This is a genomic window from Dictyobacter aurantiacus, from assembly GCF_003967515.1.
Classification (GTDB): Bacteria; Chloroflexota; Ktedonobacteria; order Ktedonobacterales; family Ktedonobacteraceae; genus Dictyobacter; species Dictyobacter aurantiacus.
In genome coordinates, this window is record NZ_BIFQ01000001.1 from 1,845,491 (window position 1) to 2,076,176 (window position 230,686).

The window sequence follows — 230,686 nt, forward strand, 5'->3', positions numbered from 1 at the left end:
TATGATCTTCGTTAAAGGCCTGTTTAGGGATTGCGAGAATAAGGCCCACACAGACAATATAGAAGAGCGCAACGATGACAAACAGCATATCCGTTGATTCGACGTGAAAAGTACGAGAACCCAGGGCAAACGAGAAGGCCGGGAAGAGCTTGGCCACCACGCTACCTAACACCAGAAAGCCAATCGCCTGCGAGAGGGTCATTGAAATATTGAACAGAGATAGAGCTGGCATCAACTCTCGCTCACCCACCAGCAAGGGAATTGAGGAGCCCTCGGCCGGGATAAAGAACTGGCCAATTAGCGATGTCAAAAACATCAACCCGAATAATGTCCAGACATTTGAGCGATCCAGTAAGACCGTCACAAACATCAACAGCATCGTAACCATACGCAACAGATTGCTTACCCAGAGCACACGCCGCTTATCGATGCGGTCAACAATCGCACCAGCGATAGCACTAAAGGGAATGGCGGGCAGCGTAAAGGCAATGATCGCCAGGCCAGCCATAAATGCTCCATTTGGTGGCCGGTTCACTAACACGATCAAACCGAAATTGGCGGCATTCAAGATAGTCAGCGAGATCAACTGCGCTATCCATAGCAACAAAAAATTGCGATTTTTTAACACATGGCGAAAGCGTGCCACGCTCGCTTGTTGTTCAGTATTAGCAGATTTTTCGGCCTGCTCGGTAGGAATCGACATATAGCATCTGGCTCTCTTCCATGGTGATCTTATACTCGCACTCTTCTACTCATGGGTTCCTCTATTCGGTATACGTATGATTATACGCAAAAGTAAAAGATGAAGGGGTGTCAAATGGCCTATCTTTTCCTTCTGCCATACTATTTTCTATCTGTCTGCTCCTCATGATAGCCAATTCGTGCTATAATATAGTACATGACCATGACACCGATTTCTCAAACACAAAAGAAGACGGATCTCCTCGCGCTGACACTGCCGCAATTGCAACAGTGGCTCAAAGACCGTGGCGAGGCACCATTCCGTGCTAAACAAATATATAACTGGCTCTATCGCCAACTCGAAACCGACTTCTCAGCTATGTCTAATCTGCCGCAGTCATTGCGCCAGCGTCTGTCTGAAGAAGCATGTATTGGACCCACTGTTATTCGTAGTGAGCTGCATTCTAAAGATGATCGCACGCGCAAAATTCTACTGGAGCTATCTGATGGCAAACTGGTCGAATCGGTGTTGATGCTGTATCCCCCTTTAAAAGAGAGCAGTTCTAGAGCGACCGTCTGCGTCTCCAGCCAGGCTGGTTGCGCCTTTGGTTGCACATTCTGCGCTACCGGACAGATGGGCTTTGATCGTCACCTGAGTGCAGGCGAAATCGTTGCCCAGGTGCTTTTCTTCGCCCGCGAGCTACGCGCCGCCCCCTGGACCGCCGCCGGCTTGCCGGGTAGCACGCCGATCCACCATATTACCAACATTGTGCTGATGGGCATGGGTGAACCGCTACACAACTATACCAATGTCCTGCAGGCCCTGCGCATCCTCAATAGCAGCGACGGCTTCAACCTGGGAGCGCGCCACATGACAGTCTCGACCGTTGGTCTAGCCCCTGCCATCCGCAAGCTGAGCCAGGAAAATCTGCAGATCAACCTGGCCATCTCGCTGCACGCGCCGACCGATGAACTGCGCAGTCGCACCATGCCGGTCAATCGCAAATATCCACTGGCCGAGTTGCTGGCGGCCTGTAAAGACTACATCGCCACCACCAAACGCCAGGTCACTTTTGAGTATGTTCTGCTCTCAGGCGTCAATGATACCGCCGCGTACGCGGAAAAGCTGGCTGAGCTACTGGCGCCACTCAAGCAGTTCGCGCACGTAAACTGCATCCCGGTCAACGCCACCTCCGCCAGCTACCAGACTCCAGGCCCAGATGCCATCCGCGCTTTCCGCAACATCCTGTTCGAGCACGGCATCAGCAACAGCGTCCGCGCCGAGCGCGGAGACGACATCGCCGCCGCCTGCGGCCAGCTCCGTACCCGCTTCGAAAATAGTAGAAAGACACCGGTCGTACCGGTGCTTACGCCACAGACGTAAATATCATTCCGGGCAAACGAATTGGGGCATTCTCCGGTGGCCGAGCCACCGGAGAATGCCCCAATTCGTTTGCCCGGAATAAAAAAATGCGGCCGCGTAGCGGACGCCCGTGCGGGGGCGCTCACCTTACCCCCAAAAAATAAAAAAAAGACGCAATACACACAAGGAACCCCCTGCAACAGATAGTATTGTAGCTCCGACGCCAGTCGGCCACAAACTCACTTGTAGGGGGTTTCCTTGACGCGTAATCGATGCATAAGCGAACTAGCGCTCTTTAGGCAGCTTGCTCATGGTGCGCAGACAGCGCGTGCAAATGTTGACCACGCGTGGGGTACCATTGATCGCGATACGACGGCGCTGCACGTTCAGTACGAAACGACGGCGTGTGCGATGCTGCGAAAAGGGCACATTGTTGCCATACATTGGCTTGCGCTCACAGATATCACAACGTCCTGCTGACATTATTCTCATCCTCCCGAAAGATGCAAAGGGACACAAAATAATTCCTTCCTCAGGCGGAAGGCACTCATTTTGCCCTGTATTCGTTTACTTGATTATCCTCGGAGCCTCTGGTATACTGCATCAAGAAAACTCGTGCGTGCACCGTTTGGATAATCCAAACATGTCATGCGAGTATAACCTATATTGGCTATTTTGGCAAGAGAGAAGACACATGCGTATGCCAAAAGCATCTGCGATACAGCCGCAACACGGCTCACACCCTCTCGGGAAAATAGAAGTACTACCCAACGCCATCCATTCCATTGCAGTAGAAGCAGCCCTGGCCTGCTACGGCGTTCTGGGCATCGCCTCTCCACATTTGCGCAATGGACAGGCGGTCATTCTAACACCTGAGCAAAGAAACCAGGGGGTACGCATCCAGATACACAACGAGCAACTGACGATTGATGTCTATGTCGCGCTCGAATACGGATTGCGTATTTCTGAAATTGCGCATAATATTATGAGCGCCATCAAATTTTCAGTTGAGAAAATGCTCGGCACTCCCGTAACACAGGTTAATGTTAACGTCCAGGGGCTTATCCATGGGCCAGGACTTACAGAAAAGAAATAAAGGACAGAGGTAGCACAGCGGCTATGGAGGAAACAAAACCACGCCCAATATCACGTCAACGGTCGAGACGCATTAGTGTCTTTGATGGACAAGATTTAAGAAAAGCGATCTTAGCCGGTGCAGCCTGGCTGGAAGAGAACCGAGAGACCATCAACGCACTGAATGTTTTTCCTGTACCCGACGGTGATACAGGGTCAAACATGGCAGCGACGATGAAATCCGCCATCCGCAATATCACGCAAAGCGAGGAGAAATCGGCGGGGGTTATCGCCAGGCAGGTCGCCCATGACGCACTATTGGGCGCACGTGGAAACTCGGGCGTTATCTTATCGCAAACATTACGCGGTATAGCTGCTGGCCTGGAAAATAAAACGACATTCAATGCACAGGACCTGGCTGAAGCTTTTCAAAAGGCATCAGAGCTGGCCTATCGCGCGGTCATAAAACCAGTGGAAGGAACCATCCTGACGGTGGTGCGCGAGGTAGCCGAAGCGGCCAAACGTAGCGCGGAACATCAGAACGACCTGATTATTGAGATGCAGGATATCGTTGCCGCCGCTCGTCAGGCGGTTGCTCGTACCCCTGAGCTTTTGCCCACTCTCAAACAGGCCGGTGTTGTTGACGCCGGTGGTCAGGGCTTCTGTACCATTCTCGAAGGTGTCCTTCGCTACATGCGTGGCGAGACCACCAGCGACACAGACAGCCTGAGCAATACACTTGTCGCCGCTCCCGCATCCAACACCACCCATGGCGAAGCCCATACAAAAAAAGGACGCGTGACCATCGAAGAAGAATTTGGCTATGAGGTGGTCTTCCTCCTGCGCGGCAACGACCTGGATGTCGAGGCTATCCGCCAGACGATCATAGACATGGGTGGCGTCTCAACCGTAGTCGCTGGTGATGAGACCATGCTGAAAGTACATACCCATACGCTAACGCCGGGTAAGATCCTGGACTACGGTGTTGGCCTGGGCAGCCTGCTCGATATCAACATCGAAAACCTGCAGGAGCAAAGCCTGACTTACGCGGCCGAAAGCGAAGCGGAACACGCTGAAGAGGAACAGGAAGCCGAGGTCAGCAACCAGCTCGCGACCGTAGCGGTGGTCTCAGGTGAAGGGTTTGAAAAGGTCTTCCGTGGCCTGGGCGTCAGCTCTATTGTCTCGGGCGGCCAGACCATGAATCCCAGCATCGAAGAACTGCTGGATGCTGTAGAGAAAAGTCCCGCCGAAAAGATTATTATCCTGCCCAACAACAGCAACGTTATTTTGAGTGCTCAACAGGTAGTGAGCCTGAGCAACAAAGAGGTCTACGTCGTCCCCTGTAAAACGCTCCCGCAGGGAATCGCAGCCTTGATCAGCTTCAACTATGAAGCTGACTTCACCACTAATTGTGAAACGATGACAGAGGCCGCGCGCGCCATCCAGACGGCAGAGATCACTACCGCCGTCCGCTCAGTTCAACTGGGATCGCTTCATGTGCGTGAGGGTGACTCCATCGGTGTCATCAATGGCAACCTTTCGGTGGCCAATTCCAATATGGAAGAGACCTTGCACGACACCTTGCAGCGCATGAATATCAACCAGTATGAAATCGTTACCATCTATTATGGCGACTCCATAACCGCCGAGCAGGCACAGGAGACGGCCAGGCGCATTAAAATGAATTATTCACAGCTTGAAATAGAGGTTGTAGATGGCGGCCAACCCTACTACGCCTACATTATTTCTGTTGAATAACGACTATTACAGATAGGGGCATCCCCTCTTCTGTTCGATCCAGGAGCATAGCCTTTATTTTGCTGGCCAGCAACCATACAGAAGTAGTCCACATATTGGTGTCGGGTTAAAGGGGGTGCAGGAGGGCTCACCGTTCTCCTACACCTTCCGTGTGGATCACTTTTCATCGATTATATACTTCCCAGGAGACCTGCAATGAGCATTCGCATCGTTACAGATAGCACCGCAGATATTTCGCCAGAGACGGCGGACGCCTTAGGCATTACCATTGTCCCACTCACCGTCTTTTTTGATGAAGAGGCTTACCAGGATAACATTGACCTGGATAACGCGACATTCTATCAAAAATTACAGGCCAGCAAGGTGCTTCCACGCACTTCACAACCTTCGCCCGCTCTCTTTCAAGAGGCGTACACACGCCTGATCAACGAGGGCGCTACCGACATCTTATCAATCCATCTATCATCGCAGTTGAGCGGCACCTATCAGTCCGCCCGCACCGCCTGGGAAAGCTTGCCAGAAGAGATTCGCACCATCCCTTTTGAAGCCATCGATTCCAAAAGCATCAGCGCTGGCATGTTTATGACCTTACAAAAGCTGGCCGAAATGGCGACCGCCGGAGCCAGCCTGGAAGAACTTAAAACATATGCCGAGGATCGCTTCTCACGTACGCGTATCCTGGCTGTTCTCGATACACTGGAATTTGTCAAGCGTGGCGGACGTATCGGCGGAGCCAAAGCCCTGCTGGGCAACATGCTCAGCGTCAAGCCGATCATCGCATTGAGCAAAGAGGGGACCGTTACCCCGGTTGAACAGCCGCGTACACGCAGCAAAGCCTTCGCGCGTATGGCTCAGTTGCTGGCGGAAAGCGGGCCCATTGAAGACATCGCTATCGCGGAATCCAATGCGGAGGTGGGTCAACAGCTGGCTGAGGCCCTGAAAACCGTTTACACAGGCAAGATTCCCCGCTACAAATTGGGCGCGGTCCTTGGCACCCACACCGGTCCCGGCACCGTTGCGATCACCTTCGTCAACGCCAAACAATAAAGCCTGCTGAAATGGAAGTGCCCAGGGCGCGTCTTGTGCGCCCTGGGCACTTCCATTTCAGCAGACACGACCACACCTGTGCACACTCGAAAGCTGGCAACAGGTATCCTCACAGTCACAGAAAGCTGGCATACCACAAAAAACTCATCCTTACAGCTCATGCATAAGACACGCCATACCACGAGATACGCATTAAAGGAAAGTTAATAGTGGCTTGAATAAGCTTCTAACCATTGACTATACCGGGGTCGTCACGTACAATAGTAGTACCAGCGTGTATCTTTTTGTATACACAGTGGAAACGCCCGACGTGTTGTATATGTTATATGCGCAAGCATTTGCCAGGTTTAAACCAGATAAGTTGAACAATTGCCCGCGCATACATGGGGCAGACATCTGCACCAGGCCGATTCGTTTATGTAGTTCGTTGACAGGATGACACCAGGCTACTGTTGTCGTAGCCTGAACCAACACAATTTTGTTGGCATCAGCCATGCGATCAACATGGCGTAAACTGCGAAGGAGGAACGACTGTGGGTATGTTACGGGTAATGTCACGGCGCGGCGATGACCGCCTTACCTGGGATGAACAGAAGATTCAAACAGGTGATCCCGAAGCAGTGGCGGCCGTCAGAGAGGCGGAACGGATCTTCGAACAAGAAAAGGCGAAGGGCGCGACAGCATTTCGTGTTGTCGATGGCAGTCCGGTACAACGCATAGATAAATTCGACGCCACGGCCGAACAGATAGTTCTGGTGCCACGAGTCGTTGGAGGATGAGCGCCGCGTCCCTGGTCATCTCTGTCCTGTGTTGGACAATCATTGCCTGCGCGATCACGCCGGTTGTGTGGCTGTTCTTACTGCCATATCTAAAAGGGTTAACGCGCGCGGAGCGACGGGCGACCAACCTGTTACGCGATATGCTCACTCCAGAGCAATTTCGCCAGCTTCTCTGGCGCGGCTATTTGGAGATACCGAGTCCAAGTGAGCCTCGATGGACATATCGCGTACCCAGGACAAAAGGTTATGTGCAGATCATAGAAGGTGGCCGTGCCGTCATGCGCTTATGCCTGCAACCCACCGAGTACCTACCCGACGCGGATGTTGTGGTATTGCACAAGCTCATGATTGAGGCAAATGAGGAAGTCTACTTACAGAAAGCAAACAAATACGCTTGCCGCGATTGAGAAGATAGGATAACTAAGCGTTTAGAACGCATTAGGCTACATGATGAGACGCGCCAGACAACCCTCATAGGGGCGTGATTGTTACGCCCCTACTTCTCTTTACACGTATTACTCCCCTTCATCGTCCGGTTCTTCAATCTGCACAATTTCCCGATGCCCATTCTGCTTGACGCAGGCATGAGGTCCTCCATCCAGAGGGGTGTGGCACAGAGGACAGACGGGACGCCCCGAAGTCACTACGGCTTGAATGGTACTGGAGAGATCCTGCGCCTGCTGTTGGGTGAAACCCACCTGGATCTGGTCTTCCTCGCTCATGGTAACTTCAGGCTCGCGACCGCTCTCCAGCGAGATATTCAGTGGAGTAATCAGCAGGGCGAATAGTGAATCTTGTTCATCGAAGCTCAGACGCATCTGACCCACCTGTACCTCGTAGTCGGGATAGCGCGAAAAGTCAGCAGGCATAGTCACCGCGGCCATAATCCCCCCCGCACGTGCCTCCGTCCGCAATATCTGACCCTCTGTAATCAGAGCCAGCGAACGATCTAACGCTTCGGCCAGACCGGACAACTGCTCTTTCTCCAGCCACATAATGGTTGAAGCCTCTCTATTCCGCGCGAAGATGCGGAAACGCCGCTGCCCTGGTTGACCGACAGCATCAGCACCAATAATAGATACACGTCCTAAATCTATACCCATTTTTCACCTCATCAATATCCACGAGCTGGATCATAACGATTGATCATTGGCTCTCCTGCCCGATAGCGCCGCAGATTGTTAGCAAACAGTTCGGTCAGACGCCGATCATAGTGCACACTATCACCCGAAATATGCGGTGTCAAAATAACGTTGGGCAGGGAAAATAGTGGACTACTCGCTGGTAATGGTTCCTCCTGTGTCACGTCCAGACCCGCACCGGCGATCCAACCTTCTTTTAAGGCCCGAATCAGCATCTTCTCATCGATGATCTGTCCACGAGCCACGTTGACCAGGTAGGCATGAGGCGGCATGGCGCGCAGCTCTGGTTCCCCGATCAACTTTTCCGTTTGCGGCGTCAAAGGTACAGATAAAACAACGTAATCGCTGTGCCGCAACATCTCCTGCAGGCGATCCATAGGGTACAGCTGGTCAACATCGGGATCGGTCATTCCAGGCTCAACGCTGCGGCGCGTCGCCAGCACGCGCATCCCAAAGGCGTGACCTAATTGCGCAATGCGCCGGCCAATACTGCCCAATCCCACAATACCCAGCGTCTGATCTACCAGTTCACGTCCACCAAGCTTATACCAGCCCGCGCTATGGGGCCACACATGGCGATCCTGTAAACGCACCATTTCGGGCCAGGTACGATTAAACATGAGCATGCTTCCGAACACATATTCCCCGATCGTTGAAGCGTGAATGCCCACAGCGGTTGTAACGATTACGCGATCAGGCTCATCTAAAATTCCTGACGGACGCAGGCCATCAACACCGGCGCCCGAAGCCTGCAGCCAGCGCAAATTAGGCGCGAGCGCACGCCAATTATTGGGAACCCAATATGAGCAAAGGATCTCAGCTTCTTTCAGACGCTCAAGAAACTCCTCCCTGTTAGCGATACATAGTACATCAGTTTTCCCCGCCTCACGCAAAATCGCCTGTGATGCTGTTGTAAACTGGAATGTACTGATAACTTTTCCGTAATCAGTCATACAACCTCCTATTGCGGTCTGGTGCGTTTCTTTATTGCCGCGCCAGCGTGATAGCCTCCTCATTCCAACCAAACCCTGCATGATGGCCATAACTGCTAGCAATACTATTATAAATGTCAAATGCTCTTTGCAGTATAGCAATCTTCACGTCTATTACGCCAGGGGCAGCCTATCACCGGCTCTCCAACCGCTTACTGCGTGTATTATATGATGCAATTCATATTTTTAACGCATACTTAACGCGTACAGACAAATGGTTATGATACAGTATAGTTATAAAGATGATCCCGCGCTAGCTGCGTTTCTTATGACATCTACCATATATCATCAACGTATCAACAATCCAATGGGTGCTTTACGCAAAGTAGTTTAGGGGGGCTGACGTGGAAACCACACAAAATTTTCTTCATTCTCCATCCACCGGAAATCAAAAAATCTGGCCCACAATGGGAAACCATCAACTGATTATTGTTACCCGCCTGCTACAGGCTATAGCAGGGATGCAAAATATTGATGAGCTCTTGCGGTGGTCGGCGAACATGCTAGCGCAGCGCCTGAACTTAGAGGTTGTACAGATCTGGACCTTTCAGGACGAGCGCTTCAAACGCATACCAATCGAGCTATGTACCACCGCCTGTTGTCAGCCCGACCTACCTGAACAGATAGTGATTAATGCTCATGTGGCTGAAGTAGCCAGGCGTCTTTGCAATGAACATTATACCGTCACTATACCACAAGTCACTGAAGCCGTCTTTTCGTCCCAGGCTGCCCGCCTGCTGACAAAATATAATCTCAATTACTGGGCCTGCTGTCAACTCACAAATAGTATCCCTATTCAGGCGATAACAGGCTTTCAATATCCACTGACCCGATTTAACCCTCCAACGCATACGCTGGTCTCCTTTTTTACACGTCAACCACCTGATCCACGCCTCATTACCACCATTGGATATATCATGGAACAGGTTATCGGGATCGCGCTTAATCGTGGTTTGCAACTGGCGGAAAAGCAGGTTCTGGTGCAGCCACCCGCGGGTACAGGAAGTAAAGACGCGCTCTTAATGAAGCTCGTTCCACAGCGTAACCGCGACAGCGAGGCCAACCATGGCAAACACATACAGGTCATCACCAGTCGCCAGGTGCGGCGCCTGTATCTCTCCATCGATGGACGCCGCAATCTGGCTAACCTGGCTGTATTGACACAATTGCATCAACATGATTTCCTGCTGGCTTTGCGTTCGCTCCTCACCCAGAAGCAGATCCAGCTCTATGAACCCGATGGACACTTCGTCGATGGCACAGCCGTCCTGAGCGTTCTCTAACGGACCATCTCTCACCTACTATCAAAATACAAAATACTGGCTCTGCAATGCTCACGGGTCATGTTTCCGTTGATGCATGCATCAACTCATCTGCGGTACCCAGAAGTTGTTTATTGGTGCGTTGGTGCAACAGGGGTGCGGATGCGCCCCTGTTGCACCAACGCACCAATAAATAAATCAGTGCGGCCGCGCATGCGGACGCCTGTGCGGGGGTGCTCACGAAGCCCTGCAACACGAGAAAAAAACCATTTTTAAAAGTGGAAAAAAGTCAGCATTCTCACGCTCCTTAAAAAGTGTATCTAGTGTTGCAACTGGTTCGTTCCCTGTGCTATAATCCGACTGGTATTATTGAGAAGAAAAAATGGGACCAAAAGGATGAAACAGAAACCGCCTTCCCCGACAGTGTTAAGTACGTTGGGGGCGCTGAGCGGCATGGGTTTTACTGTAGCCGTCCCCATCGCCCTTGGAGCCATCCTGGGAAACTACCTCGATGGCCTTCTTCATACCGGACCATTACTCATACTTCTCGGGCTGCTGCTTGGCCTGATTTCGGGAATTTATGGAGCATACCGTTTATATAAGAGCGTCTTTCAATAGGCCAAACGGATCCCCTAAGCACATCGAACCAGACCTGGCAGGGCTCGGCACATAGGGAGGAAAGCCGAGTGAATCTGTGGAGACTTCCAAATATCACGATTGCCCCGGAAGTAGTAATTCCTGGCACGTGGATCACTAACACTCTGCTCTGTACTTGGATTACTATTATTTGCCTGGCCGTGATACTTTTCTTTGGTATGCGGCGTCAAGACCTTGTCCCACGAGGGATGCAAAACGCACTCGAATGGGTAGTCGAGTTCTTGCAAAATCTGGTAGAGAGTGTCGCAGGTAAAGAGAAAGGAAAGAAATTCTTTCCTCTCGTTTTTACATTCTTTATCTTCATTGTACTCGCGAACCTGCTTGACGTTATTCCTGGTGTTGATACAATTGGTACCATTCACTCTGAAAAGGCTGGCGCGGCTATCACTGGCCCGTTCCTCTTCGGTGATGCGTCCAACCAGATTATCCCCTGGATCCGCCCCGCGACAACAGACCTGAACCTGACTCTGGCGATGGCGCTGGTGTCGGTGGTGGTAACCCAGATTATGGGCTTCTCTATGCTCGGCTTCGGAGAGCAGATCAGCAAGTATCTGAACTTCAGGGCGATCAAAGAGAAGGGGGCAATGGGTTTTGTTGACTTACTGGTCGGCCTGCTTGAAATTATCAGTGAGATCGGACGTTTGATCTCTTTCTCCTTCCGTCTCTTTGGTAATATCTTTGCCGGTAGCGTGCTGCTCGCGGTATTCGCCTACCTGCTCCCGGTCGTCGCCAATATCGTCTTTATCCCGTTTGAAATTTTCGTAGCGGTCATCCAGGGCTTTGTTTTCGCCTTCTTGACCTTGCTCTTCATGCAGGTTGGTACAACCAGCCATGCCGCCCACCACGATGAGGGTGAACATGGCATACACCATGAGTATGAGGGCAGCGCTGCCGCCCACTAATATGGGCAAATGGCGCATCAATGAGTTTGCTTCTCGCAGAAATTCCTGCGATTGCATAAACAACCTTAATTCATCAATTACACAACACATTCGTCCTTAAGGAGGATTTTTAATCATGAATCTTGCTCCACTCGCAGCTGCTCTTGCTATCGGTATCGGTGCTATCGGACCTGGCCTGGCCATTGGTATTCTGGCCGCTAAAGCGATGGAGGCCATCGGCCGCAATCCTGAGGCAGCTCCTGTTGTACAGACCAACATGATTCTGGCTATCGTGTTCGCTGAAGCTATCGCTATTTATGCTCTGGTAGTCGCCTTGCTGATCAAGTTCATCCCTTAAGTAATACTTCCTGTTTCGTACCGTATAGTGGAGACGTAGTGCGTCCATTCTGTTTCCCCCTCTTCTCACATACCAGTCAGGAGAGAGACAGGCGATGCCACGTCTCCGCCTTACGTACGGGATATTCCATGTATTACTTTTGATGAAAGGAAGCGCTATCGTGAACATAACACTCACACTTGCATCAGTCGCTGCGGCAAGCGCCGAGTCGCCCAGTGGTCTTGGAGCACTAGGCATTAACACCTGGGCCTTTATTTCGCAGCTTGTTACCTTCCTCATCGTTCTCTGGGTCATCTGGAAATGGGTCCTGCCAGCGCTACAGCGCACCCTGGAAAAGCGGCAGGCGCTCATCCGAGAAGGCATCGAAAACGCTGAGCAGGCCAAGCGCGATCTGGCAGAGGCCGCCCAAAACGCTGAACAGATCATCCTGGATGCCAAGCGCCAGGCTCAGGATACCATTGAACGCGCGACTAAAAATGCTCAACAGATCGCCCAGCAGATTGAGACCGAGGCGCGTGAGCGCGCCGAGAAGATCAGCCAGCAGCAGATCGCTCGCATCCATCAGGAAGCCAATCGTGCTCGCATGGATCTGAGCCGCGATGTCATCAACCTTTCCATCGAGGCCGCCAGCAAAGTTATCAGCCGGTCAGTTGATAGCAACGACAACCGCCGCTTGGTCGAAGAGTTTGTCACGGCTAGTGACCAGGCGAGGAATAACTAATGCTTAAAGGAGCGATCGCACGCCGCTATGCAGGAGCAATGTTCGACCTGGCGCGCAAGCAGAATACGTTGGACCGTACCCGTGATGACGTCAAGGAGATCGCCGAGCTGTTTAAGCAGCGCAAGCTGGCCTATCTGCTCCGCGAACCCAAGATTCCTGCCAGGCGCAAGGAGAATGCTTTACGCCAGGCTTTAGCCTCACAGGTGCTGCCAACATCGCTCAATCTTGCCCTGCTCATCGTCCAGCGTGAACTGGTCGAGGTGATGCCAAATATCGCCATCGAGTTCGAACGGCTCGTGCTTGACTATCGCAATCAGGCAGTCGCAGAGGTTACAACGGCAGCGCCGATAGACGATGCTCAAAAAGATATCGTCAGGAAAGCGCTTGAGCACAAGACTGGCAAACATATAATCATGCATTCTCGGGTTGACCCGAGTATCTTAGGTGGTGTTGTCGCCCGCGTTGGTGATGAAATCATCGATGGCAGCGCCCGCAATCGCCTGCATATCCTGCAGCAGCAATTGCTCTCCGGTGTTACCACGACCAGCAATAGCGGCGACGAGTTTGCTTCCGAGGATTTTGCCCAACCGGCAAACCTCTAGCGAATGCGGCCGCGACAACATCCGACTCTGCTCCACCTCGATCTTAAATACAGGTATATGGAGGTCGGGAACACTAGCAATATGATGTAGACCCCCGTATCAATGTCCACCTGAACAGAGTTCGAATGAACCGGATTGACACCTGATACGTGTCAAAACCTATTAGCATATAACGACTATATAACAAACAGTAAAAAGCCACTAGGAAACACTAGGAGGAACACGATGGCATCTTGGGCTGATGAAATCAGTGCCATCATAGAGAAAAACATCGCTGGCTTCGGTACAGATACCACCTCGACCGCCAGTGTCGGTACCGTTATCGCGGTACAGGACGGTGTCGCCCGTATCTACGGCCTGCAAGATGTGAAGTATCTTGAGTTGGTAGAATTTCCCCGTACAGGACTCTATGGCATGGCCTTTAACCTTGAAGAGGAAGCGGTCAGTTGCCCGATCCTGGGTGATTATACACAGATTCGTGAAGATGATGAGGTCCGCACGACCGGGCGCATCATCGAGGTTCCGGTTGGTGATGCCCTGCTCGGTCGCGTCGTCAATCCAATCGGTCAGCCTCTCGACGATCGCGGTCCTATCACAACCGATAAGACTCGCCCGATCGAACGTGTCGCCCCTGGCGTGATTACTCGCCAGTCGGTAAACCAGCCGGTACAGACCGGTATTAAAGCTATCGATAGTATGATTCCGATCGGCCGTGGTCAGCGTGAGTTGATCATTGGTGACCGCCAGACTGGTAAGACCGCTGTCGCCCTCGACACGATCATCAACCAGAAGGGCAAGAACCTGATCTGTATCTACGTGGCTATCGGTCAGAAGAATTCTTCGATCGCCCGTACCCGCGCTATCCTGGAAGAGTATGGCGCGATGGAATATACAATCATCGTTGCTTCGGGCGCTTCCGACCCCGCTCCATTGAAGTATATCGCCCCCTATGCCGGTTGCGCGATTGGCGAAGAGTTTATGGAGACCGGTCGCGATGCCTTGATCGTTTATGACGATCTGACCAAGCACGCTGAGGCATACCGCAACATTTCACTGATCATTCGCCGCCCTCCGGGACGCGAAGCGTATCCCGGTGATGTATTCTACCTGCACTCCCGCTTGCTGGAGCGCGCCGCTCGCCTGAACAAAGATTATGGCAATGGTTCTCTGACCGCGCTGCCAATCATTGAGACCAAGGCGAACGACGTTTCGGCCTATATCCCGACCAACCTGATCTCGATCACTGATGGCCAGATCTTCCTGGAGACCGACCTTTTCAATGCTGGTCAGCGCCCCGCCCTGAATACCGGTATCTCGGTGTCTCGCGTGGGTAGTAGTGCCCAGACGAAGGCCATGAGCCAGGTTGCCGGTACGTTGCGTCTGGACCTGGCCCAGTTCCGTGAATTGGAAGCTTTCTCTCAGTTCGCGTCAGACCTGGATAAAGCTACCAAGGCTCGTATCGATCGCGGTCGCCGTATCCTGGAAATCCTGAAGCAGCCACAGTATCAGCCTGTCTCTGTTATCCGTCAGGTTATGATCCTTTATGCAGTAACCAACGGCCACCTGGATGAGGTACCTCTGAATAAAGTGAGCGAGTGGGAAGCTGGCTTCTATCGCTTCATGGATGCTAACTACCAGGATCTTCAGAACGATCTTATTGCTTCCTCGGTTGAGGGCCGCAATAAGATGAGCAAAGAGCAGCTGAACAAATTGGGCGCAGCTATTGAAGACTATCAGAAGACGAGCGCCCCACGAGAAGAGCAGAAGCGCTAGGAGGCAGATAGATGCCATCAACCCGAGAAATTCGGCAGCGCATACGATCAGTAAAAAATACAGCGAAGATTACCAAAGCCATGCAGATGGTGGCGAGTAGTAAGATGCGACGGGCACAGGAGCGAGTCGAACAGGCTCGCCCCTTCGCCGATCAGATCCGTGAGCTCGTCTCACGCCTGGCGACGGCAGCCGCGAACGGCAATGAGGACCTGGCTGAAGATCTGGCATTGTTGAAGCAGCGTCCAGTGAGGAATATTGGCATTGTGCTGATCTCTCCTGATCGTGGCCTCTGCGGTGCCCTGCCTTCAAACATCAATCGCCAGGCCGCCCTGACGGCCCGTAACGAGAGCCAGCGTCTCTCGGCACAGGGCCGGAGCCCGGACGTAGAATACATCGCCGTTGGTCGCAAGGGTCGCGATTTCGTTGTCCGCAACGATCTCGGTCTGGCTGCGGAATTTACCAACTACGGTGATCGCCCGGGCATCGCTGACGCCAGCGCCATCGCACAGGTGGCTGTGGATGCCTTCCTGAAAGGGGAGGTCGACGTTGTATACCTGGTCTATGCCAAATTTGTAAATACAGTAACACAGACACCGGTAACCGTGCAGTTGCTGCCCGTCCAACCACCTGAAAAGCAGGAAGAGGAAGAACAGGCGAAGGACACTACAGAGTATATTTACGAGCCCGATGAGCAGACGATCTTTAAGGCGTTGCTCCCACGCTATGTAGATATTCAGGTCTATCAAGCCTTGCTTGAGGCCGTCGCCAGTCAGCAATCCGCGCAGATGGTTGCCATGAAAAACGCGACTGATAACGCCAATGAACTGATTCAGGATCTCACCTTGACGTATAACAAGGTTCGCCAGGCTGCTATCACAACCCAGATCCTTGAAGTGGTAGCTGGTGCTGAAGCGCTCTAATGAGATGTCTGGGCAGGGGGCAAGCGTAAAGACCCCCCTGCGATGGAGAAACACATGACAGTAACACAAACAGGCACAAAGGGAAAAATTGTGCAGGTACTGGGGGCCGTGGTAGACGTAGAGTTCCCCCAGGATCAGCTCCCTGAAATTTATAACCAGGTCTTGACTCGCCCGAATGGTGCCGATCAGGATCTGACCCTTGAGGTCGAGCAGCACCTGGGTAATAACTGGGTACGCTGCGTGGCTATGGGTCCGACCGATGGCTTGCAGCGTGGGACCGACGCCTACGATACCGGCTCACCCATTAGCATGCCAGTTGGTCCTGAGACGCTGGGCCGTATCTTCAACGTGCTGGGTCACGCAATTGATAACAAGCCAGAGGTCGAGGGGACCGCTCGCTATCCTATCCACCGCCATGCCCCCGACCTGGAAGACCAGTCTTCCAATGTTGAGCCATTTGAGACCGGCATTAAAGTTATCGACCTGATCTGCCCTTTCATGAAAGGTGGTAAGGTTGGTGCCTTCGGTGGTGCCGGCGTGGGTAAGACCGTCGTTATTCAGGAATTGATCAATAATATCGCTAAAGGTCATGGTGGCTATAGCGTTTTCGCCGGCGTGGGTGAGCGCACCCGCGAAGGCAACGACCTGTACCATGAAATGCAGGAAGCCAATGTTATCGACCGCCTGGCCATGGTCTTTGGTCAGATGAACGAGCCTCCCGGCTCACGTCTGCGCGTGGCCCTGAGCGGTCTGGCTATCGCGGAATACTTCCGTGACGAAGAGCATAAAGACGTTTTGCTCTTTATCGACAACATCTTCCGCTTCACCCAGGCCGGTGCTGAGGTGTCCGCCCTGCTGGGTCGTATGCCATCCGCTGTAGGCTATCAGCCCAACCTGGCTGAGGAGATGGGTGAGCTGCAGGAGCGCATCACCTCGACCAAAGAGGGTTCGATCACTTCGATGCAGGCCGTCTATGTGCCCGCCGACGACTACACCGATCCCGCGCCTGCCACCACTTTCGCCCACCTGGACTCTACCATCGTGCTGGAGCGCTCGATCGCGCAGAAGGGCATCTATCCCGCGGTAGATCCTCTGGCCTCTACCAGCCGCATCCTTGATCCTCAGGTTGTGGGTGACGAGCATTATAACGTGGCTCGTGGCGTTCAGACCGTGCTGCAGCGCTATAGAGAACTGCAGGATATCATCGCTATCCTGGGTGTCGATGAGCTGTCAGACGATGATAAATTGCTGGTTGCTCGCGCCCGTAAGCTGGAGCGCTTCTGCTCACAGCCCTTCACCGTTGCTGAGGTCTTCACCGGCCTGCCAGGCAAATATGTGAAGTTGCAGGATACCGTGCGCAGCTTTAAAGCCATCCTGGATGGTGAGGTTGATAACATTCCCGAGAGCTACTTCCTGTCACAGGGCGCGATCGAGGACGTTATTGCCGCTCACGATGCCGATCAGAAGAAGGGTTAAGCCATGGCGACACGCAATACACTGCATGTCGAGGTGGTAACCGCGGAGCGTGAGCTCTATAATGGCGAAGCCGATATCGTGGACGCACCTGGATCAGAGGGGCAGCTGGGCATTTTGCCCGAGCATGCCCCCCTGCTGGCCCTGCTGGGACCCGGACCCCTGCAGATCAAGTTGCGCGGAGAGGAGAATATCTTTTTCGTCTCTGGCGGCTTTCTGGAGGTCTCTCACGATCGAGTCACCGTTCTGGCCGATACGGCTGAAAACGCGGCGGAGATCGACCAGGCTCGCGCAGAGGAGGCTCGTCGCCGGGCACAGGAGCATCTGGAGCAGACACGCTCAAATAGTGAGCGCGCCGAGTTACAGGCAGCATTGTTGCGCGCCATCAACCGCCTGAAGGTGGTGGAACTGGCTCGCCGCAGTGGTCGTGTTCGCTAGCCGGCAGACACTTCGATACAAGACAAGAGCTACTTAGAGCACAAGAAGGCGGCGCTGATAACATATATCAGCGCCGCCTTCACTATGTCTGCTAGAAGTTTCCGCTTGAGCCTCCACCGAAATCGCCACCGCCACCACCTCCGCCGAAGTCTCCACTTGAGCCTCCACCAAAGTCGCCACCACCTCCAAAACCACCATCTCCTCCGCCAAAGTCTCCACTCGCTCCTCCGCCAAAGTCTCCACCCCCACCGAAGCCACCATCTCCGCCATTGCCAAAGTCTCCACTCGCTCCTCCGCCAAAGTTTCCACCCTGGTCATAGCGTTCAGCATCACGTTCACCCTGAGCTTTACCGAGCTCGTAGCCAGCCAGTCCACCTGCAGCCGCGCCCAGTCCACCTGCGGCCCACGGATTCATGCCCTGATTCTGCGGGGGATAAGGCCCCTGGTAGTTAGGGGGATAATTGCCCCCATAGGGCTGGTTATAAGGCTGATTGTAGGGCTGGTTATAGCCAGGCTGACGATTGAAGAGGCCACCACCGCCACCACGGCGGCGACGTGCAAAGGCAAAGGCCGCGATGATAGCCAGGGCGATCAGGCCAACACAGCACAGCGTGCCTCCGATGGAACTGCCAGCGCCACCACCAACGCCTGGAATAAACGAGTTGCTACCATTCAGTGAGCCATTCAGTGAGTTGATGGCCGCAACAGTAGCATTGGTATAGTTCCTGCTACCCTTCATTTCATTAATGAACGCATTCGTGGCATCATTGTACTGGCTGGAGGAGAGGCCAACGTTCTTTCCACCGACGATCGCCACATGACTTCTGTTAAACGCCAGTACAATCAAGTTCGGGCTCTTGATATTATTCTTGGCAGTCTGATCAAATGCTGAATTCGACAGCGTCGAGTTAACCGCATAGATATCAATTGGCCTGGATAATGACGAGGCCGCGCTGCGCACCTGCGATTGGTTCAAAACCCCCGCGTTATCGTAAATGTTGACGGAATTAGCCAGTGCAGCCGTGGCTGTGAGCGTTAACAGGCACAAGGCAGCAAAAATCGCGATAAATCCTTTGCTCGACTTCCCCACAAAGGAGCCTGAAGATGTCTTGCCCATAATATTCCTTCCATCGGCACGTTCTGAAACATGGAAAACCTGAATGACAAACCTGCAGTAAGGCTTCAAGTGCAACCATTGCTTCGAAAGCTATACGTTTGTTTGGACGCATATACAGCTATGCCATCAAATCACAGCTACGTGAGATAAACGGCTCAACGCTGGCGATTTAGCTCATCATTGGCTGTGGTTTCATTATAATTACGATTAACGTCCGCCCGTGTTGTGGTATTTTGATCAACCCTGGTTTTCTCGTTGCGCGCCTGCGTATCAGGAATCGGATCAACGCGAGATGTCACCTTGTTACCGGCGTTACGCGACCGATACATCGAGACCCCGATCAGGATAATCGCTGCAATAAACAACACCACGAGTACGCCAATAAATATATTCAGCACACCTGCCATGATATTTCTCCTTTTGCCGGCTCACCATTTCTTTTATAGTTGGTACAACAGGTGCGCGTGTGCGGGGACGCTCACGTACCCCATATGGCGCAAGCCTGATACACTCTTCACAGGCATTAGCCTGCTACTCTTACTATACTCAAGTACACGAGAAAAACCGTGTATTAGATACACAACAATAGCGCCCCCGACATGCTACAATAAAAAACACCAACCTTTGGTCATATATTATCGTGGGAGAGTGAAATTACATGAGCATGACATCCGCGGGTCGTAAACACCCGTTCGTTTTGATTATTATGGATGGCTGGGGCATCAATCCACGCAAAGAGGGCAACGCCATTGCCCTGGCGCATACGCCTAACATTGATAAAATTGCACGCGAATGGCCTCATACTGCCGTGAGGACTTCCGGGGCAGCGGTGGGCCTGCCCGATGGTCAGATGGGCAATTCAGAGGTGGGACACCAGAATATCGGTGCGGGCAAGCGTGTGCTGCAGGACTATACGCGTGTCAGCGAGTCCATTCAGGATGGGAGCTTCTTTCAAAATCCGGCCTTCCTGGAGGCGATCAAACATGTCAAGAAGAATCAGTCACAGCTCCATATCTGTGGCCTGCTCGGCAATGGCGGCGTTCACGCCCATGAGACACATCTAGAGGCTCTGCTGCGCCTGGCCACAATGCATGATATCGAACGCGTCTATATCCATGCCTTCACTGATGGCCGCGATACGTCTCCCACGGGAGGTCTGGAGTTTATGCAGCGGCTGGAAGCCCGGGCCAAAGAGATTGGTGGCGATCATCCGGCGAGGGTAGCGACGGTGACGGGACGCTACTATGCGATGGATCGAGACAACCGCTGGGAACGCACAGGAGCCACGTATTGGGCTATGACAAAGGGTGAGGCTACTCAGCATGCCACCTCCGCTCTGGTGGCTATCCAACAATCCTATGACGCTAAAGTGACCGATGAGTTTATTTTGCCAACCGTAATTATGGAGGATAATCGTCCTGTCGCGACCGTGCAGGCGGGCGATGCGGTCATCCATTATAACTTCCGCCCCGATCGGGCGCGCCAGCTCACCAAAGCCTTTGTGATGGCGGATCTTCCACCACAGGCCGAAGGCAAGTTTGATCGTGGTCCTCGCCTGGCGGACCTGGCATATGTGATGATGACGCAGTACGAGGAAGGGCTGGATGCTCAGGTCGCCTACCGCGCCGACGAGGTAGAGATGCCACTGGCACGAGTAATCGCTGAACAGGGCATGTCGCAGTTCCATACCGCCGAGACCGAGAAATACGCGCACGTGACCTTCTTTATCAACGGACGCCGCGAGGTCCCCTTTAAAGGCGAGGATCGTATCCTGGTCCCCTCTCCCAAGGTCCCAACCTATGATCTGCAGCCGGAGATGAGCGCTGCCGGCATTACCGATACGGCGGTCGAACACATCCGCAGCGGCCAGTATGATCTCATTATTATGAACTATGCCAACGCGGATATGGTCGGCCATACAGGCGTTATCGAGGCCACCATCAAGGGCGTCGAAGCCGTAGATAAAGGCGTCGGCCGGATCGTCGAAGCGACGCTGGCAGCAGGCGGAAGCGCTCTGATCACCGCCGACCATGGCAACGCGGAACAGTTGATCGAGTATGATACCGGCAAGCCCTTTACAGCCCACACAACCTATCCTGTACCTCTCTACCTGGTTTCGCCCCGCTTCGCCGGAGCGAAATTGCGCACCGACGGTATTCTGGCCGATGTCTCCCCCACCGTCTTGCAGGTCATGAATATTCCTCAGCCAAAGGATATGCAGGGCCGCTCGCTCATTTTACCTTCTTAATGCAGAAGAGGGTATCAGACACCCTTTTTACTGGCGTGCGGCCGCATGCGCGGCCGCACGCGTTTTTTGTTATGAGTCATCCCGGATTTTTGAAAAATCTGCAAAACAGGTTCAGCGCTCCCAAAGCGGGTGGTGCAGGAGGGCGGCGAGCCCTCCTGCCGGGGTGTGGGGCAAGCATGCTGGGGGCATGATAGTCCCCAGCATGCTTGCCCCACACCCCGGCAGGGAGAACCCTGCACCCCGGTTTTGGGAACTTTTTCAAAAGTTCGGGATGACTCATAACCTATAGAAGCCAGCACAGCAGGCGGATGTGCCCCTGGTGTCAAGCATATAGAAGCCGGCACAGCAGGCGGATGGGTCCCTGGTTGCTAACGGCCTAACAGATGCGTTCAATCAGGGTAAGCGGCACGGTGGAGAACGAACCATCGTCGAGTCGTAGACGCGCGGCCCGCGCACGCAGACCAGACGCAAAGACCTGCTCATAGGAGTAGAAGTAATCGATCATGCCAACCGCGCCATTGCGCGCTCCCCCACATACGCGCACCTGCGCGCCCAGCGCCAGGGTGCTATCGGGCCGCACAGCCTGCCATTCTTTGTCGATCTCGGCCAATGGGATCGAAATAACCAGCTCTGGAAAGTAATTATGGGTCAGTGAGGTCGTGCCGGAGAGCAAACCGATTGAACCCTGATAGTGCGTGAGAAGGTTCATGGTGTGGACTGGCATATTGGAGGAACCGATACCCTCAGTCAACATCAATGTCAGGGGAGGTAATTGCTCCAGCGCCTGCTCCAAAGCGGTCAGCTTAAGCAGGTGGAGATAGTCAGCGCGCAGAAAACCTTCAAGGTCACGCAGGGCGACACTGCTGGCAATCACACCAACGACGCCCGAATTGAGGGCCTGGTGCAGCAGACTAAAGGTCAGGGGTCCAGGAACAATCAAAATAGCTCCAGGAGGAATGGCCTGAACATAAGCATATTGATTGTGGGGCTGCCACATCGTGAGAACGCCCGCCACCTGCTTACCCGCGCCAAGCGCGCCCTGAATCACGGCCGCATGGCTCTCAATCACCACTCCTCCGCGTGAGGTAAAGCCGACAACGCGCCCATGCAGGCCAGCGGGGATATCAGAGGAGAGGCCAGGAGAGGAAGGCGTGCCTTGCGCGCGCCCCTCCTGCTCTATCTTTCTTGAGGATGCGGTCAGGCGAAGGACGGGTTGATCCGGCACCACCTCCTGACCACGGTAGACTAATGGGACGCCCCTGACTCGATATCCACCGGGCCAGCGCTCTCGTTTGACGATCAATCGCGGAAGAACAGACCACCCTGCAGGATAGACCATGGCAGGAACCTCCCATTATTGTGATCTTCCCACTTACGCCCCTTACGCCCCTAGCGCCTGTGACCATTGCAGCAGACGTGCCTGGCGCTCAGTGTCATCTCCTGGAAGAACCAGCGGACGACCACGGGCATCAATGATCAGCCCGATCAGGCCACCATCGATCTCTTCGGCGGCGCGCGCGCGTTCACCGGGTCCAAGCCCAACATCTACCGTCGGAGCGGGGAAAAGTGTTAGCAGGGCTTGCTCGTTTATCTGTAAGGGGATAACCTCGATGGAACCTCCCATGACATCAACGTTCAATTGCCTGCCATTACTATATTCTACCCCTACCCGCACGGCCAGCTGACCCTGTTGGACATTCCCAAAGGGAATAACACAGGTCCCGAGCCGATGCGAGACCGCGTCATTCTCATTGACCTGCACAGCCATTACCGGGGCCACGGTAGCCACAGCCCCCAGTTGTGAAATCAGCATGGTGCTATCAACCACCAGAGAGGTAACGCCACGTGGCTGGAGCGCGTCCAGCAACATCATCGCGATCTGCCCATACTTTGGTGCATGTGATAAAACACCACCTGTAGCCAGGACCAGGTCGGTATCCGGCAACTCCAGGTGACTGCTCTTGCGCGCCGCCTCCACTGTTAGAGAGATCGCTTCGCGAGCAAATGCCTGCATCAACGCCAGTTCGCGTCCATCCGTCGGCAAGGTTTGAGGATGCAACATGTGGTTGAGCACAAATTGCCGTACCTCATCCTCTGAAATAAGAAATGGCAGCCAGCGCGTAATGCGCTGCAGGCCAACCTTTTGCAGTATATCGCCAATGTTGGGACCAACGCCGATGCCGCTATTGACCATGGGAATAAATTCTCCCTGCTCGCCCGCCATCATCACAGCGGTGGTACTTCCACCGACATCAACAGCTGTGACATTCATCATGTAGTGCTGGGCCAGGAAGCGCACCAGGCTACTTAAAGAGGTGGCGGAGGCAACAGGATTCACCCCGGACCAGTTACGTACGCGCTCATAACCGGGAATCTGTTGCAGCCCCTCGCGCTCGTGCAGCGAACCGATAGCCGCGCTCACGGGACCCAGTTGGGCCGAGTTGGTTAATGGCTCCACCCTCGTAACATCCGCAACGTTTTGTAGCATGCGGCGTACCGCCTCTACATACTGCGGAGCTCCGGCATAGACAACCGAATAGCGCCTGGATGATCCGTCAGAGGAGGTCCCACTCCCCTGCTGAACCGCTTCTCGCGCATGGTTAATCAACAGCTGGCAGGCCTCTTGCAGAGGCGTAGGGCCAGCGGGGCCATCGGCACTTCCGATAATAAGGGCCGCCTGCGGCTGCAATTCACGCAGGCGTGCCTGTTGTCGTTCCCATTCCTGGGAAACACGCTCCTGCGTCCAGCCACCACCAGCGCCGGATACGCCTACAGCCGCAGGTGTGGTCGCGGCCAACTGCGCGGGGGAAGGGATCGCCTGCACCTGGGCATACAGGCCTGAAACGGCCTGTGCAGATAAATTTTCTAATTCGGGGGTAACCGCCCCCAGAGCGGCAACACGCAGGGGGTCACCCGCACTCACCGTCGCGATAAAAATATCGACGCCATCTCCGTTTGCCTGCTCAGGAGAAATAACATGCTTCTCCTCAACAAATTTGCGACCCGTCACAAATTCGACCACATTGATAGCATGAATAATACCTTCCGAGAGGTCTTCAAGCGGGGGCTTAATCGTTGATGGCGCCTCTCCACGCGCCATCAACCGATATTGACCTTCAACCAGGCCAAAGAGCGAGACCTTGGTAAAAACCGCCCCACAATCAGCAACCAGCAGGGAATTAGGAGTCACTGAGTTCTGTGCTGGACCCTGTCCACCCTCTGGATAGGGTTGTGTATACATTTCCGGTATCCTTCTTCTCTCAGACTAACGAGAAAGCCATTCGCGAATTGCCTCAAACAATCCACGTTTTTTGTTACTTTTCTGATCGCTGGTGCTATCAGGTGAGGCCGATGAAGCCTGCGATCCATAAGCGTTGCCTGCATAGGGAGAACCAGCATTTACACCAGTTTGACCACCCATTGAAGGATTAGCACCCATGCCTGGATTCCCTTGTCCCTGGCTGCTACCAGGGTAAGCATTGCCATACGTGCCCGATAGGCTATTGCCGGCGCTATAGTTCTGAGGGAATACGCCACTGGTGCCCGTTGGTGTGTTGGGGATCGATCCAGAAGCTGGCATGCCACTCAGGCTGTTCTGTGACATTCCCGGCTGACCCATAGCACCGGGCTGATTCCATTGGCCCGACTGGCCTGACGGCGCATAACTGCCAGCCTGTCCGGGCTGACTGTACGGAGCTCCCTGCCCGGTTTGCGCTTGCCCCGTATAAGGGGGCTGCACACCCGAAGGGTTCTGCCCATAAGCCTGCGGTTGAGATTGCCCTGGCTGCCCTCCCTGTTGCTGCACTGGATAATTGGGGGTCGCGGAGGCAACACCCAGCATCGAAGCAAACACATTGGCGGCCAGCTCACTGCTCTCGCTCGGATTGACCTCATTACGGGGACGGCTAGGGACGCGCATATTGTCCGGCCTTGGAGGCACTCCATAGCCTGACGGTCGTGATCCTGGTCCCTGTGGCTGACCGGCGGTTCCCGGCTGACCACCAGAGGAGCGCAACCATTCTGGCAGCGAGTTTGGATCAATAAAGGAAGCCGCCGATAGCTGCCCCCCCTGTTGAGGCATCGAATTGGCTGGAGGCGTCTGCATCGGGGCTTGCATACCAGATGGCGTCTGTCCCCCGGCAATCGGCCATACAGAACCGGATTGACCCTGATTCCAGTCAGGTTGTGCAGGCGCTTGCGCCGGCCAGGCGGGCTGCTGCGGTGTAGGGACCACCGGATTATTGGCTCGCGGCTGCTGGCCTGAACCTTGAGCACCCTCGCGCAACCACGATGGTAACGAATCCACATCTAACAACGAAGATGCAGAGAAACCATTCTGACCGCCGCTAGCGGCTGGAGGAGTCTGATTGATCGCACTGGCGTTTGAGTTTGCGCCCGCGTTGGTTTCGCGTCCGGCTGGCTCATTTTGCGGCTGCATCCAGGATGGCAGGGACTGCTGATCCACCAGATCACGGGCCGAAAATCCAGGTGTAACCGTCGGGGATGCAGGCGGTTCAGCCGGCCTCATCGGGGGCTGCGGAGTCTGATTTATCGCGCTTGCACCCGCGTTGGTTTCGCGTCCGACCGGTTCATTTTGTGGCTGCATCCAGGATGGCAGGGACTGCTGATCTACCAGGTCGCGGGCCGAAAATCCAGGGGCTACCGTCGAGGACGCAGGCGGTTCAGCCGGCCTCGCCGGAGGCTGCGGAGCGGCTGGCGCAGGATTTGGCCGGGGAGCCGCAGATGACGACTGCAGCGTGCGCATCCAATCCGGTACGTTATCAGGTTGCACCAGACTGGAGGCTGCAAGACCGTTTGGAGAGGGCTGAGGAGACGTGCCAGATGACGCCCCCTCCTGCATCCAGGATGGTAATGATTTTTCATCAATTAATGATTGCGCTGTAATCCCCTGTGGCGGAACATTTCCGCCAGGCACGCCTTGATCAGGAAACTGATTGGGCTGAGCAGAAGCAGGCGAATTGGATGACATATTATCACGCGCATCCCCACGTTCTGAGCGCATCCAGCTTGGAAGGGCCCCATCATCAACCAGATCAGCCGGGGAAAAATTCGGGACATTATTCGCAGGGGGCGCTGCTGGCCGCTCACCGGCACGCAACGACTCCAGCCAGGCTGGTAACTCTGGCTGGTCCTGGAAGCCCATGCTCTGGGCGGGTCCATTATTAACCATGCCAGTGAGTGGGGCGCCACATGCCTGACAAACTGTGCCGGCAGGGGTCATTTTTCCACAGCGGTTACACTTGATCACTTTTACTCCTCGCTTTCGTCAGGCCTCATTCTTGGCAGTGTATCACTCTTTTTCCAGCTTGACAACGATCATGATTTACAGGATAAAACATGCTGATATGATACAATACGCAGGATATTGTTTATTCCAAAAGTACTACATAGGTGGAATATATTTATGCGTGAGCAGACACATGATTGGGGAGGAGTTGTTTATACATCTCCTCCACGTATATGCCTTACTCTCCCGCTTCCCCCGAGCATCAATGAGCAATACGCCACTGTCAACGGACATCGCGTCAGTACGCAGGTTGCCCGTGGCTTTAAGCGCACAGTACGAAGCGTACTGCGGCAGCTTGAAAGGCAGGGACAGATCTCGCAGGCCCTGGGCAAGCAATTTCAACAAAGCCACCTGGCTCTCCTGCTGGATTGCTACTTTACTACACCTTTACGGAGAGACCTTGATGGCGGACTCAAAATTACGCAAGATGCTATCTGTGAAGGATTGGGGATCAATGATAATCGCGTGGTAGATATTCATTTAATGAAACATATTGACCCGCTCCACCCTCACCTCTATGTCGAATTGGAGGCGATAGACGACTGGCAATTTGACAAAGAATATGTACTTCTGAGCTAAAGATTATAGACTACTATACTTGTATTTGCACCACGCCTTCTTTAAGATAAAACCAATAACACTCGACTTCTGTAACAAAACTGGACCCAAATTTCAATGAGGTACTATATATGCAGACGTTTTTCACTTCTATAATGCAAGCTATAGGCGTCAGCCCAGGATCTGGCAAGCCCACAAAGAAGGTGAGCAGACAACGCTTATTCTCTGGTCTGCTCTTAAGTAGCGGCATTGGCTGGTTGGCCTATCGCAGGCGCTCATTGAGCGGCAGTGGAGTAGCTGGCGCGATCGCGACTGGCACCACTATCTTTGGTCTGGGTGGCCTGGGCTGGGGGCTTTCCCTTATCTTCTTTTTCGCCTCTTCCAGTCTTTTTTCACATTTTCGAGCCACTGACAAAGAACGTACGGCCGCCGATAAGTTTAGTAAGGGATCGCGGAGGGACCTGGCCCAGGTCGGAGCCAATGGCGGCGTGGCTACGGTCATGGCCATGGGCTACGGTCTGAGCCAGCAACCAGTCCTACGCGCAAGCTTTGAAGCAGGCTTTATCGGCGCCATGGCCACAGCCAATGCCGATACCTGGGCAACAGAACTGGGCGTACTCAGCCAGCATCCTCCACGCTTAATCACGACCGGCCAAACTACGGCACCCGGAACTTCGGGAGGGGTCAGTACGCTGGGAGCAGGCGCGGCCGCTGGCGGAGCTTTCAGTGAAGGACTGGTCTACCAGTTGCTGCAACGCCGTATTTCGCCACTGCTGCCCCTCATCGCCCTGCTGAGTGGATTCGCGGGCAGTCTTTTTGACAGTTTCCTGGGAGCAACAGTACAGGCCATCTACTATTGCCCCCACTGCCAGAAAGAGACCGAGCGCCGTATCCATAGCTGCGGCACACCAACCCACCATCTACGCGGATGGAGTTGGCTGGACAATGACCTGGTCAATCTGCTGGCCACGCTGTTCGGCAGTTTGCTGGCCATCCTGCTTCGCTTACCCTTTTGTATAGGGAAAAACATCAATAAATAGTTCCGGAATTCCATATCTCTCAGTGAAGCATCAGGCGTGCATGATCTGCACTGGGAACATGCCTGCGCATTCACATCTGCGGTGCGCAAAGCTCGTTTTTGTGATGGTGCAACCGGGGCGCACCTTCCCAAAGGTCTTTTTATGGGGGCGCAACCGGGGCGCACCTTCCCAAAGGTCTTTTTATGGGGGCGCCTGCGCTCCCCACGCCCCGAGGTTTATATTTCTGGCACGCCAGAAATATCACACTTTCTAACCGGGCACTAACCGGACGTATGTAATCTGGATTAATAAAGAAGGTACTACACTGTAACAAAGTTAGTTAGGACACGATCATGAATATAGGAAAATCACTGCTCTCACCGCGATGGAAGCCGGGTAAAGCGGCGTGGACGGGCCTCGTAGCAACGGCCGCCTACAGCATCGCCATGGAGGGCGATAAATTTCTCGTCGGCAACCGCTTTAGCGATGTGCGTTTTATCCAGGGGCTCATTGAAGGCGAGAAAAAAATCAAGGGCATCGCCGCCCTCTCGTGGATCATCCATTTTCTAAACGGGGCCGTCCTGGCAGAGATCTATGCCGCCGTGTTCAAGCGTTTCTTACCCGGACCAGACTGGCTGAAAGGCTCCATCTTCGGAGAGATCTTTATCGTGAGCGCATGGTGGCTCACCCCTCTGGCCGATAAATACCATCCACTCATTAAAAATGGCGAACTACCAAAACTTGCCAATTGGACCTCTTTCTGGCAAAATATAGTACGCCATCTGGTGTTTGGACTTACGTTGGGATTATTATATAAAGAGGGAAAATAACAAAAAAACAGGCTGGGAAGATTGCTATACCTTTTCTCAGCCTGTCCTGGCGCCTTTGCTTTAGAGGATTGAGCGTACCCATTTACTGATAAAGGGCAAACGATAATCGGGGCTGAGCCACGCCATTACCATCAACCAGATCCAGAGAATAAACCATGTCCAGACCAGAATGCGTAATAATAAGCCCAGCCCAAAAGAAGTCAGAATGCCCAGGAATGGGATCCACCCAAGCGTGGTATTTAGCATGCTGACGCCAAACATCAGTAACGAGAGTGCGCCAAATGTAATTAAAGATTGTTTCGCGTGCCAGCGTACAGTCTGGTTCTTCTCAACCAGGAGCAGCACAAATCCTGATACCCAGAATAATGAATATGCCAGCACACGCTCAATGCGCTCATTGACTCCAAGCGTCGTCATTCTACGCATTCTTCCAATGCCTCACTGTTCTGAAAAATAGGAACCAATAACCCAGAGCCCATGTCTTTCTGGTAATTATCTCTACAAACGCTATATACGCACAAAGTCTGGAGGCGTTGCAACTTCACTCCCCAAAAAATGATGACCCCCAAAATGTCTATAAATCACAACCCTTTTGTACTAAAGGTAACAGACAAAGCGACCATTTTCTGGTATAAGATCTATAGAAAAATCCTATTGATGCAACCATTTAAGGATATTATGCGTTTCATCATATGGACAAAATTTAGAGCAGATAAGAATTGTATGAGAAAGCTTAAAAATATTGTCGTGCATCTGCGTTTATCCTGAGGTAGGAGAAAAGTAGCGGTCGAAAATCCCGCTACGCATGAAATATGTACATAACATGTACAATAAAGATTGTGCATAATATTTATGAATTCGGCTATACATTAAAGTGTAGTATAAAATTAGTTGCTCGGGCAACAAGAGAACAAGATCAGCAATGATTACTGTGACTGAAGTGTGATATCTGGAGTAGCTACCCGCTATAGCTGACAGTATGCACCTCCATCCACCCACATTTTCAGGGGCCGATGTGACAAATGAAGGGCTTTATGCAAACAGAAATTATACAAACAACCAAAAAAACCGATCGCATGCGACATAGTGTTCGCTATCTTGCCGGGCTCGTCACTGCGCTGGTAGGACTATCGGATATGCTATCAGCGATTGTTCCCCGCTTTAGCTGGAGCTTTTTTCTGGGGGCCTGGCCAATTGTCAATCACCGTGTACCAGCCCAGACATTTACGGTCGTGGTGGGTTTCTTCCTGATCGTGCTCTCTTATGGCCTGGCACGCGGCAAAAAGCATGCGTGGAGCATTACACTTATTCTTCTGTTACTCTCAGCGGTACTCCACGTTCAGCGTAGCGGCTCGGTGCTGGCTACACTGATCGCGCTGGCGCTGACTGCTGCGCTCTATTCACTCAAAGGCTATTTTCACGCCAAAAGTGATCCTCCATCGGCACGGCGGGGTTACGTAGCGCTATGCCTGGGTCTGGGTATCGTGGTCTTCTATGCCATTGGCGGCTTTATCGCCCTGTACGACGATTTCGCCCCCTGGATCGATCGCATCGGTATCCATGGCGTGATCATCCGCATGTTCTCCCATGGCAGCCTGCGCATCCCGCATGCCACGGAAGCCTTCTTCTTCCAGCATGCGCTACCGGTACTTTGCATCAGCGCCATCCTGTATGGTATGGCCCAGATTTTCCGCCCGGTGGCAGCCGTTTTAATCCCGGATACGGCCACACGCGATAAGGTTAATGAAATCGTACGCATCTACGGCACAAACTCTATCAGCTACTTTGCCCTTGGCGAGGATAAATCCTACTTCTTCTCCAACTCAGGGCGCTCGGTGATCAGCTATGTTCTGCAGGGCAGTACAGCTGTCGTCGCGGGCGACCCGATTGGCCCTGAAGATGAGATGCCCGAGGTCATCAAGCAGTTTGTCGCCTTCTGTAACGAGCAGGATTGGTCGATCGTCTTCTGGCAGATCCGCGACCAGGTTGCGGCCCTGTATCGCAGCGCTGGCTTCCGCCTGCTAAAAATCGGAGAAGACGCAGTCATCGATGCGCAAAAGTTTACGCTTAAGGGGGGCGCGATGGCCAATGTGCGCTCCAGTGCCAAGCGCGCGGAAAAAGATGGCCTGCGCGTCATCTTCTATCGCGGTAAGGTCAGCGATCAGGAGCAGCTTCATCAGATGGAGCAGATCTCGCAGCACTGGCTGGCCGAAAAAGGTGGCTCCGAAATGAGCTTCAGCCTGGGTCGCTTTGATGCGCAGGGCGATCCCCAGCAGATCTATGCACTGGCGGTTGATGAACAGAATAAAGTGCACGCCTTTGTGTCATTCATCCCCATTTATGGTCGCCAGGGCTGGGGACTGGACCTGATGCGCCGCGCTGAACAGTGCGCTCCGGGGACGATGGAATTGCTGCTGGCACGCTCCATTGAGCATATGAAAAACCTGGGCGCGCAGATGATCAGCCTGGGCCTGGCCCCCTTGAGCAACGCCAATGAGGATGATGATACCTTCCTGGGTAACAGCATCGACTTCCTGACCGATCGCTTCGGCAATCCCAGTAAGAATCAGTCGCTGTTTAACTTTAAGAAGAAGTTTCAGCCCACGTGGGAGAGCCGCTACCTAGTCTATTCAGATGCCCTGAACCTGCCCAAGATTGGCTGGGCTCTGTATAATGCCCACCAGACCGATGCCTCCTTGATGGGCACCCTCGTCCAGACCATCAACGAGTGGCAGCGCAAACACAACCTGAGCGAAAAAGCGCGCCTCAAAAGCGTTGAAGCAGTAAAAGCGTAAAGAATACAAACATGAGACATCCCAAATTTTAGGGATGAACTTGTGAAAGAAGCGAGCAGTTCTCCATTTTTGAAGGAGAACTGCTCGCTTCTCTTCTCTTGCAGAACAACGTGCTTTCCCCGTTTGGCTCGCTGAAAAGCACCACTGTGCCAAAAAACGGAAAAAGAGAAAGGAGCTGGTCAATCGACTTTCCACTCCCAAAGCATCCCAGCGGCTTCCACAGGGCCTAGGGGTATGCTCTTTTCGCACGCATTCGCATCCTCTGTTGGCAAGACGCGTTGTACCCGATGAACACCGGACACACGCCCACATGGTCAGCCGATGCCGACCAGAGCGTCTCTCGTCACGTGGGGAACCTCCACACCACCTCAGAGCATGATGATCTGGACGCGAGGCTGGGGCCGGGGCCGGCCAGCTACCTCCTCCCAGCGCGCAGGGATCCGTTGCCACAACCGACTCAAGGCCAGGCGCAGCCGTGCAAACGGCTGGTGTGCTTGCCGGGCATGACGGCCTGTGCGATGACAGTAGTGCCGCAACAGCCAGCGGCGTAAGAGTTCGTAAAACGGCGCCAGCAGGCTCAGCAGAAAGGCGTAGGCCAGCGCCGCCAACAGCAGCAGTTTTTCTCGCGGCTCCCACTCCCAGAGCCGCGGGCTTTGGAAGCCCAATTCGCTCTTGTTTTCTTTCCAGGTCAGTTCGATCTGCCAGCGACGCGCATAGGCAAACATGATCCGCCAGGCATCTTCCGCGGTGGTGATGGACTCGGCGGTGAGCAGATACCAGGGCAAGCCACCTTTGCGCCGAGCTACGACCAACCACAAGGGCTGCTCAGGATGGTCGGGGTGCGTCACCGGAAAGGCAAGAATGCTGCCCATGACCCACTGGTGACGACGGCAATCCCACACCCAGCGTTCTTGCCATCCTCGTTTGCCGCGGGTGATTTTCCAGGCTGCACGTCGCTGACCCTGGGCATCCACGAGCTGATAGTCTTTGTTCCAGCGCAGCACAAAGCGCAACGAGAACGCCAGCAACAGACCCAGCCAGAAACTGCTGGCGAAGCCTTGATCAAAGACATGCATCACCTCGCGTCCCCAGAGCAGAACGCCTTGCAGCAACAGTTTGGCTTGCTCATCGCGTTTGAAGGAGGCGCGCGCCCCACGGCTGGTCCACCACCGCATGCTGGCTAGTTCAGGCGGGTCGTCTTGCTGCTCGCTACCGACCAGGACCACGGCCAGCCAATGGAGGCCCGGCACAAAAATGGGGCCACGCGGTGGGGTGTAGTAGCCCTTTTTGATATGGGTGAGTCGCGCCGCTTTACTTGAGCGCACCGGGGCAAGATCATCGGAGGCGATACTTTCTGGTTTCTCCCAGGCGCTCTCATCCCACAGCGCCAGCACATCCCTTCCCATCTGTTTCCACCTTGTGAGGCGCTGGCTGGCTCGATGCCACAGATACGAGCGGATCAGCTCAGCGGACCATTTGCGACAATGCAGCAGCCGAGACAGGCGCTTGGTGCCTGCCGGGGCTTTGTCAGGCGTTTCGAGATAGCCGCCCATTTCCGAGAGGAGCAAGCCATTGACGCGATCACGAAAGGTCAAGATCACTGCGACCGTGTGCAACATCGTGCGCACCAGTCGTTTGTCCATGCGGGTATCAGCTTCCATGAGCAACGGAGCTAGAAACCGAGCGAGAGCGGTGTACAATCCCTGAGCCATCTCGGCAGGGGGATATGGTGGAACTTGTGGCTCCTCAAGCCGTGTGAGATACTGGGATGACATGAACAACACCTCCTGGATTGACTGAATGATGGTTGGTTGCTTTCTTCAGTCTCGCTCAGGAGGTGTCTTTTTACAAGCCCGACCTTAAAATTCGGGATGTCTCATGTTTGTATTCTTTACGCCATTTTGATGGTGTGGTGGCAAATGCTCACATCTGCCACCACACCATCAAACAAGAGAATGGGGACGCCTGCGTTCCCCAAACCTCAAGAGATACTGAGCAAAAAGTCTATATGTTGTCACAGGTAGGGCAACTGCCGTATAATTACAGGGGTATAAGTCCTATTTCTACAAATCAAATTATCCTCAGGAGGCATATTTCATTATGGTGCTTGGTGCGCTCTCGCTCGATCAGGTAACGATCGGAGCTTTCATCGGATTCTTGCTTTCATTGCCGATTGCACTTTTCCTGGTTTACTGGTTGAGTGCGGTGAAGAACCGTACAGCCGTCATTATGGGTGGTCTTGCCGGCGCGTTTATCGCTTTCCTGGTCATTCTGGGCTGGGCCGGTACGCTCTTCTTCTCCCAACCTATCCCTGGCGCCAATGGCGCTTCGGCGTTCTTCGGTGGAGTTCTGCTCTGTTCGGCCGCGGGCCTGGTTGGTGGCATCATCGTTGATCTGATCGTCGCTCGCCGCAATAGTCGCGACTATCGCCGGCAAGTGTCACACGAATAACGGTGACAGGCGATGTTCTATCTTTTACATGGTGAAGATGAATTCACGAGCCGTGAACGCTTAAAACAGCTACGTTCTCAGGGGGACTTTGGTTTTAATCAAGATGTTTATATGGGAAATGATGCGGATATTAAGACCGTCATCATGACCAGCGAGACACTCCCCTTTCTGAGTGAGCAGCGTCTGATCATTATCGACGGCCTGCCAAAGAAGAAGCGTGGTGAAAGTGCTGCGTCTGTAGAAGATACGAATAAGGGCGGTAAGGCGAAGAAAGGCCGCAAGAGCAGCAAAAATGCTGCGGGCCGCGCCGGCTTTGAGAAAGCGCTGACTGAACATGTCGCGACCATGCCAGATTCAACCGTCATGATCCTGCTGCTAGAGGAGGCACTGGATAGTAACAATGCCCTCTTAAAGGCCGCTGAAAAACATGGCAAAGTATTCCAGAGCACGCTTCCCAAGGGAGCTGCCCTGGAGAAATGGATTACTGGTCGGGCCAAAGGTATTGGAGTTAAGATTGCCCCGGAGGCTATTAGCCTGCTGGCAAACTTCATTGGCAACAATTTACGGCTGCTGGCAAATGAACTGGATAAGCTGGCGATGTACGTCGGGGTAGGAGGAACGATTACCATAAACGATGTACGCCAGCTATCCGCCCAGGTGCAGGAGGCGCGCATCTTTGATCTTACCGACGCCCTGGCCCAGCGCAATCGCAAGCAGGCACTCAATATTCTGCACGATCTGCTGGCGGACGGGGAACCTCCCCTCAAGCTGATCAGTACGATTACTTCACAGGTACGCACGCTGCTGCTCGTCAAGGAGCAGGCCCAGAGGGGGATGCGTGGTGGGCAGATCGCCTCGACCCTGGGAATTGCTCCCTTCATCGCCGACAAGGCTCTGCGCCAGGTTGGCAACTTTAACGCACCCCAGTTAGAGAACGCCTATCGGCAGCTCCTCTCTACCGATGCTGCGCTCAAACGCAGCCGCCTCACACCAGAGATGGCCCTGGATCTACTCGTCGTTAACTTTGGCCTCTAAACCGGATCACGACAGCATTTCTGGCAGGCCTGGATTCTTTGAGAGAAAGTTTTTTTCTGTATGCAAGTATCTTCCTTACAACAGCTAATTGCTGAGCGCATCCTGCGCGAGGGTCCCATCTCCTTCGCGGACTATATGCGGATGGCTCTGTATGAGCCTGGCTACGGCTACTATGTGACCGGTGAGGCGAAGATGGGTTGGGAGGGTGATTACTTTACCAGTACCGACGTCGCCGATCTCTTCGCCCATTGTATGGGCCGCCAGGTGAAGAAGATGTGGGAACAACTGGGGCAACCAGCCAGACTGGGTGTCCTTGAGCAGGGCGCTGGCCGTGGAGATCTGGCACAACAGTTACAGCAGTGGGCCACCACGTATGAGCCTGCATTGATGGCCGCCCTGGATTATCGCCAGACAGACATTAAGACCGGTCAGGATGCCCTGGTAACTGTAGATGACGATACATTTACCCCGGCCATCATCCTCTCAAACGAACTGGTTGACGCCTTTCCAGTCTATGTAGTCGAGAAACAGGGAGATACGCTTTACGAGGTCGCCGTCACCATCGCGAATGGACGCCTGGCAGAGACGCTTGTTGAGATGGACAGCAACACGCTGATCGACTATCTGGAGAGCTTCAAAGTTCCCTGGCACACCTTTCCGGATGGCTGGCGAGCAGAAATTAACCTGGATGCCCTTGTCTGGATGGAACGCACCTGCCAGATCCTCGCGGGCCCCAATCTTCAACGTAAGCGCCACGGCTTTATCCTGGCTATCGACTATGGGGATGTCGCCGGGAAGCTGTACAGCATTGAGCGCCGCCACGGAACCTTGAGCAGCTACTACAAACACCAGCTAACCGATCGTCCTCTGGTACGGCCAGGTGAGCAGGATATCACAGCTCATGTCAATTTCACGGCCCTGATACAGGTAGGGCGCCAGCAAGGGCTGCGCCTGCACTCCCTGACCACGCAGGGACAATGGCTACGCGACAATGGCATCGACGACGAGCTTGACCAGATACGCCAGCGCGACTTTGGCGCCATCGATACCGATCGGGCCAGCAACCAGGGGCAGACCGCTCTCCTCCAATGGTACAATCTGCGCCAGCGGGTCTCGGCGCTGACCGATCCCATGGGCATGGGCAACTTCAAGGTCCTGATCATGAAGCGCTAAGCCTGTCTTTCCGCGTACCTGACACGCTTTACCCGTTTTCTGCCACCGTATAATCCTGTTTCTAGCAATGGTACATCAGAAAAGACAACCATAAAGGAGAGGGATAATGCTGCGTAAAAGAAGCAAGCCAGGACCCGGCCAGGAGTCAGTCTGGGACTATCCACGACCACCAAGGCTGGAAGATAGCTCAAAGTTGATTGAGGTAGTATTTAACGGCGTGGTGATCGCCAGGAGCCAGCGCGCCAAACGCATATTAGAGACCAGCCATCCGCCTGTGTACTATATTCCACCCGAGGATATCAAGATGGAATATTTTACACCCACCGACCGGCATTCTTACTGCGAATGGAAGGGCATGGCCTCTTACTACACCATCACGGTGAAGGACAGGTCGGTGCCCAATGGTGCCTGGTATTATCCACAGCCTACCGCTGGCTATGAAGGGATCGCCGGCTATATCGCCATCTATCCCTCCCACATGGATGCCTGTTACGTCGACGGCGAACAGGTGCAGGCCCAGGAGGGCGACTTCTACGGCGGTTGGATCACCCATGACATTGTGGGTCCATTCAAAGGTGGCAGAGGCTCGGCCGGCTGGTAGTGCCTCTGCCACAAACTCAACAAAAACTTCCTCCATTCCTGCATCGTGTATCCAATAGATATTGGAAAAAATATGCGCGGCAAACATGAGGAAAAGGAGTGAAAATGAATACGAGCGATACACCTACAGATGTTGTGCGCAATTTGATGAGTGCCCTGGACGATAATAATCTGGATACCGCTGCCACCTACCTGGCCGATGACTTTCAATTCAGTGGCTGGACCCCCAAACCGCTGGATAAAATTGGCTTTCTGGGCATGTTCAAGGACATTAAAGAGGGCATACCGGGCCTTTTATTTAACCTGCACAATGTGCTTGAGCAATCAGAGAACAGGGTCACCGGAACCATCCAGATCAAGGGCTATCAGACCGATAGCTTCATCATTCCCATGCTGGGTACGCCCCCTATCCCCCAGACCGCGAACAGCGTATCACTACCCACAGAAGATGTTACCTATCAACTCAACGATTCGGGCGTCGTAGCCATGATAGTGCAGCATACCTCTGGCGGTGGCATCACAGGTTTATTAAGGCAGTTGGGCATCGATCTGCCTATCGTACAATAAGTACAATAAGCCTATGTTTCGTGCCTTCGGCCCCTGACACTACGCGCCTGCGGCGCTCAAAAAATATTAGAGAGTATGGCGGGAAGCCTCCTGAAACGCGCAGTTGCGCGTTTCAGGAGGCTTCCCGCCATACTCTCTAATAAATGATTGGGGGCGTCAGCGCCCCCAGGTTGGCTAACATCATATTGATACCTATAAGTACAGAAAGTTGAGGATGGGGAAAAATTACGGTAAAAAAGAACGTATACCTCTTGCCGAGTCTCCGCCACAGGACTCGCGTGCTGCCACAATCAATGCCGCAAGAGGTATCCCCCCTTTTCTTTTCGCCAGTCTTAGAGCGACGATCTCACGGGTCGTCCCTTCTCCGCTATACGGGCATTCTCATTATGATATTGACGACCGCGCCAGTCTACCCCACGCTTTGTTATGACGCGCCACATCGATTGTCCCAGTATCCCTGAGAAGATGGCGCCCGCCAGTGGCTGGGTAAAGGCATAGTACCAGGGAACGTTCAGCTGGCGATTAAGCCATGTGCGATAGGAGATCAGCGGTGCCAGCTCAATCCCCGTAGCCAGGGCAGCCTCGCGCGCTGAGATACCCTTCGAGCGTGGGCTATGGGAAAGACGAGCCAGCAATGGCAATAAGAAAGGCACAATCGAAATCATAGGCAGGCCAAACAACTGGACCAGCACAAATAGCAATCCCCCACGATTGCCCAGATACGCATTCTTGCGCCATCCACGCCAGATATCACCCAGGCTATGATACATATGCACGTGCACCAGCCCAAGGCTATCGACAAAGCGCAGACTGTAGTGATGAGACTTGACCAGGTGGGCCAGGTCGCGATCATCCAGCAGGGTCGCGCGCATCTCGGGACGTCCATAGCCCCCCAGATCTTGATATACCTGGCGACGGATCAAAATGTATTGTCCATTCGCGACCGCGAGCGGGCTTTGGGGATCATTGACGAAGCGTGGAGGGTAGAGCATGCTGATGCCAAGATACGCCATAGGCATCAGGACGCGATCCCAGAAAGACGGAAGCTCCTGTTCAGCCCCCAGGGTAAAAAGGTCGGACCGTTCAGAGATAGCCTGGGTAATAGCTGAGCGTAAGGCATTTGGAGCATGCCATGTATCGGCATCTGTAAAGAGAAACCAATCCCCCTTCGCCTCCTGTACGCCACTATGGATAGCGTGTGGCTTGCCCGCCCAACCCTCAGGCAGTTCGTCGCGCAGGCGCAGCACCCACAGTTTCTGACCGTTGACATGGCTGCGCGCCAGTTCGTCCAGCATAGCACCCGTGCGATCAATTGAACCATCATCCACCACGATCACTTCATAATTCTCATAATCCTGCTCCAACAACGACTGCACGCAGCGCTGAATATTGCGTTCCTCATTGCGGGCTGGCACAATAATTGAGACCAGCGGCACCCGCTCAGCCTCATTGGATACCGATCTTCCCTTAGAACCAGTCGCCACCCGCGCTGGCAACACATGCAAACGGTCTTCTTTGCGTGGCGAGGTGCGCCACCAGAGGATAGAATAAAAACCAACGACACCAATCACATGCGACCACAACACAAAGCGCGACCAGGATTGCCACCAATATGTATTTTTCATTTTTTTCACTCTTCATTACGTTATGAAAAAATTTATGTTCACCTACTATCAAAAAACGGCCGGCCCACCCATTCACAACCTCATATCAACATTTTCACAGGAGAATGGTACTCCCGCCAGGACCTTACATGGGATACTCTGTATCACGTGGATAAGCCTCACATATATACACAGCAGTAAAAATAGCGTTCGCTGCTTGCGAGCTTGATATAGCTGGTGTACAATCATAAACAACCTATGATACGTTGTAGCACAACGGCAAAGTGCTTTATACACACGCGCAATTTCTGTACACGATCACGGCAAGAGACATCGGTCGTAAAGGTCGAATCTATCTATAAAGAGAGCATATGCAACAAAGACAATGGCTTTTTATACCAATAGCATTACTCTTGAGTTTTCTGGCTTATTTCGGCAGCATGCTGGTCATACCGCCTCCCATAGCGCAGGCTCATGCATATGTTATTGGTTCAGACCCGGTTGATGGATCAACCGTTGGTAAGGTACCGAGTGAGGTACATATCTTTTTCAATGCTCCGATCAGCTCGATCAGCAATGCTCGCATCTACTCGATTCAACATGGAGATCTGGTAGAGGTCAGCGCAGGTGCCAGTCGCGTACCAGCCTCCAATTCGCAAGAGCTAATCACATCGATTAAGACGCCCGATACCCAGCCTGAGGGTAGCTATGAGGTAATGTGGACAGCGGTAGCCAATAACGACGGCAATACAACGTATGGCATCATTGGTTTTGATGTTGGATTTTCAGGTACCGGCGTAGATGGAACCACTGTACTTGGCCCAACCAGTAGCAATAACCTGGAAGGCATCCACAAATTAGACACCACCGCCATTCTATCTATCGTCTGGGAATGGATAACCACTGCTGCGCTGACATTCTGGATCGGCCTGCTTGTCGTCGAGCAGTTCATCCTGACAGATAAGCGTACATTCAGCATCCTGACCCATGCCCGCAAGCACAGTTACGCGCTTGAATGGATATGTCTCCTGGCGCTACTCTGTGGTGAGATTATCGAGCTGATTCTACGCATGGTGCGCCTGGCTCAGACACTCCCTGCACTGAATATACCGCTACTCGTCAACATTATTCCTGATACCACGTATGGCTTCATCTGGATCCTGCGTATCCTTCTCATCATGATTGCCATGGTCTTTCTCTACGTCAGCCATCGCCGTCAACCGACACCCGCCATTGAGCCGGAACCTGAACCGGAGCCAATCACCAATTTTGAGCGCCTTTCAACACAGGATGCCGTAGCGGTCAGCCCGAGTAAGACTCAGGAGGCGGTTGAGAAACGAACAGTCGAACCGGCGATACCACCACGGCGTCAAACCGCGATCTGGCTGACCCTGGCCGGCCTGATTGCCCTGACGTTTGTGCTTACCAGCTCGATTGTTCAGGTCCTCAACCCATTCGTGAGCGCCATCGTTTTTGACTGGCTGCACTGGTTCTCACAAGGCATATGGATAGGAGGCTTTGCCTATCTGGCCTATGTACTTCTGCCGCTGCTCAGCGGGGCTGAATTAGAATACAACACCGAAACTCTGACCTTTCTCCTGCGCCGTCTGACGCCGCTCTTAATCGCGGGCATGGCTATTCAACTGGTCAGCGGGCTCTTCTTAAGTGAGGCCAGCATTCAAGATGCGCAGCAATTGATCACTGATCCATTTGGACGCACACTACTGGTCCAGATTCTACTAACCCTGTTCGCCGTGCTCCTGAGTATCTATGCGCTCTATATCATTCGACCGAAACTGACCCACCAGGCCCTGTTGCTGCCAGTCGTTAAAGCGGATCTGCCCGCCAGACGTACACGTCAGTCTGAGATCAGCGGAACGCAGCGCCTCCTCAAGCTATCCGCGAAGACAATAACCTTCTGTGGAGCGATCATCTTGCTGTGCTTTGCGCTCAAATCGTTTTTTGCGCCACCGATCGATTTTCCCGATGTGAAGTATAATAACCCGGGTCTCACACAGGGAAACACCACCATCAATGCACAAACGCGCCAGATGGGAGATCTGACAGTCACCTTACAGGTTCTTCCGGGGCGCATAGGCTACGAGCATACCGTGATCGTGCTGATTACCGATAACAGAGGCAAGCCCGTCACCAATGCCCAGGTCAATCTGACCACCAATATGCAGCTCATGGATATGGGCGAGGCCCACGCCAGCCTGCAACAGGGGAATCCGGTCTATATAGCCACCTTCGATAAGCGCGCCGCATTCAGCATGGCAGGCCTATGGAATATTAAAGTAGAGATTCAAAGGACAGGTCAGAAAAATCTGACCGATACCTTTAAAATTACCCTGACGGCCTAGCGGGGTGGGGAACGCATGCGTCCCCATTCTTTATTTTCGTGGTGGTGCGTCGGCGCCGCCGACGCACCACCACGAAAACCACTGCGGTCACGTAGACGGATGCCTGAGCTCCCGCGCCAACGGCGCTCATCACCCCTATTCATTGATAGTGCAACAGGGCACATCAGCGCCGCCGATGCACCACCACGAAAACCACTGCGGTCACGTAGACGGATGCCTGGGCATCCGCGCCAACGGCGCTCATCATCCCCATTCATTAATAGTGCAACAGGGGCGCGGATGCGCCCCTGTTGCACTATCTAAAAACCACTGCGGCCGCGGATGCGGACGCCTGTGCGGAGGCGCTCACGCTTGCCAGCAAGAGAAAAAAGTCTGACGCTCCGCCGGAGGCGATGTTATGAGCTCAGGAGGAAGGTGGAGGCGTGCCGCCAGCCGCATCTTCAGTGCGATATTCTTGAGCTAGCTCGGCATAATGACGGGCACTCAGAGACAGGGCGGTAATCTCATTTTCATTCAGGCTGCGTACAACGCGCGCGGGTGTGCCCAGCGCCAGAACGCGCTCAGGGATATGCTTCCCCTCGCTGACCAGGGCACTGGCCCCGATAACCGTCTCATTATCAATGCGCGCATGCGATAGTACCACAGCTTGCATACCAACCAGCACACGCGCTCCCAGTGTAGCGCCGTGCACCACCGCGTTATGGCCGATGGTGCACTCTTCACCGATCTCCAGCGGGGCGCCCGCGTCTACATGCAGCGTACAGTTATCCTGAATATTGCTATGGCGGCCAACCACGATCCGGTCGCTATCACCACGCAAGACCGCATTATACCAGATGCTGACACCCTCTTCGAGCACCACATTGCCAATCACCATAGCGCCTGGAGCGATAAAAACGTCTTTTCCAATCTTCGGCCAGACTCCACGATAGGGCAAAACAGGCATAGTCAGTTTCTCCTCATCGATCATTTCTTATGTTTTTTGAGAGGAAGTGCAGAACCGGTGCGGAGCACCGGTTCTGCACTTCCTCTCAAAAAACGGTGTCTTTAACGCAAGGCGTTTGTTACGACAAACATCAAGTTCGCGGGACGTTCGGCCATACGACGCATGAGATAGGGATACCAATGCGAACCATAGGGGACGTAGACGCGCACATTGTATCCCTGCTTGACTAATTTATCCTGGAGGTCACGGCGGATACCGTATAACATCTGAAATTCAAAGGAAGATTTGCTGATGCCGTGATCGCGCACGAAGCGACAGGCATCATCAATGATGGCCTCGTCGTGCGAGGCGATGGCGGGAAAATTGCCACGCGCCAGCAGAATATGCATCAGTTCTACGTAATTGCGGTCGACATCGGCCTTCTCTTGATAGGCCACGCTTTGTGACTCTTGATAGGCCCCTTTGACCAGGCGTATCCGTGTACCCTGATCGACCAGTTTTATGATATCGTCATGGCTGCGATAGAGATAGGATTGAATGACCGTGCCGACCAGTTCATAGCGCTCGCGAGCCCGGCTGGCCAGAGCGACTGTCTGCTCTGTATATGCCGAACCTTCCATATCAATGCACACAAAAACGTTGTGCTCGCGACCACTCTCTAAAATGGTGTTGAGATACTCCTCACACAATTGGGGAGAGATGTCCAGTCCCAGTGCCGTTAGCTTGATAGAGATATTCGCATCGATCTGGGTCCTGGCAATCAGTTCAATGGCATTCACGTAATCTCGCATCGCTTCCGCGGCCTCTTCTTTGATGGCCACGTTTTCACCTAACAGATCCAGCGCTACTTGAATTCCACGATCATTAAGGGCGCGTGTCGCGCGTAAAGCATCCTCTAATACTTCGCCTGCGACAAAGCGACGCGAAACATTGCGGGTGAGCTTATTCTGCACAACAAAGTCGCGTAAGCGTGGATTCTGAGCGAGGTAGAGTAAGGTATCTTTGAGCATCTTTGACATCCTTTCAGCGAGGAGAAGCAAAGAATGAATGATGAGCGGTTGGCTAGACCGCAAAAATCATTCCTGTCACCAGCTGCAAAATTTATTTGCTCTACCTATCATAGCACAAGGAAGCGGGGTGTTTGCCAGATGTGATGAAAGACAGTACGAGCTTACCAACGCATGGCTAAACGGATCAGGCGATCCCACACCACATCAGGCAAGAAGCGGCGCAGGAGCATGAGTAACGCGGCGTTAAAGGGGACACTGTAGCGCGCGCGCGGATGGGAACTGTCGAGGATGCGCACAACTGTGTCGGAGAACTTCTGTATTGGGAAGCCGCTCTGGCTGGATTGGGTAGCAGACTTCTCGGCCATCGTTAGCAAACGGGCATAGGGGCTCGAATCTCTGGCGTCACCGAGACGCTCGAACGAACGTTGCAGGCTGGTCATCCAGATGCTGGTAGGGCTTGAGGCCGGCTCAATCAGGCTGACGCGCACGCCAAAGGGGGCTAATTCCAGCCGTAGAGCATCGCACAATCCCTCCAGCGCATACTTGCTGGCGGAATAGACGCCCGTGACCGGGACCGAGATGCGACCGGAGATGCTGCTGACAAATATGATCTTGCCCCTGGCGGCCTTGAGTAGGGGCAGAAATAGTTGTGTCACACCGACATGCGCGAATACATTGATCTCAAACTGGGCACGGATATCTTCCAGGGGCATAAGCTCAATGGGACCACCATAGGCGGTGCCGGCATTGTTCAACAGGGCATCCAGGTGAGGTGCCTCGCCGCGAGCCGCCGGCTGTTCGGCCTGTAAGATAACCTTCACCTCGTCGCGCAACTTTTCCACCTGCTCTGCCTGAGTAATATCACAGAGCAGGGGCGTAATGTTGTAGTCGCAATGCTTTCTCTCCGCCTCCTCCAACAGACTGGCGCTATCCGCCTCTTTTCGCACGGTCGCCAAAACATGCCAGCCGCGACACGCGAGATCCAGGGCCGTGCAACGCCCAAAACCACTGGAACAACCAGTAATGAGAATGGTCTTTCTTGCCATATCTGTTAACCGTCTCCTTGTCCGATACGACTCCATAGCCCCAGGCGTACAAGCTCGTTACGTGCCTCAAAGCCAAACAAGAGCGGATCTATCTCTCGCCCATGCCGAATTACCAGGCCACGCAACATCTCGATCAACTCCGCTTTACAGGCTACGTCACGCTCAAAAGGGATATGCTGAGCTAACTGTTCGATCGCTTGCCTGTTATACCATTGTTCCTGCGTCTCAGCCATAGAATGAAAGACACACCCTTCCAACTATACACATCGGCAGCCTTCAGACGCATTGACATACGTACTGAAGCGGCGTGAGGGCTGTATAGTAAATTACACTGGACAAACGCCTGCTATGGAACCATGGTAACACCTGGCAAAGAATACGTGCAAGTGAAGGATCTTCGCCAGGTCATTTTGTGGTATACCATGAAACAAAATGGAGATATGCGGATTATATATAGCCATTTTGCCCTAAAGGAAGCCGCAAAACTTGATCGAACAGGGAGTTCAATGTTACTGTGATGTAGTATTAAATTGTGTTGATAATAGTAGACATAAGCGCATTTGTCAGAAATATATAAGGTAGGCGAGGAAATGTTCTGTACCTTTTGTAAAACAGCACGGGCAGCGAATGAGGCGCCATGTCCTAATTGCGGGGCTCCATCTCCACTGCTGGACAATTCACAAAACGCAGGCTGGGGCGCAGGGAATCCTGGGGCTGCATCCTGGGGCGGTCCTGGAGCTTCCGGTGCATTATCCTGGGGTGGCCCTGGCGCGCAAAGCAACATGGCATCCGGGGGACAATGGGAGCAATCGCAGGTTCCTCAAATGTCTTTTAATAATGCATCAGCACCTTCCTGGCAGACTGGCTCAAACGCGATGCCATCATGGCAGCGGCCATCTGAACCACTGAATCCAATGCCATCGTGGCAGCAACCTTCCGGTCAGTTGGGCGCGCAACCAGCCGAGCAGAGCCCATCCTTTCAACAGGATCAGCAGCAAGCCATGCTGCCCGTCCCCTATCAGGGGGGAATGGAACTACAGCCAGAGGGGCGCCAGCCAACCATCTCGCTGCAGCTGGTGCCACAGCAGGCGGTTGAACACCTCTTGCCGGCTGAACCGATTAATCCTGATGTGGTCCATGTCCCACCCATGTACACCAAACCACGCCCCATCGTCTCCCGCTATCGTGTCGTTAGCGGCTTTTTAAGCGTGCTGATTGTGTCGCTCTTATTATGTACGGGCGCGGGCTATTACGCCAAGGCCAGCGGCACCTGGGACAGAATGGTTAACTTATACACCGGTAAGGCAAGCGTTCCCAATGTCACGACAGGCAATACAACCATCCCTGATCCACCACAACTCACAGCTAAAGACAGCGGCCCGGCGATGAACGTCATCCCAGCCGTCTCGCTGGCAACACACATTGATAAAAACAATCTGCCTATCCAATCGGAGAACATATTTCAGCCCGGGCAGACCTTTTATCTCACCTTTAGCGTGGAGCCTCCCAAGGGGCAGCAGGGCAAGGTGACAGCCAAATGGTATACCAACGGTATATTTTATCAACCACAAACAACACCAAACACATTCAAGTACGACCCGATTCAGGTGTCCAATGTCCAGATGAGCATGCGGTTTGACAATCGCCTCTCGGGCTATGTAGAGCTATACTGGAATAATCAATTTGCCCAGCGGCGCTACTTCGTGGTCAGGTAAATACAGATAGGCCTGCGCGCCCACCTTATTATGCTGAGAGGGGTACCTCGGGCGCGACCATCGCGCCCGAGGTACCCCTCTCAGCATAGCAGCATAGGAGATATGCTTCAGCTATTAAAATATGGCCTTATTTGCACTGTGTCTCTACTTCTAAGTCACCATAAGCCCTTACCTGACAGGCCAGACGCATGTTAGGATTTTTCTTCAGGTCGTTGCGCAACCAGAACTTCTCCATGAAAGAGAGCTCATTGGCATTAGAAGAAGGGGAGACGGCAACACGATCGGTACCACAGAAACCATTGCCATGGCAATTGGCGAACTTGTAGAGACCGCAGTATATGGGAACGTCGTTTTCTAACGCTGGATAACGGACAGTATCTCCTTCGGGGACTTCCACCCGTACATTCTCACGTACATATGTAATGGTTGGCACGACTCAATCCTCCGCAAAATAATAGCTTTTTGATGAATATAGCATAGCTTGATTACGCCTTGTCAGACTATAGCACAGAAGATAAGGAGCGTCAATGAAACGCGCAACAGGGCTCATCTGGCCGTCGTAGCCGTAGCTGTAGGAGGCGTTGCGGTCGGGGTTGGTGTGGGACTGCTATGATTGATGGTCACCTGAACTATCTGATGAACGGCGGCAACACCCGGCGCGGTGGCACTGATCTGGATAGCCGCAGCGGAGGTTTTGAGTCCCCCCTGCGGGGTATGCAGGGCAACGGTGAGCGTCATGCTCTCACCCGCCTTGATGGTGCCCTGGGCAGGATTTATGGTGAGCAGTCCTTTATCGATCCCATCCACTCCCACGGAGCATTGCAAATCAACATTGCCAGTATTCTGGACGGTAATCGTCTGCGCGGGCGTATCCTGACCATCTACGGCAGTAAAGCTCAGGCTGGCAGGCTGCACCTTGATCGCCGGCGTCGGGGGAGCTGTAACCAGCAAAGCCACAGCCAGTTGCCGAACATTACCACTGGACGAGGTAAAGGTGATTGTTCCCTGATACGATCCTGGCCGCAACGTTTTAGCTGAGGCGCTTACCGTCACCGAAATTTGTTCGCCTCCCACCAGAGAACCACTGGCGGGCGAAACCTGAAGCCAGTTCCCCTGGTCAACCGTCTCTACACGATTTGTCCAGTCCAGGGCAAACCCACCACTGTTCTGTAGCGTCACCGTCTGATCGGCCGCAGACTGGCCCGCCTGGGCGGTAAAGTTAAGCGTAGGAGGCGAGGCAACCAGGTTTCCGGCGTTCACAACACTCATGGAGACACCCACCTGGGCGTTTGTCCCACCAGAGAACTGAATGCTACCCTGATAGGTACCGACGGCCAGATGGTAGGAGTGGGCGCTCACTACCAGCGTCTCGCTGGCTCCGGGCGCCAGTTCATCATGATCCGGGACAAGGCTTAGCCAGTTGCCATTGTCTCCGGTGGAGGCTGTGCTCGACCAGCTGGCCGCTTTCTGACCGCTGTTGTGCAGGGTAATAAGCTGATCAGCTGGATCCTGGCTATTGCTGGCAGAATAGTTCAGTTGCGTGGTAGACAGGGTCAGGACGGCCGGTGCCGGAGTCACCTCCATGGAGACGTTCATGGTCACGGTCGCGCTAGCAGCATCTTTCTGACTGAAGGTCAGGTGTCCGCTATATGGCTGAGGGGTAAGTCCTCCTCGATTGACCGTCACACGAACGCTCTGACTGCCAGAAAAGGTTCCGCTGCTCGGCGTGGTGCTGAGCCAGGGCTGATCGCTGTTCACGCTCCAGGAGATCTGGCCACCACCGCTATTAGATAAAATGATCGATTGGCTGGAGACGATGCCCGGAGCCGCGGCGGGAAAACGGCACTCAGACTGTGAGATCTGGAGGGCAGACGGCTGGGCCGAGGGCGCCTTGATCTGAATATTCGTCACCGCCTCCACCCCACGGGTACTATCCACGGCGTTCAACTGATGATCTCCGGCCTGCCAGTCCGCTGGAACCTGCGCCTGCAATGAAAAAGCGCCCAGCGCATCGGTATGAACGGCCATTGGCTGTCCATTTTCATTTATGAGAGCGAGATGGGCATCATGAAAAAATGTGATCTGGTCATGCATCGCGAACCCTCTGCCCGATAGGGTAAAGGTGTCATTGGCACGCAGCGTATCAGGCATCGCTTGAATCACCGGGGTAGCGATACTATTGTGTCGACCAATCAAAGCAAACGCGATAATACTGGTCGCCAGCAGTAAAAAGATACACGAAATGGTCAGAAGAGATGAAATGGTGCGGCGCGAAAACCAGTTCTGGCGCCGGGCTGGTCGAGGCCAGCGCACCGTCTTCGGCTCAATGGGAGGCTGCGCGGAGGCGGTCATCTGTCGCAGCCGCGCAGTCCGCCGTGCCTTCAGGGCTGGCGCCTCCTGCGTTGAAGGGAAAACAATATATTCGGGATTTTGCTTCCCCCGATACAACGGCTCCTTTTCATCGGCCGGGGAACGTTGCGCGATCATCATGTTGGATTGATAGGGCTGGTCTTCAGGATGTAGCCCAAAGGTATGCCCGGCGCGATGTGAAGCAGCAATCGGCCGTGAATCCTGGCGCGCCTCACGCGTCGATTCCGGAGATAATACATGCCCGCAACGGCTACATATTTGAGCATCGGCACGTTGTAAAGCCTGGCAATACATACAACGTTTGGTATCCATAATCCACCCTTTTTATGGCTCTGCTTATGCGCGCAACGACACACCGCTAGTGCTACGCTGAGAAAGAAGAAACAACCCGGATCGCGTTGGTTCGATCCAGCTCTATATACAATAACAGACGTACGGACAACTATAATCCCAAATGCCCGCTTTATAGCAATTAGCCCTTACTATAAGTACGTTTTACGTCATTAAATTTAGATGCGCAGATATAACACGTACACATAGCATGGGTCAGATTCTAGTCGTATAGGGGCACGTAAGCGCCCGCGCACAGGCGTCCGCATGCGCGGCCGCATCAGTTTTGTGTGTTGGTACAACAGGGGCGCATTCGCGCCCCTGTTGTACCAACACACAATGGGCTGTTGAGCACCGTAAGTACGAAAACCCATGCAGGCCGCAAGCCATCATCATGAGAGTCAGACACGCTCATAGCATGAGTCAGATTCCCATGATTATCACCGGGAGCAAACCTCAGCTTTCGCACCTGCTGTGCTCGGCAATCCATTGTATTGTGGATGCAACAGGGGCGCGAATGCGCCCCTGTTGCATCCACAATACAAAACAGTGCGGCCGCGCATGCGGACGCCTGTGCGCGGGCACTCACGTGCCCCCTCCTTCGGCTGGTGATGCTTGACAGGTGAATTGTCCCACTTCACGGTGAGGGCGTGGGAGAGATGGCAATAGCATTGATCTGCATGGTCACCACGTTTCCAACTACCGAGACCGGACTGCTGCCTGAATAAACCACCTGAGCGACATCTGTGCCATTGGCAACGGCCGTATAGGTACCCGCTGGAACATTGTTAAAGGTGGCCACACCATTAACATCGGTCGTCTGGCTGGCGATCACTTTGCCGCTCGAATCGGAAAGAGAGACCAGCGCGCCCGCAAGCGGTGTTGGTACTGGACAGCTAACGCTCGCGCACGAATTAACGGTGACGCTGACCGTAGCCCCTGTGACAGTCAACGTCACGGGTATCTGCGGTCTGCCATCTACCGAAGCTCCATCACTACCGCTGGGCGTCACTGTAACCACCCCATTATAAGTACCCACATTCAGACCGGTCGCATCGACGCTCACGCCCAGTGAACTCCCCTGCCCGTTGTCGGACCCGGTGGCAGAATTTAGTACCAACCAGCTACTATCGGACGCAGCGGTCCAGGATACCGGCAAGACACATGAGCCAGATAGGCTCAAAGGGATACTTTGCTGGCTGGCCGTCTGGCCCTGAAGCGCTGAAAAGGTAAGTCCCGGCGACGAAGACTGAAACGTACAGGGCTGTTGGACCGACATCGCCACGGACAGCTTTTGAGGGCTGCCAGGAACCTTACTCCCCGTGCTATCGGTTACAACGATATTGGCCGATGTATTGTAGTCCCCGGCTAGCAAGCCCGCGTCACTGGGGTTAACAAGCACAGTTGCCGATTGGGCACTGCTCGTAAACTGTCCATTGACAGGCGAGAGCTTGAGCCACGACGCTGATGCCCCCTGATTAATCATCCACTTTAACGGCCAGCTACAATTACCCGAAGCGGTAAACGTCACTTGTTGTGCTGGAGGATCAACGCCACCCTGAACCGCATTAAAAGCCAGCGAGGTAGCAGAGGGGAAGGTCAGGGAACAGGGCTCAAAAACCGTAAACGTCACCATAATGGTCTGAGGGCTCCCACTGGCGGGATTGCCGTTGGCATCCACCCCACTGAGCGCGATCTGCCCGCTATAACTACCAGGGGTAAGGTTTTTGGCATCAACATTGACCATCAAACTACCCGTCTGGCCGGCAGGGATAATACCTGGACCTTGCACAACACTCAACCATTTCGCCAACGGCGTCGGCGCTACAGCCAGCGTCAATGGACTCCCCCCCGTATTAGCGACAGCGATACTCTGAGCGGGTGGATTATCCTGGCCACTGGTCACGCTGAAGTTGAGGTTCAACGGCGAGACTCCCATAATTGGCGCCGAAGGGGGAGGTGGTGGCTGTATAATCAATTGTACCGACACCGTCTGCGTGCTTTGCGCCATTGAAATCGTGAGCACCCCATTATAGGTACCCGCCGGCATACCACTGGTATTGGCGGTAATCGTGGTAGATGCTGTGGCAGCATTCATCAGATTTCCCTGGCTGGGAGTAATCGTCAGCCAGTGTACCGATGATGAAACGCTCCAGTTAATGTTCCCTCCACAATTGGCATTGCCGACCAGATTTAACACCTGGCTATTCGTGGTGCTGCTTTGACCGGCTACGGTGGTAAACAGCAGGTTACCAGTACTAAGCAACAGGCTACAACGCGGCTGTACCGTCAGCGACACACCCACGGATTGAGGACTATTCAAAGCCTGAGGATCCTGAAATTGTAGCTGTGCCGAATAGGTACCTGGCAACAATGACCGGCTACGAACATTTACATTGATCGATGCACTTCCTCCAGGAGGAATGGTACCGGCCGTGGCACTGGTGGTTAGCCAGGGGGTGGTAAATCCAACTAAATTACTGACATAAGAATTAGTATCCGCCTGCATATTTGAGGGCTGGTTATGGACGGACCAGCGCAATGGCTTCTTGCCTGGATTTGAGATGATCAATGCCTGAGTCACGGGATCTGCCATACCATCAACGGCGGTAAACGACATCACTGCCGGGGAGACATCAAGCACAGCACCCGCGTTAGCAGGGATAGCCATCACCTCCATGTGGACTGTGATATCTTGTGGATCGCTTACATTGGATGACAGGGTAATTTTTCCATCATACGAGCCAGGATTCAGCTTGGTACGATCAACGGCGATCTGCACGTCCTGGTGATCACTGAATATACCATGGTCAGGAGTAAACATCAGCCAGCTGGTGCTGCTGCTGGCAGCCCAATTGATACTGCCACCACCAGCATTGTCCAGGCGTATGGTGTGTAATGTATTGGCGCCTTGCCAGGCGGAACCCAGGTCAATGTTTGTACTTTCCAGTTGCAGATGGGCAGGACGAGTCGGGCCCACCCCGATGGATAATACCGCGCTGGCGGTATAACGTGTCCTGATATCTTCAGCTTCAATTGTATGTGAACCAGTCTCCCAACTACTATCGATCCGCATGGTAACGTCTTTTGATCCCTGGGCGTCAGTATGGATAATATTTCCTTCATTGATCAGCTTGACACGCTCCTGAATATCGTGAGAAAGAACAATCGATGAAGCGGGCGCAAAATCTTTAAGGTGAATCGTGACAAGATCACCTTGATTGGCAAAACGCGTCGAAAGCGTCATGGTGGGTGGCAAATTCGAAAAAGCGGTTGCCCCATGTTCTAAAAACGTTACCAGCACCGCGTCGATGCCCAGGGCAATAATCGCAATCGCGCACATAATAATAAAGGCGAGACGCAGCCACTTGCGCGGTGCCCTGCGCATATTTTGCCAGAGCAATCGCGTCTGATAAATAAAGGCCTCACGTATATCGCTACTCGTGATACGTGTTTTAGCGGACACTTCTGGGAAGCGGCGCGAAAGCAGCGGATCGTCATGGTCAATCCATTCGTCCTTCGCTTCATCGATTTCCGCTGTATGTAGCCAGGGCCAGAGATCGGGCATGCGCTTATCCAGGTCCTCTAGTATCCGTTCATGAGATGCATTGTGCATGTGCTCTGTACTATAAGCAGTGGCTGGTAAGGGGGTGCTTTCGCGACGAATGTCCGCCGAAATATCACGCAATGGTGACAGACGCGATGGCCGTGGTAATCGAGCCCCAGGCGAGGATTCTCCCTCTACCTCAGCGATCATCCTGGCAGCGTTATTGAGCATATGAAAAGAATGATCCGCTGTGGCTTGATAGCCATCAGGCGCCGATCGAGTCTGCTCATCAGAAATGTGCGTATCGGGTTCGGGATAAAACGCATCCACTGGCACGGTAGACAGAGAAGATGGAGACAATACATTCTCAGGTACGATTTCCGCATCTGGCATAAACGGCTCGGTTGTTCGGACAGGCTCCATATCATAGTCATAATGTTCATGCTGTTCGTCATATGCAGGCTCAAAATAAAAGGGATTCTCCCCCTGACCCGGGGTAGATGGAGAAGCAACCAGTGGGGTAAGCGCCATTGACCCCTCATTGTGTTTCAGCATAGTCAGGTCAGGTTCAGCAGTTGGTTCAAAAGAAGAAGGAGCAAAATGATCTGCTCTTATTCCTTCGACTGCCGCTTCCAGGTACTCCTGCTTCCCATGGCCTTTGAGCTCCAAACGGCACTGATCGCACAGGATGGCTGAAGTGCTACATGGCTGATTACAACGTAAACAATGATTCATGCTCTTAGCTCTTCTGGTGATAAATATAAAATCCCATACCCATATATGCCAATTTTCCACTCTACTATTGACAAAAAAAATCCAACTCATCCCACATTACTACTTCACTCCCCACACCTTGGCTCATAAATAAGATAACTCACATTGATTAAACGTTGCAAATCAGCAATTGTCACCAAAACAGCAAAAATAGGTATATTGAGCCTCGATTCCCCTGGCATGCGAAGAAATCAGAATTTTCCTGTGCGGTTACAGACTGCAACCGCACAGGAAAAATGTCCTTTAATTATGAATGCTAACGCAGGACGGCGCCGAAGTCCTCGTGCAGCATACGGATAATGCGCTCCTGCAACTCGTTCGCCTCGCTATCTTTCAAAGTCCGATCCTGAGCCTGGTACACCAGCGTATAGGTCAGGTTCTTTTTGCCAGCAGGAATGGGATCACCGGTATAGACATCGAAGAGATCGGCCGAACGCAACAGCTCACCGCCATGACGAATAATATCGGCCTTAATATCCTGAGCCGCGATATGCTGGTCCACCACCAGCGCCAGGTCACGTGTCAGAGCCTGATGTCGTGAGATCGGCTGGTAGGTCAGCTGAGTCGGCACCGCCGCGTAGAGCGCCTCCAGATCGAATTCAGCCAGATGCGCACGCTGGGCCAGGTCGTAGCGCTGCTGAACCAGTGGATGAACCTCACCTAACACACCTACCGGACGAAAAACCTCGTCCCCGTTATCCATGGTATAGGCCAGTTCCAGCAGCGCGCAACGACCAGGATGGAAGGTGGGATGCTGAGTTGGCACAAAGCGATAATGGCGGATCTTGAGTCCCGCCAGCAGTGTTTCAGCAACACCCTTCAGATCGTAGAAATCAGCCGGGCGCGATAATTCTGGCAGCCAGGTGTTCTCAGCGGGACCCGAAAGGGCGAAGCCAAGCGTACGACGCTCATCGGGCAGACTCGACGTGCCATCTGTGGGCAGATAGCGGCGTCCGACCTCAAAGAAGCGTAGACCATCTTTGTTATGCTTACTATTCTGCTGAATGGTCTCCATGAGATTGCTCATCAGTGTCAGGCGCAAGGACTCCAGCTCAGGGCTGAGCGGATTGACGACCGTAAGCGCGGGCAAGGCGCGAGCATCGAAGGGTGCCACTGACGTGTTGATATTAGAGGCGGCGATGCGCGCTTCCTCCTGGGCGGCCGAACGATTGGGCGCCTGCAAGAGCAAGCTGGCGGATGCCGCGTCGGCCTGAGCCAGCAATTTGATCATTCGTGTCCGGCTGGTCAGGGTATAGGTCACGATCTCATTCAGGCCAGCTCCGATCATCAGGTTGCGGATCACCTGTTCACGCTCGAACCAGCGATCGATGGTCTGTTCTGGCAGAGGACCATCGGGGATGGTGCTGGGAATATGCTCGTAGCCGATCAGGCGGATAACCTCTTCCACCAGGTCAGCGCTCTGGGTGACATCAGTACGGTAGGTCGGAACCGTCACCTGCATGCTCTTGCCATCCTCATCGGGCGTCACGCTGAAATCCAGAGCGCCTAACGCCTCAACAACCTCATCCTGAGTAACCTGCATAGAGGTTAACCACTCCACCTCATCGGTCGAGAATGGCATGGTCCGGGGCTGCACCGGATGCGGATAGATATCCACCACGCCTGGATGGACGCTACCACCAGCCAGTTCCGCCAGCAATTGCATGGCGCGATTCGCTCCCAATAACGTCAGCTCAGGGTCCAATCCTTTCTCGAAATGGCTGGAGGCATCGGTGCGCAATCCCAGCGTCGTCGAGGTCCGGCGCACATTGCCGGGATGGAAGTTGGCGGACTCCAACAACACATTCGTGGTCTTATCGCTTACCTCACTAGCTGCGCCACCCATCACACCAGCAATAGCCGTCGGGCCCGTAGGATCGGTGATGAGCAGCATATCCGGCGTCAGCTTGCGTTTGATGTCATCCAGAGTAGTCAGCTCTTCGCCGGGTCGCGCATGACGCACGATAATGTGATGCTCCGGGACCAGATCATAGTCAAAGCTATGCAGTGGCTGACCATATTCCAGCAGCACATAGTTGGTAATATCCACCACATTGCTGATCGGTCGCAGACCAGCGGCCAGCAGGCGCCGCGCCATCCAGCTGGGAGAGGGTCCAACCTTCACATTGCTCACGACGCGTGCCGTATAACGCGGACAAAGCTCGCTATCCTCAACCGTCACCCTGACCATCTCCGTCGCTGCCGTCCCCTGTTCCTGGAAACGAGGCTCCGGCAAGCGCAACGGACGCTTCGTTAGCGCGGCCACCTCACGGGCGATCCCGATAATAGAATTAACATCGCCCCGGTGAGCCTTAATCGAAAAATCGAGCACCACCTCACCCAGCAGATCCACCAGCGGCTGCCCCAGCGGCGTATCCGCGTCCAGAATATAGATGCCCGAATGGTCGTTGCCCATACCTAATTCGCGGGGTGAACACAACATCCCCTGAGAGACATAACCGAACTTGCGCGTCTCGCTAATCGTGATATCACCAACCTGGGCGCCGGGCAGCGCCAACGGTACCTTATCACCCAACCGAATATTGGGCGCGCCGCAGATCACGTTAATCTGACTGCTACCGGTATTAATCTTCGTATAATTGAGGTGATCTGATCCCTCGACCTTCTCCAGATGATCAATCTGTGCCGTGATAATCTTATCGCCCCAGGTCTGTCCGATATATTCGATCGCCTCAACCTCCAGACCAGCCATCGTCAGCGTATGGGCCAGTTCTTCGGGCGACTGCGTAATCTCAACATACTCCTTGAGCCAGCTCAAAGGAACTCTCATTGCGTCTACTCCTTCTTAAAATCGCCATTCATGCTTGCTTTTTTTGCTCCACGACCGCCGCTACTACAACTGGCGTAAGAAGCGCAGATCATTGCCGGAGAAGAGGCGTATCTCTCCGATGCCATACTTCAGCATCGCGATGCGTTCGACACCCATGCCGAAAGCGAAGCCCCGATATTTCTTTGGATCATAGCCCACGTTACGCAGAACGTTGGGATGTACCATGCCCGATCCCAGCACCTCAAGCCAACCGCTATACTTGCAGGAGCGGCAACCCTTGCCATTGCACAGACCACAGCTAATATCCACCTCAGCGCTGGGTTCCGTGAATGGGAAGTAGCTTCCCCTGAAGCGCAGGCGACGCTCGGGGCCGAACATCTCATGGGCGAAACGCTCCAGGCAACCCTTCAAGTCAGCCATCGTACATACCTCATCGATGAGCAGGCCCTCGATCTGATGGAACATCGCCTCGTGGGTCGCATCGATATCCTCATTGCGATACACCTTGCCGGGTACCACCACGCGAATGGGCGGTTGATACTGCTCCATCGTCCGAATCTGCATCGGCGAGGTCTGCGTGCGCAGCAAAACCTCACCCGGAGCGATCCAAAAGGTATCCTGCATATCGCGCGCCGGATGATCGGTCGGAATATTCAACGCCTGGAAGTTATGATAATCATTCTCCACCTCCAGACCTTGCAGAACACTGAATCCCATGCGTACGAAGATATCAGTCACCTCTTGAATCGTACGCGAGATAGGATGCATGGTCCCGGCGGGCAGCGCGCGACCGGGCAGCGTCACATCGATGCGCTCCTGCTCCAGGGCCAGCATCAGCTCGCGCTGCTTCAGTTCCTCACGCTTCTCCTTTAGATGGCGCTCCAGTTCCTTCTTTACCTCATTGATCTTCTGACCCACAACGGGGCGCTCCTCCTTCGACAGCTTTGGCATCACCGAAGAAAGGCTCTTCAGCTCGCCGCGATTGCGTCCGAGGTAGCGTGTATCCCAATCATCAAGGTCAGCAGATGTGTTGATCGGCCCCAATTCCTCGATCGCCCGCGCCAGCAGCGTATCAAGTTGTCCGAGCAACTGTTCGAGTTGTCCAATCATACAACCTCCCAAAAAATCAAAAAACCGACATTCGTCAACAGGGACGAAGTTGTCGGCAATAGCAAGCTCCGTGGTACCACCCGTATTGAATGGCGAACACATTCCATGTACCCGGCGCCCCGATCGCCATATATCGATGGCAGGACGACAGAGAAAGGTGCCGCAGCATTCCACTCGGTTTGTCGGTTAACGGTGACGGCCGGGGCTGTCTACTTTACCAGGAGTTCAACAGCCAGCTCTAGGGTGAACTTCAGCGACTTCGCACGCAAAAGGGCTTACAGTCGGTGGCCCTCTCTCCCTGAACGCGCCTGGACGCTTACTCTCCCCATCATTGCTTTTCACTGCCTACGCAGTCTAATTTTCCCGAAATATATATTAGCAGATCGACCCACAAAAGTCTAGCGTACAGATTTAAGAAATATACAAAAAAATCCCCAAAAGCGCTTGACTTGGCTTTTTTTTTCTGCTATACTGATGCCTGTTCCGATAAGAACAGCGGGGTGTAGCGCAGCCCGGTAGCGCACTACAATGGGGTTGTAGTGGTCGGAGGTTCAAATCCTCTCACCCCGACTACCGAACGAGGCCGGAAGCTTTTTGATAAACGAGCTTCCGGCCTCGTTTTATGCCCGCTTGTGTTTATTATGAATTATGGCTTACTACCCCAAAATGTAGCAACCATGTAGCAACGCGCTATTTTTTGCCTTTTTTCTTGGATTTCTTGCCGAATTTATCCTCCCATTGTTCAGTCGCATCATCCTGTAGAGACGGCATCGCATGAGAGTAGATATCCATGGTCGTAGTGATCTGACTGTGCCCTAAAATCTCTTGCACGATCTTGGGGTGAACTTTCATGGCCAGCAGGATGGTCGCAGCGCTGTGCCTCAAATCATGAAAACGCATATGTGGCATATCGATGCTCTCAAGAAATCGTTTAAACACTTTCAGCATGGTGCTAGGGCTGTAGTAGTCTCCCCAGGCATTAGTAAAGACCAGGCCCTTGCTGACCCAAACTTTACCAGCCAGTGCTTCCTGCTCCTGTTGATGCTCACGATGCTGCTGTAGAATACTTATCACGAACTCAGGGAGCATGATCGTTCTTCGGCTTCTGGCTGTCTTGGGTTCAGACTCAACATAGCCATAGTTTTTTAAGTAGCTGACGGCGCGCCTGACCTGGAGGCTACGATCCGTAAAATTGATGTCCTGCCAGCGCAGCGCCAACAGTTCACCACGTCTCATACCCGTCGTGATCGCCAGCGTCAACAGAGCTTCCAGGCGATGTTCTTTTACTTCCTTCAAGAGGATACGAGCCTGGTCAGAAGTAAGGTAGTTTAACTCTTTGCGCGGAATGCGCGGCGGGGTCACCGCATCGCATATGTTGCGAGGAAGCATGTTCCACTTTACAGCGTTGTCCAGGGCCTTATGCAGAACACCGTGGACATTATTCACGGTTTTAGGGGAGAGTCCTTCATTGATCTTCTGTGAGTAGAACGCCTGCACCTGCTGAGGAGTCAGCTTCTGCAACTTAATTTTGCCCAGACCTGGTAACAGATAGTTGTCCAGTAGCTTACGATAATTCAAGTAGGTGCTCAAGCGTATCGTGGGCTTATGAATATTCTCCAACCAATTTTCCAGGTACTCTTGCAAAGCTACATTTGGTCCAACTGAGAGCATACCTCGCTGCTGAGCATAGACGGCCTCGTTCAGCTTCTCCCTAACTTCAGCTTTCGTTTTTCCATAAAACACCTTGCGCTTACCGTCATCAGTCGAGATACTACCAACCCATTTACCATCTGACTTGCGTTGATAGATAGAACCTTCTCCATTAGCACGCTTTTTAGCCATAATATCATTCTCCTATGCAATAAAAAGCCACCTGCCCATCATAGAGCCTGGTGGCATATCAAAAGTTTATTTAGTCTGCTACTTGCCTTGCTGCCGACGATTGAGGAGCCAGGGCCGCAACTCTTCAGGGTCTACCAGTGTCCGACGACCAAATTTATGCACTGGAAGGCCCTCAGATTTAATCAAGCTATACAGCTTTGACCTTCCAATTCTCAGTTGCTGCATAGTCTCTTCTACAGTGATTAATAAGGGTGGTAGGGTATGTTGCATAGACTCTTTACTCCTATGTTTTTTTTGTCGCTCCGGTGGAAAACAAACCTGCGAAACCTGCGAGCCGCTCCACAGGCGGCTTCACGTTGCAGGTTTGCCTTTTTTCAAACCTGCAGGAAACCTGCAAACCTGCGAACCGCTCCACAGGCGGCTTCATATGAAATGAGGTCTTCTGAATGGATAAAAATGGGCTAGAAAAGGGTTAATTGCCCAGATGTCAGCGCCTTTTCATGCTTTCTCTGAGCGCGGGTTGCTCTGGCATGGGCGATATGATCAGCCAGGTCATAGCGCAGGTGACACGCCTGACACAGAGCTCGAAGGTTTTCGCGCCGCACATCATGCTTATCGTGTTTGTCACCTGGTCGCCCATCAGCATATGGGGTTCCGAGATGCGCCACCGTCAAGATAACCTTCCCAGGGCGGCCGCTGGGGAGAGGAGCGCCGTTTGGGATACCGCACCATTCACAACGCCAACCAGCGATCCGGCGAATGGTGCGCGAGACTTTCTTCCAATTAGCTGGATAGCGTTTGAGATCCATAGGCATAGCAGCACCTCATTGGAGAGAGTCAAGCGGTGGAGACGGTGGCGGATAACCCAGCGCCGCACGCGATGGGTAGCCCAGCTGAAGAATGTGCTCATCAGTGAGCGAGGCGATATTATACGGCCATTCATCGGGACCAGTTGCCTGATGCAGCGGCCAGATCTGCGCAATCTCGGCCTCTGTTCGAAAAGACACCTCCTCTTGTGAGAGATAAAGCGCTACATTGACGCAGCGCGGCAGATTTACCGTGATGAACCCTTCACCCCGCGGCGTCATCACAATCTGGAAATGCTGCAGCGGTTGGCCTACCTCATCGACTGCTAGCCCCTGGAACTCTTGCAGGTTTGCAGGTTTCGCAGGTTTGTTTTCCTCACGGTCAACATCGTTTTTGAGGGGAATATCCCCACTCAAACCGCCCCCCAGGCCTTCTAAAGGGGTATTGATATAAGAAATTTCCTCTTTTTGGGGAATAGCATCCTGCGAAACCTGCAAACCTGCAACGGACCAGTACACAGCGCCACTCCGTGTATCCGCTCCAGCCTTAATAAGATGTAAACCACTCTCATCAAACTGCGTCCCAATACGGGCAGAGAGCGCTTTTCCTAGCTTGCGTTTAAAATCTCCTTTCTTGGTATCAGAGACCTCATCAGGTAGCGCGTTATAGAGGCTCGCCACACCAAGCCCTGTATCGCCATCATCAAAGGATCCTGACTTGATATCCTTGGTCAGCGTGGACACTAGGACGGGTTGATCTCCATAGAAGTCGCGCCAGGTATGCAGGAAGACAGCCCACTGCTTCGCGTCATCATCCCCCTGCTCATACAGTTCATTGAGATTGCTCAAAAAGCCGTCAATCCAGCAGTGCGCCAGAATGCCACCAATAGTATCCGCCCAGGGCTGAAAGCTGCCCATTTGCGGTACTGTCGCCTTTGGGCACCCAGCTGCATACCAGGCACGCGCCAACGTCAGCAGAGCCGCAATCAGCTCCCCTCGATGCTGCGGCACCCATTCATAGAGATTGTGTTTGAAGTTGCCGCGCGTCCACGGCTTATCCGTGTGCGCATCCATGCGTATCCAGTACGAGCGCCGCGGCAGATCGCCACCAATCTGGATATTGTTGCCCGTAGCCATCCAGGTGGCACGCTGGGCATAGACGCCATTTTTACTCTGCCCCAGGATACGCTCTTTCACCGTCGAGGAGGTTAAGGCCGCGTCTAAGCTCGCCGCCTGGATTTTCGCTTTCACATTATCAATGATGATGATCGTCGCACCTTCTGACAACGTAGACGCAATGCGCTTGCGCCATTCATCATCATCGTAGGGCGCGGTCATCATCTCCGCTTTGCGGCCGGTGGCGATGAGCGCCACCGTCTCAGCCAGTAGGCTTTTCCCGGTGCCTGGTCGCGTAGCATCGATCAAGGCCAGGGGCACATGGCCATTGATCGACTGCCGAATGAGCGGCGTCAACATCAAACCAATAGCATTCGCCTGGCTGGCCTGATTTTCATACGGGAACTCACCAATGGCCTCGTCAATGAGTGCCTGGGCGTTCATGATATCCACTTCAGTGGGATGCTCAGGAACGGGCGGGATCTTCAGCGATGCGAGCGGCACATACACCGACCTGGTCACCACGTCGTACCCAGGAGTGTCGATCAGCGTGCCATCCGGGCGAAAAATGGGGAACTCAATGATGCTGTCCAGGGGAGGAAATGGCCACTCACCCATCGTAAGAATATCCTTAACGACATTGTCAGGTGGAGCAACATGAATTGGCCCCCTGGCCGTAATCTTCACAAAGTTCATGCACCTGCCCAGGATGCCTTTCAGTGTAGCATCGGTGAGCGCATCAATGAATGGGGAGCCATCCTCTTTGCGCTGGATGCGTACCAGCTGGCCATGGCGTACATAAATCTGGGTTCGTGTCGTTTGCAGATGGGTCACCGCTTCCAGCGCTAATTCTCGCCAGGGGCGATTCGAAATGAGCACTCCAGGCAATCCATCTACCTGCAACATCTGGGAGGCCTTCGCCATCAAGGCTTCATTTGCAGCTTGCGCACTACTCATGTCACACTACTCCATAATGTTGGTTGCTGGCATTCCTCATGGATCTCTGTTGAGACCTTCCCCAGCTGATGCTCCTGGGTATAGGCTGCAATCCATTGCTGTGCCAGTTCTCTGGTATTCTCAATACTCTTATCTCTGCCTGCTCCATGGTTGCGGCCGCCACAGATACAGGTACAGATAGGGGTGACGGCTTCATAACAGCGAGCATCACACCTCCCGACACATCCCTGAGCGTTGTAGACCGCAATCAAAGTGGTCATATCCCTCCTTTCTCACGCAAATGCCCATGGCCGCTACGGCCTGGCATGCTGGTGATAGGTCGCTTTGGCCCGAAGAATGCCCAAGCACCGGCGGCAATAGCTCCAGGAGTCTGGGCAGATGGGACGCAGTTTGCAGCGTTGACACTTTTTTCTGAACATGCTCACCTCACAAAAAAAGCTCTTACAGCATCAGCTATAAGAGCGCGCAAACGTACACTTGTTAGAACAAGGAAACCTGTTGATGCTGTGCGACCGGTCGATTCATCCACAGCACTTCAGTGCGAATATTGCCGTGTTCGGTCACACTTGGCATTTCAAAGCGTTCCCAGCTGGCCAGCATATCATCGTAGAGCGGATGAGCGTACCCAGAAAGCACAATAATGCCTTTGTGGGCCAGCAAAGCTTGTAAGAGGTCTACGTGATCCTGGTGGCTCATTTCGTGGCTGTAGTATTTGCGTCCACGTGTCTGGAGATGGTAAGGCGGATCGATGTACAGCAGGCAATCTTCTGTATCGTAGTACCGGATGATGTCCAGGGCGGGCTTGCATCGGATTTCCGCATTTTGTAAGCGCTCAGCTGCGATCAGAAGACGCTCTGGTATTTTTTGCCAGAGTCTGGCAGGGTAGGCACGACCAGAGAGGCCATTGTGCTTCCAGCCAGACACCTGATAAATGGTTCCTCCATGAGCCTGCCAACACCGCATTACAAAACGGCGTGCACGCTCCAACTCATCGCCGTCGGACAAGTGGCGCTCAATCCGATTATATTCTGCCTCACTAAAAGGGGAAAGCATAATAGCCCTGGCCAGTTCCTCACTCCGTGTCCTAAGCACCGTAAAAAAGTTGACAATGTGCTCGTTGAGATCATTCAATACCTCATGCTGCTCAGGTGGTTTTGAGAAGAACACAGCCGCACTCCCCGCATACGGCTCGATGTAATGTCTGTGTTCAGGAAAAAACGAGACAATCCAGGGAGCAAGCTTCCACTTCGCACCAGGGTACTTCAAAATGGGATCAATGCGCATTGCAGTGCTCTGCTCGTATGACATACGTATCTGCTCTCCTTGCTATCAAAACAGCATCATCTGTTGAATTGGTGGCTGCTCTCGTTGTCTGGGTGGTACAGGACCCCTCTCCTGTACCATAATAGTCGCCTTATGTTGGGCTACAGACCGCTTCCAGTCTGCATATGCGTCTACCCATTCACCATTGCGCGTGCGTTCGAGGTAGGCGCAATCAGCGCACCATCGAAACACCCGGCAGGTGATCCAGGTATGTGTATGCTTTTTGTTCATCACGGCATCATCACTTTTCAAACACTTCCGTAAGGAGAAACTAATGAATACGGGAGCGCGTGTTACTAGCCCCGAACCCCCGTCCATTAAACGGCAAAATGCAAGACAAAAGCGATCACCAACCAACAGCACATCACTCCCATACAAAACCACCAGAGGGCAAACAGGAACAATTCACGGGTTGAATAATGCATACTCATCTCCTTCCAAACAAAAAGCCCTCTTGCACTTGCTAAGAGGGCTTATCAAACATTGAATGATTATCATGCCAGGTCGCAATACAATAACCAATGTACTCAGCCACTTGAGGTACCACAGCATTGCCTAGGCATTTAAGTCGGTCCATCCGATGGGGAACCCCATCAGACACTCGCTGAACTCTGGATTGAGGTGACCACAACCCTGCAAGGCAATATCGGGGTGCCAATTCAAAGCTCTCCCAACTCGTGCACCGCTTTTTCTTCGTCCACCCCATAGCATTGCTACTTCCTTGTTGGCAGTTGGGTGTTCGCAAAATTTGTTGCCATTGGAAGCTTGAGGGGTAGGCCAATATGAATATCCGGTCACGGACGTGAGGCGCACCAACGGCGGCAGCCGGTACACACTGCCATTCTGCATCATACCCGCACGAGGCCAAATCAGCGAGAACTTGCCCCATTCCTCGATCAAGAAGTTTTGAGACATTTTCCACGAGGACGTACTGGGGTCGTAACTCACGAATGAGACGAGAGAACTCAGACCAGAGTCCACTTCGCGGTCCTTGTATTCCTTGCGGTTTATAGGTATTACTAATGGAGATATCCTGGCAGGGGAACCCACCACAGAGGAGGTTAACGGACGAGAGATTATCGACTCCGATTCTTCGTACATCTCCATACCTGGGAGTGTTTGGCCAGTGTTTGGCCAGGACTTGCTGACAGTATTCGTTGATCTCGACTTGCCACGCAATCTGAAACCTTCCTGTTCTTTCTAGCCCAAGATCCAGGCCACCAATACCAGAGAAGAGTGAACCCACAGTCAATATCTGTGACATCACTTTCACCTCATAAAAAAAGCCCCTCTGCTGATGCAAAGAGGCTTACAACAGTCGTTCACGATGATCAAAGTACCGTGTTCGAATATCGGCCAGAGGGAGCGCTTGTTTTGTTCCGTTGCGCTGAACAGCGCAAAAGCTCCGCTTCGCACGAGCACCACCTTGGGCACGCTGCTCTTGTTCCCAGTCTTCACATGCCTGGTAACGCTCAGGAAAATGCGTGCCGAGCCTCACCCATTCTCGGATACCCTGGCGCACACACCGGCCGCCACAGTTATTATGAGAAAAACCAAGAGCATATAAGCGCGGTGGCTCTATTCCCCAATCCTGGCGGCAGACATCAACCAGTGGGCGCATTTCAGCAGGCTCCCACAACAATGGATAGTCCACCACAGCTGCAGGAATGGCTTGTGCATACGATTGTTGGACGCTGACCAGGCGGCGCTTTTCCCAGCGATCTAATCCGATGTAAACCACTGGTAACGACGGCATCGCCTGGATAAACTGACGAAAGGGCTTTACCTTAAGTTCATAGCTGCATGGTGCTGCCATATTGCATGGAATAAGCTTCTTTTGCGCGGCCACCTCCAGCGGTGTACGACCATCGGTATACCAATACAGCATACCTTGCCAGCGTTGCATACAATCGTGCAGGAACCTATACAGGTCTTCATCCTCATAGAGCGTATCGGCAAACCAGAGGAGCACCTGCTCCCGTCCATAGCGTTGGATCACGCGTTCAACTGCTACCGCACTGGCCAGGCCACCAGAAAGCGACACGGAATAGCGAGCATGAAGATGTGATGCAACCTCTTCATTGTTACTCTTGTTTAAATGACACACCGTATACGTTTGATTCATCTTACTCACTCTCTGACGCATTGAACATCAGAACTCCTCTGTCACGCTACGAGATACGCGACTTCGTCCGATGGATCGTTCGACCGGTTTGCTCATCCACAACGCGATACTGATACATCCAGGGATTGCAGTTTGTATCAGATCGCTCTTGCAGAGCGTTCGCAGCCTGAATCGCTTCCCTCTCTTTCTCCCAGGTTCCACCCCTAGATCCCGCCCCATCGACATTGCTGTACAGAATTTTGTAAGGCATCGCTTGCTCCTTTCACTCAATTCTGCCAACTCACATGAATTGGCATAACTGAAGGAAAGAAAAAGCCCTTACAGCATGGACTATAAGGGCTGATGAGAGATTCCAGAAAACGTGACCAGCATCAATAACATAAAGCACAAGAACGACACATGAGAATGAACGTTCCCCGGCTCGTCCGATGCTGCAGGCTACAATCATGGCACACACGCCGTCCACAATCCTTACATTTTCCGATGATTATTTTCGGTGCGCCACACTCACAGAGGACACGATTTTCATACAACCACTGATCAGGGTAAGCAGCTGACACCTTCGCATCCTGCGGGACAAGCTTCATGGGTTCATTTTTCGGTTTCGATGACGTAAACCAGGCCATACTCTCTCCCTCCCATATGATGGAAAATGAAAGCCCTCATAGCAGCTGCTACGAGGGCCATACGACTAGAACCAGCGGCGTCGCCGTGGCGGTGGCTCACTACCTCTAGGAACATTCATGAGTGCATCTTGCGCCTGGGCACAGACGACGCGCACGTATCGGCAGCCTGGCGTGTGACATGACCCACAGCCATCACAATAAGGCTCATCACATCCGCAACACACATTGGGATCGCGCTCCAGCGGTGATAACTCACCGGTTGACGGTGAACGATACAGATCAAGGATACTTCGAAACATGGGTCAGCTCCTTTCAACGAGGAGGTAAACATGTTCTGCTCAGGGCAGCTAAAAGGGGTGCTCATCGCGTTCATCGTCATCATCGGTGTCGGAGCTCTGTACGATTGGGGTGCCTGGCGCAGTGAGAGCGGCATTCGCCATGGCATACAGGACAGCGATCTGACCATGAGCACGGTCCAGGGCTGTCTGGAGTGGCTGTGGTGGCAGTGGCTGGCCAATCTGCTTGCAGAGATGTTCGAGCTTCGGATAGGAGGAGAGCTGCAGATAACTCATGGCGCGCGTCATCAGATCTTCTCCGATGATGGTGATGTCATCCAGTTGATGACGCTGAACGGCCTCCCTCAGTTTGCATTCATCGAACTCCAGATTGTAGGAGAGGAGGTACGTCCCTCGAATGGCCTGCCGTAACTGGGCCAGCGCATCGGTGATCGGAATACCAGCTACCTGAAGTTCTCCCTGCTCGATGCCGGTGATGGTGGCGATCTGGCGAGATATCGGCCGCGATGGCGTCACCAGGCGATCAAGAAGTATGTTCCCTCGAATACTCATCACCACCAGGCGGATAATTTCAGCATCCTCATATAACCCCGTGGTATCCACTTCCAGAAAAACCAGGTTCGGCAGGGATTGAATGGCTTGCGCCCACTGGATACATTTCAGCGGTGGCAGTTGCGGGAGTGTGCGCAGCTGTCGTTGAGCATCACGAACAGCCTCTTCCAGCTGGCGAAGTTGCTGCATAATCATGCCACGCCGCTGGAGCCGCGCCTGTAGATCGTCCATCTGACGGACCGGCCCCAATCCTCGCTCCTGGTTGAGTAGCGAGATCAAAGACGACGGAATAAAAGAAGATGTTGTCATAAGCGTTACCTCATTTCACGACAAAAGCCCTTCTCAATTCCTTGAGAAGGGCTGCTCTATCTATTTCAGGACAAACATCAGGTGCGTGATCGTTAAGATGGCACCAGAAATGCAGATGATCAGAAACGCTTCATAGCTCTGTGTCTGGTGGCCAAGCACGAAGCCAAAGAGAAACCAGAGGTCTAACAGCACGGTCAACCAGCGAGCCCGGTGCCTCTTTGGCTCCGGACGATAGTCACGATTACGCATATCCGCTCCTTTTACGCTGATACCGGCTCTGTGCTGGATACAGAAGTTTTCTCTGCATATACACGCTCATACAAATGGATCATGGCTTCATCGAGCGCCGGAGCGTCTTCGCAATACCAGGTTCCATTTGTATCAATGACCACCGCATGTGCCTTGAAGAGGGTCCCATACAGAACGGGAAGGTTTCCCGTCAGCTGCTCAATCTCCTGCGCATACCAGGCATTGCGCTCAGGATAGACTTCACAGCGGGCCGCCTTCTTCTCCCAGGCAAGAAACATATCCACTTCTTCCTGTTTACGATGACAAAACGTGACGGCATCGGCATATGTTGGGAACGACACCACGTCGGTGGTGTGGCGAGGACCAACCGCAGGGGGAATACTATATCTGCCTTCAAATGACCAGGAGTAGGCGGAGAGACTCTCTATGTGTCGACCGTCTTCACTCATGAAGAAACTCAGTGGGTAGAACCGCCGCTCGATCTCAGCGATCGTCATATGATAGTCAGGGGGCAAGACTTCACGGTGTTTATGCATGATAGACCCTTTCTTTCTTCACAACTAGGCAATGGACTGCTCTGCTCGCGCGTGATCACCTACCCAGGCAATACCCCAATGGGATGCCAGTTCTTGCGCGACCAGGTTGAAGGTAAAATGACTGGACCCACAGAAGACCCACCAGCGAGACTGGTGCGCAGGGAAGCGGGTCCCAGGTTCTGGATGATCTTTCCCCGCCAGGAAGATGACCTCGGTGCCCTGGGCATCGCGATAATGATATTGCGCAGGCAAATCGGGCAGGTTGTAGGAGTGTTGAGAGTTCAATTGGAAATGAAGGGAGAAGCCACGTGGCTCCAGTATGTATGCTACCTCTTGCGGATCAGGGCAGGTCTGACAGAAGCCCTCACAGGGACGCGTTTGTGTCATACGCATGTACCTCGCTACGAGAAACCCCACAAAGCTGCTTTGCAAGGCCCCTCGCTGGATATGTTCGGTTTCGACTAGTCAATCTGTCTGTGCTTGCTGGGCTTTTTCATCGCCACGATGCAGACCAACGCGATCAGGATGATAAAGGGAAACCAGCACAGCAGAATAGAACCTTGAAGAAAGGCCACCAGGGCCAACCACCAGGCGGGCACCTGTTGAACAATGTGAATGGACGAAGACATAGAAACCTCCTTGAAAACAGATTCAGGATAGAGGGGACAACTCATCAGGGAAGAAATGGCGCTGCGGGTGATAGCACGGGAAATGCACCGCATAGCGGTTGCGAGCGCGGTGGACATCAAGGGGAATAGTCGGATCAATGATGCCCGGCCCCTGGGGTGTCAGCACGGATTGCCCCAACTGGAAATCATGCAACCGCGCACCCAACTGGACCTTCACCAGATCGTAAATCACTTTGCGATGACAGCGCTCATACTGCTGACAGCCACACAATAAGATCAGCGTCAAACCGCGCTCCAGTTGACGCACGAGCCAGGCAATACCTTGCTGCTTATGCGCCAACTGGATTGACTTCTTCGGATCAGCATGATTGACATTGCCTAACCAGTCACCTCGCCAGACGTAGCGCTGGCCCCAGTCCACTTCTAAAGACTGGCGTTGCCAGGTCGAGGACCAAGAACAATACGGCACCAGACGCGTATCGATGATCACGGCGTACGGATTGACGCGCATGGCCCACTGCAGCTCGTGCAAGGTTCGTGTATCGGCATACCCAAAGGTCGCCAGCGATCCCATCATCTGGCGACCTCGCACGCATGTGACAGGCGCTGGGCACGTTTGAGAGCTAGTTGTGCTTGAATGCGATGCGCGTGATATGGGCACATCGTAGAAGACCAGCGGGGCGGATAGTGCTTCATCACATGGCAGGATTGCCAACACCAGGGGCAATGCACCATACGCCGGATCGCTGGCCAAGCATACCAGACCAGTAAGGCACTTTGCCCGCACATCACCAGCAGGAAGAGGATTGCCCAGAGAGAGACCATGATCATCGTGGCCACCTCCTCAGCTGATGCGTTCGGATGAGAAAGCAGAAGAGGCGCACGGAAAACAGGAATGCATGGAGAGAACAAAGGACTGGTTGGTTATGATCACCTATGGGATGGCACATGAAGCAAACCCGGTCAACTTGCTGCGTGCGTAACGGTGTATATTGCATGGCTACACCTGCCCTGCTCGCCAGCGGGCGACATCATCACATACGGACTGAATGTAGGCGCGCTCGTTGTTGTTATCTGCCGTTGGTGCATACTTGGGGATGATCTTTGTGACCGTATCCAGCCCCTGATCAATGTAGACATGCTGCATCAGGTTGAACCAATCTTCGGCCCCTAGTATCCAGGTGTCATAGGAGCGATAGCCACCGCTCGGATCGCACGTCCACCCGGCGGTACAGCGGATATTGCCCAGGCTGTGCGTCGTTGCCGCCACGCCGCGTAGCCCAAATGAGCTTTCATGGTGGAAGAACGCCAGGGCATAGACGGGATCAATCCCGGTTTCTTGCCCCAGCTGGTACAACGCGTCACCGAGCCCCTTCGCCGGTGAGTTGGCGCGGGCTAACACGGTATTCATGAAGGCAGCTGACACGCTGGGCCGCCCAAGAATACGATCCGAGAGAGACGACGTTTGTACGCGAACGGGGGCCGTTTTCACCGCCTGCGTGGGATGCATCGGGGCAAGCACAACGTAACCGATAGCGGCCACGATAATCAAAAGGAGAAAGCCTGAAGATCGAGAGGACATGTGTGAACCTCCATATTCACAAAATGCCCACCGCTTATGCTATACTGGATAGAAGCGGTGGGCTTAAAAAGATCTCACAAACGCGGTTGCTCTGACTGGTGAGAAGGTGTAGAGAACCGCGCTTTATTTTGCCTGAACGAAGGCATGCCACAGAGACGTGGACGAGAACCAGTTGAGTATGGCGTGACTCATTGTGGAGAAACAGAGCACAATCACAACAATTAGCGCAATCCCAATGACCACCACCAGGCGGCTAACAGGGTCTTTCGTATTGCCGATGGTCCCAAAGACGAACAAGATTACCAGAATACTGACGATCCCAAGAGTGAGCATCAATGGCATACCATCCATCCTTTCCGCAGCGCACAGCTGCACAAACTGTTTTTGACGACACAGCAGGGTTATTTCTTTCGTTCTACCCAAAGTCTGAAGGCAAGAAAACCAAACACAATCAGCATGGATGCAACCGTCACAATAGTTTCATTGAGTTGCATATGAACCGCTCCTTTCTCATAAGGAAAACAAAAAAGGCTTGACATGGTGTCGGTCAAGCGCTCTGTACAACATTATTAACTGGCCCAGGGTCTCCCCTGCTTACTCTTGAGATACAACTCACGTCGTCGATCATACCGCTGTTTTGTCCGTGGGTTCATTTTCGCAAGCTCCTCGAATGCGCTTTCAAAGTTGAGAATGTACTTACTCAGTAAGAGATTCGCTTCTTCATGGTTGCGCCGGAGGGCATGCTCACGATGGAGCGTTGGAGCGTCAAGAGGGGCCACCTTCATCACTTGCTCAAGTGAGATGACCGTCACAGGAACCACCGCATTATGTCGCTGGACAATGAGCATGTCGATACGCTTCTGACCGACGTTTAAACGATATTCGTAGTAGTCAAAACTAGTGACCAGGACAATTGCTCGATAGACTTTATGCTCAATCAGGTCACGCACAATATAGCGATAATTGGAAAGGCGGCGCTCCACGACCACGCCGAGCCGTATTAACTCTTGCTCAAATTGTCGCGCCACCCGGTCTCGCTGGGATCGTATCTGTCGTGCTGTTGGAGCGCCTTCCATGTCTCCTCCTTCCGGAAACAGTTACCGACGGCTATCACGCCGATAACTGTTTCCATAGTCCTGGCTCTGATCATCATTGAGCGACTTCTCAGCATCTTTGATGATTTTCCCGGTGACCAAATCAATCAGCCGGTTGGCCAGGTCTTGTTTCTTCTGATAATCCTGCTCTTTCTGAAGATCGCTCTTTGTCTTGATGGCCGCGTTAATCGTGTCCAGTTCATTCTGGATACGGACGCGATTCATGGTGATCTTCGCATCATTCTTCTTTTTCAGCACCGCCAGATGCTCATCAAGATTTTTCTTGCGCAGGATTGGGAGCGCAATAGCCGCGGCGATTTCCGCCAGTGGAAGCGCAAAGGTACGCACAATAGCACCGATCAGCACAGGCGTCTTGGTCAAATCAGCATTGGCAAAGAGGATCCATTGTGCAGCGGCACTGCCCAGGGCAACAATGATAAACAGCAAGCCAATGACAACAGCACCACCAAGAGCTTTGCGCACACCAGACATCACCCGACTAATGAGCCGTGATGTGGCTAGCATCAAGATCACGGGAATCGATTCAAACAGTACGCAGAGGAAAATCACTGGGGCAGCGGCCCAGGTAAAACCACCAGCAAAATCAGCGCCAACAGCAGCACCAATGATGAGCGCCGCAATAGCAGGCACGGCATAAAAGAAAGCAATGAAGAAGTTGCGCACGGCACTTCCAGCCGGATGTTCTGCGTCATCCTCAAAACTATCGATCACTTCCTGATCATCGCCTGTCGCTCGACTCAATACGTTGACCAGTTCGCCAACGCTCATTTCTGCATTGATAGCAAGCTGCTCTATTTCAGATGGTTTCTCCTCATCCTCATCGTGAGCGTTCGCGTTGCGCTTACTTTTCCGGCGGCGCTCTGCCAGGTCAATCAGTTTGTGTTCATCTTCTTCACTCATAGTGAAAAGATTGCTCAAAAAAGCACCGATCCGGCTTTTTCGCTTCGGCTCTGGAGCACTTTGGTCAAGAGGTTGCGTCTGCGGATCAGGTGCATTCTGTTGATCGTTTTGATCGTTGTCACCTGGTGACGATCCAGTTTGTGTCGTCGTGTCCATTCATTCAACTCACTTTCACAAAACTATAAAAAAGTTGGCAAGAAAAACAAAAAAAGAAGGGAAAAGGTGAGCTTAAGGCGCTCTGTTGTGACTATGTAGCGACATTTTTTCGCATTCCCACGACAAAAAACAATGTCGCCACAAAGTCAGAACACCCATGAATTAAGCCTCGCCACCAGAGTCTTTCTGGGTCTTGCGCTCCTTCTTCAAGCGCTTCTCCTCTTTGCGCAAGAACGCAAGATTTTCACGCTTGAAACGCTTCTTAACGCGATCAATTTCAGGGTCAACGATCGCCATCAAGCGGGTGTACTGCTGGAGGAGGTAGATGCGACCATCTTCACGGGCTTTGTGGGCGTAGTCTTCCAGGTCTTTGCTCAACTTCTCCAGGTCTTCCAGGTCTTCCTCGCGTACGAATGTCGCCAGTTGGGCGGCATTTTTCACGGACAATTCATCAGCCATAGTAGAAAGGGTCTCCTTTGTTGAAGATGACAAACCAAAGCGCAGATGCTAAGGCTCACTGCTGCCAACTCCAGAGATGAAATTGGCAGGATCAACCTTCGCAGGTCGCAATTGAGAAATACCGAAGAGGGGTGGAGTGACGTTCCGTCTCGTCGCTTTACTGCATCCTTTATAATGCATCTTCTGCAATTCACCATCTGTCACCTGGCTTCATGCATATCCCTGTTACTCATCGCATGTCCATCGACCGAGCCACTGCTCGACTAGCTGCATGGTTTCTGCCACGTACCACCAGAAAAACACACCTCCTTTCCTATCTGATAGCTGTTTGACCCTTCCCATACATTCAAGGCAACTCTTCAAGAGAAACTACTCAAAGAGCGGACCAGGGCACCCCTAGCTTTATGCAGTTGTTCATGTGCTATTAATCAGTCCAAAATTGTGATAGACTTCATTCAACTGGTATATTGTGGTCTATACCAAATTTGGTCTATACCAATATATACCACGTAAACCAGAACATTGTCAATACCGGTCTATACCAAAAATTATTTTTAATGTTAAAGTGAGGCCATCATGGAACTAGGAAAAGCAGAAGACATTGCTCAAAGCCTGAGGCAAAAGATCATGAGTGAAGAGATTCAGAGTGGCACCAGGCTTAATTCTGAACGTGACATTGCAGAAGAGTATCATACTAGTCGTATGACGGTTAGACGGGCGTTAGAAATATTGGAGGGTGAAGGGCTTATTACCCGGCACCCGTCGAGAGGATCCTTCGTAGGAGGAACAAGAGAACGCATACTAGTAGATAAAGGAAGAGAAATCAGTAATGCGGTTACTGCTAGTGAATTGCGCCTGTCTGGCTCCTTCATTAAGGATATGGAACGATTAGGAAGAAAACCTCAAGTACAATTTCTTGAGCAACCATCGTTGGTAGCAGCTGATACCCAGATAGCAGAACAATTAAAAATAAAAGAAGGTGATCTGGTGTTCAAACGATACAGATTACAAATAGCAGATAATCTTCCCTATCGTTTAATAGAGAGCTACTATCCATCCGATCTATTTGGTGAATTGCTCACCATTAACATTGGTGATAAACCCCTATTTCAATGGCTACAAGAGCGTCATAAAATAAAAGTGACGCATGCAAAAGAAAATCTGATCGCACGCCTGGCTACGCCAAGTGAACGTCAGCTATTAAAAATTTCACCATCAGCACCGATAGTTGCAGTTGATAGAACGGTTCAGACAAATGTGAATAGACCAGTTGAGTTTGCTCACATCATTGCAGTCGCTGCTCTGTACATATTCACGTATGATTACGACATCACTGAATGGAACGGGGAGAAAAAAGCATGAAAGAAGACAGCAACTTACTTACAAAAATGCTCAGTGAGCAGCTACGTATAGGTACAGGTATAGATTTTCACAGCCTGCATAGCAATTGCCCTCTTGTCCTGGGTGGAGTGACAATCCCATTTGATAAAGGCTTTAACGTCAAACGCAGTGATGGTGATCCGGTTTCTCATGCGATAGTTGATGCGCTCTTAGCAGCGTTGGGAGAGGGAGATATAGCAGATTGGTTTGATGATGCAGATAGTATAACGGATGCCAGGTCAATAACCTACCTGGGTGAAATCCGAGAGAAACTTTTGGAGCCATTAAATGTCTCACTCATCAACTTGCATGTGGTTATCCTCGCAGAGGAACCAAAACTAAAACCATACTATCCCCAAATGAAAGAGAACATTGCCCAACAATTACAAATTGATCTAGACCGTATCAGCATTCAAGGTAAGACATTCGAGGGCAAAGGAGTGATAGGATCACAGCAAGGAATAGAAACTCAAGTTAATGTTGCACTCTTAAAACAGTCTTCTAAATAACTTGTATCTTATCATGAGGGATCATGCAATGGATATTAAAGAGCTTCTTATCTGGGCATCACAGCAAGCAGAAATTTATGTATCACCCTTAGGAAATCGCTGGCTTCATGTTCAAAGTGTGGTCGAAAAGGCGCGTGAAATTGGCAGTGTGTTCAATGAGGAAGATCGCTGCTACCTTATTGCTGCAGCTTACCTCCATGACATCGCTTATGCGCCGGACCTTCAACGTACAGGATTTCACCCTATCGATGGTGCCTACTATTTGCGTCAGCAGGAACAGGAGCGCCTGGCCTCACTTGTTGCTTACCATTCAGAAGCTAGATTTGAAGCTGAATTGAGAGGTCTATCTCAGGAGTTGCACCAGTTTGAACCTGAACATTCACCAGTGGCTGACGCACTAATTTACTGCGATATGATGACAAATAGTAAAGGGGACAGGGTTTCTTTTTCGGAGCGCCTTGCTGACATTTATAGACGCTACGACAAAAACCATATTGTCTCTAAAGCTATTCACCAGGCCGAACCTTTCCTTGCAGAAGCTGTTCGACGCACTGAGCAACGATTAACTATACATAAGTAAAAGCACCTGGCACTTTGTAACCAGGTGCCTTTATTGTGCTCTATAAAATAGAGAAAACTATTTAAGCTCCTGCTCAACTGGAATAGAATGAACAATAGCTTCTCTACAGGTCACTTCCTTAGCCAAACAGCTCAGGCTGCTCAGCTATGCGCCTTTGAACTCTTGATGCCTGCTTAAACGTCCCGAATTGTGGAGGCATTTTCAGCTGAGCGCGACCATGTAGGAGATCATCAATAGGCAATATTTGAATGCGCGGATAATCCTGTCCCCAGCCAACAGAATGATAAAAACCAGCGCTCACACTTTCCGTGGTCATATCACGGGAAGGAGGTTCTAGCGTTATAAATACACCGATAGCAGCCTGTTCTCTCTGTACAGTTCCCCGTAGATCACGAATATCACCAGATTTCACATGACCAGACTTAACCTGGACCAGTACACGCTTGGCTTTACCAGTAGCATCATCAATAAAGGCGATTACACCATCAATACCTCTATCTTTGCCCTTCTTGCCTTCTTTACTTCCTTCCTGGCCACCAAGAGGCTTAGCACGAATGAGCGAAAGTGCCCACCATTGGAACTGATAGCGATCTTCTTGAGCAAGTTGACGAGCTGACCCTAAATCACTTGGCTCACCTCGAACCTTAAACTGAATACCTGGAAACATATCCTCTAGACGATATTTTTGGAGCGCGATACTAAGATGGGTTATATCAATACCAATCCATTTGCGGTTTAATTTTTGTGCAGCTGCAACAGCAGTACCACAACCACAAAAAGGGTCAAGCACAACATCACCGGGATTGCTACTGACCGATATAATGCGCTCTAATAAAGCAAGAGGCTTCTGAGTAGGATACCCTAAACGTTCACCTGCGGTTGGGCTAATTCCTATATCTAACCAAATATCCTGTAGCGCAGGGCCACCTGCTTCATCTAAGTATATTTTGTAGCCATCCTTGCGAGGTCTACCATCTTTCTGCAAAAGAATTCTCCCATCACTGTACAGCCTTTCTAATTCATCAGTCGAAAAGCGCCATTGACGATTTGCACCAGGATGAGTTCCCCGCCATTCAATAGTACGCGTTGGAGAAAAATGAGGAGCTGTTAGGTTCTCGGCACGAAAAGGGCCATGTTCATCCTTATATTTATACCTGCTAAGTTGCTCTTCAGAATAAAGGCCTGGAACATGGTTAAATACTTTGGTAGATGATTTAGAATAAAACAACAATCTATCCTGTATTCTGCCATAACGCTTTGGATCATTATGGGCTGTGGTTCGTTTCCATGTAATTTCATTGAGAAAACGTTCAGGCCCAAAGATAGTATCGAGCATAATTTTCAAATAGTGACTAGATGTCGGGTCACAGTGCAAATATATGCTACCAGTTGGTTTAAGAACACGATGTAACTCTATTAGTCGCGTAGCCATCATCACAAGATAGGCCATCATCTGGCTACGACCAATAAAACCACACAAAGCTTCTATCATTTTAGATATATGATCGGGGGCCTGCATTCTTAAATCATTATATATTTGTTCTGTTATGGCATTCCAATGCCATGTATCTTCAAACGCAGTAATCTGTGCTTCACTATCCTTACCGCTCTCATCCCTAAACAATACATTGTAATTGCGATTAGAGTTAAAAGGAGGATCAAGATACACCAAATCAACACTATTATCCGCAATATATTGGCGTAAAATATCTAAGTTATCCCCATAAAACAGTGTATTCTCATTAATAGCCTCTGATGACATTCCGGCCTCCCTCCGTATATTTCTGGCATCATATAACCGCCTATCATTAATGTCAATAAAAGCTCGCTCAACATTTATTTGCTTTTAATGATAAAGACCACCTGAAGAATGAAATTATTGAAAATATATGATAAATTAAGTTTTGTATTGTCTATTTGTATTTGAGAAACAAGAGGTAGTAAAGTGCCACAAAAAAAGCAGCAAACTCAAGCTAAAACTGTTATGGCCCAAATTCTGCTTTTCCAGCCAACAATAGAAGCCTCTGATGAAAAAGTACAAAATTTTCTTGACAGCGTTCAAAAACTGCCCAAGGGTATTCGTCACCTACTGTCAGCATCAGCAGGGGAAAATCAAAGCCTTAAACACAAAGGGTTTACACATGGAGTAATCTTACTTTTCGAAGACGCAACCTCTCTCCACGAAGCTATGCAGCAGCCAGCCTATCTCAAACTAAGTCATACTCTACAGGGTATCAGTGATCATACAATCATGTTCGAACAATCAGTAGTTATAGATGTACCAGTGATTGAAATACCATCACCACAACAAAAACAGGCTACTAATCAGAAGAGTAAAAACGCAGCGCCTGGCCAACGCAAAAGAAATGCAACTATCGCTCCTCCCTCTCCTGAGTTATCAGAGTGGCAACAACTGGCTAGAGCCATAAGGCAAAAGAGAGTCACTCATATAGATCAGCGCCTTGTAAGAATTGTCTGTGACCAGCTGAGTGTGGATGAACAAGAGGTCATACCCAGCGCTTCATTGGTGGAAGATTTAAATGCTGACTCTCTGGACCTGGTTGAACTTTTTATGACCTTTGAAGAGGTATTCAAACTGGAAATACCTGATGACCATCTGGAGCTTTTAATGGAGATCGGAGCGATACAGGCTTACTTAGAGTTGCAAGGGGTGTTAGGTGAGGAAAATAAAATGTAGCAATTCTGTAGCAACATCAGCAAAGGTCTTCACTAAACCAAAAATGTTAGAGCACAAAAAGCGCCAATTGCAAGCTTGAAAAATACACAAGAACATAACCAAAAACAGATGGTCATGGGTTCAAATCCTCTCACCCCGACTAAACGAAAAGGCCGTAAGCATTAACTAAAAGTGCTTGCGGCCTTACTTTATGCCACCTGCCTAAAAACACAACTTCTCAAAAACCATGTGTGGGGGCAAAATAGATTCCCAGCAGTGTGTAACAAGGGTCTGTAACGACTATTGCGCTAAAATCGGGTATTACTTATTCACGGATTTGCTTCCAACTTGCCAAAGAAAATTTTTAGTTCTCCATTCTGGGTTCCTATTACATAGTATCCTGAGTACATCCTCGGCTTCGTACTAGAGGCTATCTCCTCTAGTGCTTCAACTTGAACAAGAACCTTTATTGTTCCATCTTCAAGAATAGTAGCGTTTCCACAAGTAGCAGTAACTTGCTGTGTTAAAGTATACCCTTTGGCGAATTCAGCAATGCTCGGTTTGGAAGGATAATCCCGCCAAAGATTATAAGCCTTCTCATAATTTTTACTGTTTATATCGCTGTAATATTGTCTAATTAAGGACTTTGCAAGCTGCTCTAGTGCTGGAGAAGGCTGATCGGTAGGCAGTTGATATGGAGGGATTTGCTGTTTTGGAACTGTACCTGTAGAAACTAAAACGGTGCTTGTAGAAGAAGAAGGTAGCTGGTGAGGACTCGTTACAACAAGAGGCGACAAGATATATGTGATAATAGCAACCAGGATAGTGCCAACAGCCGCGATGAGAGCAGTTTGTGTGGGTTTGGTATCAGAGCTACTCGGCTCTAGTGGCATTGGTACATCCACTTGAACATGTATCTTGTCCTTTTTCTCTTCTTGATCAGTTTTCTGTTTTTGATCAGTAGGTTTCTTTATCATTATCGACTCCCTTCGCCACAAATCCTGTTAACCACATTAGCTACAATCTTTCCTATTTGAACATCTTTAACATAAGTCACTGACCTTACAGAAAAAGCACATTTAGATACGGGAATATCACAATCTCAGAACAACAAAGGTGGAAAGCACATTTAGATACGGGAATATCACAATCTCAGAACAACAAAGGTGGAAAGCACATTTAGATACGGGAATATCACAATCTCAGAACAACAAAGGTGGAAAGCACATTTAGATACTTTCCACCTTCTAAAAAAGTGACTAAATCAAAGCTAAAGTTGAGAAAACATATCCCATTCCTGTTCCTTGTTCCCCTCGCCTCCTTCAACCTTTCTATTATCTAGGACGGACACATCATCCCGTGTATCTACATTCGCATGCCGCTCCAATACCGCACGGTACTCCACTGAATACGCCAGATGAGCACCAACATGGCCTCGAAATCGACCCTTTGACCCACATCGCAAGGCTTGCATAAATGTTGTCAGCGCCCTAGTCGCCTCTTCAACCGTCTGCCCTGCTTCCGTCAGCGTCAGAAACAAAACAGGCTCAGACGCCTTGACCAACTGTCGCCATAGGTTCACTTTCCGAGGGGCGCAGTTCTGCCTTAATTGCTATCGCTTGCCTCATAGGCACCTCCTCCAAATGTGTAACATTCGTGCTATAATTGCATTAAACTCTACCAGGAGAAAGTTTTATGCTTATTCCATGGCGCGAAGCACTCAAAAGACCCAACAAACTTGGCATTAGTTTTATGAGCATTGCCGCGTTTATTTTCCTCACATCGTGGGCTGTTTTTCCGCTCAATGAGCATTCGGACCTTTTCCCCACATTCTCTACCGTCGTAATGACATATCTGGCCCTCATGGCAACTTGTTTAGTTCTTTGGTTTTTAGGAATGCTTATCTGGGCTATAAGCGCCCGTCGAAAATGGCTCATGGGCCAGTGACTTTTTACTTGTGTGATATATGCTTATAAGGGTCGAGGGAATAGATGCATCAAAAAAAGAGTCTATTCCTTTTGAAATTTATGAGACACGAGGAAAGATTTATCGCGATTTAGGCAAGCCTACAGAGGCCATCCCTTATCTCGAACTGGCAGAGCAAGCCCTGGTTAGTGCGAACTCTGTCACACCTCGCTGGCCTGCTCTTTTAGAAATCAGCAGGGCGCAAACATTTTGTGACGCCGGTGATATGAAGAAGGGGACGGAGCTGGCACGTAAAGGTTTCATACTCGCGTATCAATGCCATTCACGACGCCAGATGAATTGGGTACGAAAATTTTTAAGAAAATTAGAAAGTGGTCCAGCCCGAAATCACCCAGGGGTGCCAGAGCTAAAGCATCTTGTTTATGAGACGTATATGAATATGGATAATGCAGCGATATAGGTGAAAGGAAACCATCACTATGTCTGATCAAGCACAGGGCGTTTTAGTTACGGTTGATGTTGTTATTCCACGCCTGTCGCCCTCTCATTCCGGATGGGAAGTGGTGCTGATCCAACGCAAGAAAGAGCCATATAAGGGATCGTGGGCGCTTCCTGGCGGCCACCTGGATATCGATGATCCATTACTAGAGGTTGCTGCACAACGCGAGGTCAAGGAAGAAACGGGCCTGGATATCCCCTTGCATATGTTTCAACAAGTGCAAACCCTCCAAGACTTTGAAGACCCACGAGGCAAGTATGTTTGCCTACTCTACGTTTTGTCACAGCCACTAAGCCCGGAGGCCACTATCGAAGCTGGCGACGATGCTTCCCATGTGCAGTGGTACTCTATTGAGAATCTACAAGAGCTTCCAGAGCTAGCATTCAATCATATCAAACTACTTCGTATGGCCTTGAGCCAGTTTTTTACTTCGTATTACCATGAGGCTTTAAAGTTAGAGAAAATAAACGCCTCTCAATGTGAAGTAAAAAATGCTTCCGGTACGCGTTGCCCAAATACAGCATACTGGCAATATAACAGTCTCGCTGTTTGCCCAGTCCATATCCAATCGATTACAGGTAAAAGAAAAGACCAGGCAGCCAACTATCAATCAGAAGAACGCTCAATGGCTTAATCTTAATGATTGCTTGCTTCTAGATAAGGATCTCTATACAATTAAATGTCAAGCCAATAAGCCATAGACTCCTTCGAGCTAGACTTGAGCCGCCGCAAACCCTAGCTACTTGTTTTAGGCTTTCAGGCATGCCTTAGGAACAAAGCTGGAAAACCCGTAACCAGGTAATAAAAATCAGAGGTAGCATTGACAAAACTAGATCATGCTTATCTCTGATTTTCTTTTAAAGAAATTTGCCGATATCGTCCACTCTAACAAGATTGAATAAAACCATGTAGGGGAGAGGTCACAATTGTGCAAAGCTCTGATCAAATATTTTACAGATTCATCCCTTTGCTGTGCTGCCAGATAATCATAGTAGAATCTTCCCTATTAACTTTTAATAGATACTATATGTCATGGAAGACCTAAATCAACTCCCTCTTTAATTTTCGGGTCAACTTCACTTATTAACCTTGTAAATCGTTCCTTAGCTGCGATTCGGATATCAGAAGCGTAGCGATAGGGAGCATCTAATATTGCTTCTAACAAATTTAGTAAGGTTTTCTTCTCATAATCTTTGATGATGAAATTTTTTAAAAAGATCGCCCATGCTCCTATTTCTTGCGCATCTTGCGATTTGGAGAGAGCACTACATAGCTCATCAAAGTATTTTGGTTCAGTAATTGGAAAAGGAGAGTAAGTCAACAGAAGAATACCTCTTCTCCTGTTAATTATATTTGTATCCCTAATGAGAGATAGACAAAGTTGCCAATCAAAGCCAAGTGCCACCAATTTTGTATTATACTTATCATCCATAAAATCAAATTCTAATACTAAGTCAAGCAACGCTGCAAAAAAGATGATAGCGCCTTGTTGTATTTTATTATCTGTATGGTTGACAAATTTCGCCAAATTTGCTAGATATTCCAGAGAAATATTTAGCAAATTGAGTCGTTGCTGTCGCATACTTACTCCACTTACTCCTCTTGACCAACTGTTTCTCAAAATATTCTCGTTTTCTATATAACTTAATATTGCAGGTGCTACAGTCAAGGGAATAGCTTCAAGGGTAAGCAAATTAAGGAAAAGATTAATACAGCTTTCAATATGATCAGGCAATCTTTTTATTAATACATGAAGCAGCTGTATTCCCTGCTCAATCGTTTTACGATTCAATTGCTTTGAAAAATTAGTCAATATGTATTCTAGTAAAAATGAATTTCCTTGTGGTCGATATTGTACGCTTTTGATATATAAGATTACTTGCTCTAAGAGGACAGGAGATATTTCTGATGTTTGAAGACTTGGTGTAAAATACACATCTATAATCTCTGAAATAGTTATCCCTAAATCTTTAGCAATAATTGCCAGTTCTGGAAACCTATCCACCACATAGTCGTTACTAAGAATGCTAAAAAACTGTTCTTCAGAAGAAAGGACTGATAGATCTTTCTGTAAAGCTTTATTTACTTTTTGGCCGATAAGTAATTCTTGCTGTTCATTAAGTAAGGGTTTGAGAGAAGCAACTCCTACTTGATCTTGTTGCATGTGTCTTTCTAGTATAAGATTAAGTAAAGGTGAAGAACGAGATCTGAAATAAGATACGAACGATCTCTGATTAGCTATCCATATGTCACTCTCAGCTAGAAATTGATCGATCTCCGAGGATGTCAGTATATGAATTTCACAATATAGCGTCCAAATACAAGCCCTTAATTGGGGCATCAATTTTGAATCACTGAGAAGCCGACTTAATACGTCAGGCGGAATTAATTTCATAAATCGCTCTTCTTTGTTAAGTTGCTTAATATTAACTTGAAAAATTTTGAGAGAGGTATCAATTTTTAACGTGTAAATTTGGCTTAATGTTGATTGCCTCATAATCGAGATCATTCCTGATAGATGGATAATTTGCATAAGTAGGTTTATTTGACTGGAAAAAGATGTCAAATCGTCTAATACTTCAAGTTTGAAACTGTTATAATAATAGTAGTACATTCCCAAATCAAATAGACAGTTCATTAATTCATTAGCTCGCTCTTCCGATAAAGGTAAAGCCTGTAGAACTTTTTGGGTATAATGTGCATTAGTGCTCCACCAAACCCTGAAAGTGTTATGTATTTCTTTCGTCCAAACTTGCCAATGTACTTTTAATTGTTCAGACAACCATATTGGTTTCACTTTATAAAGAAAACCTAGATTTAATGCTTCTATGATGACTTTTTCACGACTACTAAGCAATAATATTTCTAGAGCTCGCATAAAGTATTGATCAGCTCCTATAGATTTCCCATATATATCTATAACCATTAGCAGCTGAGTATGAAGGATAGGCAAATGGTTCTTTTTGAACAATACATTTAGAATTTCACGGTAATCATCTAAGGAGAGTTTTTGTAATGCATCTCTAAGGTAAGTACGGTTTTTGGGTGTTATATCGTCATCAAACACAGTTAAAGCATGTTCCAATGTACTTAATTGTAAATTGCGATATGAACCAAATACGCCATCTGCTACTATATCCAATGCAAGCCATGCACCTCGGCGTAGATATGTATCAGGATACTCTCGATCAATTTGACGGCATATTTCAAGAATATTTGCGGCTTCACCTCTATAGTAATTGATAATACGACCTGCTACAAACAAAGCAACATTATGCCAGTGTTGTGAATAAGCAATGGCTTTGAAACGGGCAAAGCGCTGATTCGTATCCTTGGCTGTTTCAGCGATATGAACTCCCGCAAAAAATTCCTGTAATGATCGTATTTCAAATCCAAAAAAACCTTTTTCCGGCTCAACAATTAGAACCAAGCGTGTCCTTGCTTCTTCAACTATCTGCTCAGCTCGTTGCTGAATTGCTTGCGCGGATAAACGATTGTTTTGTGAATATAAAAAATGACATACTAGTTGAACAAATTCATTGGCAGGTAAAAGAGAACGTGTATTTTCCGTTGCAGCATTTCTATGTAGTAAGTATCCCATATAAGCATGTAGACTAAAGAGCAATAGGTCATCCGTGAGAATCATGCCTTGTGCTTTAGCTTTTTCTCGATCTAAAATAGTGGTCCAATACTTTTCAAAAAGAGCTTCTCGTTGAGAAGGAGGACGACCTCGATCTTTAATGATTAAGAGGATGATAGTGACCTGTAGAGGAGTTGTTAACAGATCACGTGTATGTCTTTCATTAAGGCATTCGTCTAAGGTTTGCTTAATACGCCGCTGCTCTTCTTCTAATAAGGCTGCCTTTATATTGATCCAGTTAGCAGCATACTCATTGACCTTTTCTACCGACATAGGTTGGAGTTCCATATGCCAAAAGTTGTCGGGAGAGAACTGGTCTTTATAGCTAGTTGGGCGACAAGTAGCTATCACTTGCATGTTTGCCCTTAATTGTTCTGCTCGTGAAAGAAATTCAGTAATACATGAGAGCATCTGATCACAAAGATTTTGTTCAGTTACTTCATCCAAGCCATCAAAGATGAGGAGAGTTGGACGTGTTCGTAGTATCTCATGGATAATCTTTTCATCAACTTCACGTGGACAGGCTGCTTTTTTACATATTTGTTCAGCTATATAAGCTTCTACTGTTTCATGTTCGGAGCTATCAGCAAGCCATTGAGCAAAATATTTAAGAACAATACGAAAAGGTATACGCTTAGTTTTGGGTCGTAATCGTTTTTTCGCTGCTTTGCCTCCTGGGAGATCTTGATAAAGTTCATCTTCTCGCTGGAGCAAGATTGCTCTATGTATTTGAGCTAAATATTGCCCCAGTGTTGACTTCCCCTGTCCAGGTCCACCAATGATGACAAACTGTGTGAAGATTTCTTTCACAAAACTATTCATTGCAGACAATACTTTTTCCCGACCAATTAAAGCTCTTTCTGATGTTCGTTCGGCTTCTGCCCATAATGATACCCGTTTATACCGAGAGCGTTTGCCAAAGAGGGCAATGCTGGGAGGATTGGGCTGATCCTTTCGAGGTTTCATTTCCAAATCAACAAAAACCTGGTGTAATAGCGTGGTACGATCCGAGTCAGTCTCACCTGCTTGGTCAAGTTTGGCAACCTGATCCTCTTTAAACGAGGCCGCTAAATATAAGCCGATCACTTCTTGTAAACGCTCGTTTAACGCATGTGTATGCTCGCTTGAGATAGAGTGAGGTGTGTATTTGTTGCGAATAAGCTCAAGAACGTTTTCTATTGTGATTTTTTTTGCCAGGAGTTGTGGGTTTTTATTTTCTGCTTCATTAAGGCCATACCAGTGACGAGCAGGATCGTTACTACTAAGTGAGGAGGCTTTATATATCATTGCGATTAAGTCGTCACGCAATACAGCTAAAGCTAGTGCAGAGAGATCCTGGCAGACGGTTAGAGATGACAAATGGTCCTGCGCAATTTCGGCCTCAAAACTATCTAGTCCTGGCCCTCTAACTAATTTTAGCTTCTTGAGCACAGACATAAGATCTTGAGGATTACACTGACAATATTGACAGAGAACGTCAAAAGATTCATTAAAGGGAGGATCTAAAAGGCTTGGAGAAGTAGCTTTTTCTACCGCCTGTAAAAGTTTTAGTGGGTTACGCCCCAGTTTGCGCTGTGCGCTACTGCTTTCTGGGCCAATGTTGGAGACAAAATAATAACCATTTATTTTTCCAGGAAATTCCTGATCTAACTCAATAAAGCGCTTTATACTATGCTTGAAGTCATCATCTAATAGGGTCCACAATCCACTTTGCCGAGTTTTGATTTGATAGACATCAAAATTATCACTATCTATTTTTCCAACCAAATCTTCATAGTTCTCGCATATAATAGCTTGATATGGTAGTTTTTGATTAATAGAAGCAACAAGGAGAACAATACCATAAGCATGTTGATAACGAAATCGGCGTTGTATATCATCACCTGGATCGGTTGTGTTTAAAACACTATCTATAGAAGGTGTGTGAAAAATCCCTTGCTGATAACCGCCTTGATTTTTTTGTTGTGGACTTTGTTTAGCCATTATACTACCTCTGTTTTCAAATACGGTTGCTAGTTGCGATTAAACATAAACAAATTGCAAGTCGATTAACGCCAAAGGCCTCCAGTGCATATACAAATCATGAATTATCCTATTATACTTCCTATTTCCGAAATGTTCAATGTAGAATATCAGCTGTTGCTTACTAGAGCTAGCCTACTATACGTTTAAATTAAAAAATACAATGTTTCATGTTCTCTTTGATACTGTAATTGTGTGCACGGCAAAAGCGCTGATAGCCTGGCATTACAAAAGGCCCAATGTTAGGATATTGATGATGTCAGATAGAAGTAGCTGTGGATAGGCCATCAGCAAATGTGAAAAGAACAATCAAGTACGTTCTTACATGCGTCCCTTCTACTCGCCCAGTATATTTGTCCTGAGCCTTCATTTGCTCTTAGTATTAAAAAGGATGCAAAAAAGTTCTTATATTTCATAGAGAAAACATGATTAATTCCCTTGCGAGTTAATCGGGGTAAATGACAAGCTATTAAAAGAGTAGTTCAAATCCTCTTATTGCTAATCAGGCCACAATCAAATAGGCCTAATTGTCCTAAAAAAGGACCTGCCTTAATTTCCACCACGTCTGCTATCTATCCGCCAAAGGAAGCATCGCCGTACAGCAACTCAAAAATAAGAATCAATAGATATAAATAAACGGTTTTATTAAGAACAGATCCCGATAAAGAATGGGGGCAAAAGTGGGGGCAGAAACGTTCAACGCAGGTTATGAAGCCTTGATTTATTTGGACAATTTTAATAAGCCAATCAGCTTGAGAGGCCCATCGGGGCAGATGGCAAGCCATTAGAAAACGGGACTGTGAGTAGTTCAAATCCTCTCACCCCGACTACCAAACGAGGCCGGAAGCTTTCTGATAAACGAGTTTCCGGCCTCGTTTTATTTATACCTCTCCCTCGTCTTTCAAGCCTCGTATACCTCACAAATGCAGCAACGGTGTAGCAACCCGCTTATTTTGTTGCTTCGCTCATGGTCACGCGTAAATCCGAAGGCGTTTGAAATACAATGTGAGGTAACGGGGCGGATCAGGTTGTTGTGTGCCAACGAGTTCCCACCCTTGTGCGCCCAATACATTACAAAAATCTACTATAGAGGCATATACCTTTCCGTCATCGAGTATGTTCTGCTCATTCATCTGAATGACCTTCCACATCCTTTGTGTCTGGTAGCCAGAATGCAGTAAAAAAGAACAATATTCCCATTGTTGCATATAGGTTCCTTATCTTACCTCATCTTAAAAAGTTTGCTTATGAAGATAGACGCAACAAAATGGAGTATGTAAAAGGCCCCTGACATCAGTTTTCCTGCCCTTTATGTCCTCTATAGAAATTTTTATCTGGTATGTGTAGGTATGTGCATTTTAATCAGTTTGGTATTTATCTTCTATAGTTTCACCCTATTATCAAGAAAACTTTAGTAGTGCAAGTACTACTCGTTTCTCTACTTGTGTGATATCCTTATAAGGATCAAGGCAACGCGAGGGCATATCCTACAGATGCTTGCTTATGCCTATGGTGATAATAAGCAAGAAGATGCGTTTGACCGTGCTATCGCAGAAACAACTGATCTACTCGCGTTTTCTGGCGAGGGAATAGATGCGTCAAAAAAGGACGGCCCATCAGTGATGAGCGCATAGTTCTTGAATGGCGCTACGCATGGTTGGCTGCACATCAAAGCGTTGGGTAAGAAAATCCAGGATGGCCAGCGCTGACTCAACGTTGTGCTCATAGCCTTGAATAAAGCTCGGGAGGTAGCGGGCTACCTGTGGATAGCGCGTCTCATATCTGCGTTCTACATTGAATGGATCTTCGTTCTGTACCTGCGCGGTTTCCAATGTTTTGGTCAACGCAAGGATATGATCGACCGCATAACTCTGGATAAAACGCGTGCCGGTCAGTATCTCTCCTCGATGCACACGGCCAAGTCCAACATAAAGATTGGTCAATGCCTCACCCAGATGCCACTCCATGGTGCCTTCAATAGGATTGACGCGTTGCTGTACAGGTTGCGGCTTAAGCAATCCCTCATCAAATGAAGCATCTTTCCAGACAAGACGCCCCTGTGCAAAAGGAATATGACGGAGCTCTTGCGGTTCGAATACGGCAAACTCACAGAAAATGCCATCCTCAAACAATGCCTTGTAACCATCCACGGTATTTCGAAAAATATAGCTCAACGGACAGGGAATAGCCAGCCAATCAAGATTCTCAATATAGCGGGCCTTTGATCCTGGCCTGACAATCGCAAAAAAATCCAGATCTGAATATTCATCCAGTCGCTCGGTTTCGATACCAACCGATCCAAGGCCAAGAAGCGCCAGTGCTGTACCTGTATCCCTCAATGCGATCCCAATCTCATCTAATCGCGCAAGAAGTTGCTGCGTTGTTGGCATGAAAATTTTCCCTTTCAATAATTCTTTTTATCAGTAAAAATGTAATTATAACTCATACATTGACGACCTTGTAGCAATAAAAATAATAGGTTTTTAACAAAACCATATTGTAAATTTAAAAATTACAAGTTACTCTTTTCAGGTGCCTATACATAAAAGTTATTTTTGTGTTAAACACAATGAGAGGAAAATATTTGTATGCAGAAATTGAGAGGCAGGGTATGGATCGCTTCTTTCCTGGCCCTGATCAGCTTGCTGGGTAGTGCATTACCCCAGGTCGCGCTGGCGGCTGCGAGTCAGCCTGCGCCAGCGGGCAATGTGACGTTTAAAGATGAATCGGGCGATACGACGACCCCTATCAAACATGTGATCGTCATTATTGGCGAGAACCACACCTATGATAATGTCTTTGGAACATATCAGCCGGTCCATGGTCAGACGGTAAATAATCTGCTGTCCGAGGGTATCGTGACCGCTTCGGGAAACCTGGGCAAACATGTCTCGAAGGCACAGCAGGAGACCGCCACCGATACAAAGGCATATCAGCTCACACCCACAAAGACAGGGAAGTATCAGACCTTACCACAGCCATATACGACATATGCACAGGGACAGCCCCAGAATGTTCCCGATCAGCGCTTCCCGGCCAATCTACCCAATGGGCCCTACCAGATTACAAAATATGTGCCCTATGAGAATTCCTACATTGGTGATCCGCTACACCGCTTCTACCAGATGTGGCAGCAGCAGGATGGTGGTAAGGCCGATCTGTACACCTGGGTTCATGAGACTGCCGGTGACGACAACGGCGCGCTTCCGCCCAAGCCAACCAATCAGGGCGCTTTGTCGATGGGTTACTACAACATGAGCACCGGCGATGCACCTTTCTTCAAGCAGATGGCCGATACCTATGCCAGCAGCGACAACTATCATCAGGCGGTAATGGGTGGTACCGGCGCGAACCATATTATGCTAGGCACCGGCGATTCCGCTTATTATCAGGATGCGCAGGGACGCCCTACGGTTCCTCCCAGCAATCAGATTGAGAATCCCAATCCAAAACCAGGCACAAACAATAACTATACCCAGGATGGCTACTCGGGCGGTAGCTATAGCAACTGTTCCGATCCAAGCCAGCCAGGCGTCAACCAGATCCAGAGCTATATCCATTCACTGCCATATGCACCGTTCCGCAATGGAGATTGCGCGCCCGGCGCTTACTATCTGCTGAACAATTACCTGCCTGGCTATACGCCTTCGGGACAGCTTTCCAGTGGTACACCCTATATTGTTCCCCCTCAGAAGTTCCCGACCATCGCGGATGAGCTGTCTGCGCGCAACGTATCCTGGAAATATTATGGCCAGGGCATGAACGATGGCAAGACGCCCAGCCAGTACTTCTGCCCCATCTGCGATCCCTTCCAGTACGCAACTTCGATCATGACTACATCGAAGAAAAATAATCTTCAGGACTTCACACAGTTTCAGAAGGATGTCACCAACAACACGCTGCCCGCCGTCTCATTTATCAAACCCGACGAGATTCATGATGGGCATCCAGCCTCCTCCTCGCTATCGATCTTCGAGAACTATTCGAAGGATATCGTCAATGAGGTAAAGAGCAATCCGAAGCTGTTCAAGGATACCGCGATTCTCATCACCTTCGATGAGGGTGGCGGCTACTACGACTCGGGCTACATCCAGCCACTGACCTTCTTTGGCGATGGTCCTCGCGTTCCGCTGATGGTGGTTTCACCCTACTCAAAACGCGGCTATGTCGATCATACCTACAATGATCACGTATCGATCCTGAAATTTATCGAGGCAAACTGGAAGCTGCACACGCTCTCATCGCGTAGCCTTGATAACCTGCCCAATCCGCGCACGAGCGCCTATAACCCGTATAAACCGGTCAACGGACCAGCCATCGGCAACCTGATGGAGCTGTTCAATTTCCACCACGATGACTAAACGTCCTTGACATGTAGCGCCACGGCTGGCAATACGGTAATTTTTTCCGATAACTCCTCATTGATAGGAAAAAACCGGAGCCCCCTCCTTCTCGTTTCGAGAAGGAGGGGGCTCCGGTTGCATACTGTACTCTATTCAGAGCTATTTGAACGCGTACGAGAACACGTGCAAATAGCCATTCATAGGTAGGGTGATGCTTTGTAGTGTACTGTTTGGGTTCAGATAGAACTCATTCATGTAGATGTAGTTGTTAATTGTCTGATGACCGGTATGAGTATTGCGATAACTCATAGTCGCCGCGACAGGTTCTAAGCCAGACTTAGAATTACACCAGTCCGGGAAAGACAATGAAACGGTCTCAGAGTGCCCATCAGTATATGTGAGGGTAAGCGCGCCACCAGTGACGCCATTCACCGAAGAGCCCAGAAATGCCAGGGATTTTGCGCCCGCAGGAGGAGTGACATTAAATACCTGGTTCGTCGTCACATAGTTATCCATTGTACCAGCGGCAGGCCAGGGGAAGCTATACCCGTTGTATTTAAAAGTGCCACCCGGGGTCAGGCCAGCACTCTGCATCGCCTGCGCAGAGTAACTGCTCCCATTGGGACTATCAAAATTTCCAACTGAGGTCGCGGTATCATTGGTGATACCCACGTTGTTATAGGTACCAGCTCTCTCAGCAGCCGCAAAGATATGCATAGTACCGCCGGTTGTTTGTGGCAACTGCACGCTGGTCAAAGTTTTGCCAGCAGCCAGCGGAATCTCATTGTAGTAGAGATAATTCTTTGTGGCCTGTGTGCCATAAGGAGTATTACGATATGGCATAGTGGCAATCACATAATTAGTAAATTTTACAGCGTTCGCACACCAGTCGGAAAACGCAAGTGTAGCAGTCGAGGTAGTACCGTCACTATAGTTCAAGGTAATCAGACCCGACGAAGCGCCACCTGTAGCTGAACCAAGGAACGCCAGGGAAGTAGCATTGCTAACGCTGTTGACAGTAATAGTCTGCCCATTCGCAACCCAGTTATCAGGAAATAAACCAGATCCATACATTACAGTAAAAGTGGCACCATTGATAGTGAATGGATGCAGATTATTGGGTGAACTAAAGAGGATCCCGGCATTCTGCAGAGCCTGTCCGGAATAACTTTTACCACTACCATCGAAATTACCAAAGAGTGGTCCATTATCGTCAGAGACGCCTACATTATCAAAGAAACCGCTAGTGCCGGTGGCGATTGAATAGACGTGTATATGACCACCACTGGTCGACGAGGGCAGTATAATGCTTTGCACCGTTCTAGTAGGGTCGATATTCATTTCCGCGTAGAAAAGATAGGTGCTCACCTGCTGCTGACCAGTACGTGTGTTGCGACTGGACATAGCATAAAAATAGCGATTGCCGAAGGAAGGTGGCTGGGAATGAGCGTTCAATGTCCAGTCACTGAAACCCAGTTGAAAGGGCATACTATAACCATCGGTGTAGACGATAGTAGCGGTACCCACAGAGGGACCACCAGTAGCCGCGCCGATAAAACCTAATTTTGCTGCGTTCGCAACAGGGGTGATAGAGATGGTTTGTCCGTTGGCCACATAATTGTCAGGAGAGCCTGGCAAGACATCAGGCCACTGGAATTTCATATTATAGTTGCCAGCGAGATCGTTGTTATAGGAGATGGTATAGCCAGTCCCCCAGCCCATAGCCGATGATGAATAGCTGGCACCGCCACCATCGAAATTACCCGCTGTTGGATAGGCATCATCGCTCATACCGGTATTATTATAGGGATTGGTGTATGTGGCGGCACGTGCACCATAAGCGAAGATATGCATTTTTGCGCTAGTAGTAAGTGTTGGTAACTTTACACTTACAGCTTGCTTCGTCGCATCTGTCTTAATTGTTGCATAGAAGAGATACGTTTTTACGTTCTGAGGTCCACTGCGGAGATTCCGATATGGCTGAGCAGACACAATAACATTGCCATAAGAAGGTGAATTTGCTCCACCACCGAGTGTCCAGTCGCTCATACCAAGCGAGAAGCTTTGCGTGGTCCCATCGCTGTAGGTCACTATCACTGTGCCACTAACAGCACCACCCGAGGCGGCTCCAATAAAACCAATCACCTGGGTATTCGTCTGTGAAAGTGGGAGTACCTGTCCGCTGGCTTGCCAGTTATCTGCCAGTGTAGGGCTACTCTGATTATTCACGTTGGGCCAGGAAAACTGGATACCATCATAGATAAAAGGGATGCCCGGCTCGATGTTGGTTGTAATTAATGCGTCATAAGAATAGCTACCATTGGCACCATCGAAGTTTCCAGCCGTCACGTTTGACTTCGAGCTAATACCAACATTGTTGAAAGCAGGAGCGCTGCTCGCAGTTGTGTTCATTGCCCTGGTAGAAATACTTGAGTGCGGTGGAACTGCATAAAAAGACTGCTGACCTTTACTTCGGTAGGTAGCAGCATCGCCAATCAACCCTGAAGCAGTGGCCTTTGCAGTATGGGGCTGAAGACGTATGCTGACCACTGAAAAGGCCGCACCAGCCAGCACTACAAACATAAGAAAAGACGTAAATAGAATGCGTCTATACCGGCGAAAGAAGGTTGTCGGCATTGACTGTACAGCATTCCCTTGCCTATGATCCGGATCCATCATAAATGCTCTCCCGGTCTATGAACATGCATATGCATCTATACACATGTTCACAAAAATTATAGAGTGATAGAAACAAAATATATCTGTAATCCTTAATAGGATGTACACGCAACCTGTCCTGCTTTTTGAGAAGGGAAGATAACAATTCATATTTTATAAGCAAGGATACATATGCAGATGTAATGTATTACTCTGTGGCTTTTATATATTCTTTATATATTTATATTGCAAACCCAACAGGAATATACTTTAGCAGAACAGTACTTGTCAATAATTTTATACTTATGTATATTTTTTTAGCAAAAAAGGCCCGCATTATTTTTTGCGGGCGCTAATCAAGGTAGCTCCGGGGGTAAGCAACCTATGCTCACGTACCTGCTCCATACCACAGGACTGTAGCCAGTCTTTGACCTCTGAAAAGGGATAGCAGGTGCCGCCGACGATCTCCATGGTGTTGGCCATCAACTGGACCATGGTGTTGGCGATTCGCGAGTAGCGTGTCTGGTTGGGGATCTGATCGACGAAGAAAATCTGGCCGCCTGGCTTCAGGATGGCGATGACTTTGGTCAACAGGGCGCGATTCTGCTCCGGCTGCAGCAGATGGGCAATGTGGAAGTAGAGAGCCGCATCAAAGGTGGCGGGAAACTGTTGCTCAAAGGAGTCTCGTAAAAGATCTGTACAGATAAAGTGGATCTGCTTGTTCAGCTTCTGCTGCTCTACGGTACGCAGGCCCGCGTCAATGCCGGGCTGAATATCCAGCACGGTAGCCTGCAGGTGCGGATATTTGCGGCAGAGCATGGCGCTATACGCCGCGTGTGAGCCCCCGATATCCACCAGACTGCAGGCCCCCCTGGGTAAGTGGATTTTGTAGATGACCTCCCGGCCAAGCACGCTGGCCAGAGAGGCCAGTCCCGCGTAGTGGCGCGCCAGCTGGCGTTGCACCTCAGGATCGCCGGGATCTTCTTCATATGGCATGCGCTGGGCAGGCTGATGCGTGCGGATGGCGGCCGGTAAATTCTTCCAGATATCAACGATGTCTGGACTGTGGATGACGTAGGGCGCGACAGAGAAAGGCGAGCTTGTCAGCAGCCAGCGGCGCGCGACGCGCGAATTACGATAACGTCCCTTGCGCTCCCGTATATATCCCGCCGAAACCAGTACCTGGAGCAAGAGCTTCAATCCATCGGGATGGCAATCCAGATGTTCAGCCAGTTGCTCCAGGGTCAGGGACCTGCGATCCAGCGTATCAAACAGGTTGAGTTCGCAGGCGGTCACCAGCACGCGGGCAATGCCAGGCACCAGCGGGGTATCGAAAAGCGGTGAAGGTAATAAATTCAGGCTGGCCAGAATATGGTCAATAAGAGATAAGCGTAAGGGCATGCGCGCTACCTTTCAACAAGACACTACATTCATTTCGTTCAGGGATCACACAGATAATACGAATCACATGATAAAGAGGCTGCTAAGCCAGCCACTGGCCAGCAGCAGACATGTGAATACCGTCAGAAGAAAATAGTGCTTGTCGTTGTGCTCGCTGCGCCAGAAGCGGGGCCAGATAGCCAGCACAACTATCAGTACACATACCAGCAGGAGCGTCGGCCAGATAATCAGGGGTTGCGCCTCGGCGATGTTCAGCAGCGTAAAAAGCCCCACCAGGATGGTCGCGCTCAGAACCAGCAGGGGACAGGCCAGCAGCGTCCTTTGTTCACCCAGTACGACCGCCAGGGTGCGCGCATTGTTGGTCGCGTCCTCAGCGATATCTGGTAACGAGTTGGAAAGGTTGAGGGCGATTCCCAGCAGCGCGGCCACGGGGATCAAGCAGAAGAGGGCGGGTGAGCCATGAGCAACACCAACGAAGGCATACACGGGGATCAGGGGGATAGCCAGCGCAAAGACGATGCCGCTCCACGGTGTCGATTTGAGTCCCAGGTTATACCCCTGCCCCAGCAACAGGTAGAGCAGCGAGATGAGCAGGGCCAGCCAGTTCAGGGGCAGCAGCAGCAGAAACATCAGGATGATCCACGCCCAACCAAACACCAGCGCCTCGCGCGCTGAAACCAGTCCACGCGCGATCGGCTTCTGGCGCTTGCTCTCGATATCCAGTCGCCGATCACAATAATCGTTGAGTACAGCGATCGAGCACTGCATAGCGAAGTGGGCACCGATCACCAGCAACAAGGTGGTCCAGACCAGGTGGGGCCACGCGCCCAGTACGGCGAAGACAGTTACCGCCACAGTATGAATCAACACTGGTCCTGGATGACAGAGCAAAAAAAAGCCCAGCGCTCTATCGCCAGGCCGTCGCTGTTTCAAAGTTTCCACGATATGCTCCCCCTAATCTGCCGCCATCATCACCCTCACAACCAATCAGTACTCCATCATATCAAGAAACGTATATAAGTTGAGTTACCAGACCGGTAAACGATCCATTACAGCCTTATACCACTGATCGCGCATATCAGAACCGGCCACCGCCAGCGTAATCCAGATACCAAGCAGCGTTCCCATTATCCACAAAAAGAACATGACTGTATCACTATTAACATGGACCAGCCCCTGCCAGAGAGAAAGCACCAGCAAGGATAGTGGATCATGCCCATTGGCGATAGGCAACGCGGCACGCGCCGAGGGCTGCTCCAGCACAATGCCTGACATGGTAATAGTCGCCAGGGCGACAGCGATCAACATCTCTGGCAGCGAAGGTCGGAATGAGGTCAGGGGACGCGCTTTCTGTTCCTGAACCGCGACCTGCTGTGAACTTAGCGCCACGCGCCGCATAATATGCATAGTCAGATCAGCTGGCTCACGCACCATCTCCATCTCATTTAATGCCTGATCAATCTCTAGCAATAGAAAATATTCGTGGCAACAGGCAGAGCAACTTGAAAGATGCGATTCCAGGGCACGCGTCTGCTCTAAATTCAATTGTTTATCGAGATACAATTGTATTTGGCGGGTCGCTTTTGAACACTGCATGACTAACCTTTCGTTTTCCACTCTTGATCAAACGCCTCTAAACGCTCTTTCAGCAGATTCCTCGCCCGAAAAAGATGCGTTTTTATTGTTCCGATCGGCATAGTCAAAATTTCAGCCATCTCCTCGTAAGTCATTTCCTGCAAATGTCTTAACACCAGCACGACACGATATTTGGCAGGCAGGGTTGATATATGTTCACGCACGATCGCCTGTCTATCATGGGCTTCTAACTCAGCCCCGATACGCTCATCGCTATCTACAGCCTCCGCCTGCATAGCGACCTGTAATGCGCTATCTTTCTTCCGCTGTTCTAGCTGCTTCAACGCACAATTATAGGCGATCCGGTGCAACCAGGTAGTAAAACGCGCGTCCCTTCGAAATGATCGCAAACCTTGCCAGGCAGCCAGAAAGGTCTCCTGGGTGACTTCATTGGCCTCGTCATACTGCTGGAGCATCCGGTATACTAAATTAAATACACGACGCTGATGGCGCTGGACCAATACAGCAAAGGCATCCTGGTCCCCGGATTGGCTGGCGATGACAAGGGCAACATCATCTTGATCTGTAAATGTCGAGGCTACGCCTGTCAGTGATATTCCAATACTTTGTGGTGGCTGCAATAGATACTCACTCATCATACTAATTTAGAGTCTCATTTGAAGGCATATGTTTCACCAAACTGACGAAACATACAACTTGCTTAAACGTATCTTATCATACAGACTCATATCTGTATAAAGAGGTAGCCCTATATGTCATTCAACGCGATAGTTATTTTAATTGGCTGGCTGATCGCCCTGGCCATTTTTCTCGGTTTTATCATCTTGCTACGTTACATCCAGCACCGTGAACGCATGGCCATGATCAGTCGTGGGCTTCATCCATCAGAAACGCGACGCAGGCGCCGCAACAGGGGCATTCTACGAGCAGGTCTGATTACCATGATGGTCGGGCTTACCCTGCTTATCGGCTTATATCCAATCGGCTTTTTACTGCCTCCGAACCTTGCCTCTACCCCGATCCATATTGGGCCCTGGTTACTCCCGGGTTTGATCCCGTTTGGCGTCGGACTGGCCCTGACCGGCAGCTATTATCTGGAGCAGAACTCACAGGGCGACATTGAAGACCCAAAGGACACCAGGCACAATAAAAAAGACGATACCAATATCATCCCGCTCAAAGAGCGCAGAGAGGGTCCTCACGCGTAAAGGCGGCGCATCCGGCGCAAAGCAACAAACACAGTGAATAGTGCGTCTGTGTGCTTATTCCTGACGTTCATTCATGGCTTAAAAGCACTTCAAATCCCGTTAGCCTGTTTTTTTGGGCGTTCCTAAAATTTCATATAAAAACGCTTGACAGAAAAGCCGGTCAGTGCTATTATCTCTCTTGCGCCAGACAGGAACGTCTGAAGCGTCTACATAACACAAGTAATTGTGAAATGTAAGAACATGAACAACTGAAGAGTGGTAAGGAAACAGAAAAACATAAGCCAGTTAATTGCTTTGATAAGCTTGCCATAACATTGCATAGTAATTCTCTGTAGAGAGTTTTACATATAAAAAATTGGATGGCGAGTTTGATCCTGGCTCAGGATAAACGCTGGCGGCGTGCCTAACACATGCAAGTCGAACGCCCTGTGCAAACAGGGAGTGGCGGACGGGTGAGCAACACGTGGGTTATCTGCCCTGGGGTGAGGAATACCGGCGAGAAATCGCCGACAATACCGCATAGCTTCGCAAGAAGAAAGCTCGCAAGAGCGCCCGAGGATGAGCCTGCGCTCGATTAGTTGGTTGGTGGGGTAATGGCCTACCAAGACCGCGATCGATAGCTGGTCTGAGAGGACGATCAGCCACACTGGGATTGAGAACGGCCCAGACTCCTACGGGGGGCAGCAGTGAGGAATTTTCGTCAATGGGGGCAACCCTGAACGAGCAACGCCGCGTGCAGGAAGACGGTTTTCGGATCGTAAACTGCTTTTCTCTGGGACGAGAACGGACGGTACCAGAGGAATCAGCCTCGGCTAACTACGTGCCAGCAGCCGCGGTAATACGTAGGAGGCGAGCGTTGTCCGGAGTTACTGGGCGTAAAGCGCACGCAGGCGGTCAGATTAGTCTGTGGTGACAGTCGTCGGCTCAACTGACGAAGTACTATGGAAACTGTCTGACTTGAGGGCTTCAGAGGGACACGGAATTCCGGGTGGAGTGGTGAAATGCGTAGATATCCGGAGGAACACCAAAGGCGAAGGCAGTGTCCTGGGAAGTACCTGACGCTCAGGTGCGAAAGCTAGGGGAGCGAACAGGATTAGATACCCTGGTAGTCCTAGCCGTAAACGATGACCACTAGACGTTGGGGGTATCGACCCCTTCAGTGTCGTAGTTAACACAATAAGTGGTCCGCCTGGGGAGTACGGTCGCAAGATTAAAACTCAAAGGAATTGACGGGGACCCGCACAAGCAGCGGAGCGTGTGGTTTAATTCGATGCAACGCGAAGAACCTTACCAAGGCTTGACATGAACTTGCACCAGCCGTAACGGGCTGTCCCTTCGGGGCGGGTTCACAGGTGCTGCATGGCTGTCGTCAGCTCGTGTCGTGAGATGTTGGGTTAAGTCCCGCAACGAGCGCAACCCCTGTCGTTAGTTGGATTTTTCTAGCGAAACTGCCGTTATAAGACGGAGGAAGGCGGGGATGACGTCAAGTCAGCACGGCCCTTACGCTTTGGGCGACACACACGCTACAATGGTCAGGACAAAGAGTTGCGAACCCGCGAGGGGGAGCTAATCTCGTCAAACCTGGCCTCAGTTCAGATTGGAGGCTGCAACCCGCCTCCATGAAGTTGGAGTTGCTAGTAACCGTAGGTCAGCACACTACGGTGAATACGTTCCCGGGTCTTGTACACACCGCCCGTCACACCACGAAAGTTGGCAACACTTGAAGCCGCTGGGCTAACCCATCTGGGAGGCAAGCGTCGAGGGTGGGGTCAGTGATTGGGGTGAAGTCGTAACAAGGTAGCCGTACCGGAAGGTGCGGCTGGATCACCTCCTTTCTAGGGAGCTTGAGCACGCGTCTGAAGACACTTCAGACATCTAAGCGTGTTCCACTTCCAGGTCGGTCTTACTTCACAGAGTAAGAGATCTAAACGAGCTTGTCGAAGTTGGCGTTTGACTGCTCCGCCTTACCACTCTTTAGTTGTTCAGGTTCACAACATTGCTTATGTAGTACAATAAAGAAATAGATACGGGCTTTTAGCTCAGGTGGTTAGAGCGCAGTCCTGATAAGACTGAGGTCCCTGGTTCGAGTCCAGGAAGGCCCATTCGGGGGCGTAGCTTAGTTGGTAGAGCGTCGCCTTTGCACGGCGAAGGTCAGGAGTTCGAATCTCCTCGCCTCCACCCCGGATTTCTCATCCGCTGCTTTGTACACGCGGGTGGGATGGTGACATTAGCGGAAGGGCAACACCCGTTCCCATCCCGAACACGGAAGTTAAGCCTTCCAGCCCTGATGATACTGCGTGGGCAACTGCGTGGGAAAATAAGACGTCGCCATTCCACCCGCTGGTATAAAGCAGGAAATGAGAGCCGCGGGCTTTTAGCTCAGGTGGTTAGAGCGCAGTCCTGATAAGACTGAGGTCCCTGGTTCGAGTCCAGGAAGGCCCATTATCCGATCTCCTAAATGAGACAGCTCCGCTGCTCTTATTTTTTTGCCCCACGTGTTACGGGCTTTTAGCTCAGGTGGTTAGAGCGCAGTCCTGATAAGACTGAGGTCCCTGGTTCGAGTCCAGGAAGGCCCACTTTGATGAAGCGAGGGCGGTGCAGGTTCTCTCAACCGAGAGAACCTGCACCGCCCTCGCTTCATATTCCCTATCTCTGTTATTGATGTCCGCGCAGCCGGTTATAAACCAGGCGCAATCCTTCAAGCGGTAAATACTGGTTGACATACTGGACTTCGGGAATGATCGGTGCCATCTGTTGCGCCATCCCTCCATGGGCGATGATCTTGATCTCGCTGGGATGAGTTACGTCGGGAATCTCCTTGCAAAGCCGCGCGATCAGACCCTGCACCAGGCCGACGTGCCCATAAATAATGCCCGATTGCATGTTCTCGATCGTGTTCTTGCCCAGCGCGGAACGCGGCGGCGTCATGTTGACGCGATAAAGCTGGGAGGCGGCACTGCTTAATGCTTCTGCGGAGATGACCAGGCCGGGAGCGATAGCGCCTCCCAGGAAATCACCCTCGATCGAGGCGACATCAAACGTCGTAGCGGTACTGAAGGCGATCACAATCGCGGGGCCGCCATAGAGATGGTGAGCCGCCAGAATGGTCATGATGCGATCCGATCCCACTTCCCAGGGGTTATCCACCAGCAGCTTGATCCCAAGATCCATCGTATGGTTGATGACCAGCGCTTCGCGGTTACAATAGCGGGCGGCAAGATCCTGAAAGACCGGTGTCAGAGGCGGAACAACACTGGACACTATGATGTCGTCGATATCAGTCAAGGTGTAGCCAACGTGACGCAACAGATCGCTGAGTACCATAGCGTACTCGTCGGCTGTACGCTGCCGACTGGTTGATACGACCCAGAGATGCTTCATTACATCATGATCATATAGACCAAACTTGATATTTGTATTACTGATATCAAGCGCAAGTAACATACATAAGTCCCTTCTCTACTCAAGCATCATGCTGTAAAAAAAGCATTTGGAAACGCTGCTTGATCGCGGCGAGCTCCGCCGCCACGGCTCATCATCTGGGACGGAGCTTTTCTTCGCATCCGTGATAGCTCCCCGGGCGGCTTCGCTCATCCAAATGAGTAGCATACTATTTCTGGGATATCTCCTGCTCCTTGGCGGCGGCCACGTATTTCTTGATTACGGCCGCGATCAGGAAAGGATCGCCATGGGCGTCATCATTGACGACCGTGATCTCTGTGTCTGTACGGTCATCCACGAACGCCAATGATGTTGGGGTGCGCACGCGCTTGCGGCGCTGTTTCTGGCCGCTAGGGGTGATGCCGCGCCCGAAGACAAAGCCCATCAGATTCTCACCCGGACTCTGGATATTGTTGACGCCACCCTCATCAGGGTTACGCTCAAGCGGTGCGCGTCCGCGCGGGGTCACGTGTCGAATATTGACGAGCGGTACGTGGGTCGTTCGAGGGCCTTCTTTATGTACAAAATCCGTGGGGGTCAGTACGATTATGTGTTTTTCTGGCTGAGCCACGCGCAGGATGTCCACGCAGAGCATATAGATGCTACCCAAAAAGATAAAAGCCAGGATACCCAGCAACAATGTGGTTAAAATAATGGAAAAAATCCCACGCTGATAATTAAATGGAACAACGATCGGCACAATTAAGGCTAACAAGCCTCCACCCATTAAAATACCGAAAATCCAACCAATGATTCCCCAGATAACCTTCCCTTTGAGCAGGGGGAAAGTAGACCAGCCAGGCGGCAGTTCCGCGCTTATATTCGCTTGTGCGAGAATCTCTTCTGCGTCCATTTTGAAAGTCCTTGTCAAGATATATGGCACCATCTCATCTCGGCCCATTATACCAGAGAATGTCCCATTTGGAAAAATTACTATGGGTATTTGTACATTGATGCGTTGAGCGCGCAGTTGCGCGCTCAACGCATCAATGTACAAATACCCATAGAGGGTGGCTTAAAAAGGTCCCGACGAGGCTCTCTATGCGATATAATATGATATGGACTGAGGCGAAAAGCAGACATACTGGTTAACATACCTTTCTCATATTTGCTGATATTTTACTAAGGCGCTGGGAGCACGCTGTGGATAATGTGTTACGGTCAACGGTTGAGGCTACGGCCCGGCTGGTGCTGGAAGAATATAGGAAAGACAACCCTGCGTGGACTAATGATGTCACCCCTGTTGACGATCTGGCCGAGTGGCTGGGATTGAGTATTGGTACGTTCGCGGAAGATGACTATGCGCAGGGGACGTACGGCTTTATGGATCCCGATGAAGAGGAAGATCTGATCTGGATCTGCCGTTCCCTCAATGAGGCGTTTCGCCGCTTTACACTGGCACACGAAATTGGACATGCCCTGCTGCATTGTCGCGATGGGATGCGCCTGCAGCGCTTCGCGGAACAGCGCGGCCTGCCATTTGTGGGCCACACCTCCTATGCCCCGATTCCAGAGCCGTCACCGGCCTTCCCCTGTCACGACGATGACATACAGGAAGATATGGCAACCTTGCTGGAACAGGAGCAGATACAGGAGAAGATTGGTAGCGCCCACGGCTATGATCCACGCAGCGAACGTGAGATGGCCGCCAATGTCTTTGCCGCCGAACTGCTGATGCCAGCGACCCGGCTCTATACCTTATTTGTAGAGGGCGGCGTACCAACCCATACACTGGCGACCCACTTTCACGTCTCGCCGGCCGCGCTGCTCAATCGCCTGACCGGCTTCCTGGATACGCCGCCGACACGGGAGACGGTGCAAGAACCTGTAGCCGCCACGCCTATCGAGCCAGCAAATGGGACTCCGCCAGCAAAAAAGCGATACGATGAATTCCAGCAAGCGGCCATCGAGGCCGAGACTCCAGCGCTGATCGTGGCCGGACCCGGTAGTGGCAAGACAAGTACGCTGATCGGGCGGGCCGACTATCTTATCAATACCCTGGGCACTCCCGCCCAGAACATTCTGGCACTGACCTTCTCACGCAAAGCCACACTGGAGATGGAGGAACGCCTGCGGCAACTGCTCGCCCGGTCGGGGCAGCCCTTACCAACGATCAGTACCTTTCATGCTTTTTGCGCCAATCTATTGCGCCAGCACGCGGCCCTGGCGGGTCTGAGACCAGACTTCACGCTGATTGATGAGGCCGAGGGCTACCTGATCCTGCGCCGCCAGGCCAACGCGATGCGGCTCCACCACTATCGTCTGCTGCAGACGCCCACCCATTATTTTCCAGATATGCTCAAGGCGATCGCACGCGCCAAGGATGAACTGGTGACGCCCGAGCAGTACGCGATCCTGGCCCGGACCATGCGCCTGCAAGCTGGAGACGACGAAAAAGAGCAGGCTGAGGCGGAAAAGACGCTAGAGGTGGCGCAGGTCTACGCTCTCTATCAACAAGAGCTGCAACGCCGTGGCGATACTGACTACGGTGGCCTGCTGGTATCGGCGATCCAACTTCTTACAGATCATCCAGAGGTCCTGCACGAGCAGCAGCAAAGGTTCGCGCACATCCTGGTCGATGAATTTCAGGATGTGAATCGGGCCAGCGGCGTCCTGCTACGCGTACTGGCCGGTGAGTCCCGCCGCGTCTGGGTAGTGGGCGACGCCAACCAGGCCATCTACGGCTTTCGTGGCGCCTCGCCCGCCAACATCAGCCAGTTTGAGCAAGACTTCCCGGGAGCCAGGGTCCTCCCGCTTAGTCGCAACTATCGTTCGCGGCCCGATCTGGTAGCGCTGGCTGAGGCTTTCCGCTGCCAGCATCTTGAACGGGAGCAAGACGCTGGCAAAAATCAGGCGGTACGCCTGACCAGCACGGAAGCCTATGTCACCATCGCCAAAGCCCCCGATGAGACCAGTGAGGTCGCTGGCCTGATCGCCGATATCCGTCATAAGCGCTCTCTGGGCTATGCCTACAAAGACATGATCATCCTCTGCCGCACGCGCAGCCAGGCCAACAAGATTACCGCCGCCCTGCTGGAGGCCGAGCTTCCCGCTATCGAACAGGGCGGCATCCTGGAACAGGAGTATATCAAGGACGCGCTCTCAGCGATCCAGCTCATTGCGGATAACAGCGGAATGGGGCTCCTGCGCATGGGATGCCAGCCTGAATACGCCTTGAGCCAACAGGACGTCGAGGCGCTACTGCTGGCGGCCCGTGAACCGGGCAAGACGCCGCGCCAGATGCTGCTTTCAGGCGAGGCTCCTCTGAGCATGAGCGTGGAGGGACGTCATGCCCTGCTGCGCCTCTCGCGCATGCTACAATCTCTGTTCAGGGCGCCCAATATGTGGTCGCTACTGGCCCAGTACCTCTTCATCGAGACCTCGTTGGTGCGCGCGCTACTGGCGCGACCCGATGATAAAGCCAGCATCTTGCAGTTGGGCGCCTATCAGCAACTGCTCCAGACGGCTCGCCACTATGACCAGCAACTGCTGCTGCGCCAGCGGCTGGATCAACAGACGGCCTCTCAAGATGGCCAGGAAGCGGCAGACAGCGAGCCAATGTCGCTGGAAGAACAGGTGCGAGATTTCCTGGACTATCTCAGACTCCTGGTGCGGCTGCGGCAGGATAGCGGCAATCGGCAGAATAATGAAGACGAGACGGAGGAAGAGGCCGATACCATCAGCGTCATGACCGTGCATGCCAGCAAGGGGCTGGAGTTCCCGGTCGTCTACATGCCAGGCCTGATGCAACGCCGCTTCCCCACTACAGGCCGCTCAGGCCAGGTCAAACCGCCAGCGGGTATGCTGACAACGGAGGGGAACAGCCATGACGTGGGCGAAGCCTGCCTCTTCTACGTAGGGGTAACGCGGGCAAAAGATCAACTGGTGCTGAGCTATAGCGAACGCTACGGCAAGGCGCAACAGCGCTACCAGCGCTCCATCTATCTTGACGCGCTTGAAGCGGGCTTGAGCGAGGAGCGCATCGTCAATCTGCACTGGAACCAACCCTACACGGGTACTCTGGTGGAAGAGGAAATCGTAGGTGTCCATAGTTCCCAGCCCGGTGAAGATTTTATCGCAGCCATGAGCTCACCCATCGTAAGTACCTATGCCATCGAGAGCTATCTGAACTGCCCACGCAAATACGCCTATAGCTCAATCTATCACTTTGAGGATCAGCCAACCGGCTATCGGCTCTTCACGCAGGCCACGCGCAAAACGGTCGAGTCGCTGCACCGGCAACTGGATGGTGCCAGTGATTCGTCTGAGCTTCCCAGCCAGCAGGAAATTCAGCAGCTCTATCTCCAGCACTGGCAGGAGCTCGGAGGCCATACAGAGCCGTTCGCTACCATGTATGAGGAACATGGGCAGGAAGTAGTAGCCTCTATCCGGCGCCGCCTGCATACCCAGGAAGAGGTACGCTGGCAGCTACAACCTGGCTATAACGTTGAGGTCGCCGGCACCAACGTACATGTTCCCATTGACCGGGTGGAGACAGCCAACGAACTCACCCAACAACCGGATCGCTTTATACGCACCAGCTATGGACGTTCCAAGGAGAAGATCGATCCCAAACATAAAGATCTCCTCTATCACCTGGCCTATCGACAGCAATATCCCGGCCAGAACGTCGAGGTGCACAGCCACAACATGAGCACAGGGGAAAGCATGCCGATTACCATCACGGCCAGAAAAGAGCAAAGCCTCTATAGAGACGTCGAGCAGGCCGTCAAAGGATTGCAGGAGCATCGCTATCCGGCACAACCCAGAGATCCCCAGCAGTGTCCAACCTGCCCATTCTTTTTTATCTGTCCGGCTTAATAGTATAGAGCGTATCCATTCGTGCTGTGCGGTGCGTGTTATAATACAATCTGGCGGCATCGAACTACCAATATGTAGAGGGAAACAATGGACGATAACGAAATAATGAAACGTATTCAAGAACTTGTTGACGAAGAGCATCATCTTCTCCAACTGGAAGAGGAGGGCAAGATCCAGGGTGATCAGCGTCAGCGTGTCAAAGATCTGGAAGTGGGACTGGATCAGTGCTGGGACCTGCTGCGCCAGCGGCGGGCCCGCCGCAACGCGGGTCTGAATCCCGACGATGCCCAGGTACGCGATCCCAACATTGTCGAAAACTACAGACAGTAAACAAAAAGGATGGGCTAGCAAGAGCCAGCCCATCCTTTTTGTTTACTACACCGTAAAACTTAACTCAATGAATTAAGGTCAACCGGTTGGTTAGCGGCGAGATCGGCATATTCGCCACGGTAGCGCTCCGGCAGCATCTCAGCGATGCGCTTCATTACTTCGTTAGTGGCATCGGCGATATCCTCACGCGTAATCTTGTTGCCCTTCGGCTTCAATAAGATAGGCTCACCATAGGAGATGGTCACGTGGGCGCCAAATTTCTTCAGCGCGTTCTCACTGCCCCAGATGGCGACCGGGATCACGGGCACGCCTGAGCGCAGCGCAATCATGCCTAGTCCGGCATGGGCTTTGCTCAGGGTATGCGTCTTGCTGCGTGTGCCTTCAGGGAAAATAATAAAAACCTTCTTCTGCTTCAATTGCTCCTGAGCCGCGCGAATGGCCTGGCGATCACCCTCACCACGCTTCACGGGAAACGCGCCCAGGAAACGCACCAGCCAGCCCACCTTGCTGTAAAATGACTCTTCCTTGGCCATATACACCACTTTGCCCGGGACATAGGCCGGAACCAGCGGGATATCGGTCCATGAGAGATGGTTGGCGGCAATAATATAGGGTCCCTTCTTCGGCACATTGTAGCGTCCACGCAGATGGACACGCGCAACCAGAAAGAAGACCGCTTTGGCGATGAAACGTATCACTTCATACAGCACGCGTGGGGTTGAATAGGGCTCGTATAGATTTTTTTCCGGCTTCTTCTTTGGCTCACTTTTTTTGGTCGTCGCCGTACTGGCTGGAGTGCCGGCAGCATCCATATCCTGCGTCATACAGTATCCTCCACATAAGGCGCGATAGTCTCCATTACCTGGGGTACGCTGAGATAGTCGGTTTCAATAACGATGGCGTCTATCGCTGGTTGCATATTATCGTGGTCAATCTCGTCTCGGCGCTCGATATCGCGTATCAATTCTTCAAGAGGGGGAACATTTTCATGCACCGGTCCATAGCGCTCAACCAGTTCAGTGTGGCGCCGTCGGGCCCGCTCGGCCAGGCTGGCAGTTAAATAAATCTTCAGTTCGGCATCTGGCAGGACGATCGCCCCGATGTCGCGGCCAACCATAACGACGCGGCCCTGTCTGGCCATCATGCGCTGCTGCTCGATGAGCAGCTTACGAACCTCGGGATGCGAAGATACCGCCGAAACCGCGCGCGTCACATCTGACCTGCGAATATCCCATGTGACATCCTGTCCGTTGACCGTCACCGTATATTGTCGGCCATCAGAGATATGGGGATGGCTAATCACAATATCTGCCCCTTGCGCCAACTGGCTCAGGGCGGGTCCATCATTAATATCAACTCCCTCATGAAGAGCCAACCAGGCCACCGCACGATACATTGCTCCGGTATCGACATAAAGGTAGCCTAATCGACGGGCAAGTTGCTCACCTATAGTACTCTTCCCTGAGCCTGCTGGCCCATCTATTGCTATACATTGTGGCCCTGACATGAATCCTCCGCGTATCGATGATAATCATAACTCAACGGATTATATCATATCCTGCCTGGTTGGGATGACGCAGACGCCACCAAACGTCAATCTTTTGCGTAATCTCGCTTGTGCTCAATTTTTACCTTTATTTTTCGAATGCTCTTTCATAAGCTGCTGAACTTCGACCTCGGTCAGGTTACGCCACTTGCCCGGCGCGACTCCTTTCAGGGTCAGGGTGCCTACGCCGACACGTTGCAGATGACGGACGGGATGTCCGACGGCACGCAGCATACGTCGCACCTGACGCTTGTGCCCTTCATGCAAGGTAAGCAGCAGAGTCGACTCTTTCTCGTCCTGTCGCAGCACACGCACATCCGCAGGTGAGGTGCGAAAAGTGCCTCCATCGTCCTCACGAATGGGAACGCCGTGGCGTAAAGACTCCAGGGCGAAGGCGTCCGGATGCCCCTGCACCACCGCTTCATAGTGCTTGCGGGTGGAGTAGCGTGGATGGGTCAATTGTAAGGCAAAATCTCCATCGTTGGTCAGCAGTAGCAGACCGCTGGTATCGATATCAAGGCGCCCGACCGGGTAGACGCGGAGCTGACGAATCTCGGGCGGCACCAGGGAGAGAACGGTGGGCCGCTGCTGGGGATCATAGGCGGTGCTGACGTAGCCGGCCGGTTTATTAATCATGATATATACCTTGTGGCTGCTAAGCTGGACAGGCTTCCCATCCACGCTTACCTGGTCACGATCAGGATCAATACGCACCCCCTGCGTGGTAATCGTCTGGCCGTTCACCTGAACGCGGCCGGCGTGAATGATCTCCTCCGCGTGGCGCCGCGAGGCCACACCTGCATGGGCCAGGAAACGGGCTAAGCGCACCCCTTCTGTACTCTGTTCGGACGCTTGTTTTTGCTCTGGACTCTGTTCGCTGTTCATATTCATTGTTTTCCATGACACAGGCCCTCTCCACACCTCACCGGCGGATGGCCATTTGATCGCTTACAACTATTTTATATGTCTTTGATGCACCTCTCGCCAGGGTAACGCCTTTGTGGAGACGTACTCGCGTGGGCATGGGGGTCGCCTTCGGCTCCAAGCCGGGGCAAGACCGGCACCTACGGCGGCGACAATTTGTGTTTCGTTAAACGCTACACCATTTTGGCTTCTTCGGCAAGATCGAAATGCCACTAATTGGATATCTTTGTGCACTTATTGCTTATAAAAATCGTTGGGGTTCACAAAAAGCTGGATATTTCCACAAATTGTACATATCAGCGCACTTACTTCAGATCCTACGACAGAATGGGCATCACTATCAATCCGCATCCCATGCCCAGAGATTCCCCGCCACTGACGATAATGTCCATCTGCCTGACAGTTTGGGCAAGGAGCATAAAACATTGGATTATTGTTCATATGCAATTATATCCTCACTATTCAAAACATTTTTCTATTAGTTTATATACGTTGAGAACCTATAATGCAACTATGGCACTGTTTTTCGCGGCAGGTCTGTTGATAAATATAGTGCAATCCCTGTTGCTGACAGCTGCCGCGCGGCTCTGTGGATAGCTGGAGCTGCTTGCACATGCTACGAGTGATGTAGTTGGAAGGCAGGCCGGGATGGTGCAGGTAGAGAACGCGGGCACACTCGGCCAGCGCCTGGTTGTGCTCGAGCAGCGCGACGGCAGCGGCGAACGGCAGAACGACGTTGCAGAGCAGAATATCGGTCCTGGCCTGGCTCAATTCGATGGCGGTAAAGCTGGCGCGCAGGTTGGCTAGCATGCGAGCATAGTCTGCTTGTCCGCTGGTGGGGCATAGGCAGTTGCGCAGGGTGCGCCAGATGCCGACGTCGCGCCAGCGTGAAAGGAGATTCATCAGTACGTGCAGCCGGGCGAGATCGAGAGGCTGGGGACACAGGCTGCGGCCAAGTGGTTCCGCTATCTCGCCGCGTCCCATGAGCAAGCGCAGACCCAGGGCGCGAAAGGTGAGACGATCACGGCCATAGCCCAGCGCTTCGGCCAGCGCCAGAAACAGGCAGGCATCATAAGCGTCAAGCCCCTGAAACCGCGCTGGATCCATGGTATGCAGTTCTTCAAGCAAACGATGGCTTTTGGCTTCGAAGCGTAGTAGTCCTGCGCGTCGCAATAATGCATCGCGCTGCTGGACGTTCAACTGCTGGCAGGGCCAGCATATCTCTTCAACAAGCGGCAACGATACCAGCTTACGACCCAATGGCACGTCCGCCAGGGAACAGGTGGGGACCACGCGTCCGTCCTGGCGACGTGTGGGCTGTGCATCATCACAGACCAGGACTATATGCAGACACACATTGTTATACATGGGGTCCACATCATGCGCGTGGGTACGCCAATCGCTGGCGCGAACGTGGAATTCGACATCTCCGACCACGCGCCCCACCTCTTCCAGTACCGGGTCGGGACCCGAAATGAAGCGCAGAACCGCGTCCCGCACGTCGGGTCCCGCCGCGCTACCCGGGCGTCCCGCGAACAGGACCTGGCAGCGACCACCTTGCTGCAGCGGTAGATAAATAGAACGGGGCAGTTCCCACCACCCCCGCGCTACCTCGTATTCATAGGGCAGCTCGGGCTCACAACATCGCGTGCTGATCAAAGGTATAGAGGACCCTTGATAGGTCAAACCACCGCTATCTCTCCTGTTTGCTCTCTCCCTCAGTAGCATGCTGCTGCTCCTCTTCTATCCTCTCCTCCACGGTCCTTACCAGAGAACGGGCATGGGCGACCTCCATCTCCGCGGCGGTGAGAGCACGCACGGCATCTTCTCCACTAAGGGTCCCCTCTTTAACGGCCGCGCGCACCAGGGATAGTGTATAGTCGGCCTGCCGCAACATCTCGTGTACATCAACGGCGTGCTCGCTGCTGGCTTCCAACATGGCCTCGGATTCCGCCGCCTCATCCGCCTCAGCGTCCGCCAGGATCAGGGATGCTACAGCCGCGAATGCGTCTTCATCCTTCTCAATCTCATCAAACATTTCGTCGTTCTCCCTGGCTACCTCATTCAGGAAAGCCGTGTCGCCAAAAAGTTTTCCCAGCTCAGTGTCTACCGATGTCGTATCTTCTGTCCCGGGCGTCAGCATAACCAACAGCTGCTCTGCCTCATCAGCCGCTTGCGCCGTCTCATGGGCAAAGATCTGCGCCCGCTCAGCCTCGCTCTGCAAATGTTCATACTCCCGGGCAAGATGCCGACCAATACTCTCCCGGGCCAATCTTTCTTCAGCGTATTCGGCGCGCGACACAGCGGTACGGGCCGCCTCCTCTGCCACCCCGGCAATAGCGCGCGCATCGTGGGCCAGGGCTTCAGCTTCATCGTATACCTGCGCCGCCTGCGCCTGGTGCTGCCGCATTATCTCATTATGTTCATCAACAGATAATGGGTTCCACGTGCTGAGCTGCTCCTCCTCATCAAAAATAGATGGACCCTCGTCATCAACAATCAGGGACAGAGCAATCAGGCGCGAATGGATGGTCAGGAGCCGCTGCTCGAGTTTGCGTACGCGGGCAGATCTGAGCTGCAACCGCTCTTGCGCCAGCTTCAGGCGCTCTTCACTGCGATCGCGCGCCTTACGTGCCTTCTCAAGGCGCTCCTGCAGGCGGCGCTTCTGTTTGTTTAGCTTCTTTTTGTTCCGCCTCATTTTATCTTGTGGAGAAGACGAATCGGTATTGCCCATAATATGTGGTCCTCCAGGGGGTATGCTCAGGCTCTGTTCTACACGGCTAACTATTGAAACATCTGCAAATTGTATGCATCAACCAACCTCCCTCATTACCACTCCACATTAAACAACATTGTAGATGCATCCCAGAATATCATATTAATCCCATACGGCTCTAAAGAGTTTACCACTAATTTCCTATAAAACCCATCCTCACAACTTCCTAACACACGATCAAACAGGATTTTATACTGTAAAAGTAGACAAGCAGGGTAAAGTACGGTATGATGGCTAACAGAAAACATGCACGACGCACGAAGAAAAGCTATAACATATTTTGCGCTGGTGCCGTCTCGACACCATATATTCATCAGCATGTATAGGCACTTAGTCTGATATGCCTCTCAAGGATAGAGGGCGATGAGGTCATAATGGGTATAACATTTTTTCTGGCATGCTTCCATTCTTTCCGTAGAAAAAAATTAGCTCTTATATCACTATCTGGCTTTATTTCTTTCCTCTGCATTTTTGTGACTGCCGGACCAGCCCTGGCCGATGCAACGCCGGGCGGCAATATTTCTAATCCAGTTATCAGGGCGGTCGACCTGGCCAAACCAGCGGTGGTGCGCATCATTACCACGGTGGGAGGACGCCTGTCCGTCCAGTTTACCGATACGCAAAGCGCCACTTTTCCGCTGGATGGTGGCTACTACGATTTAAAACTATCTGGCAGCGGCACCTTTATCAGTTCTCACGGCGACATTCTGACGGCTGATCATGTCATCCAGCCTCCGCGCGATAAATCGATGGATGATGTTTTACAGATGACAGCGGCCCAGGATGTCGCCGATTATATCAACATGAACTTTCATCCCCAGACCCCCTATAGCGCGCAGGATACTTATAGCAACATGGCCTTCGGCATCTTCCGCACGCAGTCAACCTATCAGAGTCCCAAAAGCGAGGTGTTTCTCAGCAGGGACTACGCGGGCGTCATCAATGCCAATCAGCTCTCAGATGTGTCCTCGAACTTCCACGCCCAGGTCAATAAAATCGAGCAGGAGAGCGCGGTAGACCAGCGTGACGTGGCTATTATCCACGTCAATATGGAGGATACCCCCTCCGTTCAACTAGACGACTCTTCCAATGTGTCGCAGCAGGATGAATTGACCATCATCGGTTTCCCCGGCAATGGAGACCTGGGAGATCCCACAAAACCCGATCCCACCACCTACCTGACATCATCGGTTAATAAGATCTATGTTAGTGCCATCAAAGAGCATGTCATCCAGGTTGGTGGCAACGTCGAGCATGGCGATAGCGGCGGCCCAGCCCTCAATAGTCATGGCAACGTTGTCGGAGTGGTAAGCTTCTATAACCAGGATGCTCAGACGCCGGTTGGCACCAGTTTCCTGCAGACCAGTAGCAGCGCCCAGGAATTGATCACCAATCTCAAAATCGATACGAAGCCCGGCAAGTTCCAGACAGCCTGGGAGCAAGCCTTTAACCAGTACACTTCCACGGGAGCAGGCCACTGGCACCAGGCGTACGCCGATTTCCAGAAGCTCCAGAAAGACTATCCCAGCTTCCAGGCCGTCAATCCATTCCTGGACTACGCCTCGCAGCAAGCCAGGCACGAAAAGCAGCCACAGTCCGCTCCCAACAACACTACGGCGCTCTTGATAACGGCCGCGATCGTCTTTGTCATTGTTATCGTGCTGGCGGTGCTGGTAGGGCTTTGGTTCGCACGGCGGCGCAGCAAGTCTCAGCCGGCCTATCAATACAACTATCAAAATAACACTCAAGCGCCTCAAAGTCCTTATAACCAGACATCACAGAACTTCGGCAACCCATATGCACATCAGCCGTCCGCTCAATCGGACCGCGCGGGTGCAGGCAACTGGCCTCAACCATATATGACATCAGCATCAATAGCAACAACTGAGGAAGCTGATAGGCCGCCCGACTCACAACCTTCACGACCCGCCCGATTTGAGAGTCCACAAACGCCTGAGCCTGCTCTGCCATGGCCACCAGCCACGCCTGCACCCCCTGCGTTCCCGCAGGAGGCTATCAGCCCACAAGAACAGGCCAACCCGGCCTGGGAGTCTCCTATGGCTGCGGAGCCCACGGAAAGACAACAGGGGAATGGTGCTGATAACAGGCTTCCGGTCAAGAGGATAAAAACCAATAGTAGCCTGGATTGGCCAACCGATCTTCAAAATTACTACGTGGCTCCCAAATCTGTCCTTCAAGAGGTGGAGCAGGTCCCGTTTCCACTGGATAGACCACAGGATCAACCAGGGTCCGATGAGAAGCATGAGGCAACGGATAAGATGCCAGCCATCGCGAGAAAGCGGTCCGATGTTATGGCAAACGCTGATCCAGGCTCATTCTATACCCAGGAAAATGCTTAAACCCGCAGCGGAAGCAACTATCAAAAACAGGAGAGTGCCCTGGCAAAAAACCAGGGCACTCTCTTTATGTACACAGCATATACGCATCAGCTCTATTAGTAATATAGTCCGGAGACAAAGTTACCGAGTTTGATGAATTGTGATCGCGTCCCGCTGGGTGCTGACGGCGATCTGTGCCTGCGGGCGCTTGCCGTTAGAGAGCCGTCCAAACTCGTTGCTGACCGGACCAGAGCCGCTGCTGACACTGATGTGGAACGCTTCAAAGCGGGGCAGAGACAGGCTCAGAGAACCATTGATAGTGGTGAAATGGAAATTACCAGTCCGGGCCAGCGAGCCGTCGAAGGTAATCGCTCCATTATCTACGGTCATGGACGATTGGCCGGTCAGCTGAACGTGGCGCGTCTCAATATCGCCCTGACGCGTAGATGCATTGAGCTGACCCTTCACATTATGCAACGCGATCGATCCGGTATCGGCCTGCAGCGTCATATTGCCCTCGCTATCATCAACCACAATCGAGCCGCTAGCAGTACGGGCAGAAGTCTGGCTAACATTGCCGGTTATAGTAATCGTTCCGGCGGCGGTATAGGCCTCAACAGAGGCGGTTGGAGGAATCGTCACATCGATATCTACCCCACGCGAACCAGCGAAAAGATAGTCAGGATCGAGGCGGGCGTCGACGGTCGTCTTAGCTCCATCTTGATTATATGTCACGTCAGTATTGATCAGTCCCAATCCCATGCCCTCTGAATACTTGTTCACCTGAAAACTAAACGGGCCATGTGCCTGACTATGAATATGGATAGTCCCGGTATCGTTATTGATCACGATTTTCTGGTGCTCCTGCTGCGGAAAAAAGTAACTCTCGCTGGCGTTCTGGGTGCCAGCCCTGTTGATAATGCCGACGGCAATCAGGCCCACTACCAGCGCGATCAGTAAGATAAACATAAGAATTCTGCCCAGATCATTCTGATTGGAGCGCTGTAAGCGCCAGTCGGGGGCCGGATGAGGGCCGTATAATGGCGACCAGAGGCCCATTCCCCATTTTGATAGCCTTTCTTGCAGGGACGTAGTAGGAGAGGTGGTCGCAATGGGTTCAGACACCTCGGTCTCTGTGTGTTCGCCTTCTGCGGTAATCTCAGCAGCTTCGACAGCCGCCACCGCTTCAGCCTGTGCCTCCTCGTGAGGCGATGACGCCACATCAGACTCATCAGGGGGTACAATCTCTACGGTGCATTCATCAGCAGCAGGCATTTCTTGCGTTTCCGCCTGCTCTTCTGATTGATTGGATGGAGACGATTGTTGTTGCTTTTTCTGGCGTTTAGGAGACGCCTGACCAGTCTCTAGATACTTACTCATCACTTGCCCCTTCATGCTATAAAAAGCCACACTCCTACTATCCACAATCGGAGTGGCGAGGGTAAAACTAAAGCGAAGGTTGCTCAATCAGCGGCAGGCTTAGTTGTCTTCATTAATTTCGACATTGCCAGACATAGTGGCGATGCCGATATGGGCCCGGGGGCCAGTTCCAACAACGTTGCTGCCAAATTCGTTATCGACCGAGCTATGATCGGCGAAGACACGCAGGTTGAAGCTGGCGTTTGATGGCAACGAGACATCGATGGCTCCCCCACGGGACTCAAAGCTATACTCATTTTCGGGATCGACATTGCCATCAAAGACGATCTTGCCATCCTGCGATCGCATGTGTGAAGGACCGGTGAGATGGGCATCACCAACCTCGATATGACCTTGATTGGTCGTAAAGGCTACCTGCCCATCGACCTGGTCGACATCAATGGCTCCATCGCGCGAGTAAAAAGCGATATGCCCGTCTCCGCTATGGACGTTTTGCGCGTTGATGGAATCGCTGGCCTCAACACTCATATTGCCGGTAATGCTATCGATCTTGACCGCGCCGTGCTCGGCCGTGATCTGAACATTGATCAAGGTGGGGACCGTCACATCCAGGTCCACACTCTGGGCGTCGCTGTGCTCATTATCACCCACGCGGTCCGTATCGATCAGGATCGTATGCCCGTTGTCCACTACACGTGCATCCACGTTCATCTCGCTGCCGGGCCGCGAGATCCAGCTCGCGTTATACCTGGTCGAGGTTACACTGATCGGACTATTATCGCTACCATGAAGGTGTACCCGTCCCCGGGCATTATGGATGACGACATTGCACGGGTGATCTGCCGCCAGTTGCTGGGTGGTCGTATTTTTAGCCTGCACCATCTGCTTGAATAGATTGCCACCGCCAGCCAGCATAAAGAGTAGTAAACAGAGAATAAGAGCTGGAGGAATAAACTTTAAGGCCTTGAGAAACGGCGAAGGGCCCGGCGCGGGTACCAGTTTTTCCCCCAGCATCTCGCGATGAGGAAAATCATCGACCGGCCCACGATATCCTTCAAGGTAGAGCGGAACGGGCACCCTCTCTCTTTCTTGTTGCGCCTGCTGCTGTGGATGCTCATGGATTGGAGCGGTCGGATCCGCGTAGCCATCAAAAGGCCGTTGCGGCTCTTGAGAACGAGAATCACCAAATGAAGATTGCTGCTTGCCCATGTATAGTTCCCCTACAATTGCACCATACCGCATCCTGGCGAGAAGATTGATACGAACGACCAGTTTGCAATAAAGCTGCCACCAATGCCCACATACCTCACTATACCTGACACCCCAACATCCCTATCACGCCATATCAGGAAAGAAAATAGACAGTTACCACTCCTTGCTGTCTTCAGTAAGACAATCCAACCAACAAAAACCCATCCTGTTTCGTTGCTATTCCACATGTATTGTACTACATTAGGACGAAACAGGATGGGTGAAATGGTATTGTCGTGTTACTTTTTCCTGGGTGCAAGCCGGGCTTGAAGATCCTTTGTATGATTCGTCATGGCAAATGGGATGCGCCAGATAAACAGGAGCACGGTATTAGAGATCAGAGTTACCAGGCCAAAGGTGATGGCGGAGACCACGGTTGGTAGATGTTGCTCAAAAACAAAGTGCAAAATGACACCTATTGGCCAGGCCGCCAGCCAGGCAAAACCAGTTTTACGGGCCATCTGGCGTGGCTCCGTCATCAATTCACGGCGAAACGCCCCCATAAAAGGCGCGATGGCAAACCAGCTGATAGCAAATGGCAGAGCGGTCCAGACAACCTTTAAGACCGCGGTCAGACCCGTATCCTCACCATGGCTCTGGCGTCCGATAACCGAGAAGATCAAAAAGACCAGGATATCGCCGAAGATCAGCATCCACAGCCGCCGGGCCTCCTGCTTATTGCGAGGCTTGCTCTCTTCAAGGGCCGAGGTGGTCACAGTTTTTTTCTCTTTGACAGCCACACTAAAGCTCCTTTTCCTGCTGTAGCTGCTGCTCGCGCACCAGCTCTTCAACGGCGGCCAGTTCGACGCGCACCCCACGAATGCGCATGGCCAGAATCACCAGGTAGAGGCAGATAGCCAGCCAGGCAATAATATAAGCAGCGATCAAGTATGTTTGCATCGTTTCGTCCTTTATCCTTATTCCACAATCGCGCGTAACTGTTGCGCCAACGCCTGCAGACGCTGCAATTGATAAGCCTGTACCATCATAAAAGCATAGAGCAGGGTAATAGCCACCAGAGCCACCATCAAGGTCAGTGTCGCCTGTGGAGGAAGCGCGCCCTGCACGCCAACCTGAGCCACAGGATGCTGTCCGCGCCACCAGCTCACCGAAAGATAGATGATCGGCACATCAATGGCGCCAATGACGCCGATCACGGCTCCGGCGCGCGCACCCTCGCTCGTTCTTCCCATGTAGCTGCGCAGCATCAAATACCCGACGTACATAAACCACAGAATCAAGGTGGCCGTCAAGCGAGCATCCCAGACCCACCAGGCGCCCCAGATCGGCTTGCCCCAAAGCGAACCGAGGATCAAGGTGATGGAGAGGAAAACCACGCCGACCTCAGCGGCCGCGCGCGCCAGCCAGTCCAGCCGCGCATCTGGCTTGAACAGATAGATAATACCGGCCACCGCCAGGATAATAAAAGAGAGCATGCCTACCCAGGCCGTGGGGACATGGAAGTAGAAGATGCGCTGGGTCTCTCCCTGCAGACTATCGACCGGCGTATAGAAAAAGATCATCCACAACGACACCGCCAGCGTGAGGGCGGTCAGGCCCCCTAAAATGAGAGATACCAGGGGCCAGCGTCCCCCCGACTGCCTGGCCGAGGCAGCGCGTTTCTCCGTACCCGATATCTGTTTCGCTAAAGCCATAAACGTGTTCCTCAAAACCGGACTCTCTTCAACCCGGAGTCCATCCACTCTGAATAATCGGATTATTCCTCAACAACATATTGAAATAACAGCGTCGAGACGCTGAGAAAGATCACATCAAAAGCGATCAACAGGCTGAGCCATGGTGGCTCGTTGACGCCCGGCACGAGCAGCAGCGTGGTGGCCCGCACCGCGCTGATCACCACCGGTACCACCAGTGGGAAGACCAGGATGGGCAGGAGCAGCTCGCGCGCCTGCGTGCTGGCGGCCAGTACCGAAAACAGCGTGCCGACCGAAGCGATGCCCAGAGCTCCCAATAAGACGATGGGAACCAGCGCCAGCAAAGTCGGACCCTCCCAGATTGGTAGATTAAAGAGAATCGCGAAGACCGGCAGGGCGATAATTTCTACTACACCGATAAATAGCAAATTTCCGAGCAGTTTGGCAAGGTAGATAGCCTTGCGATCCACCGGAGTCAGCAGCAGACGATCCAGCAGGCCCTGCTCGCGCTCGGCCGCCACGGTCCTACCCAGACCAAGCAGGCTGGCGAAGATAAAGGCGACCCACAATGCTCCCGGCGCGATAGCGACAACGTTGCTGACATGCAGATCAAAGGTGAAATTGAAGATCACCAGTACCAACAGGGCAAACATCCCCATGCCAATCCAGGTCTGCCTGCTACGCAGCTCGTAACGGATGTCTTTCCACAGGATCGCCCATAACTGACTGAAAAAGAGGCTGGCCATTTTCATCGCGTGACCTCCCGATAGCGCCGCTGCAGCTCTTCAAGCGACAGAGTGGCGCTCTCGTGCTGGTAGGTCACACGGCCACCAGCCAGGATCACGATCTGATCGCTCCAGGCAATGGCGCGCTCCAGGTTGTGGGTGGTAAAGAGCATGCTACCACCGCGCTCGGTATGCTCCGCCAGCAGGGACTCAACCAGATCGTTGCCGTGCTGATCCAGTCCGGTATCGGGCTCATCCAGCAAGAGCAGCCGTGGCTCGTGCAGCAGGGCGCGCGCCCAGGCCACGCGCTGTACCTGCCCGCGCGAGAGCGCGCGAATGCGGTCGTTCGCCCGGCGCTCCATCCCCACACGCTGCAACAGCACAGTGGCTCGCTCGCGGACATGCGTCACACCATACAGCTTGCCAAAGAACAACAGATTTTCCAGTACCGTCAATTCTTCATACAGATAGGGCTGGTGGGCCACGAAGCCAACCAGCCGGCGAATCTCCTGCAGCTCGTAGTGGCTATCCAATCCATACACCCGCACAGTCCCCGATCCGGCCTTGCTCAGACCAGTCAGGATACGCAGCAGCGTCGTCTTACCTGCGCCGTTCGCGCCCAGCAAGGCCATGCGCTGCCCACGTGACAACATCAGCTGAACGTTACGCAGCACCGGCTTGAGGCCAAACCCCTTCTTTAGATTGGAAATCTCGATCGCTAACGCCGTTGGAGCCCCCACATCTGGATGCGCGGGAGCGGGCTGCACGGCGGCCATCTGCTCACCTGGCCTGCTCATCGCCGCGTAGTCTCCTTCTCACTCATCAGAGAGCGCAGACGAGCCTTCGTTCTGGCGCGCTGCTTCTCGTAGCGATCTCTGGTAATATTACCCGCCTCATACTCTTTATCCAGCTTTAATAACTCCTGAAGCAGCGCTTGCTCTGGATTATCAGCCACGAGCGCTTTCGATGTAGTTTTATCTGTTTGCTCACTGGCGTCCAGCTTTTGCTGAGTGGCCACGCGCTTATGCTGGGAACGAAAGAGGAACCAGGTCATCGCCACGATCGCGACCAGCACCAGCACACCAACAATCAGCCAGATGGTCGCGGCGTTAAAGGACGGGGAACCAGCATGGCTGGCCGGCACAGCCAGCCCCTCCAGGGACATCGCAACCTGCTTATGCGCGGGCAGTACCGTGGCGCTAAAAGCATGATACGCGCGATTATCGGCGTTCACAATGCCGGACGAGGTAAGGTCTTTGGAACTGGCATGCAACGCTGGATCAACCAGCACAGAGAGCGAGACCGTCGGGTACTGCGTCTCATACGGGAAGGTATAGGTCGAGCCCGTGTAAGGGACCTCGTAGGAGTATGAGAATTCATTGGTACCGGGCAGCAGGGCCGCGTCGGTGGCGAATCCCTGATTGACCTGAATCACCTGGTAACCGGAGAAGCCACTGCCCAGCGTAATGTTACGCACGCCTGCTGGTAAAGAGAAGAGCAGCGCGTTCGGCTTGCCTTTACTGGCATTCAAAGAGCCAACATAGGTCTTTTTATTCAAGTTCTGAAACGAGAAGGCCTGCGAAACATTGATGACGCCTTTGGCGGGATCGTCCTGGCGCATCAATACGGTAGAGCGCACGACGGCCACGTTGTCAGTGCTGGTGGTGGCCTCATAGACCTGCACGTTGGCGGTCTGCGCGGCCTTCTGATTCAGCGTCACCGCGTTGCTGACGTATTGCGCGCCCTGATAGCGCGTATAGACCACGTAAGTGATGGTCTGATCGGTCGCCAGCTTGCTAAAGGTGAAACGCCCCCGCGCATCGGTCTTCACCGTACCGGCGTCGCGACTATTGCTCCCCTGGGCCAGCTGCAATGTGACGTCTTGCCCGCCCACTGGCGCATTGTTGTTGGTACCATCTAATACCTGGCCCGAGATCTGTCCATTTTCGGCGGCTGCGTGAACCGGAGTTACCTGCCAGCTCAAGACAATGAACGCGAGTATTGAGACCAGTAGCAAGCTACTCGTGATTCGTTTTCTCATAGGACTCCTTTAGCTGGCGCAACTGCTGTTCAATATCATCATCAATCTCTTGCTCTCGCTCATAACGAGACTTCAAAGCGGTCAGGGCGCGGCGCATGTAGCGCTCGCGCAGCGAACGATAGTCGGGCTCCTCGATATTGCCCAGTTGATAGTCCAGTTCAACCTCTTGAATAGAGGAGCGCGCCTGCTGCTCATCCTCGGCCAACTCCTTCACCTCGGTCTCCGGCTGCTCTCGCTCCATCTCCACTTGAGTCTGCCGATCTTTTTTCATCGAGCCCGTGTAGAGTGGATAGAGAACGAACACAAGGGATAGCAGCCCCAGGACCATCGCGATTATCAGCGCCATCAGTTTGCCTCCGTTCTCGGCCGCCTGAAGAGCGGATCATCGGCGGCGAGTTCCTGTTCTAATTGTGCTCGATAGCGCTCCAGTTCAGTATCGGTCTCATTGTCTATCCCGGTATTTTGCTCATCCTGGCCGCCCGCAGCGGTCGCGGCAAGGGCCAGCGCGGGAGCGGACTCTTTCCGCCAGTCGCGCACAACCAGGAAAAGGAAGATGCAACCCGCCAGCAACAAAGCGATCGGGACGATCCACGCCAGCAGGGTAAAGCCCTGCCATTGTGGCACCCAGACGATATTGCCCTCACCGTAGCGATTGGCAAAATATTGGATGATCTCCTGATCAGATTTTCCAGCCAACACCTGTTGCCGAATGATACCACGCATCTCAAGGGCCAGGCCAGAGGGGGCATCAGCCACCGATTCACCCTGGCAGACGGGGCAGCGGAGCTGCGATGCGATATCGTGCACCCGCTGATCAACCGTCTGCTGCTTCGGAGCCGAGAATAGCTGCCAGGACCAGACGGCCGCGATCAGGGCCAGTGCGGCCAGCACTAGCAGCAGCGAACGTTTCGGCTGCATAGCTTTCTTCTGTATACTCATGCAATCACCCCTCCATCAGCCACCTCTGGAGACTTCTGCTCGGTCGCTTCTGATTCTACCACGTTCGCGGTCCTGGCAACCTTGACCCGCGCTCGTGGGCGTACCGGCCACCAGCAGAGGATGCCTCCAATCAGCATTAAGATGCCACCCCACCAGACAAATGGGACCAGGGGATTGATGAAGACACGAATGGTGGCCTGAGCAGCTCCTTGCCAATCGGCCAGGTAGACATAGACATCAGTAGCCCCAAAGGTCTTGATCTCAATCACGCTGGTCGGCTGATCGGGATAGCTGCTATAGATCACGCGACCCGGATAGATATAATTCTGCAATTTCCCGTCGCGCCAGATCTGGACCTGTGAGGAGATGGTCTCTTTATCAGTATTCTTCTCATCGATATTGCCCAGATAGGTAAAGCGATAGCCGGCGATGTTCATCTCCTGGCCCGGCTTGAGGGTAGCGTCCTTCTGCTGCTGGAAATAGTGCGAGCCAATGATGCCCGCTACCAGCAAGACCAGTCCCAGGTGCACCACGTAGCCGCCGTAGCGCTGCCGATAGCGCTGAAAGAGCATGTAAACGGCGAGCAGATAGTTTTCGCCGTGACGATGGCGCACGCGGGCACCGCGCCAGATCTCATAGAACACGGCCCCGGCCGTAAAGATGCAGACGGTAAAGCCGATGTTGGCCGCCACATCCGTCACCCCCACAATGGGCAGGATCACGGCACACACGGCCGCCAGGATCGCGGGAACGCTGATATTGCGCCACAGGGCCGCCATCGAGGTGCGCCGCCAGGCCAGCAGAGGACCAATACCCATCGCCAGCACCAGCAAGACCGTCAGTGGCGCTACCACCTGGTCATAGAAAGGCGGTCCCATCGTCATCGTCTGGCCACGAAAGGCGGCCGATATCAACGGAAAGAGCGTGCCCCAAAGGACAGCGAAGGTTATACCTACCAGCAACAGATTGTTGAGCAGGAAGACCCCTTCGCGTGAGACGACCGAGTCGAACTCCTGTTCGGCCCGCAGATGTGGCAGGCGGAAAAAGAACAGGCCACTGGAGAAGAGCAGCACCACCGCCAGGAAGCCAAAGAAATACGCGCCGATATCAGAATAGGCGAACGAGTGCACCGAACTGATCAGGCCACTGCGCACCTCAAAGGTACCAAAAATTGAGAGGGCGAAGGAGGCCATCACGAGGAAAAGATTCCAGACCTTCAGCATGCCACGTCGCTCCTGCACCATGGTTGAATGCAGGAAGGCGGTCGCGGTCAGCCAGGGCAGCAGGGCCGCGTTTTCCACCGGGTCCCAGCTCCAGTAACCACCCCAACCCAGCACATGATAGGCCCACCAGGCGCCCAGCACCAGGCCCGTCGTCTGCAAACACCACGCCGCGAGCATCCAGCGGCGAATCGAGCGCAGCCATTCGGCGTTGAGCCGGCCCGTAATCAAGGCCGCCACCGCGAAGGCGAAGGGAAGCGAGAAGCTCATGTACCCCATCAGCAACATCGGCGGATGCACCAGCATACCGGGGTCCATCAACAGTGGATTCAGACCGGCACCGTCTTTAGGCGCGATGGTCGAGCGCACAAAAGGATTCGAAAGCGTCGACAGCATGAATAGGAAGAAGGCCTCGATCCCCATCAGGGTCGCCATCACATAAGGTATCAGAGGCGCCGGGGCACGTTTAGAGGTAGCGACAAATAAGGCCGAGAAGAGGGAAAGTACCAGCGCCCAGTAGAGCAGTGAGCCCTCCTGACCACCATAGAATGCCGCCGTCACAAAATACCAGGGCATCGAGAGGCTGGAATGCTGCGCCACGTAGTTGACGCCAAAATCATGGGTCAAAAACGATACCACCAGGGCGATAGACGCCAGCAGCACAAAAAACGTGACGACCAGCAGGCTGCGCTTCGCGCTTGTCACCAGTTGCGGTACCGAGCGCACGGCCCCCAGAACGGCAGCCACGATAGTATAGAGAGCAAACCCGAGTGCCAGGATAAGAGCGATTATGCCGAGATCTGAAAAATACACAGTCAATCCTTATTTCGCTGTGGGAGTTGCAGATTGGAACTTCGACGGACACTTGGCCAGCAAGGTCTGAGCCGTAAATGGACCACTCCCCGTGTAGTGCCCCTCTACAACTACCTGAACGCCAGGCTTGAAGATGTCTGGCACAACACCACTATAGGTGACAGGCAACGTTTGATTGCTATCCGCGATTGAGAATGTAACCACCTGCGTCTGATCGTTGCGTTTAATCGAGCCCTGCTGCACGATGCCCGAGACACGTACCGAGCGTGCCATACAGTCAGTGCAGTGATGCAGTTCGGGCACGGTCAGATAGTAGACCGCGCTGCTCTGGGTATTGGCATAGACAAGATAGATCATCGCGCCAAGAATAGCGATGCCCGCCAGGATAAAACTGAACGGGACGCGCCTGCGCGGCTTTGCCGTTTTCTTCTGCTCTTCAGTAGTTATATCTAAAGCAGGCTGCACAATACGACCTCCATTAATGTGGCGCGATCGTCATCTCAAAGATAGTATTGAGAAGCGCGCCGAGTATAAATACCAGAATGCCCAGGGCTAGCATCAGTTGTGGGGCGGCTTTCGAGAGTCGCGTGGTACGCTTCGCCAGGCGCCTGATGTTGCTCTGGCCCAGATACATCGCCAGCACAAACAGTCCCAATGCCCCCAGGATCTTTAGAGCCAGAACAATAATGTATACTAAACCCAGGTTGGTCTGTGTCAGGCGATCAAAGGTTAAATAGACGCCACTGAGCAGCAGCAGACCCACACAGATGTTGACCATGCGTTTGAAGAGCTCGGCAATCTTTGACGCGACCACCGGTACCGGTCCACCACTGCGCAGGGCGGGTATCACCACCACCAGGTACATAAAGCTCCCACCAACCCAGGCACTGGCGGCCAGAATATGCACAAGGCGGACAAGCCACCGTATCTCCCACATGCTGACAACCGCCTTAATTCACCTGAAGTTTTGCCAGTTCCTTCTGCAAGCCCGTGGAGTCAAGCGCACCAATCCAGTGTGCGACAACCTTGCCATCGCGATCAATAAAAAAAGTCTCTGGCATTCTGGTGACGCCATAAGCGATGCTGGTGTCGCCACCTACGTTATCCATGATATTGGTGTAGGTTACTCCGTATTTCTGTAAGAACTTGCTGCCCGCCCCGGCGGTCTCTCCACCATCGATGCCAATCATAACGACACCCTTCGACTTCAGATCCAGCCAGGAACTCTGCAAGACAGGAGCTTCAGCATTACAGGGATCACACCAGGAGGCCCAGAAATTGACGATAACAGGCTTCCCTTTATAGTCTGCCAGTCTGACATTTTCTCCATTGCCATTGACCAGCGGTAGATCGAAGGCCGGCGCTGCTTTACCTATTAGCGGACTGGGAGCGTCACCGACCACCGATGGATCATCCGGCGAATGGGTGGCGGTCGATACCGGCGTCGTGAGTTGGGTCCAGAGTAATACCAGCGCGCCAATGATTAAAATATTGGTTACTACAAAGACAACGATGTTGCGTTTGCGCGATCGGCTGCGCGTTGTAGTTTCAGTTATTTCCATACATTGCCCAATTCTTACAAGCTATTTCAGCTATTTAATTTCAGTCTGATTATGGTGCTTGAGCCTGATAGCCAACTTGCAAGCATTTCCTATCACCTTACAAAGGCCTGAACGTTTAAGAAAAAAAATGCCAGTGGCACAGCCACTGGCATTTTTTTTCTTAAACGGGGGCCCTTATTGGCGGTGCCGCCTGACGGCGGCACGATGAGAAGAGGAAGAGGACGGGGGCACGGCCCCCGAGCCCCCAGTCAAGGGGTTGCCACCCCTTGCATCCCCGCTCCGTAGGTTCGGCCCTTGCGGCCGATTTCCCTCCACGCATGATCATGCCCACCGTAGGTTCGGCCCTTGCGGCCGATTTCCCTCCACGCATGATCATGCCCACCGTAGATTCGGCCCTTGCGGCCGATTTCCCTCCACGCACGGCAATTAACCGGTGATGACGTCCTGGGCTTTCTGGGTGGAAGAGGAGGAGATGGGGCCCTTTTCTTTGTATTCGGCGAAGAGAGAGACGACGGCCGGATTGAAGGCCGGCAGGTCTTTCGGGCTGCGGCTGGTGACGAGGTTGCCGTCGCGTACGACTTCCTGGTCTACCCAGTTGGCACCAGCGTTGCGCAGGTCGTCCTGAACTGTGTAGTAGCTGGTCATGGTGCGACCTTTGGCGCAGCCGGAGGAGACCAGCAACCATGGGGCGTGACAGATGACGGCCATTGGACGACCGCTCTGGTCAATCTGCTGTACGAACTGGCGTGCCTTTGGCTCCATGCGGATAGTGTCCGCGTTGATGGCACCTCCGGGAAGCAGGATAGCGTCAAAATCACCAGGATTGGCCTGGTCGAGCGTCATATCTACAGGGAAAGTGTCGGCTTTCTCGTCGTGGTTAACTCCCTGCACCTGTCCAGGTTTGTTGGAAATGATCTTTGTTACCGCTCCCGCCTGGTCAAGTGCCTTACGTGGCTCGGTCATTTCAGCCTGCTCAAAGTCGTCTGTGACCAGAATCGCGACACGTAATCCGTCTAATCTTTTACCACTTGCTTGCATAGTTCTACCTTCCTTTTCCTACCTAACAACATCATTTAAACTATTGACATGTTGTATACGCATAGCAAAAGGCAATCGTGTCTCAACCATATGCTTTTTTGAGCTCAGACATCGACAAGTTTTTTTGTCATGTGGAGATACGGGTGGTGCGTGATGTGCACAACTGCGTCTTGCTGATAGTTGAGATACTGGTAGAGGCGATAGGCGCGCTGATTGTCGCTATCGACGAGTAGCGCGATTCTAGTGGGTTCGATGGTGCGGGCACGTTCCTCTGCGGCGCGCAGCAGTGCGGTTCCGATACCGCGCCCCCCATAGCCTGGTGCGACGGAGAGGGTATCGATATACCACTCATCTTCTTCCGCTTCTTTATCCAATGTGATGTGAGGATCATTTTTGAGGGCGCGCAGACGATCGATAATGGGCTGATCCAGCATAGCCACCTTCCGACCATGGTAGAGGATAACGCTTCCAACAATCTGGCCGTTCTCTTCCGCCACCAGGGTATTCTGATAGCTCAGGCGGTTAGCGGGCTGTTGGAAAAAGTCGGACATAAAGGCCCGCACCTCCTGGGGCTGATCGCTGCCCGCCAGCGTATCGGCGATACCACCCATAGCCTGAATAAACAGCGGAACCACCTGGGGAGCATCTTCCGGTCTGGCTGCTCGAATCTCCATGTTACCTGAATATCCTCTAAGCGCGATAGACGGACTTATTTACTGACACTAAAGGCGATGTCGGGGGTACGCTCAATACGGCTATGCCAGCCGATGGTCCACAGCAACAAGCCAATCACGATAATAGCCAGGCCAATCATAACCAGCACAAACTGGAAGAGCAGACCGATGACAGCCAGGAAGAGACCAGCAGCGGTAATGATGGGCCAGACGCTGGGGGAGCTATCTTTTCGATAGGTTGCCAACAAAGCCTCTTCAGCCCGGGCCAGTTGTGCGTCTTGTTCAATTGTGCGCTCCAACAAGAGGTGATCGACACCTTCATGCAGGGCCCGCGCATCAAACGGTTTATTCACGCAGACACAGTGCTCAATAGTGGTCAGGGTAGCGCTCTTCCCTTCCATGGGTGGATCCCAGGATAGCACGACCTTGGGCAGATTTGAGAGTTCGGGTTGCTCCTGTATCGTCTGGAGCAATGCCCAATCGCAGGAGACGCCATCATCAACGTCAAGGATCAGGAGATCAAGGGACTGGATGTCAGTCGAAGATATGGTTGCCAGAGAGGCCGCTTCGATTACCTCTAATCCACGATGACGCAGGCCGAGGCTAATTAAGCGGCGCATGGTAGGGTCAGCTTCCAGCACGAGTACCGTTGCAGCTGTTGTTTTCTGCCCTTGCGACATATGTGCACCTCTATCGCTACAAAGTCTATCTGACGAGTTGTATTGCTGTATTAAGCATACGAGGCCCACATTACAATATCTTTGACACCTAAGGTGTTTACCTTACAGCGACCTGAATATTTTTGGAGGTAGGCAGACTTTTTTATTTTGAGGGTGACAAAGCGCCCCCGCACGGGCGTCCGCATACGCGGCTGCCCGATTCTAATTTTTATGTATTTCGTTCATATAAAAAACACGCGTTTAACGCGTGTTTTTTATATGAACGAAATACATAAAAATTTTCTATATTTTGGCGAGTTTGTAACCGACGTCGGGGACGGTCAGGATGTATTCAGGTCGGCGCGAGTTGGTTTCGACTTTGCGGCGCAGGCGGCTGATGTAGACCCAGATGAAGTCGATATCGCGATTGTATTCGGGACCCCAGACCTTTTCGAGCAGGAGTTCGTGGGTTACAACCATGCCGACGTTTTGGGCCAGCGTGCTGAGCAGCTTGTATTCGGTGCGACTGAGCTGGACCGGTCGGCCACCCACTGTGACCAGGTGCTGGGCGTAATCAATGGTGAGATCTCCGGTGCTGAAAATGGTCTGGTTCTGCGTATGTTCGGTTGCCGGTGCCCGGCGGCGCAGCAGGGCACGTACACGTGCCAGCAACTCATTCATGCCAAACGGCTTGAGCACCAGGTCGTCGCAGCCCAGGTCGAAGAGCTGCACGCGCTCCTCTTCTTCGCAGGCCTCGCAGAGCATCATGATGGGCGCGTTCGAGAACTCACGCATGCGCTGCAGCAGTTCCATACCACTCATATCGGCCAGGCGCGTGGAGAGCAGGATAATATCGGGCTCTTCCAGCTCCAGTTGGCGCAGGAACTGTACCCCGTGGCTGACGACATGGACGCGGTATTGCTGCTCTTCCAGGTTAGCGCGCAGATAGCGGGCCAGGCGCGCATCGTTCTCGGCTAGCAGGACGCGTGTATACCGTCCCTGCTTCAACGACGAGGTACGCAACGTGCGCTGCTGCGCCGGAGACGCTGCGGACTCTTCTAACGTCGCCAGAGAGGCCGATGCGGCCAGGGTCTGTCGCGCCGTTAGAGGCAGGGTAAACGAAAAGCTCGCCCCCTGGCCAGGACCTTCCGAGTCGGCCCAGATCCTGCCATGGTGAGCTTCGATGGTGGCGCGGGCAGATGCCAGGCCCAGTCCGCTACCGCCGCGCTGCTCGGCCTGCTGATCAGGCTCGCCAGTAGCACCATTCCGGGTATGGACCTTACTGGCATGCTCGATGCGATAGAAGCGATCGAAGATACGGTCCAGGTGTTCGGAAGCGATACCCACCCCTTCATCACTGACGCAGATGCGTACTTCCTCCTCATTAGCATCTAGCGAGAGGCGCACAATCTTGCCAGCCGGAGAATAGGTTACCGCGTTATTGAGTAGATGATTTAACACCTGCTCGATGCGCAAGGCATCGCAGGTAACGGATGGAATACCATCAGGAATATCCAGCACGAAGCGGTGGTCGGGGGCCTGGTTCTGCCAGCGCTTCACCAGCTGCATCAGCAATTCCGCCAGTTGCACCTGGGAAAGGTGGAGCGGCTGGGTACCATTATCGAAGCGCCAGACATCCAGCAGGGTATTCAACACATCGTACAGGCGATCGGACTGAGCATCAATCATCTGCAACATCTCGCGCTGCATCGCTGGATCCCAACGGGCTGATCCACCCAGCAGGGTCGTGGCGCATCCCTTGATAATGGCCAGCGGTGTCTTAAACTCGTGCGCGGCCATCTTCAGCGTTTCCGAACGCGCATCCGCCGACGATCGTTCCAGGGTAACATCCTCCAGCAGGACACCACGCCCCAGGAAGGTACCATGGGCATCGCGCACCGGGAAACTGCGTACTCGCAACCAGTTGGCGGCCGCGTCGGCCAGCGACAGGTCGGCGGAATATTCTTGCTCGACATGCTGCCAGACCTCATCCAGTTCAACGCGGGCCTCGCGTGGATCTGCAGCCAGAGACAGCAGATGCTGGCGCACATCAAAGTTTCGCAGGCTGGCCGGGTCGTGTCCGGCAAGGCGCAGCAATCGCAGAGCGCTATCATTGGAATAGGTAACGCGCTCACGCGGATTGAGCAACATGAAACCGCTGCTCATGCTGGCGCACATTTCCGCGAGCACCTGGTATTCGCGCCTAAACGCCGCCGGAATGGGATCAATGCTTCTATCAGTGGGGACCCCAAGAGTCGTAGCATTCTCCGCAATCCACACGCCGCTAGGAATTATATCGTGTTTTTGTTCGGTGAAGGAGGACATCCAAAACAACCCTTTCCCGCCTGTGAGTGATGTGTAGAACCTGGCTACTCATATTTTAGCAATAAGAGTCAACCACGTGCCACCCATAAAAACAGAGGGAGAAGAGCCTGCCAGCGCGCTTCATAGCCCGATAAACATCTCTATATAACACGCTATTGGATAGTACTCAAAGACAATGGGGAGACGGCTACCTGAGGCCTGCAACCATTACAATGAGGATCAAGTGGAGGACCATCGCCACAATCAGACCGATAGCGATGAACAGGATCATACGTCGATCATTAATATATTCGCGCACACGCGTCGAATATGCATGGGGCCAGCGTTCCGCCGCCACGATACCCATGGCGATGCGCAGGCGCAAAGGAGAGCGCACAGGAGAACGCGTCATCTCATTCTGCAACAACTGATGGCAGGCTCTACACAGCACCCATGAGAGTCTGGGCTCGGGCACCCCCTCTGGCTCGACCATCTCGATCGGCTCAAACCAGATGCGTGCTGTACAGACAGAACAGTATTGAGGAGCGCGGCTTCTTCGCTTGCCCGTATCATCGTGCCGGACGGCAACGACAGACTCGTTACTGTGCATTGCATCTTTCATCATACGGCCTTTCTTACTCCAAAACAAAACGGTACATTTGGGGAGTTAAGTTTGCTTTTCCCATTGTACCATATTTCTACCCTCCTGACAGATAATTAAGACGCCATGAAATACGGAAACAGGTAAAAAGGGATTTGTAAAGCGGGCTTTGCATGCCTTTGGCCATGACGATACGCGCCTACGGCGCTCACAATATTTTTATAAGTGAGTGGGAAATGACCGGTGCCGAGCACCGGTCATTTCCCACTCACTTATAAAAATATTGTGAGCCCTGGTATCTCGGTGAGATACCAGGGCTCACAAAAAACGCCAGAAGGCGATATAGGATGCTAGCGCAGCAGGGGCACCAGGTAGACGAGGGTGAATACGAATACCCATACAACGTCAACGAAGTGCCAGTACATCTCGGCCGCTTGAACGGCGAAGTGCTGCTCTTTGGTGAAGTGACCACGTGTGGCACGGATCAGACAGACGATCAGAAAAATCGCACCAACGGTGACGTGCAGACCGTGGAAGCCTGTCAGCGTAAAGAAGGCTGAACCAAAGATGCTGCTGGAGATAGTGAAATGCTCTGGTCCTGTGATCAAGGTGGTGTACTCAACACCCTGCAGTGCCAGGAAGATCACGCCCAGGGCAATCGTGCCAGCCAGGCCCCAGATCAACTTCTTCTGGTTACCGCTACGGATACCAGAACCGGCCTGGTGCACAAACCAGCTACTAGAAAACAGGATGATGCTGGCAATAAAAGGCACAATGCTGAATTCCAGCTTCCAGACCTGGCTACTGTTGCGAATCTCTAGATAGAGAAATGCAGCGATCAGGTTAGCAAAGATCAGAGCTTCTGAGCCGATGAAGAAGACCATGCCCCACCAGTTGAGACTGCGCTCACCAGGCTGGCCGTGCTGCTCCTCAATGATCCTTACCTGCTCGCCATGAGCAGTACTCATACAAGTAACTCCCTAACTCTACAAAGGTAGGCTCGTCGGATACGAGCCCTACCTTTTACCGACGCTCTAAAGCCCAACCCGCACCCGATATCACAAGCAGTACAATGCCGATCCCAAGCACAATCGGGCCCGACACAACTCCAAACAGGACGAAGGCGAGCGAAAAAGCCAGGCCCAGCGGCCACAAACTTGGCCGTGGCATCACTTCTTCAGCATTGACCAGGCGCCCTTTGGCCCTGGTCCGCTTCCGACCTGTCGAACCTTTTTTAGGATCTGGCTGTGGCTGTGCCCCCGTAGTTGTGCCCTCCTCTTGCGACATCTGCTGTTGATCCGCTGGCGCAGAGTCGGAGGTCGGTGTGCCAGCGGCGAGAGGAGCGGCGGAAACGCCGTTCTCCTCCACTGGCACCGGCTGCTCTACGCGGTTTGTTTGTTCTTGAGACACCTTATACCTCTACTAGTCTTGTTTCCACCGGGGTGGATAGGTTTACTCACTCTTAGTGAATGACAGATTTCCAGTCAGCCTGATCTGGATACTTTTTGTCATAGAAGGGACGGCGGCTGCGTACAACCGGGATCTCCAGGAAGTTGTATTTCTTCGGAGGAGAGGTGGTGTCCCATTCCAGCGTGAAGGCATCCCATGGATCATCACCGGAAGGCTGACCACTCTTCAAGGTCTTGATGACATTGATCATGAACAGGATAACGCCGATACCGATGATCAGAGCACCAACGGAGGCCATCAGGTTCAGATCGTTCCAACCCAGGTTACCAGGATAGGTGTAGACACGGCGGGGCATACCCAGGATACCCATGATGTGCATGGGGAAGAAGGTCAGGTTCAGACCAATGAAGGTGACCCAGAAATGCCACTTGCCCAGGCGATCGTCCATCAGCTTGCCGGTGAATTTGGGGAACCAGTAGTAGATGCCCGCAAAGACGGCCAGCGCGGTACCACCAAAGAGCACATAGTGGATGTGCGCCACCACAAAGTAGCTATCAGTGATCTGGTAGTCGAAAGGCACAACCGCCAAAGCGGCACCGTTCAAACCACCGATCAGGAACATAGCGATAAAGCCGAGCGCGAAGAGCATCGGAGCGTTAAAGCGCAGCTTACCACCAAAGATGGTGGCCAGCCAGTTAAAGATTTTCACCGCAGTCGGGATAGCGATCAGGGTTGTGCTGGTCGCGAAGAAAGCCTGCGCGATCGAAGGCAGACCGACGGCGAACATGTGGTGTGCCCAGACGGTGAAGCTCAGGAAACCGATAGCCACACCGGACCACGCGATAAAGGTATAACCGAAGATCGGTTTGCGCGAGAAGACCGGCAGAACCTCAGAGATAATACCGAAGGCCGGAAGGATCAGGATGTACACCTCGGGGTGGCCAAACGACCAGAAGAGGTGCTGCCAGAGCAGTGGATCACCACCATTGCCATACTGATAGAAATGGCTGCCCAGGTGGCGGTCCAGCAGCAGCAGTACGCTAGCCACAGTCAGGCTGGGCAGAGCGAACAGCAGCAGGAAGGACATCACCAGGATCATCCACGAAAACAGTGGCATGCGGTTGATGCTCATACCAGGGGCGCGCAACTTGAAGATAGTCACCACAAAGTTGAGCGATCCAGCGATGGACGAGATACCCAGCAGGGTCGTACCCAGCAGCCAGAAATCGGCGTTCATCAGTGGGGTCGCCTGATAGGCATGGCCGGCCGTCAGCTCACTCAGTGGAGCATACATAAACCAGCCACCGTTTGGCGCCTGGCCAAACAGGAAACTGGACTGAATGAAGATGCCGCCGAAGAGCACCAGCCAGTAGCCAAAGGCATTCATACGCGGGTAAGCCATGTCGCGCGCGCCGAGCATCAGCGGCACCACATAGTTACCAAACCCCGCGAGCACAGGAATAACGAACAAGAAAATCATGGTCGTGCCGTGCATGGTAAAGATCTGGTTATACGTATTGGGATCCAGTACCTTCCCATTCGGCTCCGCCAACTGCGTGCGGATCAGGAGAGCCTCCATACCGCCCACAACAAAGAAAAAGAAACCGGTGATCAGATACATCAGACCGAGCTGCTTATGATCGGTCGTTGTAATCCATTCACCAATATAGGTTTCGCTAAAGCGCTTTCGGCGCACACCCGTCGTTGTTGTCGTCGTGGTGTGTTCACCGATGGTGCGAGTCGCCATGCGCAAATCCTCCAGTGTCTAGCCCCAAACAAAGGGTCACAGGGCAAGGCAGGTTATTTTAATCCTTCCAGATAAGCAACCAGCTGCTGAATCTGATCATTGGTCAGCTCACCAATGTTCATGTCGTTCCCGGGCTTCACACCCTGGGGATCTTTCAACCATTTTGCCAGGTTACATTGTTGCGTCAACTTCGGATTATTTGGATCACAGTTACCGTTTTCGGTATTGTTATCCAGCACGCCACCAGCGATCAGGTTGCGGCTGCCGAAGTGAGTCAGGTTTGGACCAATCAGACATTGCGGTGTACCATTGGCCTTACCACCCGGCAGATCGGAACATTCCTGCGCGGTGTCGTAGAACTGTTTCAGATTTACACCGACAATACCGTGGCAGGAGGCACACTGGTTTTTAAACAACGCAGCGCCCTTCTGCGCCAGAGGGTCGGTTGGAGCCGTGGCAGCCTGCTGCTGGCTCGACACCCATGTCTGGAAGTCATTGTTGTTAACGACCTTGACGTTGAAACGCATATTCGCGTGCTGCGTGCCACAATACTCAGCACAGATACCTGTATAGGTACCCTCTTTCTGCGCCACGAACCACTTGGTGTTGTCGTGACCAGGCACCACGTCTGTCTTGCCAGTCAACGCAGGAACCCAGAAACTGTGGATCACGTTGTTTGAAAACAGCTTGACATGCACAGTTGTGTTAACCGGCACCTCCAGCGTATCAGCAGTGGTGACGTGGTAGTTCGGATAGTAGAACTCCCACCACCACTGGTGACCGACGGCCGTAACTTCCATTCTTGGTTGTGATGCGCTTGCCGCCGGCTCGTTTTCAGGAGCCACATAGAGCAGGCCACGAATCGTAAAAAAGAGAATAACGAATAGGACCAGGGTCGGAATAACGGTCCAAACGAGCTCCAATTTCAAGTTACCGTGATTTTGGAATGGATTCGGCATTCCAGGTCGTTCACGGTAGCGAATAATGGAGAAAATCAATATGCCCTCGACCAGGACAAAGATAACGATCGAAATGCCCAGAATCAACCAGAACAGGCTGCTCTCACTCGCAGCTACCGGTCCGGCGGTATCCAGGATCGAGGGTGAGTTTTCACCGCATGCGGCTAACAGGATAGAGGACAATGACAGCAAGCTTAGCAATGCTAGCCAGCGTTTTGCCCTACGAAATACCGGCATCCTCACGTCTAAAGCTCTCCTAAACAATTGATTGACGATGGACGATGATGTCTTGTTTTGGCGACACTTTTCCACTGTACTGCTGTAGTGTAGCGATGGAGCCTAACACAAAACTTGCAATTTTAAAAATGAACCTTACAGGAACCTGAACGGGAAAGGTAGTGGCTAGCGCTGCCGCTGTCAGACGGCAGCGCTAGCGAAAAAAATCAGGGTGCACAGCCCCTGATCCCTGTTTCCCTCTACAGGTGTCGATCGCACTCGCTGTTTCTCGTCCAATGTTTGCATCCAGCGAGACAAAGAAGGCGCTCTCCACAACAATATAAAGTGTGACCTTTTCAGAAAATCCTCCTACATACTATAGCAGGACAATGTGGAGGCGACAAGTAAATTTTGGCTGGCCACCAAACCTTCATTTAGCAGTGATAATCTAAACGTTCAGGCAATTGTAAGGTAAGAGAAACTGACTGCAAGGGTGGTATCAGGAATGGCGCCGACAATAGGGAACGTCAAACTTTATAGACTATAGGGAGCCTCGTGTATGAAGGTATTAAGCCATAGTGAGCTTGAAGAGCCAAAGCAGGTCCATCCTTTTCGTCAGACTCTTTCAGCTTACATCAACCTGATGAAACCGCACGTGACAGTCTTGCTACTTGGCACCACAGTGGCGGCGATGGCCATCGCCGGTCGCGGCCTGCCCAATCTCGGATTGGTGCTGGCAACCCTGCTGGGTGGCGCCATGGCGGCTGGCAGTGCTAATGCTATTAACTGTTATATCGATCGCGACATCGACCAGATTATGGGCCGTACACAGCGTCGCTCATTACCGTCGGGTCGCGTCCAACCTGTGCCTGCCCTGATCTTTGGCATTGGCCTGGGTGTCGTATCCTTTATCGTCTTAGGCGTGTTCGTCAATCTACTGAGCGCCTGCCTGGCGATGGGCGCCATCCTGTTTTATGTATTTGTCTACACCATGGGACTCAAGCGCAATAGCGCGCAAAACATTGTGATTGGTGGAGCCGCCGGTTCCGTGCCGGTCCTGGTTGGCTGGGCTGCCGTCACCAATAACATCTCACTGCCCGCCATCTGGCTCTTCGCCATCATCTTCTACTGGACACCACCGCACTTCTGGGCCCTCTCACTGCTGATCAAGAAAGATTATGAGAAGGCAAATGTGCCGATGCTGCCCGTGGTTCTGGGTGAGCCTGAGACACGTCGCCAGATTTTCTTCTACTCGCTCTTGCTCTTCGCGGTTACGATGATGCTCTTCGTGATGCACACCATGAGCTATCTCTACCTGGCCGGCGCCGTTATTCTGGGCGGCATCCTCATTTATATGTCGATTCGCCTGCTGACCGATCGGAGCAAAAACTGGGCACGTACTATTTTCTGGTATTCTAACTGCTATCTGGCCGCCATCTTCGCGCTTATGGTGGTAGACCGCATCCTGTTCTAATTATCAAGGTCAAGGTATTATGAGTATGCGTATGAGTTGGCGACTTGCTTCGCGATTATCCGTCATCACCCTGGCGCTAGTCGTCGTCATTTTAATTACCGTCATTCAGCACAACCGGGCAACACCATCCACCCCCAGCAATAGTAGCGTTGGTAGTACCTCAACGTCCGCGTCGGGGCTGCAAGGCACGGATCTGAATGGCACCCCAGCTCCCAATTTTCAGCTCACAGATCAATATGGCAAGACCGTCTCGCTCGCGCAGTTCCGTGGCAAACCGGTTGTGTTAACCTTCTTGTATACCCACTGCCCGGATGTGTGTCCTCTGACAGCCGAACACCTGCATACCACCTTACAGCAACTGGGTAGTGACGCTAAAAATGTAGCCATCCTGGCCGTAAGTACGGATCCCAAACGTGATGATACGGCTGCCGCAATGCGGTTCTCTACCGAACATAATATGCAAAACTACTGGCACTTCTTGACCGGGACGCAGCAACAGCTTTCCCCGATCTGGTCAAGTTATAGTATCTATGCTCAGCAGCAGCAACAACAAGTAAACCATAGCACCGCGCTCTTTGTAATCGACAAAAAAGGGCATGAGCGCGTCTATATGGGCGATGATTTTGAACCCGGCCAGATGACCTCGAATTTGAAGCAGCTACTCAAAGAAAATTAAAAAGACTTTCTAGTTTGACATAAAGTAAGTATGGGGTGCTGACGCGCCCCATACTTACTTTATGGAGTGGTGTGTGCAACACAATGGCCGGGTGCGAATGCACCCGGCCATTGTGTTGCACACACCACTCCATAACCTATGAGCGCCACGGGCGCAAAACCTATGGAGTTCAGGCATTTTCTGCGGACACAGTACGTTATTAAGATTACATAAAATACTGGAGCAACCGGGCTATGTAAGATTGACTGCTGCAGATCTGTCGGGTATTCTATCATCTATAATAAATTATTTAAAGCATGAGCTGTATAGGCAACATTGGTGTTAATTGCGTAACCATTTTCAGGTGCAGTGAGGCTCTCTGTGATGAATAGTACGATGGATGAGAATCAGACATGGCGTACATTTCTGGGTCAACTAATTGCCGATCCACAAGAACGCCAGCGTATCGCTGATATGATGAATATCAATCCGGTGACGCTACAACGCTGGACAACCGGCAAATCGAATCCACGCCCCGATAATTTGCCACCACTGGTTGCTGCCCTGCCTCACTATCGGCAGCAATTAACGGTCCTGATTGCCAGGGAATATCCGACCGCTCTACAGGTCCCCCAACCCGAAGCCGAGCCGCCGGTCGAGATCAGCGCGGCATTCTATACTCAGGTCCTGAATGCCTACACATCCAATACAGCACAACAGCGCAAGATCGCCGTTTACAACCTGATCCTGCAGCAGATAGTCACGCATCTCGATCCTCAGCAGGTGGGACTGGTGGTGGTGTTGTCGCTGTGCGTTCCTCCACGTTCCGGGCAAATGATACGTAGCCTGCGCCAGGTCAATGCTCGCAGCAGCATCACCGACGGCCACCAGCTTGAATATATGACCCAGTTCTTCGGGGCGGAATCGCAGACGGGGCACGCAGCCAGCACAGGGCATCCTGTCATCATTCAAAACCAGCAGGAAAAATTACGCCTCTTTCCCCTGCATTACTGTGAACATGAAGAATGCTCGGTTGCCTATCCAATCCTGCTCTCAGACCAGGTCGCAGGCACTCTCGCCATCCTCTGCAAGCAGCCCGACTTTTTTACGCAAGCTTACCTGGACCTGATTCAAAACTATGTGAATCTACTCGTGCTCGCCTTCGAGCCAGACGATTTTTACGCCATTGATAAGCTCAAACTGGGCATCATGCCCCCGCGTCAGCAGCAATACGCGACGCTGGCCACGTTTAAGCAACGTGTCGCCAATCACCTCATTGAGGCGAACCAGAATATGCGCTACCTTTCCCCCCGGCAGGCTGAAACAATCGTCTGGCAAGAGATAGAAGAACTATTGCTGCACACGCCTCTATCTTAACAAAATGTGACTTGCTCTTATCTTACAAAGGTATGTGAGCGCCCCCACACGGGCGTCCGCTGCTCGGCCGCACTGTTTTATTCTGTTGGTGCATGGGGGCGCGCAAATGCGCGCCCCCATGCACCAATAGAAATATGGTCTGTGAGCACTGCAGGTACAAATGTCAGGCATGCCCGGCACTAATCTCGCGCCACGCACGTCCACAGCCACACTCATTTGTAAGTCGCGCGGATGCGCCCCGTGGTCCCAACTCACAAAACGACTTCTGAGCATATTTGAGCCCACACCACAATTCTAGACATTTGTCATAGCCAGCAAGGAAGAGGTTAAGAGATGCCACGCGGTGGAATAATTCAGGTTGCACGAACCTCATATATTTGGTATGCTTAAACGTACAGGACCACTATTATCAAAAATATAAGAGTCCTCGCTGATTGTAAACCATTCGCGGAGGAGAGCGAGAGCGTATGGAATCATCTCTTCAAAGAGCAAATCTCGCAGTAGACGATCGAAAATCGTCTCTGGAGTCATATCAGGAAATAGAAGAGGCGGAACATCATATCCATATGCCAGGTCCCAGTCTATGGCCCGCAATGCTGAGCGTTGCCATTCTGGTTGCCGTGGCCGGTTTGTTGTTCGTCCCTGATGCACCCTGGGTGACCCTTGTTGCGATTCCATTTATTATCTGGGGCATTATGGGCTGGGCACTAGAAGATCCCATGGCAGGTGCTCACGATGAGGATGAGGCGGCACACAGGCCGGTAATCTCATTACCTGCACATGAGGTATTGGATCGGGCCCGTGCGACTGCAGAGCAGATTGTAACGTTAGGTAGCACGGCCTTCAGTAACCACCCTGTTAAGGTTGAGCTTGAGAATGAGACACCGGAAGGTGTGGTGCTCGCCCTTTATGGTAAGCTTGAACTGGAAGTCCAGCGTGAGCGCCTGGAGAATGAGGTTAGCCGCGTCCCCGGCGTTGCAGGTGTACGCAACTTTATTGTGGCTGAGGATACCGTCCTCAATACGGCCTATGAGCGTATCGAGAATCTGAGGTCACAGGGCAAGTTGGAGGGAGCCACCAATATCTCTGTCCTGGTGGAAAACTATATTTTACACCTCTATGGAGATGTGCCAAAGCACAGCATGAAATATGTTCTAGAGCGTGAGGTTGTCGGCATCCCTGGTGTACGCGTGGTTGTCAACCATATCGGTTTGAACAAAGACATCCCAGGTAACCTGGGCAAAACCAGAAACGCATAACAGCATCATTTTCAGCATAGGCGCACGATAATAAAAAAATCAGCGGCCCGCTTTTCAAAAGCGGGCCGCTGATTTTTCTTGTTCTACGCTAGCGCTTGCGCAGGAAGGCCGGGATGTCAATGACGTCTCCGGACGGGGTGTTGCGGTTGCCTCGTGACAGTTCAGAGGCGGCCCCACGGTCCAGTCGTCGCACGACACGTCCACGCTGGCCCCCATCCCGCCGTGGTGGCAAAGCCTGATCCTCCATGTCGGGCGTTGGCAGGTTACTCATATCGGGCATCGACGGCTGGGTCATCTCCTCGTCTTCATCATCCAGGTTGCCGCTGTTAATCAACGGAATTGCTGGCGGCGTGTAGCCATTGCCAGCCCGAAGCGGTCGCCCCGCATCAGGCTTATACGGCGGCAGAGCAGGATTCGATGACGAAACGGGCGCGGGCGGCTGATTCCTTGGCGCCGCGGGTATCGGTCCGGTGGGGCGATTGACGTCCTGCTGCATCGCCGGAGAGACCGGGGTTGGATAGCCTTGAGGCGGTCCCTGGCGTACAGGAGCATTGCCACTGACATTGCCGGACTGGGACGGATTGGAACCGGTATACAGGCGGCTACGATCGTATTCTGGACGTGGCGTGCCAAATCCCGCATGGCCACTGCTGGTCGCGACGCGCGCGGGCGGCAACTGATCAAAACCGGTGGCGATAACGGTGATCTTCACCTTGCCATCGTAGTTGGCATCCTGCACAGCGCCAAAGATGATGTTGGCTTCCGGATGGGCCGCCTGGCTGATGATATCAGCCGCCTCATTGACCTCAAACAGTGTCATATCCAGTCCGCCCGTGATGTTGAAGAGCACACCACGCGCCCCGCTGATATCGATGTCCAGTAAAGGACTGGAGATGGCGATCTGCGCGGCATCGATAGCTCGACTCTCGCCACTGGCCTCACCAATTGCCATCAAGGCAGAACCGGCCGCCGACATAATGGTCTTCACGTCGGCGAAGTCCAGGTTGATCAGACCAGGTACAGTAATCAGGTCACTGATACCCTGGATGCCCTGACGCAATACATCGTCCGCCAGGCGGAACGCTTCGGCCAGCGGTGTGCGCTTATCGGCCACCTGCAGCAGACGATCATTGGGCACGGTGATCAGCGTATCCACGTGCTGCTTCAGATTGTTGATCCCCTCTTCGGCTGAGAGCAAGCGCTTCTTGCCCTCAAAGGTGAAGGGACGGGTAACAACGCCCACGGTCAGGGCGCCCACCTCGCGCGCGATCTGCGCCACCACGGGGCTGGCTCCGGTGCCGGTGCCACCACCCATACCGGCGGTAATAAAGACCATATCCGAGCCCTTCAGGGCCTCATAGATATCCTCGGCATTTTCTTCAGCGGCCTTCATGCCAACGCTAGGATTACCGCCTGCTCCAAGGCCACGGGTTAATTTATCACCGATACGGATGCGATGCGGCGCCTCTGTCAGCAGTAAGGCCTGGGCATCTGTATTAATGGCAATAAATTCGATACCCGTCATATTGGCCTGGATCATGCGGTTAACCGCATTACTGCCACCTCCCCCAACGCCGATCACACGGATTTGGGCGAAGCCCTCAAGTTGATGATTTCCCATTGGTAACATATTCTTCGTGGCCCCCTTTCGAGTTTCTCATTTATAGTCAATGCCTCATATGTGTAGAACGAACGACACCCAGTTTGTTGCAGTGGTCCGCCTCCATGCATGCAATTGCTTATCATACTCCATTGTTCGTTTATACGCTACTCAATGCTTCGCCTATAAATGAGTACTTCGTTTAAGGAATAAATGCACGCAGCCAGCGCCCAAACCGAGATACAAGATTATTTTCATCATCTTCTACATTTACATCGATCGGCTCTTCCTCCATGAGGAGCGAAGTATTGCTCAATCCCCACAATAGCAGACCAACGGCCGTTGAATAGGCTGGTCTGTTAATCGAGTCCGCTAACCCATGCAGACCCAGAGGAGATCCGATGCGAGCCGGGAGGTCAAGAACCTGGCCCGCCAGTTCCAAAATACCTGGTAGCTCGGCGGTCCCGCCGGTAATGACGACGCCGGCAGGCAGCAATCCATCATACCCAGATTTTTTGATTTCTTCATGCACCATGCAGAAGATTTCATCCACGCGCGCCTGGATAATTTCTGCCAGGAGCTTGCGCGGTACGAGATCATCACAGTCGGGCATAAATTGTGACAGGTCGATCATATCATCTTCATCGATAGCCGACGGATCACAATGCCCGTACGTAATTTTTAGCTCTTCAGCGACCCCGACGGGCAGGCGCAGTCCGATAGCGATATCGCTGGTGATCAGGTTACCACCAACCGGCAACACGATCGTGTGCCAGATAGCACCATCGGTATAGACCGCGACATCGGTGGTGCCACCACCGATATCGACCAGGGCGACCCCCAGGTCAGTCTCGCCTTCCTCCAGGACCGCGTCACCCGAGGCCAGAGGCTCCAGGACGAGATCTTCAATCTCGACATGCGCCTTATGCACACATTTAATCAAATTATGCATAGAAGACACCGAGCCCGTGATGATGTGCGCCTCCACCTCCAGACGGAAACCCGACATACCAATGGGGTTCTTGATGCCCTCCTGTCCATCGACGACATAACCCCGCGGAATCACGTGAATCAGTTCACGATTCGCGGGAATGGCAATTGCTCGAGCCACCTCGAAGGCACGGCTAATATCGTTTTGTTCAATATCCCGATTCTTAGGAGAAATCGCGACGAACCCCTTGCTATTTTCCGAGGAGATATGGCTACCAGCAATACCAACATACGCAGAGGTAATTTTCTTACCTGATAAGCGTTCAGCACGATCAAGCGCCGCTGCAATTGAAGTGACGGTCTCTTCAATGTTCACCACCACCCCACGGCGCAACCCCTGTGAAGGGCAGGTGCCAACGCCAACAATGTTCAGCTTCCCGTCACGATCCAGCTCGCCGACCAGGACACAGATTTTTGTTGTTCCGACGTCGATGCCGACAATCACCCGCTCTTGCACGATCTACGCTCCTATTGGGCGGTACACTTTTGAGACGCACTACGAATACAGTAATTCAGACCTGTCATGTGGTTATTCACGTTCTTATTGTTGCAATGTAAACACTGGTCGCAGACCATAACGTAAGTCTATGGTGGCAAGATGCATTTGCTGCTGGCGTGCGAGCTTGACAATCTCACTTAATTCTTTAAGACGATTATCCAGAGAGTTCGCATCATGAGAGTTTCCTAGATACGCTTTCCAACCATCCGGACTTTCTATAATATAAGATCCCCTACTACCTGCCACTTCGCCAGTTTGACTGGTAGTACTAGCATACATTGTACCATCGTAATACAGTTTGAACGTATCTATACCTGCGACCTTTGGAACTCGTTGCCAGACATTACTTGCAAATGCAACATCGATATTCTTTAAATACGTTCCAGGACGCAATAACGGCTCTGTTTTTGCGTCCTGCTTTGTTGTGTCTACGATGGTTCCTAACTGCTCAGCTCCAGGTGTCTGGCTGACAGGCGCGATCACGATCCCCCGGGTATCTACACTGAAGGTGCCCTGCGGGCCCTGCCACAGTACCGCGGGCCTGCGCTCCACAATGGTCACCGTCAATTGATCGGGAAATTGCTTGCTGATCGCAACCGATGCTACCAATGGCGATTCCTGGATGCGCGCCTGAATATTTCCGGTATCAACCAGAAAGATATTCTGCCCCTGAATTCCCATGTGCTCAACGTTCTGGATTAACCCGTTGTTGTGGGTGCCCATCACGCTGACGCGATGCAGACGAAAGACATCGCTGGTGAGCGCGAAGTTGATCGCGGCGATCAGGCAGGCGATGAACGCGAATGCACCCACGACCTTCCAGATCATACTACGCCGACGTAACCGGAGACCACTACGCCTGGGAATCGACGACCGGTAGGGCAATGGACGCCGCACCGCCTGAATGCGTCCATTGGTCGCCCGTACCCCGGTCTGGACCAGTGTGCGTGGTACCAGTTTGACAGGCTTTTTGCGTGCTCGTGAGCGCACGTGTCGCAGTTGCGATTGACGTTGGGCAAACGTATGCCATGCCACTGAAGGGTCCGCATTGGGCACCGTAACTACCCGCTTCAACGAGCGAGCGGAGACGAGCGTATTCTGCGCCGGCTCTTTCTTTACTGCATCCTTTGGGGTGTAGACTTTTTCAAGCTTGTTATAGCTCGGCGTCACCCGTTGAGATGGTAGCTTTTTCCTTTCTGTCATGTCATAGTACCTTCCACTCCCCGCGCAGTTCGACCTCTAGCTCTAGATCTACCCCGAAGCGATCATAGACACGCTGATGAGCTTCTTTGATGAGAGCCGCAACGTCTGCTGCACGTGCTCCACCTACATTGACGATAAAATTGGCATGGCGCTCCGAGATCTGGGCTCCTCCATGGGTCATCCCCTTCAACCCCACCGCTTCGATGAGCCGGCCCGAATAGTCGCCCTGCGGATTTTTAAACATGGAACCTGCGCTCTGCTGTGGTGGCTGCGTGCGTTTGCGATATTGTTTGTGCTCTTCGATAGCGGCACGCAACTGCTGGGGATCTTCCCGATGCAGACGAATACCCAGCTGCATGACGATCTCGGCGGGCTCGATCAGCTTGTGGGGCGCGGCAACCGGGTTGCCCTCACCATCAAACTGGACGCGCCTCTGGGCCCTGAAACGGCTGTGCCGATAGCTAAGCTCTAACTCGCTGTGTTGATAGCGCACAACCGTTGGGGCCACGGGAGCCTCTTCGCACTGGCGCGCGTCGACGATATCGACCCATTCCAGCACCTGTCCCAGATCGTGACCGTGCACGCCCGCGTTACTAACGACTCCACCACCCAGAGTCCCTGGTATGCCAGGACCAAACTCCAGACCACCCCATCCTTTGGGGGCGATCTCATTGATGATACGAGGCCAGCTGATGCCAGCTCCGACCGTTAAAAAGGCAGTTCCAGCGCCGCTCTCTTCCAGGGTATAGGCGTTGATGGCGACACGCGCCACCACACCACGGACACCGGCATCGGCATAGAGTACGTTGGTGCCGTTGCCGGTAATCAGCAATGGCCAGCGTCGCTCAGCACATAATGTGACCAGGCCCACAAGATCCTCAGGTGTATCCACTGAGACCCATACATCAGCGGGACCACCGACGCCAAAGGTGCAGTGGCGGGCTAATGGCTCATTGCGGCGCACGCGGTTGCCGAAGTGAGCAAGGAGTTCGTTATAAGCAATCTCAGCATCAAATGTCATGTCGTTTCCTCTAGGCCTGTTGTGTATTCTTTAATAGGTTTTCTGTGACGATATAAATGTCTCCCGCGCCCATGATTACGACCAGGTCACCGGAACGCAGGGTGTGGGCAAGCAGCTCGGTCGTTTCAGCAACGCTACCACCATGCATAATATGGGATCGGCCACTGGCGAACGCCGGCTGCTGCGCGATTCCATCCACAAGTTCACGCGCATGGATCAAGCCGGTATCGCGCTCGCGGGCGGGAAAGATGTCCGCGATGATGGCGATATCCGCCGCGTCAAACGCGTGCAGGAATTGATCAAAAAAGGTTTTGGTGCGGCTATACATGTGCGGCTGGTAGACCGCGACGATGCGCTGTCCAGGATAGCGACGGCGCGTAGCCTCCAGCGTAGCGGCGATGGCCGTTGGATGGTGGGCATAATCATCCACCAGCATGACGTCCAGCGCCTGATCCACGATCTTCAGTGGACCCTGGTGGCGGATGTCAAAGCGCCGCCTGGTGCCACTGAAACCCTCCAGGGTCTGCGCGATACTTTCGATCCCCACACCGCACAATTGCGCCGCCGCCAGTGCGGCCAGGGCATTCTCAATGTTATAAGCGCCCGGCAACTGCAGGCGCAGCACCTGTTCCTCTGGTATAGAGGAAGTTGCGAGGCGCGAGCGCACGCGGAAGCTGGTCTCACCATCCAGTTTGATATCATAGGCTTCAAAAGTGGCCGGACCCTGCTCGGGCGCCGCATGGTGCCCAACCGAGTAAGTTAAGATCTGTCCCGGCCAATCGTGCAGGCGCGCCTTTAGATCCCAGCAACCAGGGCTATCTGCGTTTAGAATGACGGTCGCGGGTAGCGGCCAATCACCCTGTAGATCCATGCCGCGAATAAAGTGTTCAAAAGCAGACAGGAAGGCATCGTAATCGGCAAAGAACTCTGGATGCTCAAACTCGATCGAGGTAACAATCGCCAGCCGCGGATGGTAATGCCAGAAGTTATGGTTGAACTCGTCGGCTTCATTGACGAAGAACGAGCCCTTCCCCAACCGGTAGTTAGCACCAAAACGCGGGACCACCGCGCCAATCTCACAGGTCGGATCCAACCCGGCATCGACCAGCATCAGCGAGAGCATGGCAGTGGTCGTCCCCTTCCCATGAACACCGCTAACGGAGAGGACGCATTTGTCCTGCATCAGATCACTCAGGATCTCCTGCCAGTGAATAATCGGCAAGCCACGCTCACGGGCTGCCAGCAATTCGGGATTATTCGGGTCCAAAGCGGGCACAGCCGGACTGATAACCAGCGTGTCGACATCATTGAGATGATCGGCGCTGTGTCCAATCTGGATGGCAATCCCTGCCTCGCGTAGGGCGCGTACGGTCGCCGATTCGCGTTGATCGCAACCGGTCACCGTTTCTCCTGCGGCATGCGCCATCTGCGCAACCGCCGAAATACCCTGACCTCCAATACCCATAAAATGCAAGCGTGACTTCATCAGACGTTTATCCTCTTGTTTTCTGGCGTCTGCGCGCCAGTTGTCGATTGTGCCATATGTACAACAGCCTCGGCGATATCACTGGTCGCTGTCGGCCGGGCGAAGCTCTTGAGCGCCTGCGCCATATCTAGCAAGCAAGCAGAATTTACAATGTGTTGTACACGACTGATCAATAGCTCAGGTTTCAATACATCGTTCTTGATCACTTCGGCCGCCTGAGCGCGACGGAAGGTCTCGGCGTTCGCTTCCTGCGGAGAACTGCCGATCGCAGGTGGCAAGGGCACCAGGATGCTCGGCTTCTCCAATACAGCCAGTTCACTCAGCGTGGCAGCCCCGGCGCGGCAGACGACCAGTTCGGCGGCCCGCAGTGCCAGCGCCATCTCATCCGTGAGGTACGGCACCAGGCGATAGCGCTGCTTAAGCTCGCTATCCAGCCCCGCGATGGTACTTTCAGACAGACTCTGGGTCTCCGTCAGCAGCTTCTGACCACTGATCTGCAGCACCTGGCAGAACTGTAAGAGCTCTGGCAGAGCCCGCGCGACCACCTGGTTCAGGTGACGCGCCCCCTGGCTACCACCGGTGACCAGAATCAGTGGCAGGTCCGGGGACAACCCCAGTTGAATGCGCGCCTGCTGCACGCTGACCTGGCGCACGTCCAGAATCTCCTGCCGGATCGGATTTCCCAGCAGCAGCGTCTTGTCGGCCGGAAAGTATTGCTGCGAGTCGGCAAAGGCGATTGAGATGCGATCAGCCAGCGGACCGATCAGCTTATTTGATAGATTGGGCGGTACATCCTGCTGATGAAGCAGGAGAGGCACCCCGTTGAGGCGCGATGCCAGTCCAGCCGGGACCGCAACGTAGCCGCCACTGGTAAAGGTGGCGTCCGGTCGGAATTTGCGTACAATACCTACCGCCTGTACCATACCAATGGGTACACGGGCAATGCCTTTGACCGTCTTGACGGAGACATAGCGCTGGAGCTTACCCGCCTTAATGGTGGCCATCCGGAAACCGGCGGCCGGCACGAGTTGCGTCTCCAGGCCATCATCGCTGCCTAGATAGAGAATCTCCGCGTTATATATGTTGCGCAGGTGGGTGGCAACGGCCAGAGCCGGATAGATATGGCCACCTGTCCCTCCACCAGAAATAAGAATTCGCATAATGTGTTCCATAAGAAGTACTATGAGACCTCCAATGCAGGAGGTGCAGGAGGGCGGCTAGCCCTCCTGCCGGGGTGTGGGGTGTCCCCACCCTTTCCTTTCCCCCCCCGTGCCGCCGCAGGCGGCGCAGGAGGGAAAAAGCTAGCCCCCCGCATCCCCAGTTTTGGGAACTTTTTCAAAAGTTCAGAATAGCTCATGCTACTTCGCTACTTTCTTTTTTAACCTTTTTGTAATGGTCTGCCGGGAGAGCGCTGGGTCTTCCGGCGCTTGAATATAACGAGAAATATTCAAGAGGACCCCAATGCCTGCTAACGAGATGACGAGCGAGGTCCCTCCGTAACTGATAAAAGGCAACGGCACACCCGTGTAGGGTATCGTCCCGGTTGTGGCACCGATATTGATCATGGCCTGCACAACGATCCAGGTGGTAATGCCGGTAGCCAGCAAGGCTCCATAGACATCCTGAGTGCGGCGCGCCAGGCGAAAACCGCGAAATGCCAGTACCATAAATAGCGCGATCACAACCATACAGCCAATATATCCCATCTCCTCACCCACAATAGCAAAGATAGAGTCAATATAGGGCAGCGGCAAATAACCTGTCTTCTGCCGGCTTGCTCCTAGACCAACCCCTAACCAGCCGCCTGAGCCCAGCGCTAACAGCGATTGGTACAGCTGCAGATTAATATCGGTCGTATATTTAAACGGATTAAGGAAACCAATCAAACGGTAATAGCGATATCCGCTAAAAGCCTGGGACAAAAAGATTAAAAATCCACAGCCCAGGGCCAGCAAAAATTGTAAGATGTTTGCTCCCGCCGTAAAAAACATGGCGGTCGTCAAAACCGCGATAACACTGGCGGTTCCCATATCTTTCTGCAATAAAACCAGACCAAGCACCAGGCCAAGCAACAACACAAAAGGCGTAAGTCCATACAGGAAGGTTCCTACCTGTTTGCCTTTGCGAGCGAGCCAATCAGCAATATACAAAGCCAGCACCAGTTTGATCAACTCGCTGGGTTGGAATGAGAAAAAAGATCCAAAGACCAGCCAGCGCGAGGCACCATACGCATTAGAGCCGATAAACAATACCGCCGCCAACAGGGGAAGCCCGATGGCCAGTCCCAACAGGGAGAAGCGACGCCAGATGCGATAATCGATGCGCATCGTTACCAGCATAGCGACCACCCCTAATACAGCTCCCAGGAGCTGCTTCTGAAAAAAGTATGACGCATCGCCGAAATAGCGCGCCGACGCGAACGAGCTGGCGCTATAAACCATAATCAGTCCGATGCACAGCAGGGCCAACACCGCCACCAGCAAGATCGGGTCCGGTTTGCCAGGCACACGCGGGAGGAACATCTCCAGCGCGGCCAGCTTCTCCTGCTCCTCTTCGCTGATCACCTGTAGCGGCTTGCTCGATCGCACGGGCGGCTTGTTGCGCAAGAGATCGGCCGTCTGCCTTGGCAAGACCGTGCGCCCGAAGGGTCCGCGTCCACCCGGCGAGAGCTCAACCGGCTCCTGCGGCGTTACCTCCGGGACATTAGCCGCTTCCGGTGCATCCGCTTCATTCATCGTCGCCATAAGAGGGCGGTTTCTCATACGCGGCAAACTCTTGCGCATCGTCTTTTGATCAGCCAGCGTGTCTTCTGCCGCATAACTCATTTTGACGCGTCGAGCCATCACTGCCTGGGTCGCCCTGCGCTTCATCGGCTTAGCCCCGTGGGTCGGAGGCGGCAACGGCTTGCGCCTGCTTCCTCCCGCTGAAGGCTGCTGACCCTTCAGTTCGATCGACTCCAGGGCAGGAGAGCGAAACGTGGGAGGGGCCAGGTCTTTGCGCCTCGCACCCTTCATCATCCTCTCTCCCGCATTCTTTCCTCGATTGAATTTATCTTGTGGCATGAAGCTTCTTTCACTTAGCTAGCTGACACATTACGACCTTGACATAGAACGCATTTTCTAGTACAATTATGTTTGGCAAGGTTCCTAATACATTCTCTCTTGACGAATAGGAATGTCTCTGTACATTGCTATTCGCTAAGAGACGAAGGTGGCAGCACATAATCTTTTTCATTTCTTCAATCCATTTGAGGATATCGCAATACATTAGTGCTGCTTAGACGATGAACCCTCGTCATCTTGCTGAGCGGATTGCTCTTGCATAACCTCGAGCATCTGCTCGACTTCTTTATCGCTGATCTGTAAGCGTGTCTTATGCAGATCAACTATTTCAACACCCTTAGCTTGTATTAACGTACTCCAGGGGTCACTTTCGAGCGTCGGGATGCCTCCCTGGTCTTTTTCCACGCGCTCAATGTCGTCTGCCCCCTGCTGTAACTTGCCCTGCGACTGGCGCCCGAGCAGTTCCTGCCAGGCGGCGCTCAGCTCCTGCTGCCCATCCGAGATGTCCTGATCTTGCTGTGAACGTTTCTTTTTATCTTTCATCTCACTCACACCTACCTTGTCAACACACTACATTCCCTGCACACCCACACAGCTCCCTCCACCATCTTCGTGCACTACAAAGTTCCGCGCTATCTTCTCAACTACATTTTCCAGCCTCTGACCGCCGAGCTCATTAGCTGGCGGCATCGGGTGGAATGCTATAGTGCCACATCAATTGTTGCGCGATATCCTTCCACACCGGTCCGGCCGCGCTTCCTCCATAGATAGTCGCTGTTGGGTGATCGATCTTCACCAGGATAACAAACTGTGGGTTTGAAGCCGGTAGAAAACCTGCCATTGAGGCATCGGTATTTGTATCCGCCAAACCCTGTATGGTTGCCGTTCCGGTCTTTATCGCGACGCGATAGCCGGGAACAATATCTTTATTAAATTGGGCTACGCTCTCCAGCATGGAGGTCAACGTTTTGGCCGTATCGGCACTGATCACCTGCCGTTCTTCATGCGGCTGAATGGTGGTCGTATGATCTTTGTCTCGCAACGACGAGACAAGATAGGGCTGCATCAAAACACCATCGTTGGCGATCGCCTGGTAGGCCGAGGCCATCTGCAGCGGGGTTACCAGAATACTCTGCCCAAAGGATTGGCGCGCCAGATCGCTGGGCGACCAGTCCTTGGAAACCGGTGTGCGATAGGCGCCGGCCGACTCGGGATCCAGGACGCCGGTGCGCTGTCCGAAGCCGAAGCGCTGCAGGTAAGGATAAAAACCTCTGGCACCCAGCTTCTGTGTGGCCACCCAGGCGGCTCCGACATTGGCTGAATGCTCCAATACCTGCGTCATAGACTCGGTGCCATAGCCCAGGTTATGCCAGTTCGCAACCGTCGGTGTTCCATCTTTAAAGGCAAGGTAGCCGGGATCCTGAATGGTATCGGTTGGTTTGATCAGGTGCTGATCAAGCGCGGCCGCCATCGTGACGGCCTTCATGGTCGAACCCGGCTCATAGGCACAATAGACAACCGGATTGCTATACACCTCGAGTTGACCCCGGCAATCGGTGTCACCGGCGTACTTGCTATAATCGTTAGGGTCAAACGAGGGGGCTCCGGCCATCGCCACGATCGCGCCCGTGCGCGCATTAAGCACTACCGCGGTTCCGCTCATGGCTCCCATCTGCTTGACGCGCGCCTCCAGGTCGGTCTGCAGCTGGTATTGAATGGTACTATCGATGGTCAGGGTTATATCATCTCCAGGGACCGCGTTCTGCTCAAAGCTGGGACCCACGGTTAAAGGATTGCCGTTGAGGTCCGTTTCAGCCGAAAAACTGCCCGCCTTACCAGAAAGCAGCTGATTGTATTTTTTTTCGATGCCATAGATCCCCTGCGGCGAGCCACCGGTCGCGCCTTCCTGCACGAATCCCAGGGTCTGTGCCGCCAGATCGTTGCCTGGATAGGTACGCCAGGTACGCGGCTCCAAAAAGATATAGGGCAGATGCAGATTTTTCAATTTCTGACTCTGGTCTGGCGTGATCGAGATGGCTACCCGCACCGTCGGAGCCGAAGAGTTGAAGGCGCTCGTTAACTTCTCTTTGGGTATATTGTTCAGCACCCCGCTCAACTTCTGAATCAGGGTATCGCGCTCGCTCTGATAAGTATCGGGATAATCCGTTACCAGCTGTGATGGCTCGATATACACATCGTCTCGTACCACGTTGGTCGCCAGCAACTGTCCCGCGTCGTCATAGATGCGCCCTCGTGGCGCGTTCAACGTCTGACTTTGCAGATGCTCGGCATTGGCGGCCTTCGCCAACTGTGGACCCTGCATTACCTGCCAGTAGTAGAGTCGTCCAGAAAGAAGCACCATGCCAGCGCAGACCAGCAGAAAGATAACCATCTGGCGGTTACGTGCACGGCGTAGCTCTGTACTCATCTACAAAATCTCCTCATTCAGGTAACCTGTGTGCAATCAGTCAATCAGTTAACCAGTTTTTTGTCTATCGCTAATTATCATTGGGTCCTGGATCATGGATGGGCTGTAAATTGGGAATTTTAATGACATTGACATGCGCCGGGTCAGCGGGTACCAGACCGTTTTTTTTCGCCTGTTCACTGATATAGGCGGGCGAACGCTCAATGGCGATGGTCTGGGCCAGATCCTGGTTTTCTCGTTGCAGTGTGGCCTGCTCGCTCCGCATCTGCTGCAATTGCTGGTTAGCGACGGCTGACTGGCCAACCTGGGCCAGGTAAAGTACCGCCATCAAAGCGATCAGCAGCACGCTGGTAATCGATAAGGCCGCCGGCCCCATATGAAAGAAAAAGGGGCGCAACTGACGCCGTCTTTTCGCCGCAAAGACCGATCTGGGTATAACCGGCCGTTCTTTCCGAGCCTCGTTATTGAGCTGTTTCAGGCCATACATACGCTGCGTTCCTTCGAGATGGTTAATCATTCTGCAGATACGCCCGTGTAGAGATATCCGCATCCTTACACACCCCTACATGTGACGCACTACGAATTATTCTGCAATACTTCAGCTGCTCGCAATTTGGCGCTACGAGCGCGAGGGTTGCTGGCGATCTCCTGCTCACCTGGTATGACAGGTTTGCTTGTCAGGTTGCGTAAACGAGCTTTATGACCACAGATACATACAGGAAGGCGAGGCGGGCAGAGGCAATCGGTGGCCTCGCGCCGGATATATTCCTTGACGATTCTATCTTCTAGCGAGTGAAACGCGATGATTACCATGCGCCCCTTTTCCCCGTGCCCCTCTTCATCGCCCCTTGTCTTTCCCTCAAGAACATCCACAATTTGCGGCAATACTGCTTCCAGACGCTCTAATTCGCCGTTCACAGCGATTCGTAGAGCCTGAAATGCGCGCGTGGCTGGATGAATGGCACCATGCTTATGTGGTACACCGGCGGCTATCAAGGACGCCAGTTGAGCCGTACGCGTGATAGGTGTTTTCTCCCGCTCACGCACAATGCGTCGTGCAATCTGGCGTGAGCGCGTCTCTTCACCATAGCGCCAGAAGATATCCGCCAGTTCCTGCTCGCTCGCGCCGTTCACCAGATCAGCGGCGGTTAACGGCGACGCCTGATTCAGGCGCATATCTAATGGACCATCCGCGCTAAAAGCAAAGCCACGCTCTGGATTGTCCATCTGGTCCGAGGAAAATCCCAGATCCAGTAAGACACCCTGCACCCCCTTTCCACCCCCAAAACCAGTCTGTTCCACGATCTGTGCCAGGTCAGAAAAATTACCATGTGCCAGAACCAGGCGGCCATTGGCAACGAACTCAGCCAGACGTTCGCCCACACGGGCCAGTGCCTGGCTATCGGTATCAATACCCAGAACCTTGCCATCGGGAGCGCTGCGCTCCAGGATTGCCGCCGTGTGGCCACCGCCACCTAACGTGCCATCGATATAGAGTCCTCCAGGTTTTGGCTGGAGGTATGTCAGCACCTCGTTTGGCATTACTGACACATGTTGTGTTTGTTCCATTGTCATCAAATTGATAAAAATCTAGAATTTCGAATCTGTTATGTATTGCTTGTGTTCATTAAAAAGGAATATTACTTCCTTCCGCATCGAGTCGTGCCTGGTACTCCTGCCAGGTCGCGCGATCCCAAATTTCAATATGGTCTCGCACACCCGCCACGGTTACTTCACTACTTAAATTTGCATAAGCTCGTAATTTAGCCGGGATTACCATACGTCCCTGTGAATCTAAATCAATTTCACTGGCACTGGGATAGATGCGCCGTTCGAAATCGCGGAGATCATCGCTCGACAGGCCCGCAACCAGTTCATTTGAGCGCCGCTCCCAGTGTTCCGCCGTATAGATAGACAGGCATGTTCCCATACCTTTGCTAACAACCGCGCCCTTATCTATCTGTGAGCGAAATCTGGCCGGAACCGCCATACGCCCCTTCGTGTCGATTGTATGCTCGTACTCACCTAGAAACATAGCTAGCTTCCATACTTTCTCAACGGCAGTTGCGGGATATCCACAGTGAAATTTCTCAGAAATCGAGTACTATTCTGCCATACTTCCCCATCTCCGCCACTAATACTATAGACTCACCAAAATTCCCCACTTTTCCCCACTTCATTGTAACACTTCTTAGGCATGTGGGAAAAGAGTCTTTGCGGCCAATTTTGCTCCGACAGGTGGATAACTTGTGGATAACTTTTTTTTGGCCCTACCAAAGAGCTGCATGAAAAGCAACAGTGACTTTATCAGTTACCTCCTATACCAGGTGGTGTTGCATCATGCGCGCCTGAGCGCGCATGATGCAACACCACCTGGTATTTTTTCGGCCGCCTGCGGCGGCGAGTGCATAAAACAGGTTTGACATTTATATTTCAAGAAAAATACAATCTAAAAAGATAGATTTCAATTGCGAAATCTTTGCAAGTAGCCACGTGCACCTACTCTTTAGTAAAGCGCAAGTAAAGCGCACATACGACAAAGGACTGTTCCCCATGACACAGCAACAACCGGCTGGATCTCCGGCCCGGGATCAGGAGCGATCCCCTCTGATTCGTGAGGTCGCGGACCACATCTGGCAGATCACCCTCCCGATTCCCTTACCGCTCAAGACGGTCAATGTCTACGCCCTGATCAGCCAGACTGGCTGGGTCCTGGTGGATACCGCGCTCGGCAGTCCAGATACACGCGAGGCGTTTTTCAGCGCCATCGAGCAGCTCGGTCTTGATCTCAAGCAGTTGCAGGCCATTGTGCTCACACATAGACATCCAGATCACATCGGTCTTTCGGGAGAAATCCACGAGTTGAGCGGAGCTTCCATACTGATGCATCCACTGGATAGCTCAGGTATGCTTGACAGCTGGGGCGCAAACGCCCGGGCACACCTTGCATTAACCAGCCAGTTCTTCTCCCACCATGGTCTACCACCATCCGATCACTGGTATACACGCATGTCACCCGAGATGCAGCGCACTATTTTACGTCTACCACCAGCCTCAGCTATGCACCCGCTGGCAGATGGGCAACGGGTGGAACTGGCCGGTGACCACTATCGCGTCATCTGGCTCCCGGGCCATTCGGACGGACAGATAGGGCTGTGGCGCGAACGCGATGGCATCTTGCTGGCAGCTGATCATGTGTTGCCGCGCATTACACCAAATATTGGCCTTTATTCGCCTCAGGATCGCCCCAATCCTCTCGCGGACTATTTCCAATCATTGAAGAAAATTGCCGCATTACCAGCACAACGTGTTTTACCCGGACATGGTGATCCATTTGACCATCTTACCAACCGGGTTGCAGAGATTATTGAACATCATCAGCGCCGATTAAAACAAATTATAGATTTACTCGCAATACAACCTCAACCTGCGACGCAACTAACACAACAGCTATTCGGGGCCCGTCTCAAGGGCAACGAGGCACTGCATCTTGCCGTTGCAGAGATTGTTGCTCACCTGGAATATTTGCGACTCCAAAAACAACTCATTCAACAACAAACCCAAGCAGGCATTCTATATTATGTCGTTTCCGATACATTGCTACAAAAGTAGGCAGTAGGATTTGTTATAACCTTTCTAATGCAAGAGTTTAAAGAATCGAAATACTAACTACAATCGCACAATATTCTAGAAAAGAACAACCTTATATAGAGATTTTTTGCAATTTTTTTAAGCCGATAATAGAGGGGCGGATTGGCTCTCCAGGCTGATTCATGCTGTACTTGCTACTTTTAGAGATAGTGCGACGCTTGTATTTCTTAAAATCGCGTGCTATACTCCTAATCGGCAGTGAGGTTGTGACGCCGCTCTACAAGCCCGGCAAAGTGCATTTGGGCGACCAAGCGACGTGTGTTGATAGTTGCAAGGAGGAAATCGAACCTATGGCCGAAAAGACCGATCAGGCTGCGGCACAAACCGTTGGCCGGCAAGAGCTATCTAAGCGCATTGCCAAGCAGGCGAAACTTTCTCAAAAGCAGGCGTCTGAGGTGCTAGAAGCCACCCTCACGGCAATCCGTGAAGCACTTCAGAATGGTGACGAGGTCCGTCTAGTAGGCTTTGGCTCTTTCAAAGTTCGCCAAAGCGCCGCACGCAAAGGGGTAAATCCACGCGACCGCAAACCAATCGAAGTGCCAGCCAAAGAGCGTGTCCGCTTTTTCCCCGGCAAAGAACTCTCGGAGGCTGTTCTCAAGAAGTAGTAAGTCGTGACTCTGTTCTCACTGCCATACAATGCATAGCCCGCTAAGCATCATTAGCCGCGAGAGATCGGGCACCTGGCATGTGCCGGTGTCCTGGCATTCGCTCCTACACAGGCAATACGCAGAAGAATGTTGCCGCCGATGCTTTTCTGGGCTATGTTCCGTCCATTCACTCGCCACCTATCTCAGATCTTGCTCGAAACAATACTGCTGATTGCTATTCCATTATATACACGGTTATACGCAGTCCAGTCAGGACTGATTAGTTAGCGGGGAAGTATATGACCACATATACCATCAACGGTTCTACCCTACTCTTACAACAGGGCAATATCGTCAATGTGCAGGCCGACGCCATCGTGAACGCCGCCAACGCTGCCCTGGCTGGTGGAGGGGGCGTGGATGGAGCCATTCACAGGGCCGCGGGTCCTACTATCATGCGGGAATGCCGCCAGATCGGTGGCTGCGCAACGGGCAGCGCTGTCGCCACCGGAGCCGGCAATCTGTCTGCTCGCTATATCTTTCACGCGGTCGGTCCGATTTACCAAAACAGTGGGAATGAGCCGCAGTTACTCGCGAGCGCCTACCAGACCTGTCTGAACCTGGCTGAAGAACATCAGTTGCAGAGCATCGCCTTCCCCTCTCTTAGCACGGGCGCCTATGGCTATCCGCTCCACCTGGCGGCGCCAATCGCTCTGCGCACGGTTATTACCCACCTACAACAGCCCACCAGCCTCAAACAGGTCTACTTTATCCTTTTTGATCAGCGTACCCTCCTGGCCTATCAGCAAGCCCTGCAAAAGTTGTTGGGCGGCGATCAGATCTGAACATGAAATATGCAGCGCCGATTTGCCGCCACTGTATAGAAAATATATGATGTATAGGTACATTTGAATTATTTTTTTATACAGAGGGATAGCAAGAATATATGCAATCGCGCGAGCCAAATTTAAAGTCTGAGGAAGAGATTGCGCTGATGCGGCAGGCCGGATTATTGACCTGGCAGGCACAGCAGGTCGCGGCGGCTCTGATTCGACCAGGCGTAACAACCGGCGAGATCAATGCGGCCATGGAGGCCTTTATGCTTGAGCAGCAGGCCGAGCCACTATTCAAGGGGGTACCAGATGGTACGGGTGAGGTACCGTTTCCGGCGGTCGCCTGTATCTCGATCAATGAGCAACTGGTGCATGGTATTCCCGGTCCGCGCCAGTTACAGGAAGGGGATATCGTCAGCATCGATACCGGGGTGCGTTTCCAGGGCTGGTGCGGTGATGCCGCCGTCACGTACGCCGTCGGCGAGATCAATCCTGACACGCGCCATCTGCTGGAAGTGACCGAGGGAGCGCTACGCCTCGCCATCGAACTGATCCCTCAAAAACAATATTGGAGCCAGGTGGCGCGCGCCATGGAAACATATGTGACACAGGCCGGCTTCACAGTGGTAGAGGGATTGGTGGGACATAGTATCGGTCGTGAGATGTGGGAGATGCCGCAAGTTCCCAACTATTTCACTTTACAATATCAGGCACTGGGCGATTTTGAACTGCAGCCGGGCGTGGTCATCGCGGTAGAACCGATGGTAAGCATGTCATCCCGCCATGTCAGAATGCTATCCGATCATTGGACTCTGATAGCTGAAGATGGTCGGCCTACTGCCCACTTTGAGCATACGCTGGCCATTACGCCGTCAGGGGTACAGGTGCTGACCGCCGGACCAGACGGCAAAGCCTGGGCACTCCCAGAAAAAACGCGCTGAGCGTCCCGCTTTGCGTCTGATATTGAAGCAGTAAATTAGGCAGCAATAAGTATCTGAGAGCGGGCCACAACGTCCCGGTACCCCTGCACCATGCATTCCATCGCTTCATGCCATGAGCGCCGGGCCGCTTCGCTCTCCGCCTGCTGTCCCATCATCAAGCGCTCGTCTCTGTTCTGCACTAACCTTACAAGGGCATCACGATAACCGGTCACCTGAGCCTGGTCATTCAATTCTTCAGCCGATAGCAGCAGACCCGTCTGTTCATGTGTTACCAGGTCACAGACACCCTCGGAATGAATGCCGACGACAGGCAGGCCAGACGCCATCGCCTCCAATACGACCTGGCCAAAGGTCTCTGTATAGGATGGAAAGGCAAATATATCGGCGGAGGCATAGGCTGTGGCCAGTTCCTCACCACTCAGGTAGCCGGTCATCGTTACCGGCAAGTCTTCGAGATCATGCTGAACCTCATTGTAGGCAGGTCCCTGGCCCACAATAACCAGGTGGCAGCGTGAATGATCCATCTCTTTATATGCCTGAATCAGCAGACGCAGATTCTTCTCCCAGGAGACACGACCAACGTAGAGCAGGATGCTCTTATCCTCCGGCACGCTGCGCCCGCGAAGCCAGGCGGCCCGTAATGCTTCGCTGCGACGTTTGGACGCGAACAGATCTTTATCAACCCCGCGTGGCCAGATGCGCAGATGCTCAAAACCCTGACTGGTCAGCATTCTGGCGGTAGAGGCTGAGGGACAGTAGGTCAACACACACTGGTTGTGCACGAACCGGTTGTAGAGCCACATCGGCCGCGTTAATAAAGAGAAACCAAAGTGACCACAATACGCGGCCAGATTCGTGTGATAAGAAGAGATGATCGGGATATTGAGAAAGCGTGCAGCCGCCAACCCTGTCGCACCCAGGATCACCGGGTCGACGACATGAATGATATCGGGATGGAATTCGAGCAAGCGACGCACGAACAATGGTCGGAAAAAATTAAATTTGAGCTCAGGATAAAAAGGGAAAGGCAATCCTGCGGTCCCTACCACTTCCGCGCCAGCGTATTCATCCATGCCACAATCAGGGCCCAGCAAGAGCGCCTGGTGACCATTGGCATGGAGATGTTCTAGTAAACGCGATACTGTTCTGGTAACACCATCTAGTTTGGGCAAAAAATTTTCTGTAATGACGGCAACACGCATTAGGTTCACCACCTGCTCATCGATATGCGAATCACGGCATGCTTGACGCACGTGTATAGCTGGAAAAACGAGCGTGATACATGGTGCTAATCAGCATGACGCGGTTAGACGAATGGGTGACCGATGTACCCTATATCAACAGTAACACGTTGTATTTAGAGGATAATTAAGGCTTGTTTAGGGTTATGTAAAACACAGGCTAACGAGCCATTAAATAGATATATTCACATATGACCAATTAGTCCCGGTATATGGATGAGACAATTGTCTCTGTCGTGAAGATTTACTCTACCATTCGTTATAATGTGTAGCAAATACTTCTTTTTGTACCATGGTGTCATATTACACATAAAACATATAAAGCTCATAAAAGATTTGGGCTTCAGGGGGCTATAGCATATATGGGAGGGGAAAAGCTCAAAGAGGTATGATATATATTCAGTGAATAGGAAGCGGGTATAGCAGGTGAAAAATCAATTTGTGCATAAGCCTTCCCGGGATGGCATGGCGAACCAGCAGGGGTCGCCGCCGGGTTCAGCGACTGGACAAAATATAGGTGGGAATAATACAGCTGAGGAACAGCCTCAGGGTCCTTCAGCGCATAAAAGCGGGTTGCTCACCAGGTGGAAAACGGGACAATTGCCCCCTCCTCAAGATCAAAAAGCTGTGCGCACAGACAACTTAAGGAATGAACCTGCAACCGATCCGCTGAGTCAGCGTCAGATGCCAAAACCTGCATCTCAACAGGGTATACCGTCCTCTCGTGCCGGGTCATTTTCAATTCCCGCTGATTCGGTACCAACATCCTACCAGCCCGCAGTTCCAGATATGGTTCCACCATCGCAGATAGGCCTACGGCAGTATCCAGCGGTACCACCAGCACGACCCACTTTTGCGGGTCCTCCCGTGACACCTCAACGACCACGGATCACACGTGATCTTAATGGGTACGCACAGCGTCCCACAACGGGACAATTAAACAATCCAGCGCAGAGTCAGCCGGGTTTCGTCAGTGGACAGTGGCAGAACCCCGCCGCGGCTCCAGCGACTGTGAGCAGAAATGGTTGGGAGAATTATAATCGGCCGGCCTCGGGGGAACCTCCCTACATGGTAGCAGGTCCGTCTAAAACGGGAAAAGCCGATGGTCGCAGGCACATCCCGATCTGGGCCCGCGTGGTGATTGCCATTCTGGCCTTCCTGGTCATTACCGGCGGGGGCGCCTTTGCCTACTATCAGATCAACTTCGCCAATTCGGTTAACGATATCACAGGCAATAGCGCCCTGCACGATATCAACGGCAAAAACAAAACGTCTCAGCAGCCGGTGAATGCCGATCCCCTGACGCAGCGCACAAATATTTTGTTGCTGGGCAGTGATACCGATGGCAAAGGAAATGATATAGCGACTGGCAAGCCGCTGGCCCAGACCGTAATCATTATTACCATTGATCCAAAGACAAATTATGTTGGTATGCTCTCCATCCCACGTGATATGCAGGTCTCAGACCAGATTCTGGGCGGCCAGGCCAAAATTGACCAGATATTTGAAAATGGCTGGCAGGGGAAGACCACAAAAGAGAAAGCGCAGCGCGCCGCCGGGCATACCATGGATGTGATTGAGGAGAACTACGGCATCCATATCGACCACTACGCCTGGGTGGGTCTGCAGGGCTTTATCAAGGTCATTGATACGATCGGGGGAGTAGATATCGACGCCATGCGCCCGGTGGTCGATGATGCCTATCCTGATGACACCAACAACAGTCCTAATGCCTATAACTACAAGCGCCTCGATATCGCGCCGGGTCCACAGCATTTTAACGGCACTGGCGCCCTGGAATATGTGCGTTCACGCCATGCCGACCTGGGTGGAGACTTCGGTCGTACCCAGCGTCAACAGCAGATCTTGAGCCAGATCAAGGTCAAACTGAGCGGTTCGGATATCGTGACAAAGGCGCCCACCATCTTAAGCGATCTGGATGGCTACCTGCTGACCGACCTGACGGTCTCACAGCTGGCCTCCTTTGCCCAGATCGCTAAGAATGTCGACGTCAACAAGGTGGATCGCGTCTCTTTCACAACGGGCTATTCAAATCCGATTCCGGGCAACAGCAACTACGCTCCCAATTGCCAGGCCATCATGGCGAAAATCCATGCCATGTTTGGCATTACGCCAAATTGTATCCCACAGGCTTCTGTGCCGGGCAACACCAGTACAAGCGTGGCCCGGATACAGACCTCGGGAGCCGGCCCCGCTATGGCCACTGCCTCGATAGATAAGGGCTCCAGCCAATCTGGCTCTGGTTATCAACTGACCAGCCTGAACACAGGGAGCGCCATCGTCTCAAATAAGGCGACCTTTAGCAATTTGACGGACCTGATGCTTCTCACCGTTTCTGGCTCATTCAATGCCATGGGGAAATAACAAGCCAGTACTTTCTATGCTAGAACAGGTATCCCGATGACATAGCAAGTACTCCTATCCTAAAGAATAATTGCGATAGTTTTAAAGTGAGATGCATTATATAGTTTGAGCACAATGTTCCCTGGTGCGTTGTTCACCAGTGCACCATTATTTTATAGAGATGATGACAAGAGCTAGTGTCAAGTACCCCACGCCTGAAGGCGGGAGCTTGTAAATAGGGGTGACTTCTGCCCGGCTATTGCAAGCCCGGACTTGACCAGCCCCAGCCAAGGCTTTCTTCGGAAAGCTATCGGGCTACGATATCGGGAGTGTTCAAGAACGTACCTTGAGATGCTTGCCAGTCTCAAGCTCTACAATTACTGAGTTAATCAGCCAGACGGGGTTCGAGGCAGTGCTCAGTGGATATGCAGCCCGGTATCTTCGGCGAGGCACACCTTACTTTGTGCGGAAAAGGGTACCAGCCATCTCTGGCTAGGAGGAGAAACCGCATATTTCTCCTCCTCCCCTTCGGGGGCATTCTTGAAGAACTGCATTGAAAATCATGAAAAAATATCCACCGTGGAAACTGATCATTCTTTTTGCATTGCTCTCCATGAGCCTGCAAGGCTGCCTGGGGCTGGGGGGCGGCGACACCGACTATAAAAGCGTGACAACGGGCAAAAATGGTGACGTCAAAATCAATTCCCAGCAGGCGGTCTTTCAAGGCAAGATATATTTCACCCTTAACCGCAATCTCTACATGCTCGATGGGAAAAATAAAGAGCATCTGATGCAGCTCACCAAAGGAATGGATGTCCGTGACCCAGCGGTCTCGCCCAATGGCAAGCTCATCGCGTTCATCATCCACTACAAGGACTATTCGGACCTGGCGTATATGCCTGCTAGCGGCGGCAAACCGACCATCATCGCCACCGGCTACGGAAAGTTTACGCCCAACGGAGCTTCTGTGCTCAGCACGTACCACTGGTTCGCCCAGCCCGCCTGGGATCCTGATAATGAGCATATCTATTTCTTAGGCGACAATCAGAAACACTACTGGAACCCCGCCTTAGTCGGAAATTATGACGCGGACATCCTCGACCTGCAGGTCTTTAAAATGTCCATTCATGATAAAGAACTGGTTACAGTGGACGATATGGAAAACGCCCAGGCCGTGGCCTACACCTCTATCGGGGCGGGCGGTCTGCGTGATCCAGCGTATCGCCCGGGGCATGCCAACGAACTGGTCTACACCAGCTACAAATATACACCGCCTGACTGGTCCAAATTGGCTATCCAGATCAATATCATTGATACCAATGCCATTCAGAATAGCATCAAACAAGACGCCAACCCGTATAATCCTAAATATCATCCAGGGGTCTATGCTAGCGAGTACGACCCGGGCGTCTCGCTCACTCCTGAGAAGGCCGATCTGACTAATATGCAACCGGCTTTTTCGCCCGACGGCAATACACTGATCTATGTGCGACGCGAGGATGCCACCCACATGAGTCTGTATACCATGCCGGTCGTCAATGGTGTGACCAGCGATCCCAACAATCCAGCCTTTGATCCCAACAGCGATGCCAACACCAAAAAGGGGCTCTCGGGCTATGCACAATCGACAAAGCTGATGACGGGGCAGTACATCAGCCAGCCTGTCTGGTCTCCGGATGGATCGCAGATCGTCTATTACGATTATCACGATAACCTCTTCGATCTCTGGCTGGCAAAGATCGTCAAAGATCCTAAAACGGGGGCGTACAGCATCGACAAGAATAGCATCACGCAACTCACGCAGACGAATGGAAACCTGGACGCCGATTCTCGCGCGGCCTGGAGCCGATAGCCTATGCCTGGTTATCGCTTGCGAAGAGAAAAATTAGCAGATAGACGCTGGTCATGTAACACTCGACGGCATAACTCATTAATGGTATACTACCCTCTGAAGTTAAATTTTCTTATAAAGTATTCGCCCAGGTCGCTCGAGGTGAGACGTTGAACCAATTCGAAGGCACACTGATCGCTGGACGGTACGAGATTCGTGAGCATATCGCTACTGGTGGTATGGCGAGCGTCTTCAAAACCTGGGATCACCGGGTGGAGCGCATTGTCGCGATTAAAGTGTTGCGCTCCCTGGACAAAAATGATCTTCGTGCAGTCGAGCGTTTCCGCCGTGAAGCTCGTGCTGCTGCCGCGCTCGCACATCCGAATGCCGTCACTATTTACGATTTTGTAGAAGAAATGGGTCAGTATTTTCTGGTAATGGAGTATATTCACGGCCCAACCCTGAAACAACTGATTGCACAACGCCGCCAATTACAACCTCGCGAGGCGATAGAGATTGCGGCCCAGGTCTGTGCTGTACTTCAGGTTGCGCATACGCGCGGATTTATTCATCGCGATATCAAACCACAAAATATCATGTTAGCGTGGAGCGGCGGCGCAGGTAGCCTCAGTGATGGAGGCGCATGGGTAAAACTTACCGACTTTGGTATTGTGCGTGTAGCGGAGGATGCGGGCTTAACCAATAGCGGCATCGTGCTTGGCACAGCTGACTATCTGTCACCAGAACAGGCGCGCGGCGAAACCTTGACCGCGTCCTCCGACCTGTATTCTCTGGGCGTGGTGATGTTTGAGATGCTGGCCGGCCGACCTCCCTTTGTGGGCCCGACCGCGGTATCCATCGCGATGCAGCACGCATCAACGAATCCGCCACCGTTGCGCCAGTTCAGCCCGCAGGTTCCCACCGTGCTTGAGCAGCTCGTCAATCGAACGTTGCAAAAAGAGCCCTCCGAGCGGTTTAATTCAGCAGCAGAGATGCAAAAAGCCTTGCGGGCATGCGCGAAAGAGCTCGCACGTAGCAAGTCAGCCTCATTGCCGGTCGGTCAACAATCCTATCCGTCACGTTTCAACGATGGGCAAGGCCACTATCCACCCGCAGGACACAGTCAATTCTGAGTTACGTGAAAAGGCAAAGCCAGGCTATACATTTTTATCCTGTGATGGAGGAAGGTGTGCATCACGCATCTTCCTCCATCACAGGATAAAAAAGGACCGGGCGCGCAAGCGCCCTCCGCAACAAACAACGTGTTTCCTTTAAAAATGGGAGACACCCAACTACTTTCAATTTATATTCAGCGCAAGATAGCATTCGCGTCTACTTGCCCAATGATGGGAAATGCACATGGAATACACACAGATTAGCACATCCGAAGCTCCAGCAGCTATTGGTCCTTATAACCAGGCCATTCGCTATGGACAATTCGTTTATACTTCCGGCCAGATCCCCCTTGATCCGGCCACGGGCGAAATGGTTGGCGACGATGTCCAGACACAGACACATCGCGTGCTACAAAATCTGCAAGCGGTGTTGAAGGCTGCCGGTGCCTCCCTGAATAGCGTCATCAAGACCACTGTTTTTCTGACGCGGATGAGCGATTTCCAGGCCATGAATGAGGTCTACGCCACCTATTTTGGCGATGTGGCGCCAGCGCGCTCGACGATCGCGGTCGTTGAACTGCCTCGCAAAGCGCTGGTTGAAATTGAGTGTGTCGCGCTCGCTCAAGACTAGTGCATGGGGGGATAACGGTGAATACCGCGACTATCTGGCGCACGACCCTGGCACAACTGGACACCACGCCCATTGATGAACTGACCAAGACCTGGTTGCAGGATGCACATCTAGTTGAGTTGTCTGCCGAAACACTGCATGACATCGCGCCTGATGCGGCCGAGCAGGGTCTGCTGGCCTTTACCCTTCAGGTTCCCAATGATCTGGCCGGGGAAATCATTGAGACCCGCTGGCAAAACTTGCTAGAGGATGTATTAAAAGATGTGCTCGGGCAGCCGGCGCTTCTCATTGTGAGGCCCCCGACGCAAGCCGAGCCTGTCGCAGAGACGATGCCACCCATGCATGAACGGGAACAAGAGCCCCAACAGGCTCCACGCCCGGGCCATCAGGCACGGTCTCCACACACGAACCATAACACGAGCAATGCGTATTATGACACTGCACCGGCGCGGCCGCCAACGCAGTCCGAGTTCTCCTACTCCTCTGCTTCGCCTGAGACACTGGAAGATTGGGAGAACGAGCAGCGCGCTAACATGCTGGCTCATAATCGTTTGAATCCACGCTACACCTTCGATGCATTCATCGTTGGCAATAGTAATCGCCTGGCACATGCCGCCTCACTGGCGGTCGCGGAGGCGCCTGGTGAGTCCTATAATCCTCTCTTCCTCTACGGAGGGGTCGGATTGGGCAAGACCCACCTGCTGCATGCCATCGGTCATCAAGGAGTGCAGACAGGTCTGGCGGTCCTCTACGTCTCGTCAGAACAGTTTACCAATGAGATCGTCAACGCCATCCGTTACCGTACTACCGAAGAGTTTCGCGCCAAGTATCGCTCGGTTGATATCCTGCTGGTTGACGATATCCAGTTTATCGCCGGCAAAGAGTCGACCGAGGAAGAATTCTTTCATACTTTTAACAGCCTGTACGAGATGAGCAAGCAGATCGTGATCTGTAGCGATCGTCCTCCCAAGGCCATCTTGAGCCTGGAGGAGCGGCTCCGCTCGCGCTTCGAGTGGGGACTAATCGCCGATATCCAGCCACCCGATCTGGAGACCAGGATGGCCATCCTGCGCGTTAAGGCCGATCTCTTGCATTACCATGTGCCCGATGAGATCATCGCCTACATTGCCAGTCGCGTCCAGACGAACATTCGTGAGTTGGAGGGCTGCCTGAATCGCCTGATGGCCTATCAGCAGTTGCATCGCGTCGAGCTGACGATGGATGTGGCACGTTCCGCCATCTCATCCCTGGGCACAGATAATCGCGAACCGACCTTGAATAGCCGTCAGATCGCTCAGGCGGTCGCCGACTACTACCATATCTCGCTGGAAGCCATGTGCGGCAAGCAGCGCGATAAATATATCGTCACGCCACGCCAGATCGCTATGTACCTTATCCGTCAGGAGACCTCAACCTCCCTGCTGGAGATCGGCCAGCTCTTTGGTGGCCGCGACCACAGCACAGTGCTGCATTCATGCGAAAAGATCGATCGTACCATCAATGTTAATCAAAACTTGCGCCGTGAGATCCTGGCGATCCGCGATCAGCTCATGCGCGAATAAAACCAACCACAAACGGGAAGCGCTCCCTCTGTCGCCACGGTGACAGAGGGAGCGCTTCCCGTTTGCAGCTCAATCCCTGTGATATACTGGATGCGGATCACAGGCGAGGGAAAAATCCGGGGCAGGCCCGGCACCTACGGGGGCCGCCACGCACCCAAAGCCAGCATAACACGGGGAGGTGCAGGAGGGGCGGTTAGCCCCTCCTGCCGGGGGGTTGGGGGTGTCCCCCAACATCCCTCCCTTTTCCTATGTCCCGCCGCAGGCGGGGCGAGCGAGCCGGAGCAAACCCGGCACCGACGGGCACAATCACAACGTTTATATATTTTTGGGAGAACGATGCGAGCATGTTACCACAAATACAAGACCTCACAACCTACCTCATCGACCTCGATGGCGTTGTCTATCGCGGTGAAACCCTCGTGCCTGGCGCGCAGGCATTTATTCACTGGCTGGATGCCAACGCGAAAAAATACCTGTTCTTAACCAATAATTCCTTTGCCAGCGAGACCCAGGTGGTGGGTAAATTGGAGCGACTGGGCATTCAAACCGATCCCAGCCATGTGATGGGAGCCGCGCAGGCAGCTGTGCAAAGCATTCAGCATCGCTTCCCCGAGGCTTCGGTCTATGTGATCGGCGAACAGCCATTGTTTGACCTCGTGACGCAACATCAGCTCAAAGTGGCCAACGACGATTGGCAAAGCACAGACGTGGTCTTTGTAGGACTCGATCGCTATTTTAACTATCAGAAGCTCACGGAGGCGGTACTGGCGATTCGCAAGGGCGCTGCATTCATTGCCATCAATCGCGATCCTCTGCTGCCGATCGCAGGCGGTGCCCTGACAGCGGGCTGCGGAACAATGGTGGCCGCGATTGAGGCTGGCAGCGAAACGACGCCGGAAGTGATTGGGAAACCGGAACCCGCCCTGCTTCAGGAGGCGATGCGCAAGCTGAATAGCAACCCGGAAGAGACGGTGATGATCGGGGATAACCTGGGGGTAGATATCCAGGCCGGGATCGCCGCCGGTACCAGGACCATGCTGGTCTTCTCGGGCAAAGATACACCCGAGAGCCTGGCGAAATCTACCCTCCATCCAGATTATGTCTACGCTGATCTGGCCGCCGTCATGCAGCAGATCCAAAGCTAAAGCGGTCAGCTTATTTTCTCAACAACGGATCGCCTCCATCCGGAGGACGATCCACCACTGCGACCGTGCAGCGCGAGACGCAGATAAGCTTCTCTCTTTCGTCTGTGATGCGCACGTCCCAGACGTGGGTGGAGCGGCCCAGATGGATGGGGGTCGCCACCGCGAGTAGCTCACCATCGCGCTTGGGACGCAGGTGGTTGGCGTTGATCTCCAGTCCAAAGGCCATCTGCCGCGCGCTATCGATGTTCATCACGCTGGCCAGCGAGGCTACCGTCTCCGCCAGTACGACCGAGACGCCTCCATGTAAATAGCCAACCAGCTGCAGGTGTTTCGCAGCGATCGGCATAGAGGCCGCAACCTTCTCCCTGCTGGCCTCTACCACGGTAATATCCAGCGCCTCCAGCACGGTCCCCTGGCTGCTGGCATTTAAACGTTCTAGCATCTCCTGCGATGTGGCATCCATTCCTATGAACCCTCCTTCTTCGATTACAGCCGGGTGTGCGCAATCGTGCCTGCGCTTACTTAGACATGGTCGGGGCATGCTTTGACGTCGAGACCTGATTTGCCTCCCCTTCCTCGATTGGGGCAACAAAAGGTGTTTTTCTGGCGCGCCACCAGAATAGCATGAAGCCCAGGAAGAAGGCCACCAGCCACATCACAATCGTGGCCACAGTAGCTGCCGGCACGTTCTCCCACACCTGGTAAGAGCCATTGGTGATGCCTCCCGAGATGTCGCGATACATACTGAACAGGGGGATACCAATCAGCAAGACCCAGGAGAACCAGCGCGCTTTCCCGGACCAGAAGCGCCAGATAAGCAGATAGCCCAGGCTGCCATAAATAAAGATCGGCGTCAGATAAAATGGCAGGGGAATGTGCAACGTATTCAGAGACCCCATGAACAGATTGGAGAGATGCTGTTGAAAGTCGCTGGGGTTGTGCAGGCCTGATTGCACAAATGTGTAGTGCCACCAGTGGGCCGTATACGCAAGCAGATCAACAGCTATATTAATGACGCCCATGACCAGGCCGCCCAGCAATGAGGCCAGCCAGACCGCCTTTGGGGGCCGTATATACAACATGAACGAGCCATATACGAGCAGCAGAAATGGAACAACATAGAGCAGGAAGATAAACGCTTCCATGTGAAAGAAACTCCTTTGAGAACAAACGAAAAAACTCTGTATACATATCATAGCGCCAGGAAGCGAAAGCAACAAGAAGGACGCACCTTTGGTTTTTTATACTCCGCGCCTGCGGCGCGGAGATATTATGTATGTGTGTAGTGTGCCGGGGCGCCGAGCGCCCCGGCACACTACACACATACATAATATGCTCAAGCTACTGCGCGCCCCGGCACACTATACACATACATACTTTGGGTGCCTCCTGTTACAGGCTTTATTCCTCGGGCAGACACAGGCGCTGGATCAGGCCGGCCAGCAGGGGGCCACGCACCGTGAAAGAGTTGGCCTGCATATGTTCGCGGTCCAGATTATGCATCCCACCACCCACTGGCCCCAGCGTGTCCAGCGTGGGAATGCCGGCGTCCATCAAGATATTGGCGTCGGATACGCCTCCCTTTGGCTCGGCTTTCAGTTCGATTCCCAGGGCCTCGCCTTCTAGCTTAGCCAGTTCGACCAGGCGCTGAACAGCGGCCGTAGGCTCATAAGGATGGCGGCCGGTATTGCGTGTCAGCGTGGTGGTGGTATCGGGCACGCTACTGCTGGCGGCAATCGTCTGCAACGCGGCCGCGGCCGCATCCAATCCACGACGACTAAACGAGCGCACAGAAAGATAGCAACGCGCCATATCAGGAATGACGTTTAAGGGCTCGGTACTGCTTAGCCTGGTAATATTAAAGGTGACCCCGGGAAAAAGAGAGTGCAGATTCTGAATCGCCAGGATCTTGTGCGCCAGCTCAACAACGGCCGAGCGACCCTTGAAAGGCTCAACACCCGAATGGGCAGAAATACCTTTCACCTCCAGTATATACTTATCGGTCCCCTTGCGCGAATGGGTTAAGGAAGACTGCTTGCCCGCCGGCTCCAGCACCAGTGCATAGTCAACCTCGCGCGCGACTTCGCGGATCAAAGAAATGCTCCCCGGTGAGCCCACCTCTTCATCATTGTTGAAGAGCAGGACCAGCTCGCCATACTGGTCAAAACCAGCTTCAATCAAGGCGCGAACCGCGTAAATACCCAGAACAACACCCGACTTCATATCCAACACGCCCGGACCCACCGCGATCCCATCACGCATAGCAAACGGCTGCTCCTGAACCGCTCCGGCCGGATAAACAGTGTCGACATGCCCCATGATCAGGATGCGCCGCTGCCCCTTCCCTTTGCGCCGGGCCAGCAGATTATTGCCATAGCCTGCTGATCCGTGCAGGCTCACCGCGAAATCGTACTCGGTCAACCATTGTTGGAGTATATCCATAATGCGGTTCACGCCCTCAATCTGGCCAGTCCCCGAGTCGATATTCACCAGTGTCTCTAGCTTCTGGAAATATTCTTGCTGGTAGGATTGAAAACTCGCGAGGTAGCTCTGTGCATAGGTAGCGGTCTGTGACATAAATAACTTGTCCTTCGTAGTGCGTTTAACGTCAACGGTGAAGTTAGTCTGCCGCTATTGTATCACAGGAGGTAATCGGGCTCCTGTACTTTGGAGATCCCATTGTTCACCAGCCTGGGGGCGCCACGCCCCCACTCGTGTTTTTATAGGGATCGCGGATATGGTGCCTTCCTCACACTGTATGCGAGGAAGGCACCATATCCGCGATCTCTCATTGAAGAAAAATGCTAGGAAATTTCCTGTTCGTTGAGATGGAAGGTCTGGCGCAATCTTTTGTAAGCCATGCTCAATGAAGCAGCATGGCGGCTTCGCTCCAGTGGATCGTCGGATGGAGGTCGGCGATACTCACGTAGATCGATGCCCACAGTCTTAAATGCCGCCAGTAACTGACTGGTCTCGCCGCTTAAATCAGCATGATTGGCCAGGTCTATCAGCAAGGCGGTACGCTGCTTGACAGGGAAATCAACGATGATACGGGCCAGGGTCATAAGTACAGAGATACGCATAAGACTATCCAGGGCTATTTCAGAAGGGTCTACATCATCTCCATTTGATAAAAGGTAGGGAACCTCTCCATCCTGCGAGGTGGGGCGAATGAGCCGCAGTTCACGCCGACGCAGGTCACGAAAATGATTGTGTGCCACGGTACGCCCAAAACAAGTCATGGAGTGTATCGGCATCCCAATGCCATTTTCTACCAATCGTGTATATTTCAAGGTGCGGATAACCGCCTCTTGCAATATATCATCGGCAATATCATGTTCCTGACCATGCCACGATGTGACACCGGAAGAATAGACCCAACCTAAGATGTAGGGTCGTAATGCACTGTAGAGCTCAAGCCAAACACGATCGCTTACCGCCTGGCGATCAGTTGCCTGTACTATTGGTCGATAGACAGCCATGAGTTGTAACCTCCAGGAAAGACAGGCTATCTTAGAAACCTATCAACCCTTTCTAAATATGGCGCTCACCTAATGCTTGCTTCTGGTTACTGAGCTTTGTTCTGCTTTCATCACTTACTTACTTCAACCTACACCCACAAAGCTTCACATAAAACTCTTCAAACATCTCATATTATTGACTTATCCTTATCAATTTTATAGCATACTAGAGTTAGTAATTCAATGTTTTCTTAGGATCAGCTGATATTTCTATGAGCTTTATCCAAAAAAATCAATATTTATAAGCATCCAGGCAAACATTTTCGGCCATATTTCAACATATTTTCTGACCTTACCATAAATTAACCTGACTTTATTCTGAATTTGGGATGGGAAAGCATAAAAAAATCTTACCCTGCAGCGTTCTTTTTAGAGGAAGGCAAACAGGGATACGGTGATTTTTTTCGCGCATGGAGACAGTTTTTTTAATATACCATTTGCCAAAACGTCATATACAGGTGTACAAGCTATTCGAGCGTGTGTTATGATAGGCAGGAATTCAAAATACATGGGCTATTTCCCACTGTATTTTTTAAAGGAACATGGTGATGGATGAGCGCAACCTACAGCGGATTGCCAGACATCTTAAAGATGAGGCCGCACAACGACGTGTTCATCACAACATCCAGCGAGGGCGCAACGAGGTCACAGTGACAATAGGACGGGCATCGCGTCTCTTCGGCTTTAGTGAAAGCCAGCTACGCGATTGGGAGAAGATGGGGTTGATTAAGCCGATACGCCCACGAGAAGATACCGAGTCACGGCAGATTACAGGCCAACGGCAGTATTCATTTGCTGAGCTAGATAAACTCGCGATCATTCGCGAGTTGCTTGATGAGGCCCACCTGACTCCAGGGGCAATCCCTCCAAATATCAATGAGATCTGGTCAGCATTGGCTTCACCGGCATCTGCGCTATCGGCGCAGGTGTTCGAACAAGAGGCGGATAACCAATCCGTGACCATGGCTACATCATCACCAGATGATAATATCAATAAGCGTGTGACGCTGGCGTATCGTGATCTTACCGCCTGGCGCTTCTATGCTTCGCGGGTGCTCTGGCTGGCCTTGCTGCTGGTCTATGAAAATATCCCGGGCTTTTACGCTGGCCTCGTGCTGCCTGCCCAGGATTACCAGGGCGATGAGATTTTACGCGATCCCGCCAACATTAGCATGGTCGGGCCATCACTGGTCGGCTGGCTGGGCCAGACAGGCTCATTTTTTACCTTCTTGACCCCTGCCCCGGCCTTCGAGTATCCCAGCGATTATATTGTACTGCCATTATGCCCCCCCGACTTGCGTATGCAATTACCAGGCTCGATCGCCTATCGGACCCTGGTGGTGGTGCAGCGCGACGAGATCCAGCATATCCGGCAGCAGGAAAAGGCCATTCGCACGGTGTTGCGCCTGCTGGAACCCCTTTATGAGGATCAACAGCAATGGGAGCATTATATGGGCGATGGTCGGCAGGATGTCATTACGCCAGCAATGGATTTTACTCCCAAGCTGACAGATGCTATCCTGACCAGCCTGGCCAATACAACGATTCGCCTGGGCGGCAAAATGTCCGACGGCCAGAGCCGCTGGCAGGACTGCTGCATTCTCCTGCCCAGTACGCAGAGCCTGCCTCTGCAGCAACGTAGCCTGGTGGTACGAGCCAAGAGCCAGCAGGCGCGTCACACCGTCGGCGTCACCTCGGTCTCTCCCGAGCGCCATGTGACCAGCCTGAGTATCCGCGCGTACCAGAGCAGCCATATCATCTATCGGTCAGAGTTGGCCCGCGAAGATATTCTCGCTCTCCAGCGCGATCTGGAGGGTCCTATTCAGTCGAATATCGCGGTTCCTATCGGTGGCGAAAGCGGACAGCCCCTGGGCGTGCTCTATGTCACCTCTAATGAGCAGGACGCCTTCAACGAAGAAGATCAGCGCATCCTGCGTATTATAGCTAAAATTACTGAAGAACTTTTATATACCTATAAGGTTCGACAGCAGGTCGCGGACACGCTGACCGATATCCTGGAGGATCCTGCCACGGTAGATCCTCTCTTCAAAGATTTTGCTTCCGAGAGCGATTTCCTCCGCGACCTGGCGGAAATCCTGACCACCATCAAAGCGCAGGTGGAACGGGGGCAAGATCCTATGGCCTCGACCGACATCGATGGAACGGTAAAGGAGATCTCTTTTATCGCCATAGATATCGATAGTAATGTACAAGAATCGATTGCTAATAGTTATGGAGATCAGACCCTGCATAATCTAAATAAAGCCATTGGTTTACGCATCCACGATCTCTTGCCAGCACTTTTCTCCAATCACTTCAACTGCACACTCTATCATATTTATGGCAGCATCTATTGCCTCCTTCTACGTGGCTTTACGCTCGAACGTACCAAAAGCAATGCGGAACGCCTGCGGAAGGCTCTAGAGGGAAGCATCGCGGTCAAGCAATCAGAATTACCAGGTGGCACATTAACGCTACCAGATATATCAGTCCACCTCGGGGCTACCTGGTATTCATATGAAAAACTTGCGGAATTTTTATCCCCTCGCCATATGCGGTCGGTGACCGATGTGCGCGCAACCCTTTACCATTCGTTGGATTTCGCGCTCAAGCTCGGAACGGATACCGGGGGCAATATCATCTATGCCTGGGATCCAGTCACCCAGACCTATATGCCGTATCAATCTGGCGAGGAGCAACAACAAAAAAAATAGATACATACCAAAGCGCAGATGGAAGATGGAGGAGTGTGATTGATGTTAGCAAAGGTATTCGTTTTAGGGCGTCCTGGTAGTGGCAAGACAACGGCAATTTATCATCTTTTGAATGTAACACGCCAGCGCGGCTATACAGCCCTGAATATAGATGACTATGGCATTCTTTACCACATGTCACGCGATGAAAAACACCATGAGCAATTTCGCCGCACAGCTTATGATGGCTTCGATGTGCTGGATCTCTCGGTCTTTGATGTGGCCCTGCAGAGGTTAGAACAACAGGTACGCGCGCTCTCAGCACATGAAGACAACGGCATCATTACCATTGAGTTCGCGCGCAACGATTATGCCCAGGCCCTGCATCAGTTTAGTCCCGATTTCTTGCAAGATGCGTATATATTCTTTGTCGACGCAGACCTCAATACGTGCATTGAGCGCATTTATCAACGCATCGCCGGGCCACAGACCAATAGCGGGCACTTCGTTTCGGACTATATTATGCATACATATTATAGCTATGATAACTGGCCCTATGTCAGCACCCAACTGGCCTCGACCTATCACATCACGAAAACAATCGAGACGTTTCGCAATACAGGCAGCGTCCCACAGCTACTAACCAGGGTTGAGCAGTTCGCGGAACACATCTTCAACACCGAATTTGAACGGCCAGCCCCGGCCGATTCTTTAAAACAACTGGCGCATGCCTGAAGAAAAACGAAACGCCTGCGTGGCGAGAGGTAGTCTGCCTCTCGCCCGCAAGGCGTTGAAAGATTCTGCGATATCAAAACCGTTTTTACACCTGTACCTGCTGCTTTAAGCGCTTGTAAGCGATGCTGCGCAAGGCGGCATCTCGACCACGAATGATCGGATCCTCGGATCGCGGTCGCCTGTATTCGCTCAACTGCAGGCCGACATCCCGCAGGGCCTGCTCTAACAACGATGGCTCACCATCTAAATCAGACATATTGGCCAGATCCGTCAGCAGGGCTACTTTCTGACCGAGTGGGAAGCCCGCCACGATCCGGGCCACTGACACAATGATTGAGTCCAACATCAAGCGGTCCAGCGCAATCTGGGAGGCATCAACAATCTCATGTGGTCCCGCCGTGACATCCAATGCCTGCTGATCATTCTCGTTGAGGGTTGGACGCACCAGACACCAGTCCTTTTTACGCCAATCCCGAAAATAGTTACGCGCGATCACCCGGCTCAGTGCCTTCAAAGAACCTATGGGAGACATCTCGCCACGAGCAGCGCGCTGTTGATAACGAAATGTCCGCACGACAGCTTCATGAGCAATGTCTTCCGCGATCTCCCGGTGCTGACCATACCAGGATGAGACGCGAGAGTCGCGCACCCACATTTCAACCAGTGGCAGTAACCAGTTATACAGGTCATACCACACTTGCCCATCCGCCATATCGTAGCTGCTGCCCTGGTGGGTAGATGTTGCATCTGTTGCCATGAAAGTGACCTCCCGAATATGGTCTGCCTACGCCTGCGCTACAATACCGGCACGTCGCCGTTATCCACAGTTGATCACTACATTATCGCGGCAGAAAAGAGCTTTAGCACCCTTCCCTACTCTGGTTCTATCCTGTATGCACTACCCACAATATGTAAATGTTCACCAGCCCCGACAACAGAAAGAAGACTGTTCTGAAGATTGTTTACAATTAAGAAGAAAATTGCTATATTTAAAGTATATGGTACCTGAGAAGAAGTTTTTTGTCAATGGCATGAAAGAAAGTTACGCACCTCAGATAACAAAAGGTAATCTTTCTTAACTTTTCTGACGATAGCTTTAAATTACCTGACCATCATGCATTTATCATCAGAAAAACTTATCCTATCGGAGTTTTTAACTATCCGTTGATAAAAAACCTCATATTTTTTATTTGAAATAGGTATACAAACTAATACAATTGTGGTACTATTAAACCTGTGTTGCATCAGCCCTGAATTTTTCTCCACTTTTTCAGCGAGGCGAAGATGGATGTGCGAAGTAAGCAATCAATACAGGAGCATTTACAAAAAGCAGATGTTCAAGAACGTATCTTGCAGAATATCCACCGAGGGCGTGATGAGGCGACGGTTACCATCAGTCGCGCGGCCGAGCTATTTGGCATTACCGAAAATAAGTTGCGCGACTGGGAAGAATATGGCTTCCTGAATCCACTGCGCCCCGGTGGACCCAAGGGACGACGCCTGTATGCACCAGCAGAGTTAGATAAGCTGGCTATCATTCGTGAATTGATCAACGCAGGCTATGCGGCCAGCGATATTCCAGCCGATATCGATAAGCTCTGGCACACTATTCGTTCGCTGGCAGAGCTTGAGTTGGCCAGCAATGCGGCCAACCATACCCCTTCACTTACCCCACTATCACCGGTTAATGAGCTTTCGATCAATCAGCGTATTCATCAGGGACGCGATGAGCTGTTCTGGAACTTTTATATCGCGCGGGCTCTGCGTCTGGCCTTGAAGTTGATCTGTGAGGATATCCCCAATACGACGGCCGGGTTAATCCTGCCCCTCTCACCCACCGCTAACGCACAGGGGGTACAACGCATTGAGGATCTGGAGACCCTGGGGGAATCCCTTGTGGGCTGGCTGAGTCAGAGCGGCTCATCTCATACCCTCCTGACATCTCGTCCATGGTTTCAATATACCTCTGATTTTCGCGTTGAGCATCTACAGGAGATGCGCGCCGGTATCCCGCAGTCTGAGCAGGTATGTGATCAGACCCTGATTATTTTGCAGCGCGAGACAAGTCCGCTGACGTTAAGTAGAGAGGTGGTAAAAACGATTCAGCGCCTGCTGGAACCGCTCTATGCGGAGGTAGAGCATGTACGTGCCTCCCTGGGACCGGGCGCACGCGATAGCATCGATCCCGCCACTGACCTCTATAATAATATGAACCATGAGGATGCCATTCTCAATGGCCTGGCAGATATGGTGATCCGACTGGGGGGCACGCTGCGCACGGGCCAGCCGCGCTGGCGCTTCTGCTGGATCTTGCTGCCGCGCGATATTTCACAACCGGCCAGTATGAGCCATCTGACGCTGAGAGCCCAGAATCAAGATGCTTTCTATACCACCCGTCTCCCCCTCGCCGGACTGGATAAGTATACCAGCTATCCGTTTATCAGGGCCCTGTACAGCCGTCATATCATCTATGAGCCCAATATACCTGCCTCGGACGCACAGGCTATTCTGCGCGACCTGGACGTGCCTGTGCGCTCTTCTATCGCCATACCTATCTCCGGTGAAGATGGCCTGCCGCTGGGCGTGCTGCATGTGGCCTCCCACCTGCGCGATGCCTTTAGTAAAGACGACCAACGTCTGCTACGTGTCATCTGTCGCATGGCGGAGGAGCTATTGAAAACGTACTGGATACGTCAGCAGGTAGCACGACATATGGGCAGCATGGTCAAAAATCCGGCCGTTATTGATACGCTGTTTGAGGGCTTTGCCTCGGAGTATGACTTTAATCAGAGTGTAGAAGGACTGCTGAAGCCGCTGCAGAGCAACCGGGGCAAGGGCGGCAAAGACAAGCTAAACGATAAAGTGGTCTCCTTTATCGCACTGGACATCGATAAATATACGAGCCTGACCAACAAATATGGTGAACGCCTGATGCGCAATCTCACCCGAGAGGTCGGCCTGCGTATTCAGGAACAGATCCGCACCTTCTTCAAAGAATATCCCGAGTGCCAGCTCTATCATATCTACGCCGACCGCTTCTTTATCCTGCTCAAGAATACGTCTCTCGAACAGACGCGCGAACACGCGGAGCGGCTGCGCATCGGGACCATGGGTCCCTACAAGCTGGATGCCCTGCGTATCTTCGCTGATCAACAGAGCCGCTCCGAAAGCCTGATAGAGATGACGGATATCACCATGCGCTTCGGCGTCACCTCTTATCCTTATTCCAAGTTGGACGAGATTCTGCATGAGCACGCCCCCGAATATGCCATCCCCGAGGTGCGTTCGATTATTACTTCAGCTCTGGACGTCGCCCTGGTGAAAGGACAGATAGATGGCGGCAACGTCGTCATCAGTTGGGACTACGAGCAGCGCAACTTTATTCGCTGGTCCCCTCCAAAGGCCCGGTAATCGCTCTTGAGCTTTTTCAACGATGATTTTCTATCTAAAGTATATTCCTCTACGTCCCAATAACTCTTACTCTTCCGATTTACAGTTACCCCCCATCCCATATACGCGTTACGTGTGTATATTAGCAGTACCAGCCCTCCTCCCTCCAAGGCTTACGGCCATTCAAATGGATAGAGCTACTGTAATTATTTATAGGTTAATTAAAGCAGAGGTGGATGGGCAGACGGGAGAACATATAGTTATGGCCATCAATCTTTTTTTATTGGGACGACCCGGTTCCGGCAAATCTACGGCGGCCCATTATATCCAGTGGTTGCTTAAAAAATATCATTGGTCTGCCGTGCATATAAATGATTATCATTTTTTATTGAACCAGTTCAGGGAGGACATTCATCAGCGCAAGTTTAAACCAAGTGGTTGTGGCGGCTTTGATGTGCTGGACTTTTCTGTTCTGGATGAAGTGCTGCGCGACCTTGAACATGAGGCACAAAACTACGCGGCCCATCCACGTACCGTGCTCCTGCTGGAATTCGCACGTAATGACTATATGCAGGCCCTGCGACAGTTTCAGACCGATTTCTTGCGGAATGCCTGCTTTCTCTTTTTTGAGGCTGACCTGGATACCTGCGTTGATCGTGTCTATACGCGTGCCTATCACCCAACCAATGCGGATGACCATTTTATCTCGGAAGAGATGTTACGCAGTTATTATCATGAGGACAACAGGGTTCATCTGATTTATCAATTGCTTTCTAGCTACGGTGTCGGAGAAAACAATATATGTGTGATCCATAATAACAGTACCCGGCGCAACTTCTATGAACAGGTGCGCCGCTTTACAGTGGACCAATTACTCAGTCCTGCCAAAGAACACCAGCACCCTGTCGGGATCCACACGGCAGACCACGAGTATGCACCTGCTTATACCAAACACCCGACATCCGGCCGAGCTTATGAACGCCGACAACGGCAGAAAATGTAGATACGCCCCGGATTTGACGTATGTGATACAGTGTGAATAACGTATCCCCCCTAGTAGTTGATAGGAGATCCATGACGAGTGGCATCTACACATACTCCATTTGATAAGCTAACTCCGATCCATCCTAATCGTCGTATTACGTTAGAAACCGGGAAACAACCGATAGCGCCACGCATGATTGATCTTCTGGTGCCGCTCGGCTTTGGGCAGCGCGCGTTGATCGTCGCTCCCCCTCAGGCAGGCAAGACGACGATTCTGCGTCAGGTCGCGGCAGCAACCATGCAAAATTTTCCTGAGGCCCGCCTCTATCTCTGCCTGGTCGATGAGCGACCAGAGGAGGTCACCGACTGGCGCATGGAGGTGCGCGGACCCCAGGTTCGCATGTATGCTTCTAGCTTTGATCAGCAGTCCTCCAAACATGGACGCATCGTTGAGCAGGCCCTGCAGGATGCCAGACGCGAAGTGGCCCAAGGACATGACGTCGTTATTTTACTGGATTCTTTGACACGTTTAGCACGCGCCCATAATCTGAATACCGATATGTGGCAGACACCGCGCAACCAGCGTGGAGGCTATGGGAGCCGCACGCTGTCGGGCGGCATCGACGCCCACGCTCTTGAGATTGGACGCCGCGTCTTCGGAGCCGCCCGTGCCCTGGAGGAAGGTGGCAGCCTGACCATTGTGGCTAGCTGCCTGGTTGAGACAGGTAGCCGGCTGGATGAGGTTGTCTACGAAGAATTTAAAGGCACGGGCAACCTTGAAATACGCCTCTCGCGCGAACTGGCCGACCGGCGCATCTTTCCGGCCATCGACGTTACCACGTCCAGTACGCGCCAGGAGGAGCGTCTGCTCTCATCGGAAGAGCTACGTGCCATGTCTATCGTTCGTCGCCGCATGGCCGATATCCCTCGTCGCGACGCCGCGGAACAGGTCATCCAGCTCTTCGCCAAAACCCCCACCAACGCCCAACTCGTAGAGGCAATTCTCAAACAAGGCTAAACAAGTCCAGTAGCAGTTGAGGTCGTCTCACGACGACCTCAACTGCTACTGGACTTCCTGGTCCCACCATTGTGATATACTACAGCCAAAAAGAAGTTTTTCATGCGGCCGTTTACCGGCACAATTGGATATCATAGCCCATACCCACGTTTTATGTATCAGAGACCCCGTCCAATACTTTTGATATTGTCTGCAAACAGACTGGAGAGCAATCTATGCGCTGTCCTCATTGTGGTGGATTAAATCCAGATACTTCTAAATATTGTATTCGTTGTGGACGCACATTCGCCCCACAGCAACAAAATGTTTTTCAGCCGGCGCAGCGTCCGGTCTATCCTCCCAGGCCCGCGACACCGCCTCAGCAGTCAAGGCCCGTCTATCCGCCGCCGTCTCCAGCGCGTCCGGCTCCGCCAGAACGTCCAACGGTCGCGCCACAGCCACCCCGACCAACCGTCTATCCACCAACTACTCCCAGGACCACGCCGCCGGTATCCGCTCCACCAGCGGCGCCCGCGCGCCCAGCACCCAGACCATTCAGAGCCGATCAGGGAAGTTGGTCGCCCGAGCCTCCCATCCCACCCGCGCCAGAGCCGCCCGCGCCATTTCCTCCCCACACCGTGGCCCAACTTAAACAATTAGTCGGCGGCGCGCTGGATTATACAGTGGTGAACGAAAATACCGATTATCGCTCGAAAAAAGTGGTACAGATCCTCTATCGGCGTTGCGCCCAATGGCAACAGGTCGCGACCCTGTTAAAGGCTTTTAACGATCTTGACGATAAGAAATTTGGCACAGTCGTCATTCAGGGTGTGTATAATCAAGAGCATACACTCTATGCGTTTACCAATGGACAACTCATCTTTGATCGCGATGTACGCCTGGGCAGCCAGACACAGAAGCGCTATCAAATTGAGACCGATAACGGCTACGCCATGGAGGCGGTGCGCATCGTAGTATCTGAATAGCTACCTGGCACAATCAGCTCATCCTTTCACAAAGATGTGCAGGTTGATTGATTGCTATGGCAGCGAGCTGAAATTGTGGAATAACAACATATGCAAATGGTTGAGCTTATCACCAGGAAGAGGGATGGGGGGACGTTCAGTACAGAGGAGATCACCTGGTTAATCGAACACTATACACAGGGCAGCATTCCTGATTATCAGATGGCCGCTCTGCTGATGGCTATTTATTTACGCGGCATGGACGCGCGCGAGACCAGCGATCTGACGCTAGCAATGGCTCGCTCAGGCGCCCAATTGCACGTCAATACACAGGTTTCACCGGTGATAGACAAACATAGCACCGGAGGCGTGGGCGATAAGGTCACGCTGGCCGTGGCGCCTCTGGTCGCGGCCTGCGGGGTCGCCGTGGGCAAGATGACCGGTCGGGGACTGGGCCATACCGGCGGCACCGTCGATAAATTGGAGTCTGTCGATGGATTCCACGTCGAACTGTCGCGCGACGAGTTTATGCGTATCTTGCAAGAGCACCAGATCGTGCTAGCTGGTCAATCCAATGAACTGGCGCCGGCCGACGGCAAACTCTACGCCCTGCGGGATGTCACCGGCACCATCGAGAGCATCCCATTGATCGCCTCTAGCATCATGAGTAAGAAGCTGGCCGTCGGTGCTTCCCACCTGCTGCTGGACGTTAAATTTGGCTCAGGCGCGTTCATGAAGACGATTGAACAAGCCCGGCAACTGGCGCGGGCTATGGTTGAGATTGGACGCGCGGCGGGACTGCATACGGTGGCCGCGATCACCTCGATGGAACAGCCGCTGGGACGCGCCATCGGCAACTCCATTGAATTGAGGGAAGCCATCGATATTCTGCGTGGCCAGGGACCGGCCGATGTATCTGAGCTCTGCTACCACGAAGCAGCGGAGCTGCTGATGATGACAGGTAAGGCATCCGACGAGACAGCTGCAAACCAGATAGTAGCACAGGCAATCCAATCGGGAGCCGCCGTCAAAAAGCTGGCGGAGATCATCGCCGCTCAGGGTGGCAATCCTGGACAGATTGAGCAACCCGAACTGCTACCAACCGCGCCGGTCAAGACAATGCTGAAGTCTCCGCGTGGCGGCTACATAGCCTCCATCAACGCCGAAGGCATCGGGGTGGCCAGCATGCACCTGGGCGCCGGACGCTTCAAGAAGGGCGATCCCATCGACCATCGCACCGGCCTGATCCTGCAGGCCAAAGTAGGTGATCATCTGGCGACTGGCGATCCACTGATTGAGATCCATGCCCGTGACGAACAGGAGGCCCATGATATACAGGCATCACTGCTCGCCTGCTATCAATGGAGCGAAAACCCTGTCCAGACCCAATCCCTGATCCACGACATCATCCGCCCCTGAGTTCACTCGACAGAACCAGGGACCTTTAATAAACAAAGCCAGATAGTGCCACAGGAGCGCACTATTTCCAGTGCACCTCTGGTCTGTACAGCCATTTATATAATAGTGCCACAGGAGCGCACTGCTTCCAGTGCACCTCTGGTCTGTACAGCCATTTATATAATAGTGCCACAGGAGCGCATTCGCGCTCCTGTGGCACTATTATATATACCGGTGCGGCCGCGCACGCGGACGCCCGTGCGGGGGCGCCCAGGCACACTAATAAAAAAAGAGATCGTGTGCACGATCTCCTTTTTACTTCTGGTAGCGCATACGGGATTCGAACCCGTGATCTCCGCCTTGAGAGGGCGATGTCCTAAACCACTAGACGAATGCGCCATATTTGTTGTCATAGGTATGTAACACTTGTTGAGTGCTTGCTCTCCCTACGGCTCATGTATTATGCCATGACCACCATCCTTTGTCAAGAGTCAGTTCAGAGAAAAAACGGGGCATCGACAGATCGTCTACAATAGACACAAAACCATATACTCAAAGAGAGGATATAATGGAAGATAATCTTTTATTGCTCAGCAATTCGCAAACACACAATATGGGCTTTCTGGAACATGCCAGAGAAGCGCTAGTGGAATTCCTCGATGGGCGCCGCTCCATCTATTTCGCGCCCTACGCGGCGAAGGTCAGCGCCTATGACAGCTACACAGCCACCATTCAGGAGGCCTTTAAACCATTCAACGTCACCGTCACCGGGCTGCATACGGTAGACCGACCGGCCGCGGCCCTGCGTGATGCCGAGGTCCTGTTTGTGGGAGGCGGCAATAGTTTTCGTCTGCTCAAAACGCTGCAGCAACTGGATGTGATTAACGTGGTGCGTGAACGCGTGACACACGGCGAGCTACGTTACATGGGTTCCAGCGCCGGTACCAACATGTCCTGTCCCAGTCTGCGCACGACCAATGACATGCCCATCGTGCAGCCCGCCTCCTTCGCCTCCTTCGGCCTCATTTCTTTTCAGATCAATCCACACTATCAGGACCCACCGACCGACTCGACACATATGGGTGAGACTCGTGAACAAAGAATCCTGGAGTTTCTGGATGAGAACGATGTACCCGTGGTGGGCCTACGCGAAGGCTCGTGGCTGCGCAAGCGCGGCGCATCCCTGGCACTGGAAGGTCTGACCGCCGCCCGCATCTTCAGACGCAACACCGCGCCCCAGGAATACAAGCCCGGCTCAGACCTATCCTGGCTGCTCACCCTGCCCGCGACCTTTGACCAGAGCCAGCCTTAAGAATGCCCATCATGGAGAGAGCATTCTCTAAAATGCACGAGCGCCCGCGTTCAAACGGGCGCTCATGCAATAGTGCGACATTCAGAGAGGATATTTCTTCAGTTAGGGCTTATGCTCCCGCGTAGGTAACAATCAGGTCCGTCAGGTAACCGAGGAAGAAGCCGAGCAGCAGGCCCCACATGACGATCTCGGGGGCGCGCACCTTCTTGGCCACGCCAAACAGTTCGGCGACCACGTAGATGATAGCGCCGGCGGCCAGGGCCAGGCAGAAGATAAAAACCTCGGTGGAGTGGAAGGCGATGCCGAATATGGTGCCCAGGAATGTTGGGCCACCACCGATCAGACCGAGCATGGCGATGAATTTCCAGGACACACGCTGACCCGTCAGGGGTCCAGCAATTCCAAATCCTTCGGTCATATTATGCAGCCCAAAACCGATGATGAGAATGGTTGCCAGTTGTAGCGCGCCCGCCGCCGCCGATTGCCCGATGGCCAGTCCCTCCGAGAAGTTATGGAAGCCGATGCCGATGGCGATAATCAACGACAACGTCGCAGGGGCCAGGTCCCTCGAAGGGGCAGGCGCCGCCACACTTGTAACAGGCTCGGCTACCGCGACCTTAGACTTGCCCTTGCCCGCCTGGTCGGATGCCTCTAGCTCATTGGCTCCAACGCTGGCCAGGGCGATCTGAGAGGTGGGAACAGGAGTACGTCCCGTTGCTGCCTGGCTCCTGGTCCACTTCAGACGCCCAATCACAAATTTATTGAAATACACCAATCCCATCAAGCCAATGATCAGGCCCAGCAACATCAAGACAACGTCCAGGATCAGCGACGCACCACCAGTATTATGCGAGTGCACCTGGTCGATCAGATCATTAATTGGCTCACTGGCTTTCCCCACAACATCGTAAAGCAAGAACACAAGCACACCTGTAGCCACCATACTAAGAAAAGCTTTCAGCAACTGTGGGGCGCGCTTAAAGAACGCTAGAGGCAGACCCAGGTAGATTGTTAGACCGGCAAAAGCACCGAGCAAAATAATGGTTCCGGTAGGCACAAGTGATTCCTTTCATCCACCGTCGTGAGATGGATAGCAACTATTCTGGCATAACTAATATCCTAGTTACCCACTCGGATATTAGCATAGCCTAATGCAAAAAATCAAGACCCGCATTCCCGATTTGTATGGTGAGAAACATAAAAAAAGCAGATGCGGGAGTTAGACTCCTGCATCTGCTTTTTTTATGTGGTTAGCGCCTTACACAGGCAGATTTTATTTCAGCCTGACCTCAATGGCCGACAGTTGCTCACGCAACTTGCGGTTCTCTTCGCGGACCTCATCCAGGTCGCTACGCAGTTGTTTAAGCTGTGCCTCGTCTTTGCCTTCGGTACTGAGCCTCTGGGCGGCAACCAGGTAGGTGCGCTGAGCGCCGGAGTCCAGTTCGGTATCGGCCATGCTCTTCAAGACGGGGATGGCACGTTTATCACCGAACTCGGCCAGGGCCCGTGCCGCCGTTGAGCGCGTAGGCGCCCAGCTATCGTGCTCAAGGATATGGATCAGTGCCGTGACGGCGCTCTCACGGGCTCCCTCACTGTATAGGGCCCGTTGTTGTCCTGCCGCCTGCAGACCCACGACGGCCGCTCGGCGCAGAGTGGGATGGTTGTGGTCGCTGCCAGCGTACTCGGTCATGATGTTTATGGCGCGATCTTCACCACTATGGCCGAGGCCGCTGAAGATGCCACGCTGCACATGGTTCATCCAGCTCGCACGATCCAGCAAACCGGTCAGAAAATCGACCACGCCTTCGGTACGGGTACGGCCCAGCGCCTCGGCGGCATTGGCTTCGACCATGTAGCTGATATCCCCCTTGTTCAGGAGGGTCCGCAAGACTTCAGAGGAACGGAGGGCCAGCTCGGCCTGCTGCGGTGCCTGGAACTTGCCCAGCGCGCTTACTACCGCCGCGCGCACCTTCGAGGATTTGCGGGGATCCAGCTTCTCCAGCGAGTCAATCAAGGCACTCTGAGCCCGCTCGCTACCCACGGTCGCCAGGGCTCTGGCGGCTGTGACGCGTACGCCCCAGAAGGGATCGTTATTGAGCGCAGAGACCAGGGCCTTCAGGCTGTCTTCGTCCTTCTGTTTAGCCAGTTCCTGAGCCGCCTCAACCCGGCCCAGTATGTCGGGATCGTGGGCCAACTGGTAGCGCAGCATACGGTTGGAACGCTCAAACTTGAGGGTCTTCAACAACCAGCCGTCTGGATCAACACGCACCAGCAGCGGCTCACGCTCCAGCGGCAGATAGAAGCTCTGCTCTGTCTGCCCATCTTCTCCAAGCTGGACCTGCATGGTCACGGTGCGTGTCTGCGTGCTGTCTCCCTTTTTGGCCTCTTCATCCGAAGTGGGTACGGTAAAGGCAATATCGAGCGGCATATAGAAACAGGCGGTCAACTCATCGACTTTCTGGGTCTGCTTGACCTTGACCTTTGCCAGTTTACGCTCGATATCCCAGCTATAGTTCACCTCTAACTCGGGATGCCCGCCGCCATGAACCCATTGCTGGAAGAAGCGCTCCAGGCTGTGTCCCGTCACCTCTTCAAGGGTACGCAGAAGATCGGCCGTCACCACCGATTTACCACGATACTTTTCGACATACGCCTTCATACCACGGCGGAAGCCCTGATCGGTCAGGCGGTGGCGCAGCATATGCAGGACCCAGGCGCCTTTGTTATACAGATGGCGATCAAACAGTTCAAAGCCGCGATCATGGTACACATGATAGACGATCGGGCGGCGATAGTGGCTATCCTCATCCAGATATCCCTGCTTCTCGCGCAGCATCGAGTATTTAAACTCATCATTGCCGAGATCATGCTCCTCCCACATCTGCTCGAAGTAGGTGGCAAACCCTTCTTTGAGCCAGGCATTGGCCAGGTCGCGACAGGTCAGCAGATCGCCAAACCACTGGTGGGCCAGTTCATGAGCCACCACCGGTACCACATCCATATCCAGCGCGGCGCGCTCATCCGGTAGAAGCGAGAAGCTGTGCGTGGTGGTAGTCGTATGCTCCATAGCGCCGGTGTAGATCTCAACGACCGTCTGGGCATACTTGTCGTAGGGATACTCGACGCCGATATACTCGCTGAAGAAGCGCATCATCTTCGGAGTCTTACCCATCAGCAGGGTCGCATCACCCTCACGATCTTTGCGCACATAGTAGTTGACCGGCTTGCCGTTGTAAGAATCTTCAATGACGGCAAAATCACCCACCACCAACGAGATCAGATAGGCCCCATGGGGAACGTCGTGACGCCAGTGGTGCGTTTTGGTAGCGCCATTGTCTTTGACTTCCAGCAGATTGCCATTGGAAATAGTAATAAATTCGGCAGGGACGGTAGCGATGATTTCCGACGTCGCCTGATCGTCCATGCTGTCATGGCAGGGGAACCAGTGACTGTTGTAACGTGGTTCTCCGAAGGTCCACGCGTGCACCGGGCGGGTGGGATCTTCAGGTACCGGCTTCATGAAATGCAGGCCGATGCGCGGCTGCGCATGATAGGTTACCGCGACGGTAAACTGCTCGCCGTGCTTATACGGCCGATCCAGGACCACCAGCAACTTGCGATTGGTGGTTGAGTATTCCAGTCGGGTGCCATTCTCAAGTGCCACCTTCTCGATCTGCAGTTCCTCGGCATCAAGAGAAATGCTACGCACCTCTTCAAACAGCGTTCGGAAGGTTGTATAGGCAGTGCCACTGATCGTCTCCTGATCAAAGTCCAGCGTAATATCCAGCTTCACATGCTGAATGTCGGCTGGCCGATCAGGAGCATAATGCAGTTGATCACCAGGGAACTCAAATGAGCGTGCTTTGGGAGACGGTAGGGAGTGATGCTCATTAAACACGAGCAGGCCATAGCCATTGCCCAGTTCAAGCGCTTCCCCACGATGACAGGTAAACAAGATGTTACTCCTACTCTAGTATGAAGGTAAAAAATGGGGAGGTGCAGGAGGGGCTCGCCGCCCCTCCTGCCGGGGTTTGGGGCGTCCCCAAAACCTCCCACCCTCTCCTTCCCGCCTGCGGCGGGAACACATAAGGTATGGTATATCTGGTTAAAAAAAGAAAAAGATCATTAGCCACACCATAGCCATTACCTCTACATGATATGATGATTATCCACTATAATCAAACTCAGTCATCGCATTCCACCAGTATAATGCATAGTGGGCTACCACTCTACCCTAAAGCATGGCTCAAGCGTAATGATTACGTAGACCAAAGATTGGGACCGCAAAAATCTGGACGCATCCATGGTTTTTCGTCCACTGTGGCTGCTATAGTATGTCAAAAGGGTAAGAGAGGCGCCTTGATGCAGAGAAAAGTACCCCGAATCAATAGATTTTCGCAGCTTGTCCGCTCTTTTCGGGTGATCAGGCTGCTGCTATGGACCCTGTGGGTTATTTACCGTGAACGGCGTCGCGTGGTGCGAGCGCGTGAACGGGGCAATTATGAAGTACAACCGAATATCGAGGTCTTGATTGATGTGCTGGTCGCGTTTCGTCAGACCGCCATCAAGCTGGGCGTGTTGATGATCAAACTGGGCCAGTTTATGAGTACGCGCGCCGACCTGCTGCCGGAGCGAGCCCTGGCCGTACTCGCCTCCCTACAGGACGAGGTTCCTCCAGAGCCGTTTGAGCACGTGGAGCGGGCCATCGAGGCCGAATACAATAAGCCGGTGAAGGAGATCTTCAGCCATATCGAGCCCACCTGCGCGGCGGCCGCCTCCCTGGGGCAGGTCCACAAGGCGGTGCTGGCGAAGACAGGTGAGACGGTGGCCGTCAAGGTCCAACGTCCTAATATCGACCAATTGGTGACGATGGATCTCAATAGTCTGCGCTTTGTAATCTGGATCATCAGGCGGTTTGTGGATACCAACTTTATCGATCTGCAGGGCTTCTATCGTGAATTCCGGCGCACGGTCTATGAAGAGATAGACTTCGTGACCGAGGCCGCCAATGCGAAACGCTTTAAAGAGATGTTTAAGGATGATCAGACTGTCTATATCCCCAATATCTATGAAGAATATATTACGCGCCGTGTGCTGGTGATCGAGTGGATCGATGGCATTAAATTAAATGATTACGCGGCCCTGGATGCGGCCAAAATTAATCGCTTAGAGGTGGCGAGCCGCACCGTTAAGGCCTATTTCTATCAATTCTTTGAAGCAGGCTTCTTCCATGCCGATCCCCATCCCGGCAACATCTTTGTCAAGGCCGGATCTTCTCCTGATGAGCCGGTGGTGGCATTCCTGGACTTTGGCATGGTGGGATCGATTACAAAGGGGATGAAGCGCTCGCTACGCGATATCTTTATCGCCTTTATTACCCGTGATGCCCACATGATGGTCGCAGCCCTGACGCGGCTGGGCTTCATCGGCGAGGGCGCCAATCCTTTAGTGATCGAAAAAGCCATCGCCATGATCCTGGAGCAATACCATGGGGTGACACTGGGACAGATGCGTGAGATGGAGATGGACGACATCATGCAGGACATCGTCAACCTGCTCTATGGTCAGCCCTTTCGTATTCCAGCCCAGTTCGCCTTCACCGGGCGCGCCGTCGGCACCCTGGTGGGTGTCTCTACAGGTCTGGCCCCCACCTTCAACTTCATCGAGGTCGCGACCCCCTACGCGCGCTCATTTATGGGGCTGGACGCCAATTCGGCGCGTGAAACCATGCAGGAGGTCCTGACGCAACTATTGGAGAATGGCAAGGTCTTGCTCAGCCTGCCGCGTTCAGTCGAAAGTCTGATTACGCGCATCGACTCGGGACAGATGGAGGTCAAGCTATCTAATCTTCCAAATATCAGAGGCAGGCGTGGAAGGAATGCCAATGCCGCGGGAGTGGCTCTAGCCGCGTCTGGAGGTGGACGCATCGCGCTCTTTTTTATGTTTCTAGCTTCTATGGGTGGCGGCATCTACCTGACCAACCTGCACCTGGACGCCCCTGGCTGGTTCTGCCTCGGACTGGCTGGCCTGACCGCCCTCGGCACCATCCTCAAGCGCTAGCGATCCCATACGGGAGGTGCAGGAGGGCAGCTAGCCCTCCTGCCGGGGTGCGGGCGAGCATGATCCTAGCGTGCTCAAGTCCCCACTAATTCTCTCCTGCTTCTCGCCGCCGCAGGCGGGGTTTCAAAAAGCAGCGTAAAGTGGGGAGGTGCAGGAGGGGCTAGGCGCCCCTCCTGCCGGGGTGTGGGGTGTCCCCACTAATTCTCTCCTACCTCTCCCCGCCGCAGGCGGGGATACAAAAGGTATAACAGCTTAGCGGACAGGATAACAAATTGCATCATCGATGATAGAAGCCTTATGCTCCCGCTCAAGCTTGATCAGGTGGGCCTTCACCGATTGCATGGCCATGTTGTGCAACCGTTCATCCACATCCTGGTAGATCTGTTTCACGATCACCATCATCTCGACCCCTTCAGGATGTTGCCCCAGGACCGACATGATCTGCTCTTCTCGCTGCAGTCGATGGGCGATATAGTTGGCCAGCAGTGGCTGAGGATCGGTGATGCTCGGCCCATGGGCCGGTACTATCTCTTTCAGATCCATGCTCTGCAGGCTCTGCAGCGAATTGAGGTACGCCTGCATATCGCCCTCGGGGGGGATAATGACGACGGTCCCGCTTCCCGCCACCAGGTCGCCGGCGAACAGAATCCGTTGCTTCTCAAGGAGAAAGCACAGATGGTCAAAACGGTGCCCAGGGGTATGGATGGCGCGTAAACAGTCTTCTCCGGCCGGGATCTGGGTGCCATCCGGTAGCTCTTCATCGGCGCAGAGGACACCCTGGCGGCTGAAAGCATAGATGTGCATGCCCAGCCTCTTGCGCAACGCTTCCGCCCCTCCAACGTGGTCGGGATGTCCATGGGTAATCAGGATGCGACGAATGCCTCCCCTGGACTCACCGGCACGGATAATAGCCTCCAGGTGCTCTGGATCATCACAGCCCGGATCAATCACCGTCGCTCCCTCGATGCCCCCTCCTACAATAATCGTGTTGGTTCCAGCTCCAGTCATCATAGATGCATTGGGCGCCAGAATAGTTGTATATGCCGTAAGCATGGTAATAATTTCCATTCTCGCTCACTGAGCGTATTTCAGCTATCTATGCAGGCTCCTCTGGCAATAGAATCTGCGTCTGACCGTCTTTTTCTATCATTACGGGTCGCTGCGTTCGGACGTATTGCTGATCGGATCCCGCCAGAGCAACCCCTACCGTTGGGAAGACTGCTAGCTCACGCAGTTGATAGATGGTAGGAAACGCCAGGTCGAATGTTCCCGCCTCGTAACGGGCAAGCGCTTCACCCGGTCCGATCCATATGCCATCGCTCGTCTCTATGCGATCGTACATCGCTTCCTGTTCACCGGGAGCCTGTGCCAGGAAAAAATGGGTATCATAACGCCTGGGAGAAGCCTCGGGCGTGATCCAATGGGAAAAGTAGTGCAGTTGATCGCTGGCCAGCAGCAATCGTTCACTGCTTAACATCGCCTCCATTGAACCCTGCTGCTGATGAAACAGGCGGCGGTAATCCATAAAGCGAGGCAGCGACTTCTCGTCAATGGCCAGCATGCGCTGTTCGGCTGTATAAGCCAGCAGCACATTCGCCTCCTCGAACAATTCCCGCAGGGCCGCTACGCGCAATCCATGGCCCAGTTTGGTGCGCCCCTCAGGGTCGGCCACTGTTGTCTGAGCCGGCACGCATAGCCGGGCGGCAGCTTCAATAGCGCGATCCTCCTCCATCACCACGCCCCCAGGAAACACATAAACATCAGGCATGAAAGCGCTTTTCGCGGAACGCCTGACCATAAAGACTTCTAAACCACTCTGTGTATCTCGAAGCAGCATCACCGCTGCAGATGGCCGAGGTTGTACTGGCATCCCTGAAACTCCAATTTCTTCCCAAAAATTTCAACGGGCAATGAGAATGGGGCTGACTCCCGTCAGTCACCCTGGTGGCACGTGAGCGCCCCCGCACGCGCGGCCGCTCCGTTTTTTTGAGCTGGTGCATCGGTGGCGCATCCGCGCCCCCGATGCACCAGCGCACAACTGACACGTGAACACCTCAGGCACCTGAGCATCTGTATTGTGATGGTGTGGCAGGGGCGCATCCGTGCCACCGATGCATCAGCTCACAACCAACACGTGAACACCTCAGGCACCTGAGCATCTGTATTGTGATGGTGTGGCAGGGGCGCATCCGTGCCACCGATGCATCAGCTCACAACCAACACGTGAACACCTCAGGCACCTGGGTATCTGTATTGTGATGGTGTGGCAAGGGCACATCCGTGCCACCGATGCACCAGCGCACAACCAACACGTGAGCACTTCAGGCACCTGGGTATCTATATTGTGGTGTGGCAGGGGCGCGGATGCGCCCCTGCCACACCACAATACACAAGTGCGGCCGCGCAGCGGCCGCGCGAGTGGGGGCGCTCACATTCACCCCTGGTGACAGAAATAAGACACATTCTAAAAATATCTGATCTGATATATTCACGATACAATCACAGGCGCAAAAAAACAAGCGCCCCAAAGGAGGCTATTATCACCAGACCACTGCGTTATATATTGTAAAGGGACTACTTTTGGTATAATCTGAAAGAAAAACGATGGGCGATTTTCTGCTCTTTAGGGTCCACATACGACCAGGGTCACAATCCATGTATCCAGGCACGGTTAACGTCCTCATATTGATACAGATATACTATAGAAAAATGGTGCTGGGATGTCTATTGAGAAGCAAACGTTAATGCAGACAACAAAGCAATTGCATGTTGGGTTAATTGGAGACCCTGTGGCGCACTCTTTTTCGCCGCGCTTCCAGCAGCCTGCCTTTGATGCGCTTGGCATTCCTGCGCGCTACGAACTCTGGCATACGCCCGCCAGGCAGCTCATCGAGCGTATCCGCTCTCTCTGTGAGCCGGACTGCCTGGGCGCCAACGTCACCATTCCACATAAAGAAGCCGTCCTACCTCTGGTCGATAAAATTGATCCGCTGGCGGCTCGCATCGGGGCCATTAATACCATCGTGCATCGCGACGACTATCTCTATGGCTATAATACCGATGCGCTTGGCCTGCTTCATGCTCTCCATGAACATGGCCTGGGTGAAGTGGAGACATATAATGGTCGCGAACATATCTCACTGCGCGGCCATACCGCGATCTTACTGGGAGCCGGTGGGGCGGCCCGGGCCGCCGCGTTCGCGCTGGTAGATGCGGGCGTTGAGCAGCTTATCATCTTAAACCGCAATCTGGAACGCGCGCGCCACCTGGCCGCTGACCTGTTGCGCTCTTATGATCGTCCCATCTTTAGCTTGAATGATCCATCGTTCTTGATTCCACGCACGTCGTCGATCATCATCAATGCCACCTCACTTGGGTTGCATGAGGATATCAGTCCCTTACCGGTGGAGACCCTGGCCCAGTTTGATCCTGATACATTCATCTACGACATGATCTATAATCCATCGCAAACCTACCTGCTCTGCCAGGCCCGTCTGATGGGCTTCAATACAGCCAATGGACTCTCTATGCTTCTGCATCAGGGCGCGCAGGCCTTTACTCTGTGGACCAACCAGCCGGCCCCGATTGAGATCATGCGCAAATCCCTGATGATGGAGTGAAGCACCCCTCAGAAACATCATTATGCTGGAGGGATGGTTATATAGTGTACCGTGCCATTGTCATCAATGTTGAGCTGGTATATGGTACGTCCCGGAAAGGCGCCGCGCAGTTGCGCATACTGTGTGGGATCGTTGGCCAGCGCATAGATAACATCGCTGCGCAGGTCAGGATCGTTTAAAGGGAACAGGACGAGTTGATACAGGGTAAAGTCGTCCGTGACGACGATGGCCCGGCTCAGCTTTGGATGGTAGATGGCGTTCAGATCCACCTTGTAGCCGGGAGGCAGGCCCGTATAATCGCGATAGACAACCGTTTGACGTGGCAGATAATAGAACAGGTTGCAGGCTACCAGGCACACGATCAGCAAAACCGTCGCCACACTCAATGGGACTGAAATGGAGGCTGGCTGCTGCTGCCGCACCCGCCCCAGGTAAGAGGAAACCATAGCTCCGGTTTTCATGCCCAGCGAACCAAGCGTCAGGATGCCACGGGCGGTCAGGCCCAGCAAAAAAGGCAGCGTCTCAAAGAGGTAGCGAGGGCCTAGGTAGATACCATGATAAAAATAGCCAATATAAGCGCCCGCCATGATGATCAGACAAAACAGGAGCACCCAATCGACCAGCCGTGCCCGTCCGGTGATAAAGGGGAGGGGCACAAAAGCCAGCGTAAAATAAAATGGCCAGCCATAGAGATCGGTTGACAGGCTGGTTAAGAGCTCATCCAGATTAACCAGGCCAGCCGCCAGCGTATGCTGGCCATAAAAGCCGATACCCATACCAAAGCCCCAGCGATCAGGCGCATAAAAGAGGGTACGCGGCGAGGTCAGGGCATCGTGGGTGAGGTAGAGATTGTAGCACATGCTGACCGCTCCAAAGCAGCACGCCAGTCCCAGCACCATCAATGCCGGTGTAATCCATCGGCGCCAGGTGCGCCAGTTACGCCAGATGCGCGCCTGGTTAAGAACGATGCAGCCGATGACTACCAGGGAGATCCATAAGATGCCGACCAGGTCACGCGTGAGGGCACCCAGGCCAAAGCAAACAACGGCCAGGTAGAGATTCCATTGAGAGCGTCCTTCCTGCATAAAACGAAGCAGGGCCCACCATCCCCAGACCAGGTATAACAGGGCGATGGTATGGCTCAAATAGCTGGCGGACAGATAGCTATAGAAAGGGGAGAGCGTCCCCAGCACGATGACCAGTGTCGCCACCATCCGACCATACAGCTGTCCCAGCACCAGTCCACACCCCAGCAGAGCCAGGGTACCACAGATGGGCTCTATGACCCAGGGCATGCCGAGCCAGATACCAGGCATCAACGTAAGCGCGGTCCCTGGAGGATACTGCGCGAACCACTTTCCATCAAATTGCACCACGAAGGGGCCCGGAAAAAGTTTAGGCACAGATGGGAGTGGGGCAGCCAGTTGACCATGGGCATAGATTTTCGCGGCGAAAAGATACGCGTTCGCGTCATAGATATGCGGCTCCCCATGGTACTCCACCAGCGCGATCCATAGTACAAAGACCAGCGCGATCACCAGAAAGAGCAAGGCAACGGGATGAATGGCCGCCGTCAGCCCCTGCCAGCCACGCCGTATCAGGCCCGACTTCTGAACAGAAGAGGCTACGTACCCGTTCTCACTCGTGGGCCTTCTACGTCGCAGTCTGGACAGCCAGCGACCGGGAGCGCCATGCCACAGGCCCACGCTCAGCGCGTCTCCCAACAACACAATCACCAGTATAGCCAGGGCCCACAGGCAGGTACGTACCAAAAAGCTGATGATCATGGCGGCAAACGGCCAGGGATTTTGTGGAAAGAACGCTCGCGCGACCTCGGCATCCGCTCCCCCTATAGGATTCTGGGAACTTCGTGTAACGCGAATATAGCGATCGTTGCGATCCAGCGTGATATGAATGGTTGTATGATCAGACATGAGCACATTTATGGTGCGTGGCGTCTCTGGCCGCTGCAACTGTAGATGGACGTCGAAAGAGGACGCGGAGGGCAATGGAACAGACATGGTTGATGCGGGCCGCGCGATGGTGCGTATAATACGTTGAGCTTGCGCTATCTGAACATCACGCCAGACGCTCGTACCGTCGAAATCGCGCATCCAGGCCTGAAAGCGATAGTATGGGGAACTGGCTAGCTGCTCAAAGTAGGCCTGATTGAGCGTAAAATTATTGGTACTATCCGTACCATCTATCTGATATTCATGAACAACCGGGCTACCATTGGATAGCGAGAGAAAGCGCGGCGCGGCTACCGTACCCACCTTCAACCTGGAATCATCGACATCAACAGTTAACGTCTGGTGGCGCACCTCTAATGTGACAGGTACCGTCACCTGGTAGCAGGCTCGATCGATCAACACCAGCAGCAAAGCCAGTAATATCAGTCCACCCAACTTCCACCATCTATACGTAACAAACCACTTCATAACAAATCCATATCCCATCATACCAACCAGCCGTCGTTAATTTACACATGAATATTAACACATATATATTAAAAGTTATAGGTAAACCATAGGGCGCAATACGAGCATGACTATTATAAACATCACCGTGGAGCATGTCAAAGTCCTTCCGCATCAAGGCTTTTTAATATTCGTGTGTGGTGGGCGGCCGCCCACCACACACGAATATTAAAAAGCCTGCTTTCGCATCCATACAGAGGTGAATATTGTAGAATAATGGACAGAAACGAATTCCATTGAAGGAGAGATTTTACGTGAAACTGGTCAGCTTTTCCAGCCAGGGAAACACCACGATCCGGCCAGGCCTGGTTGTACAGGAAACCATTCTGGATATACCCGCCGCCTGCACGCTACTTCAACTCTCAAGCCCTGATTCCGTGCAGGGCATCATTGAACACTATACGACGGCTAAAGAGAGCCTGCAATCCATCATAGAAGCAGCCGAGCAAGGAAAACTGGGAGATGCCAGCTATGCTCTACGCGACGCCACGCTGGCCGCGCCGATTCCACGTCCTAGAAAAAACATTATGTGTCTGGCGGTCAACTATACCGAGCATGCGAAAGAGACGGCCGCCCTACGCGACCATGGTGGCGAGCCACCCACGCAGCCGGTCATGTTTACCAAAGCTCCCACGACCGTGAATGGACCCTATGGAGAGATCACCATTGATCCTGAGGTCTCCTCAAAGATCGATTGGGAGGTTGAACTGGGCGTGATCCTGGGCAAAACGGGCAAGAATATTCGCGAGGACAATGCCATGTCTTATGTTTTTGGCTATACGGTCCTCAACGATGTCACGGCCCGCGACCTGCAGTCGCGCCATAAACAATTTTTCAAAGGCAAGAGTCTCGACGGCTCATGTCCCATGGGACCCTGGATCGTCACAGCCGATGAGATCAGCGATCCGCACAACCTGGCCCTGCGCTTGCGCGTCAATGGCGAGATAAAGCAGGATGGCAACACGAAACAGATGATCTTTTCTATTCCAGATATGATCGTCACGCTATCGAGGGGCATGACCCTGGAGGCCGGTGATATCATCGCGACGGGCACCCCCAGCGGTGTCGGTTTCTCCCGCGTCCCCCCTGAATTCTTACAGCCCGGCGACACCATGGAATCAGAGATCGAAGGCATCGGCACGTTGCGCAATCCTATCGTAGCAAGCTAAAGTATCACCGCGCCTGGATCAACCTGAACAATAAAGCCCGGCGGCACGCGTTGCGTGCCGCCGGGCTTTATTGTTCATTACACCTGGGCTTCTTCGCGAATCCAGGAGGGGAGGACACCCCAGAGGTTCAACGCCATCACCCGTGTATGCCACAGGCGTGGCGGGGTCGTCACGTCACGATCATAATATTGTTGGATACCAGCGGATAATTCGACATGAATGCCATCGCTATCGGCGAAGCGCACAAACAGGTCTCCGCTGGTACCATGGCGCCCCGGACCCCATAGCAAAGGGATCTGATGCTGGCTCAACTGGTCAGCCCAGCGCAGCAGCTCATTGCCCTCGGAGATAGTAAAGCCAATGTGGTCGATGCCCGGCTTACCTTGAATAAACATCAGGGTGTGATGATTTTGATTGCAGCGCAACCAGACGCGCTCACGCAACAACCAGTCAGAGATATCGAAACCCAGGGCCTCGGTATAAAACTCGACCATGGTTTCCAGGTGGGAAGTATAGAGAGCGACATGCTGTAATGCCTGCGGGCGCCACATAGAGGGACGTCCGCCAAATGAGGCTATGAAATCATCGGGCCTGGAAGCAATCTCAACCCGATTGCCATCGGGATCATTGAACCAGAGCGTATCCCCCCGGTCGGAATCACCGTCGCGTGGCTCCAGTTTAAGATCAACGCCCGCCATCTTCAGGCGAGCGGCCAGCGCGGCCAGTTCAGCATCGCTATCGACCTCAAAAGACAGATGATGGAGAGGCGTTTTCTGAACAGGACGCCGCCCATTGACAGAGTTGGGGCGATCATCGTTAAAAAAACCCACGCAATGGGACTCTTCGCCCAGGCCTAAAAATATATTCGCCTCGTTTAATTCGTTATCCTCATCTGTCGCACTCTCAGATGTTGAGCGCACATCCAGCCCAAGGACTTGATGGTAGAAGCGTGCCTGCGCGGACACGTCTGTCGTCCATACGCCAACATGCGCCAGGCGCTTTACCTTAACCTTCTGTACCTGCTGGTTGCTCATAGGAGCCTCCTCACCTATCTGCTTGCTGATACTCGCACAAAATCTGCCTGCTATCATACTTCGCTCGCAGCAGCAGGTCAATAAAATACCCGAAGGTCATACATTCAGCTTATTCAGATACAGAGGTGTCCTTACGCTGCCCCTTTACATCACGCAGCCTGGCAATGGATCCGGTGGTTTGGGATTTGACATCGAGAAAATGCTTTACATTGGTAGATGATAGGTCGATCGTCTCAAGCACGCGCACCAGCGGCGTGGCCGGTGGCATAGGCGTGTCAGGAAAATTGAACAGGGAGGGCACCTGGGACTGAGGAAGACTCTGGCTACGACTCAAGGCTTGCAATGGCTGGCTCGGCTGCGATGCCGGAATGCCCGCGAACGATGATGTGGCGGACGGCATAAATGGCTTGATCGTCTGCTGCGTGCTCCGTTTCTGTTCACCACGCCAGTAATCAAAAATAGCGGTTGTTAACACACATAAACAGGCGAACAACGCAAACGTCACCCAGTGCGAGAGCAGCATAGCCCAATCATAAATGGCCGACAGCACAAAAGCGATTCCGATACACACAAACACAAACCCACCCTGAAGTAGTCGATTAAATGTCAGATAGCGAGACATCACATAGAGCACCTGAATGCGGAGAAGACCCAGCATATCAAGCCAGCTAATGCCAGTCATGATAATGAGACGGCGCTGCTGAGCAGCTCGATTTGTATGGACATAATGTTGGGCCGTTAATGGCCAGATAGCTTTGCTGGCACCACGATGCAATTGATAGAGCCTGCTTTGACGCATACGCCGCTTCTTTGGCTCTCGCATACCCCTACTCTCCACCATATACCTCGGTAATAATGATTGAAGCATAGCGACATTTCCTTTGATTGATCCCCAGAACCTTTTTGATTATTTCGATCAGATTAATAGTTTTGCGCGCTCTTCTACTATACATCGTGCCCGGTACCGTAAAGCTCAGTATTTCATTACCATGGTATTAACTTCCTACCTTATCAATAGGGTGGAAGCGTAGGCACGCAGACCGTATGGTGGTCAAATACTGTCCGGACAAAAGACCATGTTATTTTTATATGAGCAAAAGGAACTCAATAATCACGGCACCCATTATATGGCTTAAAGGGTAAAATAAAAGTTAAAAACATATAAGGATCGTGTTAAGAAATTAATGTTTGCCATACACTTTCTTAACCTTTTATAGATTCATTGCGCTATGGCTATACATAATATATGCCCATATGCGCATATACAGGGAGAGGGCGGAGCAGGAGGCAAGAGGATGAGGAGCATCCTGATCAAAGGGTGCCCCATATACAGGTATCACAGCGTTAGCGGCAGGTGGACAGCTTATTTGTGGTCGCTATCCGAAGTATCTACGTGTACGGTGCCACGGATGACGTTTGAATTAGGAGTATGGGAAGGAGGATCCCACTCAAACGTAATTTTCTCGCGCCTGATCGGCATGTTGGCCAGCAGTTTTTCCGCGCCACCCTCATGCGCCAGGTTGACCTGCACCTGATCTTCATCAATCGCCAGACGACGGGAGACGACCGACAGAATCTCCCCTCGGATCACCTCCAGCAATTCAGGGTTAAGCTTCAGGCGATCATGTGCCAGTACTACTTTTAAGCGCTCCTTGGCCACCTCACCAGGGGTTGGCTTTTTCTTGCCAACCATAAATTCAAAAACACCCATTATTTGCCCCCTCTCAAGAAGACTACGAACGCACAGGCTTCTCACCCAATGCAGGACCAAATCCCATTAAGCGCCGTAATCGTTCCAGCAGGGAAGGAGATTCTACCAGATCTTCCAGTGGGACCTCTTCTCCCAGGAGACGTTGAGCGACGTGCAAAAAGCCACGTCCAGCACGCGTACGCTTATCATAGACAGCTGGCTCACCTTTATTGGTAGCAACGATGATGGCTTCATCCTCTGGAATCACGCCTAACAATTCAATGTTGAGCACCTCCAGTACATCGGTGACATCCATCATATCACCACGCTTGACCATCTCTGGCCGCAAACGGTTAAGGATCAGGCGGGGCTCCGGCTTGCCAGCAGCTTCTACCAGGCCGATAATCCGGTCGGCATCGCGTACCGAGGCCATTTCAGGATTCGCCACAATGATAATCTCATCGGCACCAACAATTGAGTTACGGAATCCTTGCTCAATACCAGCCGGTGAATCAATCACCACAAATTCAAATTCCTGGCGCAATTGCTGGCAGAGTTGCTCCATCTGAACGCTATTGACGGCGTTTTTATCGCGTGTCTGTGCGGCTGGCAATAAATATAGTTCTGGCTGGCGTTTATCTTTAATGAGCGCCTGCCGCAGACGGCACTGGCCCTCAACAACATCTACCAGGTCATAGACAATGCGATTCTCTAAGCCGAGAACGGCATCCAGGTTGCGCAATCCAATGTCGCCATCAACAACCGCAACCTTTTTCCCTTGCATCGCCAATGCGGTCCCCAAATTCGCAGTCGTGGTTGTTTTGCCCACTCCACCCTTACCCGACGTAATGGTGATTATCCGGCTATCCATGCTATACTCCCTCTGAAGAACTTTTCAGGCTGCTGTATTGGCCCATACAGTCTTTTAGTATATCACGAACTTTTAATTGAAGTAGATGTGCATCATCCAACTTCACGAATACAGCAAACACGCATTATTTGCGGGGCGACCGTCCGCTTACCCATGTCTCGACAACGATCTGGCCTTCGCGGATGGTCGCGACCTCGGGCCTGGGCTGTGCTTCAAAACCTTCGGGGGGGCGAGAGAGGAGATGCGCAATACGCAATTGGACGGGCGATAACTGCAAGGAGCAGACGATTGCATTCTCATTATCTGGATAGCCAGCATGTACCATACCCCGCAATACTCCCCAGACGATGATGTCTCCACCGGCCACAATTTCTGCGCCCGGGTTGACATCTCCTAGCACTACAACGTTGCTCTCATGATGGATGGCCTGCCCGGACCTCACCGTACGCCTGATGAACAGGGTATCGGTCGATTCGCGAGCATCCTTGGCCGGTGTTTCGCGCACATCTTTTGTTAGCGGACCCGACACTTTAGTATTGAGAGACGAATTTGGGGATGGATTCAAAGGTGGATTTGAAGATGGAGTCGGTGCCGGTGTTGGCGGAATCTCTTTTGTCATTGGTCCGACCTCCTTGGTGACTATTCCTTCAATAGACGTATCTGGAATGGATAGAGAGATCGTCTTGGGGGCCTTTCGCTTTTCGGACACGGTTTCAACTGCGGATACAGACATGTGATAGCGAGCCAGTAGATCTTCCAGTTGCGAACGCTCGTTGGTGCGCAGTGAGCGATGTGTGGTGTCTACCGTCAGAGAGGCACCCCGAAAAAAAGCGGGCGATTCCGCCAGGCGATCAGCCAGCGCAGAGATCAAGTCACTGAAGGGAGTCTCTGGTTCTAGCGTTAAGAGCAAACCGTTGCGGGTACCTTTAATTGCGATATGTCCTGTCACCCTTTTTCAATCGTGCGGAACCCCCCGCCTTCCGACAAGGGGAGGATGCACGCCTCCTTTTTTCTGTCTTTCCTCGCTTCGGCGCTTCTCTATCCGAATTGTCTCCCATGCTTTTTAGTATTCGTATGCATCCGGAAGCTGGACGAATATAATGATACGGTAGCAGTAGTGATGAATAGCATACATATGGGTACATACATATGTACCTTGATATCATACAGTATAAACACCTGACTCTCAAAAGACAATAGGTCCTATTTGAGCATACAATCCCGGTGGCAGCGGGATTGTATGCTCAAATATCAGGAGTGCCTGGATGGCTGCTTTGTTGGCCTGCGGCCCTGACTCGAGCGCCTGCGGCGCTCGAAAAATCTTATTATTCAGGGAAGTTGTCGCAGGCGCGTTCCGCGCCTGCGACAACTTCCCTGAATAATAAGAGTGGTGGGCTTAAAGACAATAAAAAGAGTGATGGGCTTAAAGACGTGGAAATGGTAAAAGAGTGGTGGGCTCAAAGACGCGAAAAGAGTAGAAAAAAGGACAGTGCGTCCAGGGGTGCGGAGGTGTGGTAAGAGAACTTGCGATCAGGCTCAGATATGCGTACAATGCCAGCGTGACAATATTTTAAGAAATATGCGTCTGACAGCAAAGGAGGGATCAACTGGAAGAGCTTCTTTTTGGGCCGCGCGCCGACCTGGAACTGGTTCCCGAGCTGCTTGAGCATTATGCGCTCGGTACGACGTTCGCGGTTCGTGATCTGGGAGGCACCTATAACTTAAACGCCCTGTTGGATACGGAGTCGGGTCAGTATGTGCTGCGCATCCATCGCCCCTGGGTCACGATGCGCCGCCTGTCTTTTGAACATCAGACGAAGCGCCTGCTGGCCGAAGCAGGCTTTCCAGTCGCCCTCCCGATACCCGCCCTCAGTGGCGCGGACATATTATCTCATGAACAGCGCCTGGTGGAAATTGAGCCGTTTATTGCTCATGACGCTCCCACAAAACGCTGGGAGTATTTACCCGCGATGTTTACACTGCTCGGTGATCTGCATGCGTTTCTGGAAAAGCATCTTGTACCAGCCAACATTGTTCAGCCCGCCGTCGATAACTATGCCACCCCTGTTCAGATGATGGAGTGGATCGAGAGAACGGCGTCTCTCATCGAAAATTCACGGTCTGCGTATAAAATAGGAGAGGTGCAGCAGGCCAGCGAAATCTGCCACGTGGTTTTGCAGATGCTTTCTCAACAGTTGTCGTGGTGGTATGACGAGGGCCAGTATCTGCCGCGCCGTCCAACCCATGGTGATTATCGCATGGGCAATGTGCTCTTCCGTGGGGGTAGCGTGGCGGGATTGTTGGATTTCGATTTTCTGGATACGCGTGAACGCATCTTTGATCTGGCATACGCGATCTATTGGATCTTCTGGCTACAAGAGGATGTACGCTATCCCGAGCTCGCTCCCTGGCCGCGCGTACGTACATTGCTGGAAGCCTATAATCAGGCGACCGACCGACCTTTGTTGCGCGAAGAGATTCAGGCTCTACCGCTGGAGATGATTCGCATACCATTGTATTGGATCGCTGAAGCCGGTTTTCTGCCCGATCCCGTGCAGGCCGTTCTACAGCAAACGGATGCGATTGCCTACGCCCTACGCCTCTTTCAGCAGCAGCAGGCTCTGTCTAAAGCGTTCGCGCTGGACTGGAAAGCGTGAACACGCCAGGTAAGGCCAGCAACGATATCACAGGGGCCGCACCTGGCCAGGTGATAAAGCCAGGCAGGCTGCTCAATGGTAGGATGAAGAAACGGTACAGTTATTTACATACAATTGGAGTGGACAACATAATGACATTTACACAATTTCCGATGGAACGCGAAGTCGTGCTCAGCGCTGGAGATACAAAAGTCGGCGTGATGCCGGACATCTGTCTTGTCTCACATTTTCAGGTGGGAAACTGGCAGGTGCTCTATCGAGCCAGTGAGACCGGCAACATTAAACGCTGGGGAATGCCTTTGATGATCCCTAATTTTTCGCGTTTGAAGCAGGGCATCTTTCAAGAGAAGGGCACCATGCTACCCATCCATGGCTTTGGGCGCACCATGCCCTGGAAGGTGCTGCAGCAAGATGCCGCCAGCATTACAATTCAGCTTACCAACAATGAGCAGACCTATGCGCAATATCCCTACGAGTTCGCGTTTACCTCGCAGATCGTTGCCGGAGAAGGTACCCTGACCTACACGCTGACAATGGAGAATCGCAGCAACGAAGTGATGCCGATCGCACCTGGCTTCCATCCATACTTTGCCGTTGCCCAGAAAGACAAAACCGATATCACCATTGAGGGACTGCCCAACATAGATCCCCGGACGATTCAATGGGCGACGCAGCCACCGGATCAGCCCAATTCTTTTCCCCATAGCGTCACGGTCCATATGCCGCATGAAGGCGATCTGACCATTGCCGAGCAACCCGTGGAAGAGCGCTACTCGCTCTCCACCATGCAGGTCTGGTCCGAGCCCTCAACCGCGCCCGATCATGATTTCGTCTGCTTCGAGCCCGTGGTGACCAGCGAAGATGGTCTCAATCGTCCCGCTGATCGTCTCAATATCGCCCCGCGTAGCTCTCACCGACTGATCCTGCAGTTGAGCGCCAGACCCTACGAATCCTAAGCGCATAAGCGAGGAGGTCAGCTATGCTAGCAATAAATAAGCTGACCTCCCCCCACAGGAGCTTGTTAGCGCGTTTTCTGTTGCGTCCAACGCTTCTTGTAGAAGGTATAGGTCCGAGCCCCAGCAGCATCCCCATCCAGCACACATTCCTGCCACTCAGCTTCGATCCCCTGGGTACGCAACGCTCTGATGGCGACATTAATCAAAGCGGTATCCTGGCTGGTTTTTACCCCCACCAACTGTTCATCGCTTAACGTCCCCTCGCGCTCAACATCCTGAACCTGCGTTTTACCACGCAATACATAGTGAATAGACATCTTCTCATCTCTCCCATACTATCGTGCCGCCAGTCTATCCTCTCCTATCAGAAAAAGCCCGGACTCTATACGTTCAGCCCGGGCCGATAGCTCAATGTCAGCACTCATCTTAAAACAGATCAAATTTCGCCCCCTATCATAACACAGTCCCGGCCATACATACATAGAAAGTAGCAAACTTCTCTCGTGTTGATGCGCATGAGCGCCCCCGCACAGTCTCGCGCCTGCGGTGCTCGCACTTGTTTATATGTTGTGTGATGAATGATGCAAATGTGCGCAATGCGCACATTTGCATCATTCATCACACAACATATAAACAAAATTGTGCAGTTAAGGTGCTCAAGAGTTAGTTTTATATTGACGCATAGGCTGCGCTTGAGCGCAGCCTATGCGTCAATATAAAAAACAGTGCGAGCGCCGTAGGCGCGAGACTGTGCGGGGGCGCTCATGCACCCAGTCTGCGGCCCTCTATGAATATGCATGAATGCGCCAGGGTTATAATAGATATAGAAGTATTGTTTTTCATAAGGAATATCAATTTACTCTTTTTGATGCAACCGAAACGTTAAGGAGATATGGCTTGACGCCGAATATATTCCTTAGGTACCATACAGCAAAAGCAGATTATATGTTGGCAGGTAGCAAGTGAAAGGGGAGCTGGATGGCGATGATACCTTCGGAAGAACCACAGGTAGTAGAGGACGATCGGTTTGTCGGACACGTATTGCACGATGGCGAATATCACATCAAACGCTTGTTGGGACAAGATGCAAGCAGCAAACTATACCTGGCGGCGCATACAACGCTGGCAACTCCTCTTGCGCTCAAGCAGGTACAGGCTGATGGAGCTTTGCCAGAGAGCGTGGTAGATGAGTTAGATTATATTTTGCATGGCGGCGATATCTCCCGTCGCCCTTTTCCGGGGAGGGATGAGCAGGAGGTTTTTTTCCCGGTCACCGGAGGAACGCATACCGATCTTTTCCTGCGTGAGGCTCTATTGATGGCGCGACTACAGCATCCGGCCTTGCCAACCCTGTATGACTATTTCTCCGAAGATGGCTACTGGTACCTGGTGATGAATTATGTACCGGGTCGTACCCTGCGCCAGCAGTTGCAGATTGAGACCGCCTTATCTCCCCTGGAAGCACTGAGCTATTGTATGCAGGTGTGCGATGTACTGGACTATCTCCATCGCCAGGAGCCACCACTCATCTATTGTGCCCTGCAACCAGAAAACATCGTCCTGCTACCAGATAAATCTTCCATGCTCATCAATCTGGCCAACGCGCGCTATTTCAAGGAGCCTCCTTTTTTCAGCGAGGAAGAGCCAGGGACACATACCAGGTATACAGCACCCGAGTTCGCACCCAACGGCGCCTCTATCGATATCCGCGCCGACATTTACAGCCTGGGCATGATCCTGCAGGAGATGGTGCTAGGCACACATCCACAGGCCAGCACCGAGCCACGCGAGTATCCGCCGATGCCGGTCTCTACCATGCTCAATGGCATCATCAAGCTGGCCACGCAGGCCGACCCGTGCGAGCGCTATCAGTCGGCGCACGTTCTTTTTCTGGCTCTGGAGCGCGCCTATCGGGTCGAGGAGCGGCTGGACTACCAGCGCCGGCTGTTTGGACAATCGCTACAGAGTGATAAGATCAGGGTGCACGCGGAACAGCGATCCAGACAAGATGGAAGCGCTAAAGAAATGGGATCTGGTCAACATCATAATGATGAAACAGAGGTCGTTTTCAGCACTCGTGATCTCGAACAAAGACGCGCGGATCGCGAAATGCTCCAGCAGATACGGCGCGAACGCCTGGACCATGATCAGATGGAACAACAGTTCGCCTCGGTCGATGAGAGTTTACAGCGCCGATCCAGCATGAGCCTGTCTCAGCTCTCTTTACATACACTGGAGGGTTCACCAGCGCGCCGCAGGCGCAAGCCAGTTCAGATCCTGACGTTTCAGCGTGCGATTCAGATCAGTTTCGGACTGGCCCTGATGCTCTTCCTGGTCATGGCCTCACTGCTGCTCTATGCGCGCCTGCAGCCAGCAAAAGAACATATCCAGATCGGTTCTACCTCCGTCACCAGCGCCACCCATCCTCAGTCTGGAACCATGTCCAATGCATGGCTACGTCTACCATCACTGCCCAGGCCAGAAGCCGACACCGCGGCGGTCTATGTCGAGCAACGAGGACATCCTTACGTCTATGTGAATGGCGCCTATAGCAGTCCCCGGCATCCATCCTATGACCATGCCCTGTATCGCTATGATGTGACCGGTACGCGCTGGGAGGTAGCGCAAACCGCGTTCCCGGGCATGGTGAACAACGCGGCCACCGTCGACGAACGCAATACCATCTACTTTACGGTTGGTTATTCATCTGACAGCTACGATGTGCCTTCATTGCTCTACACTTATCAGCCAGAAACGGGGCAATTAAAAAAGATTATCCCGCCAGATCCGATCAGCATTGGTTTTGCCAGCGCGCTGTTCGCGGATCAGCAGGGCCACCTCTATCTGACGCAAGGCTTTAGCCATCCCGGCAACAGCCATGCGCAGGCAGGAACGGGCTGGTATCGCTATGATATCGCGACCACCCACTGGCAGCACCTGGCCGACCTGCCCGTGGGTCTGGGATACGTCGTCATCAGTAGCGATGAACAGGGACACTTGCTCCTCTTTGGTGGCTCGACCGACGCGGGCCAGCAGCAACAGACCAATAGCATCTATAGCTACGATATCGCGCACAACAGTTGGACCCAGGCTGCCACCAGTCTGCCCCAGGCCATTAGCAGTGCCTCAGGCTGCACTATCGTGCCCGGCAAACTGGCTTTGATCGGCGGCTTTGATAAAGCGCAGCAACGCGGCAAAGATAGCAGCTGGCTGATCGATACGCAGACGCTGCAGATACAGCCATTGATCCCCTTCACAGCCGGTGGATCGGTGCTGGGAGCCAGCGCCTGCGACGGACATGGTCATGCCTTTGTGGTGCGCGGGGCAGATGATCCTCAACTGCCCACACAGGACTTCTGGCAATTGCAGGTGCACTACTGATTATCAATCGGGGGCCGTATCATCTTCCATCCCTGGACCAGGCTGCGCTCACAGTCCGCGAAAGCGGCGCGCAAAGCCTGGAGAGGATCGCTCCTGGGAATAAACTCATGAGCGATATAGCCGCTATAGCCGGTCGCACGAATAGCCCGGTAGATGGGAGGATAATAGATCTCCTGCTCCTCGTCGATATCGTGGCGACCGGGATTGCCGGCGGTATGATAATGGGCAAAATAAGGGTGATATTGCTGGATGGTACGGATAAGATCACCTTCCATGATCTGCATGTGATAGATATCGTAGAGCAATTTAACATTGGGCGAATTCACCAGGTCGCATACGCGCACTCCCCACTCCGTCTTATCACACTGATAGTCTGGATGGTCCACCCGGCTGTTCAGGAGCTCAACAATTAGCGTCACGTTGGCCTCTTCAGCAGCCTGTGCCACGCGCCGCAGCCCCTCGGCGGTATTCTCCACTCCCTCTTCATCCGCCAGACCGGCCCGGCTCCCGCTGAAACAGATCAGGGTCGGGATATCCCATTCCTTTGCCAGTTCAAGGCTTGCCAGAATCTCCTGCTCGATGCGATCGTGCTGCTCGCGCCGATTCAGTCCATTCTCAATTGAGGTATGGCCACCGATCGATGCAATGCGTAAGCCCTGCTCTCTGGCCAGGGACCAGTATTGCCGATCGATCAAATCTACGCCCTGATAGCCGATCTCCGCGGCCGTGCGCAACAGTTTCTCAGGTAGCAACCCCTCACGAGCGAAACACCACCAGGCAAACGATTGCTTCATAGCATATCCATCCCTTCATCATGAACACAGAACTGCATAAAACATGCTATCCACAATTCCACCAATAAAAAGGGGTACGCCTCTATACGTACTCCTTTTTATTGTACATTATTTATTGTTTAGGTTTCGCGCCGGTGGCCCATGATCATCGCCTGCGGCTTGCCTGTGTTTTCACACCTACAGTGCTCAGAATGTGTCTGACTTCCGTCATATTGGGGCACCTGCGCGCCGCGCCCCCGCACGCGCGTCCGCTGCGCAGACGCGCTATTTTTGTGTGTTGGTGCAACAGGGGCGCGAATGCGCCCCTGTTGCACCAACACACCACTGACATATGAGCGCCGGAGGTGCGAAACCTCATACAGGCCAGATGATGATCATGAAAGTAAAACACGTTCTCAGTAGTCAGTTTTATATTGGTGCATGGCGCCAGAGATGATGATCATGAAAGTAAAACACGTTCTCAGTAGTCAGTTTTATATTGGTGCATGGCGCCAGAGATGATGATCATGAAAGTAAAACACGTTCTCAGTAGTCAGTTTTATATTGGTGCATGGAGTGCGCTGATGCGCACTCCATGCACCAATATAAAAAATCAGTGCGGCCGCGTAGCGGACGCGCGTGTGGGGGCGCTCATACATCCCCACAATGACGAAAATAAGACACACTTTCAACGCTACAGGACGTGTAGTCATTCATTTTGATCTATATGATAATATTTTTACTCACAAACGATTACGCTACGAAAGGGACCATTGTTCATTCCAAAGGTGGTATACTACTTAGGTAAGTTGGGGCAATGAATGAGCCTTACATCACCTATTCATCATCAGTAGTAGGGAGTTTTCATGACTGACACTATCGCATTGCAGTTGTATACCGTACGTGATGAGACGGCGAAAAACTTTAAGGAGACGCTGCGCGCTGTGGCGGAAATCGGCTATCCGGGCGTCGAGTTCGCTGGCTATGGCGATTTTAACTCGAAGGATCTGGCCGCGGTCCTGGCTGATTTTGGGTTGAAGACGGTTGGAAGCCATGTGGGTCTGGCCCTGGTTGAGAAAGACATCCAGCACGAAATCAATTACTGCCTGGAGATCGGCAGCCCTTATTTAATTATTCCGTGGATCAATAAAGATCTGCTGGCGCAGGAAGAATCTTTTAAGAAATTTGCCAATCAGTTGAATGAGTATGGACAGATCTGTAAGGATCGTGGTTTGACGCTGGCTTATCATAATCATGATTTCGAGTTTGCCCAGGTGGATGGCCAGTCGCTCCTTGAGCGGTTGATCGCCTCGACAGACGCGAATCTGGTGAAGTTTGAGTTGGATACGTACTGGGCCGCGTTCGCGGGAGTTGATCCGATCGCCTTCATCAAAAAGCATAGCAATCGCATTGCCACCCTGCATCTGAAAGATATGACGCCTGATCGTAAATTTACTGAGGTCGGCGCGGGCACGCTGGATATTGCTGGCTATATCGAAGCCGGACAGGCTGCTGGCGCCACCGCATTTATCGTTGAGAATGATCAGCCCGCTATCCCGTCTCTGGAGAGCGCGCGCCTTTCATTCGCGGATTTACATCGCAGTTTAACATAGAACTCTCAGAGGTGTGCATAGGAAGGGCCGCACCTGACAGTGGCCCTTCCTATGCCCTGGATCCAACACCCACGCCAATGGATGCGGTTCTCTTGTATGAATCTTTGGTGCGATAAGGATGTCATTCCAGTTCCACTGAGTTCTGTTATCCATCAAGAGGAGAGCTTAGCATGACTGACCTGACAGCTGTACCAAACTTTGATGAAGTCACCATCTTTATTAAAGAGCGTGTTGAAGCTATGCGTCTACCAGCCAGGCAATGGGCTGACCTCGCCCGGCTAGCGATTCAAGGGCTTCCACATGATGCTCATCGGCTGGCAGAGCTGGAAAACCGCATCAATGCTATCCGCGCGGAGCTTCGCCGCGTCGTACTCGCCGCCTCAGAACACTTCTCAGAAGAACAGCTCAATGATCTCCGCAAGCGCGTCGGCATGAGTAAATCCGCCTGGCGTGCCGCCAAATCAAAGCGCGCCGTTACGATTAAACATGGTTTTTCCCTGGTCATCTATTGACCGTTGGTGCAGCGCTACTCGTTGCCTTGCCCGATCCAAAGGAAGTCACTGGCATGGAAATTGATGTCGAACGACAGCAAAAAGCGCGTGAATATGCCCGCACGCGCCGCCGCATCTCATATATTAGCATGGGCATCGGAGTACTCAGCATTCTGATCGTGCTGGGGGCAGGACTAGACAAATGGTTCCGCGATCTCATTCAAGGTGCTGGCAGATGGCTGCCGCTTCTGAACTGGCAGCCCAGAACGGATTGGTTCCCCTGGCAGATCGTGATCTATTGTATCTTAATCACTATACTCTACGAATTACTTACCTCTCCCTTATCATATTATTCCGGTTTTGTGCTGCCACATCGCTATGGTATTTCGGTGATGAGTCTACGCGCCTGGTTGCGTGAGGTGGGAATCGGCCTGGGACTCAATCTGCTGCTGGAGGCGGTCTTCATCTCGCTGGTCTATGCCTTGCTCGCTTTTCAACCGCAGTTGTGGTGGCTCTGGGCAGCGTTAATCATCCTGTTCTTCTCGGTCCTGATGGCCAATCTGGCTCCCGTCCTGATCTTCCCACTGTTCTACAAATTCACGCCGCTACCAGATGGTGAGCTGGTACAGCGCCTGTTGAGGCTGGCGGAACAGGCCAATACACGTGTCAAGGGCGTTTTTTCGATGCAGATGAGCAATAAGACGACCGCCACTAACGCGGCTTTGATGGGCCTGGGTAATACGCGGCGCATTGTGCTGGGAGACACGATGACCGATCGCTATACGATCGATGAGATCGAGGTGGTACTGGCCCATGAACTGGGACATCACGTGCACCACGACATCTGGAAGCTGATCGCCAGCCAGACTGTATTGATGCTGGTGGGACTCTTTCTGGCCAATCTCGTTTTCCACCAGGTCGTCGATCAGCAACACTATTATCGTTCGCTGACCGATCCCGCTACGTTGCCTTTCTTCTTCGCGCTGATCGGCGTGTTCAGCTTTATCATCATGCCGCTCAGCAATGGCTTGAGCCGCAGGATTGAGTACCAGGCAGATGAATACGCGCTGACCTCCACCCATAAGATAGAGGCGTTCAAGGGGGCGATGAGGCGCCTGGCTAATCAGAATCTTTCAGAGCTTGAGCCGGCGCCTATCGTTGAGTTTCTCTTCCACTCACACCCATCGATCAAGAAGCGTCTGCAACATGCCGATGAGTTCGCGAGTCGTAGTGGCTATACAGCCAGTGCATCTTTAAGCGCGGAAAGTTGAGCGGCCGCATCATCAACTGAGCCATCGGGCATGGACAGCAGCGGTTCGTCCACGCCCATGGCCGCCCAACTGGCTAATTTATCTGCACATTCGCGTGCCGTCCCGATAATGGTGGTCGCCTCCAGTAGTCGTGGACTAACCGCCTCAACTGCTGATTTCATGCCCTGCTGCCAGCCCTCCTGCACAGCCAGCACATCCTCTTCAAAACCATTGCGGCTCAGCATCTGCGCATAATACACCCCCATCTTCCCAATATAATAGGCCAGAGGAGAGGCAGCTTTAAATGAGGCCGCCTGGTATTCGGCCTCGCTGGCACCATCGGGCAAAATGACGCTGGTAATGTAGGGAGCGATGGCCGCGCTGTGGGCCGGTCGATCCGCGGATAGCGAACCGGCATCTAGCTGCTCACGCAGCGATCCCCAGCGGGTCGCAGGCCAGTATACCGGCAAAACACCATCGGCGATCTCGCCCGTTTGAAAGACATTTTTAGGTCCCATGGCCGCGATATAGATCGGTAGATCTGGGCGCGTGGCTTTGAAACGCAGCTTGAAACCGCGCTCCAGCTGGAATATCTCCCCCTTATGCACCAGCTTCTCACCATGTAAAATAGTACGGATGATCTTCACGTATTCGCGCGTGCGCTGCAGCGGCTTCTCAAAGGACACGCCATGCCAGTGCTCGATCACCTGCGCGCCTGAGGGTCCCAGCCCCAGCAAAATACGGCCGCCGGAGCGCTCATCCAGCGTGGCAACCGTGCTGGCGATCACCGCAGGAGTACGTGAGTAAATATTGGCGATCCCAGCCCCGATCTTGATCCTCTTCGTGGCTCGTACCAGGTCAGCCATCGAGGTAAAGAGTTCGTAGCCCCATGATTCACCCAGCCAGACCGAATCGTAGCCCAATTCATCGGCCACACGTACCTTTTCTACCACCTGATCCCAGGCGGCCGGGAAATTGGGGGAGTCCGCCACCAGGCCGATGCGGGAACGATAATCGGGTCTATTGTGTCCGGCTTCATTGCCTGTTTCGCTTGTTGTCGTCATTGCTCGCGTCATTCCTTCCATAGTGTGATTTTGCATAATGCATATGGGTATACACATCTATTATAGCTCATGAAAACGCGACAATGTGAGTGTTATAGCGCGATGTGGACGCTCTGTTGCTCGGCGGCGCACACGCCGGCTAGCATGGTGCGGATATCCTGATAATCTTCATCCCGAACCGCGACCAGGCGCTCAATTTCTCCCATGCGCAGCAGAGCCGCCAGCCGGGGATCCTCATGCATGCTCAGCAGAACCTGCTGCATGCGTTGCTTGAGCGATGCGGGCAGGCGGCGCGTGGCAACAATCGGTGGAATCGTTGAGGGGCCGAGCATATCAATAACACGTATGCGTGAAGAGAGCTGTGGATTGCGTTGCAGAAGGACATCCAGCATGTGGGAATCGATGGCTGTGGCATCCGCCTCTCCCTGGAGCACCAGCTCCAGGGATTGCAGATGAGAGCCTGAGCGGATCGTCTTTGCGAAATAGTCAGCCATCTGCTGCAGCGGCAGCAGACTATACTGCACCAGGTTATAGCCGGAGTGAGAAGTCTCTTCGTTATAGGCCCACCTCTTCCCTTTAAGGTCTGCAAAATTCCGCGCAGCACTTTCACGCCGCACGACCACGTCCGAAAAGTATCTGGGCTGCCGTTGATAGCGCTCCGGCAACAGTACAGGCGCCGCCAGCAGCTCAACTGGATCCTCAGGAGTAGCGTGAGCGCGTACATAGAGTAATCCGCATAGGAAACCAAAATCAATCCGTCCGTCCTGAAATTCATCCAGACTGTGTCCGGTGTTAAAAACAACCTCCATGCCCAGTTGCTGGCCGACATAGGAGGCGATAGCAACATAGGTTTCCTGCAACAACGACGACAGAAAATTGGCACAGCGCAATGTAGCCAGACCATGTTCTCCCACTGACATAAACCATCCTTGTCTACTGCTTAATACATGATCTCATGCATTTGAAAATTGTTTGTTTGATGATGAAAGGCATAGTGCTTGGATTTAAGCAGCTGCGGTGCGTTTTTTGCCAGCCCACCGGGAAAGATGCCGCTATGAATACGAATCCAATCGTAAGCACGCGGCGCCAGGTGATAGGCCGCATGCTGATGCATGTCGATGCCCTTCAAATTTGCCTTTACATCAAGGGTCTGCATCATTACCAGGTTATACCAGCGCCCGGGTCGCAGCTCCATAGATGAATAGGCCAGCAGACCCGGGATATGCGTAAGCTTAGCCAGCATATGCCGGTCCGCCTGAGAAAGTTCCTCATTCAGAATGTCATCACTGCCTGTCTGACGCCCGCTAACAAAACCGACAAAAGAGAGCGTCTCCTGCTCATGTAACACCTGGGAACGATAAAAAACGATGCGATGCAGGCACGATTGACGCTCGGTAAGCTCATAAACCATAGGGCTCTTTGTCATGTCAACCTGTTGACTTGTCGTTAGTAGTGCAAGCTGTAACTGGCAAGCCATATGGCGGAGCACCATCAGATCAAGCCGTCCCTTCACAACTTTGTTGACGGTCAACAAATCAATCGTATCTACCTGTATGGGCAAAGCATATTGTAACATTTGATACATCCTCACTATCTAACCGGGTAACCTGAAAAATGGTAAAAAATCTAACATACAAACATACAAAAGAGGGCTCATGTCTATAAGCAAATTAATACAAGCAAATTATAGCAAAAATCGGAGTCAGGCAGTATATCCTGGTAAACGAGCACTACAGGGAATCGGCAATAGGCCAGCTGCGAGATGCGCTTTCTATTTCTTCCAAAGCGCCCTATATAGTGGAGATGAGCCAGAAGTGTTTAGCAACAGTGAGGGCAACACATAGACATAGACATAGAGGAGCAGGTAAAAAAAGAAGAGTTTACAGGGACAGAGGATGTTGCGACATGCTGAGAGGCCACTTTGGTAATCGCCAGAGATGACGATAAGGAATGATATTGTGTTGCCATCTTAATACTCCAGATCTATGTGTTACAAAAGTTACTTTTTTGTTGCATTAAGTAACTATCGTTACACTGATTGTAGTCGAGATGGAACCATCCTGTCAATAGGTGGGTTCACTATATTCCTATGGCATTGTTATACAGCCACAACATGGATGCCCGGGCACCGGGTCGCTTCGCGACAAAGCCAGGGCAAGCCTGGTACCTACAACAAGCCTGGTATGCGGCGGAGCACCGGTCGAATACTGAATCCCTGCACTAACAGGGTGAACAATACTACTATGTAGGTGGAAAAAATCAGGGCGGTACGGTGTGGAACATTGGTAGGCAGAGCCAGTGCTAATGCCAGCGACAGGGCTCCCCGCAAACCACTCCAGAACAGGATAAAGCGCCAGGCGTGCAGGCGCTTGCGCAATTCACCGGCGAAGGGGAGCGGCAGAAGCAATATCATCACATAACGTGCCACCAGGACCGCTATGACCACCACGCTGGCGGCCAGCAACAGATACATCGGCTGACCAATGGCGAGCAGGCCAAGTGGATTGAGCTGGGCGCCGACCAGCAGGAAGAGCAGAGCATTGGCCAGAAAAGCGATCATGCTCCAGAAGTCATCAACCACCAGGCGCGTCTCTTCAGACATGCCTTGCTCGGTACAATAATTGCTCATAATCAGCGAGGCAACGATGACAGCCAGGATACCAGACATATGCAGGGCATCGGCCAGCAGATAGACACCATACGCGGTAACGATGGTCATAGTCATTTCGATCAGGTGATCGTTGACCTGCTTGACACAGCGACTGACCACCAGTCCACACAGAGCACCGACCAGTATACCGCCCCCGGCCTGAAGGATAAATACACCGATACCACGCAGTACGGCGGCACCCAGCGATACCTGCTGCCCCTGCGCCACCAGTAAGACGATGGCCAGAAAGACCTGGTAGAGCGCGCCCGCCACACCATCATTAAACAGGCTCTCGCCCTCGATCAAGATCGAAAGCCGCTCGTTTACCCTGAGCTGCCTGAACAGTCCCAGCACCGCTACCGGATCGGTCGGTGATAAAATAGCCGCCAGTAACAGAGCGACCGACCAGGACATGCGCGCGAAAAAATGGAGTGGAAGTGCTATCAATGCCAGTTCCAATAGCAGTCCTGGCACAGCCAGCAGGAGGATCGGCACCCAGTTCTCGCGCAGCAATCGGAGAGAGATCGACCAGGAACCTTCAAAAATCAAGGGAGGCAAAAAAACAAAGAGCACCAGTTCTGGCGAGAGGTGAAAGGCCTCAATATGCCCGAACAGACTGATCAGCAGGCCGACCAGCACCAACCCCAGCGTATAGGGGACCGCGAAGCGCCTGGAGATAAAAATTACCATCAGCGCGATCAAAAGGAGAACTACCAGCAGGCGAACAACGCTTAATATTTCCATCCATACATAATCCTTATTAAAGCTGTGTATTAATATAGCAAGCGACAGCTAAAACATTCCCTCAAACTATATCATATACACATAGAGATGCATGGCAAACGTCTGATACGCAAAATGATCGCCTGCGATACGCCTGGGATTTCGCATCCGCGCACCCACTGCATCTACACACAACAAGTGCGGCCACGCAAGTGACCGCACATTTTTTTACTCCCGAGGAGGGTTCACTACTTTACGATCACCGTTACCGGTACATCTATAACATACATGGGGCACATCTGGCCGGGTTTGCACATGGCCCGGCTGGTGAAATGGAGATCCACCGTGCCTGTATTCCGGGCGGTAAAGCGCCAGACGCAGGTTTTATCGCTCTTGGACGCATAGCCAGCAGGCTTCTGCATCTCCAGTTGAGCTGGTACACTCCTGGGTCCAATCCACTTTTTCCCGAATGGGAAGCTCAGATCAATAATATCACCTTTATGCGCGTTCACCGTCGTTCCGGACTGGCTCTTCACGACTACCGATTGATTGGCCTTTGGAGCATTACTGACCACTGCATCGCTGGGACACCCCTGGCTCGTCCCATACCCGGCAATACTGGTTGGCGTCGGTGTAGGTTGATGTCCGGTCGTTGGCGCGCTTCCAGCATTAGTTGATTTGCTACCACTACTGCTGTTACTATCAGTATTGCCACACGCCGCCAATACAACCAAAAGCATAATCATTACAACGCCGAATACACCCACAGTCCGTTTACTTTTATGAACATGCATTCGCATAATCGACATAGAAAAACTCCTTTTCTGCAACCAACCGTACTTGATTGAATAGCCATTCACAGCTATGACGTTGCCCCGGCCATAAAAGTTCCGCTCATTGTCGCAATCATAAGCCAATACGTTCTTTGATCTCAATTAGTCGTTAAGTACTATATACGTTTAAGTTTATTTGTATGCCGTAAGTCACATCACAAACCGATCATAAGCTGGTTTATCCTCCACTTTTAACTATTCCCTCAGGCCAATTTAACACATGCATAACAATCACTTAATCAAGCTCATACATAATCGAGTTAAAGCGCAACAATAGGCATGCAACCTGTCAGGAACCCGATAACGAAGCAGGCATCCCATTGTATCCTCTCTGAAAAAGAGACGCATACACAGGAAGCTCTCTATTGTGAGCATCCGTTTTTGAATGTGATGCGCATTAAATATCTATATTTAGTAGAAACACATACAGATTAAAAGGGTACTTTTTATGCATTTAAACGTCTATACCCATCATGGTAGAGGAAAAACCAGGATACCCTCACAGGCTGTTGCGCGTGGCGTTATACCTTTTGCGGTACTACTCTGCATTGCACTGCTATTGACGGGATGCGCAGGTACGGATCAGCAAACACAGCAACTGAATGGGCAACTTAAAATTAGCGGATCGACGGCGCTACAACCTCTGGTCCAGGTGGCGGCAAAAACATTTATGGACCTGCATCCTAAAACCCACATTATCGTGAGTGGAGGTGGCAGTAAAACCGGTCTGCTCAATGTCTTTCAAAAAAAATCTGATATCGGAGACTCGGACATCTATGCCGATCCAGCTATTTATCCCGATCCGAATATGACCGACCACATTATTTGCGTTACACCGTTTGTAATGATTGTTCATCCAGATATTAATATTACATCTCTAACGAAAGAACAAATTCTCGATATTTTTTCGACCGGCAAAATCACCAACTGGGACCAGATCAAAGCAGGTCTGAACCAGCCAATCCACCCTATTATCCGTCCATCTACGTCTGGTACCCGCGATACATTTCGTAAATACATCCTTGGTGGTGGCGATGAGAAAGGTACGCTGCTCAAAGTCGATGATACCCAGCAGGTCGTCAATACAGTCGCCAGCACCCCTGGGGCGATTGGCTATATCGCGCTGTCAGCCCTTAAACCGACCGTGAAAGCGATCGCGATCGACGGTGCCAGCCCAACTGCCACCACCATTAGCAACGGCAAATATAATTACTGGTCATATGAGCACATGTATACACTGGGGGATAACCTCCCGCTGATGAATGAATTTCTCAATTTTATGACCAGCACTACAGTACAGCAGGAGGCCCATCAGCTACACTATATTACCATTGATGAAATGAATCTGAATCAAGCAGATGTCATTCCCGGTAGCCATCCACAACAAGAAGCGCTCGCATTCTCTTCCTTCCATGAAAGCGAGGTCAACCGCCGTGAAGCGTATGCATAAGCCAGATTCGACAGTCAATACACAAATGGAAAAAACCATGCCTGACACATCACCAACCTATAATGGAAAAACCATCCCTATTCGCCCTTCACTCAGACGTGGAGGCACACTGTTAATCGATCTCCCCATTGGCGCTCGTCTAACGCTCGGCTTCCTGGCCGCCGCATTGATCGCGGCCCTGGTAACCGGAGCCACCGGTCTGCAGCGTTCACAATCCCTGAGCAGCCAGGCGGAGTTCTACCGCAGTATCTTAACAGCCAACACCAATTTAAACACCGGTAGCCAGTATTTACAATTGATGAAGACCGAGACGCAGTCGATCCTGGCGTTGTTGCAAACTCCACAGCCTTCAAATGAGACGCTACAAAACGAAAAAGATGCGCTCAAGAGCCTGGTTACGCGGTACGACGGTCTGCTCAATAATTACGTCAATAATGATGTGCTCGCTAAACACCCGGAACAGCAATCTATCCTGGACGTTATCGATTCATCAAACCAGCTCACCCATCAGCAAATAGTCCTGGTGGGTAGTGCCCAGCGCACCTGGAACATACATAAGACAGCGTTGAACGATATTTCGCGCTACTTTGACCAGGGCGATATAGCCAGGGCGAGGTACCTGGAGCAGGTGCAGGTTGAACTGACCAATAGCGATGCGACCAGCGCGCTACGCGCCTTGATTCAGTTTAATGTGCGCCTGACGGATTCGATCAATAGCGCTGAGACAGTTGAGTTCCAGGATCAAGTTATCTTTACTATTATTGGATCGATCATCGCCTTTATTTTGATTTTGATTATCGGCCTGGTTATTTCGGGCACGCTGGTACGCAGGCTACGCCAGTTGCGCAATGTAACGCAGGCAGTCGAACAGGGACAGTTCAATCGGCGCGTGAATGTAGTTGGACGTGATGAGATCGCCGACGTTTCAGGATCAGTGAATGCGATGCTGGAAGCCATTGTGGGCCTGTTGGATGAGACACGCAACCAGCGTGACGCGCTGACCAACGCCGCCGAACATCTCTTTACGGATATGCGGGTCGTGAGCGCTGGCGACCTACGCATCAACGCACCCGTCAGCAACGATCCAATCGGTATGCTGGCAAACGCGTTTAATTTTACGGTAGGTCGTTTCCGCCGCTTTGTGCAGCGTACCCGCACGACGGCTGAACAGCTTGATGTGATAGCGCGCCAGCAGACGGAGCGTTCAGAAAGCTTTACCCAGGCTCTCCTGCAAGTCAAAACCACAAATAACAAAGCTCCCCTTATCGTAGATGCCGGAAAAACAGATCCCCGAGGAAAATCTAACGCGTCGGAGAATCTTGAGAGTCAGCAGGTAGAGTTGCTGACCCAGTTGCGCCAGACGCGCGAACTGATGCGCCAGGTATCCGATGAGGAGATCTTGCAACGCATTCAGACTATTCTGAAGATAGCTGAACAGTCCTCGCATGCCGTCGAGCGACTTACCAACTTCCCAAAATCGGTCAGCACATCCTATGCAAAGGTGGATGAACTGCGTCAGCAGTTTAGCGATGACCTGCAGTTACTGGCAAGCTTGAATAAACGTATAACGCAGGAGATGCAGATCTCACAGCACAATACTACCCGGGGCTTCCAGGAACTGGATAAAGAGATGTCACAGATTACCGCTCGGGCCCGCCTGCTCAAAACACAAGCCGGCCAGGCGGCTCCCACGGCGGCTAATGTGGAAGCGATACAGGAAGTGGTCAAATACAGCACCCAGTTTGCCAACGACGTGCATGCCCTCGCCCGCCAGGTAAGCCAGATGGCTCAAGAGATTCGCACCGGCATCGTGAGCTTCCAGTTGGACACCGTTGAGAGTGGCAGCACCATGGCCCCGCTTCCACAGCCCGGTTTTTCAAATCCCAGCCTGGGTCCAACGCCCCAGGGACAGGCCAGTCCGAGTATGCCCGGGCGAAAAAATAGCATGGGACTATTGGAAACGCGCTAACTACGCTGAACTCACTTGAGAGGGACAAACGCAGTGGGCCCCTGGTAAGTCAGGGGCCCACTGCGTTTGTCCCTCTCAAGTGGGGAAAACATCAGGCGACGCTGATCAACATGGTCAGAAGCTCTTCTGCGTCCTGCAGAAAGCGCCTGGGAGACAGTATCTGGTGTACCAGTCCCAGAGACATCGCGTCGGCCGCATTTAAAGGCTCAGAGCGTTCTAGCAGGTGTTGTGTTTCTGTCTCACCAACCAGGGCAGGTAATGCTGTCGTCAACGCGCGGGGGAAGAGACTGTGACCAGGAACCGGCAGACATAGCGTCGTATCGTCACGCGCAAAAATAGTGCCACACAAAATCGCCAGTTCGCAGCCAGCTCCCCAGGTAGCGCCCTTGATTAAAGCGACGGTTGGAATCCCCTGCGCCTGCAAGGCTTCCAGGGCAAGCTCGATCGCGTGTGCCGTATCTGCGAGAGCCTGATTGTGCGCGATCGCATCATCTGGTAGATCCAGTCCAGCACAGAATGCTTCTTCACCCATTCCGGTTAGTACGATGAGACGCGGAGGTTTGTTGCGTGCCTTGAACAAGGCTGCGGAGAGCTGCTCAAGCATCGCTGCGGTCAACATATTTCGAGGATGTCTGTCAAGAATAAGCCAAAGAATGCCATTGCGTTGACGGACATGTATATCCGACATGAAATACTATATCCTTAATAGTAGGTGACTTGCCGCGGCACGCGAAAGATAGCACCGGACGGCACGTGCATTGATCACACACAGGCGGTATTTTTGATATTACCATATGCAGAGTAATCGCTGCTTATGGGTAAAGTATATCTCTACATACTCAGAAATTCAAGCACGTCCTCAGACAAAAAGAAAGAACAAGATCGCTTATGAGGTAGGGTTGCGATCTTGCTCTTATCCACATTACGACAGGGCAGGTTAGCTAGCCCATAATGATACGAACATAGTTTTGTGTTTCAGCTGGCAGATACGAGAGCCAGGCTGCGCCACCGGCTGCGACCGCATTGTCAACACTGCCGGAACCGGCATTATAGGCAGCCAGAGCCTTGGCATAATCTCCGCCATACTGATTTGAGAGATTGGACATCATACGAGCGGCTCCGTACAGGGCATCAACGGGATCATAGGGGTTAACACCCATGCCCGCGGCTGTCGAGGGCAGGAACTGTGCGATACCCACTGCTCCAACGGGAGACATAGCGTAAGGGTTAAAGCCGCTCTCTTGATTGATCTGGCGCACAAAATAAACCGGGCTGATACCATATTTCATCGCGGCCTGCTGCGCGATAGCCACATACTGGCTCTTAGGCAGGTTGGTGGTGTCCAGAGTAGGGGGCGCGGCCACAGGATTCGCCTGTTGTTTAGCCTGTGCTGGTTGCTGTGGCTGGGCTGCCGGCACCGGCACGGTACGGCCGACCGCGAGGTCAAAATTCTCTTGCTGGGTCTGTGCCCACTTAACGGCACTATCAACCAGCGGCACCCCACTCTGACCACTGCCAAGCGGTGTCATGGTAAGCATGGTAAACATCAATACGGCGAAGGTAGCCAGCATGACCAGACCATGACGCACACGCAGGGTGAGTCCATGCTGCTTTCCCTGCTGGAGACGCAGTGCTTCGGTATCACGTTGCCGTTTTCGATCACCAGGAATAACGATTGGCTGCCTTTTCCCTTGCGTCAATGGCTGCTGTATGGTGGCATGTAACGCTAGCACCAATGATTGCGTGGTCTGCGCATTCTGCAGCACGATAGGGGGATAATTATCGGTATGTCTTACCTGCAGCGCGGCTGTTTGCTCGGTGGTGGTCAGACCCGGAAAGGCATCGGTCTGAAACGTGGATGTGGCAACCTTCCCCGGGACCGGAGTCATCATTGCGACATCGGGGATGCGCGATCCTGACTGTTCAGCGTCATCGCTCTCCCAGGACCGCAGAGAATTAAATTGTGGCATTAAACCCTACCTCATACAAAATATTTTTTTTGTTGCTTTGCACTTATTGCTATTTGTGAGTCTAACTAAATAAACCGAGCCCCGTCAATTCGTCGTGCACCTCCTAGGCCAAAAGTCATAGAAAAATATGAATAGATCTTAACCATGCACCATCCCCAGATTATGGGGATGGTGCATGGTTAAGGGGAGGTTGAGCGCTCCCGCTCGGGCGTCCGCATACGCGGCCGCACGAGGATATATATGTATGGCGAGCGGAAGGTGCGCAAAGCGCACCTTCCGCTCGCCATACATATATATCCTCGTAGGTACCAGGCTGCCCTGGCTTAGAGCCCGCGCTGCGCGGCAGCCAGGGGGTTAAGCGTGGCGGGCGACGTAGCTGAGTTCCGGAACGCGTTCGGGGAACTGTTCTTTGCGGCGCTGCGATTTGCGTTCGGGCTTGCGCCAGAGGCGCGCGGGCACATAGGGCTGCATAGCGCGCAGGGCGTTAATATAAACCTGCTGCTGCTCGGTGATGACCCGGTTGGGACCCAGCGACCACCATTCGGATGGGGTAAAGTAGGCCGATACCTCCGCTTCGGGGCCACTCTTTCCATACCATTGAATCAGGTGCAGGTTATCCGATTGTGCTAACCAGACAGCCAGGTCGATTAGGTCTTCGTTTCCGGTCAGGCGGGCCATGCCATAGACTTCGCCCATGAGTTGGAGGATCGTTTTCTGGGCCTCGTTTCCCAGGAAAAACTCCATCCCTCCGCTTCCCGCCCAGGTGGTGGGATATACCGGTAAAGGGAGATAGTGTGGCTGTGCGCGATAGCGTTCGATGAGCTCGCTGGCGGTATAGGTGTCCACATGATACCGCTGTAGCTCTCCCGGTAGGGCGCGCATAAAGTCAAAGATACCGCTATCGCGCCGATGATGCTCACCAAAGGTTTCAAAGTCCCACCCCAGCAGCAACAGGTCACCACGGGTATGGGCGATCCAGTTCGCGTAGGTGTCAGCATACAATGGATACCCACCCCAGCTGCGATTGGAGAAACGATAGCCGACATCGTCACTGAGCTCAAGGTGCCGCGTCAATAGATAGGGACTGCTGTTACGGGCTTCGCGGGCGGCCCCCGCTTTGCGCACCGGGCGACGGGCGCGTTTATTCTCTATTGGTAAGGCATAGGGAGCCTCATCACCATGGCGATAGAGGTGGGTACTCTCGCGCCAGCCCATTACCCAGGGGCGCCCATCCATCAAGGCACCATGAAATCCGGCCATGTCCAGCGCATCGTAGAGCGAGGCTGACATGCACATCTCGGTGGTATCGGTCACCACTGGTCGCTTACCAAAGATGGTCTCCAATTCCTGAGCCATCTCTTGCATCGAGGTAACGAAGGCGGGCATGTCCAGTAAAAAGAGGAAACTATGGTATGGTTCAACCCCAATCAATTCAACATTTTCATGCGCCACCAGTTCCCGGAAAAGGTCCAGCAAGGCGCTATCCCACGTTTCCGCCTGGCGTATAAAAGAGAGAGAGAAGCCAATCGAAAATTTCATTCCCTGACGCACCAGATCCAAAAACATCTGCGCGGCGGGATAATAGCTATACTGCGCCACTTTTCTAAAGTAGTGTTCATTCATTCGTTCGTCAAAGAGGCAATGGGCAATATCCTCGGGCGTGGCTCCGCGTGGAATGGGCTGAGCCGGTAACTTTAAGCGCCGAGGTTGGTGAACCACAGTGTAGATAGCCAGATCCGCAACCATACTCCTCATCCTCCATCCTTACAGCATCTCCTGGCAGCGTATTGGCCCGCCGCACGCATGCGCGCCGGGCCAATACAACAACGAGCAACCTCGTATTGGTAGTTAGTAACAAACGTTTACAGGTTATTATTGCAATGCTGGCGACTATAGCTTACTATGCATTATACCCGGCGGACTTGGAAGGAACGCGTACTTCCTGCGCCACCTGCTCATGCATATGAGACTCGGTCTCTACATCCATCATACTGCTGGGAGACAAAACAATATTCTGCTTACGCGCCAAGAACTCAAGTTTGCCCACCATGTTGTCAATGACGCGATCCCATAAGAATTGCCGTGCCGTCACCTGGCTGGCCTGGCGCATCTGCTCCTGCTTCTCTGGATGACGGCGCAGGTAGAGGAGATAGCCAACAATTTCATCGGGATCATCGGTCTCGGTCACAATAGCATTTTCAAATGAGACCGCGTAGTCCTCACCGGTCGAGCCGGTCACCGCGATCCCCTGGGCCGCCATCACTTCGAGCGCCACCAGACCAAAGGGCTCGTGTCCGCTATTGGCCAGCGTGGCATCGGCGGCGGCATAAGTGGTACGCACAAACTCCTCGGGCAGGAAGAAGCGCAGATTATAGATGTCGGCGGGACCAGCCTGCTCGATCGCGTCCAGACACTGCTCCAGATTGGGGCGCTGGGCCACAACATCCTGGATCTGCAAGCCGCGATTATAGGCATGGCGAAACACATCGGCTCCGTGAGGCTCAATGCCGCCACGTACAAACAGGGTCACCGGATGTCCGGCATCTTTTAAACGCGCCACAGCCTCGATAGCCATGATCCAGCGCTTATCGGGATCAAAACGGCCAATCTTGAATAGGAAGAAACGGTCAGGATCACCCCGGCGCGCGATGGCACGCAGACGTTCGACCGCCTGTGGATCAACTGGATTGAGATGACGGGTAGGGATACCATTGGGAATGACCAGAGGGTTAACACTCAACTCCCACATTTTGTGCTTCATGTACTTGCTGACGGTGCAGAGCGTGGTCACGAAATTCAGCCTTCCCCAGTCAATGCGGTTGAGGGACATCAGGCTGTTCAGGTTCCACAGCATCAAGACCTTTTGTCGCAAGCCAAACCAGTGCAGAAGATCCGAGGTGCGGCACATTACTTCAGCGGTATGCCAGTCCTCCCCCAGGATAACAACCGTCTTCCCCTCGGAGGCCGCGGGCCGCACGATATCACTAAAAATATGGTAAGGGACGCTTTCGTTATAATCGTATAGCTTCTGCTCTTCGCCGTCATATACCCCATTGGGATAATATTTGCTGACCCATTGCGACCAGCGCTTAAGGATCAAACGCCCATCCAGGCGATGCTCAATCGCTGGTTTATAGGGATCGCCGATATAAATAAGATGGGTGGTATATCCCTGTGTTGCCAGTGCTTCACTCAACTCGGAAACACGCGTGCCCAGACCACCCGCGGTAGAGTAGACATCGGGGCCTTCAAAACAGAGCAGGACAAAGAGCGTATTGGCTGGTGATATTGCTCCGTCTAATTTTATCATGATAGGTCATCCTCATTCTCTTAAGTTTTCTTGGTGGGAAGGAAAACATAGACACCTGTATGCGCCACGATCTCTGGTGTGCCTACTTCTATGTACTGGATAGACATGAAGTGCTTCTACTTGCAGTATACAACATAATAACATGTACGATTTCGCCCAAACGCATGTATACAACAACCGGTTTCAACCTTTTCTTCTCGGAGAGGTAAGGTGGCACAGGTGTTAGCATGCGCGGCCGCCCGGAGTTTTAAATAGTTGGAGCCATAGTACAGGAGGGTGCAGCTGCACCCTCCTGTACTATGGCTCCAATTATTTAAAACCTGGATTACATCTTCCTGTTATGGTGTGCCCGAGGTGGACGGTGTAGACGACACATTTGGATTTGGCAATGCACCGGTCACGGTCGGTGTTGGCACCGGAGCCGTCGTTGGTGTTGGCACCGGAGCCGTCGTTGGTGTTGGCTGCGGCGCCGTCGTTGGTGTTGGCTGCGGCGCCGTTGTTGGCGTTGGCTGCGGTGCCTGCGTCGGCTGCTGGGCCGGGGGCGCCTGCGTCGGCTGTTGGGCTGGGGGCGCCTGCGTCGGGGCCGTTGATGGTGGAGCATCAGTCCAGTTCGTCACATAAAGGGTCAGGACTTCTCCATCTTTCAATGTTTGGCCAGCTTTTGGATCGGTTCGGGTGATAATGTTGGCATCCCGGTTAGGATCGTGCGGATCGCGATCATCCTGCTGGGGCACAAACTGGATTCCCAGATTATTCAGTTCAGTCTTTGCTTCATCCAAAGACTTGCCAATCAGATCACTGGGCACTGCAATCGCGCCAGACAGCTCAACCTGAATTGTCGTACCCGGACGGGCATAAGCGCCAGCCTCCGGCGACTGCTTTGTAACCTTGCCGGTAGTAGCACCACCTTTGGCTATCAACTTAAAGCCCTTGGACTTCGCCTGCTGCGTGGCCTCCTGGAAGTTCAAGTTTTTCAAATCAGGAACCTGCACAGCCTGAACAGCAGTTGACGTGCCGCTGTTAGAATTGCCGGACGGGAATGGCAGGAAATGCAGTTGACTGGCGAGATAAATGCTGAAAGCGAGTAATAAGACCGTTGCCGCCAGGATCAGGACGGTAACAATGCCAGCCATACGCGTATCCCGCTGCTCACGTACCACACCGGCGGGCCGGCCACCCAGAGCATCGCGCTGAATAGGCCGGGTCGAGCCAGAACCCATGTCACCCATGGTGCTCATAGGTACTGGACGTGGCGGCTCCATCGCGGTGGTAGCATCATTGGGATCAACCGCCGAGGAAGCATATCCTTGATCGGCCTGTAGCACGGTCGCGGCGCCATTCTCAACGACGCCATTAGAGCCCATTGCGCTCGGCGACATCTGCTGATTGGGTGACGAAATCTGCGCACCCGGTCGCGCGGCACCATTGAGATAACCAGCCGCCGCTGGACCCACCAGTGCCCCCACGCCAGGATGAGGACCTGACCCATTGCCTGGTAGCATATTAGCAGCCTGCACGGTATCCTTATCCTCTTCACCCAACAACTCCAGGGCGCGGGCCAACATATTACCATCCCGGAAACGCATCTCAGGGATCTTTTCCAGGCAGCGCAAAATAATCTCTTCCAGCGCTGGCGGAACATTCGGGTTCAACTGACTGGGAGGCATCGGGACATCCTGAATATGTTGCATGGCAACCGCGACCGGGGTATCCCCATCAAATGGGGTACGGCCGGTCACCATCTCATACATAACAATGCCCAACGCATACACATCGGCCGCAGGGCTAACAATCTCGCCCTGTGCCTGCTCTGGCGCGTAATATTGAACGGTACCCAGTGTCATACCGGTCGTGGTTAAGCGCTCGGCATTAATGTCTTTGTACACACTGGCAATACCGAAATCAGTTAATTTAATGGAACCATCGCGCCCCACCATGATATTCTGTGGTTTTACATCGCGATGCACAATACTCCGACGATGGGCCGCTCCCAGACCAAGAGCGACGTCGTGCGCGATAATGACGGCTCGATCCATGGCGAGCACACCCCGCGAGCGCAGGTAGCGACGTAGATCTGCACCTTCGACCATCTCCATGACAATAAAATAATTGCCATCGCTCTGGCCATAATCGTATACCTGCACAATATTCGGGTGCTGTAACGAAGATGCAGCCTTCGCCTCCCGCTGAAAGCGCGTCACAAACTTTGGGTCGGTACTGTAAACTTCGCGCAACACCTTGATAGCTACGGCCCGGTCCATGCGCATATCACGGCCCCGATAGATCGTAGCCATACCACCGCGCCCGATAGGGTCTTGTATTTGGTATCGCTCACCCAAAACTTCGATTTGCATAGCTCTCCGCACTGTTGGGCGACCTTTTACAGTGCCCCTCCCTTGTTTATTGGACCATCATTAGTTACTGTCACAGCGGCATCCAGGTGGTTATGCTAGTGAATGCCGCCACCTCAGATGTTCCAGAATGAAAGCCAGTTAAGTCTCAAACAAGGATTTACGCATATCTCAACCAGAGACGCAATGTGACTCGCCAGCATCAAGTTGCCAGAAGACCTCTTCCCATAATCTAGAAGAAGGCAAAACGCATTGCGCCACTATTTTAACTTATTCTACGTCAGAATGGAACACTCTGCAGGAAAGTAGGAGTTATCCCTCGGTGAAAGGGCTTCAGCCTCCTTCTGTTCGATTGTAACAGGTCCACCCATCCATTTATTCATGAATTTTCATTCCGCCGAGTTACCAATATGGGCAGTACCTGGTGTACGTTCATCTCCCATACGATGGGTTATACGCAAGGCATCCATGTGTTCCAGTAGAGGCAAAATATATTTACGAGTTGTTTCTAACACATCGCGTGCCTCTGCCACGGTTATTTTACCATGTTCATGCATATAGGCCGCGAGTTTTGAGAGTGCTGTACTATAAGCGGTATGGGAAAAAAGGATACCGTCACCTATTTTTACCAGCTGGCCCTGTTCAATCAGGGCGCTGACCACATCGGTGCCTACCATCGCCTCCGCCTCGCTACGTACAGGAGGCGTGTAGGGACGTTCGCGAAAAAGTCGTAATAGCTGGTCTACCTGTTGCTGCTGGGCGGCCGTAAAATGTGGTTGAAAGCCAGGTATCCTGATTAAGCCACCAGTTCGGACCAGCGCCGACCCGGCCCCTCTGTTTTCTACACTCTCCAATAGACCATTTTCTTGCAATCGCGCAAAAACCTCAGTCGCCAGGCGGGATTGAAGACCCAGGCGGGTACGCCATTCCTCTTTGGAGATTCCGCTACGCAATGGATACTGTTGGTGAAATTCCTTCACAAGGTGGAGAGCCTCGTCAGTTAATGTCTCCCATACGGTTTGTGCGAACCAGTAGACGCCAACCTTATACACTCTTCCTTCTGATAACAACGACTCTAGTATCTGTTGCGTCACATCCGGCGCTAAATTAGACTGCTTCGCTATCTCTTCGAATAGATAGCCAGAGAGACCGGATGCTACGTGGGCTGTTTCTCCCCTGGAAGGCTTGCGGCGCTCCAGGCTGGCCAGGACCAGCTCTTCAGGGGTGGCCTGCATCAACTGCTCCAGCGTTGAAAGCACTGGTTTCTGAAAACGGCGATGGTAGCGTGGCGTAACGTCCACAATCTCACCACCGCCAATGGTGGCGCCCGGTGACGGAATGCGTACAATGAAACGATCACGCCGGGCAATTACTGCGGGCCGGCTCAACCGCATCTGCACCCAGGCGCTGTCCCCCGGTTGAAGCTCATCGGTATCTAACAGGCGAACACGCGCGGGTATCTCCTGCGAGCCAGTATACACGTCAACGGATGTATTGTGTAAGAGCGAACGACCGCTGTCGGCAAGGAGACGCAGCCGGGCATCAAAGAGTAATGTGGGCTGCAGTTGACCTGGTCGGGCAACCACATTGCCGCGTGCAAGATCACTGCGCGCTACATTGGCCAGATTTAGCGCCACGCGGCCACCCGGAAGTACCGAATCAAGTTGCTGCTTATGGGACTGCAAACCGCGCACACGCGATTTTATCCTCTGGGGGTAAATCTCCACTTCCTGCCCCACCTGTAATCCACCATCCAACAGCGTCCCCGTGACAATCGTACCAAATCCAGTCAGCGAAAAGACTCTATCAACTGGTAAACGCGGGCGGCCAATATTTTTGCGGGTGGATGCGGTATTCAACAGTTCATCCAGGGTCTTCAGCAGTTCTGGCAAACCCTGACCAGTATAGGCCGAGACCGCCAGGATCGGTGCCCCCGCTAAAATAGTTGGCTTCAGATATTCAGTAACTTCATCTCTAACCAATTCCAGCCACTCTTCATCTACCAGGTCCGCTTTGGTGAGCACAACAACTCCACGCGGTACCTGCAATAGATCGAGAATCGCCAGGTGCTCACGCGTCTGCGGCATGATGCCTTCGTCGGCCGCGATAACCAGCATGGCAGCGTCGATTCCTCCCACGCCAGCCAGCATATTCTTAATAAAGCTTTCATGGCCGGGCACATCTACAATGCTGACCTCTTGCCCACCGGGCAGTTTTAACCAGGCAAAACCAAGGTCAATGGTCATGCCACGCTCTTTTTCTTCCGTCAGACGATCGGGATCGATACCGGTAAGTGCTTGCACCAACGTAGATTTACCGTGATCTACGTGGCCTGCGGTTCCTATACAGCTCATGCTTTCCTGGTATATATAACTTGATAGACATTTACTCTTTCAGTATACCCCAGATGGGCCGTTATGGCTATGCAAAAGCGAGAGACGGGGTTCTGCCCGCCTCCTGCGGGCAGAACCCCTTACCGCAAGTTAAGTCGAGGGCCAACCTCTGTGCTCCCTGAGCGAGAGGTGCAGAAGGGCGGCCAGCCCTCATGCCGGGGTGTGGGCGAGCATGCTCTCCTTTCTCCTCTCGCGCCGCCTGCGGCGGCGCGAGAGGAGAAAAAAAGAAGTTTTGTGGGGACACCCCACGCCCCGGCAGGAAGAACCCTGCACCCCTTAAGCTGACGCCAATGAGGGGACTTGAGCATGCCCCCGGCATGCTCGCCCTGCACCACGGTTTTGGGAACTTTTTTCAAAAGTTC

The 230,686-nt window shown here is 52.6% G+C and carries 197 protein-coding genes, 6 tRNA genes, 2 rRNA genes and 1 pseudogene (1 of these 206 only partly in view); 81 read left to right on the forward strand and 125 right to left on the reverse strand.

The window, feature by feature from the left end; genetic code table 11:
* Positions 1–703: the 5' portion of an MFS transporter gene (locus KTT_RS07320; protein WP_126595353.1), read on the reverse strand. Its footprint begins 797 nt before the window's first position; only the first 703 of its 1,500 coding nucleotides appear in the window; the start codon lies at positions 701–703; its stop codon lies beyond the left edge, outside the window.
* Positions 704–904: 201 nt separating this feature from the next.
* On the opposite strand from KTT_RS07320, the gene rlmN reads away from it, so the two are divergent.
* Positions 905–2,065: a dual-specificity RNA methyltransferase RlmN gene (rlmN, locus tag KTT_RS07325; protein ID WP_126595354.1), complete on the forward strand. Its 1,161-nt coding sequence runs from the start codon at positions 905–907 to the stop codon at positions 2,063–2,065.
* 264 nt (positions 2,066–2,329) lie between these two features.
* Here the strand turns inward: rlmN and rpmB are convergent, their stop codons facing one another.
* The gene (rpmB, locus tag KTT_RS07330) at positions 2,330–2,527 is read right to left on the reverse strand and encodes a 50S ribosomal protein L28 (RefSeq protein ID WP_126595355.1); all 198 of its coding nucleotides are present in this window, start codon (positions 2,525–2,527) and stop codon (positions 2,330–2,332) included.
* Between the two features lie 211 nt (positions 2,528–2,738).
* Between rpmB and KTT_RS07335 the strand changes: the two genes are divergently transcribed.
* From KTT_RS07335 to KTT_RS07355, 5 genes are all read left to right on the forward strand, one after another.
* Positions 2,739–3,140: an Asp23/Gls24 family envelope stress response protein gene (locus KTT_RS07335; protein WP_160145711.1), complete on the forward strand. Its 402-nt coding sequence runs from the start codon at positions 2,739–2,741 to the stop codon at positions 3,138–3,140.
* A gap of 23 nt (positions 3,141–3,163) precedes the next feature.
* On the forward strand, positions 3,164–4,876 hold the full coding sequence (locus KTT_RS07340; protein WP_126595357.1) for a DAK2 domain-containing protein: 1,713 nt from the start codon (positions 3,164–3,166) through the stop codon (positions 4,874–4,876).
* Between the two features lie 195 nt (positions 4,877–5,071).
* Positions 5,072–5,923, forward strand: a complete 852-nt coding sequence (locus KTT_RS07345) for a DegV family protein (RefSeq protein ID WP_126595358.1) — start codon at positions 5,072–5,074, stop codon at positions 5,921–5,923.
* 539 nt (positions 5,924–6,462) lie between these two features.
* Positions 6,463–6,702, forward strand: a complete 240-nt coding sequence (locus KTT_RS07350) for a hypothetical protein (RefSeq protein ID WP_235845833.1) — start codon at positions 6,463–6,465, stop codon at positions 6,700–6,702.
* Positions 6,699–7,109, forward strand: coding sequence for a hypothetical protein (locus KTT_RS07355; protein WP_126595360.1), 411 nt, complete (start codon positions 6,699–6,701; stop codon positions 7,107–7,109). Before KTT_RS07350 ends, KTT_RS07355 begins: the two co-directional genes overlap by 4 nt.
* Before the next feature lie 108 nt (positions 7,110–7,217).
* On the opposite strand, the gene KTT_RS07360 is transcribed toward KTT_RS07355, so the two are convergent.
* Together KTT_RS07360 and KTT_RS07365 are read right to left on the reverse strand one after the other, a co-directional pair.
* Entirely contained in the window at positions 7,218–7,805 is a 588-nt protein-coding gene (locus KTT_RS07360) for a DUF3090 family protein (RefSeq protein WP_126595361.1), read from the reverse strand.
* 11 nt (positions 7,806–7,816) lie between these two features.
* Positions 7,817–8,797 (reverse strand): D-2-hydroxyacid dehydrogenase, encoded by a 981-nt coding sequence (locus tag KTT_RS07365; protein ID WP_126595362.1) that lies wholly within the window; start codon positions 8,795–8,797, stop codon positions 7,817–7,819.
* A 383-nt stretch (positions 8,798–9,180) separates the two neighbouring features.
* On the opposite strand from KTT_RS07365, the gene KTT_RS07370 reads away from it, so the two are divergent.
* The 10 genes from KTT_RS07370 (at position 9,181) to KTT_RS07415 (ending at position 17,921) form a co-directional block, all read left to right on the forward strand.
* Positions 9,181–10,119, forward strand: a complete 939-nt coding sequence (locus KTT_RS07370) for a hypothetical protein (protein WP_137296020.1) — start codon at positions 9,181–9,183, stop codon at positions 10,117–10,119.
* Between the two features lie 375 nt (positions 10,120–10,494).
* On the forward strand, positions 10,495–10,716 hold the full coding sequence (locus tag KTT_RS07375) for an AtpZ/AtpI family protein (RefSeq protein WP_218030852.1): 222 nt from the start codon (positions 10,495–10,497) through the stop codon (positions 10,714–10,716).
* A gap of 68 nt (positions 10,717–10,784) precedes the next feature.
* Positions 10,785–11,657: a F0F1 ATP synthase subunit A gene (atpB, locus tag KTT_RS07380; protein WP_160145712.1), complete on the forward strand. Its 873-nt coding sequence runs from the start codon at positions 10,785–10,787 to the stop codon at positions 11,655–11,657.
* Positions 11,658–11,772: 115 nt separating this feature from the next.
* Positions 11,773–11,994 (forward strand): ATP synthase F0 subunit C, encoded by a 222-nt coding sequence (atpE, locus tag KTT_RS07385; protein WP_126549613.1) that lies wholly within the window; start codon positions 11,773–11,775, stop codon positions 11,992–11,994.
* Between the two features lie 160 nt (positions 11,995–12,154).
* Entirely contained in the window at positions 12,155–12,715 is a 561-nt protein-coding gene (atpF, locus tag KTT_RS07390) for a F0F1 ATP synthase subunit B (protein WP_160145713.1), read from the forward strand.
* The gene (atpH, locus tag KTT_RS07395) at positions 12,715–13,317 is read left to right on the forward strand and encodes an ATP synthase F1 subunit delta (RefSeq protein WP_126595366.1); all 603 of its coding nucleotides are present in this window, start codon (positions 12,715–12,717) and stop codon (positions 13,315–13,317) included. Before atpF ends, atpH begins: the two co-directional genes overlap by 1 nt.
* Positions 13,318–13,542: 225 nt before the next feature.
* A complete protein-coding gene (gene atpA, locus KTT_RS07400) occupies positions 13,543–15,090 on the forward strand; it encodes a F0F1 ATP synthase subunit alpha (protein WP_126595367.1) in 1,548 nt (515 codons plus the stop codon).
* Between the two features lie 11 nt (positions 15,091–15,101).
* Positions 15,102–16,010 carry an ATP synthase F1 subunit gamma gene (atpG, locus tag KTT_RS07405; protein ID WP_126595368.1) on the forward strand — a complete coding sequence of 303 codons (909 nt, stop codon included), beginning with the start codon at positions 15,102–15,104 and terminating at the stop codon, positions 16,008–16,010.
* A 54-nt stretch (positions 16,011–16,064) separates the two neighbouring features.
* Complete coding sequence (atpD, locus tag KTT_RS07410) at positions 16,065–17,486, forward strand: F0F1 ATP synthase subunit beta (RefSeq protein ID WP_126595369.1); 1,422 nt, start codon at positions 16,065–16,067, stop codon at positions 17,484–17,486.
* Positions 17,487–17,489: 3 nt separating this feature from the next.
* Entirely contained in the window at positions 17,490–17,921 is a 432-nt protein-coding gene (locus KTT_RS07415; RefSeq protein ID WP_126595370.1) for a F0F1 ATP synthase subunit epsilon, read from the forward strand.
* A 91-nt stretch (positions 17,922–18,012) separates the two neighbouring features.
* Here the strand turns inward: KTT_RS07415 and KTT_RS36620 are convergent, their stop codons facing one another.
* Positions 18,013–19,038: a hypothetical protein gene (locus KTT_RS36620; RefSeq protein WP_176599821.1), complete on the reverse strand. Its 1,026-nt coding sequence runs from the start codon at positions 19,036–19,038 to the stop codon at positions 18,013–18,015.
* A 155-nt stretch (positions 19,039–19,193) separates the two neighbouring features.
* A complete protein-coding gene (locus KTT_RS07425; protein WP_126595371.1) occupies positions 19,194–19,445 on the reverse strand; it encodes a hypothetical protein in 252 nt (83 codons plus the stop codon).
* Between the two features lie 251 nt (positions 19,446–19,696).
* Between KTT_RS07425 and gpmI the strand changes: the two genes are divergently transcribed.
* Positions 19,697–21,286 (forward strand): 2,3-bisphosphoglycerate-independent phosphoglycerate mutase, encoded by a 1,590-nt coding sequence (gene gpmI / locus KTT_RS07430; RefSeq protein WP_126595372.1) that lies wholly within the window; start codon positions 19,697–19,699, stop codon positions 21,284–21,286.
* A 376-nt stretch (positions 21,287–21,662) separates the two neighbouring features.
* Here the strand turns inward: gpmI and KTT_RS07435 are convergent, their stop codons facing one another.
* Genes KTT_RS07435 through KTT_RS07445 form a run of 3 tightly spaced genes read right to left on the reverse strand, consistent with a single transcriptional unit; the run spans position 21,663 to position 26,555 of the window.
* Positions 21,663–22,625: a hypothetical protein gene (locus KTT_RS07435; RefSeq protein ID WP_126595373.1), complete on the reverse strand. Its 963-nt coding sequence runs from the start codon at positions 22,623–22,625 to the stop codon at positions 21,663–21,665.
* A gap of 42 nt (positions 22,626–22,667) precedes the next feature.
* Positions 22,668–24,527 (reverse strand): glutamate mutase L, encoded by a 1,860-nt coding sequence (locus KTT_RS07440; protein ID WP_126595374.1) that lies wholly within the window; start codon positions 24,525–24,527, stop codon positions 22,668–22,670.
* A gap of 24 nt (positions 24,528–24,551) precedes the next feature.
* Positions 24,552–26,555, reverse strand: a complete 2,004-nt coding sequence (locus KTT_RS07445) for a hypothetical protein (RefSeq protein WP_126595375.1) — start codon at positions 26,553–26,555, stop codon at positions 24,552–24,554.
* Positions 26,556–26,711: 156 nt separating this feature from the next.
* Here KTT_RS07445 and KTT_RS07450 point away from each other — a divergent pair, with 156 nt between their 5' ends.
* The 3 genes from KTT_RS07450 to KTT_RS07460 all read left to right on the forward strand — a co-directional run bounded on the left by KTT_RS07450 (position 26,712) and on the right by KTT_RS07460 (position 29,001).
* The gene (locus KTT_RS07450) at positions 26,712–27,173 is read left to right on the forward strand and encodes a RusA family crossover junction endodeoxyribonuclease (RefSeq protein WP_126595376.1); all 462 of its coding nucleotides are present in this window, start codon (positions 26,712–26,714) and stop codon (positions 27,171–27,173) included.
* Positions 27,174–27,355: 182 nt separating this feature from the next.
* A complete protein-coding gene (locus KTT_RS07455) occupies positions 27,356–28,192 on the forward strand; it encodes a DUF92 domain-containing protein (RefSeq protein WP_218030854.1) in 837 nt (278 codons plus the stop codon).
* Between the two features lie 332 nt (positions 28,193–28,524).
* Positions 28,525–29,001: a DUF6789 family protein gene (locus KTT_RS07460; protein WP_126595377.1), complete on the forward strand. Its 477-nt coding sequence runs from the start codon at positions 28,525–28,527 to the stop codon at positions 28,999–29,001.
* Between the two features lie 60 nt (positions 29,002–29,061).
* Here the strand turns inward: KTT_RS07460 and KTT_RS07465 are convergent, their stop codons facing one another.
* Positions 29,062–29,418 (reverse strand): DUF4870 domain-containing protein, encoded by a 357-nt coding sequence (locus KTT_RS07465; RefSeq protein ID WP_218030855.1) that lies wholly within the window; start codon positions 29,416–29,418, stop codon positions 29,062–29,064.
* A gap of 617 nt (positions 29,419–30,035) precedes the next feature.
* Between KTT_RS07465 and KTT_RS07470 the strand changes: the two genes are divergently transcribed.
* On the forward strand, positions 30,036–31,796 hold the full coding sequence (locus KTT_RS07470) for a bifunctional lysylphosphatidylglycerol flippase/synthetase MprF (RefSeq protein ID WP_160145714.1): 1,761 nt from the start codon (positions 30,036–30,038) through the stop codon (positions 31,794–31,796).
* 368 nt (positions 31,797–32,164) lie between these two features.
* Here the strand turns inward: KTT_RS07470 and KTT_RS07475 are convergent, their stop codons facing one another.
* Positions 32,165–33,571 (reverse strand): hypothetical protein, encoded by a 1,407-nt coding sequence (locus KTT_RS07475; protein WP_126594945.1) that lies wholly within the window; start codon positions 33,569–33,571, stop codon positions 32,165–32,167.
* 325 nt (positions 33,572–33,896) lie between these two features.
* Between KTT_RS07475 and KTT_RS07480 the strand changes: the two genes are divergently transcribed.
* The 5 genes from KTT_RS07480 (at position 33,897) to KTT_RS07500 (ending at position 37,622) form a co-directional block, all read left to right on the forward strand.
* Positions 33,897–34,247, forward strand: a complete 351-nt coding sequence (locus KTT_RS07480; RefSeq protein ID WP_126595380.1) for a PTS sucrose transporter subunit IIBC — start codon at positions 33,897–33,899, stop codon at positions 34,245–34,247.
* Between the two features lie 12 nt (positions 34,248–34,259).
* On the forward strand, positions 34,260–35,282 hold the full coding sequence (gene holA, locus KTT_RS07485) for a DNA polymerase III subunit delta (RefSeq protein WP_126595381.1): 1,023 nt from the start codon (positions 34,260–34,262) through the stop codon (positions 35,280–35,282).
* A 60-nt stretch (positions 35,283–35,342) separates the two neighbouring features.
* Entirely contained in the window at positions 35,343–36,455 is a 1,113-nt protein-coding gene (locus KTT_RS07490; protein WP_126595382.1) for a class I SAM-dependent methyltransferase, read from the forward strand.
* Between the two features lie 106 nt (positions 36,456–36,561).
* Positions 36,562–37,056 (forward strand): DUF427 domain-containing protein, encoded by a 495-nt coding sequence (locus tag KTT_RS07495; RefSeq protein ID WP_126595383.1) that lies wholly within the window; start codon positions 36,562–36,564, stop codon positions 37,054–37,056.
* A gap of 104 nt (positions 37,057–37,160) precedes the next feature.
* On the forward strand, positions 37,161–37,622 hold the full coding sequence (locus tag KTT_RS07500) for a nuclear transport factor 2 family protein (RefSeq protein WP_126595384.1): 462 nt from the start codon (positions 37,161–37,163) through the stop codon (positions 37,620–37,622).
* A gap of 332 nt (positions 37,623–37,954) precedes the next feature.
* On the opposite strand, the gene KTT_RS07505 is transcribed toward KTT_RS07500, so the two are convergent.
* The gene (locus KTT_RS07505; protein WP_126595385.1) at positions 37,955–39,247 is read right to left on the reverse strand and encodes a glycosyltransferase; all 1,293 of its coding nucleotides are present in this window, start codon (positions 39,245–39,247) and stop codon (positions 37,955–37,957) included.
* 350 nt (positions 39,248–39,597) lie between these two features.
* Between KTT_RS07505 and KTT_RS07510 the strand changes: the two genes are divergently transcribed.
* Entirely contained in the window at positions 39,598–41,589 is a 1,992-nt protein-coding gene (locus KTT_RS07510; RefSeq protein WP_126595386.1) for a copper resistance CopC/CopD family protein, read from the forward strand.
* Between the two features lie 403 nt (positions 41,590–41,992).
* On the opposite strand, the gene KTT_RS07515 is transcribed toward KTT_RS07510, so the two are convergent.
* The 4 genes from KTT_RS07515 to KTT_RS07530 form a co-directional block, all read right to left on the reverse strand.
* Complete coding sequence (locus tag KTT_RS07515) at positions 41,993–42,535, reverse strand: gamma carbonic anhydrase family protein (protein WP_126595387.1); 543 nt, start codon at positions 42,533–42,535, stop codon at positions 41,993–41,995.
* 101 nt (positions 42,536–42,636) lie between these two features.
* Positions 42,637–43,545: a proline dehydrogenase family protein gene (locus tag KTT_RS07520; RefSeq protein WP_126595388.1), complete on the reverse strand. Its 909-nt coding sequence runs from the start codon at positions 43,543–43,545 to the stop codon at positions 42,637–42,639.
* 161 nt (positions 43,546–43,706) lie between these two features.
* Positions 43,707–44,591 (reverse strand): SDR family NAD(P)-dependent oxidoreductase, encoded by an 885-nt coding sequence (locus KTT_RS07525; RefSeq protein WP_160145715.1) that lies wholly within the window; start codon positions 44,589–44,591, stop codon positions 43,707–43,709.
* A 5-nt stretch (positions 44,592–44,596) separates the two neighbouring features.
* Positions 44,597–44,824 carry a hypothetical protein gene (locus KTT_RS07530; protein ID WP_126595390.1) on the reverse strand — a complete coding sequence of 76 codons (228 nt, stop codon included), beginning with the start codon at positions 44,822–44,824 and terminating at the stop codon, positions 44,597–44,599.
* 591 nt (positions 44,825–45,415) lie between these two features.
* Here KTT_RS07530 and KTT_RS07535 point away from each other — a divergent pair.
* Positions 45,416–46,306, forward strand: a complete 891-nt coding sequence (locus KTT_RS07535) for a hypothetical protein (protein WP_126595391.1) — start codon at positions 45,416–45,418, stop codon at positions 46,304–46,306.
* Positions 46,307–46,433: 127 nt separating this feature from the next.
* On the opposite strand, the gene KTT_RS07540 is transcribed toward KTT_RS07535, so the two are convergent.
* The 5 genes from KTT_RS07540 to pheS all read right to left on the reverse strand — a co-directional run bounded on the left by KTT_RS07540 (position 46,434) and on the right by pheS (position 57,228).
* A complete protein-coding gene (locus KTT_RS07540; RefSeq protein ID WP_126595392.1) occupies positions 46,434–46,739 on the reverse strand; it encodes a 2Fe-2S iron-sulfur cluster-binding protein in 306 nt (101 codons plus the stop codon).
* 113 nt (positions 46,740–46,852) lie between these two features.
* On the reverse strand, positions 46,853–48,988 hold the full coding sequence (locus tag KTT_RS07545) for a BACON domain-containing protein (RefSeq protein ID WP_126595393.1): 2,136 nt from the start codon (positions 48,986–48,988) through the stop codon (positions 46,853–46,855).
* Between the two features lie 655 nt (positions 48,989–49,643).
* Entirely contained in the window at positions 49,644–53,084 is a 3,441-nt protein-coding gene (locus tag KTT_RS07550) for a BACON domain-containing protein (RefSeq protein WP_126595394.1), read from the reverse strand.
* 499 nt (positions 53,085–53,583) lie between these two features.
* Positions 53,584–56,118 (reverse strand): phenylalanine--tRNA ligase subunit beta, encoded by a 2,535-nt coding sequence (gene pheT / locus KTT_RS07555; RefSeq protein WP_126595395.1) that lies wholly within the window; start codon positions 56,116–56,118, stop codon positions 53,584–53,586.
* A gap of 63 nt (positions 56,119–56,181) precedes the next feature.
* Entirely contained in the window at positions 56,182–57,228 is a 1,047-nt protein-coding gene (gene pheS, locus KTT_RS07560) for a phenylalanine--tRNA ligase subunit alpha (protein ID WP_126595396.1), read from the reverse strand.
* Positions 57,229–57,724: 496 nt separating this feature from the next.
* Here pheS and KTT_RS07565 point away from each other — a divergent pair.
* Positions 57,725–57,798: transfer RNA gene (locus tag KTT_RS07565), tRNA-Pro, on the forward strand.
* Positions 57,799–57,918: 120 nt separating this feature from the next.
* Here the strand turns inward: KTT_RS07565 and KTT_RS07570 are convergent.
* From KTT_RS07570 to KTT_RS07670, 22 genes are all read right to left on the reverse strand, one after another.
* Positions 57,919–59,070 (reverse strand): tyrosine-type recombinase/integrase, encoded by a 1,152-nt coding sequence (locus KTT_RS07570; protein WP_126595397.1) that lies wholly within the window; start codon positions 59,068–59,070, stop codon positions 57,919–57,921.
* A 78-nt stretch (positions 59,071–59,148) separates the two neighbouring features.
* The gene (locus tag KTT_RS07575; protein WP_126595398.1) at positions 59,149–59,340 is read right to left on the reverse strand and encodes a helix-turn-helix domain-containing protein; all 192 of its coding nucleotides are present in this window, start codon (positions 59,338–59,340) and stop codon (positions 59,149–59,151) included.
* A 191-nt stretch (positions 59,341–59,531) separates the two neighbouring features.
* Positions 59,532–59,885, reverse strand: coding sequence for an HNH endonuclease (locus KTT_RS07580; RefSeq protein WP_126595399.1), 354 nt, complete (start codon positions 59,883–59,885; stop codon positions 59,532–59,534).
* A gap of 9 nt (positions 59,886–59,894) precedes the next feature.
* Positions 59,895–61,949, reverse strand: a complete 2,055-nt coding sequence (locus tag KTT_RS07585) for a hypothetical protein (RefSeq protein ID WP_174844782.1) — start codon at positions 61,947–61,949, stop codon at positions 59,895–59,897.
* Complete coding sequence (locus KTT_RS07590) at positions 61,946–62,209, reverse strand: hypothetical protein (protein ID WP_126595400.1); 264 nt, start codon at positions 62,207–62,209, stop codon at positions 61,946–61,948. The genes KTT_RS07585 and KTT_RS07590 overlap by 4 nt, the downstream gene beginning before the upstream one ends.
* 220 nt (positions 62,210–62,429) lie before the next feature.
* Positions 62,430–63,257 (reverse strand): DNA adenine methylase, encoded by an 828-nt coding sequence (locus tag KTT_RS07595; RefSeq protein WP_126595401.1) that lies wholly within the window; start codon positions 63,255–63,257, stop codon positions 62,430–62,432.
* 478 nt (positions 63,258–63,735) lie between these two features.
* On the reverse strand, positions 63,736–64,536 hold the full coding sequence (locus KTT_RS37635; protein ID WP_126595402.1) for a DNA cytosine methyltransferase: 801 nt from the start codon (positions 64,534–64,536) through the stop codon (positions 63,736–63,738).
* Positions 64,537–64,581: 45 nt separating this feature from the next.
* Complete coding sequence (locus tag KTT_RS07605; RefSeq protein ID WP_126595403.1) at positions 64,582–65,397, reverse strand: adenine nucleotide alpha hydrolase family protein; 816 nt, start codon at positions 65,395–65,397, stop codon at positions 64,582–64,584.
* Positions 65,398–65,443: 46 nt separating this feature from the next.
* Positions 65,444–65,647 carry a hypothetical protein gene (locus KTT_RS07610; RefSeq protein ID WP_126595404.1) on the reverse strand — a complete coding sequence of 68 codons (204 nt, stop codon included), beginning with the start codon at positions 65,645–65,647 and terminating at the stop codon, positions 65,444–65,446.
* 441 nt (positions 65,648–66,088) lie between these two features.
* Positions 66,089–66,322 (reverse strand): hypothetical protein, encoded by a 234-nt coding sequence (locus KTT_RS07615; protein ID WP_126595405.1) that lies wholly within the window; start codon positions 66,320–66,322, stop codon positions 66,089–66,091.
* A 48-nt stretch (positions 66,323–66,370) separates the two neighbouring features.
* Positions 66,371–67,180 (reverse strand): 3'-5' exonuclease, encoded by an 810-nt coding sequence (locus KTT_RS07620; protein ID WP_126595406.1) that lies wholly within the window; start codon positions 67,178–67,180, stop codon positions 66,371–66,373.
* A 60-nt stretch (positions 67,181–67,240) separates the two neighbouring features.
* Entirely contained in the window at positions 67,241–67,429 is a 189-nt protein-coding gene (locus tag KTT_RS07625) for a hypothetical protein (protein ID WP_126595407.1), read from the reverse strand.
* An 11-nt stretch (positions 67,430–67,440) separates the two neighbouring features.
* A complete protein-coding gene (locus KTT_RS07630; protein WP_126595408.1) occupies positions 67,441–67,965 on the reverse strand; it encodes a hypothetical protein in 525 nt (174 codons plus the stop codon).
* A gap of 24 nt (positions 67,966–67,989) precedes the next feature.
* Complete coding sequence (locus KTT_RS07635) at positions 67,990–68,352, reverse strand: hypothetical protein (protein ID WP_126595409.1); 363 nt, start codon at positions 68,350–68,352, stop codon at positions 67,990–67,992.
* Positions 68,353–68,426: 74 nt separating this feature from the next.
* Positions 68,427–68,594, reverse strand: coding sequence for a hypothetical protein (locus KTT_RS36120; protein WP_160145716.1), 168 nt, complete (start codon positions 68,592–68,594; stop codon positions 68,427–68,429).
* A 22-nt stretch (positions 68,595–68,616) separates the two neighbouring features.
* A complete protein-coding gene (locus KTT_RS07640) occupies positions 68,617–69,171 on the reverse strand; it encodes a DUF488 family protein (RefSeq protein WP_126595410.1) in 555 nt (184 codons plus the stop codon).
* Positions 69,168–69,425, reverse strand: a complete 258-nt coding sequence (locus tag KTT_RS07645; protein WP_126595411.1) for a hypothetical protein — start codon at positions 69,423–69,425, stop codon at positions 69,168–69,170. Before KTT_RS07645 ends, KTT_RS07640 begins: the two co-directional genes overlap by 4 nt.
* A 169-nt stretch (positions 69,426–69,594) precedes the next feature.
* Positions 69,595–70,176, reverse strand: a complete 582-nt coding sequence (locus tag KTT_RS07650) for a glucosaminidase domain-containing protein (RefSeq protein ID WP_126595412.1) — start codon at positions 70,174–70,176, stop codon at positions 69,595–69,597.
* A gap of 123 nt (positions 70,177–70,299) precedes the next feature.
* Complete coding sequence (locus KTT_RS07655; protein ID WP_126595413.1) at positions 70,300–70,518, reverse strand: hypothetical protein; 219 nt, start codon at positions 70,516–70,518, stop codon at positions 70,300–70,302.
* A 227-nt stretch (positions 70,519–70,745) separates the two neighbouring features.
* Positions 70,746–71,252 carry a hypothetical protein gene (locus tag KTT_RS07660; RefSeq protein WP_126595414.1) on the reverse strand — a complete coding sequence of 169 codons (507 nt, stop codon included), beginning with the start codon at positions 71,250–71,252 and terminating at the stop codon, positions 70,746–70,748.
* 21 nt (positions 71,253–71,273) lie between these two features.
* On the reverse strand, positions 71,274–72,347 hold the full coding sequence (locus KTT_RS07665; protein ID WP_126595415.1) for a hypothetical protein: 1,074 nt from the start codon (positions 72,345–72,347) through the stop codon (positions 71,274–71,276).
* A 162-nt stretch (positions 72,348–72,509) separates the two neighbouring features.
* A complete protein-coding gene (locus tag KTT_RS07670; protein WP_126595416.1) occupies positions 72,510–72,806 on the reverse strand; it encodes a hypothetical protein in 297 nt (98 codons plus the stop codon).
* A gap of 576 nt (positions 72,807–73,382) precedes the next feature.
* Here KTT_RS07670 and KTT_RS07675 point away from each other — a divergent pair.
* From KTT_RS07675 to KTT_RS07685, 3 genes are read left to right on the forward strand one after another with little or no spacing between them, the layout of a single operon-like run.
* Positions 73,383–74,168, forward strand: a complete 786-nt coding sequence (locus KTT_RS07675) for a GntR family transcriptional regulator (protein WP_126595417.1) — start codon at positions 73,383–73,385, stop codon at positions 74,166–74,168.
* Positions 74,165–74,695, forward strand: coding sequence for a 2-C-methyl-D-erythritol 2,4-cyclodiphosphate synthase (gene ispF, locus KTT_RS07680; protein WP_160145717.1), 531 nt, complete (start codon positions 74,165–74,167; stop codon positions 74,693–74,695). The genes KTT_RS07675 and ispF overlap by 4 nt, the downstream gene beginning before the upstream one ends.
* A 28-nt stretch (positions 74,696–74,723) precedes the next feature.
* Positions 74,724–75,275 (forward strand): HD domain-containing protein, encoded by a 552-nt coding sequence (locus KTT_RS07685; RefSeq protein ID WP_126595419.1) that lies wholly within the window; start codon positions 74,724–74,726, stop codon positions 75,273–75,275.
* Between the two features lie 118 nt (positions 75,276–75,393).
* Here KTT_RS07685 and KTT_RS07690 read toward each other — a convergent pair whose 3' ends face one another.
* Positions 75,394–77,037 carry a DNA methyltransferase gene (locus tag KTT_RS07690; RefSeq protein ID WP_126595420.1) on the reverse strand — a complete coding sequence of 548 codons (1,644 nt, stop codon included), beginning with the start codon at positions 77,035–77,037 and terminating at the stop codon, positions 75,394–75,396.
* A gap of 183 nt (positions 77,038–77,220) precedes the next feature.
* Between KTT_RS07690 and KTT_RS37510 the strand changes: the two genes are divergently transcribed.
* Positions 77,221–77,973 carry an acyl carrier protein gene (locus KTT_RS37510; RefSeq protein ID WP_126595421.1) on the forward strand — a complete coding sequence of 251 codons (753 nt, stop codon included), beginning with the start codon at positions 77,221–77,223 and terminating at the stop codon, positions 77,971–77,973.
* A gap of 308 nt (positions 77,974–78,281) precedes the next feature.
* On the opposite strand, the gene KTT_RS07700 is transcribed toward KTT_RS37510, so the two are convergent.
* Positions 78,282–78,929: a hypothetical protein gene (locus tag KTT_RS07700; protein WP_126595422.1), complete on the reverse strand. Its 648-nt coding sequence runs from the start codon at positions 78,927–78,929 to the stop codon at positions 78,282–78,284.
* Between the two features lie 718 nt (positions 78,930–79,647).
* Between KTT_RS07700 and KTT_RS07705 the strand changes: the two genes are divergently transcribed.
* The 3 genes from KTT_RS07705 to KTT_RS07715 are packed head-to-tail and all read left to right on the forward strand — an operon-like array spanning position 79,648 to position 81,011.
* Positions 79,648–79,899, forward strand: coding sequence for a hypothetical protein (locus tag KTT_RS07705; protein ID WP_126595423.1), 252 nt, complete (start codon positions 79,648–79,650; stop codon positions 79,897–79,899).
* A gap of 19 nt (positions 79,900–79,918) precedes the next feature.
* Positions 79,919–80,338 carry a hypothetical protein gene (locus KTT_RS07710; RefSeq protein WP_126595424.1) on the forward strand — a complete coding sequence of 140 codons (420 nt, stop codon included), beginning with the start codon at positions 79,919–79,921 and terminating at the stop codon, positions 80,336–80,338.
* A 19-nt stretch (positions 80,339–80,357) separates the two neighbouring features.
* On the forward strand, positions 80,358–81,011 hold the full coding sequence (locus KTT_RS07715; protein ID WP_126595425.1) for an NUDIX domain-containing protein: 654 nt from the start codon (positions 80,358–80,360) through the stop codon (positions 81,009–81,011).
* A gap of 396 nt (positions 81,012–81,407) precedes the next feature.
* On the opposite strand, the gene KTT_RS07720 is transcribed toward KTT_RS07715, so the two are convergent.
* Positions 81,408–86,000: a dsDNA nuclease domain-containing protein gene (locus KTT_RS07720; protein ID WP_126595426.1), complete on the reverse strand. Its 4,593-nt coding sequence runs from the start codon at positions 85,998–86,000 to the stop codon at positions 81,408–81,410.
* 1,655 nt (positions 86,001–87,655) lie between these two features.
* The gene (locus KTT_RS07725; RefSeq protein ID WP_126595427.1) at positions 87,656–88,429 is read right to left on the reverse strand and encodes a hypothetical protein; all 774 of its coding nucleotides are present in this window, start codon (positions 88,427–88,429) and stop codon (positions 87,656–87,658) included.
* Positions 88,430–88,627: 198 nt separating this feature from the next.
* Between KTT_RS07725 and KTT_RS07730 the strand changes: the two genes are divergently transcribed.
* Positions 88,628–90,400, forward strand: a complete 1,773-nt coding sequence (locus KTT_RS07730; protein WP_126595428.1) for an alkaline phosphatase family protein — start codon at positions 88,628–88,630, stop codon at positions 90,398–90,400.
* 141 nt (positions 90,401–90,541) lie between these two features.
* On the opposite strand, the gene KTT_RS07735 is transcribed toward KTT_RS07730, so the two are convergent.
* From KTT_RS07735 to KTT_RS07755, 5 genes are all read right to left on the reverse strand, one after another.
* The gene (locus tag KTT_RS07735) at positions 90,542–92,794 is read right to left on the reverse strand and encodes a beta-sandwich domain-containing protein (RefSeq protein WP_126595429.1); all 2,253 of its coding nucleotides are present in this window, start codon (positions 92,792–92,794) and stop codon (positions 90,542–90,544) included.
* Between the two features lie 582 nt (positions 92,795–93,376).
* Positions 93,377–94,441: a class I SAM-dependent methyltransferase gene (locus KTT_RS07740; protein ID WP_126595430.1), complete on the reverse strand. Its 1,065-nt coding sequence runs from the start codon at positions 94,439–94,441 to the stop codon at positions 93,377–93,379.
* Between the two features lie 63 nt (positions 94,442–94,504).
* Complete coding sequence (locus KTT_RS07745; protein WP_160145718.1) at positions 94,505–95,383, reverse strand: UbiA family prenyltransferase; 879 nt, start codon at positions 95,381–95,383, stop codon at positions 94,505–94,507.
* Between the two features lie 84 nt (positions 95,384–95,467).
* Positions 95,468–96,037: an anti-sigma factor family protein gene (locus KTT_RS07750; RefSeq protein WP_126595432.1), complete on the reverse strand. Its 570-nt coding sequence runs from the start codon at positions 96,035–96,037 to the stop codon at positions 95,468–95,470.
* A gap of 2 nt (positions 96,038–96,039) precedes the next feature.
* Positions 96,040–96,675 (reverse strand): RNA polymerase sigma factor, encoded by a 636-nt coding sequence (locus KTT_RS07755; RefSeq protein WP_126595433.1) that lies wholly within the window; start codon positions 96,673–96,675, stop codon positions 96,040–96,042.
* A 114-nt stretch (positions 96,676–96,789) separates the two neighbouring features.
* Here KTT_RS07755 and KTT_RS07760 point away from each other — a divergent pair, with 114 nt between their 5' ends.
* From KTT_RS07760 to KTT_RS07790, 7 genes are all read left to right on the forward strand, one after another.
* Positions 96,790–97,245 carry a DUF6249 domain-containing protein gene (locus tag KTT_RS07760; protein WP_126595434.1) on the forward strand — a complete coding sequence of 152 codons (456 nt, stop codon included), beginning with the start codon at positions 96,790–96,792 and terminating at the stop codon, positions 97,243–97,245.
* A gap of 356 nt (positions 97,246–97,601) precedes the next feature.
* A 16S ribosomal RNA gene (locus KTT_RS07765) occupies positions 97,602–99,080 on the forward strand.
* A 193-nt stretch (positions 99,081–99,273) separates the two neighbouring features.
* Positions 99,274–99,347 (forward strand) — tRNA-Ile (locus KTT_RS07770).
* Between the two features lie 3 nt (positions 99,348–99,350).
* A tRNA-Ala gene (locus KTT_RS07775) sits at positions 99,351–99,423 on the forward strand.
* A gap of 39 nt (positions 99,424–99,462) precedes the next feature.
* Positions 99,463–99,579 (forward strand): 5S ribosomal RNA (gene rrf / locus KTT_RS07780).
* A gap of 34 nt (positions 99,580–99,613) precedes the next feature.
* Positions 99,614–99,687, forward strand: a tRNA-Ile gene (locus KTT_RS07785).
* A 60-nt stretch (positions 99,688–99,747) separates the two neighbouring features.
* Positions 99,748–99,821 (forward strand) — tRNA-Ile (locus KTT_RS07790).
* A gap of 79 nt (positions 99,822–99,900) precedes the next feature.
* Here the strand turns inward: KTT_RS07790 and KTT_RS07795 are convergent.
* Together KTT_RS07795 and KTT_RS07800 are read right to left on the reverse strand one after the other, a co-directional pair.
* Positions 99,901–100,689, reverse strand: a complete 789-nt coding sequence (locus KTT_RS07795) for a type III pantothenate kinase (RefSeq protein ID WP_126595435.1) — start codon at positions 100,687–100,689, stop codon at positions 99,901–99,903.
* A 166-nt stretch (positions 100,690–100,855) separates the two neighbouring features.
* On the reverse strand, positions 100,856–101,539 hold the full coding sequence (locus KTT_RS07800) for a hypothetical protein (protein ID WP_126595436.1): 684 nt from the start codon (positions 101,537–101,539) through the stop codon (positions 100,856–100,858).
* 290 nt (positions 101,540–101,829) lie between these two features.
* Here KTT_RS07800 and KTT_RS07805 point away from each other — a divergent pair, with 290 nt between their 5' ends.
* Together KTT_RS07805 and KTT_RS07810 are read left to right on the forward strand one after the other, a co-directional pair.
* Positions 101,830–105,507, forward strand: coding sequence for a UvrD-helicase domain-containing protein (locus KTT_RS07805; protein WP_126595437.1), 3,678 nt, complete (start codon positions 101,830–101,832; stop codon positions 105,505–105,507).
* Between the two features lie 87 nt (positions 105,508–105,594).
* Complete coding sequence (locus tag KTT_RS07810; protein ID WP_126595438.1) at positions 105,595–105,837, forward strand: DUF2630 family protein; 243 nt, start codon at positions 105,595–105,597, stop codon at positions 105,835–105,837.
* Positions 105,838–105,896: 59 nt separating this feature from the next.
* Here KTT_RS07810 and KTT_RS07815 read toward each other — a convergent pair whose 3' ends face one another.
* The 6 genes from KTT_RS07815 to KTT_RS07840 all read right to left on the reverse strand — a co-directional run bounded on the left by KTT_RS07815 (position 105,897) and on the right by KTT_RS07840 (position 111,041).
* Positions 105,897–106,661 carry a lysophospholipid acyltransferase family protein gene (locus KTT_RS07815; protein WP_126595439.1) on the reverse strand — a complete coding sequence of 255 codons (765 nt, stop codon included), beginning with the start codon at positions 106,659–106,661 and terminating at the stop codon, positions 105,897–105,899.
* Positions 106,658–107,344 (reverse strand): (d)CMP kinase, encoded by a 687-nt coding sequence (cmk, locus tag KTT_RS07820; RefSeq protein WP_126595440.1) that lies wholly within the window; start codon positions 107,342–107,344, stop codon positions 106,658–106,660. The genes KTT_RS07815 and cmk overlap by 4 nt, the downstream gene beginning before the upstream one ends.
* 114 nt (positions 107,345–107,458) lie before the next feature.
* Positions 107,459–108,268 carry a pseudouridine synthase gene (locus KTT_RS07825; RefSeq protein ID WP_126595441.1) on the reverse strand — a complete coding sequence of 270 codons (810 nt, stop codon included), beginning with the start codon at positions 108,266–108,268 and terminating at the stop codon, positions 107,459–107,461.
* Between the two features lie 273 nt (positions 108,269–108,541).
* Complete coding sequence (locus tag KTT_RS07830; protein ID WP_126595442.1) at positions 108,542–108,748, reverse strand: hypothetical protein; 207 nt, start codon at positions 108,746–108,748, stop codon at positions 108,542–108,544.
* A 42-nt stretch (positions 108,749–108,790) separates the two neighbouring features.
* Positions 108,791–110,035, reverse strand: a complete 1,245-nt coding sequence (locus KTT_RS07835) for a DUF2851 family protein (protein WP_126595443.1) — start codon at positions 110,033–110,035, stop codon at positions 108,791–108,793.
* A complete protein-coding gene (locus KTT_RS07840) occupies positions 110,001–111,041 on the reverse strand; it encodes a coiled-coil domain-containing protein (protein ID WP_126595444.1) in 1,041 nt (346 codons plus the stop codon). The genes KTT_RS07835 and KTT_RS07840 overlap by 35 nt, the downstream gene beginning before the upstream one ends.
* Before the next feature lie 416 nt (positions 111,042–111,457).
* Between KTT_RS07840 and KTT_RS07845 the strand changes: the two genes are divergently transcribed.
* The gene (locus tag KTT_RS07845) at positions 111,458–113,443 is read left to right on the forward strand and encodes a S1 family peptidase (protein WP_126595445.1); all 1,986 of its coding nucleotides are present in this window, start codon (positions 111,458–111,460) and stop codon (positions 113,441–113,443) included.
* A gap of 120 nt (positions 113,444–113,563) precedes the next feature.
* Here KTT_RS07845 and KTT_RS07850 read toward each other — a convergent pair whose 3' ends face one another.
* The 14 genes from KTT_RS07850 to KTT_RS07910 form a co-directional block, all read right to left on the reverse strand.
* Entirely contained in the window at positions 113,564–114,802 is a 1,239-nt protein-coding gene (locus KTT_RS07850) for a DUF4097 family beta strand repeat-containing protein (protein WP_126595446.1), read from the reverse strand.
* A gap of 99 nt (positions 114,803–114,901) precedes the next feature.
* Positions 114,902–116,011, reverse strand: coding sequence for a DUF4097 family beta strand repeat-containing protein (locus KTT_RS07855; RefSeq protein WP_160145719.1), 1,110 nt, complete (start codon positions 116,009–116,011; stop codon positions 114,902–114,904).
* Between the two features lie 281 nt (positions 116,012–116,292).
* The gene (locus KTT_RS07860; RefSeq protein WP_126595448.1) at positions 116,293–116,793 is read right to left on the reverse strand and encodes a DUF3054 domain-containing protein; all 501 of its coding nucleotides are present in this window, start codon (positions 116,791–116,793) and stop codon (positions 116,293–116,295) included.
* A gap of 1 nt (position 116,794) precedes the next feature.
* Positions 116,795–116,953, reverse strand: a complete 159-nt coding sequence (locus tag KTT_RS36125; RefSeq protein WP_160145720.1) for a hypothetical protein — start codon at positions 116,951–116,953, stop codon at positions 116,795–116,797.
* A 17-nt stretch (positions 116,954–116,970) separates the two neighbouring features.
* A complete protein-coding gene (locus KTT_RS07865) occupies positions 116,971–117,708 on the reverse strand; it encodes a cytochrome c biogenesis protein (protein ID WP_126595449.1) in 738 nt (245 codons plus the stop codon).
* A gap of 62 nt (positions 117,709–117,770) precedes the next feature.
* Positions 117,771–118,460 carry a heme exporter protein CcmB gene (locus tag KTT_RS07870; protein WP_126595450.1) on the reverse strand — a complete coding sequence of 230 codons (690 nt, stop codon included), beginning with the start codon at positions 118,458–118,460 and terminating at the stop codon, positions 117,771–117,773.
* Positions 118,457–119,230 (reverse strand): heme ABC exporter ATP-binding protein CcmA, encoded by a 774-nt coding sequence (gene ccmA / locus KTT_RS07875; protein WP_235845636.1) that lies wholly within the window; start codon positions 119,228–119,230, stop codon positions 118,457–118,459. The genes KTT_RS07870 and ccmA overlap by 4 nt, the downstream gene beginning before the upstream one ends.
* A complete protein-coding gene (locus KTT_RS07880; protein ID WP_126595451.1) occupies positions 119,227–120,474 on the reverse strand; it encodes a carboxypeptidase-like regulatory domain-containing protein in 1,248 nt (415 codons plus the stop codon). Before KTT_RS07880 ends, ccmA begins: the two co-directional genes overlap by 4 nt.
* On the reverse strand, positions 120,452–120,820 hold the full coding sequence (locus KTT_RS07885) for a hypothetical protein (protein WP_126595452.1): 369 nt from the start codon (positions 120,818–120,820) through the stop codon (positions 120,452–120,454). The genes KTT_RS07880 and KTT_RS07885 overlap by 23 nt, the downstream gene beginning before the upstream one ends.
* On the reverse strand, positions 120,820–121,413 hold the full coding sequence (locus KTT_RS07890) for a cytochrome c-type biogenesis protein (RefSeq protein ID WP_126595453.1): 594 nt from the start codon (positions 121,411–121,413) through the stop codon (positions 120,820–120,822). Before KTT_RS07890 ends, KTT_RS07885 begins: the two co-directional genes overlap by 1 nt.
* Complete coding sequence (locus KTT_RS07895; protein WP_126595454.1) at positions 121,410–123,446, reverse strand: heme lyase CcmF/NrfE family subunit; 2,037 nt, start codon at positions 123,444–123,446, stop codon at positions 121,410–121,412. The genes KTT_RS07890 and KTT_RS07895 overlap by 4 nt, the downstream gene beginning before the upstream one ends.
* 9 nt (positions 123,447–123,455) lie before the next feature.
* Complete coding sequence (locus KTT_RS07900) at positions 123,456–123,911, reverse strand: cytochrome c maturation protein CcmE (protein WP_126595455.1); 456 nt, start codon at positions 123,909–123,911, stop codon at positions 123,456–123,458.
* Positions 123,912–123,924: 13 nt separating this feature from the next.
* A complete protein-coding gene (locus tag KTT_RS07905; RefSeq protein ID WP_126595456.1) occupies positions 123,925–124,383 on the reverse strand; it encodes a hypothetical protein in 459 nt (152 codons plus the stop codon).
* Between the two features lie 13 nt (positions 124,384–124,396).
* Positions 124,397–125,008 (reverse strand): TlpA family protein disulfide reductase, encoded by a 612-nt coding sequence (locus KTT_RS07910; RefSeq protein WP_126595457.1) that lies wholly within the window; start codon positions 125,006–125,008, stop codon positions 124,397–124,399.
* 266 nt (positions 125,009–125,274) lie between these two features.
* Between KTT_RS07910 and KTT_RS36130 the strand changes: the two genes are divergently transcribed.
* A complete protein-coding gene (locus KTT_RS36130; RefSeq protein ID WP_160145721.1) occupies positions 125,275–125,445 on the forward strand; it encodes a hypothetical protein in 171 nt (56 codons plus the stop codon).
* On the opposite strand, the gene KTT_RS07915 is transcribed toward KTT_RS36130, so the two are convergent.
* The 9 genes from KTT_RS07915 to coxB form a co-directional block, all read right to left on the reverse strand.
* The gene (locus KTT_RS07915; protein ID WP_126595458.1) at positions 125,435–126,046 is read right to left on the reverse strand and encodes a type 1 glutamine amidotransferase domain-containing protein; all 612 of its coding nucleotides are present in this window, start codon (positions 126,044–126,046) and stop codon (positions 125,435–125,437) included. The two genes, KTT_RS36130 and KTT_RS07915, sit on opposite strands and share 11 nt — an antisense overlap.
* A 104-nt stretch (positions 126,047–126,150) precedes the next feature.
* Positions 126,151–126,720: a GNAT family N-acetyltransferase gene (locus tag KTT_RS07920; protein WP_126595459.1), complete on the reverse strand. Its 570-nt coding sequence runs from the start codon at positions 126,718–126,720 to the stop codon at positions 126,151–126,153.
* 35 nt (positions 126,721–126,755) lie between these two features.
* Positions 126,756–127,400 carry a response regulator gene (locus KTT_RS07925; RefSeq protein ID WP_126595460.1) on the reverse strand — a complete coding sequence of 215 codons (645 nt, stop codon included), beginning with the start codon at positions 127,398–127,400 and terminating at the stop codon, positions 126,756–126,758.
* A 282-nt stretch (positions 127,401–127,682) separates the two neighbouring features.
* Positions 127,683–129,704: an ATP-binding response regulator gene (locus KTT_RS07930; protein WP_126595461.1), complete on the reverse strand. Its 2,022-nt coding sequence runs from the start codon at positions 129,702–129,704 to the stop codon at positions 127,683–127,685.
* 187 nt (positions 129,705–129,891) lie between these two features.
* Positions 129,892–130,308, reverse strand: coding sequence for a hypothetical protein (locus KTT_RS07935; protein ID WP_126595462.1), 417 nt, complete (start codon positions 130,306–130,308; stop codon positions 129,892–129,894).
* Positions 130,309–130,634: 326 nt separating this feature from the next.
* A complete protein-coding gene (locus KTT_RS07940; RefSeq protein ID WP_126595463.1) occupies positions 130,635–131,252 on the reverse strand; it encodes a cytochrome c oxidase subunit 3 in 618 nt (205 codons plus the stop codon).
* A gap of 55 nt (positions 131,253–131,307) precedes the next feature.
* Positions 131,308–131,694 (reverse strand): hypothetical protein, encoded by a 387-nt coding sequence (locus KTT_RS07945; RefSeq protein WP_126595464.1) that lies wholly within the window; start codon positions 131,692–131,694, stop codon positions 131,308–131,310.
* A gap of 52 nt (positions 131,695–131,746) precedes the next feature.
* Positions 131,747–133,441, reverse strand: coding sequence for a cytochrome c oxidase subunit I (gene ctaD / locus KTT_RS07950; protein WP_126595465.1), 1,695 nt, complete (start codon positions 133,439–133,441; stop codon positions 131,747–131,749).
* Between the two features lie 53 nt (positions 133,442–133,494).
* Positions 133,495–134,637 (reverse strand): cytochrome c oxidase subunit II, encoded by a 1,143-nt coding sequence (gene coxB / locus KTT_RS07955; protein ID WP_126595466.1) that lies wholly within the window; start codon positions 134,635–134,637, stop codon positions 133,495–133,497.
* 538 nt (positions 134,638–135,175) lie between these two features.
* Here coxB and KTT_RS07960 point away from each other — a divergent pair.
* The 4 genes from KTT_RS07960 to KTT_RS07975 all read left to right on the forward strand — a co-directional run bounded on the left by KTT_RS07960 (position 135,176) and on the right by KTT_RS07975 (position 139,381).
* The gene (locus KTT_RS07960; protein WP_126595467.1) at positions 135,176–136,090 is read left to right on the forward strand and encodes a heme o synthase; all 915 of its coding nucleotides are present in this window, start codon (positions 135,176–135,178) and stop codon (positions 136,088–136,090) included.
* A 25-nt stretch (positions 136,091–136,115) separates the two neighbouring features.
* Complete coding sequence (locus KTT_RS07965) at positions 136,116–136,766, forward strand: SCO family protein (protein ID WP_160145722.1); 651 nt, start codon at positions 136,116–136,118, stop codon at positions 136,764–136,766.
* A 363-nt stretch (positions 136,767–137,129) separates the two neighbouring features.
* Positions 137,130–138,122, forward strand: a complete 993-nt coding sequence (locus KTT_RS07970; protein WP_126595469.1) for a GAF domain-containing protein — start codon at positions 137,130–137,132, stop codon at positions 138,120–138,122.
* Positions 138,123–138,589: 467 nt separating this feature from the next.
* Entirely contained in the window at positions 138,590–139,381 is a 792-nt protein-coding gene (locus tag KTT_RS07975) for a BON domain-containing protein (RefSeq protein ID WP_126595470.1), read from the forward strand.
* Positions 139,382–140,042: 661 nt separating this feature from the next.
* Here KTT_RS07975 and ftsZ read toward each other — a convergent pair.
* From ftsZ to mraZ, 12 genes and pseudogenes are all read right to left on the reverse strand, one after another.
* Positions 140,043–141,002, reverse strand: a pseudogene (gene ftsZ, locus KTT_RS37640) (cell division protein FtsZ); the annotation flags it as partial.
* Positions 141,003–141,183: 181 nt separating this feature from the next.
* Positions 141,184–142,428 carry a cell division protein FtsA gene (ftsA, locus tag KTT_RS07985; protein WP_126595472.1) on the reverse strand — a complete coding sequence of 415 codons (1,245 nt, stop codon included), beginning with the start codon at positions 142,426–142,428 and terminating at the stop codon, positions 141,184–141,186.
* A gap of 84 nt (positions 142,429–142,512) precedes the next feature.
* Entirely contained in the window at positions 142,513–143,673 is a 1,161-nt protein-coding gene (locus KTT_RS07990; RefSeq protein WP_126595473.1) for a cell division protein FtsQ/DivIB, read from the reverse strand.
* Between the two features lies 1 nt (position 143,674).
* The gene (gene murB, locus KTT_RS07995; protein ID WP_126595474.1) at positions 143,675–144,694 is read right to left on the reverse strand and encodes a UDP-N-acetylmuramate dehydrogenase; all 1,020 of its coding nucleotides are present in this window, start codon (positions 144,692–144,694) and stop codon (positions 143,675–143,677) included.
* Positions 144,695–144,704: 10 nt separating this feature from the next.
* The gene (gene murC / locus KTT_RS08000) at positions 144,705–146,180 is read right to left on the reverse strand and encodes a UDP-N-acetylmuramate--L-alanine ligase (RefSeq protein ID WP_126595475.1); all 1,476 of its coding nucleotides are present in this window, start codon (positions 146,178–146,180) and stop codon (positions 144,705–144,707) included.
* Positions 146,180–147,340, reverse strand: coding sequence for an undecaprenyldiphospho-muramoylpentapeptide beta-N-acetylglucosaminyltransferase (gene murG / locus KTT_RS08005; protein WP_160145723.1), 1,161 nt, complete (start codon positions 147,338–147,340; stop codon positions 146,180–146,182). The genes murC and murG overlap by 1 nt, the downstream gene beginning before the upstream one ends.
* Positions 147,341–147,538: 198 nt before the next feature.
* A complete protein-coding gene (gene ftsW / locus KTT_RS08010; RefSeq protein ID WP_126595477.1) occupies positions 147,539–149,242 on the reverse strand; it encodes a putative lipid II flippase FtsW in 1,704 nt (567 codons plus the stop codon).
* Between the two features lie 204 nt (positions 149,243–149,446).
* Complete coding sequence (locus KTT_RS08015) at positions 149,447–149,785, reverse strand: hypothetical protein (protein WP_126595478.1); 339 nt, start codon at positions 149,783–149,785, stop codon at positions 149,447–149,449.
* A 133-nt stretch (positions 149,786–149,918) separates the two neighbouring features.
* A complete protein-coding gene (locus tag KTT_RS08020) occupies positions 149,919–151,670 on the reverse strand; it encodes a peptidoglycan D,D-transpeptidase FtsI family protein (protein ID WP_126595479.1) in 1,752 nt (583 codons plus the stop codon).
* 70 nt (positions 151,671–151,740) lie between these two features.
* Positions 151,741–152,157, reverse strand: coding sequence for a septum formation initiator family protein (locus KTT_RS08025; protein ID WP_160145724.1), 417 nt, complete (start codon positions 152,155–152,157; stop codon positions 151,741–151,743).
* Between the two features lie 89 nt (positions 152,158–152,246).
* Positions 152,247–153,245: a 16S rRNA (cytosine(1402)-N(4))-methyltransferase RsmH gene (rsmH, locus tag KTT_RS08030; protein ID WP_126595481.1), complete on the reverse strand. Its 999-nt coding sequence runs from the start codon at positions 153,243–153,245 to the stop codon at positions 152,247–152,249.
* A gap of 52 nt (positions 153,246–153,297) precedes the next feature.
* Positions 153,298–153,705 (reverse strand): division/cell wall cluster transcriptional repressor MraZ, encoded by a 408-nt coding sequence (gene mraZ, locus KTT_RS08035; RefSeq protein ID WP_126595482.1) that lies wholly within the window; start codon positions 153,703–153,705, stop codon positions 153,298–153,300.
* A 518-nt stretch (positions 153,706–154,223) separates the two neighbouring features.
* Between mraZ and KTT_RS08040 the strand changes: the two genes are divergently transcribed.
* From KTT_RS08040 to map, 4 genes are all read left to right on the forward strand, one after another.
* On the forward strand, positions 154,224–155,282 hold the full coding sequence (locus KTT_RS08040) for an MBL fold metallo-hydrolase (protein ID WP_126595483.1): 1,059 nt from the start codon (positions 154,224–154,226) through the stop codon (positions 155,280–155,282).
* A gap of 329 nt (positions 155,283–155,611) precedes the next feature.
* The gene (locus KTT_RS08045; RefSeq protein ID WP_126595484.1) at positions 155,612–155,926 is read left to right on the forward strand and encodes an HU family DNA-binding protein; all 315 of its coding nucleotides are present in this window, start codon (positions 155,612–155,614) and stop codon (positions 155,924–155,926) included.
* 281 nt (positions 155,927–156,207) lie between these two features.
* Complete coding sequence (locus KTT_RS08050) at positions 156,208–156,753, forward strand: O-acetyl-ADP-ribose deacetylase (protein WP_126595485.1); 546 nt, start codon at positions 156,208–156,210, stop codon at positions 156,751–156,753.
* A gap of 101 nt (positions 156,754–156,854) precedes the next feature.
* Positions 156,855–157,682, forward strand: coding sequence for a type I methionyl aminopeptidase (gene map, locus KTT_RS08055; RefSeq protein WP_126595486.1), 828 nt, complete (start codon positions 156,855–156,857; stop codon positions 157,680–157,682).
* 35 nt (positions 157,683–157,717) lie between these two features.
* On the opposite strand, the gene KTT_RS08060 is transcribed toward map, so the two are convergent.
* Positions 157,718–158,884 carry a glycosyltransferase family 4 protein gene (locus tag KTT_RS08060; RefSeq protein WP_235845837.1) on the reverse strand — a complete coding sequence of 389 codons (1,167 nt, stop codon included), beginning with the start codon at positions 158,882–158,884 and terminating at the stop codon, positions 157,718–157,720.
* Between the two features lie 465 nt (positions 158,885–159,349).
* Here KTT_RS08060 and KTT_RS08065 point away from each other — a divergent pair, with 465 nt between their 5' ends.
* From KTT_RS08065 to KTT_RS08090, 6 genes are all read left to right on the forward strand, one after another.
* Entirely contained in the window at positions 159,350–161,308 is a 1,959-nt protein-coding gene (locus KTT_RS08065) for an LCP family protein (RefSeq protein ID WP_126595488.1), read from the forward strand.
* A gap of 541 nt (positions 161,309–161,849) precedes the next feature.
* Complete coding sequence (locus KTT_RS08070; protein ID WP_126595489.1) at positions 161,850–163,139, forward strand: TolB family protein; 1,290 nt, start codon at positions 161,850–161,852, stop codon at positions 163,137–163,139.
* Between the two features lie 149 nt (positions 163,140–163,288).
* Positions 163,289–164,251 (forward strand): protein kinase domain-containing protein, encoded by a 963-nt coding sequence (locus KTT_RS08075; RefSeq protein ID WP_126595490.1) that lies wholly within the window; start codon positions 163,289–163,291, stop codon positions 164,249–164,251.
* 226 nt (positions 164,252–164,477) lie between these two features.
* Positions 164,478–164,864 carry a RidA family protein gene (locus KTT_RS08080; protein WP_126595491.1) on the forward strand — a complete coding sequence of 129 codons (387 nt, stop codon included), beginning with the start codon at positions 164,478–164,480 and terminating at the stop codon, positions 164,862–164,864.
* A gap of 17 nt (positions 164,865–164,881) precedes the next feature.
* The gene (gene dnaA / locus KTT_RS08085) at positions 164,882–166,426 is read left to right on the forward strand and encodes a chromosomal replication initiator protein DnaA (RefSeq protein ID WP_218030857.1); all 1,545 of its coding nucleotides are present in this window, start codon (positions 164,882–164,884) and stop codon (positions 166,424–166,426) included.
* 344 nt (positions 166,427–166,770) lie between these two features.
* A complete protein-coding gene (locus tag KTT_RS08090; RefSeq protein WP_160145725.1) occupies positions 166,771–167,571 on the forward strand; it encodes an HAD-IIA family hydrolase in 801 nt (266 codons plus the stop codon).
* A 10-nt stretch (positions 167,572–167,581) separates the two neighbouring features.
* Here the strand turns inward: KTT_RS08090 and KTT_RS08095 are convergent, their stop codons facing one another.
* From KTT_RS08095 to KTT_RS08110, 4 genes are all read right to left on the reverse strand, one after another.
* On the reverse strand, positions 167,582–168,034 hold the full coding sequence (locus tag KTT_RS08095) for a hotdog fold thioesterase (protein ID WP_218030858.1): 453 nt from the start codon (positions 168,032–168,034) through the stop codon (positions 167,582–167,584).
* Between the two features lie 55 nt (positions 168,035–168,089).
* Entirely contained in the window at positions 168,090–168,716 is a 627-nt protein-coding gene (locus tag KTT_RS08100; RefSeq protein WP_126595493.1) for a hypothetical protein, read from the reverse strand.
* Between the two features lie 256 nt (positions 168,717–168,972).
* Positions 168,973–170,148 (reverse strand): M20 family metallopeptidase, encoded by a 1,176-nt coding sequence (locus KTT_RS08105; protein ID WP_126595494.1) that lies wholly within the window; start codon positions 170,146–170,148, stop codon positions 168,973–168,975.
* Positions 170,149–170,375: 227 nt separating this feature from the next.
* Positions 170,376–171,053 carry a hypothetical protein gene (locus KTT_RS08110; protein ID WP_126595495.1) on the reverse strand — a complete coding sequence of 226 codons (678 nt, stop codon included), beginning with the start codon at positions 171,051–171,053 and terminating at the stop codon, positions 170,376–170,378.
* Positions 171,054–171,640: 587 nt separating this feature from the next.
* Here KTT_RS08110 and KTT_RS08115 point away from each other — a divergent pair.
* Both KTT_RS08115 and KTT_RS08120 read left to right on the forward strand, forming a co-directional pair.
* On the forward strand, positions 171,641–173,806 hold the full coding sequence (locus KTT_RS08115) for a MerR family transcriptional regulator (protein WP_160145726.1): 2,166 nt from the start codon (positions 171,641–171,643) through the stop codon (positions 173,804–173,806).
* 42 nt (positions 173,807–173,848) lie between these two features.
* A complete protein-coding gene (locus KTT_RS08120; RefSeq protein ID WP_126595497.1) occupies positions 173,849–174,520 on the forward strand; it encodes a hypothetical protein in 672 nt (223 codons plus the stop codon).
* 85 nt (positions 174,521–174,605) lie between these two features.
* On the opposite strand, the gene KTT_RS08125 is transcribed toward KTT_RS08120, so the two are convergent.
* A complete protein-coding gene (locus KTT_RS08125; protein WP_126595498.1) occupies positions 174,606–175,277 on the reverse strand; it encodes an RNA polymerase sigma factor in 672 nt (223 codons plus the stop codon).
* Between the two features lie 533 nt (positions 175,278–175,810).
* Between KTT_RS08125 and KTT_RS08130 the strand changes: the two genes are divergently transcribed.
* The 5 genes from KTT_RS08130 to KTT_RS08150 all read left to right on the forward strand — a co-directional run bounded on the left by KTT_RS08130 (position 175,811) and on the right by KTT_RS08150 (position 182,275).
* Entirely contained in the window at positions 175,811–177,931 is a 2,121-nt protein-coding gene (locus tag KTT_RS08130) for a MerR family transcriptional regulator (RefSeq protein ID WP_160145727.1), read from the forward strand.
* 241 nt (positions 177,932–178,172) lie between these two features.
* A complete protein-coding gene (locus KTT_RS08135; RefSeq protein ID WP_126595500.1) occupies positions 178,173–178,913 on the forward strand; it encodes a nucleoside/nucleotide kinase family protein in 741 nt (246 codons plus the stop codon).
* A gap of 78 nt (positions 178,914–178,991) precedes the next feature.
* Positions 178,992–179,912, forward strand: a complete 921-nt coding sequence (gene rho / locus KTT_RS08140) for a transcription termination factor Rho (RefSeq protein ID WP_126595501.1) — start codon at positions 178,992–178,994, stop codon at positions 179,910–179,912.
* A gap of 215 nt (positions 179,913–180,127) precedes the next feature.
* Positions 180,128–180,877 carry a zinc ribbon domain-containing protein gene (locus KTT_RS08145; RefSeq protein ID WP_126595502.1) on the forward strand — a complete coding sequence of 250 codons (750 nt, stop codon included), beginning with the start codon at positions 180,128–180,130 and terminating at the stop codon, positions 180,875–180,877.
* A gap of 90 nt (positions 180,878–180,967) precedes the next feature.
* Entirely contained in the window at positions 180,968–182,275 is a 1,308-nt protein-coding gene (locus KTT_RS08150; RefSeq protein ID WP_126595503.1) for a thymidine phosphorylase, read from the forward strand.
* A 301-nt stretch (positions 182,276–182,576) separates the two neighbouring features.
* On the opposite strand, the gene KTT_RS08155 is transcribed toward KTT_RS08150, so the two are convergent.
* Positions 182,577–182,653, reverse strand: a tRNA-Glu gene (locus KTT_RS08155).
* 169 nt (positions 182,654–182,822) lie between these two features.
* Here KTT_RS08155 and pepE point away from each other — a divergent pair.
* The gene (gene pepE / locus KTT_RS08160; protein ID WP_126595504.1) at positions 182,823–183,566 is read left to right on the forward strand and encodes a dipeptidase PepE; all 744 of its coding nucleotides are present in this window, start codon (positions 182,823–182,825) and stop codon (positions 183,564–183,566) included.
* 109 nt (positions 183,567–183,675) lie between these two features.
* Here the strand turns inward: pepE and KTT_RS08165 are convergent, their stop codons facing one another.
* Positions 183,676–184,623 carry a ZIP family metal transporter gene (locus tag KTT_RS08165; protein WP_126595505.1) on the reverse strand — a complete coding sequence of 316 codons (948 nt, stop codon included), beginning with the start codon at positions 184,621–184,623 and terminating at the stop codon, positions 183,676–183,678.
* Between the two features lie 216 nt (positions 184,624–184,839).
* A complete protein-coding gene (locus KTT_RS08170) occupies positions 184,840–187,521 on the reverse strand; it encodes a M1 family metallopeptidase (RefSeq protein ID WP_126595506.1) in 2,682 nt (893 codons plus the stop codon).
* 407 nt (positions 187,522–187,928) lie between these two features.
* On the opposite strand from KTT_RS08170, the gene KTT_RS08175 reads away from it, so the two are divergent.
* Positions 187,929–189,626, forward strand: coding sequence for an ABC1 kinase family protein (locus KTT_RS08175; protein ID WP_160145728.1), 1,698 nt, complete (start codon positions 187,929–187,931; stop codon positions 189,624–189,626).
* A gap of 252 nt (positions 189,627–189,878) precedes the next feature.
* On the opposite strand, the gene KTT_RS08180 is transcribed toward KTT_RS08175, so the two are convergent.
* Positions 189,879–190,679, reverse strand: a complete 801-nt coding sequence (locus KTT_RS08180; RefSeq protein ID WP_160145729.1) for an MBL fold metallo-hydrolase — start codon at positions 190,677–190,679, stop codon at positions 189,879–189,881.
* 43 nt (positions 190,680–190,722) lie between these two features.
* Positions 190,723–191,496 carry an NUDIX hydrolase gene (locus tag KTT_RS08185; RefSeq protein ID WP_126595509.1) on the reverse strand — a complete coding sequence of 258 codons (774 nt, stop codon included), beginning with the start codon at positions 191,494–191,496 and terminating at the stop codon, positions 190,723–190,725.
* A gap of 874 nt (positions 191,497–192,370) precedes the next feature.
* On the opposite strand from KTT_RS08185, the gene aroE reads away from it, so the two are divergent.
* A complete protein-coding gene (gene aroE / locus KTT_RS08190; protein ID WP_126595510.1) occupies positions 192,371–193,246 on the forward strand; it encodes a shikimate dehydrogenase in 876 nt (291 codons plus the stop codon).
* A gap of 20 nt (positions 193,247–193,266) precedes the next feature.
* On the opposite strand, the gene KTT_RS08195 is transcribed toward aroE, so the two are convergent.
* Positions 193,267–195,687: a glycosyltransferase family protein gene (locus KTT_RS08195; protein ID WP_160145730.1), complete on the reverse strand. Its 2,421-nt coding sequence runs from the start codon at positions 195,685–195,687 to the stop codon at positions 193,267–193,269.
* A gap of 293 nt (positions 195,688–195,980) precedes the next feature.
* Between KTT_RS08195 and KTT_RS08200 the strand changes: the two genes are divergently transcribed.
* Entirely contained in the window at positions 195,981–196,895 is a 915-nt protein-coding gene (locus KTT_RS08200; RefSeq protein ID WP_235845640.1) for a fumarylacetoacetate hydrolase family protein, read from the forward strand.
* A gap of 77 nt (positions 196,896–196,972) precedes the next feature.
* On the opposite strand, the gene KTT_RS08205 is transcribed toward KTT_RS08200, so the two are convergent.
* From KTT_RS08205 to minC, 5 genes are all read right to left on the reverse strand, one after another.
* The gene (locus KTT_RS08205; RefSeq protein WP_160145731.1) at positions 196,973–197,929 is read right to left on the reverse strand and encodes a VOC family protein; all 957 of its coding nucleotides are present in this window, start codon (positions 197,927–197,929) and stop codon (positions 196,973–196,975) included.
* A gap of 109 nt (positions 197,930–198,038) precedes the next feature.
* Positions 198,039–198,752, reverse strand: coding sequence for an NfeD family protein (locus KTT_RS08210; RefSeq protein WP_160145732.1), 714 nt, complete (start codon positions 198,750–198,752; stop codon positions 198,039–198,041).
* Positions 198,753–199,292: 540 nt separating this feature from the next.
* Complete coding sequence (gene minE, locus KTT_RS08215; RefSeq protein WP_126595514.1) at positions 199,293–199,640, reverse strand: cell division topological specificity factor MinE; 348 nt, start codon at positions 199,638–199,640, stop codon at positions 199,293–199,295.
* 22 nt (positions 199,641–199,662) lie between these two features.
* On the reverse strand, positions 199,663–200,490 hold the full coding sequence (gene minD / locus KTT_RS08220) for a septum site-determining protein MinD (protein WP_126595515.1): 828 nt from the start codon (positions 200,488–200,490) through the stop codon (positions 199,663–199,665).
* Between the two features lie 124 nt (positions 200,491–200,614).
* A complete protein-coding gene (minC, locus tag KTT_RS08225) occupies positions 200,615–201,439 on the reverse strand; it encodes a septum site-determining protein MinC (protein WP_126595516.1) in 825 nt (274 codons plus the stop codon).
* Positions 201,440–202,193: 754 nt separating this feature from the next.
* Here minC and KTT_RS08230 point away from each other — a divergent pair.
* Both KTT_RS08230 and KTT_RS08235 read left to right on the forward strand, forming a co-directional pair.
* Positions 202,194–203,147 carry a phosphotransferase enzyme family protein gene (locus KTT_RS08230; RefSeq protein ID WP_268904527.1) on the forward strand — a complete coding sequence of 318 codons (954 nt, stop codon included), beginning with the start codon at positions 202,194–202,196 and terminating at the stop codon, positions 203,145–203,147.
* Between the two features lie 131 nt (positions 203,148–203,278).
* Positions 203,279–204,103 carry an aldose epimerase family protein gene (locus tag KTT_RS08235; protein WP_160145735.1) on the forward strand — a complete coding sequence of 275 codons (825 nt, stop codon included), beginning with the start codon at positions 203,279–203,281 and terminating at the stop codon, positions 204,101–204,103.
* A 65-nt stretch (positions 204,104–204,168) separates the two neighbouring features.
* Here the strand turns inward: KTT_RS08235 and KTT_RS08240 are convergent, their stop codons facing one another.
* Positions 204,169–204,420 carry a hypothetical protein gene (locus KTT_RS08240; RefSeq protein WP_126595519.1) on the reverse strand — a complete coding sequence of 84 codons (252 nt, stop codon included), beginning with the start codon at positions 204,418–204,420 and terminating at the stop codon, positions 204,169–204,171.
* A gap of 661 nt (positions 204,421–205,081) precedes the next feature.
* Between KTT_RS08240 and KTT_RS08245 the strand changes: the two genes are divergently transcribed.
* Positions 205,082–207,484 carry a protein kinase domain-containing protein gene (locus tag KTT_RS08245; RefSeq protein WP_126595520.1) on the forward strand — a complete coding sequence of 801 codons (2,403 nt, stop codon included), beginning with the start codon at positions 205,082–205,084 and terminating at the stop codon, positions 207,482–207,484.
* Here KTT_RS08245 and KTT_RS08250 read toward each other — a convergent pair.
* On the reverse strand, positions 207,478–208,278 hold the full coding sequence (locus tag KTT_RS08250; protein WP_126595521.1) for a hydroxypyruvate isomerase family protein: 801 nt from the start codon (positions 208,276–208,278) through the stop codon (positions 207,478–207,480). The two genes, KTT_RS08245 and KTT_RS08250, sit on opposite strands and share 7 nt — an antisense overlap.
* 845 nt (positions 208,279–209,123) lie before the next feature.
* Between KTT_RS08250 and KTT_RS08255 the strand changes: the two genes are divergently transcribed.
* The 3 genes from KTT_RS08255 (at position 209,124) to KTT_RS08265 (ending at position 211,632) form a co-directional block, all read left to right on the forward strand.
* On the forward strand, positions 209,124–209,870 hold the full coding sequence (locus KTT_RS08255) for a sugar phosphate isomerase/epimerase family protein (protein ID WP_126595522.1): 747 nt from the start codon (positions 209,124–209,126) through the stop codon (positions 209,868–209,870).
* 170 nt (positions 209,871–210,040) lie between these two features.
* Entirely contained in the window at positions 210,041–210,382 is a 342-nt protein-coding gene (locus KTT_RS08260) for a hypothetical protein (protein WP_126595523.1), read from the forward strand.
* Positions 210,383–210,408: 26 nt separating this feature from the next.
* Positions 210,409–211,632 carry a M48 family metallopeptidase gene (locus tag KTT_RS08265; protein WP_268904528.1) on the forward strand — a complete coding sequence of 408 codons (1,224 nt, stop codon included), beginning with the start codon at positions 210,409–210,411 and terminating at the stop codon, positions 211,630–211,632.
* Here the strand turns inward: KTT_RS08265 and KTT_RS08270 are convergent.
* From KTT_RS08270 to KTT_RS08290, 5 genes are all read right to left on the reverse strand, one after another.
* The gene (locus KTT_RS08270) at positions 211,596–212,675 is read right to left on the reverse strand and encodes an LLM class flavin-dependent oxidoreductase (RefSeq protein ID WP_160145736.1); all 1,080 of its coding nucleotides are present in this window, start codon (positions 212,673–212,675) and stop codon (positions 211,596–211,598) included. The genes KTT_RS08265 and KTT_RS08270 overlap by 37 nt on opposite strands.
* 92 nt (positions 212,676–212,767) lie before the next feature.
* Positions 212,768–213,595: a phosphate/phosphite/phosphonate ABC transporter substrate-binding protein gene (locus KTT_RS08275; RefSeq protein ID WP_126595526.1), complete on the reverse strand. Its 828-nt coding sequence runs from the start codon at positions 213,593–213,595 to the stop codon at positions 212,768–212,770.
* A 20-nt stretch (positions 213,596–213,615) separates the two neighbouring features.
* Positions 213,616–214,251, reverse strand: coding sequence for a hypothetical protein (locus KTT_RS08280; protein ID WP_126595527.1), 636 nt, complete (start codon positions 214,249–214,251; stop codon positions 213,616–213,618).
* A 591-nt stretch (positions 214,252–214,842) separates the two neighbouring features.
* The gene (locus KTT_RS08285) at positions 214,843–216,069 is read right to left on the reverse strand and encodes a cation:proton antiporter (protein ID WP_126595528.1); all 1,227 of its coding nucleotides are present in this window, start codon (positions 216,067–216,069) and stop codon (positions 214,843–214,845) included.
* Between the two features lie 227 nt (positions 216,070–216,296).
* Positions 216,297–216,857 carry a hypothetical protein gene (locus KTT_RS08290; RefSeq protein WP_126595529.1) on the reverse strand — a complete coding sequence of 187 codons (561 nt, stop codon included), beginning with the start codon at positions 216,855–216,857 and terminating at the stop codon, positions 216,297–216,299.
* 472 nt (positions 216,858–217,329) lie between these two features.
* Here KTT_RS08290 and KTT_RS08295 point away from each other — a divergent pair, with 472 nt between their 5' ends.
* Together KTT_RS08295 and KTT_RS08300 are read left to right on the forward strand one after the other, a co-directional pair.
* Positions 217,330–218,331: a phosphate ABC transporter substrate-binding protein gene (locus KTT_RS08295; RefSeq protein WP_126595530.1), complete on the forward strand. Its 1,002-nt coding sequence runs from the start codon at positions 217,330–217,332 to the stop codon at positions 218,329–218,331.
* A gap of 37 nt (positions 218,332–218,368) precedes the next feature.
* Positions 218,369–220,300 carry a HAMP domain-containing protein gene (locus KTT_RS08300; RefSeq protein WP_160145737.1) on the forward strand — a complete coding sequence of 644 codons (1,932 nt, stop codon included), beginning with the start codon at positions 218,369–218,371 and terminating at the stop codon, positions 220,298–220,300.
* A gap of 91 nt (positions 220,301–220,391) precedes the next feature.
* On the opposite strand, the gene KTT_RS08305 is transcribed toward KTT_RS08300, so the two are convergent.
* The 6 genes from KTT_RS08305 to selB form a co-directional block, all read right to left on the reverse strand.
* A complete protein-coding gene (locus KTT_RS08305; RefSeq protein ID WP_126595532.1) occupies positions 220,392–220,988 on the reverse strand; it encodes an enoyl-CoA hydratase/isomerase family protein in 597 nt (198 codons plus the stop codon).
* A 253-nt stretch (positions 220,989–221,241) separates the two neighbouring features.
* Positions 221,242–222,270 (reverse strand): lytic transglycosylase domain-containing protein, encoded by a 1,029-nt coding sequence (locus KTT_RS08310; RefSeq protein WP_126595533.1) that lies wholly within the window; start codon positions 222,268–222,270, stop codon positions 221,242–221,244.
* A gap of 354 nt (positions 222,271–222,624) precedes the next feature.
* Positions 222,625–224,016: a glycoside hydrolase family 57 protein gene (locus KTT_RS08315; protein WP_218030859.1), complete on the reverse strand. Its 1,392-nt coding sequence runs from the start codon at positions 224,014–224,016 to the stop codon at positions 222,625–222,627.
* A gap of 154 nt (positions 224,017–224,170) precedes the next feature.
* On the reverse strand, positions 224,171–225,580 hold the full coding sequence (locus tag KTT_RS08320; RefSeq protein ID WP_126595535.1) for a glycosyltransferase family 4 protein: 1,410 nt from the start codon (positions 225,578–225,580) through the stop codon (positions 224,171–224,173).
* Positions 225,581–225,918: 338 nt separating this feature from the next.
* Complete coding sequence (locus tag KTT_RS08325) at positions 225,919–227,934, reverse strand: protein kinase domain-containing protein (protein WP_126595536.1); 2,016 nt, start codon at positions 227,932–227,934, stop codon at positions 225,919–225,921.
* 386 nt (positions 227,935–228,320) lie between these two features.
* Positions 228,321–230,285 carry a selenocysteine-specific translation elongation factor gene (selB, locus tag KTT_RS08330; RefSeq protein WP_126595537.1) on the reverse strand — a complete coding sequence of 655 codons (1,965 nt, stop codon included), beginning with the start codon at positions 230,283–230,285 and terminating at the stop codon, positions 228,321–228,323.
* Positions 230,286–230,686: the final 401 nt, after the last annotated feature.

Coding starts and splice junctions, on each gene's coding strand:
- rlmN (WP_126595354.1), top strand. CDS start 905: ATGACACCGATTTCTCAAACACAAAAGAAGACGGATCTCCTCGCGCTG.
- rpmB (WP_126595355.1), bottom strand. CDS start 2,527: ATGTCAGCAGGACGTTGTGATATCTGTGAGCGCAAGCCAATGTATGGC.
- KTT_RS07335 (WP_160145711.1), top strand. CDS start 2,739: ATGCGTATGCCAAAAGCATCTGCGATACAGCCGCAACACGGCTCACAC.
- KTT_RS07340 (WP_126595357.1), top strand. CDS start 3,164: ATGGAGGAAACAAAACCACGCCCAATATCACGTCAACGGTCGAGACGC.
- KTT_RS07345 (WP_126595358.1), top strand. CDS start 5,072: ATGAGCATTCGCATCGTTACAGATAGCACCGCAGATATTTCGCCAGAG.
- KTT_RS07350 (WP_235845833.1), top strand. CDS start 6,463: ATGTTACGGGTAATGTCACGGCGCGGCGATGACCGCCTTACCTGGGAT.
- KTT_RS07355 (WP_126595360.1), top strand. CDS start 6,699: ATGAGCGCCGCGTCCCTGGTCATCTCTGTCCTGTGTTGGACAATCATT.
- KTT_RS07360 (WP_126595361.1), bottom strand. CDS start 7,805: ATGGGTATAGATTTAGGACGTGTATCTATTATTGGTGCTGATGCTGTC.
- KTT_RS07365 (WP_126595362.1), bottom strand. CDS start 8,797: ATGACTGATTACGGAAAAGTTATCAGTACATTCCAGTTTACAACAGCA.
- KTT_RS07375 (WP_218030852.1), top strand. CDS start 10,495: ATGAAACAGAAACCGCCTTCCCCGACAGTGTTAAGTACGTTGGGGGCG.
- atpE (WP_126549613.1), top strand. CDS start 11,773: ATGAATCTTGCTCCACTCGCAGCTGCTCTTGCTATCGGTATCGGTGCT.
- atpH (WP_126595366.1), top strand. CDS start 12,715: ATGCTTAAAGGAGCGATCGCACGCCGCTATGCAGGAGCAATGTTCGAC.
- atpA (WP_126595367.1), top strand. CDS start 13,543: ATGGCATCTTGGGCTGATGAAATCAGTGCCATCATAGAGAAAAACATC.
- atpG (WP_126595368.1), top strand. CDS start 15,102: ATGCCATCAACCCGAGAAATTCGGCAGCGCATACGATCAGTAAAAAAT.
- atpD (WP_126595369.1), top strand. CDS start 16,065: ATGACAGTAACACAAACAGGCACAAAGGGAAAAATTGTGCAGGTACTG.
- KTT_RS07415 (WP_126595370.1), top strand. CDS start 17,490: ATGGCGACACGCAATACACTGCATGTCGAGGTGGTAACCGCGGAGCGT.
- KTT_RS36620 (WP_176599821.1), bottom strand. CDS start 19,038: ATGGGCAAGACATCTTCAGGCTCCTTTGTGGGGAAGTCGAGCAAAGGA.
- KTT_RS07425 (WP_126595371.1), bottom strand. CDS start 19,445: ATGGCAGGTGTGCTGAATATATTTATTGGCGTACTCGTGGTGTTGTTT.
- gpmI (WP_126595372.1), top strand. CDS start 19,697: ATGAGCATGACATCCGCGGGTCGTAAACACCCGTTCGTTTTGATTATT.
- KTT_RS07435 (WP_126595373.1), bottom strand. CDS start 22,625: ATGGTCTATCCTGCAGGGTGGTCTGTTCTTCCGCGATTGATCGTCAAA.
- KTT_RS07440 (WP_126595374.1), bottom strand. CDS start 24,527: ATGTATACACAACCCTATCCAGAGGGTGGACAGGGTCCAGCACAGAAC.
- KTT_RS07450 (WP_126595376.1), top strand. CDS start 26,712: ATGCGTGAGCAGACACATGATTGGGGAGGAGTTGTTTATACATCTCCT.
- KTT_RS07460 (WP_126595377.1), top strand. CDS start 28,525: ATGAATATAGGAAAATCACTGCTCTCACCGCGATGGAAGCCGGGTAAA.
- KTT_RS07465 (WP_218030855.1), bottom strand. CDS start 29,418: ATGACGACGCTTGGAGTCAATGAGCGCATTGAGCGTGTGCTGGCATAT.
- KTT_RS07470 (WP_160145714.1), top strand. CDS start 30,036: ATGCAAACAGAAATTATACAAACAACCAAAAAAACCGATCGCATGCGA.
- KTT_RS07475 (WP_126594945.1), bottom strand. CDS start 33,571: ATGTCATCCCAGTATCTCACACGGCTTGAGGAGCCACAAGTTCCACCA.
- KTT_RS07480 (WP_126595380.1), top strand. CDS start 33,897: ATGGTGCTTGGTGCGCTCTCGCTCGATCAGGTAACGATCGGAGCTTTC.
- holA (WP_126595381.1), top strand. CDS start 34,260: ATGTTCTATCTTTTACATGGTGAAGATGAATTCACGAGCCGTGAACGC.
- KTT_RS07490 (WP_126595382.1), top strand. CDS start 35,343: ATGCAAGTATCTTCCTTACAACAGCTAATTGCTGAGCGCATCCTGCGC.
- KTT_RS07495 (WP_126595383.1), top strand. CDS start 36,562: ATGCTGCGTAAAAGAAGCAAGCCAGGACCCGGCCAGGAGTCAGTCTGG.
- KTT_RS07500 (WP_126595384.1), top strand. CDS start 37,161: ATGAATACGAGCGATACACCTACAGATGTTGTGCGCAATTTGATGAGT.
- KTT_RS07505 (WP_126595385.1), bottom strand. CDS start 39,247: ATGAAAAATACATATTGGTGGCAATCCTGGTCGCGCTTTGTGTTGTGG.
- KTT_RS07510 (WP_126595386.1), top strand. CDS start 39,598: ATGCAACAAAGACAATGGCTTTTTATACCAATAGCATTACTCTTGAGT.
- KTT_RS07515 (WP_126595387.1), bottom strand. CDS start 42,535: ATGCCTGTTTTGCCCTATCGTGGAGTCTGGCCGAAGATTGGAAAAGAC.
- KTT_RS07520 (WP_126595388.1), bottom strand. CDS start 43,545: ATGCTCAAAGATACCTTACTCTACCTCGCTCAGAATCCACGCTTACGC.
- KTT_RS07525 (WP_160145715.1), bottom strand. CDS start 44,591: ATGGCAAGAAAGACCATTCTCATTACTGGTTGTTCCAGTGGTTTTGGG.
- KTT_RS07530 (WP_126595390.1), bottom strand. CDS start 44,824: ATGGCTGAGACGCAGGAACAATGGTATAACAGGCAAGCGATCGAACAG.
- KTT_RS07535 (WP_126595391.1), top strand. CDS start 45,416: ATGTCTTTTAATAATGCATCAGCACCTTCCTGGCAGACTGGCTCAAAC.
- KTT_RS07545 (WP_126595393.1), bottom strand. CDS start 48,988: ATGGATACCAAACGTTGTATGTATTGCCAGGCTTTACAACGTGCCGAT.
- KTT_RS07550 (WP_126595394.1), bottom strand. CDS start 53,084: ATGGCGCTTACCCCACTGGTTGCTTCTCCATCTACCCCGGGTCAGGGG.
- pheT (WP_126595395.1), bottom strand. CDS start 56,118: ATGAGAGTTCCTTTGAGCTGGCTCAAGGAGTATGTTGAGATTACGCAG.
- pheS (WP_126595396.1), bottom strand. CDS start 57,228: ATGATTGGACAACTCGAACAGTTGCTCGGACAACTTGATACGCTGCTG.
- KTT_RS07570 (WP_126595397.1), bottom strand. CDS start 59,070: ATGGCTAAAAAGCGTGCTAATGGAGAAGGTTCTATCTATCAACGCAAG.
- KTT_RS07575 (WP_126595398.1), bottom strand. CDS start 59,340: ATGCAACATACCCTACCACCCTTATTAATCACTGTAGAAGAGACTATG.
- KTT_RS07580 (WP_126595399.1), bottom strand. CDS start 59,885: ATGCCTATGGATCTCAAACGCTATCCAGCTAATTGGAAGAAAGTCTCG.
- KTT_RS07585 (WP_174844782.1), bottom strand. CDS start 61,949: ATGAGTAGTGCGCAAGCTGCAAATGAAGCCTTGATGGCGAAGGCCTCC.
- KTT_RS07590 (WP_126595400.1), bottom strand. CDS start 62,209: ATGACCACTTTGATTGCGGTCTACAACGCTCAGGGATGTGTCGGGAGG.
- KTT_RS07595 (WP_126595401.1), bottom strand. CDS start 63,257: ATGTCATACGAGCAGAGCACTGCAATGCGCATTGATCCCATTTTGAAG.
- KTT_RS37635 (WP_126595402.1), bottom strand. CDS start 64,536: ATGTCACAGATATTGACTGTGGGTTCACTCTTCTCTGGTATTGGTGGC.
- KTT_RS07605 (WP_126595403.1), bottom strand. CDS start 65,397: ATGAATCAAACGTATACGGTGTGTCATTTAAACAAGAGTAACAATGAA.
- KTT_RS07610 (WP_126595404.1), bottom strand. CDS start 65,647: ATGCCTTACAAAATTCTGTACAGCAATGTCGATGGGGCGGGATCTAGG.
- KTT_RS07615 (WP_126595405.1), bottom strand. CDS start 66,322: ATGTTTCGAAGTATCCTTGATCTGTATCGTTCACCGTCAACCGGTGAG.
- KTT_RS07620 (WP_126595406.1), bottom strand. CDS start 67,180: ATGACAACATCTTCTTTTATTCCGTCGTCTTTGATCTCGCTACTCAAC.
- KTT_RS07625 (WP_126595407.1), bottom strand. CDS start 67,429: ATGCGTAATCGTGACTATCGTCCGGAGCCAAAGAGGCACCGGGCTCGC.
- KTT_RS07630 (WP_126595408.1), bottom strand. CDS start 67,965: ATGCATAAACACCGTGAAGTCTTGCCCCCTGACTATCATATGACGATC.
- KTT_RS07635 (WP_126595409.1), bottom strand. CDS start 68,352: ATGACACAAACGCGTCCCTGTGAGGGCTTCTGTCAGACCTGCCCTGAT.
- KTT_RS36120 (WP_160145716.1), bottom strand. CDS start 68,594: ATGTCTTCGTCCATTCACATTGTTCAACAGGTGCCCGCCTGGTGGTTG.
- KTT_RS07640 (WP_126595410.1), bottom strand. CDS start 69,171: ATGATGGGATCGCTGGCGACCTTTGGGTATGCCGATACACGAACCTTG.
- KTT_RS07645 (WP_126595411.1), bottom strand. CDS start 69,425: ATGATCATGGTCTCTCTCTGGGCAATCCTCTTCCTGCTGGTGATGTGC.
- KTT_RS07650 (WP_126595412.1), bottom strand. CDS start 70,176: ATGTCCTCTCGATCTTCAGGCTTTCTCCTTTTGATTATCGTGGCCGCT.
- KTT_RS07655 (WP_126595413.1), bottom strand. CDS start 70,518: ATGCCATTGATGCTCACTCTTGGGATCGTCAGTATTCTGGTAATCTTG.
- KTT_RS07660 (WP_126595414.1), bottom strand. CDS start 71,252: ATGGAAGGCGCTCCAACAGCACGACAGATACGATCCCAGCGAGACCGG.
- KTT_RS07665 (WP_126595415.1), bottom strand. CDS start 72,347: ATGGACACGACGACACAAACTGGATCGTCACCAGGTGACAACGATCAA.
- KTT_RS07670 (WP_126595416.1), bottom strand. CDS start 72,806: ATGGCTGATGAATTGTCCGTGAAAAATGCCGCCCAACTGGCGACATTC.
- KTT_RS07675 (WP_126595417.1), top strand. CDS start 73,383: ATGGAACTAGGAAAAGCAGAAGACATTGCTCAAAGCCTGAGGCAAAAG.
- ispF (WP_160145717.1), top strand. CDS start 74,165: ATGAAAGAAGACAGCAACTTACTTACAAAAATGCTCAGTGAGCAGCTA.
- KTT_RS07685 (WP_126595419.1), top strand. CDS start 74,724: ATGGATATTAAAGAGCTTCTTATCTGGGCATCACAGCAAGCAGAAATT.
- KTT_RS07690 (WP_126595420.1), bottom strand. CDS start 77,037: ATGTCATCAGAGGCTATTAATGAGAATACACTGTTTTATGGGGATAAC.
- KTT_RS07700 (WP_126595422.1), bottom strand. CDS start 78,929: ATGATAAAGAAACCTACTGATCAAAAACAGAAAACTGATCAAGAAGAG.
- KTT_RS07705 (WP_126595423.1), top strand. CDS start 79,648: ATGCTTATTCCATGGCGCGAAGCACTCAAAAGACCCAACAAACTTGGC.
- KTT_RS07710 (WP_126595424.1), top strand. CDS start 79,919: ATGCTTATAAGGGTCGAGGGAATAGATGCATCAAAAAAAGAGTCTATT.
- KTT_RS07715 (WP_126595425.1), top strand. CDS start 80,358: ATGTCTGATCAAGCACAGGGCGTTTTAGTTACGGTTGATGTTGTTATT.
- KTT_RS07720 (WP_126595426.1), bottom strand. CDS start 86,000: ATGGCTAAACAAAGTCCACAACAAAAAAATCAAGGCGGTTATCAGCAA.
- KTT_RS07725 (WP_126595427.1), bottom strand. CDS start 88,429: ATGCCAACAACGCAGCAACTTCTTGCGCGATTAGATGAGATTGGGATC.
- KTT_RS07730 (WP_126595428.1), top strand. CDS start 88,628: ATGCAGAAATTGAGAGGCAGGGTATGGATCGCTTCTTTCCTGGCCCTG.
- KTT_RS07735 (WP_126595429.1), bottom strand. CDS start 92,794: ATGAACACAACTGCGAGCAGCGCTCCTGCTTTCAACAATGTTGGTATT.
- KTT_RS07740 (WP_126595430.1), bottom strand. CDS start 94,441: ATGCCCTTACGCTTATCTCTTATTGACCATATTCTGGCCAGCCTGAAT.
- KTT_RS07750 (WP_126595432.1), bottom strand. CDS start 96,037: ATGCAGTGTTCAAAAGCGACCCGCCAAATACAATTGTATCTCGATAAA.
- KTT_RS07755 (WP_126595433.1), bottom strand. CDS start 96,675: ATGATGAGTGAGTATCTATTGCAGCCACCACAAAGTATTGGAATATCA.
- KTT_RS07760 (WP_126595434.1), top strand. CDS start 96,790: ATGTCATTCAACGCGATAGTTATTTTAATTGGCTGGCTGATCGCCCTG.
- KTT_RS07795 (WP_126595435.1), bottom strand. CDS start 100,689: ATGTTACTTGCGCTTGATATCAGTAATACAAATATCAAGTTTGGTCTA.
- KTT_RS07800 (WP_126595436.1), bottom strand. CDS start 101,539: ATGGACGCAGAAGAGATTCTCGCACAAGCGAATATAAGCGCGGAACTG.
- KTT_RS07810 (WP_126595438.1), top strand. CDS start 105,595: ATGGACGATAACGAAATAATGAAACGTATTCAAGAACTTGTTGACGAA.
- KTT_RS07815 (WP_126595439.1), bottom strand. CDS start 106,661: ATGACGCAGGATATGGATGCTGCCGGCACTCCAGCCAGTACGGCGACG.
- cmk (WP_126595440.1), bottom strand. CDS start 107,344: ATGTCAGGGCCACAATGTATAGCAATAGATGGGCCAGCAGGCTCAGGG.
- KTT_RS07825 (WP_126595441.1), bottom strand. CDS start 108,268: ATGAACAGCGAACAGAGTCCAGAGCAAAAACAAGCGTCCGAACAGAGT.
- KTT_RS07830 (WP_126595442.1), bottom strand. CDS start 108,748: ATGAACAATAATCCAATGTTTTATGCTCCTTGCCCAAACTGTCAGGCA.
- KTT_RS07835 (WP_126595443.1), bottom strand. CDS start 110,035: ATGCTACTGAGGGAGAGAGCAAACAGGAGAGATAGCGGTGGTTTGACC.
- KTT_RS07840 (WP_126595444.1), bottom strand. CDS start 111,041: ATGGGCAATACCGATTCGTCTTCTCCACAAGATAAAATGAGGCGGAAC.
- KTT_RS07845 (WP_126595445.1), top strand. CDS start 111,458: ATGGGTATAACATTTTTTCTGGCATGCTTCCATTCTTTCCGTAGAAAA.
- KTT_RS07850 (WP_126595446.1), bottom strand. CDS start 114,802: ATGAGTAAGTATCTAGAGACTGGTCAGGCGTCTCCTAAACGCCAGAAA.
- KTT_RS07855 (WP_160145719.1), bottom strand. CDS start 116,011: ATGGGCAAGCAGCAATCTTCATTTGGTGATTCTCGTTCTCAAGAGCCG.
- KTT_RS36125 (WP_160145720.1), bottom strand. CDS start 116,953: ATGCAAACATACTTGATCGCTGCTTATATTATTGCCTGGCTGGCTATC.
- KTT_RS07865 (WP_126595449.1), bottom strand. CDS start 117,708: ATGGCTTTAGCGAAACAGATATCGGGTACGGAGAAACGCGCTGCCTCG.
- KTT_RS07870 (WP_126595450.1), bottom strand. CDS start 118,460: ATGAAAATGGCCAGCCTCTTTTTCAGTCAGTTATGGGCGATCCTGTGG.
- ccmA (WP_235845636.1), bottom strand. CDS start 119,230: ATGAGCAGGCCAGGTGAGCAGATGGCCGCCGTGCAGCCCGCTCCCGCG.
- KTT_RS07880 (WP_126595451.1), bottom strand. CDS start 120,474: ATGAGAAAACGAATCACGAGTAGCTTGCTACTGGTCTCAATACTCGCG.
- KTT_RS07885 (WP_126595452.1), bottom strand. CDS start 120,820: ATGGCGCTGATAATCGCGATGGTCCTGGGGCTGCTATCCCTTGTGTTC.
- KTT_RS07890 (WP_126595453.1), bottom strand. CDS start 121,413: ATGAGTATACAGAAGAAAGCTATGCAGCCGAAACGTTCGCTGCTGCTA.
- KTT_RS07905 (WP_126595456.1), bottom strand. CDS start 124,383: ATGTGGGAGATACGGTGGCTTGTCCGCCTTGTGCATATTCTGGCCGCC.
- KTT_RS07910 (WP_126595457.1), bottom strand. CDS start 125,008: ATGGAAATAACTGAAACTACAACGCGCAGCCGATCGCGCAAACGCAAC.
- KTT_RS07915 (WP_126595458.1), bottom strand. CDS start 126,046: ATGCAAGCAAGTGGTAAAAGATTAGACGGATTACGTGTCGCGATTCTG.
- KTT_RS07920 (WP_126595459.1), bottom strand. CDS start 126,720: ATGGAGATTCGAGCAGCCAGACCGGAAGATGCTCCCCAGGTGGTTCCG.
- KTT_RS07925 (WP_126595460.1), bottom strand. CDS start 127,400: ATGTCGCAAGGGCAGAAAACAACAGCTGCAACGGTACTCGTGCTGGAA.
- KTT_RS07930 (WP_126595461.1), bottom strand. CDS start 129,704: ATGTCCTCCTTCACCGAACAAAAACACGATATAATTCCTAGCGGCGTG.
- KTT_RS07935 (WP_126595462.1), bottom strand. CDS start 130,308: ATGATGAAAGATGCAATGCACAGTAACGAGTCTGTCGTTGCCGTCCGG.
- KTT_RS07940 (WP_126595463.1), bottom strand. CDS start 131,252: ATGAGTACTGCTCATGGCGAGCAGGTAAGGATCATTGAGGAGCAGCAC.
- ctaD (WP_126595465.1), bottom strand. CDS start 133,441: ATGGCGACTCGCACCATCGGTGAACACACCACGACGACAACAACGACG.
- coxB (WP_126595466.1), bottom strand. CDS start 134,637: ATGCCGGTATTTCGTAGGGCAAAACGCTGGCTAGCATTGCTAAGCTTG.
- KTT_RS07960 (WP_126595467.1), top strand. CDS start 135,176: ATGAAGGTATTAAGCCATAGTGAGCTTGAAGAGCCAAAGCAGGTCCAT.
- KTT_RS07965 (WP_160145722.1), top strand. CDS start 136,116: ATGCGTATGAGTTGGCGACTTGCTTCGCGATTATCCGTCATCACCCTG.
- KTT_RS07970 (WP_126595469.1), top strand. CDS start 137,130: ATGAATAGTACGATGGATGAGAATCAGACATGGCGTACATTTCTGGGT.
- KTT_RS07975 (WP_126595470.1), top strand. CDS start 138,590: ATGGAATCATCTCTTCAAAGAGCAAATCTCGCAGTAGACGATCGAAAA.
- KTT_RS07990 (WP_126595473.1), bottom strand. CDS start 143,673: ATGACAGAAAGGAAAAAGCTACCATCTCAACGGGTGACGCCGAGCTAT.
- murB (WP_126595474.1), bottom strand. CDS start 144,694: ATGACATTTGATGCTGAGATTGCTTATAACGAACTCCTTGCTCACTTC.
- murC (WP_126595475.1), bottom strand. CDS start 146,180: ATGAAGTCACGCTTGCATTTTATGGGTATTGGAGGTCAGGGTATTTCG.
- murG (WP_160145723.1), bottom strand. CDS start 147,340: ATGCGAATTCTTATTTCTGGTGGAGGGACAGGTGGCCATATCTATCCG.
- ftsW (WP_126595477.1), bottom strand. CDS start 149,242: ATGCCACAAGATAAATTCAATCGAGGAAAGAATGCGGGAGAGAGGATG.
- KTT_RS08015 (WP_126595478.1), bottom strand. CDS start 149,785: ATGAAAGATAAAAAGAAACGTTCACAGCAAGATCAGGACATCTCGGAT.
- KTT_RS08020 (WP_126595479.1), bottom strand. CDS start 151,670: ATGAGTACAGAGCTACGCCGTGCACGTAACCGCCAGATGGTTATCTTT.
- KTT_RS08025 (WP_160145724.1), bottom strand. CDS start 152,157: ATGTATGGCCTGAAACAGCTCAATAACGAGGCTCGGAAAGAACGGCCG.
- rsmH (WP_126595481.1), bottom strand. CDS start 153,245: ATGACAATGGAACAAACACAACATGTGTCAGTAATGCCAAACGAGGTG.
- mraZ (WP_126595482.1), bottom strand. CDS start 153,705: ATGTTTCTAGGTGAGTACGAGCATACAATCGACACGAAGGGGCGTATG.
- KTT_RS08040 (WP_126595483.1), top strand. CDS start 154,224: ATGACACAGCAACAACCGGCTGGATCTCCGGCCCGGGATCAGGAGCGA.
- KTT_RS08045 (WP_126595484.1), top strand. CDS start 155,612: ATGGCCGAAAAGACCGATCAGGCTGCGGCACAAACCGTTGGCCGGCAA.
- KTT_RS08050 (WP_126595485.1), top strand. CDS start 156,208: ATGACCACATATACCATCAACGGTTCTACCCTACTCTTACAACAGGGC.
- map (WP_126595486.1), top strand. CDS start 156,855: ATGCAATCGCGCGAGCCAAATTTAAAGTCTGAGGAAGAGATTGCGCTG.
- KTT_RS08060 (WP_235845837.1), bottom strand. CDS start 158,884: ATGCGTGTTGCCGTCATTACAGAAAATTTTTTGCCCAAACTAGATGGT.
- KTT_RS08070 (WP_126595489.1), top strand. CDS start 161,850: ATGAAAAAATATCCACCGTGGAAACTGATCATTCTTTTTGCATTGCTC.
- KTT_RS08080 (WP_126595491.1), top strand. CDS start 164,478: ATGGAATACACACAGATTAGCACATCCGAAGCTCCAGCAGCTATTGGT.
- KTT_RS08090 (WP_160145725.1), top strand. CDS start 166,771: ATGTTACCACAAATACAAGACCTCACAACCTACCTCATCGACCTCGAT.
- KTT_RS08095 (WP_218030858.1), bottom strand. CDS start 168,034: ATGGATGCCACATCGCAGGAGATGCTAGAACGTTTAAATGCCAGCAGC.
- KTT_RS08100 (WP_126595493.1), bottom strand. CDS start 168,716: ATGGAAGCGTTTATCTTCCTGCTCTATGTTGTTCCATTTCTGCTGCTC.
- KTT_RS08105 (WP_126595494.1), bottom strand. CDS start 170,148: ATGTCACAGACCGCTACCTATGCACAGAGCTACCTCGCGAGTTTTCAA.
- KTT_RS08110 (WP_126595495.1), bottom strand. CDS start 171,053: ATGGCTGTCTATCGACCAATAGTACAGGCAACTGATCGCCAGGCGGTA.
- KTT_RS08115 (WP_160145726.1), top strand. CDS start 171,641: ATGGATGAGCGCAACCTACAGCGGATTGCCAGACATCTTAAAGATGAG.
- KTT_RS08120 (WP_126595497.1), top strand. CDS start 173,849: ATGTTAGCAAAGGTATTCGTTTTAGGGCGTCCTGGTAGTGGCAAGACA.
- KTT_RS08125 (WP_126595498.1), bottom strand. CDS start 175,277: ATGGCAACAGATGCAACATCTACCCACCAGGGCAGCAGCTACGATATG.
- KTT_RS08135 (WP_126595500.1), top strand. CDS start 178,173: ATGGCCATCAATCTTTTTTTATTGGGACGACCCGGTTCCGGCAAATCT.
- KTT_RS08145 (WP_126595502.1), top strand. CDS start 180,128: ATGCGCTGTCCTCATTGTGGTGGATTAAATCCAGATACTTCTAAATAT.
- KTT_RS08150 (WP_126595503.1), top strand. CDS start 180,968: ATGCAAATGGTTGAGCTTATCACCAGGAAGAGGGATGGGGGGACGTTC.
- pepE (WP_126595504.1), top strand. CDS start 182,823: ATGGAAGATAATCTTTTATTGCTCAGCAATTCGCAAACACACAATATG.
- KTT_RS08175 (WP_160145728.1), top strand. CDS start 187,929: ATGCAGAGAAAAGTACCCCGAATCAATAGATTTTCGCAGCTTGTCCGC.
- KTT_RS08180 (WP_160145729.1), bottom strand. CDS start 190,679: ATGCTTACGGCATATACAACTATTCTGGCGCCCAATGCATCTATGATG.
- KTT_RS08185 (WP_126595509.1), bottom strand. CDS start 191,496: ATGCCAGTACAACCTCGGCCATCTGCAGCGGTGATGCTGCTTCGAGAT.
- aroE (WP_126595510.1), top strand. CDS start 192,371: ATGCAGACAACAAAGCAATTGCATGTTGGGTTAATTGGAGACCCTGTG.
- KTT_RS08195 (WP_160145730.1), bottom strand. CDS start 195,687: ATGAAGTGGTTTGTTACGTATAGATGGTGGAAGTTGGGTGGACTGATA.
- KTT_RS08205 (WP_160145731.1), bottom strand. CDS start 197,929: ATGAGCAACCAGCAGGTACAGAAGGTTAAGGTAAAGCGCCTGGCGCAT.
- KTT_RS08210 (WP_160145732.1), bottom strand. CDS start 198,752: ATGCGAGAGCCAAAGAAGCGGCGTATGCGTCAAAGCAGGCTCTATCAA.
- minE (WP_126595514.1), bottom strand. CDS start 199,640: ATGGGTGTTTTTGAATTTATGGTTGGCAAGAAAAAGCCAACCCCTGGT.
- minD (WP_126595515.1), bottom strand. CDS start 200,490: ATGGATAGCCGGATAATCACCATTACGTCGGGTAAGGGTGGAGTGGGC.
- KTT_RS08235 (WP_160145735.1), top strand. CDS start 203,279: ATGACATTTACACAATTTCCGATGGAACGCGAAGTCGTGCTCAGCGCT.
- KTT_RS08240 (WP_126595519.1), bottom strand. CDS start 204,420: ATGTCTATTCACTATGTATTGCGTGGTAAAACGCAGGTTCAGGATGTT.
- KTT_RS08245 (WP_126595520.1), top strand. CDS start 205,082: ATGGCGATGATACCTTCGGAAGAACCACAGGTAGTAGAGGACGATCGG.
- KTT_RS08250 (WP_126595521.1), bottom strand. CDS start 208,278: ATGAAGCAATCGTTTGCCTGGTGGTGTTTCGCTCGTGAGGGGTTGCTA.
- KTT_RS08255 (WP_126595522.1), top strand. CDS start 209,124: ATGACTGACACTATCGCATTGCAGTTGTATACCGTACGTGATGAGACG.
- KTT_RS08260 (WP_126595523.1), top strand. CDS start 210,041: ATGACTGACCTGACAGCTGTACCAAACTTTGATGAAGTCACCATCTTT.
- KTT_RS08270 (WP_160145736.1), bottom strand. CDS start 212,675: ATGACGACAACAAGCGAAACAGGCAATGAAGCCGGACACAATAGACCC.
- KTT_RS08275 (WP_126595526.1), bottom strand. CDS start 213,595: ATGTCAGTGGGAGAACATGGTCTGGCTACATTGCGCTGTGCCAATTTT.
- KTT_RS08280 (WP_126595527.1), bottom strand. CDS start 214,251: ATGTTACAATATGCTTTGCCCATACAGGTAGATACGATTGATTTGTTG.
- KTT_RS08285 (WP_126595528.1), bottom strand. CDS start 216,069: ATGGAAATATTAAGCGTTGTTCGCCTGCTGGTAGTTCTCCTTTTGATC.
- KTT_RS08290 (WP_126595529.1), bottom strand. CDS start 216,857: ATGTCGATTATGCGAATGCATGTTCATAAAAGTAAACGGACTGTGGGT.
- KTT_RS08295 (WP_126595530.1), top strand. CDS start 217,330: ATGCATTTAAACGTCTATACCCATCATGGTAGAGGAAAAACCAGGATA.
- KTT_RS08300 (WP_160145737.1), top strand. CDS start 218,369: ATGCCTGACACATCACCAACCTATAATGGAAAAACCATCCCTATTCGC.
- KTT_RS08305 (WP_126595532.1), bottom strand. CDS start 220,988: ATGTCGGATATACATGTCCGTCAACGCAATGGCATTCTTTGGCTTATT.
- KTT_RS08310 (WP_126595533.1), bottom strand. CDS start 222,270: ATGCCACAATTTAATTCTCTGCGGTCCTGGGAGAGCGATGACGCTGAA.
- KTT_RS08315 (WP_218030859.1), bottom strand. CDS start 224,016: ATGGTTGCGGATCTGGCTATCTACACTGTGGTTCACCAACCTCGGCGC.
- KTT_RS08320 (WP_126595535.1), bottom strand. CDS start 225,580: ATGATAAAATTAGACGGAGCAATATCACCAGCCAATACGCTCTTTGTC.
- KTT_RS08325 (WP_126595536.1), bottom strand. CDS start 227,934: ATGCAAATCGAAGTTTTGGGTGAGCGATACCAAATACAAGACCCTATC.
- selB (WP_126595537.1), bottom strand. CDS start 230,285: ATGAGCTGTATAGGAACCGCAGGCCACGTAGATCACGGTAAATCTACG.